At 72.4% G+C, this 227,859-nt stretch carries 189 protein-coding genes, 4 tRNA genes, 1 other RNA gene, 60 pseudogenes and 1 riboswitch (1 of these 255 cut by a window edge); of the genes and pseudogenes, 97 read left to right on the forward strand and 157 right to left on the reverse strand.

The genetic code is table 11. From position 1 onward, the window contains the following. The first annotated feature begins 174 nt into the window (after positions 1-174). The gene (locus WKH84_RS01520; RefSeq protein WP_341855396.1) at positions 175-444 is read left to right on the forward strand and encodes a hypothetical protein; all 270 of its coding nucleotides are present in this window, start codon (positions 175-177) and stop codon (positions 442-444) included. 6 nt (positions 445-450) lie between these two features. Here WKH84_RS01520 and WKH84_RS01525 read toward each other — a convergent pair. The 4 genes and pseudogenes from WKH84_RS01525 to WKH84_RS01540 all read right to left on the reverse strand — a co-directional run bounded on the left by WKH84_RS01525 (position 451) and on the right by WKH84_RS01540 (position 7,673). Next, a pseudogene (locus WKH84_RS01525) lies at positions 451-3,878 on the reverse strand (error-prone DNA polymerase). A 2-nt stretch (positions 3,879-3,880) separates the two neighbouring features. Further along, positions 3,881-4,333, reverse strand: a complete 453-nt coding sequence (locus tag WKH84_RS01530) for a hypothetical protein (protein ID WP_341855397.1) — start codon at positions 4,331-4,333, stop codon at positions 3,881-3,883. Beyond that, on the reverse strand, positions 4,324-4,908 hold the full coding sequence (locus tag WKH84_RS01535) for a winged helix-turn-helix domain-containing protein (RefSeq protein WP_341855398.1): 585 nt from the start codon (positions 4,906-4,908) through the stop codon (positions 4,324-4,326). The genes WKH84_RS01530 and WKH84_RS01535 overlap by 10 nt, the downstream gene beginning before the upstream one ends. A 164-nt stretch (positions 4,909-5,072) precedes the next feature. Beyond that, positions 5,073-7,673 (reverse strand): DNA polymerase Y family protein, encoded by a 2,601-nt coding sequence (locus WKH84_RS01540; protein ID WP_341855399.1) that lies wholly within the window; start codon positions 7,671-7,673, stop codon positions 5,073-5,075. Between the two features lie 514 nt (positions 7,674-8,187). Here WKH84_RS01540 and WKH84_RS01545 point away from each other — a divergent pair. After that, a complete protein-coding gene (locus WKH84_RS01545) occupies positions 8,188-8,694 on the forward strand; it encodes an alcohol dehydrogenase catalytic domain-containing protein (RefSeq protein WP_341855400.1) in 507 nt (168 codons plus the stop codon). Beyond that, on the forward strand, positions 8,664-9,185 hold the full coding sequence (locus WKH84_RS01550; RefSeq protein ID WP_341855401.1) for a zinc-binding dehydrogenase: 522 nt from the start codon (positions 8,664-8,666) through the stop codon (positions 9,183-9,185). Before WKH84_RS01545 ends, WKH84_RS01550 begins: the two co-directional genes overlap by 31 nt. A 603-nt stretch (positions 9,186-9,788) precedes the next feature. On the opposite strand, the gene WKH84_RS01555 is transcribed toward WKH84_RS01550, so the two are convergent. Then, positions 9,789-10,094 carry a hypothetical protein gene (locus WKH84_RS01555; protein WP_341855402.1) on the reverse strand — a complete coding sequence of 102 codons (306 nt, stop codon included), beginning with the start codon at positions 10,092-10,094 and terminating at the stop codon, positions 9,789-9,791. Positions 10,095-10,198: 104 nt separating this feature from the next. Here WKH84_RS01555 and WKH84_RS01560 point away from each other — a divergent pair, with 104 nt between their 5' ends. Beyond that, on the forward strand, positions 10,199-10,750 hold the full coding sequence (locus WKH84_RS01560) for an MFS transporter (protein WP_341855403.1): 552 nt from the start codon (positions 10,199-10,201) through the stop codon (positions 10,748-10,750). Here WKH84_RS01560 and WKH84_RS01565 read toward each other — a convergent pair. The 4 genes and pseudogenes from WKH84_RS01565 to WKH84_RS01580 all read right to left on the reverse strand — a co-directional run bounded on the left by WKH84_RS01565 (position 10,698) and on the right by WKH84_RS01580 (position 14,344). Beyond that, positions 10,698-11,723 (reverse strand): helix-turn-helix domain-containing protein, encoded by a 1,026-nt coding sequence (locus tag WKH84_RS01565; protein ID WP_341856734.1) that lies wholly within the window; start codon positions 11,721-11,723, stop codon positions 10,698-10,700. The two genes, WKH84_RS01560 and WKH84_RS01565, sit on opposite strands and share 53 nt — an antisense overlap. Positions 11,724-11,746: 23 nt before the next feature. Then, positions 11,747-12,649: an aldo/keto reductase gene (locus WKH84_RS01570; RefSeq protein WP_341855404.1), complete on the reverse strand. Its 903-nt coding sequence runs from the start codon at positions 12,647-12,649 to the stop codon at positions 11,747-11,749. A 67-nt stretch (positions 12,650-12,716) separates the two neighbouring features. Then, positions 12,717-13,480, reverse strand: a pseudogene (locus WKH84_RS01575) (RNA methyltransferase). A gap of 69 nt (positions 13,481-13,549) precedes the next feature. Next, a pseudogene (locus WKH84_RS01580) lies at positions 13,550-14,344 on the reverse strand (ABC transporter ATP-binding protein). On the opposite strand from WKH84_RS01580, the pseudogene WKH84_RS01585 reads away from it, so the two are divergent. The 3 genes and pseudogenes from WKH84_RS01585 to WKH84_RS01595 form a co-directional block, all read left to right on the forward strand. After that, positions 14,343-14,828 (forward strand): annotated as a pseudogene (locus WKH84_RS01585) (RNB domain-containing ribonuclease); the annotation flags it as partial. The pseudogenes WKH84_RS01580 and WKH84_RS01585 sit on opposite strands and share 2 nt — an antisense overlap. Before the next feature lie 85 nt (positions 14,829-14,913). Next, positions 14,914-15,993 carry an RNB domain-containing ribonuclease gene (locus WKH84_RS01590; protein WP_341855405.1) on the forward strand — a complete coding sequence of 360 codons (1,080 nt, stop codon included), beginning with the start codon at positions 14,914-14,916 and terminating at the stop codon, positions 15,991-15,993. Between the two features lie 52 nt (positions 15,994-16,045). Continuing rightward, positions 16,046-16,774 (forward strand): hypothetical protein, encoded by a 729-nt coding sequence (locus tag WKH84_RS01595; RefSeq protein ID WP_341855406.1) that lies wholly within the window; start codon positions 16,046-16,048, stop codon positions 16,772-16,774. Between the two features lie 55 nt (positions 16,775-16,829). Here the strand turns inward: WKH84_RS01595 and glgA are convergent. After that, a pseudogene (glgA, locus tag WKH84_RS01600) lies at positions 16,830-18,022 on the reverse strand (glycogen synthase). A gap of 126 nt (positions 18,023-18,148) precedes the next feature. Here glgA and glgC point away from each other — a divergent pair. Both glgC and serB read left to right on the forward strand, forming a co-directional pair. Continuing rightward, positions 18,149-19,388, forward strand: a pseudogene (gene glgC / locus WKH84_RS01605) (glucose-1-phosphate adenylyltransferase). A 20-nt stretch (positions 19,389-19,408) separates the two neighbouring features. After that, positions 19,409-20,065 carry a phosphoserine phosphatase SerB gene (serB, locus tag WKH84_RS01610; protein ID WP_341855407.1) on the forward strand — a complete coding sequence of 219 codons (657 nt, stop codon included), beginning with the start codon at positions 19,409-19,411 and terminating at the stop codon, positions 20,063-20,065. Between the two features lie 33 nt (positions 20,066-20,098). On the opposite strand, the gene WKH84_RS01615 is transcribed toward serB, so the two are convergent. Together WKH84_RS01615 and WKH84_RS01620 are read right to left on the reverse strand one after the other, a co-directional pair. Continuing rightward, complete coding sequence (locus WKH84_RS01615; RefSeq protein ID WP_341855408.1) at positions 20,099-20,617, reverse strand: histidine phosphatase family protein; 519 nt, start codon at positions 20,615-20,617, stop codon at positions 20,099-20,101. 85 nt (positions 20,618-20,702) lie between these two features. After that, positions 20,703-21,446 carry a beta-ketoacyl-ACP reductase gene (locus WKH84_RS01620; RefSeq protein WP_341856735.1) on the reverse strand — a complete coding sequence of 248 codons (744 nt, stop codon included), beginning with the start codon at positions 21,444-21,446 and terminating at the stop codon, positions 20,703-20,705. Positions 21,447-22,384: 938 nt separating this feature from the next. On the opposite strand from WKH84_RS01620, the gene WKH84_RS01625 reads away from it, so the two are divergent. The 7 genes and pseudogenes from WKH84_RS01625 (at position 22,385) to WKH84_RS01655 (ending at position 26,295) form a co-directional block, all read left to right on the forward strand. Next, positions 22,385-23,512 (forward strand): hypothetical protein, encoded by a 1,128-nt coding sequence (locus WKH84_RS01625; protein ID WP_341855409.1) that lies wholly within the window; start codon positions 22,385-22,387, stop codon positions 23,510-23,512. Beyond that, positions 23,509-23,850, forward strand: coding sequence for a hypothetical protein (locus WKH84_RS01630; protein WP_341855410.1), 342 nt, complete (start codon positions 23,509-23,511; stop codon positions 23,848-23,850). The genes WKH84_RS01625 and WKH84_RS01630 overlap by 4 nt, the downstream gene beginning before the upstream one ends. Beyond that, positions 23,847-24,038, forward strand: coding sequence for a hypothetical protein (locus WKH84_RS01635; protein ID WP_341855411.1), 192 nt, complete (start codon positions 23,847-23,849; stop codon positions 24,036-24,038). Before WKH84_RS01630 ends, WKH84_RS01635 begins: the two co-directional genes overlap by 4 nt. Continuing rightward, positions 24,035-24,406, forward strand: coding sequence for an SURF1 family cytochrome oxidase biogenesis protein (locus tag WKH84_RS01640; protein ID WP_341855412.1), 372 nt, complete (start codon positions 24,035-24,037; stop codon positions 24,404-24,406). The genes WKH84_RS01635 and WKH84_RS01640 overlap by 4 nt, the downstream gene beginning before the upstream one ends. Next, positions 24,406-25,527 carry an SURF1 family cytochrome oxidase biogenesis protein gene (locus WKH84_RS01645; RefSeq protein ID WP_341855413.1) on the forward strand — a complete coding sequence of 374 codons (1,122 nt, stop codon included), beginning with the start codon at positions 24,406-24,408 and terminating at the stop codon, positions 25,525-25,527. The genes WKH84_RS01640 and WKH84_RS01645 overlap by 1 nt, the downstream gene beginning before the upstream one ends. Continuing rightward, positions 25,463-25,801 (forward strand): glycerophosphodiester phosphodiesterase family protein, encoded by a 339-nt coding sequence (locus WKH84_RS01650; RefSeq protein WP_341855414.1) that lies wholly within the window; start codon positions 25,463-25,465, stop codon positions 25,799-25,801. Before WKH84_RS01645 ends, WKH84_RS01650 begins: the two co-directional genes overlap by 65 nt. Before the next feature lie 142 nt (positions 25,802-25,943). Then, positions 25,944-26,295 (forward strand): annotated as a pseudogene (locus WKH84_RS01655) (RNA polymerase-binding protein RbpA). Between the two features lie 84 nt (positions 26,296-26,379). Here the strand turns inward: WKH84_RS01655 and WKH84_RS01660 are convergent. The 13 genes and pseudogenes from WKH84_RS01660 to WKH84_RS01720 form a co-directional block, all read right to left on the reverse strand. Next, positions 26,380-26,532, reverse strand: coding sequence for a hypothetical protein (locus WKH84_RS01660; RefSeq protein WP_341855415.1), 153 nt, complete (start codon positions 26,530-26,532; stop codon positions 26,380-26,382). Next, positions 26,502-26,984: a hypothetical protein gene (locus tag WKH84_RS01665; protein ID WP_341855416.1), complete on the reverse strand. Its 483-nt coding sequence runs from the start codon at positions 26,982-26,984 to the stop codon at positions 26,502-26,504. The genes WKH84_RS01660 and WKH84_RS01665 overlap by 31 nt, the downstream gene beginning before the upstream one ends. Positions 26,985-27,018: 34 nt before the next feature. Continuing rightward, a pseudogene (locus tag WKH84_RS01670) lies at positions 27,019-27,777 on the reverse strand (polyprenol monophosphomannose synthase). Beyond that, on the reverse strand, positions 27,774-29,054 hold the full coding sequence (lnt, locus tag WKH84_RS01675) for an apolipoprotein N-acyltransferase (RefSeq protein ID WP_341856736.1): 1,281 nt from the start codon (positions 29,052-29,054) through the stop codon (positions 27,774-27,776). The pseudogene WKH84_RS01670 and the gene lnt overlap by 4 nt, the downstream one beginning before the upstream one ends. Next, positions 29,003-29,134 carry a hypothetical protein gene (locus tag WKH84_RS01680; protein ID WP_341857062.1) on the reverse strand — a complete coding sequence of 44 codons (132 nt, stop codon included), beginning with the start codon at positions 29,132-29,134 and terminating at the stop codon, positions 29,003-29,005. The genes lnt and WKH84_RS01680 overlap by 52 nt, the downstream gene beginning before the upstream one ends. Beyond that, positions 29,104-29,472 (reverse strand): hypothetical protein, encoded by a 369-nt coding sequence (locus tag WKH84_RS01685; RefSeq protein ID WP_341855417.1) that lies wholly within the window; start codon positions 29,470-29,472, stop codon positions 29,104-29,106. Before WKH84_RS01685 ends, WKH84_RS01680 begins: the two co-directional genes overlap by 31 nt. Before the next feature lie 803 nt (positions 29,473-30,275). Further along, positions 30,276-30,596, reverse strand: coding sequence for a hypothetical protein (locus tag WKH84_RS01690; protein WP_341856737.1), 321 nt, complete (start codon positions 30,594-30,596; stop codon positions 30,276-30,278). 4 nt (positions 30,597-30,600) lie between these two features. After that, a pseudogene (locus WKH84_RS01695) lies at positions 30,601-33,230 on the reverse strand (DEAD/DEAH box helicase); the annotation flags it as partial. A 61-nt stretch (positions 33,231-33,291) separates the two neighbouring features. Continuing rightward, positions 33,292-35,022, reverse strand: a pseudogene (tatC, locus tag WKH84_RS01700) (twin-arginine translocase subunit TatC); the annotation flags it as partial. 146 nt (positions 35,023-35,168) lie between these two features. Further along, the gene (locus WKH84_RS01705) at positions 35,169-35,441 is read right to left on the reverse strand and encodes a twin-arginine translocase TatA/TatE family subunit (protein WP_341856738.1); all 273 of its coding nucleotides are present in this window, start codon (positions 35,439-35,441) and stop codon (positions 35,169-35,171) included. A 54-nt stretch (positions 35,442-35,495) separates the two neighbouring features. Beyond that, positions 35,496-36,464 carry a WYL domain-containing protein gene (locus tag WKH84_RS01710; RefSeq protein ID WP_341855418.1) on the reverse strand — a complete coding sequence of 323 codons (969 nt, stop codon included), beginning with the start codon at positions 36,462-36,464 and terminating at the stop codon, positions 35,496-35,498. Next, a complete protein-coding gene (locus WKH84_RS01715; protein ID WP_341855419.1) occupies positions 36,377-36,658 on the reverse strand; it encodes a hypothetical protein in 282 nt (93 codons plus the stop codon). The genes WKH84_RS01710 and WKH84_RS01715 overlap by 88 nt, the downstream gene beginning before the upstream one ends. Then, the gene (locus WKH84_RS01720; RefSeq protein WP_341855420.1) at positions 36,655-37,653 is read right to left on the reverse strand and encodes a WYL domain-containing protein; all 999 of its coding nucleotides are present in this window, start codon (positions 37,651-37,653) and stop codon (positions 36,655-36,657) included. The genes WKH84_RS01715 and WKH84_RS01720 overlap by 4 nt, the downstream gene beginning before the upstream one ends. A 68-nt stretch (positions 37,654-37,721) precedes the next feature. On the opposite strand from WKH84_RS01720, the pseudogene WKH84_RS01725 reads away from it, so the two are divergent. Further along, a pseudogene (locus WKH84_RS01725) lies at positions 37,722-38,740 on the forward strand (DUF3866 family protein). Next, positions 38,716-39,066 (forward strand): annotated as a pseudogene (locus WKH84_RS01730) (hypothetical protein); the annotation flags it as partial. The pseudogenes WKH84_RS01725 and WKH84_RS01730, both read left to right, overlap by 25 nt. 77 nt (positions 39,067-39,143) lie before the next feature. Here WKH84_RS01730 and WKH84_RS01735 read toward each other — a convergent pair. From WKH84_RS01735 to fmt, 7 genes and pseudogenes are all read right to left on the reverse strand, one after another. Continuing rightward, entirely contained in the window at positions 39,144-39,626 is a 483-nt protein-coding gene (locus WKH84_RS01735; RefSeq protein ID WP_341855421.1) for a PH domain-containing protein, read from the reverse strand. A 7-nt stretch (positions 39,627-39,633) separates the two neighbouring features. Further along, positions 39,634-40,494: pseudogene (gene hisG / locus WKH84_RS01740) on the reverse strand (ATP phosphoribosyltransferase). Between the two features lie 75 nt (positions 40,495-40,569). Continuing rightward, the gene (locus tag WKH84_RS01745) at positions 40,570-40,833 is read right to left on the reverse strand and encodes a phosphoribosyl-ATP diphosphatase (protein ID WP_341855422.1); all 264 of its coding nucleotides are present in this window, start codon (positions 40,831-40,833) and stop codon (positions 40,570-40,572) included. 73 nt (positions 40,834-40,906) lie between these two features. Then, positions 40,907-41,614, reverse strand: a complete 708-nt coding sequence (pnuC, locus tag WKH84_RS01750; RefSeq protein ID WP_341855423.1) for a nicotinamide riboside transporter PnuC — start codon at positions 41,612-41,614, stop codon at positions 40,907-40,909. Positions 41,615-41,704: 90 nt separating this feature from the next. Beyond that, positions 41,705-41,823: riboswitch (FMN riboswitch) on the reverse strand. A 26-nt stretch (positions 41,824-41,849) separates the two neighbouring features. Next, positions 41,850-42,536 carry a ribulose-phosphate 3-epimerase gene (gene rpe, locus WKH84_RS01755; RefSeq protein WP_341856739.1) on the reverse strand — a complete coding sequence of 229 codons (687 nt, stop codon included), beginning with the start codon at positions 42,534-42,536 and terminating at the stop codon, positions 41,850-41,852. Between the two features lie 51 nt (positions 42,537-42,587). Further along, a pseudogene (locus tag WKH84_RS01760) lies at positions 42,588-44,256 on the reverse strand (transcription antitermination factor NusB); the annotation flags it as partial. Then, positions 44,253-45,218 (reverse strand): methionyl-tRNA formyltransferase, encoded by a 966-nt coding sequence (fmt, locus tag WKH84_RS01765; protein WP_341855424.1) that lies wholly within the window; start codon positions 45,216-45,218, stop codon positions 44,253-44,255. The gene fmt and the pseudogene WKH84_RS01760, both read right to left, overlap by 4 nt. An 84-nt stretch (positions 45,219-45,302) precedes the next feature. Here fmt and WKH84_RS01770 point away from each other — a divergent pair, with 84 nt between their 5' ends. Further along, positions 45,303-46,742: an MFS transporter gene (locus WKH84_RS01770; RefSeq protein ID WP_341855425.1), complete on the forward strand. Its 1,440-nt coding sequence runs from the start codon at positions 45,303-45,305 to the stop codon at positions 46,740-46,742. Here the strand turns inward: WKH84_RS01770 and WKH84_RS01775 are convergent. The 14 genes and pseudogenes from WKH84_RS01775 to WKH84_RS01840 form a co-directional block, all read right to left on the reverse strand. Further along, the gene (locus WKH84_RS01775) at positions 46,625-47,584 is read right to left on the reverse strand and encodes a DASS family sodium-coupled anion symporter (RefSeq protein WP_341855426.1); all 960 of its coding nucleotides are present in this window, start codon (positions 47,582-47,584) and stop codon (positions 46,625-46,627) included. The two genes, WKH84_RS01770 and WKH84_RS01775, sit on opposite strands and share 118 nt — an antisense overlap. A 172-nt stretch (positions 47,585-47,756) precedes the next feature. Further along, positions 47,757-48,089, reverse strand: a pseudogene (locus tag WKH84_RS01780) (SLC13 family permease); the annotation flags it as partial. Between the two features lie 11 nt (positions 48,090-48,100). Then, on the reverse strand, positions 48,101-49,036 hold the full coding sequence (locus WKH84_RS01785) for a hypothetical protein (protein ID WP_341855427.1): 936 nt from the start codon (positions 49,034-49,036) through the stop codon (positions 48,101-48,103). Continuing rightward, positions 48,964-50,655, reverse strand: coding sequence for a hypothetical protein (locus WKH84_RS01790; RefSeq protein ID WP_341855428.1), 1,692 nt, complete (start codon positions 50,653-50,655; stop codon positions 48,964-48,966). Before WKH84_RS01790 ends, WKH84_RS01785 begins: the two co-directional genes overlap by 73 nt. After that, entirely contained in the window at positions 50,625-51,008 is a 384-nt protein-coding gene (locus WKH84_RS01795) for an FKBP-type peptidyl-prolyl cis-trans isomerase (protein WP_010551590.1), read from the reverse strand. The genes WKH84_RS01790 and WKH84_RS01795 overlap by 31 nt, the downstream gene beginning before the upstream one ends. A 38-nt stretch (positions 51,009-51,046) precedes the next feature. Continuing rightward, positions 51,047-52,006 (reverse strand): FKBP-type peptidyl-prolyl cis-trans isomerase, encoded by a 960-nt coding sequence (locus tag WKH84_RS01800; protein WP_341855429.1) that lies wholly within the window; start codon positions 52,004-52,006, stop codon positions 51,047-51,049. Between the two features lie 123 nt (positions 52,007-52,129). After that, complete coding sequence (gene pafA / locus WKH84_RS01805) at positions 52,130-53,536, reverse strand: Pup--protein ligase (RefSeq protein WP_341855430.1); 1,407 nt, start codon at positions 53,534-53,536, stop codon at positions 52,130-52,132. 4 nt (positions 53,537-53,540) lie between these two features. Then, positions 53,541-55,193: a depupylase/deamidase Dop gene (dop, locus tag WKH84_RS01810; protein WP_341855431.1), complete on the reverse strand. Its 1,653-nt coding sequence runs from the start codon at positions 55,191-55,193 to the stop codon at positions 53,541-53,543. Continuing rightward, positions 55,106-55,435: a hypothetical protein gene (locus WKH84_RS01815; protein WP_341855432.1), complete on the reverse strand. Its 330-nt coding sequence runs from the start codon at positions 55,433-55,435 to the stop codon at positions 55,106-55,108. The genes dop and WKH84_RS01815 overlap by 88 nt, the downstream gene beginning before the upstream one ends. Next, positions 55,432-55,686, reverse strand: a complete 255-nt coding sequence (locus WKH84_RS01820; protein ID WP_341855433.1) for a hypothetical protein — start codon at positions 55,684-55,686, stop codon at positions 55,432-55,434. The genes WKH84_RS01815 and WKH84_RS01820 overlap by 4 nt, the downstream gene beginning before the upstream one ends. Then, positions 55,659-56,321 (reverse strand): AAA family ATPase, encoded by a 663-nt coding sequence (locus WKH84_RS01825; RefSeq protein WP_341856740.1) that lies wholly within the window; start codon positions 56,319-56,321, stop codon positions 55,659-55,661. Before WKH84_RS01825 ends, WKH84_RS01820 begins: the two co-directional genes overlap by 28 nt. Further along, complete coding sequence (locus WKH84_RS01830; RefSeq protein WP_341855434.1) at positions 56,318-57,013, reverse strand: hypothetical protein; 696 nt, start codon at positions 57,011-57,013, stop codon at positions 56,318-56,320. The genes WKH84_RS01825 and WKH84_RS01830 overlap by 4 nt, the downstream gene beginning before the upstream one ends. A gap of 183 nt (positions 57,014-57,196) precedes the next feature. Continuing rightward, positions 57,197-58,270: pseudogene (locus WKH84_RS01835) on the reverse strand (tRNA (adenine-N1)-methyltransferase). Continuing rightward, positions 58,267-59,340 carry a M50 family metallopeptidase gene (locus WKH84_RS01840; RefSeq protein ID WP_341856741.1) on the reverse strand — a complete coding sequence of 358 codons (1,074 nt, stop codon included), beginning with the start codon at positions 59,338-59,340 and terminating at the stop codon, positions 58,267-58,269. Before WKH84_RS01840 ends, WKH84_RS01835 begins: the two are co-directional and overlap by 4 nt. 211 nt (positions 59,341-59,551) lie before the next feature. On the opposite strand from WKH84_RS01840, the gene WKH84_RS01845 reads away from it, so the two are divergent. Then, positions 59,552-60,055 carry a PAC2 family protein gene (locus tag WKH84_RS01845; protein ID WP_341855435.1) on the forward strand — a complete coding sequence of 168 codons (504 nt, stop codon included), beginning with the start codon at positions 59,552-59,554 and terminating at the stop codon, positions 60,053-60,055. Then, positions 60,013-60,363 (forward strand): PAC2 family protein, encoded by a 351-nt coding sequence (locus WKH84_RS01850; RefSeq protein ID WP_341855436.1) that lies wholly within the window; start codon positions 60,013-60,015, stop codon positions 60,361-60,363. Before WKH84_RS01845 ends, WKH84_RS01850 begins: the two co-directional genes overlap by 43 nt. A 316-nt stretch (positions 60,364-60,679) precedes the next feature. Here the strand turns inward: WKH84_RS01850 and WKH84_RS01855 are convergent. The 3 genes and pseudogenes from WKH84_RS01855 to WKH84_RS01865 all read right to left on the reverse strand — a co-directional run. Beyond that, positions 60,680-60,934, reverse strand: a pseudogene (locus WKH84_RS01855) (cysteine--1-D-myo-inosityl 2-amino-2-deoxy-alpha-D-glucopyranoside ligase); the annotation flags it as partial. Then, the gene (locus tag WKH84_RS01860; RefSeq protein ID WP_341855437.1) at positions 60,847-61,440 is read right to left on the reverse strand and encodes a hypothetical protein; all 594 of its coding nucleotides are present in this window, start codon (positions 61,438-61,440) and stop codon (positions 60,847-60,849) included. The gene WKH84_RS01860 and the pseudogene WKH84_RS01855, both read right to left, overlap by 88 nt. Before the next feature lie 235 nt (positions 61,441-61,675). Further along, positions 61,676-62,549 (reverse strand): annotated as a pseudogene (locus tag WKH84_RS01865) (undecaprenyl-diphosphate phosphatase). 704 nt (positions 62,550-63,253) lie between these two features. Here WKH84_RS01865 and WKH84_RS01870 point away from each other — a divergent pair. Both WKH84_RS01870 and WKH84_RS01875 read left to right on the forward strand, forming a co-directional pair. Then, positions 63,254-63,532 carry a DUF5703 family protein gene (locus WKH84_RS01870; protein WP_341855438.1) on the forward strand — a complete coding sequence of 93 codons (279 nt, stop codon included), beginning with the start codon at positions 63,254-63,256 and terminating at the stop codon, positions 63,530-63,532. Positions 63,533-63,617: 85 nt separating this feature from the next. Next, positions 63,618-64,121 (forward strand): hypothetical protein, encoded by a 504-nt coding sequence (locus WKH84_RS01875; RefSeq protein ID WP_341855439.1) that lies wholly within the window; start codon positions 63,618-63,620, stop codon positions 64,119-64,121. A 78-nt stretch (positions 64,122-64,199) separates the two neighbouring features. Here the strand turns inward: WKH84_RS01875 and WKH84_RS01880 are convergent, their stop codons facing one another. The 15 genes and pseudogenes from WKH84_RS01880 to WKH84_RS01950 form a co-directional block, all read right to left on the reverse strand. Further along, a complete protein-coding gene (locus WKH84_RS01880) occupies positions 64,200-65,054 on the reverse strand; it encodes a TrmH family RNA methyltransferase (RefSeq protein WP_341855440.1) in 855 nt (284 codons plus the stop codon). After that, a complete protein-coding gene (locus tag WKH84_RS01885; RefSeq protein ID WP_341855441.1) occupies positions 65,051-65,518 on the reverse strand; it encodes a tRNA (cytidine(34)-2'-O)-methyltransferase in 468 nt (155 codons plus the stop codon). The genes WKH84_RS01880 and WKH84_RS01885 overlap by 4 nt, the downstream gene beginning before the upstream one ends. A 34-nt stretch (positions 65,519-65,552) precedes the next feature. Continuing rightward, positions 65,553-65,684 carry a hypothetical protein gene (locus tag WKH84_RS01890; protein WP_341855442.1) on the reverse strand — a complete coding sequence of 44 codons (132 nt, stop codon included), beginning with the start codon at positions 65,682-65,684 and terminating at the stop codon, positions 65,553-65,555. Between the two features lie 80 nt (positions 65,685-65,764). Then, positions 65,765-67,156 (reverse strand): annotated as a pseudogene (locus WKH84_RS01895) (GntP family permease). A gap of 222 nt (positions 67,157-67,378) precedes the next feature. Further along, positions 67,379-67,464: transfer RNA gene (locus WKH84_RS01900), tRNA-Leu, on the reverse strand. Positions 67,465-67,554: 90 nt separating this feature from the next. Then, positions 67,555-67,983 (reverse strand): hypothetical protein, encoded by a 429-nt coding sequence (locus WKH84_RS01905; RefSeq protein WP_341855443.1) that lies wholly within the window; start codon positions 67,981-67,983, stop codon positions 67,555-67,557. A 54-nt stretch (positions 67,984-68,037) separates the two neighbouring features. After that, complete coding sequence (locus WKH84_RS01910; RefSeq protein WP_341855444.1) at positions 68,038-68,538, reverse strand: hypothetical protein; 501 nt, start codon at positions 68,536-68,538, stop codon at positions 68,038-68,040. Between the two features lie 426 nt (positions 68,539-68,964). Continuing rightward, entirely contained in the window at positions 68,965-70,152 is a 1,188-nt protein-coding gene (gene mltG, locus WKH84_RS01915; RefSeq protein ID WP_341855445.1) for an endolytic transglycosylase MltG, read from the reverse strand. Next, positions 70,152-70,691, reverse strand: a complete 540-nt coding sequence (gene ruvX / locus WKH84_RS01920; protein ID WP_341855446.1) for a Holliday junction resolvase RuvX — start codon at positions 70,689-70,691, stop codon at positions 70,152-70,154. Before ruvX ends, mltG begins: the two co-directional genes overlap by 1 nt. Then, positions 70,688-73,396: pseudogene (alaS, locus tag WKH84_RS01925) on the reverse strand (alanine--tRNA ligase). Before alaS ends, ruvX begins: the two are co-directional and overlap by 4 nt. A 154-nt stretch (positions 73,397-73,550) precedes the next feature. Further along, positions 73,551-74,177 (reverse strand): 30S ribosomal protein S4, encoded by a 627-nt coding sequence (gene rpsD / locus WKH84_RS01930; protein ID WP_341855447.1) that lies wholly within the window; start codon positions 74,175-74,177, stop codon positions 73,551-73,553. A gap of 185 nt (positions 74,178-74,362) precedes the next feature. After that, positions 74,363-75,699: pseudogene (locus WKH84_RS01935) on the reverse strand (replication-associated recombination protein A); the annotation flags it as partial. A 69-nt stretch (positions 75,700-75,768) separates the two neighbouring features. After that, positions 75,769-76,875, reverse strand: a pseudogene (locus tag WKH84_RS01940) (quinone-dependent dihydroorotate dehydrogenase). Positions 76,876-76,967: 92 nt separating this feature from the next. After that, on the reverse strand, positions 76,968-77,429 hold the full coding sequence (locus tag WKH84_RS01945) for a hypothetical protein (protein ID WP_341855448.1): 462 nt from the start codon (positions 77,427-77,429) through the stop codon (positions 76,968-76,970). Beyond that, positions 77,426-77,656 (reverse strand): hypothetical protein, encoded by a 231-nt coding sequence (locus WKH84_RS01950; protein WP_341855449.1) that lies wholly within the window; start codon positions 77,654-77,656, stop codon positions 77,426-77,428. Before WKH84_RS01950 ends, WKH84_RS01945 begins: the two co-directional genes overlap by 4 nt. 217 nt (positions 77,657-77,873) lie before the next feature. Between WKH84_RS01950 and WKH84_RS01955 the strand changes: the two are divergent. From WKH84_RS01955 to sucB, 3 pseudogenes are all read left to right on the forward strand, one after another. Further along, positions 77,874-79,353 (forward strand): annotated as a pseudogene (locus WKH84_RS01955) (leucyl aminopeptidase). A 147-nt stretch (positions 79,354-79,500) separates the two neighbouring features. Next, positions 79,501-80,902, forward strand: a pseudogene (gene lpdA, locus WKH84_RS01960) (dihydrolipoyl dehydrogenase). 23 nt (positions 80,903-80,925) lie between these two features. Continuing rightward, positions 80,926-82,754: pseudogene (gene sucB / locus WKH84_RS01965) on the forward strand (2-oxoglutarate dehydrogenase, E2 component, dihydrolipoamide succinyltransferase). A gap of 96 nt (positions 82,755-82,850) precedes the next feature. Here sucB and WKH84_RS01970 read toward each other — a convergent pair. Further along, the gene (locus tag WKH84_RS01970) at positions 82,851-82,994 is read right to left on the reverse strand and encodes a hypothetical protein (protein ID WP_341855450.1); all 144 of its coding nucleotides are present in this window, start codon (positions 82,992-82,994) and stop codon (positions 82,851-82,853) included. A 321-nt stretch (positions 82,995-83,315) separates the two neighbouring features. After that, on the reverse strand, positions 83,316-84,110 hold the full coding sequence (locus tag WKH84_RS01975) for a hypothetical protein (RefSeq protein WP_341855451.1): 795 nt from the start codon (positions 84,108-84,110) through the stop codon (positions 83,316-83,318). Positions 84,111-84,449: 339 nt separating this feature from the next. Between WKH84_RS01975 and lipB the strand changes: the two genes are divergently transcribed. From lipB to WKH84_RS01990, 3 genes and pseudogenes are all read left to right on the forward strand, one after another. Beyond that, positions 84,450-85,145 (forward strand): lipoyl(octanoyl) transferase LipB, encoded by a 696-nt coding sequence (gene lipB, locus WKH84_RS01980; protein ID WP_341855452.1) that lies wholly within the window; start codon positions 84,450-84,452, stop codon positions 85,143-85,145. Positions 85,146-85,238: 93 nt separating this feature from the next. Next, positions 85,239-86,228 (forward strand): annotated as a pseudogene (gene lipA / locus WKH84_RS01985) (lipoyl synthase); the annotation flags it as partial. 32 nt (positions 86,229-86,260) lie between these two features. Then, positions 86,261-87,019, forward strand: coding sequence for a DUF4191 domain-containing protein (locus WKH84_RS01990; RefSeq protein WP_341855453.1), 759 nt, complete (start codon positions 86,261-86,263; stop codon positions 87,017-87,019). Positions 87,020-87,171: 152 nt separating this feature from the next. Here the strand turns inward: WKH84_RS01990 and WKH84_RS01995 are convergent, their stop codons facing one another. Further along, a complete protein-coding gene (locus WKH84_RS01995) occupies positions 87,172-87,708 on the reverse strand; it encodes a hypothetical protein (protein WP_341855454.1) in 537 nt (178 codons plus the stop codon). Between the two features lie 178 nt (positions 87,709-87,886). Here WKH84_RS01995 and glnA point away from each other — a divergent pair. Then, a pseudogene (glnA, locus tag WKH84_RS02000) lies at positions 87,887-89,318 on the forward strand (type I glutamate--ammonia ligase). Between the two features lie 399 nt (positions 89,319-89,717). Here the strand turns inward: glnA and WKH84_RS02005 are convergent. The 12 genes and pseudogenes from WKH84_RS02005 to WKH84_RS02060 all read right to left on the reverse strand — a co-directional run bounded on the left by WKH84_RS02005 (position 89,718) and on the right by WKH84_RS02060 (position 100,748). Then, positions 89,718-90,057 (reverse strand): annotated as a pseudogene (locus WKH84_RS02005) (YciI family protein). A 169-nt stretch (positions 90,058-90,226) separates the two neighbouring features. Then, the gene (locus tag WKH84_RS02010) at positions 90,227-91,669 is read right to left on the reverse strand and encodes a hypothetical protein (protein WP_341855455.1); all 1,443 of its coding nucleotides are present in this window, start codon (positions 91,667-91,669) and stop codon (positions 90,227-90,229) included. 127 nt (positions 91,670-91,796) lie between these two features. Beyond that, a pseudogene (locus tag WKH84_RS02015) lies at positions 91,797-92,727 on the reverse strand (ABC transporter ATP-binding protein). Then, positions 92,724-93,296 carry a TetR/AcrR family transcriptional regulator gene (locus tag WKH84_RS02020; protein WP_341855456.1) on the reverse strand — a complete coding sequence of 191 codons (573 nt, stop codon included), beginning with the start codon at positions 93,294-93,296 and terminating at the stop codon, positions 92,724-92,726. Before WKH84_RS02020 ends, WKH84_RS02015 begins: the two are co-directional and overlap by 4 nt. Before the next feature lie 205 nt (positions 93,297-93,501). Continuing rightward, complete coding sequence (locus WKH84_RS02025) at positions 93,502-93,858, reverse strand: hypothetical protein (protein ID WP_341855457.1); 357 nt, start codon at positions 93,856-93,858, stop codon at positions 93,502-93,504. A gap of 2 nt (positions 93,859-93,860) precedes the next feature. Beyond that, entirely contained in the window at positions 93,861-94,508 is a 648-nt protein-coding gene (locus WKH84_RS02030; RefSeq protein WP_341855458.1) for a PD-(D/E)XK nuclease family protein, read from the reverse strand. A 139-nt stretch (positions 94,509-94,647) separates the two neighbouring features. Continuing rightward, positions 94,648-95,841 (reverse strand): putative nucleotidyltransferase substrate binding domain-containing protein, encoded by a 1,194-nt coding sequence (locus WKH84_RS02035; RefSeq protein WP_341855459.1) that lies wholly within the window; start codon positions 95,839-95,841, stop codon positions 94,648-94,650. Positions 95,842-95,923: 82 nt separating this feature from the next. Then, a pseudogene (locus tag WKH84_RS02040) lies at positions 95,924-97,288 on the reverse strand (bifunctional [glutamine synthetase] adenylyltransferase/[glutamine synthetase]-adenylyl-L-tyrosine phosphorylase); the annotation flags it as partial. Between the two features lie 195 nt (positions 97,289-97,483). After that, positions 97,484-97,876 (reverse strand): hypothetical protein, encoded by a 393-nt coding sequence (locus tag WKH84_RS02045; RefSeq protein ID WP_341855460.1) that lies wholly within the window; start codon positions 97,874-97,876, stop codon positions 97,484-97,486. Continuing rightward, positions 97,869-99,207, reverse strand: a pseudogene (locus tag WKH84_RS02050) (glutamine synthetase family protein). Before WKH84_RS02050 ends, WKH84_RS02045 begins: the two are co-directional and overlap by 8 nt. A 168-nt stretch (positions 99,208-99,375) precedes the next feature. Continuing rightward, positions 99,376-100,047: a hypothetical protein gene (locus WKH84_RS02055; RefSeq protein ID WP_341855461.1), complete on the reverse strand. Its 672-nt coding sequence runs from the start codon at positions 100,045-100,047 to the stop codon at positions 99,376-99,378. Between the two features lie 131 nt (positions 100,048-100,178). After that, a complete protein-coding gene (locus WKH84_RS02060) occupies positions 100,179-100,748 on the reverse strand; it encodes a hypothetical protein (RefSeq protein ID WP_341855462.1) in 570 nt (189 codons plus the stop codon). A 116-nt stretch (positions 100,749-100,864) separates the two neighbouring features. Here WKH84_RS02060 and WKH84_RS02065 point away from each other — a divergent pair, with 116 nt between their 5' ends. The 4 genes from WKH84_RS02065 to WKH84_RS02080 all read left to right on the forward strand — a co-directional run bounded on the left by WKH84_RS02065 (position 100,865) and on the right by WKH84_RS02080 (position 103,880). Continuing rightward, on the forward strand, positions 100,865-101,140 hold the full coding sequence (locus tag WKH84_RS02065) for a 3-methyl-2-oxobutanoate hydroxymethyltransferase (protein WP_341855463.1): 276 nt from the start codon (positions 100,865-100,867) through the stop codon (positions 101,138-101,140). Next, positions 101,085-101,696, forward strand: a complete 612-nt coding sequence (locus tag WKH84_RS02070) for a 3-methyl-2-oxobutanoate hydroxymethyltransferase (RefSeq protein WP_341855464.1) — start codon at positions 101,085-101,087, stop codon at positions 101,694-101,696. Before WKH84_RS02065 ends, WKH84_RS02070 begins: the two co-directional genes overlap by 56 nt. Before the next feature lie 299 nt (positions 101,697-101,995). After that, a complete protein-coding gene (map, locus tag WKH84_RS02075; protein WP_341855465.1) occupies positions 101,996-102,883 on the forward strand; it encodes a type I methionyl aminopeptidase in 888 nt (295 codons plus the stop codon). A 289-nt stretch (positions 102,884-103,172) separates the two neighbouring features. Next, complete coding sequence (locus tag WKH84_RS02080; protein WP_341855466.1) at positions 103,173-103,880, forward strand: ROK family protein; 708 nt, start codon at positions 103,173-103,175, stop codon at positions 103,878-103,880. 121 nt (positions 103,881-104,001) lie between these two features. Here the strand turns inward: WKH84_RS02080 and rnpB are convergent. Continuing rightward, positions 104,002-104,362: RNase P RNA component class A (gene rnpB / locus WKH84_RS02085), an RNA gene on the reverse strand. A gap of 127 nt (positions 104,363-104,489) precedes the next feature. On the opposite strand from rnpB, the gene yaaA reads away from it, so the two are divergent. Next, entirely contained in the window at positions 104,490-105,290 is an 801-nt protein-coding gene (gene yaaA / locus WKH84_RS02090; protein WP_341855467.1) for a peroxide stress protein YaaA, read from the forward strand. Between the two features lie 126 nt (positions 105,291-105,416). On the opposite strand, the gene WKH84_RS02095 is transcribed toward yaaA, so the two are convergent. The 3 genes from WKH84_RS02095 to WKH84_RS02105 all read right to left on the reverse strand — a co-directional run bounded on the left by WKH84_RS02095 (position 105,417) and on the right by WKH84_RS02105 (position 108,030). Beyond that, positions 105,417-106,004, reverse strand: coding sequence for a Nif3-like dinuclear metal center hexameric protein (locus WKH84_RS02095; protein WP_341855468.1), 588 nt, complete (start codon positions 106,002-106,004; stop codon positions 105,417-105,419). Between the two features lie 292 nt (positions 106,005-106,296). Then, the gene (gene sufU, locus WKH84_RS02100) at positions 106,297-106,650 is read right to left on the reverse strand and encodes a Fe-S cluster assembly sulfur transfer protein SufU (RefSeq protein ID WP_341855469.1); all 354 of its coding nucleotides are present in this window, start codon (positions 106,648-106,650) and stop codon (positions 106,297-106,299) included. Positions 106,651-106,752: 102 nt separating this feature from the next. Then, complete coding sequence (locus WKH84_RS02105; RefSeq protein WP_341855470.1) at positions 106,753-108,030, reverse strand: SufS family cysteine desulfurase; 1,278 nt, start codon at positions 108,028-108,030, stop codon at positions 106,753-106,755. Positions 108,031-108,148: 118 nt separating this feature from the next. Between WKH84_RS02105 and WKH84_RS02110 the strand changes: the two genes are divergently transcribed. Next, the gene (locus tag WKH84_RS02110; RefSeq protein WP_341855471.1) at positions 108,149-108,391 is read left to right on the forward strand and encodes a hypothetical protein; all 243 of its coding nucleotides are present in this window, start codon (positions 108,149-108,151) and stop codon (positions 108,389-108,391) included. A 133-nt stretch (positions 108,392-108,524) separates the two neighbouring features. Here the strand turns inward: WKH84_RS02110 and WKH84_RS02115 are convergent. After that, positions 108,525-108,598: transfer RNA gene (locus WKH84_RS02115), tRNA-Val, on the reverse strand. A gap of 67 nt (positions 108,599-108,665) precedes the next feature. Further along, positions 108,666-109,085, reverse strand: a complete 420-nt coding sequence (locus WKH84_RS02120; protein ID WP_341855472.1) for a DUF3052 domain-containing protein — start codon at positions 109,083-109,085, stop codon at positions 108,666-108,668. 308 nt (positions 109,086-109,393) lie between these two features. Here WKH84_RS02120 and aceE point away from each other — a divergent pair. From aceE to WKH84_RS02145, 5 genes and pseudogenes are all read left to right on the forward strand, one after another. Then, positions 109,394-112,146: pseudogene (gene aceE / locus WKH84_RS02125) on the forward strand (pyruvate dehydrogenase (acetyl-transferring), homodimeric type). A gap of 112 nt (positions 112,147-112,258) precedes the next feature. Continuing rightward, positions 112,259-113,205 (forward strand): annotated as a pseudogene (locus tag WKH84_RS02130) (ACP S-malonyltransferase). 1 nt (position 113,206) lies between these two features. Beyond that, the gene (locus WKH84_RS02135; RefSeq protein WP_341855473.1) at positions 113,207-114,205 is read left to right on the forward strand and encodes a beta-ketoacyl-ACP synthase III; all 999 of its coding nucleotides are present in this window, start codon (positions 113,207-113,209) and stop codon (positions 114,203-114,205) included. A gap of 148 nt (positions 114,206-114,353) precedes the next feature. Further along, positions 114,354-114,602, forward strand: a complete 249-nt coding sequence (locus WKH84_RS02140) for an acyl carrier protein (RefSeq protein WP_010551652.1) — start codon at positions 114,354-114,356, stop codon at positions 114,600-114,602. A 73-nt stretch (positions 114,603-114,675) separates the two neighbouring features. After that, positions 114,676-115,917 (forward strand): beta-ketoacyl-[acyl-carrier-protein] synthase family protein, encoded by a 1,242-nt coding sequence (locus WKH84_RS02145; protein WP_341855474.1) that lies wholly within the window; start codon positions 114,676-114,678, stop codon positions 115,915-115,917. Positions 115,918-116,018: 101 nt separating this feature from the next. Here WKH84_RS02145 and WKH84_RS02150 read toward each other — a convergent pair. Beyond that, positions 116,019-116,511, reverse strand: a pseudogene (locus WKH84_RS02150) (DUF3145 domain-containing protein). 89 nt (positions 116,512-116,600) lie between these two features. Beyond that, entirely contained in the window at positions 116,601-117,092 is a 492-nt protein-coding gene (locus tag WKH84_RS02155) for a peptide deformylase (protein WP_341855475.1), read from the reverse strand. Between the two features lie 35 nt (positions 117,093-117,127). Here WKH84_RS02155 and WKH84_RS02160 point away from each other — a divergent pair, with 35 nt between their 5' ends. Then, entirely contained in the window at positions 117,128-117,274 is a 147-nt protein-coding gene (locus WKH84_RS02160) for a hypothetical protein (RefSeq protein WP_341855476.1), read from the forward strand. A gap of 357 nt (positions 117,275-117,631) precedes the next feature. On the opposite strand, the gene WKH84_RS02165 is transcribed toward WKH84_RS02160, so the two are convergent. Further along, positions 117,632-117,703, reverse strand: a tRNA-Asn gene (locus tag WKH84_RS02165). 309 nt (positions 117,704-118,012) lie between these two features. On the opposite strand from WKH84_RS02165, the gene WKH84_RS02170 reads away from it, so the two are divergent. Next, positions 118,013-118,086, forward strand: a tRNA-Ile gene (locus tag WKH84_RS02170). 1,876 nt (positions 118,087-119,962) lie between these two features. Here the strand turns inward: WKH84_RS02170 and WKH84_RS02175 are convergent. Further along, positions 119,963-121,212 (reverse strand): annotated as a pseudogene (locus WKH84_RS02175) (IS256 family transposase). Positions 121,213-121,550: 338 nt separating this feature from the next. After that, positions 121,551-122,676: pseudogene (locus WKH84_RS02180) on the reverse strand (IS3 family transposase). Between the two features lie 550 nt (positions 122,677-123,226). On the opposite strand from WKH84_RS02180, the gene WKH84_RS02185 reads away from it, so the two are divergent. Then, positions 123,227-124,060 carry an NlpC/P60 family protein gene (locus WKH84_RS02185; protein WP_341855477.1) on the forward strand — a complete coding sequence of 278 codons (834 nt, stop codon included), beginning with the start codon at positions 123,227-123,229 and terminating at the stop codon, positions 124,058-124,060. 78 nt (positions 124,061-124,138) lie between these two features. Here the strand turns inward: WKH84_RS02185 and WKH84_RS02190 are convergent, their stop codons facing one another. Further along, positions 124,139-124,393 carry a hypothetical protein gene (locus tag WKH84_RS02190; RefSeq protein ID WP_083305870.1) on the reverse strand — a complete coding sequence of 85 codons (255 nt, stop codon included), beginning with the start codon at positions 124,391-124,393 and terminating at the stop codon, positions 124,139-124,141. Positions 124,394-124,613: 220 nt separating this feature from the next. Between WKH84_RS02190 and WKH84_RS02195 the strand changes: the two genes are divergently transcribed. The 4 genes from WKH84_RS02195 (at position 124,614) to WKH84_RS02210 (ending at position 127,275) form a co-directional block, all read left to right on the forward strand. After that, entirely contained in the window at positions 124,614-125,201 is a 588-nt protein-coding gene (locus WKH84_RS02195) for a YdhK family protein (RefSeq protein ID WP_341855478.1), read from the forward strand. A 113-nt stretch (positions 125,202-125,314) separates the two neighbouring features. Then, the gene (locus WKH84_RS02200; RefSeq protein WP_341855479.1) at positions 125,315-125,851 is read left to right on the forward strand and encodes a CueP family metal-binding protein; all 537 of its coding nucleotides are present in this window, start codon (positions 125,315-125,317) and stop codon (positions 125,849-125,851) included. Positions 125,852-125,881: 30 nt separating this feature from the next. After that, the gene (locus tag WKH84_RS02205) at positions 125,882-126,508 is read left to right on the forward strand and encodes a TlpA disulfide reductase family protein (protein WP_341856742.1); all 627 of its coding nucleotides are present in this window, start codon (positions 125,882-125,884) and stop codon (positions 126,506-126,508) included. Further along, positions 126,508-127,275: a cytochrome c biogenesis protein CcdA gene (locus WKH84_RS02210; protein WP_341855480.1), complete on the forward strand. Its 768-nt coding sequence runs from the start codon at positions 126,508-126,510 to the stop codon at positions 127,273-127,275. The genes WKH84_RS02205 and WKH84_RS02210 overlap by 1 nt, the downstream gene beginning before the upstream one ends. A gap of 30 nt (positions 127,276-127,305) precedes the next feature. On the opposite strand, the gene WKH84_RS02215 is transcribed toward WKH84_RS02210, so the two are convergent. Next, positions 127,306-128,445 carry an ATP-binding protein gene (locus WKH84_RS02215; protein WP_341855481.1) on the reverse strand — a complete coding sequence of 380 codons (1,140 nt, stop codon included), beginning with the start codon at positions 128,443-128,445 and terminating at the stop codon, positions 127,306-127,308. 4 nt (positions 128,446-128,449) lie between these two features. After that, entirely contained in the window at positions 128,450-129,163 is a 714-nt protein-coding gene (locus tag WKH84_RS02220) for a response regulator transcription factor (protein WP_070500607.1), read from the reverse strand. A gap of 321 nt (positions 129,164-129,484) precedes the next feature. On the opposite strand from WKH84_RS02220, the gene WKH84_RS02225 reads away from it, so the two are divergent. The 23 genes and pseudogenes from WKH84_RS02225 to WKH84_RS02335 all read left to right on the forward strand — a co-directional run bounded on the left by WKH84_RS02225 (position 129,485) and on the right by WKH84_RS02335 (position 147,858). After that, positions 129,485-129,583 carry an SHOCT domain-containing protein gene (locus WKH84_RS02225; RefSeq protein ID WP_341856743.1) on the forward strand — a complete coding sequence of 33 codons (99 nt, stop codon included), beginning with the start codon at positions 129,485-129,487 and terminating at the stop codon, positions 129,581-129,583. A gap of 13 nt (positions 129,584-129,596) precedes the next feature. Further along, a complete protein-coding gene (locus WKH84_RS02230; protein WP_341855482.1) occupies positions 129,597-130,085 on the forward strand; it encodes a multicopper oxidase domain-containing protein in 489 nt (162 codons plus the stop codon). A 47-nt stretch (positions 130,086-130,132) separates the two neighbouring features. Then, positions 130,133-131,098 (forward strand): multicopper oxidase domain-containing protein, encoded by a 966-nt coding sequence (locus WKH84_RS02235; RefSeq protein WP_341855483.1) that lies wholly within the window; start codon positions 130,133-130,135, stop codon positions 131,096-131,098. A 210-nt stretch (positions 131,099-131,308) separates the two neighbouring features. Continuing rightward, positions 131,309-131,431 carry a hypothetical protein gene (locus tag WKH84_RS02240; protein ID WP_256374516.1) on the forward strand — a complete coding sequence of 41 codons (123 nt, stop codon included), beginning with the start codon at positions 131,309-131,311 and terminating at the stop codon, positions 131,429-131,431. A gap of 239 nt (positions 131,432-131,670) precedes the next feature. Beyond that, positions 131,671-132,015: an NADH-quinone oxidoreductase subunit A gene (locus WKH84_RS02245; protein WP_070500594.1), complete on the forward strand. Its 345-nt coding sequence runs from the start codon at positions 131,671-131,673 to the stop codon at positions 132,013-132,015. Continuing rightward, a complete protein-coding gene (locus WKH84_RS02250; RefSeq protein ID WP_341855484.1) occupies positions 132,006-132,701 on the forward strand; it encodes a hypothetical protein in 696 nt (231 codons plus the stop codon). The genes WKH84_RS02245 and WKH84_RS02250 overlap by 10 nt, the downstream gene beginning before the upstream one ends. Then, complete coding sequence (locus WKH84_RS02255) at positions 132,698-133,219, forward strand: hypothetical protein (protein WP_341855485.1); 522 nt, start codon at positions 132,698-132,700, stop codon at positions 133,217-133,219. The genes WKH84_RS02250 and WKH84_RS02255 overlap by 4 nt, the downstream gene beginning before the upstream one ends. Beyond that, positions 133,212-134,147 carry a complex I subunit 1 family protein gene (locus WKH84_RS02260; RefSeq protein WP_341855486.1) on the forward strand — a complete coding sequence of 312 codons (936 nt, stop codon included), beginning with the start codon at positions 133,212-133,214 and terminating at the stop codon, positions 134,145-134,147. The genes WKH84_RS02255 and WKH84_RS02260 overlap by 8 nt, the downstream gene beginning before the upstream one ends. Before the next feature lie 3 nt (positions 134,148-134,150). Next, positions 134,151-134,714 carry an NADH-quinone oxidoreductase subunit J gene (locus tag WKH84_RS02265; protein WP_341855487.1) on the forward strand — a complete coding sequence of 188 codons (564 nt, stop codon included), beginning with the start codon at positions 134,151-134,153 and terminating at the stop codon, positions 134,712-134,714. Continuing rightward, a complete protein-coding gene (locus tag WKH84_RS02270; RefSeq protein WP_341855488.1) occupies positions 134,711-135,016 on the forward strand; it encodes an NADH-quinone oxidoreductase subunit K in 306 nt (101 codons plus the stop codon). Before WKH84_RS02265 ends, WKH84_RS02270 begins: the two co-directional genes overlap by 4 nt. A gap of 105 nt (positions 135,017-135,121) precedes the next feature. Further along, positions 135,122-136,522, forward strand: coding sequence for a proton-conducting transporter membrane subunit (locus WKH84_RS02275; protein ID WP_341855489.1), 1,401 nt, complete (start codon positions 135,122-135,124; stop codon positions 136,520-136,522). Positions 136,523-136,628: 106 nt separating this feature from the next. Beyond that, a complete protein-coding gene (locus WKH84_RS02280) occupies positions 136,629-136,928 on the forward strand; it encodes a hypothetical protein (protein ID WP_341855490.1) in 300 nt (99 codons plus the stop codon). After that, positions 136,925-137,140, forward strand: a complete 216-nt coding sequence (locus WKH84_RS02285; RefSeq protein ID WP_341855491.1) for a hypothetical protein — start codon at positions 136,925-136,927, stop codon at positions 137,138-137,140. Before WKH84_RS02280 ends, WKH84_RS02285 begins: the two co-directional genes overlap by 4 nt. Beyond that, a complete protein-coding gene (locus tag WKH84_RS02290) occupies positions 137,137-137,370 on the forward strand; it encodes a hypothetical protein (RefSeq protein WP_341855492.1) in 234 nt (77 codons plus the stop codon). Before WKH84_RS02285 ends, WKH84_RS02290 begins: the two co-directional genes overlap by 4 nt. Further along, the gene (locus tag WKH84_RS02295) at positions 137,358-137,510 is read left to right on the forward strand and encodes a hypothetical protein (protein WP_341855493.1); all 153 of its coding nucleotides are present in this window, start codon (positions 137,358-137,360) and stop codon (positions 137,508-137,510) included. The genes WKH84_RS02290 and WKH84_RS02295 overlap by 13 nt, the downstream gene beginning before the upstream one ends. Further along, positions 137,452-138,786, forward strand: a complete 1,335-nt coding sequence (locus tag WKH84_RS02300; RefSeq protein ID WP_341855494.1) for an NADH-quinone oxidoreductase subunit M — start codon at positions 137,452-137,454, stop codon at positions 138,784-138,786. Before WKH84_RS02295 ends, WKH84_RS02300 begins: the two co-directional genes overlap by 59 nt. Continuing rightward, on the forward strand, positions 138,786-139,862 hold the full coding sequence (locus WKH84_RS02305; protein ID WP_341856744.1) for a proton-conducting transporter membrane subunit: 1,077 nt from the start codon (positions 138,786-138,788) through the stop codon (positions 139,860-139,862). The genes WKH84_RS02300 and WKH84_RS02305 overlap by 1 nt, the downstream gene beginning before the upstream one ends. A gap of 384 nt (positions 139,863-140,246) precedes the next feature. After that, positions 140,247-140,462 (forward strand): heavy metal-associated domain-containing protein, encoded by a 216-nt coding sequence (locus WKH84_RS02310; RefSeq protein ID WP_010534525.1) that lies wholly within the window; start codon positions 140,247-140,249, stop codon positions 140,460-140,462. 200 nt (positions 140,463-140,662) lie between these two features. Next, positions 140,663-141,409, forward strand: coding sequence for a hypothetical protein (locus WKH84_RS02315; RefSeq protein WP_341855495.1), 747 nt, complete (start codon positions 140,663-140,665; stop codon positions 141,407-141,409). Between the two features lie 48 nt (positions 141,410-141,457). Beyond that, positions 141,458-143,731: a heavy metal translocating P-type ATPase gene (locus WKH84_RS02320; protein WP_341855496.1), complete on the forward strand. Its 2,274-nt coding sequence runs from the start codon at positions 141,458-141,460 to the stop codon at positions 143,729-143,731. 476 nt (positions 143,732-144,207) lie between these two features. Further along, positions 144,208-145,296, forward strand: coding sequence for an FAD/NAD(P)-binding oxidoreductase (locus WKH84_RS02325; protein WP_341855497.1), 1,089 nt, complete (start codon positions 144,208-144,210; stop codon positions 145,294-145,296). A gap of 302 nt (positions 145,297-145,598) precedes the next feature. Further along, positions 145,599-147,502, forward strand: a pseudogene (locus WKH84_RS02330) (heavy metal translocating P-type ATPase). Positions 147,503-147,528: 26 nt separating this feature from the next. Then, positions 147,529-147,858 (forward strand): metal-sensitive transcriptional regulator, encoded by a 330-nt coding sequence (locus WKH84_RS02335; RefSeq protein WP_103384850.1) that lies wholly within the window; start codon positions 147,529-147,531, stop codon positions 147,856-147,858. A gap of 51 nt (positions 147,859-147,909) precedes the next feature. Here WKH84_RS02335 and WKH84_RS02340 read toward each other — a convergent pair. The 10 genes and pseudogenes from WKH84_RS02340 to dusB all read right to left on the reverse strand — a co-directional run. Next, positions 147,910-148,221 (reverse strand): annotated as a pseudogene (locus WKH84_RS02340) (integrase core domain-containing protein); the annotation flags it as partial. 240 nt (positions 148,222-148,461) lie between these two features. After that, positions 148,462-149,889 carry an NAD-dependent epimerase/dehydratase family protein gene (locus WKH84_RS02345; RefSeq protein ID WP_341855498.1) on the reverse strand — a complete coding sequence of 476 codons (1,428 nt, stop codon included), beginning with the start codon at positions 149,887-149,889 and terminating at the stop codon, positions 148,462-148,464. Positions 149,890-150,126: 237 nt separating this feature from the next. Continuing rightward, positions 150,127-150,798, reverse strand: a complete 672-nt coding sequence (locus WKH84_RS02350) for a MarR family winged helix-turn-helix transcriptional regulator (RefSeq protein WP_341855499.1) — start codon at positions 150,796-150,798, stop codon at positions 150,127-150,129. Positions 150,799-151,019: 221 nt separating this feature from the next. Next, a complete protein-coding gene (locus tag WKH84_RS02355) occupies positions 151,020-151,508 on the reverse strand; it encodes a hypothetical protein (protein WP_341855500.1) in 489 nt (162 codons plus the stop codon). Then, positions 151,454-151,861 carry a hypothetical protein gene (locus WKH84_RS02360; RefSeq protein ID WP_341855501.1) on the reverse strand — a complete coding sequence of 136 codons (408 nt, stop codon included), beginning with the start codon at positions 151,859-151,861 and terminating at the stop codon, positions 151,454-151,456. Before WKH84_RS02360 ends, WKH84_RS02355 begins: the two co-directional genes overlap by 55 nt. Before the next feature lie 130 nt (positions 151,862-151,991). Further along, positions 151,992-152,402: pseudogene (locus WKH84_RS02365) on the reverse strand (toprim domain-containing protein); the annotation flags it as partial. Positions 152,403-152,508: 106 nt separating this feature from the next. Then, a pseudogene (locus tag WKH84_RS02370) lies at positions 152,509-152,994 on the reverse strand (CHC2 zinc finger domain-containing protein); the annotation flags it as partial. A 4-nt stretch (positions 152,995-152,998) separates the two neighbouring features. Next, on the reverse strand, positions 152,999-153,130 hold the full coding sequence (locus tag WKH84_RS02375; protein WP_341856745.1) for a hypothetical protein: 132 nt from the start codon (positions 153,128-153,130) through the stop codon (positions 152,999-153,001). Between the two features lie 70 nt (positions 153,131-153,200). Continuing rightward, positions 153,201-154,331: pseudogene (locus WKH84_RS02380) on the reverse strand (deoxyguanosinetriphosphate triphosphohydrolase); the annotation flags it as partial. Between the two features lie 3 nt (positions 154,332-154,334). Further along, positions 154,335-155,444, reverse strand: a pseudogene (dusB, locus tag WKH84_RS02385) (tRNA dihydrouridine synthase DusB). A gap of 279 nt (positions 155,445-155,723) precedes the next feature. Between dusB and WKH84_RS02390 the strand changes: the two are divergent. Continuing rightward, positions 155,724-156,983, forward strand: coding sequence for an LLM class flavin-dependent oxidoreductase (locus WKH84_RS02390; protein WP_341855502.1), 1,260 nt, complete (start codon positions 155,724-155,726; stop codon positions 156,981-156,983). A 9-nt stretch (positions 156,984-156,992) separates the two neighbouring features. Next, the gene (locus tag WKH84_RS02395; protein WP_341855503.1) at positions 156,993-157,349 is read left to right on the forward strand and encodes a helix-turn-helix transcriptional regulator; all 357 of its coding nucleotides are present in this window, start codon (positions 156,993-156,995) and stop codon (positions 157,347-157,349) included. Here the strand turns inward: WKH84_RS02395 and WKH84_RS02400 are convergent. The 5 genes from WKH84_RS02400 to WKH84_RS02420 form a co-directional block, all read right to left on the reverse strand. Continuing rightward, positions 157,327-157,863 carry an ATP-dependent Clp protease proteolytic subunit gene (locus WKH84_RS02400; RefSeq protein WP_341855504.1) on the reverse strand — a complete coding sequence of 179 codons (537 nt, stop codon included), beginning with the start codon at positions 157,861-157,863 and terminating at the stop codon, positions 157,327-157,329. The genes WKH84_RS02395 and WKH84_RS02400 overlap by 23 nt on opposite strands. Positions 157,864-157,926: 63 nt before the next feature. Further along, positions 157,927-158,487, reverse strand: coding sequence for an ATP-dependent Clp protease proteolytic subunit (locus WKH84_RS02405; RefSeq protein WP_341856746.1), 561 nt, complete (start codon positions 158,485-158,487; stop codon positions 157,927-157,929). Positions 158,488-158,731: 244 nt separating this feature from the next. Further along, positions 158,732-159,031 carry a hypothetical protein gene (locus tag WKH84_RS02410; RefSeq protein ID WP_341855505.1) on the reverse strand — a complete coding sequence of 100 codons (300 nt, stop codon included), beginning with the start codon at positions 159,029-159,031 and terminating at the stop codon, positions 158,732-158,734. A 129-nt stretch (positions 159,032-159,160) separates the two neighbouring features. Continuing rightward, positions 159,161-159,511, reverse strand: a complete 351-nt coding sequence (locus WKH84_RS02415) for a hypothetical protein (RefSeq protein ID WP_341855506.1) — start codon at positions 159,509-159,511, stop codon at positions 159,161-159,163. Between the two features lie 489 nt (positions 159,512-160,000). After that, entirely contained in the window at positions 160,001-161,392 is a 1,392-nt protein-coding gene (locus WKH84_RS02420) for a glycine--tRNA ligase (RefSeq protein ID WP_341855507.1), read from the reverse strand. Between the two features lie 150 nt (positions 161,393-161,542). Here WKH84_RS02420 and WKH84_RS02425 point away from each other — a divergent pair. The 6 genes and pseudogenes from WKH84_RS02425 to WKH84_RS02450 all read left to right on the forward strand — a co-directional run. Further along, a pseudogene (locus WKH84_RS02425) lies at positions 161,543-162,530 on the forward strand (metal ABC transporter substrate-binding protein). Continuing rightward, positions 162,527-162,985 (forward strand): ATP-binding cassette domain-containing protein, encoded by a 459-nt coding sequence (locus WKH84_RS02430; RefSeq protein ID WP_341855508.1) that lies wholly within the window; start codon positions 162,527-162,529, stop codon positions 162,983-162,985. Before WKH84_RS02425 ends, WKH84_RS02430 begins: the two are co-directional and overlap by 4 nt. A gap of 39 nt (positions 162,986-163,024) precedes the next feature. Beyond that, the gene (locus tag WKH84_RS02435; protein WP_341855509.1) at positions 163,025-163,303 is read left to right on the forward strand and encodes a hypothetical protein; all 279 of its coding nucleotides are present in this window, start codon (positions 163,025-163,027) and stop codon (positions 163,301-163,303) included. Continuing rightward, positions 163,300-164,265, forward strand: coding sequence for a metal ABC transporter permease (locus WKH84_RS02440; protein WP_341855510.1), 966 nt, complete (start codon positions 163,300-163,302; stop codon positions 164,263-164,265). Before WKH84_RS02435 ends, WKH84_RS02440 begins: the two co-directional genes overlap by 4 nt. A 14-nt stretch (positions 164,266-164,279) precedes the next feature. Further along, the gene (locus WKH84_RS02445) at positions 164,280-164,726 is read left to right on the forward strand and encodes a transcriptional repressor (RefSeq protein WP_263310084.1); all 447 of its coding nucleotides are present in this window, start codon (positions 164,280-164,282) and stop codon (positions 164,724-164,726) included. Between the two features lie 167 nt (positions 164,727-164,893). Beyond that, positions 164,894-165,352: pseudogene (locus WKH84_RS02450) on the forward strand (hypothetical protein); the annotation flags it as partial. Here the strand turns inward: WKH84_RS02450 and WKH84_RS02455 are convergent. From WKH84_RS02455 to WKH84_RS02490, 8 genes and pseudogenes are all read right to left on the reverse strand, one after another. Next, positions 165,334-166,153 (reverse strand): annotated as a pseudogene (locus WKH84_RS02455) (isoprenyl transferase). The pseudogenes WKH84_RS02450 and WKH84_RS02455 sit on opposite strands and share 19 nt — an antisense overlap. A 59-nt stretch (positions 166,154-166,212) precedes the next feature. Next, positions 166,213-166,945 (reverse strand): annotated as a pseudogene (gene recO / locus WKH84_RS02460) (DNA repair protein RecO). A gap of 476 nt (positions 166,946-167,421) precedes the next feature. Next, entirely contained in the window at positions 167,422-168,828 is a 1,407-nt protein-coding gene (locus tag WKH84_RS02465; RefSeq protein WP_341855511.1) for a methyltransferase domain-containing protein, read from the reverse strand. Between the two features lie 44 nt (positions 168,829-168,872). Next, positions 168,873-169,598 carry a hypothetical protein gene (locus WKH84_RS02470; protein WP_341855512.1) on the reverse strand — a complete coding sequence of 242 codons (726 nt, stop codon included), beginning with the start codon at positions 169,596-169,598 and terminating at the stop codon, positions 168,873-168,875. Further along, a complete protein-coding gene (locus WKH84_RS02475) occupies positions 169,493-170,527 on the reverse strand; it encodes a M28 family peptidase (RefSeq protein WP_341855513.1) in 1,035 nt (344 codons plus the stop codon). The genes WKH84_RS02470 and WKH84_RS02475 overlap by 106 nt, the downstream gene beginning before the upstream one ends. Then, complete coding sequence (locus WKH84_RS02480) at positions 170,524-171,033, reverse strand: M28 family peptidase (RefSeq protein ID WP_341855514.1); 510 nt, start codon at positions 171,031-171,033, stop codon at positions 170,524-170,526. Before WKH84_RS02480 ends, WKH84_RS02475 begins: the two co-directional genes overlap by 4 nt. Before the next feature lie 173 nt (positions 171,034-171,206). Next, positions 171,207-171,968: a LysR substrate-binding domain-containing protein gene (locus tag WKH84_RS02485; protein ID WP_341855515.1), complete on the reverse strand. Its 762-nt coding sequence runs from the start codon at positions 171,966-171,968 to the stop codon at positions 171,207-171,209. Beyond that, positions 171,944-172,252 carry a LysR family transcriptional regulator gene (locus tag WKH84_RS02490; protein WP_341855516.1) on the reverse strand — a complete coding sequence of 103 codons (309 nt, stop codon included), beginning with the start codon at positions 172,250-172,252 and terminating at the stop codon, positions 171,944-171,946. The genes WKH84_RS02485 and WKH84_RS02490 overlap by 25 nt, the downstream gene beginning before the upstream one ends. Positions 172,253-172,343: 91 nt before the next feature. Between WKH84_RS02490 and WKH84_RS02495 the strand changes: the two genes are divergently transcribed. Continuing rightward, complete coding sequence (locus tag WKH84_RS02495) at positions 172,344-173,120, forward strand: hypothetical protein (protein ID WP_341855517.1); 777 nt, start codon at positions 172,344-172,346, stop codon at positions 173,118-173,120. Next, positions 173,114-173,323 (forward strand): hypothetical protein, encoded by a 210-nt coding sequence (locus tag WKH84_RS02500; RefSeq protein WP_341855518.1) that lies wholly within the window; start codon positions 173,114-173,116, stop codon positions 173,321-173,323. Before WKH84_RS02495 ends, WKH84_RS02500 begins: the two co-directional genes overlap by 7 nt. A 259-nt stretch (positions 173,324-173,582) precedes the next feature. On the opposite strand, the pseudogene leuA reads toward WKH84_RS02500, so the two are convergent. The 10 genes and pseudogenes from leuA to WKH84_RS02550 all read right to left on the reverse strand — a co-directional run bounded on the left by leuA (position 173,583) and on the right by WKH84_RS02550 (position 181,810). After that, positions 173,583-175,288: pseudogene (leuA, locus tag WKH84_RS02505) on the reverse strand (2-isopropylmalate synthase). Between the two features lie 373 nt (positions 175,289-175,661). Continuing rightward, positions 175,662-175,862 carry a hypothetical protein gene (locus WKH84_RS02510; protein ID WP_341855519.1) on the reverse strand — a complete coding sequence of 67 codons (201 nt, stop codon included), beginning with the start codon at positions 175,860-175,862 and terminating at the stop codon, positions 175,662-175,664. Positions 175,863-175,888: 26 nt separating this feature from the next. Further along, positions 175,889-176,332 carry a hypothetical protein gene (locus WKH84_RS02515; protein ID WP_341855520.1) on the reverse strand — a complete coding sequence of 148 codons (444 nt, stop codon included), beginning with the start codon at positions 176,330-176,332 and terminating at the stop codon, positions 175,889-175,891. Between the two features lie 432 nt (positions 176,333-176,764). Beyond that, positions 176,765-177,400, reverse strand: coding sequence for a DUF6318 family protein (locus WKH84_RS02520; protein ID WP_341855521.1), 636 nt, complete (start codon positions 177,398-177,400; stop codon positions 176,765-176,767). 97 nt (positions 177,401-177,497) lie between these two features. Beyond that, positions 177,498-178,486, reverse strand: a pseudogene (gene era / locus WKH84_RS02525) (GTPase Era). Continuing rightward, positions 178,476-179,381 (reverse strand): hemolysin family protein, encoded by a 906-nt coding sequence (locus WKH84_RS02530; RefSeq protein ID WP_341856747.1) that lies wholly within the window; start codon positions 179,379-179,381, stop codon positions 178,476-178,478. The pseudogene era and the gene WKH84_RS02530 overlap by 11 nt, the downstream one beginning before the upstream one ends. After that, positions 179,281-179,817: a hypothetical protein gene (locus WKH84_RS02535; protein ID WP_341855522.1), complete on the reverse strand. Its 537-nt coding sequence runs from the start codon at positions 179,815-179,817 to the stop codon at positions 179,281-179,283. Before WKH84_RS02535 ends, WKH84_RS02530 begins: the two co-directional genes overlap by 101 nt. A gap of 113 nt (positions 179,818-179,930) precedes the next feature. Beyond that, positions 179,931-180,392 carry an rRNA maturation RNase YbeY gene (gene ybeY / locus WKH84_RS02540; protein WP_341855523.1) on the reverse strand — a complete coding sequence of 154 codons (462 nt, stop codon included), beginning with the start codon at positions 180,390-180,392 and terminating at the stop codon, positions 179,931-179,933. Positions 180,393-180,394: 2 nt separating this feature from the next. After that, a pseudogene (locus WKH84_RS02545) lies at positions 180,395-181,439 on the reverse strand (PhoH family protein). Continuing rightward, positions 181,436-181,810: a histidine triad nucleotide-binding protein gene (locus tag WKH84_RS02550; RefSeq protein ID WP_308740929.1), complete on the reverse strand. Its 375-nt coding sequence runs from the start codon at positions 181,808-181,810 to the stop codon at positions 181,436-181,438. Before WKH84_RS02550 ends, WKH84_RS02545 begins: the two are co-directional and overlap by 4 nt. A 77-nt stretch (positions 181,811-181,887) precedes the next feature. On the opposite strand from WKH84_RS02550, the gene WKH84_RS02555 reads away from it, so the two are divergent. Next, positions 181,888-182,430, forward strand: coding sequence for an NAD(P)H-dependent oxidoreductase (locus WKH84_RS02555; RefSeq protein WP_341855524.1), 543 nt, complete (start codon positions 181,888-181,890; stop codon positions 182,428-182,430). 81 nt (positions 182,431-182,511) lie between these two features. Here WKH84_RS02555 and WKH84_RS02560 read toward each other — a convergent pair. From WKH84_RS02560 to hrcA, 3 genes and pseudogenes are all read right to left on the reverse strand, one after another. Then, positions 182,512-183,297 (reverse strand): annotated as a pseudogene (locus WKH84_RS02560) (16S rRNA (uracil(1498)-N(3))-methyltransferase). Positions 183,298-183,310: 13 nt separating this feature from the next. Further along, positions 183,311-184,426, reverse strand: a pseudogene (dnaJ, locus tag WKH84_RS02565) (molecular chaperone DnaJ). A gap of 71 nt (positions 184,427-184,497) precedes the next feature. Then, on the reverse strand, positions 184,498-185,502 hold the full coding sequence (gene hrcA, locus WKH84_RS02570) for a heat-inducible transcriptional repressor HrcA (RefSeq protein WP_341855525.1): 1,005 nt from the start codon (positions 185,500-185,502) through the stop codon (positions 184,498-184,500). A gap of 143 nt (positions 185,503-185,645) precedes the next feature. On the opposite strand from hrcA, the pseudogene WKH84_RS02575 reads away from it, so the two are divergent. Next, positions 185,646-186,545, forward strand: a pseudogene (locus WKH84_RS02575) (DUF3097 domain-containing protein). A 668-nt stretch (positions 186,546-187,213) separates the two neighbouring features. Beyond that, the gene (locus WKH84_RS02580; RefSeq protein WP_341855526.1) at positions 187,214-187,654 is read left to right on the forward strand and encodes a DUF4870 domain-containing protein; all 441 of its coding nucleotides are present in this window, start codon (positions 187,214-187,216) and stop codon (positions 187,652-187,654) included. Between the two features lie 296 nt (positions 187,655-187,950). Here WKH84_RS02580 and WKH84_RS02585 read toward each other — a convergent pair whose 3' ends face one another. The 9 genes and pseudogenes from WKH84_RS02585 to WKH84_RS02625 all read right to left on the reverse strand — a co-directional run bounded on the left by WKH84_RS02585 (position 187,951) and on the right by WKH84_RS02625 (position 194,974). Then, on the reverse strand, positions 187,951-188,253 hold the full coding sequence (locus tag WKH84_RS02585; protein WP_341855527.1) for a DUF1801 domain-containing protein: 303 nt from the start codon (positions 188,251-188,253) through the stop codon (positions 187,951-187,953). Positions 188,254-188,374: 121 nt separating this feature from the next. Beyond that, the gene (gene hemW, locus WKH84_RS02590; RefSeq protein WP_341855528.1) at positions 188,375-189,532 is read right to left on the reverse strand and encodes a radical SAM family heme chaperone HemW; all 1,158 of its coding nucleotides are present in this window, start codon (positions 189,530-189,532) and stop codon (positions 188,375-188,377) included. Positions 189,533-189,815: 283 nt separating this feature from the next. Then, positions 189,816-189,947: pseudogene (locus WKH84_RS02595) on the reverse strand (MOSC domain-containing protein); the annotation flags it as partial. Beyond that, positions 189,941-190,312 (reverse strand): hypothetical protein, encoded by a 372-nt coding sequence (locus WKH84_RS02600; RefSeq protein ID WP_341855529.1) that lies wholly within the window; start codon positions 190,310-190,312, stop codon positions 189,941-189,943. The pseudogene WKH84_RS02595 and the gene WKH84_RS02600, both read right to left, overlap by 7 nt. After that, positions 190,309-190,875, reverse strand: coding sequence for a hypothetical protein (locus WKH84_RS02605; RefSeq protein ID WP_341855530.1), 567 nt, complete (start codon positions 190,873-190,875; stop codon positions 190,309-190,311). Before WKH84_RS02605 ends, WKH84_RS02600 begins: the two co-directional genes overlap by 4 nt. Further along, entirely contained in the window at positions 190,761-192,197 is a 1,437-nt protein-coding gene (lepA, locus tag WKH84_RS02610; RefSeq protein WP_341855531.1) for a translation elongation factor 4, read from the reverse strand. The genes WKH84_RS02605 and lepA overlap by 115 nt, the downstream gene beginning before the upstream one ends. A gap of 232 nt (positions 192,198-192,429) precedes the next feature. Further along, positions 192,430-192,897: an alpha-E domain-containing protein gene (locus WKH84_RS02615; protein WP_341856748.1), complete on the reverse strand. Its 468-nt coding sequence runs from the start codon at positions 192,895-192,897 to the stop codon at positions 192,430-192,432. Continuing rightward, positions 192,834-193,349, reverse strand: a pseudogene (locus WKH84_RS02620) (alpha-E domain-containing protein); the annotation flags it as partial. The pseudogene WKH84_RS02620 and the gene WKH84_RS02615, both read right to left, overlap by 64 nt. Continuing rightward, positions 193,336-194,974: pseudogene (locus tag WKH84_RS02625) on the reverse strand (circularly permuted type 2 ATP-grasp protein). The pseudogenes WKH84_RS02625 and WKH84_RS02620, both read right to left, overlap by 14 nt. A gap of 258 nt (positions 194,975-195,232) precedes the next feature. On the opposite strand from WKH84_RS02625, the gene WKH84_RS02630 reads away from it, so the two are divergent. Both WKH84_RS02630 and rpsT read left to right on the forward strand, forming a co-directional pair. Further along, positions 195,233-195,673, forward strand: a complete 441-nt coding sequence (locus tag WKH84_RS02630; RefSeq protein WP_341855532.1) for a type II toxin-antitoxin system PemK/MazF family toxin — start codon at positions 195,233-195,235, stop codon at positions 195,671-195,673. A 361-nt stretch (positions 195,674-196,034) separates the two neighbouring features. Next, positions 196,035-196,301, forward strand: a complete 267-nt coding sequence (gene rpsT, locus WKH84_RS02635) for a 30S ribosomal protein S20 (protein WP_062950649.1) — start codon at positions 196,035-196,037, stop codon at positions 196,299-196,301. A 132-nt stretch (positions 196,302-196,433) separates the two neighbouring features. Here the strand turns inward: rpsT and holA are convergent, their stop codons facing one another. Both holA and WKH84_RS02645 read right to left on the reverse strand, forming a co-directional pair. Continuing rightward, positions 196,434-197,390, reverse strand: coding sequence for a DNA polymerase III subunit delta (gene holA, locus WKH84_RS02640; RefSeq protein ID WP_341855533.1), 957 nt, complete (start codon positions 197,388-197,390; stop codon positions 196,434-196,436). An 82-nt stretch (positions 197,391-197,472) separates the two neighbouring features. Beyond that, complete coding sequence (locus WKH84_RS02645) at positions 197,473-198,162, reverse strand: GNAT family N-acetyltransferase (protein ID WP_341855534.1); 690 nt, start codon at positions 198,160-198,162, stop codon at positions 197,473-197,475. A gap of 91 nt (positions 198,163-198,253) precedes the next feature. On the opposite strand from WKH84_RS02645, the gene WKH84_RS02650 reads away from it, so the two are divergent. Beyond that, on the forward strand, positions 198,254-198,775 hold the full coding sequence (locus WKH84_RS02650; RefSeq protein ID WP_341855535.1) for a helix-turn-helix domain-containing protein: 522 nt from the start codon (positions 198,254-198,256) through the stop codon (positions 198,773-198,775). Here the strand turns inward: WKH84_RS02650 and WKH84_RS02655 are convergent. The 11 genes from WKH84_RS02655 to WKH84_RS02705 form a co-directional block, all read right to left on the reverse strand. Beyond that, complete coding sequence (locus WKH84_RS02655) at positions 198,727-199,590, reverse strand: MBL fold metallo-hydrolase (protein ID WP_341856749.1); 864 nt, start codon at positions 199,588-199,590, stop codon at positions 198,727-198,729. The two genes, WKH84_RS02650 and WKH84_RS02655, sit on opposite strands and share 49 nt — an antisense overlap. Continuing rightward, complete coding sequence (locus WKH84_RS02660) at positions 199,494-201,287, reverse strand: ComEC/Rec2 family competence protein (RefSeq protein WP_341855536.1); 1,794 nt, start codon at positions 201,285-201,287, stop codon at positions 199,494-199,496. The genes WKH84_RS02655 and WKH84_RS02660 overlap by 97 nt, the downstream gene beginning before the upstream one ends. Before the next feature lie 35 nt (positions 201,288-201,322). Continuing rightward, on the reverse strand, positions 201,323-201,433 hold the full coding sequence (locus WKH84_RS02665; RefSeq protein ID WP_341855537.1) for a helix-hairpin-helix domain-containing protein: 111 nt from the start codon (positions 201,431-201,433) through the stop codon (positions 201,323-201,325). Positions 201,434-201,671: 238 nt separating this feature from the next. Further along, positions 201,672-202,208, reverse strand: a complete 537-nt coding sequence (locus WKH84_RS02670; protein ID WP_341855538.1) for a hypothetical protein — start codon at positions 202,206-202,208, stop codon at positions 201,672-201,674. A 184-nt stretch (positions 202,209-202,392) separates the two neighbouring features. Beyond that, positions 202,393-202,863 carry a vitamin K epoxide reductase family protein gene (locus tag WKH84_RS02675; RefSeq protein WP_341856750.1) on the reverse strand — a complete coding sequence of 157 codons (471 nt, stop codon included), beginning with the start codon at positions 202,861-202,863 and terminating at the stop codon, positions 202,393-202,395. Next, the gene (locus tag WKH84_RS02680) at positions 202,764-203,027 is read right to left on the reverse strand and encodes a hypothetical protein (RefSeq protein ID WP_341855539.1); all 264 of its coding nucleotides are present in this window, start codon (positions 203,025-203,027) and stop codon (positions 202,764-202,766) included. Before WKH84_RS02680 ends, WKH84_RS02675 begins: the two co-directional genes overlap by 100 nt. 37 nt (positions 203,028-203,064) lie before the next feature. Next, positions 203,065-204,057 (reverse strand): NAD-dependent epimerase/dehydratase family protein, encoded by a 993-nt coding sequence (locus WKH84_RS02685; protein ID WP_341855540.1) that lies wholly within the window; start codon positions 204,055-204,057, stop codon positions 203,065-203,067. After that, positions 204,054-205,610 (reverse strand): AMP-binding protein, encoded by a 1,557-nt coding sequence (locus tag WKH84_RS02690; protein WP_341855541.1) that lies wholly within the window; start codon positions 205,608-205,610, stop codon positions 204,054-204,056. The genes WKH84_RS02685 and WKH84_RS02690 overlap by 4 nt, the downstream gene beginning before the upstream one ends. After that, positions 205,532-206,722 (reverse strand): alpha/beta fold hydrolase, encoded by a 1,191-nt coding sequence (locus tag WKH84_RS02695; protein ID WP_341855542.1) that lies wholly within the window; start codon positions 206,720-206,722, stop codon positions 205,532-205,534. The genes WKH84_RS02690 and WKH84_RS02695 overlap by 79 nt, the downstream gene beginning before the upstream one ends. After that, the gene (locus WKH84_RS02700) at positions 206,719-207,750 is read right to left on the reverse strand and encodes a 3-oxoacyl-ACP synthase III (protein WP_341855543.1); all 1,032 of its coding nucleotides are present in this window, start codon (positions 207,748-207,750) and stop codon (positions 206,719-206,721) included. Before WKH84_RS02700 ends, WKH84_RS02695 begins: the two co-directional genes overlap by 4 nt. Before the next feature lie 115 nt (positions 207,751-207,865). Further along, positions 207,866-208,645, reverse strand: a complete 780-nt coding sequence (locus tag WKH84_RS02705) for a sugar phosphate isomerase/epimerase (protein ID WP_341855544.1) — start codon at positions 208,643-208,645, stop codon at positions 207,866-207,868. 216 nt (positions 208,646-208,861) lie between these two features. On the opposite strand from WKH84_RS02705, the gene WKH84_RS02710 reads away from it, so the two are divergent. Continuing rightward, entirely contained in the window at positions 208,862-209,638 is a 777-nt protein-coding gene (locus tag WKH84_RS02710) for a GNAT family N-acetyltransferase (protein ID WP_341855545.1), read from the forward strand. Positions 209,639-210,246: 608 nt separating this feature from the next. Then, a pseudogene (locus tag WKH84_RS02715) lies at positions 210,247-210,864 on the forward strand (thymidine kinase). Positions 210,865-210,914: 50 nt separating this feature from the next. Here the strand turns inward: WKH84_RS02715 and WKH84_RS02720 are convergent. After that, positions 210,915-211,319 (reverse strand): hypothetical protein, encoded by a 405-nt coding sequence (locus WKH84_RS02720; RefSeq protein ID WP_341855546.1) that lies wholly within the window; start codon positions 211,317-211,319, stop codon positions 210,915-210,917. Between the two features lie 282 nt (positions 211,320-211,601). On the opposite strand from WKH84_RS02720, the gene WKH84_RS02725 reads away from it, so the two are divergent. The 4 genes and pseudogenes from WKH84_RS02725 to WKH84_RS02740 all read left to right on the forward strand — a co-directional run bounded on the left by WKH84_RS02725 (position 211,602) and on the right by WKH84_RS02740 (position 215,050). Then, positions 211,602-212,273: a hypothetical protein gene (locus WKH84_RS02725; RefSeq protein ID WP_341855547.1), complete on the forward strand. Its 672-nt coding sequence runs from the start codon at positions 211,602-211,604 to the stop codon at positions 212,271-212,273. After that, positions 212,231-213,868, forward strand: a pseudogene (locus WKH84_RS02730) (bifunctional proline dehydrogenase/L-glutamate gamma-semialdehyde dehydrogenase); the annotation flags it as partial. The gene WKH84_RS02725 and the pseudogene WKH84_RS02730, both read left to right, overlap by 43 nt. A 136-nt stretch (positions 213,869-214,004) precedes the next feature. Beyond that, entirely contained in the window at positions 214,005-214,838 is an 834-nt protein-coding gene (locus tag WKH84_RS02735; protein ID WP_341856751.1) for an aldehyde dehydrogenase family protein, read from the forward strand. After that, on the forward strand, positions 214,829-215,050 hold the full coding sequence (locus WKH84_RS02740; protein ID WP_341855548.1) for a hypothetical protein: 222 nt from the start codon (positions 214,829-214,831) through the stop codon (positions 215,048-215,050). The genes WKH84_RS02735 and WKH84_RS02740 overlap by 10 nt, the downstream gene beginning before the upstream one ends. Before the next feature lie 1,727 nt (positions 215,051-216,777). On the opposite strand, the gene WKH84_RS02745 is transcribed toward WKH84_RS02740, so the two are convergent. Beyond that, entirely contained in the window at positions 216,778-218,130 is a 1,353-nt protein-coding gene (locus WKH84_RS02745) for a UTP--glucose-1-phosphate uridylyltransferase (protein WP_341855549.1), read from the reverse strand. Positions 218,131-218,267: 137 nt separating this feature from the next. Next, complete coding sequence (locus tag WKH84_RS02750; protein ID WP_341855550.1) at positions 218,268-219,800, reverse strand: ATP-binding cassette domain-containing protein; 1,533 nt, start codon at positions 219,798-219,800, stop codon at positions 218,268-218,270. A gap of 306 nt (positions 219,801-220,106) precedes the next feature. On the opposite strand from WKH84_RS02750, the gene WKH84_RS02755 reads away from it, so the two are divergent. From WKH84_RS02755 to WKH84_RS02765, 3 genes and pseudogenes are all read left to right on the forward strand, one after another. Then, positions 220,107-221,897, forward strand: coding sequence for an HAD-IA family hydrolase (locus WKH84_RS02755; RefSeq protein WP_341855551.1), 1,791 nt, complete (start codon positions 220,107-220,109; stop codon positions 221,895-221,897). 11 nt (positions 221,898-221,908) lie between these two features. Then, positions 221,909-223,715: pseudogene (gene metG / locus WKH84_RS02760) on the forward strand (methionine--tRNA ligase). Positions 223,716-223,920: 205 nt separating this feature from the next. After that, positions 223,921-225,344, forward strand: a pseudogene (locus WKH84_RS02765) (sugar porter family MFS transporter); the annotation flags it as partial. A 65-nt stretch (positions 225,345-225,409) separates the two neighbouring features. Here the strand turns inward: WKH84_RS02765 and WKH84_RS02770 are convergent. From WKH84_RS02770 to WKH84_RS02780, 3 genes and pseudogenes are all read right to left on the reverse strand, one after another. Beyond that, positions 225,410-225,757, reverse strand: a complete 348-nt coding sequence (locus tag WKH84_RS02770) for a transketolase C-terminal domain-containing protein (RefSeq protein ID WP_341856752.1) — start codon at positions 225,755-225,757, stop codon at positions 225,410-225,412. 94 nt (positions 225,758-225,851) lie between these two features. Then, positions 225,852-227,279, reverse strand: a pseudogene (locus WKH84_RS02775) (transketolase); the annotation flags it as partial. A gap of 96 nt (positions 227,280-227,375) precedes the next feature. After that, the gene (locus tag WKH84_RS02780) at positions 227,376-227,783 is read right to left on the reverse strand and encodes a hypothetical protein (protein ID WP_341857063.1); all 408 of its coding nucleotides are present in this window, start codon (positions 227,781-227,783) and stop codon (positions 227,376-227,378) included. Positions 227,784-227,812: 29 nt separating this feature from the next. Between WKH84_RS02780 and WKH84_RS02785 the strand changes: the two genes are divergently transcribed. After that, positions 227,813-227,859, forward strand: partial view of a hypothetical protein gene (locus WKH84_RS02785; RefSeq protein ID WP_341857064.1) — the 5' portion only. 103 nt of this gene lie beyond the right edge of the window; only the first 47 of its 150 coding nucleotides appear in the window; it begins with the start codon at positions 227,813-227,815; its stop codon lies off the right edge, out of view.

Here is a 227,859-nt window from a genome sequence, read left to right on the forward strand (position 1 = left end):
TCGCGGTGCTCGCCGTGCTCACCGCGATCGGGATCTCCCCGGTCTCGCCGGTGTCCGTGGGGGTGGTGGCCTTCGCCGGGGCCGTGATGTTCGCGGCCCTGCACCAGGCGCTGCTGACGGCGCTCGGCGACCGGATCGGCCGGATCGCCTCGATCCTGCTGATGGTGCTCGCAGGTGGTGACCCTGGTGGGGATCGTGCCGATGGAGACCGCGCCCGAGCCGCTGCAGTCGGTCGGCTCGCTGATGCCGCTGTCGATCGTCACCCAGGGCCTGGTCCACTCCGCGCTCGGCGGCACCCTGGTCAGCACCACCGGGACCCTGCTGGCGATCCTCGCCTGGGCGGCGGTCTCGCTCGTGGTGACCTTCGCGGCCTCGCGCGGGGCGCGGCTCGCCCGACGCTCCTCGCACGTGAGCATCGTCGGCGCGGCGCCCGCCGCGGCCTGACCCCGCCTACTGGAAGTCCCTGGACCGGCCCGCCGCGGCCAGGTCCAGGGGCTCCACCGCGTCGGCGACGAGGTTCACCGCGCCGGTGCGGTTCTCGACGATGCCGCGCGCGACGATCGCGCGCGCGGTGCGCAGCAGCGCCCGGTGCCGCACCCAGAACCCCTGCGAGCAGACGACGTTGAGGATCCCGGTCTCGTCCTCGAGGCTGAGGAAGGTGACGTTCCCGGCGGTCGCGGGGCGCTGACGGTGCGTGATCACCCCGGCGACCCGGATCCGGCTGGAGTCCTCCGCCTCCCGGGTGCCGGCGATCGAGAGCACCCCGTCGGCCGTCATCCGCTCCCGCACCAGCGCCATCGGATGGTCCGCGAGGGTGATCCCGGTGGCCCAGGCGTCGGCGGTGGCGAGCTCCGCATCGCTCATCCCCGGCGGCATCGGCGCCTCCGCGCCGACGGCGAGGTGCGGGAGCGTGTCCGGGGACTCCTGCGCGGCGGCGCCCGCGGCCCACAGCGCCTGCCGCCGCGAGCTCGCGAGTCGGTCCAGCGCCCCCGCCGTCGCGAGCGCCTCGAGCTGACGGGCGGTCAGCCGCACCCGCCGCGCGAGATCCGGGACGGAGGCGAAGGGGCCGCCGCGCTCCCGCTCGGCGACGATCTGCTCGGCGGTCTCGGTGGAGATGCCGCGCACCTGGTCCAGGCCCAGCCGGATCGCGGGGCCGCTCGCGGCCCGCTCCCCCTGCACCTGCTCCCCCGGGGTCTCGAGCCGGTACCCGACGTGCTCCTCGTCGGTCTCGAGGTCGGTGCGGGCGCGGGAGGCGAGCACATCCGGGCCGTGGGTGAGCACGCCGTGGCGCCTCGCGTCGGCGACCAGGGACTGCGGGGAGTAGAAGCCCATCGGCTGGGAGCGCAGCGGCGCGGCGGTGAACGCGGCCGGGTAGTGGCACTTGAGATGGGAGCTCGCGTAGACGAGATACGCGAAGGAGTAGGCGTGCGACTCGGGGAAGCCGTAGTTGGCGAAGGCGAGGAGCTTGCGGTGGATCGCCTCGGCGTCCTCCCCGGTGATGCCGTGGCGGGCCATCCCCGTGAACAGCGCATCGGACAGCTCGAGCATCTTCTGGGTGGAGCGCTTGGAGCCCATGGCGCGGCGCGGCTGGTCGGCCTGGGCGGGGGTGAAGTCGGCGACGTCGACCACCATCTGCATCAGCCGCTCCTGGAACAGCGGGATCCCGAGCGTGCGGCCCAGGGACTTCTTCAGCTTCGGATGCAGGTAGGTGACCTCCTCCTCGCCGGCGCGGCGGCGGATGTAGGGGTGGACGGACCCGCCCTGGATGGGGCCGGGCCGGATCAGCGCCACCTCGACCACCAGGTCGTAGAACACCCGCGGCTTCAGCCGCGGCAGGGTGGAGATCTGGGCGCGGGACTCGACCTGGAAGACGCCCACGCTGTCCCCGGCGCAGAGCATGTCGTAGACGGCCGGGTCCTCCTGCGGCAGGGTGCGCGGCTCGAAGTGCTGGCCGTGGTGCTCGGCGACGATCTTCAGCGCATGGTCGAGCGCCGTGAGCATCCCCAGGCCCAGCAGGTCGAACTTCACCAGGCCCGCGTCGGCGCAGTCGTCCTTGTCCCACTGCAGCACGGAGCGGTCCGCCATGGCCGCCCACTGCACCGGGCATACCTCGATCACGGGCCGGTCGGCGAGGACCATCCCGCCGGAGTGGATGCCGAGGTGGCGCGGTGCGTCCCGCAGCTGCTGGGCGAGGGCGACCACGTCGTCCGGCACGTCGGCGTCCTTCAGCGAGGAGAAGGAGCGCTCGATCCGCTTGGCGAAGGCGTCCTGCGCGCCGGGGTCGTAGCCGAGCGCCCTCGCCGCGTCGCGCACCGCGAGCTTCGCCCGGTAGGTGATGACGTTGGCGACCTGCGCGGCGTTCTCCCTCCCGTAGCGCTCGTAGACGTGCTGGATCACCTCCTCCCGGCGGTCCGAGGCGATGTCGATGTCGATGTCCGGCGGGCCGTCCCGCTCCGGGGCGAGGAACCGCTCGAACAGCGGCTCGTGGCCGACGGGTTCGACCGCCGTGATCCCCAGCGCGTAGCAGACCGCGCTGTTGGCGGCGGAGCCGCGGCCCTGGGCGAGGATCCCCTCCCCTGCGCAGAAGTCGACGAGCTCGTGGACGATCAGGAAGTAGCCGGGGAAGTGCAGGTCGGTGATGACCTTCAGCTCGTGGTCGATCTGCGCCCACGCCCCGGGGATCTTCTCGGGAAGGCCCGGTGCGGGCCGCGGCCCGTAGCGCTCGCGCCCCTCGATCTCCACCAGCTCCACCAGCCAGCTCGCCTCGTCGTGCCCGGCGGGGACGGGGAAGGGCGGCAGATCTGGGGCGAGCAGGCGCAGGTCCAGGGCGCAGTCCCGGCCCAGCTGTGCGGCCTGCGCGATCGCGGCGGGATAGCGGGGCAAGCAGGCTGCGCCATCTCCTCCCCACTGCGCAGGTGCGCGGGGCGGGAGGTGAGATGGGGGTCGGCGCTCTCCAGCGATCCCCCGGCGCGCAGGGCGGCGTGGGTGTCGGCCAGGCGCTTGTCCGAGGGGCGGGCGTAGTGCGCGTTCGTGCTCGCCACCAGCGGCAGCGAGACCGCGTCCAGCCCGTGCGACTCGCGCACCAGGCGGGCGCCCTGGGCGAGCGCGTCGTGGAGCTCGTCGGCCTCTCCCCCGCCGCCGACGATAAGCTCGACGGCGACGTTCCCGGGACCGAACAGCTCCACCAGGCGCGCGATCTGCTCCGCGGCGGCGTGGGCGGCGCCCTCGAGGTCGCCCTCGGCCAGGCGCGCGCTCGCGGCCCGGGTCACGGCGCCCTTGCGGCGCCCGGTGAGGATCAGCCAGTGCCCCTCCCGGGCGATCCGCGACAGCTCGGCGAGACGGTAGCGGGGTGCGGCCTTCTGCCCGCTGTCCAGATGGGCGCGGGCGATCGCGGCGGAGAGGCGGCGGTACCCGGTCTCGTCCCGCACCAGCACCAGCAGGTGCTCCCCCTCGGGGTCGGGCGTTCCGGTGCGGGGTGCGGAGATCACGGGGGTCTTGCTCGCGGTCTCGGCCCCGGGCTCGAGGCCGAGGGTCAGCTCGGCGCCGAACACGGTCGCGATCCCCGCCTCGGCCGCGGCCTTCGCCGCCTGCACCACCCCGGGCGACCCGTCGTGGTCCACCAGCGCGATCGCGCCGAGCCCGAGCCGGGCCGCCTGGATGGCCATGTCCTCGGGGCTCGAGGCGCCGTCGAGGAAGCTGAAGTGGGAGTGGGCGTGCGGCTCCGCGTAGTCAACGTGGCGGGCGGGACGGTACGGATCCTCCGCCTGCTTCCCGGTGTGCTCGACGACGATCGGCGGGGAGACCAGCTCGGCGGGACGGTCCGAGAGGACCGCCTCGAGGTCCTTCCACGCGGGCGGGCCCAGGAACCAGCGGGCCATGGTCAGACGCCCCGCGCCGCCGCGCCGTCGTGCGGCGCCCGAGCCGCCCTGCTCGCCACGTCGGCATCCGCGTCCCCGACGCTGGAGGCCTCGTAGCGCGGCTGGTTGCGTGCACGGCGCATCTGATCGAATCGTCGTGCCCCTGACTGCCCTGGAGGCGTGGTCAGCACTGCCCTCAGGAAGCGTCCCAGCGCCTCGTGCTGTCCCGTTCCGTTGGTCGTCCGGTACCCGTAGGCGGCCAGCGGCGCTTCTCCGACGTCATGTGCGGCGTCGTAGGCGAGGTTGTATCGACTCTCCGCCCAGCTGAGGTTGTCGAGGTCCGCGAGACGACGACGGGCCTTCTCCAGGAACAGCTCTGCACGCCGCAGGTCGACGGGCACCTGTTCCAGTCGGCGCGCGGCCACGAGAGCGCGCACTGACTGCTCCTGGTTCGGGTCGAGCGGGGTCAAGGCCATGGCGGCTCTCCGAGGACGGGGACGGTGGGACTGTTCCGCACCCGGGTGTGGAATCCCGAGTCGCGATCGAACTCGCTGCGGGTGGTGATGGTGGGATTGACCGGGCGGTGCACGATCTCCTCGACCCGTCCGCAGGCGTCGTACACCGCATCGGGGTCCGGGGTCCCGATGATCATGAGATCGATGTCGTTCGGAGCAGGACCGTCCACCCGTCGCATCCGTGCGGCGAAGGAGCCGTGGAGGAATGCGCTCTCGATCCCGTGGATCCGGGAGAGCTCGTCCTTCAGCAGCGGAACGGGCCCGGTGGTGATGAGGAGGATCTCCCGCAGGGGGGCGACGAGGGGGCTGTCCGGGTCGGCGCGGAGCAGACGTGTGCGTCCTGCCTGGCGCTCGGTCAGGATCCCCGCCTGCAGCAGACGGGCGGATTCCCGATGGACGGAGGGATACGCCAGCCCGGTCTGCTCGGCGAGCTGAGTGAGACTCCGCTCTTCGTCGTCGAGCATGAGGGCGGACAGCAGACGAGCCTGGCCGTCCGAGCGGAAGATAGGAGCGAGCAGCGGCGCTTCGGTTCTCATATAACGGAGGATATCCTCCATTATTTTGACACTCAAGAGGTCCTGGGTTCCAGTCCCGGCCCCCTCTGCCCGCGCTCCTGCCGCTCGTTCCTCGCAGTACGTCGCCTCAGCAGTGCTTTCCGACTGCGCTCCTACCGCTCGTTCCTCGCAGCACGTCGTCTCAGTCATAGAGCCCCTCCAGCGTCCACTCCCCCGCCCGGGACAGGGCGAGCACGGCGACCTCCTCGGCGCTCGCTCCGCGCACCACGAGCGCGCAGGCGTGCGGCCCGTCGGCCATCCCGCGCCCACCAGCGCTCGTCGAGCACGACGGGAGCGGCATGGGCGAGCACCTGGCGACCGGAGCCGGCGCGCGGCCCGGCCCGCTGCAGCGCCGGCGCGCCCGGGGCGAGGACGAGCAGGCGGGCCGGCGCGCCGCTCAGCAGGCCACGGGCGGTGACCACGACGGGACGGCCCGCGGCGTCCTCGAGCCGCACCGCGGGCGGGTCGCGGAACACGGTCGCGGGCACCGGGCGGGGCAGGGCGCCGGGCCAGGGACCCTCGCGCCGTGCAGGCTTCTCGCTGCGCCAGGGCACCAGGGCGACCTCCTCGGCCAGCGGCCTTCCCCCGACGAGGGCCGGGACCTGCACCGCCTCCTCCCCCGCCAGGCCCTGCGCGCGGGCGAGCGCACGGGAGGCCCGCTGCGCCGCCTCCCCGGCGCCGCCCCACAGCGCGGGCGCGTTCTCCCCCGCCGGGGCCAGGCGCAGAGGGTGCGGCCCGATCCGGGTGATCGCCCCGGTCGCAGGACCGCCGAGCCGCGCCCGGGTGATCCATCCGTCGCACTGCCAGCGGATGCGGTCCACGACGTCGGCGACGGTCAGCGCCCCGTCGTGCCGCCAGGTGCGCTCCATCTCCTCGCCGCCCTCGGTGCGGGCCACGATCCGCGACCTGGTGCACACCAGTCCTCGTTCGACCAGCATCGCGTGCAGCTGCTCGGCCAGCGGGCGCGCGATGAAGGCCGCCTGGTCGGTGCGCACCAGCGGGGTCTCCAGCGTCGTCTCGGCCAGCGGCGGCTGGGTGGGATGGTGCGCGGCGGGCGGCGCGGGCTCCTGCCCGCGGGCGAGCAGGTGCGGCGTCGCGACGTCCGGGCCGAAGCGGTCGGCGACCGCGGCCGAGGGCAGTGCGGCGAGATCGCCGAGGGTCGTGATCCCGAGCCGCTGCAGCAGGTCGACCGTCTCGGCGAGGTCGAGGCGTCGTTCGGGGCGGGCGGCCGAGGGCTGACCGCGATGGCCCCAGCCGGGGCCGACGGGGGCGCGCAGGGCCTGGATCGGGTGCGGGGCGAGGTAGTCGGCGGCGCGGCCCTCGTGCACGATCCGGCCCGGCCCGGAGGCGAGCAGTGCGGCGAAGGGACCGTCGGCGATCCCGACGGCGCAGTCCCAGCCGGTGAGGTCGGCGACCGCGTCGAGGATCCGCTCGGCGAGGCGCTCCTCCCCGCCCTGGTGGCGGGCCGGCCCTCGGGCGGACATCAGCGACACCCCGGGCGCAAAGACGTCCACCCCGGCCGCGATCGTGTCCACCGCGGCGGCGACCAGCTCGAACAGCGCGGTCTCCTGCTCGCGGTCGGCCTCCAGCACGAGCGCCTCGGGACAGGCGGCCCGGGCGGCGCGGCGCGTCATCCCCGGGCGCACCCCGGCCTCGAGGGCGGCGGCGCCGGCATGGGTGACGCGGTGCTGGTCGAGCAGGATCACCGGGACGGCGGCGAGATCGAGCGGGGCCGGCGCGGGGGCGTCCTCCTCCCCCGCGGCGGCCTCGAGGCGTCGCTGGTGGCGGTCCAGCGCGGCCAGTAGCGGCCAGTCCGGGACGGTCACGGCGACGGTGCGGGTCGCCCGGGCGGTGGCGGCGTCGACAGCAGCGGGGCCGGCCGCGGCGGGGGCGTGGAGGTCGGCGGGAGCGTGCACGCTCATCACCCGGCCCTCCGCACGCTCGGCAGGAGCCGCATCGCCGGACGCCGCTCCGGGGCCGCCGCCGGACGGGCCGCGCCCCGCCGACGCACCGGCGGGAACCGCTGCGAGCATCCCGTCCACCTGCGGCAGCGAGCACCTCGGCCGACCGGTGGCCGGCGATGCCGCGGCCCTCGGCGGTGATCTCGAGACGGCGCCGACGCAGTCGTCCCGAGCCCTGGCCGAGACCGGACCATCCCCGAGCGGTGGAGCGCGGCGTGAGGTCGGCGCGGCCGGGCGGGGCGGCGGCGAGGACGAGGGTGTCGGCGGTGCGGGCACGGCCCAGCAGGTCGCGCCAGAGCGCCGGGGCGAGGTCCAGGTCGGGGCCGAGCACGAGCACGCCCACCCCGTCGGCGAGGGCGGAGAGCACCTGGGGCCGCCGCTCGCCGTCCGCCGGGGCGAGGGCGAGGCGGCAGGGATCCAGGCCCGCATCCATCGCGGAGCGCGCCCCAGATCGGGCATCCCGGCGATCGCGCACCAGGAGTCCTCCCCCGCCGCGGCGACCGCGAGGGACAGCAGCAGCGAGGTGCTCGCGACGCCCTCGAGCGCCACGGAGCCGCCGGCGCGCAGACTCCCGCGCGGGAACAGCGTCCGGAGCGGCCCCGGGACCGGCAGACGGGCGCCGAGCCCGTCGTCCTCGGCCTCGGAGACGGGGCGCGCCGAGGGTCGCAGGGCGGTGCGGTCGATCCGTCCGCCCCAGCGGGCGGCGGAGCGCTCGGCCGCCCCGAGCGCGGCCCGGGCCCGGGACAGCCGCTCCTCGCGGTCCTCGATCTGCAGGGCGGTGCCCATCGCGCTCCTCCTTCCGGCCCTCGCCGTTCCTCCGCACGTGTTCGAACAGGAGTTCGAACTGTACGCCTCGGCGGGGTGGCGCTCAAGGCGCCCAGGTCGTGACTTCGAACGTGCATACGAAGGTTCGGGGAGGGGTGTGACAGACGAGGGGCGGGCGGAACGGGCGGGGTCGCGGGCTGGGTCTCGCGCGACACATTCCCTCCGCGTTCGGCCCCGCCGTCGCGCTCGGGACGCGCGGCGGCGCCCGGAGCGATGGGGGCGCCGAGGCGATGGGCGCGAGAGCGGACGGGGGTGTCCGACACGACGCGCGCGGACGTGATGTACATGATGTACGTGGAGGAACAAACACATACACCTGTCCCTCGGGGTGGCAGAGCAGGGTGGAGCGGGAGGCGATCTGTCCGTCGTCGGACCTCCCCTCCTCCCCCGCCGCTCCTCTGCGATCATGAGGCGGACCGCACATCGAGGGAGAGGACTGGGATGCGAGCGCTGGTGCTCGCACGAGAAGAACCGGATGTCGATCGAGGAGGTCGAGGCGCCCGGCGCTCCCGGCCCCGGTCAGGTGAGGATCGCGATGCACACCGTCGGCATCTGCGCCTCCGACGTGCACTACTGGACCGACGGGAAGATCGGCCCGTTCGTCGTCGAGGCGCCGATGATCCTCGGCCACGAGGGCGCCGGCACCGTCCTCGAGGTCGGCGAGGGCGTCACGGATCTCGCCGTCGGCGACCGCGTGGTCATGGAGCCGGGCGTCCCGGACCCCACCTCCCGCGCAGTCAAGGAGGGCAACTACAACGTCGACCCCGGCGTCGAGTTCTGGGCGACCCCGCCCGTGCACGGTCGCCTCGCCGACGAGGTGCTCCACCCCGCCGCCTACACGTATAGGTTGCCGGAGTCGATGAGCTTCGCCGAGGGCGCGCTGATCGAGCCCTTCGCGGTCGGCATGTTCGCCGCGACCAAGGCGGAGATCTCCCCGGAGACGTCGCCGCCGTGGTCGGCGCCGGCACGATCGGGATCATGACCGCGCTCGCCGCCCTCGCCGGCGGCGCGAGCCGCGTGTTCATCTCCGACGTCTTGCCGGAGAAGCTCGCGCCGCTGGACGGCATCGACGGCATCACCACGGTCGACGCGACCGCGCAGAGCCTGGGCGAGGTCGTCCGCGAGGCGACCGGCGGCTGGGGCCCGCAGGTCGTCTTCGAGGCCACCGGCGCCGCGCCCGCGTACAAGGACCTGTGGGCGCTTCCCGCACCGGGCGGCCGCATCGTGCTGGTGGGCATGCCGGTGGACCCGGTGCCCTTCGACATCGCCACCGCCCAGAGCCGCGGCATCTCGCTCGAGACGGTGTTCCGCTACGCGAACGTGCACCAGAAGGCGATCGACCTCGCCGCGAGCGATGCCGTGGACCTCTCCCACTTCGTCTCGGAGACCTTCGCCTTCGACGACTCGGTCCAGGCGTTCGAGCGGTTCCTCGAGGGTCGGCCGACGGACGTGAAGATCCAGATCGCGCTGTAAGGACGGGGCGGCGCTCAGGAGTTCACCAGGTCCGTCCTGCGCGCACCCCTGACGGCGCCACGTGCGCCGCCGCCCTAAGTCGGCCCGGAGATCGCCTCGGTCATCGCGTTCGCGCTCTCAGCGGACGCCGGCTACGTCGCGGGGACGACCATTCGCGCCGCCGGCGGGGTCTGAGTCCGGAGCCGGCACGATCGATCCCCGGACGCGGAGCGTGGTCGTCGGCGATGAGCCGGCCGCCGCCTGGGGCGGACGGCCGCCGCACACGATCAGCCTGCTCGCGCGTCGCAGCTGAGGGGTGCCCTGGCAGTTCCTCCCGGCGAGGACGGCGGCGGCATAGCGTGCCGGGAGCTCGACCTCCGAACGATGAAGGATCTCCATGCCCTCCGACGCCCCGCGGCGCCCCCTCGCCTCCCGCCTGCTCGTGCCGTCGGCGGCGCCGCTGTGGGGGCCGCACTCCTCGCTGCTGAGCCCCGCGCTCGCCCTGATCCTCGCGACGCTCTACGACGCCTCCACCGCCGACATCGGCTGGTCGCTCGCGATCTACAACGCCAGCGGCTTCGTCGCCTCGATCGTGCCGCCGGCCTGGACGGACCGGCGCCGCACCTACCTGCCGATGCTGATGGCCGCCGCGGTGCTGACGATCGCGCTGGCCGCCGCGCTCGCCGCGGTGAGCACCCTGCCGCTCGCGACGGTGGCGCTGGTGGTCCTCGGCGGCCCGGCGGGGCTCGGCACCACGATGCTGTTCGCCCATCTGCGGGACGTCGGCGCGGCCACCTCCACGATCGTCGACACCCGCGCGATCATCTCCGCGGCCTGGATGGGCGGGCCACCGCTCGCGACCGCGATCATCGGCTGGGCCGGGGCACGTGGGATCCTGCTGGCACTGGTCGTGATCGCGGTGGTGAACATCGTGATGACCGCGGTGATGATGCGGCGACACCGCTCCGCCGCCGCGGAGGCGCCCGAGCTGGCCCGCTCCCCGCACGCGCGCCGCCCGGCGCCGGACCGCGACCGTGGTGATCATCGGAGCGTTCGTGCTCTTCCAGGCCACGAATGCGACGGCGATGACGTTCATGGCGCTGTACGTCACCGAGACGGTGGGCCTCGGCGTCATGTGGGCGGGGATCGTGCTCGGCGTCGCCGCCGCGCTCGAGGTGCCAGCGCTGATGATCATCGGCCGCCTCGGCGACCGCATCTCGCACCTCACCCTCGTCGCGGTCGGCGCCGTGCTCTCGGCCGTCTACTACGCCGGGCTGGTGCTGGTCTCCGAGCCGGTGCTGCTGCTCGTGCCGCAGATCCCGAACGCGCTCGGCTTCGCCGCGATCTCCGGGATCGGGCTGACCCTCTTCCAGGACCTGATCCCGGGGGCGGGGATGTCCACGGGACTGTTCATGAACGCGAGGCGCGTCGGCGCGATCCTGTCCGGGCCGATCATCGCCGCCGGGGCGCCGCCGTCGCTGGGACAGCGCGGCATCTTCGCGATCTGCGCGGTGCTGACCGTGATCGGGCTCGTCATGATCCCGCTGGCGAAGCGCCTGGCGGCACCGCCCGCGGAGCCTGGGTGAGCCTGAGCCGCGGGAGCCGGTCGGGCTGGTTCAGGGGCGCGATCGCCGCCCGTCCGGCCGACCTTGGTCGGTCCTCGGCACTGCCGTCAGCCGGTCGCGGCGGTGCGCCCGTCGGCGGACGTGCGGGCCCCGTCGGCCGACTCCTGCGCGAGGTCGCCCAGCGCCGCGGCCGCTCCTCGCTCGGCGAGCCGGGCGCGGCGGTGTACCCGAACATGAACCAGTCGGGATGGGCGGGGAAGTCCATCGCCTCGTAGCCGAGCTCGAGGTCCCCCACCTCGGGGTGGCGGATGCGCTTGAGACCGGTGCGGTGGTGGCGCACGTCGTGCGCGGCCCAGCGCACCCGGAAGTCGTCGCTGCGGGTGGCGAGCTCGCCGATGAGGTCGCTGAGCCGCTTGTCGCGCGGGGACTGACCCGCGTAGGTGCGCGGCGTCGCGACGATGCCTGTGGCGTTGTCCTCCCAGTCCGGGAAGAAGGTGCGCGAGGCGGGGCTGAAGAAGACGAAGCGGGCCGTGTTCCCGCGCGCGGCGGGATCCTCGAGCACCGGGGCGTACAGCGCGCGACCGACGGGATTCGTCGCCACCACATCCATGCGCCGGTCCCGCACCCACACCGGCACGGAGACCGCGTCGACGAAGCGCCGCAGAGTGTCCGGGAAGGGCTGTTCGGCGGGACGGGGCCGCCGCCGGGCCGGCGGCCCCGCGGCCTCGGCGAGGTCGTGGAGGTGGTCGGTCTCCGCCTCGTCCAGCAGCAGGGTGCGGGCGAGCGCGTCCAGCACCTCCGTGGAGACGCCGCGCAGGTCGCCGCGCTCGATCCGGGCGTAGTACTCCACGCTGATCCCCGTGGCCGCGGCGACCTCCTCGCGGCGCGGCCCGGGCACGCGTCGACGCGTGCCGCCGAGGATCCCCGCCTGGGAGGGCGTGATCCGGTCCCGACGCGTGCGCAGGAAGTCGCTCACCTCTGCTCGATGGTCCATGGTCACACCGTATTCCTCCCCGTTCACGCCTCCGGGATCTCGCGACCGAAGGTCTCCAGCGTGATCGCGTCGGGGTCGGGGCCGCCTCGCTCGCCGGTCTCCAGCGCGTCGATCCGGGCGAGATCCTCGTCGGAGAGCGCGAATCCGAACACGTCGAGGTTCTCGGCGATCCGCTCGGGCCGCACGGACTTCGGGATCACGGAGCGGCCCTGCTGCAGGCCCCAGCGCAGCATGACCTGCGCCGGCGTGCGGCCGTGCGCGGCGGCGATCTCGCCGATCACCGGGTCGGTCAGGGTGGAGCGCTCCACGTCGCCGCGGTAGTGGGTGATGCCGCCGATCGGGGACCAGGCCTGGGTGAGGATTCCGTGGCGGGCGTCCGCCTCCTGCACGTCGCGCTGGGCGAAGTAGGGGTGGACCTCGACCTGGTTCACGGCGGGGACCACGCCGGTCTCCGCGAGCAGGCGCTCGAGCACGCCCGGCATGACGTTGCTGATGCCGATCGCACGCACGCGACCGTCGGCCAGCGGCGTCTCCAGCGCCTTGTACGCCCCGATCGTCTTCTCGAACTCGCTGGTCAGCGGCTGGTGCAGCAGGAGGAGGTCGATCTGGTCGACGCCCAGCTTCGCGGCGGACTTCTCGAAGCCGTGCAGCGCCTGGTCGTAGCCGTAGTCGGTGATCCACAGCTTCGTCTCAAGGAACACCTCGGAGCGGTCCACGCCCGAGACGCGCGACCCCTCGCCGACCTCCCGCTCGTTGCCGTAGGCCGCGGCGGTGTCGATGTGGCGGTAGCCGATGCGCAGGGCCTCGGCGACCGCGGCGGAGGTCTCCTCCGGCGGGGTCTGGAACACGCCGAGGCCGAGGGCCGGCATCGTCACGCCGTTGTTCAGGGTGAAGGAGGGATTCGGTGCGGTGAGATCGATCGTCATGCCGCCCACGCTAGGAGCGGGGGCGACGGGACGGGAGGAACTGGCAGTTCCCCCTTCGCGGCGGGGCTCAGGCCTGCGCGAGCATCGCCCGTCGCTGCCAGAACACGACGGCGCTGGCCGCGGCGACGTTGAGGGAGTCAACTCCCCCGGCCATCGGGATCACCACGTGCTCGTCGACCGCGCTGAGCGTCGCGGGCTTCAGGCCGTGGCCCTCCGCCCCGAGGACGAGGGCGACCTTCCGGTCCGGGCCGAGGTCCACCTCGTCCAGCGGCACCGCCCCGTCGGTGAGCGCCAGGGCGAGCACGTCGAAGCCGGCCTCGTGCGCCCCTCGACGCCCGCGGCGGGCCAGGCGGTCAGCCGAGTCCACGGCACCTGGAAGACGGTGCCCATCGAGACGCGGATCGAGCGGCGGTACAGCGGGTCAGCGCACTGCGGGGTCACGAGCACCGCGTCCACGCCCAGCGCCGCGGCGGAGCGGAACATCGCCCCGACGTTCGTGTGGTCGACGATGTCCTCGAGCACGGCGACGGTCCGCGCCCCCTCCAGCGGCTCACGGGCGCCGGGCGCTCGGGCCGCTGCATGGCCGCGAGCGCGCCGCGGTGCAGATGGAAGCCGGTGAGTCGCTCGAGCAAAGACCTCCTCCCCCACGAACACGGGCACCTCGGGGAAGCGCTCGTACAGCGGCGCGAACTTCGAAAGCCACTTCTCGCTCATCAGGAAGGAGCGCGGGGCCATGCCCGCGTCCATCGCCCGGGAGATGACCTCGAAGCTCTCGGCCATGAACAGGCCCCGCTCCACCTCGACGCGGGAGCGGAGCTTCACGTCCGTCATGCGCAGGTAGTCGTCGAGCGCCGGGTCCCCGAGTTCGGTGATCCGGCGCAGCGCGCCTCGCTCATGCGCTCAGTCCAGGGAGAGGGAGCGGGCGGTGAAGCGCTCGCCGCGGCCGCTCGACCACGAGCGGCGACCCGAAGGTCCTCGTCAGGTTCTGGGAGGTGAGGGTCTCGGCGATGGGGCCGGCGGCGACGAGACCGCCGTCGCGCAGCAGCGCGACATGGGTGTAGCCCGGCGGGATCTCCTCGACGTGGTGGGTGACCAGCACCGTCACCGGGGTCGCGGGGTCCTTCGCGAGCCGGCCCAGGGTGCGCACGAGCGCCTCCCGGCCGCCGAGGTCCAGGCCCGCGGCGGGCTCGTCCAGCGACAGCGGCTCCGGGTCGGTCATCAGGGCGCGGGCGGCGAGGACGCGCTTGCGCTCGCCGGTGGAGAGGGTGCCGAAGTGGCGGCCTGCGAGGTCGCCGACGCCGAAAGCGGCCAGCAGGGTGCGGGCGCGCTCGAGGTCGACCTCGTCGTAGCTCTCCCGCCACCGGCCGACGACGCCGTACCCGGCGGTGACCACGACGTTCTCGGCGGTCTCGTCGGCCGGGATCGTGTCGGCGAGCTCCTGGCTCGCCAGGCCCAGCAGGGGGCGCGGCTCGAAGATGTCCACGCGCCCCAGCCGCTCGCCGAGGATCTCGACGGTGCCGGAGGTGGGGTGCGACCGTGCCGAGAGCAGGCGCACCAGGGTGGACTTCCCGGCGCCGTTGGGGCCGAGCACCGCCCACCGCTCCCCCTCCCCGATCCGGAGGGACACCTCGTCGAGGATGGTCTTCCCGCGCGGGTGACGGTGACATCGGTCAGGGAGGTCGCTGCGACGGACATGGCCCCGAGCCTATCGGCTGGGCGCCCTGGTCCGTGGTCGGCCCACCGGGCGCGTCGGCCCCTGCCTAGACTGGCCCGGTCCGACCCCGACCTGCTGGAGGTCCCTGTGGCGCACCGTCCCGTCTCCCTGCTCGCACCGCGCGGCTCGGTCGCCGCCGACGACCTCCGCGAGGGCATCGACGCGCTCCTGGCGGACCACAACGGCGACGTGCCGCTCGAGTTCCCCGCCGACGTGCTCGCCGCCGCCGAGGAGGCCGCGGGGCGCGACGCCGCGGCAGGCGGTGCGGACCGACGCGATCTCACGGACGTGCCCTTCGTGACCCTGGATCCGGCAAGCTCCACGGACCTCGACCAGGCGATGCATCTGGAGCGCACCGCGGAGGGGTACCGGGTGCTGTACGCGATCGCGGACGTGCCCTTCTTCGTCGACCTCCACGGCGTGATCGACCACGAGGCCCGGCGGCGCGGGGAGACCCTCTACCTCCCGGACCGTCGCATCCCCCTGCATCCCGCGGTGCTCTCCGAGGGCGTCGCCTCCCTCTTCGCCGGAGCAGACCGCGCCCGCCTTCGTGTGGGAGCTGACTCTCGACGAGCGCGGCGAGGTCATCGGGATCGGGCTCGAGCGGGCGCTGGTCCGCTCGGTCGCGAAGCTCGCCTACGACCGGGTGCAGCAGGAGCTCGACGCCGGGCAAGGCCATCCGATGATGGTGCCGCTGCAGGAGATCGGCGACCTCCGCACCGCGCTCGAGGCCGAGCGCGGCGGGGCGAGCCTGAACGTGCCCGAGCAGGAGGTGGTGGCCGAGGAGGACCACGTGCGCCTGACCTGGCGGAGCATGAACCCGATCGAGGACGCGAACGCGCGGCTCTCGCTGATGACCGGCATGGCCGCGGCGAGCCTGATGCTCGAGCACGGCGCGGGCATCCTGCGCACCATGCCGTCCGCGGAGCGGCGCGCCGTGGACCGGTTCCGCCGCCAGAGCGAGGTACTCGGCGTGCCCTGGCGCGAGGGCGTGGAGTACGGGGAGTTCCTGCGCTCCCTGGACTGGCGCGAGCCGACCCATCTCGCGCCGCTGAACCTCGCCACCTCCCTGTTCCGGGGCGCCTCCTATGCGGCGTTCACCCGGCCCGAGGAGGTGCCCGAGGACCCGGTGCAGGCCGCGATCGCCGCGCCCTACGCCCACACCACCGCGCCGCTGCGCCGCCTGGTGGACCGCTTCGTGCCGCTGGTCTGCCTGGACCATGCACAGGGCCGCGACCCCTCGCAGGAGTCGCTCGCCGCCCTCGGCGAGATCCCCGAGGCGATGCAGTCCACCGGCGCGCGGGCCGGGAACCTCGAGCGGGCCGCCCGCGAGCTGGTGGAGACCGCCGCCCTCGTCGCCTGGCAGGGCGAGACCTTCGACGCGACGGTGATCGAGCGGCGCGAGGCGAGCGAGGGCAACGGCTCCGGCGCTCCGCTGCGCGTCGAGGTGCGCCTGACCGATCCGCCGGTGACCGCCTGGGTGCCGATGGACGCGGAGGTCGGGACCGTGGTGCGGGTGCGGCTGGAGACGGTGGACGTCCCCGCGCGGCGGGCGGTCTTCGTCGCGGCCGAGGGGTCGAGCGCGGCCGACGACGGGGCGCCCGGCGGCGCGGACGGAGCCGGCTCATGAGCGAGGCGGTCGCCGGGCGTGATCTCGTCGCCCTCCCCGGGCGGCGGTGCTGATGCTGTGGACCGCCGCCTACTTGCGCGGCGACCTCGGCCCCGACGACGCCGCCCGGATGACCCACGGCGTGGGCCGCTCCGGACCCTCCGGCGAGGGCACGGACCTGTTCGAGTGGATGACGGCGCCGCGCCGCCTGCCGCTCGCCCAGCGCGTCTGGTCTTCGCCCGCCCCCGGCCGGCTCGCGGGACTCGTCGGCCCGCCTCCGGTGGTGCCGCTCGCCCTCGAGGCGGAGCAGGCGATCATCGTCACCGGCGCCGGGATCGCCGATCACACCCTCGTCCCGGTGCTGACCCCGGTCGAGGTCGAGGGACGCGAGGTCACGGCGGTGACCTGGGTGAAGGTCGAGGCGCCGCTCGGCGCGCAGGTGCCGCCCGCGGCGACCTCGGGCGCCGCCCGCGAGGAGTCGCTGCGCGCGCCGCGCCGCACGGCCGAGGGGAGCGTCGACCTGGACCTGGTGCCCGAGGAGCCGGTCGAGGCCGCCCGCATCCCGGCCACCTGGATCTCCACCGCCCTGCCGCGCCACGTCGACGGGGCGGCCGCGCACCTGCTGGTCCTGGCCTCCCGCACCCTGTCGCTGACCCGCTCCGAGATCGAGGAGGGGCACGGCCACACGATCGACCTCTCGGAGGCGCTCGCACGGCGGGGCCTGCTCGACGAGCCGCACGAGGCGGCGCGCGCGGCGCTGGTCGAGGCGATCGAGCGGATCGTGCTGGACGAGCTGGGCTGAGCTCGCCCGTCCCGTCCCGTCCCGGCGCGTGCCGGGACGGCCGACGGTCAGTCGGTCAGCGTGACTGCTCGATGACCGTGCGGTAGACCTCCAGGGTGCGCTCCGCGATCGAGGTCCAGGAGAAGTGCTCGGCGGCTCGTCGGCGCGAGGCCTCCCCCATCTGCTTCGCCCGGGCCGGGTCCGAGACCATCCGCACCAGCGCGTCGCGGAGGTCGCCGATGAAGCGGTCCGGGTCCACCGGGGTGCCGGTGCCATCGGTGACCTGCTCGATCGGGACGAGATAGCCCGTCTCCCCGTCGTCCACGACCTCGGGGATGCCGCCGGTCGCGGAGGCGACCACGGGGATCCCGCACGCCATCGCCTCGAGGTTCACGATCCCGAGCGGTTCGTAGATGCTCGGGCACACGAAGGTGGTGGCGTGCGTCAGGATCTGGGTGAGCTCGTGGCGGGGCAAAGATCTCGGTGATCAGGTGCACGCCCGTGCGCGTCGTGGACAGCTCCTTGACCAGCGAGTCGACCTCCTGGGCGATCTCCGGGGTGTCCGGGGCGCCGGCGCACAGCACCACCTGGTAGTCCTCGGGCGCTCGCGCACCGCCCGCAGGAAGTAGGGCAGGCCCTTCTGGCGGGTGATCCGGCCGACGAACACGATCGTCGGCGCCTCGGGGTCGATGCCGCGGGTGGTCAGCGCCGAGGTGTCCTGGTTCGGGGCCCAGGAGTCGATGTCGATGCCGTTGTGGACCACGTGCACCTTGGCCGGGTCGACCGAGGGGTAGGCGCGCAGGATGTCCTCCCGCATCCCGGCGGAGACCGCGATGACCCCGGCGGCGCCCTCGTAGGCGGTGCGCTCGGCGAAGGAGGAGACGCGGTAGCCGCCGCCGAGCCGCTCGGCCTTCCACGGGCGCAGCGGCTCGAGGGAGTGGGCCGAGAGCACGTGCGGGATCCCGTGCAGCAGCGAGGCGACGTGCCCGGCGAAGTTCGCGTACCAGGTGTGGGAATGGACCAGGTCCGCGCCGCCGCAGTCCGCGGCGATCAACAGGTCGGTGCCGAGGGTGGACAGGGCGGCGTTGGCCCCCTCGAGCTCCCCGGGGGTGCTGTAGGAGCTGGTGCCCTCCTCCTCGCGCTCGGCGCCGAAGGCCCGCACCCGCACGTCGATGTGCGGGCGCGCGACCTTGGTGAGCTCGGCGACGTGCACCCCGGCGCCGCCGTAGACCTCCGGGGGTACTCCTTGGTGAGCAGGTCGACGCGCATGGGCTCCTTCTCCTTCGTGCCTCGGCGGGGGGCGCACGGCGCGGACCGGTTTGCCCGATCCGTCCGGTGCGTCCACGCTCTCGGGGATGTGCGTGACGAGTGCCACGATTGGACTATCCTCGCACCATGTCGTCCCAGAAGGTCCTCGCCATCGTCCTCGCCGGCGGCGAGGGGAAGCGGCTGATGCCGCTGACCCTCGATCGGGCAAAGCCCGCGGTGCCGTTCGGCGGCATCTACCGCCTCATCGACTTCGCCCTGTCGAACATCGTCAACTCCGGCTATCTCAAGATCGTCGTGCTCACCCAGTACAAGTCGCACTCGCTGGACAAGCACGTCGCCCAGACGTGGCGGATGAGCTCGTTGCTGGGCAACTACGTCGCGCCGGTCCCCGCGCAGCAGCGGACGGGCAAGCACTGGTTCCGCGGCGCGCCGACGCGATCGCCCAGTCGCTGAACCTGATCCACGACGAGAAGCCGGAGTACGTGGTCGTCGTCGGCGCCGACAACATCTACCGCATGGACTTCTCGCAGATGCTGGATGCGCACATCGAGTCCGGCCGCTCCTGCACGGTCGCCGCGATCCGCCAGCCGATCGAGCTGTCGGACCAGTTCGGCGTCATCGAGACCGATCCGTCGGACCCCACCGCCATCACGGCCTTCGTCGAGAAGCCGAAGGAGACCGAGGGCCTGGCCGACGACCCCTCCTCGGTCCTCGCCTCGATGGGCAACTACATCTTCACCGCCGACGCGCTGGTCGAGGCCGTCACCCGCGACGCCGAGGACGACTCCTCCAAGCACGACATGGGCGGCGACATCGTCCCCTCGTTCGTGGAGAACGGCGACGCGACGGTCTACGACTTCATCCACAACGACGTGCCGGGCTCCACCGATCGCGACCGCGACTACTGGCGCGACGTCGGCACCCTGGACGCCTTCTACGACGCGCACATGGATCTGATCTCGATCCACCCCGTGTTCAACCTCTACAACGACGAGTGGCCCACCTTCACCGGGCACCGCAACGCGCCGCCGGCGAAGTTCGTCCACGCCGGCCCCGGCCGCGTCGGCTCCGCAGTGGACTCCGTCATCTCGCCCGGTGTGGTCGTCTCCGGCGCCTCGGTCTCCAGCTCCGTGCTCTCCCCGGGGTGCGCGTGAACTCCTGGTCGACGGTCTCGGACTCCGTGCTGATGGATGGCGTCACGGTGGGGCGGCACTGCCAGATCCACCGCGCGATCATCGACAAGGACGTGATCGTCCCCCCGCGCACCCAGATCGGCCTGGACGCCGAGAAGGACCGGGCCCGCGGCTGGGTCGTCACCGAGTCCGGCATCACCGTGATCGGCAAGGGCACGGTCATCGAGCCGTGAGCGCCGCAGTTCCCGGGACCATGACGACCTCCCTCGCGACGGGGTCGCTCGTCTCCGACGTCGACTCGACCTTCCTCACGCAGGAGGTGATCGAGCTCGTCGCCGATCACGCCGGCGTGCGGGCCGAGGTCGAGGAGATCACCACCGCGGCGATGCGCGGCGAGCTCGACTTCGCCGCGTCGCTGCGGGCGCGGGTGGCGCCGCTGGAGGGGCTCGACGAAGCGGTTCTCGCCCAAGTGCGCTCCTCGCTGGTGCCGACGCCCGGCGCGCTCGATCTGGTGCGCCGCGCGAAGGCGGCCGGCTGGGCGACCGCGCTGGTCTCCGGCGGGTTCCACGAGGTGATCGATTCCCTCGCCGCCGAGGCGGGCATCGACCACGTGCGGGCGAACCGCTTCGAGATCGCGGAGGGCCGCCTCACCGGGAAGGTCTCCGGCCCGATCATCGACGGCGCCGCGAAGCGCGCGACCCTCGAGGAGCTTGCCGAGCGGCACGGCGTGCCGGTCGCGCGGATCGTGGCGATGGGCGACGGGGCGAACGACCGCGAGATGCTCGCCGCCGCCGGCACCGGCATCGCCTTCCGGGCGAAGCCCGCGCCGCGGGAGGTCGCCGACGTGGTGCTGGACGGGGCATCGCTGCTGGACGCCTGGCCGCACCTGGAGGCCGCGGCCTCCCGCTGAGCGGCTCCGCACAGCACAGCGCCCGCCCCACCGTCACGGTGGGGCGGGCGCTGTCGCGTCGGCCTCAGGGGCGGACGATGGTGTGCAGGGTGAGCGCGTCCTCGCCGAGGGCCTCCCAGTTCTCCAGGGAGCCGGAGAGCACCGACATGGAACCGGTCGGCATGCCGATGCGGGCCTGCGCGGTCGCCCCGGCGTCGGAGTCCTCGTCCGCCAGCGCGCGCTGAGCGAGGAGATGGTCGGCTCGTGCCCGATCACCAGCACCACCGCGTGCTCCGGGGCGACGCCCCGGACCAGCGAGAGCGGCTCCGAGGGGCCGCCGGAGTAGATCTCCTCGTGCGAGGTGACCTCGCCGTCGAAGTCCGGCATCTGCGAGCGGACGCCCTCCCAGGTCTGCGCGGTGCGGGTCGAGTCCGAGACGAGCACCCGGGAGACCTGCACGTTCTGCGCGGCGAGGTACTCCCCCACCAGTCGGGCCTGGGACTGTCCGCGCTCGGCCAGCGCACGCTCGTGGTCGGGCTGGCCGGAGCTGTTCTCCGCCTTGCCGTGGCGCATCAGGAGCGAGCAGACGACTGGCGGGGTCGGAGGAGGACATCGGGGTGGATTCACACCTTCAGGGTCGGTCGGTTCGGGACGGGGATCAGTGTCCCATGCCCAGGCCGCCGTCGACGGGGATGACGGCGCCGGAGATGTACGCCGCATCGTCGCTCGCGACGAACGCCACGACGCGGGCCACCTCCTCCGGGTCCGCGAAGCGCCCGGTGGGGATCGCCTTGCGGTAGCTGTCCTGGAGATCCTCGGAGAGTCGCTGGGTCATCTCGGTGTCGATGTAGCCGGGCGCGACCACGTTCGCGGTGATGCCGCGGGAGCCGAGCTCGCGGGTGAGCGCGCGGGCGATGCCGACGAGACCGGACTTCGAGGTCGCGTAGTTGACCTGCCCGGGCGAGCCGTACAGGCCCACCACGGAGCTGATCAGCACGATGCGGCCCTTCTTCTTGCGCACCATCGACTTGATCACGCGGCGCACCGTGCGGAAGGCGCCGGTGAGGTTGGTGTCGAGCACCGTCTCGAAGGACTCGTCGCTCATCCGCAGCAGGAGCTGGTCGTCGGTGATGCCGGCGTTCGCGACCAGCACCTCGATCGGTCCGTTCTCGGCCTCGACGGCCTTGATCGCGGCGGTGAGGCTGTCGCCGTCGGTGACGTCGGCGGCGACGGTGAGTGCGCCCTCGGGGCCGCCGGTGCCGGAGCGGCTGGTGACCGCGACCTTGTCGCCGCGGCGGAGGAACTCCTGCGCGATCGACCGGCCGATGCCCCGGTTGCCTCCCGTGACCAGGACGCGCGGGGTTCGGGGGTGCTGTCGGTCATGCGGACTCCTTCGTGTCAGGGGCGGCGGGAGCGGCGTGGAACCGGTGTGTCGGCACGCGGCGGGGACGCCGCCCGGTAGGGGTGTGTGCTCTACGATACGGGGCGAGAGAGCGTCGGGACCCGAGGGGGGACCCGGCCCCGCCCACAGCTCCGGAAGGTGCCCCACGATGGCCTATCGCTTCAATCCTCCGCCGAACTGGCCGATCGACGATCCGCAGTGGAGCCCGCCTCCCGGCTGGCGGCCGGATCCGTCGTGGGGCCCCGCGCCCGAGGGCTGGAACTTCTGGGTCAGCGCCGAGGACGCCCCGGCGGCCCCGCCGGCCGCGCCGGAGCAGGCTTCGGCCGAGCGGCCCGTTCCTGCGCAGGAGCCCGCGCCGGTCGAGGACGACGCGACGCGGCTGAGCGCGGGCGATGATGCGCGGACGCACGTGGCACAGCGACCGGAGCGACCCGTGACCACCGCGTCCGAGCCCGCGGCGGACGTCCAGGATCCCTCCGCTGGTCGGGATGTTCCCGCAGGCCAGGATGCCCCTGCCGCGCAGGGCTCCCCCGGCCAGTACGGCGCGATCAACCCCTACGGCGCCGCTCCCAGCGGTGCCGACGCCGCGCAGGGCACGCCGTCCGGCGAGCACGCCGACGACACCCGCGGGCGGCATGCGGCCGAGCCCGTCGACCAGGGGGTGCCCGCACCGGCGCCTGCTGGGGCCGATGCACCGCAGCAGTCCGCTTCCTCCGACGGCGTGGACGCGACGCACGTCGCGGGCGCCGACCCCCGCACCGCCGGGACCGACTCCGAGGCCGGCGGCGTCGCCTCCGGGACTTCCGGAGCCTCGGAGACCGCCGAATACGCGGGTCCCGATCTCGAGGCGGGCCTCGCCCAGCAGGCCCCGTACGAGACCGCGGAGCCGGCACCGGGCACGGGCCAGGACGCCTCCGCCCAGGGCACGGACCACAGCGGTGCGGGCTGGGGTGCGGCGCGCCGCAGGCGGTGCCGCAGGCGGTGCCGCCGTCGGCGGTGCGGCGGCCGGCGGCGCGTACGCCGCCCAGGGTTCCTCCGACGCCTCCCAGGGCTCCGCCGACGGCGGGGCGCCCTCCGCGCCCGACTACGGCCAGACCCACGGCCAGGGCGATGTCGCGTCCGGCTTCGGCCAGGGACAGGGCTACGGCCAGGCCTCTGCAGACCAGGGCTACGGGCAGGCGCAGGCCGGCTACGGCCAGGCCTCCCCTGCCCAGGGCTACGGCCAGGCCTCGGCCGACCAGGGCTATGGCCAGGCCTCGCCCGCCGAGTACGGCGCCCAGGGCTACGGGCAGGGCTCGCCTGCCCAGGGCTACGGCCCCGGCTCCCCCGCCCAGGGCTACGAACAGGGCTCGCCCTCGACCGACTCCGGGGCCGCGTGGACCGCCTCGACCGGCGCCGAGCCGCCGAAGAAGGGCTTCCTCCGGCGCTTCTGGTGGATCGGTCGCATCCTCCTGATCGTCATCGCGCTGGCCCTCGCGATCATCGGCGGAGTGTTCCTGCTGAACCGCGGGGGCGACGAGCCGACCGGGGGCGGAGACCCCACCACCTCCCAGGAGGAGACCACCGACGGCGGCGAGGAGACGACGCCCGAGGAGACCACCGACGACGAGGCGGAGGAGCCCGAGCCGACCCCGACCGACCTCGCCACCATCGACCCCTCCGCGAAGCCGGTCCAGATCGTGGGCACCGACGGCACCGGGACCATGGCCGTGCACATGGAGTACAAGCCTGCCGATCAGCTCGAGAGCGAGTACGGCGGCACCGTCGAGCCCGGCGAGCAGGGCGACTACCTCGTGGTCACCGCGAAGCTCACCGTCACCGAGGGCACGTTCGACGGGCTGAACCCCCACCAGTTCACCGTGATGACCCCCTACGGCGGCGGCGTCTCGCCGGCGACCCCGACCTTCGGGCTCAAGGGCTCCGGGGCGAGCTGGACGCCGGAGGAGGGCTTCAAGGCCGGTGACGAATACACGATGACGATTCTGTTCGACGTCAAGCGCGCCGGCGGCAACAAGCTGGACTTCGACAGCTACTCGGACAACTACTCCTGGGACGTCCCTGCGTGACCTCCGCACAGCGCTTCAACCCGCCGCCGAACTGGCCCGAACCCCCGCATGACGAGTGGGTCCCGCCGGCGGACTTCCGGCCCGGCCCCTCCTGGGGGCCGGTGCCGGCCGGGTGGAGGCTCTGGACGGACGACCGATCCGCCCCGCAGGCCGGGGCGCCGCCGCAGGACTCCGAGGATGTCCCCGCCAGCGGCGCCCGCCCCCGGGCGCGGGTCGAGCAGTACCCGGTCTCCGTCCTCAACCCCGGGATGTGGACCGAGAACCACCTCCAGGACGAGGACTACGGCTTCCCGCCGGCACAGCCCCGCAGGGACCGGCCGCGGCGCGCCTGGGGATGACCATCACGGTCACAGCCCTCGGCCTCTCGCTCACCGCCGCGACGGTGATCCTCTTCGTGCGGCTGGTGCAGTTCGGGATCGAGGACCTCACCGGCGTGCTCGGCGAGCAGGCGAGCCATCTGCACGGGGCCGGGCACGCGATGCCCGGTGATCACGGGACGGGCGCCGTGGCACCTGATCGCGGATGACCGACCGCTCCGCCCGTCGCCGCATCCTGCTCTCCCGCGACACCCTCCTCGGCCTCGTGGTAGTGCTGCTGCTCGCCGCCGTCTGCGTGTCCCTCGGGCTGTGGCAGTACGGCCGCTTCGAGGACAAGCGCGACCGCGCCGCGGTCATCGAGGAGAACTACGACGCCTCTGCCGTTCCCCTCGCCGAGGCGATGCCCGATCCTGCTCGCTCCGCTCCCGGACGCGCAGGTGTGGACGCCGGTCGAGATGCAGGGCAGCTACTGCACCGATCCCGGCCGCGTGCTCTACGTCCGCAACCGCCAGCTCGGCGGCGAGGTCGGCTTCTGGCGGCCTGGTCCCCTTCCGCGGCGAGGACGGCACCACGCTGATGATCGTGCGCGGCTGGGTGCCCGAGGACGCCGACGCCAGCTCCCCCGCCGATCCGGCGCCCGTCCCGGAGGGCACCCTCACGGTGACCGCCCGTCTGCGGACGGCGGAGCCGGTGCTGGACCGGGTCCCGCCGGAGGGCCAGGCCCACTCCGTCAACCCCACCCAGATCGCCTCCCAGCTCGGCCTGGACACGGAGGCCGTGGTGATCGGCGCCTTCGGCGAGCTCGCGCAGGAGGAGCCGGCCGCGGACCGGCCGCGACCGCTCCCGGCACCTGAGACGGGCCTCGGACCGCATCTGTCCTACGCCTTCCAGTGGTGGATCTTCGCGCTGTTCTTCCCCGGCGCCCTGATCTTCCGCCTGCGCCGCCAGTTCCAGGACATCGCTGCGGAGGAGGCCGAGGCCACCGCGGGGGCATCGCCGGGCAAGGGCGACGACGACGCTGCGGTCGCCATCGCCCCGGCGGACCCGCACGCCGCCCCGTCGCCCCGGACCGCCACGCGGACCGGCGCACGGGACACCGCAGACCATCGCCCCCGACGCGCCGTCCGCGCGCGTCGACGGGGCCAGGACGAGGAGGAAGAGGATGCCCTCATCGACCAGCAGCGCCCTGAGCGGCCCGGAGCGCCCGCCTCGCGCTTCCTGCCCGGCCCGCGGCCGCGCCGCATCGCCCACCGGGGGCTCGCGCTCGAGGCGCCGGAGAACACCCTCGAGGCGTTCCGCGCCGCCCTCGACGCCGGCGCGGACATGCTCGAGACCGACACCCGCGCGACCCGGGACGGACTGGCCCTCGCCGTGCACGACGAGGACCTCGCCCGCATCGCCGGCGACCCCCGCCGCATCGACGAGCTCTCGGCGTCGGACGCCGGCGCCGTGCGGTCGCCCGGCGACCGGCCGCTCGCGATGCTCGAGGACGTGCTGGACGCCTTCCCGGACGTGCCGCTGAACATCGACGTGAAGAGCCCCTCCGCGATCGGTCCCGCCGTCGCCGCGATCGCCCGGACCCGCAGCGCCGACCGGGTGTGCCTGGCGGGCTTCGACGGCGCCGTGGTGCGCCGTGCGGTCGCCACGCTCCGCGCCGCGACCGGGGTCACGGCCGTGCGCGCGCCTCCCGGGGCGTGATCGGCCGCTTCCTCGCCGCCCGTGCGCTCGAGGCCCCGCTCGCCGTCACCGACCGGTCGCTCGCCCCCTACGGTACGCGCAGGTGCCGGAGACGTTCAAGGGGATCCCGGTGGTGACCCGGGACACCGTCGCCGCCGCGCACCATGCCGGCCGCGAGGTGCACGTCTGGACCGTGGACGATCCTGTGACCATGCAGGATCTGCTGGTCAAGGGCGTGGATGGTATCATCAGCAATCGCGTCGACCTGCTCTCCGAGCTCCTCGACGACGCCTGACCCGCGAGGGCCGTGCGGCTCCCGGGAAGAGATCCGGCCCCGCAGGCGTTGACACCTGCGGGTGTCGCCGCGCACGACACCCCACAGACCTCCCGGACGGCACACCGTCCGGCCCCGTACCCCGGCAGGAAGCGAGAACCGCATGAACAGCCGCGACCTGCGAGGCACCCGACTGGGCTCCCTCTCCATGGAGACCGACGAGGGCGTCCTCGCCGCACCGCGCCAGGAGGCAATCTACGACTGCCCCAACGGCCACCACATCGTCCTCCCCTTCTCGGTCGAGGCCGACGTCCCGGCCGTGTGGGAGTGCCGGCGCGGCCAGACCGCGGTGCCGCGCGACCACGAGAAGCCCGAGGAGAAGCCGGGCAAGCCCGTGCGCACCCACTGGGACATCTTTGCTCGAGCGCCGCAGCGAGGAGGACCTCCAGGTCCTGCTCGACCAGCGCCTCGAGCCGCTGCGCGCCGGCAAGCTCCACCAGCGCCGCAACCTCTGAGCCCCCCAGCCCACGGGAAGAGCCCCCGCCCCGCCGATCACGGCGGGGCGGGGGCTCTTCCCGTGGGCGGTCTCGCAGCTCGGGTCACTCCGGGGAGGGCGGGTCCTGCACGATCATCGGCGGGACGGCGCCATCCCCCCGCCGTCCATCGGCCCCGCCGGAGGCACCGCCGGTGCGACGGTTCTCGACGATGATCTCGCCGTCGATCACGCCGCCGCCGGAGCGGCGGTAGAGCACGGTACGAGCCTGCTCCGAACCGCTGCCCAGCCCCATCGCGGAGACGGCGCGCTTCTGCACCGGGGTGAGCAGCAGCACGAGCGCGGCGAGGTCGGTGAGCAGTCCGGGGAAGAAGAACAGCGGCGCCGAGAGCATCGTGAAGGCGGGACGCGAGAGGTGGTCCTGCACGTCGCCGCGCCGCGCACTGCACGGAACAGGGAGCGCACGCGCACGAAGGACTGCTGTCCGGCGGCGACCAGCGGCGCCACGCCGACGAGCCAGCCCACCACGACGATCAGCACGGACCACCACAGGCTCGTGTTCACGCCGATCAGCACCAGGATCGCGAGCTCGAGGAGGCCCACGACGACGATCGCGAGCGGGATCGCGCTCGCGCGGCGCGAGCGGCGGCGGTCGGCGGGGTCGGTCGGGCGCCCGGAGGCCCCCGGGGTGCTGTGGGGCGAGCTCGTCACGGCGGTTCCCTTCCTGTGCGAGGAGACGGCCAGGTTAGCGCAGGGCCTTGCGAAGGCCCTGGGCGCGACGTGCGAGTCCCCAGAGGGTCACCTTCACGAGCGCCTCGCGCACGATGTCGGAGGACATCTTGCTGGCCCCCTCGGTGCGCTCGTCGAAGTCGATCGGCACCTCGGCGATCACAGCGCCGAGGTCCCGTGCACGGCGGGTCATGTCGACCTGGAAGCAGTAGCCCTGGGAGGCGATGTCCTTCACCATCAGGCGAGAGAGCGACCCGGCGCGGAAGACGCGGAACCCCGCGGTGGCGTCGGCGACCCCCAGACCCATCAGCACCGTCACGTACACGTTCGCGCCGCGGGAGAGGAGCCGCCGACGGGCGGGCCAGTCGTGGACGGCGCCGCCGGGCACCCAGCGGGACCCGATCGCGAGGTCGGCGCCGCGCCGCACGGCCTCCAGCAGGCCCGGCGACCTGCTCGGGCCGGTGCGAGGCGTCGGCGTCCATCTCCACGAGCCGCTCGTAGCCGTGCTCGAGACCCCAGGCGAAGCCCGCGAGATACGCCGGGCCGAGGCCCTGCTTCCCCGCCCGGTGCGCACGTGCACGGCCGCATCGCGTCGGGAGACCTCCTCGGCCCACTCCCCCGTGCCGTCCGGGGAGGAGTCGTCCACCACGAGCACGTGCGCCTCCGGCACCGCGCGGCGCGGCCGCTCGAGGGTGCCGGGCGGCGCCTCCCGCTCGTCATAGGTGGGGATCACCACGAGGGTCGGCGGCAGCGGGGCGGTGGACGGGCGGGTCATCGGTCTCCTCGGAGGATCGGACGGCGCGGGCGGGACGGCGGGGAGGCCCGGAGGATCAGCGACGGGCCGCAGGCCGGGCCAGGGCGCGACGACCGGGGGTCAGCGCCACGAGCGACCCGGCGACGCCGAGGGCGGAGATCCCGATCGCGATCCACGGCCCGGCCGCCACAGCCGGGGTGGTCCCGGTGCGCGGCGGCACGTCGGCGACCATCGTGCCCTGCTCCCAGTGGTCCACGAAATCGATCTGGCGACCCTCGGGGCTGTAGATCGCGGAATGGCCGACGGTCGAGACGTGCACGACAGTCGCGCCCGGAGAGCACCGCCATCACCCGGGCCTGCGCGAGTCGCTGGATCGCCTCGTCCGAGTCGCCGAACAGCGCATTGTTCGACTGCACGACGATCACCTCGGCGCCGTCGTCGACCACGTCCTGCACGAGGCCCTCGTAGGCGATCTCGAAGCAGATCAGCGGCCCGGCGGTGCCCTCGCCCTGGCCGAGCTCGGCGAGGTCCATGGTGCCGATCTCCTCGCCGGCGATCATGTCCCGGGAGACGAGGTCGACCTTGTCGGTGAGCCGGCTGAACACGTCGCGCATCGGGATGTACTCGCCGAAGGGGACGGGGTGGCGCTTGGAGTAGGCGTAGGGGGTCTCGCCCTCCGGGGTGATCAGCACGGACTGGTTCAGCCGCTCCGACTCCCCCACGGGCACCTGTGTGCCGACCAGGACGGGGGCGTCCGCGTCCCGGGCAAGGGAGGTCAGCAGGGAGGAGAGATAGGGGTCCTCGCGCGGGTCGTAGCCGGTGGAGTCCTCGGGCCAGACGACCAGGTCGAGGTCGGTGCCGTCGGCAGTGGCCTGGTCGACCGCGGTGCGGGAGGCGGTGAGGTGGTTGTCGAAGACGTCGTCCGGCATGGTGTAGTCGCCGGGGTCGATCTCCCCCATCGAGCCCTGCACGGCGGCGACCGTCATGGAGGGCCGATCCGCCGGGGCGCGGTTGAGGGGATGGGGCACGACGACGGTGGCGAGCACGGCGGCGACGGCGATCGCGAAGGGCCACACGCCGGAGAAGCCGGTCAGCCCGCGGTGGCGGCGCCCCAGGAGGGCGAGAGCGCCGAGCAGCAGCGGCTGGGCCAGCAGGGCGACCACGAGGGCGAGCCCGGCCATCCCGATCCACGGCGCGAGATGCACCAGTGGCGAGTCGGACAGCGCGAAGCCGCTCGCGCCCCAGGTCAGCCCGCCCCACGGAGCGGCGCCCCGCGCGGCGTCTCGACGCCCACCCAGAGCGCGGAGACCACCAGCGCGGAGGAGACGCAGAGGCCGCGGCGCACCATCACCGCACGGGCGGCGAGGCCGAACAGCACGATGTACAGCGCCTCGAAGACGCCCAGCGCCAGCCAGGGGCGCCGCCGGCATAGGTGCTGGCCCATTCGGTCAGCGGGATGAAGAAGGCGAGCCCCCACAGCAGGGAGACGAGGCCGGCGAGCCAGGCCGAGCGCACCAGCGACCCGCCGCACAGCGGCGCGATCCCCACCGGGAGCAAGATCCACAGGTCGTAGGGCGGGAAGGCGAGGAGCGCGCAGATCCCGCCGAGGAGCCCGGAGCCGATCGCGACCGCCCAGGGGGTCGCCTCGTACTCCTCGCGCGGACGGCGGCCTCGCGGGCGCGCGCGCGAGGCGGCGGTCCGTGCGGCGGTGCTCACTCGGCGTCCCCGCCGAGCTCGTCGTGGACGACGCGGCCGTCAACGACGGTGCGCAGGGCGCGCGGGTCGCCCTGGTCCAGGTCGGGCGAGCAGGGGGTGCGGGAGCGGGGGTCGGTGGACCAGGTGTCGACCCGCTCGGCGAGGGAGCGGACGGTGAGGTCCCAGGGCTCCCACAGGACGAACGTGGCCGGCGACCCGGTGCGGCGTGCCGGGATGGCGCCTGCCGGCGACCCGCTGGCCGCCGCGGCTCGCGGCGAGGAAGGCGGCGCGGTCGCTGAGGCGCCGCGCGGCGGGGGCGGTGCGGGCGGCGGCGCGGACCCAGGTCCACGGGTCGGCGGCCTCGTCCCGGCCCGCGGAGCCGAAGGCGAGCGGGGTGCCGTCGCTGACGAGGTCGAGGAAGGCGGCATCCTCGGTGACGGGGGCGATGACCTGCACGCCCTCGCGGGTCCCCGTCGGCCCGGGCAGGCGCAGGACGATCCCGTGCGCGGCCGCGGCGGCGTCGCCGGCCGGGTCGGGGTCGGTGCCGTCCGTGGTCGCGGCGGCGTCGACGAAGCCGGGGGTGACCAGGCGACCGGTGGCGTCCACGCGCTCGGCCTCCGGGTGGAGCACGAGGGCGCTGTCCTCGGGGCCGGTCCAGGCGATCAGCCCGTCGGCCACCAGCATCGCGGAGGCCTCCGGGTCGTCCGCGCTGTACAGGACGATGCCGGTGTAGAGGACGGGCGCCGTGGGCTGCGAGGGGGGCCGTGCAGGCTGGTTCTGGGCACTCACACGTCCCATCCTCCCCGCTCCTCCTGGGAGAACGCTCATCGGCCTATCTCCTGGGCGACCAGGCCGCGGCGCACGCCGTCGATCGCGGCGCGCGCGGTCCTGCCCAGGCGCTCGTCGGCGGTGAGCTGGTCGAGCAGGTCGATCACCTGGCGGCAGTGGCGCACGAAGTCGCCCGGCGGGAGGTCGTTGCCCTCGAGCGCGGCGGCCAGGTGCGCGCCGCGCGCCCAGCGGTGCACGATCGCCGCGATCGCGGGATCCGGCGGGAGGGTGGGGTCGATGCCGTGCCGCGCCTCGGCGGACTGCGGCTCGGCGGCGATCTTCGCTCGAGGCCTCGAGCGCCGCGCCGACGGCGGGATCGGGGATCAGCTCCGGCGCACGGTCGTCACGGCGGGTCTCGTGGACGGCGGCGGAGACCACGGCGGCGAGCCCCGGCGCGTCCAGACCGTCCCAGGCGCCGTGCTCGAGGCATTCGGCGATCAGCAGGTCCCGGTCGCTGAACAGGCGTCGCGGCCGCATCCCGCTCGTCGTGGGCACGAGCTCCTCCCCGTCCTCGCCCGAGCGCTCGAGATAGCCGAGCTCGAGCAGCAGGTCGGTGAGGCGGTCGAAGCGGCGGGCCAGCGAGCTGGTGCGTCCGCTGATGCGGCGCTGGACGCCCTCGAGCTCTCCGCGGGACTTCCGCCACCGGCCCACCCAGCGCAGGTGCGACTCGAGGTCGGGGCAGGCGGCGCAGGGGTGCTCGGCCAGGCGCGTGCGCGGCTCCTGCAGGCGGGGATCCTGGGCCGCGGTGGAGGGGGTGCGTCCGGCACGCCGGCGCACCTCGCGGCGGGCGTCGTCGTCCTGGCCCGCCAGGCGCCGCCGGAGCGAGGAGGCGGTGTCCTTGCGCACCTTGCCGCCGCCGAGCGCCTCCGGGCGCGGCAGGCGCAGGGTGTCGATGACCGCGGGCGGGGAGGGCACGTCCCCGGGGCGGAGGTCGCGGCGGCGTCCCTCGGTGTCCAGCAGGTCCACCTGGGGGCCGCCGAGGACGTCGCGGTCCACGTCGAGCACGACGGCGTAGCCGCGGCGCTTCCCGCCGGGCAGTGCGATGATCTCGCCGCGGCGCAGGTCGCCGAGGACGCCGCGGGTGCGGTCGCGGTCCGCGGCGGCCCGGGCCTGGGAGAGCTCCTTCTCCCGCGCGCTGATCGCCTCCTGGATCCCGGCGTACTCGAGCAGGTCGCCGCGCTCGCAGGTGACCGCCGCGCGGTAGTCCTCGACGGTGTCCTCGAGCTCGCGGGCGCGCCGGGCGAGGCCCACCACGGAGCGGTCCGCCTGGAACTGGGCGAAGCTGGTCTCGAGGGTCTCGCGGGCGCGGGAGAGGTCGAAGCGGTCCAGCAGGTTCACCGCCATGTTCGGGGTGGGGCGGAAGGCGGAGCGCAGCGGGTAGGTGCGGCGCGAGGCGAGGGAGGCGGCGGCCGCGGCGTCGAAGCGCGGCCCGCCGACGATCACGGCATGTCCCTCGGTGTCGATGCCGCGCCGTCCCGCACGACCGGTGAGCTGGGTGTACTCCCCCGGTGTGAGGTCGGCGTGCTCGACGCCGTTGAACTTCACGAGCTTCTCGAGCACGACGGAGCGGGCCGGCATGTTGATGCCGAGGGCGAGGGTCTCGGTGGCGAAGACGACCTTGAGCGACCCGCGGGCGAAGAGCTCCTCGACGACGGTCTTCAGCAGCGGCAAGATCCCGGCGTGGTGGGCGGCGTAGCCGTCCAGGACGGCGCGGCGGAAGGCGTGCAGGCCCAGCACCTCTTCGTCCTCGACGCCGATCTCGGCCAGGCGCTCGTCGAGGACGGCGCGGATCTCGCCGCGCTCGTGGTCGTCGGTCAGGCGCAGGCGAGCCCGGGCGCACTGCTGGACGGCGCCCTCGCAGCCGGCGCGGGAGAAGATGAACATGATCGCGGGCAGCAGCGCGGCATCATCGAGCACCTCGACCACCTCGGGGCGGCGCATCGGACGGCCACCGGCCCCGCCGCGAGAGCCGCCGTGCCGACCGCCCTCGTGCCGCGAGTCGTCACGTCCCGAGCCCGGACCGTGGTGCCGCGGGCCCTCGTGCTCGCCGCGCCGGTCCCCGCCCCGCTCGCCTCGCGGCGAGCCGTGGCGTCCGGCGCCGCGGGGGCGGTGGCGGCCGCGGTTGCCCTTCCGGCCGCGATAGCCGCGGCCGCGCTGTCCCCCGCTGCGCTCGTCCACCGGCAGGGAGAAGGAGGTGATCCGCTCGATCTCGGGGTTGACCTGACGATCGCTGCGGGCACCGGGGCCGTGGGAGACGACGGCCTCCCCGTCGGCGTCGACGAAGAGGTCCAGCGGCTCCTCGCCGACGATCACGTCGCCACAGCGGCACCGGCCGCGTCTCGGAGACGATGATCGAGGTCTCGCCCCGCACCTCCTGGAGCCAGGCCCCGAACTCCTCGGCGTTCGAGACCGTCGCCGAGAGGGCGACCAGCTGGACGGAGCGGTCCAGGTGGATGATGACTTCTTCCCACACGGGCCCGCGCAGGCGATCGGCGAGGTAGTGCACCTCGTCCATCACCACGAAGCCCAGCCCGTCCAGCAGGTCGGAGTCCGCGTACAGCATGTTGCGCAAAGACCTCGGTGGTCATCACGACCACCTCGGCGGTGGGGCGGATCGAGGTGTCGCCCGTCAGCAGGCCGACGCGCTCCGCGCCCAGCCAGTCCACCAGCTCGCCGAACTTCTGGTTGGACAGCGCCTTGATCGGCGCGGTGTAGAAGACCTTCCGGCCCTGTGCGAGCGCGAGATGCACCGCGAACTCGCCGACGACGGTCTTGCCGGCGCCGGTCGGGGCGGCCACCAGCACGGAGCGGCCGTCCTCGAGGGCGCGGCCGCCGGCGAGCTGGAAGTCGTCCAGCGCGAAGTCGTAGCGGGCGGTGAAGGCGGTGAGCTCGGAGTTCTCCCGCCGCTTCTCCTCGGCCCAGGCCGCGTAGCGCTCTGCGGGCGAGGTCACTGCGCTCCCCGTCGACCGCCCTCTCGCCGCGCGCCGCCGAGAGATCGGCGAGCAGGCGCACGGCGCCGGGCGCGACGCGCGCGGTGAGGGGTAGCAGGGAGCGGGCCTCCCCGTCGGCGTAGGCGCGCAGCGAGCGGCCGTGGCGCAGTCCTACGGTCACCTCCCGCACCGGGCGGACGCGCACGCCCTCGAGCTCGGTGTGGGTGCCCTTGAAGACGCGGGGGAAGAAGCGCAGCAGATCGCGCCTGCCCAGCCCCTCGATGCTCAACAGCTCGAGCTGTCCGTCGTCGATGCGGGCGTCCGGAACCATCTGCATCCCGCCACCGTAGACCCCGGAGCCGCACAGCGACAGCGGCGGCGCGTCGATCTCGAACCGCTCGCCGCCGTCGATCTCGAGCCAGTACGGCGCGGGGTGAAGGTGGGCGGCTCCCGCAAAGACGGCGGTGGTGTAGCGCACGGTGTGGGAGGCCCGGGAGCTGTTGGCGCGGGCGTTGACGATCGCGTCGAAGCCGAGGTTGACGTTGCCGAGCGCGAGGGACCGGTGCGGCGCCGCGTTCTCCCCGCGGAGGTCACCTCGATCGCGTCGATGGTCACGACCGGGCGGGACAGCGCGTGCAGCGAGCGCGCGGGTGGACTCCTCGGGGTCGTTGATGCTGAGGCCCAGGGCGCGGGCGAAGTCGTTGCCGCCGCCGGCGGGCACGATCCCGAGCCGTACGGGGGTGCCCGCGACGATCTCTGCGCCGAGCGAGACGGTGCCGTCCCCGCCCACCACGACGAGGGCCGTCAGCGAGTCGCGGACCTCCTCCGCCCGGGCCCTCGCGACGTGCGCGCTGGGACCGGAGAGGTCCACGACCGAGATGCCCGCGAGATGGAGCAGATGCCCCACCTGCCGTCCCACGCGATGGGCGGTGCCCTGGGCGGCGGTGGGGTTCGCGAGCAGGCCGACGCGGAGTCTGCTCACCGGCCGCCCTCGTCGGGCTCGTCGAGCCGGGTGGGGCCGTCGATCTTCTCGACCTCGTCGTCGATGCGGCTGGCCTCGTCGTCGTCGAGGTCCTCGTCGCCGCCGCGCTTCGCCTGGCGCCGGTCGTGGAGCGAGCGCGATGACGATCGCGCCGAAGAACAGGCTCGCGATCGCGGCGGACATCGCGATCAGGGTGATCGGCTCGGGCGTGGGCACCATGACCGCGGTGAAGGCGAAGCTCAGGAAGATGATCCAGCGCCAGGCCTTGAGCATCGCGCGGCCGCTGATCAGGCCCATGAAGTTCAGCAACACCATGACCACCGGCACCACGAACGCGACGCCGAAGGCGAGCATGGTCTTGATCAGCAGGGCGAGGTACTGGTCGTAGGGGATGATCTGCGAGACCGATCCCTCGGTGGGCGTGAAGCTCATCAGCACCGGGACCAGCTGGTTCACGGCCCAGTACCCGGCGACGCGGCCCAGGAAGAACAGCGGGATCGCGGAGCCGAAGAAGCCGATCGCGTACTTGCGCTCGTTCCTGTGCAGGCCCGGCATCACGAACAGCCACACCTGAAGGATGATCATCGGCGAGGAGAGGATCAGGCCGATGTAGGCCGCCATCTGGAGCTTGACGTTGAGCCCCTGGCCGACGCCCTGGAAGTTGATCAGCGACTGGAGGTCGGAGTCCTCGCCCGCGGCCTCGATGGGCGCCTTGACGGCATCGAACACCCACGGGAACAGGAACCATCCGACGATCGAGAAGACGAGCACCGTGACCGCGCTGATGAGCAGGCGGTTGCGGAGCTCGGTGAGGTGCTCGCCGAGGGACATGCGTCCCTCGGGGTCGCGTCCCCTCTTCGTCGCGGGCGCGCCCTGCGCCCGGTCGCGTCCCTGTGTATCACTCGCCACGGATCAGTTTCCTCCCAGCCCGGCAGGACGGGACGGGCACACGGCCCTGCCCCGTCCCGGCGCGGAGCTCAGTCGCGGCGGTAGGGCTCGTCGTCCTCGCGCGGGGCGCGGACGGTCTCGCGGTCGCGGTCCTCGCGGATCTCACGGTCGCGGGGGTCGTACTCGCGGTCGTCGCGAGCGCGGTCGGAGCGGGCGGGACGATCCGACTCGTCCTCGTCGTCCCCGCGCTTCTCGTCGCCGCGCATCTCCTCGACCTCGCTCTTGAAGATGCGCATGGACTTGCCCATGTTGCGCGCGAGTCCCGGAAGCTTGTTGGCCCCGAACAGCAGGATCACGAGCACGATCAGCAAGCACGATCGCCCAGGGGTTGCGGAAGAAGTTCATGGAAGTCCCTTTCAACAGCGCCATGACTCAGCGCAGGCGCGCCCATCATCCCACAGCGGACTGGGCGCCGGACGGGCCGCCACGGCGACGGCTCGGCCCACCGCACGGCGGGTCGTCCCAGGGTAGCGCCTAGCGAGGGCTGTGACGTGCGGCCCCGCGCGCGCCACAGTCACGATCGTGTCTCTGAGCACGGGCGGGGACAGCACCTCGGCGGCGCCGGCGGATTCCAGCACCGCGTCCACCAGCGGTGCCCGCACCGGGCCCTCGAGACGTGCGTAGGTCGCACCGCCACCGGCGCCGTCCGAGCCGTCCTCGCCGGGGCCGCCCCCGCCATCGCGCGACTCGGTGGCGGCGAAGGACTCGGCGATCCAGTGCCCGGCGGGCTCCAGGCGCGACCACACCTCCCCCTCGACACGGCCGGAGAGGTCCGCGTCGACCCCGGGAGCGGACCGGCTCATCGGGGTCCCGTCCGGCAGGATCTCCACGATCCGGTCCAGGCGGAAGCGGCGGCGGCCGCCGGCGAGCTCGCAGTCGGCCACGAGATAGGAGCGCGCCCCGTCGGACTCGATCCGCTCGGGACGGATCCTGCGCACGCTCGTGCCCGAGCGGTCCGTCGAGGAGTAGCGGATGGTCAGCGTCGCCTCGTCGGAGCCCTGCTCGGCGCGCGCCGCGGCGCCCACCGCGGCGAGCACCGTCTCGGCGCGGTCGGCGGTGCGGGCGGCTCGCTCGTCGGCCGAGAGGGCCTCGGCGATCTCCTCGCGGCGCGGGACGGGCGGGGCGGGGGCGCCCTCGGCCGGCGTCTCCCCGGACATGGCGGCCAGCGGCTTCGCCCGGGCGGAGTCGACGACCTGCTCCGCCTCGCCCGCGGCGGGCTCGAGGGCGGCGAGCCCGGCTAGGAGCGCCGTGATCTCGACGGCGCTGAGGCTGAGGGCGCGGCGCGCGGCTCCGCGTTGCGCACCCGCACGGTGCCGTGCTCCCACTCCGCCTCGATGAGGTCCTCCCAGCCGGCGCCCATGTCGCCGCAGACGAAGAGCACCTGCAGGTCGTCGACCAGCCGCTTCTCGCTGACGCCGAGCGCCTCGGCGAGCTCGGCGAGGTCCGCCTCGCCGCGGCTCATGACGAAGGACGCGGCGGAGATCAGGCGCGAGAGGTGGTCGCCGCTCTGCGGGCTCACCCGGATCCGGGGGCGGGGCGCGGCGCGGCGGCTTCGAGGGCATCGAGCGCGGCGACGCCCTCGTGGCGCGCGGCGACCGCCTCGAGCACCTCGGCGATCTCGGCGCGCCAGGCGGCGGGCTCGAGCAGCTCGACCCAGCGCACGTCGGCGAGGACCAGTCGGCGGGTCGCCGGGCGGGGCGACTCGGGAAGTCGCAGCCGCTCGGCCTCGAGCGGGGCGACGGCGCGGTCGCGCAGGGCGAGCGCCTTGTAGGGGGCGGCCCGCAGCGGCGCGGAGGCCCGGTCGTCGCTGTCGAGCATCCGATCGAGCACATCGGCGAGGTCGATGTCGTCGGGGCGGGGTGCCTTCGCGGCGGGGCCCTCGGCGGGGAAGGACTCGATCCTCGAGGCGCGGAACACGCGGGGCGCGTCGCGGTCGCGGTCGTGGCCGTAGACGTACCAGTGCCCGTCGTGGACGCCGACGACCCACGGCTCGACATGGCGGCGCGCGGGGGCGCCGTGCGTGCCGCGATAGGTGAAGCGCACCGAGCGCCCGGTCACCACGGCGTCCAGCAGCGGGGAGAGCACGGGCAGGGACTCGACGGCGCCGCGCGGTGTGCGCCGCAGCAGGTCGGGGTCCGCGTCGTGGCCGAGGCTGAGCGACTTCGCGCGCACGCGCCGGGCCGCTCCTCCGGCCGTCGCGTCGTCCCAGGCGCGGCTCGCGGCGAGCGAGACCGTGTACTCCTCGGTCGTGAGATCGAGCACCGCCGTGGAGGGCGAGGCGTCGATCCGGTAGTGCACGGTGTTCTCGTCCAGCACGTCCCGCTCGGCGACGAGCGGGAGCCCGAGCTCCAGGATCGCGGCCTTGTCGCGCTCGAACATCCGCTCCGCGGCCTGCTCGGACGTCGCCTCGGCGTAGTCGGGGATGACGGAGAAGAGCTTCGCGCGGTCCATCCGCCGTCGCGAGCCGATCGTCATGATGACGTTGAGCAGTCTCTCCACGTTCTTCGAAGCCACCCGCCCAGACTAGCCGGACCGGATCACAGGGATGCGGAGCTTCCGCCGCGCGCCTCTAGGCTGGGGCCATGCTGCGATGGGAACGGGGCACCGTGAGTGCCGTGACCAGCTCCTGGCCCGGAGTGGATCGACTCGAGATCGATCTGGACGACGGGGCGGGGACGCTGAGCGCGATCGCCTACGAGGAGCTCACCGGGCGCCCGCGCGCCGGCGAGCAGGTGTCGCTGAACACCAACGCCGTGCGGCGCGAGCTCGGCACCGGCGGCGACGCCATGATCGTGGCCCGCACCGAGGTGCTCCCCGAGGCCGCCGAGGTGCGAGGCCACATGGTCAAGGCCCGCTACACGCCGATGCAGACCATGGTCGACGCGCTCGACGACCCGGACAGCGAGCACTACGAGACGGTCCGGGAGGCCACCGGCATCGACGGGATGCCGGTGGTGGTCGCGGACCTGCACTCCTCCCTCCCTGCGATCGTCGCCGGGATCCGGGCGCGGCGCCGCTCGGTCCGGATCGTCTATGTGCACACCGATGCCGCGGCGCGCCCGCCGTCTACTCGAGGAGCGCGGCCCGGTCGCGCGAGGCCGGCCTGCTCACCGCCGTGATCAGCGCCGGGCAGTCGTTCGGTGGCGATCTCGAGGCGGTCACGGTCCACTCGGCGCCGCTGGGCGCCCGGCACGTGGTCGGCGCGGACGTCGCGATCGTGATCCAGGGCCCGGGCAATCTCGGCACCGGCACCGGCTGGGGCTTCTCCGGCGTCCAGACGGCGGAGTCGCTCCACGCGGTCTCCGTGCTCGGCGGCGTGCCGATCGCGACCCTGCGGGTCTCCGAGGCCGACGAGCGGGAGCGGCACCGGGGCCTGTCCCACCACTCCTCCACCGCCTACGGGCGAGCGCCGCTCGCCCCGGTGCACTTGCCGGTGCTCCCCCGCTCCGACTCCCGATACAACTCTTTTCATGAGTCCGTGCGGAAACAGGTCAAGAGCACGATCCTGAAGCCGGCGAAGAAGCGCGGCGTCCGCACCACCTCACCGAGGTCGACGCCAAGGGGTCGCGCGATGCGCTCGAGGAGATGCCCGTGCGGATGACCACCATGGGACGGACTCTCGCCGAGGACTACGCCTCCTTCCAGTACGCGGCCCTCGCCGGCGCCGCGCGGCCGAGCAGGTCCGGGCGCCGGCGGCGGCTCGGGCGGCACGAAGGGCGAGTCCAAGGGGCCGAAGGAGCCCAAGGGCGGCACCAAGCGCTAGACGCCTCGGCGCCGGCATGGGCCCGACGGAGTTGCCGGGGACAGGCGACCGACGGAGTTGATCGACGTGAGGTACCAGGAAAGTGGTACCCGACGTCGAACAACTTGCCGTCAGCGCCCTGCGCCGCGGTCGGCGGGGCCGTCCAGCGAGGTTCTTCGACGTGAGGTACCAGGAATGCGGTACCTGAGGTCGAACGACTGCCCGTCCGGCCGTCCGATCCATGTCGGCCGTGCGATCCGCGTCAGCCGCGCTGGGCGTCGCCCTCGCCGTGGGCCTCGCCGCGCTCCTCGACCAGGTGCAGCAGGCGGTGGGCGGCGGAGATCGCCCGCTCCCCGTCGTAGCGCTGGATGGCGTGCAGCGGATGGGTGCGCCCGTCCGCGAGGTCGAGATGAGCCCAGGGATCACCCATCGGGAAGCTGATCCCGAGCACCTCGGGCCACTCGAAGGTCCGGGTGCGCATGAGGTTGCGCACCTCGAGCCCGTCGGGACGGGCGACCACCCGCACCGAAGCCTCGAGATGGCAGAACAGCGCGATGAGCAGACCGATCATGAGCAAGCCGAGCCGTCCGCCGAGCTGGAAGCTCGTGATCATGACCGCGCCGCCGATCATCCCGGCCATCACGATGACGGCGGTGATGTAGGCGGCCCAGCGCACCGCCCGCGGACGGAACACCTCGACGGCGCGTGCGTCGTCGCGGCCCGGGGTCCCTGCGGCACTGCTCATCGGGATCTCAGATGCGGCAGGCCTGGATCGCCGTGACCAGGATGGCGCGGGCGCCGGCCTCGTAGAGCTCGTCCATCATGCGGTGCGCGGAGCGGCTGTCGACCATGGCGCGCACGGCTGACCACTCCCCGCCGTGCGGCGGCGAGACGGTCGGGGACTGCAGGCCGGGGGTGATCTCGACCGCCCGCTCCAGCAGTGCGGAGGGGATGTCGTAGTCGAGCATCACGTACTCGCGGGCGACGAGCACGCCGCGGATGCGCCGCTCGAGCACCTCGAGCGCGTCGTCGCGCCTCGTCGTCCAACTCCATGCCGGGGCGGGAGAAGAGCACGGCCTCGCTGGTCATGATCGCCTCGCCGAAGGGCTCCAGCCCTGCCTCGCGCAGCGTGGTGCCGGTCTCGACGACGTCCGCGATCACCTCGGCGACGCCGAGGCGGATCGAGGACTCGACCGCGCCGTCGAGGTGGACCACCTCGGCGCTGATCCCCCGCTCGGCGAGGTAGTCCTCCACGAGGTTCTCGTAGCTGGTGGCGATGCGGGAGCCCTGCGCGCTCCTCGACGGTGCTGTGCGTTCCGGCGGGCGCGGCGAAGCGGAAGGTGGAGCGGGCGAAGCCCAGCGAGAGGATCTCCTGGGCCGGGGTGCGGGAGTCCAGCAAAGATGTCCTGGCCGGTGATGCCGACGTCGACCGTGCCGGAGCCGACGTACACCGCGATGTCCCGGGGACGCAGATGGAACAGCTCCACCCCGTTGTCCTCGTCGACCACGACCAGCTCCTTGGAGTTGCCGCGGCGGCGGTAGCCGGCCTCCTGGAGCAGGTCGGCGGCGGGGTCGGACAGGGCGCCCTTGTTGGGCACGGCGATGCGGAGCACGGATCCTCCTCGGCCGATGCGGCGGCCTCGAGACGGGTGGGACGGGAAGTCGGGGGTGAGCGGCGCGGGGCCGGCTCAGAGATGTCGGTAGACGTCCTCGAGGGAGATGTCCTTGGCGATCATCATGACCTGGAGGTGGTAGAGCGCCTGGCTCATCTCCATGGCGGCGTCGTCGGTGGACTCGTGCTCGCAGGCCATCCACACCTCGGCGGCCTCCTCGACGATCTTCTTGCCGATCTGATGGACGCCGGCATCGAGCTCCGCGACGGTGCCCGATCCCTCGGGTCGGGTGCGGGCCTTCTGGGTCAGCTCGGCGAACAGTGCCTCGAAATCCTTCACGGGGCCAGGGTACGCGTCCCGGCAGGTGCTCCGCGGTGGAGACCGCCTGCCGGGCACGAGCCTCGCCCGTGGCTCAGCCGCGGCGGACCGTCGGGTCCAGGTGCGCGGTCTCGACCGTGACCCGGTCGGGCTCGGCGTCGCGGCGGTCGCGCACCCGCCACCAGACGAAGAAGCCGGTGAGGGTGAACGCGCCGTAGAAGAGATACATGAACGCGCTCGCGTAGTAGCCGGCGCTCCACAGCAGCGGCACGCCGACGAGGTCGACCGCGACCCAGATCAGCCAGAACTCGACCCAGCCCTTGGCCATGCCGAAGGTCGCCAGCAGGTCGCCCATGAAGATCCAGGCGTCGGCCCAGACCGGCTCGTAGGAGCCCAGCGCCCGGAACAGCGGGGTGAGCGCCGCGGTGCCGCCGACGAGCACGACGAGCAACAGGGCGCGGGTGCCCCAGGAGGCCCAGACGGGCTCGACGGCGGTGCCGTCCTCGTGCTTCGCCTGGCGCCAGCGCACCCAGCCGTAGACGCTGGTGGCGATGAACATGATCTGTCGGCCGGCCTGGCCGAGCAGGTCGACGGAGTTCGGGTTGCCGAAGACGTCGCCGAGGAAGACGGTCAGCAGCAGGGCGTTGCCCAGGATGCCGATGGGCCAGGCCCAGACCTTGCGGCGCATGCCGCCGAGCGCGCTGAGCAGTCCGAAGACGTTGCCGAGCACCTCGCGGAGCAGGAGGAACTGGCCTCCGCCGAATTCGATCTTGGCGTCGAAGAGCCACTGCAGGATGTCCATGTCGGTCCTTTCACCTCGGATGCAGTGGCTCCGGGGGAAAAGGGTTGCCTGCGGGGCTCGGGGAGGCGTGCGCCGTCCCGGGACCTGCGGGACGTGCGCCTCTCATCCAGGCTGTACTGTCGGTGCCGGAATTCCACCGGCTCCACCGCAGAATGCGGGTCGCGGACTGTCACCGCCGGCTCGGACTTTCACCGACCCCGGAGCACGTCACAGGATGTGACGGAGCAAGGATAGGTCAGTGCGCGGCGTGGGCGCCCGCCAGTTCGCGCAGGGCGGAGATCTCCTCGGCGGCGTCGCGGGCCTTGTAGATCGCGGAGCCCGCAACGAAGACGTTCGCGCCCGCCTCGGCGCGGCGCTCGATCGTCTCGCGGCTGACGCCGCCGTCGACCTGGATCGAGACCTCGAGGTTCGCCTCGGAGATCGCGCGGCGGGCCCGACGGATCTTCGGGAGCATCGTCTCGAGGAAGCTCTGCCCGCCGAATCCGGGCTCGACCGTCATGATCAGCAAGATGTCGAACTCGCCGATGATGTCGATCAGCGGCTCGACCGGGGTGGCGGGGCGCAGTGCGACGCCGACCTGGGCGTTCTTGCGGCGCAGGTCGCGGGCGAGCTTGACGGGGGCGCGGGCGGCCTCGAGGTGGAAGGTCACCGAGGAGGCGCCGGCCTCCGCGAAGACGGGGGCCTGGGTGTCGGCGTCCTCGATCATCAGGTGCGCGTCGATCGGGATGGGGTCGCGCTCGACGATCTGCTCGACCATGCTCGGCCCGAAGGTCAGGTTCGGCACGAAGTGGTTGTCCATGACGTCGACGTGGACGCTGTCGGCGCTGGAGATCTTGTCGAGCTCGGCGCCGATGGACATGAAGTCGGCGTTGAGGATGCTGGGGTGGATGAAGCTGGAGTCGGTGGAGTACGAGATGCTCATCAGCTCGGGGTTCCTTCCTCGGTGGGCACGGGGAGCCTGCGCAGCGAGGCAGATGAACATGGCGTCGGTGCCGTGGACGTGGGGCCACAGCTGGACGTCGGGGCCCTCGCCCAGCTCGACCTCGTCCCGCACGGCGGGCAAGCAGGCCGGCGCGGACGGCGGGGCGGGCGTCGAGGCGCTCGACGTCGTCGCGGCGCTTGAGGACGTCGGCGACGATCAGGCGGGTCTCGGCCAGGTGCGGCGAGCAGGTGACATAGGCGACGACGCCGCCGGGCGCGGTCGCATCCAGCGCGGAGGTCAGCAGGTCGCGCTGGATCGCGCCGAGCTGGCCGACGTCGGCGGGGGTGCGGCGCCAGCGGGCCTCGGGCCGGCGGCGCGCGCCCCGAGCCCGGAGCAGGGGACGTCGGCCAGGACGCGGGAGAACTCCCCGGGCCGCTCGGCGCCGATGGTGGTGCCGTCGGCGGTGAGGGTGGTGATCTCGCGACCGGCCTCGCGCAGGCTCGCCACCGCGCGGTCCACCAGCTCGGTGCGGTGCTCCTGCGGCTCGACGGCGAGGAGGTCGGCGTCGTGGTCGATGGTGAGCCCGCCGAGCAGGGCGGTCTTCCCGCCGGGGCCCGAGCAGAGGTCGAGCCAGTGGGCGTCGTCGGCGAGGACGAGGTCGTCGGCGCCGAGCGCGAGGGAGAGGGCCGCGAGCTGGGAGCCCTCGTCCTGGACGGCGACGCGGCCCTGCTTGACCAGGTCCATGCCGCCGGGGTCGCCGGAGGGCCAGGCGGCGGCGAAGACGGAGAGCCGGCCCCGGCTCGCGCCGTGGTCGATCAGCTCGTCGAGGTCGGTCAGGCCCGGGCGCATCACCAGCGAGACCGCGGGGGCCTGGTTCTGCGCCTCGAGCGACTGATCGATCTCGTCGCGGGAGCGGCCGTTCCCGGCGAGGGCGTCGGACAGGGCCCGCACCACCCAGCGGGGGTGGGAGTGGACGACGGCGAGATGCCCGGTGGGGTCCTTCTCGCGGTCCGGGGCGACCTCCGCGATCCAGGTGGCGAGGTCCTTCTCCCCCACCCGACGCAAGACGGCGTTGGCGAAGCTCGCACCTCCCGCGCCGACCTCGGCGCGGGCCAGGGCCACGGTCTCGGAGGTCGCGGCGTGCGGGGCGACGGTCATGTCCAGCGGCTGGTAGGCGCCGAGGCGGAGCACGTCCAGCGCCGCCGGCTCGACCTTCGCCAGCGGTCGGTCCACGCAGGCGGCGATGATCGCGTCGAGCCGGCCCTGGGCGCGCAGCGAGCCGTAGAACAGCTCGGTGGTGAAGGCGGCGTCGCGGCCGGAGACGCGGTGGTCGCGCGGCGAGGCGGGGCAGGACGAGGTTCGCGTAGGAGTCCTCCTCGCGCACCAGGCGCGACCCCTCGAGGGCGACCTGGCGGGAGGGGGTGGAGGCGCGGGAGCGCTCGGAGGGGCGGGAGGAGGACCAGCCGCGGCGCGGGCCGCCCTGGCCGCGCGAGCCGGAGCGCTCGCGGCCCTGCGTGTCGCGGGGTCGGTCACGACGGTCGTCCCGCCGACCACCCCGGTCATCGCGCCGGTCGCCGCGATCGTCCTGTCGGTTGCCGCGGTCGTCCCGTCGGTCGCCGCGCCGGTCGTCCCGGCCTCGGCGATCGTCGCGGCCTCCCCGGTCGTCCCGGCCCCGCCGGCTGTCGTCGTGGCGGCGCCCGCCGCGTCGGTCCTCGCTCATGCGCGTGCTCCGTCCTGCTGGTCGTCCTCGAAGCGGGCGTCGGGGCCGAGCCCCGCCCCGCGTGCCCAGTCCGCCGCGCGCATCGGGCGCTTCCCCGCCGGGGCGAGGGTCGCGATGGCGAGCGGGTCGGTGCCGGTGCCCACGAGCACCTGTCGCTTGGTGGCCGCGAGCGCGCCGGGGGCCGACGGGGCGCTCGCGCGCGAGGCCTCCTCGACGGCCTCGAGGCCGAGGATCTTGGTGCGGGCGCCGTCCAGGAGCGTCCACGCGCCGGGTCGCGGGCTCATGCCGCGGATGTGCGCGGAGACCTCGTCCGCCGGACGGGTCCAGTCGATCCGGGCCTCGGCGGTGGTGAGCTTCGCGGCGTGGGTCGCGGCCGCGTGGTCCTGCGGGGTGAGGGTCGCGGTGCCGTCCTCGAGCGCGTCGAGGGCCTCGAGCAGCAGCGCGGCGCCGTCGTCGGCCATCCTCTCGAGCGGCTCTCCGGAGGTCTCGAACTCGCCGATGGCGGTGGGGGCGGCGGCGATCACGTCGCCGGTGTCCAGGCCCTTCTCGAGGCGGAACACGCTCATCCCGGTCTCGCGGCGGCCGGCGAGCACAGCCCGCTGGGCGGGAGCGGCGCCCCGCGGCTCGGGCAGGAGGGAGAAGTGGAGGTTCACCCAGCCGTGGCGGGGGATCTCGAGCGTCCCAGGCGGCACGAGGTTGCCGTAGGCGACCACGGGCGCGGCGTCCGGGGCGAGATCGCGCGCCTGTTGCTGCACCTCTTCATCCCGCGGCGTGGTCGGGGTGAGCACCGGCACCCCGGCCTCGAGGGCGAGGGACTTCACCGGGGACGGGGTGAGCCTGCGCCCGCGGCCGGAGGGGGCGTCGGCGCGGGTGAGCACGCCGACCACCTCGTGGCGGGAGTCGAGCAGGGTGCGCAGGGAGGGGAGGGCGGCCTCGGGGGTGCCGGCGAAGAGGAGACGCATGATGGCCCGAGTCTACGGTCCCACCGGCGGCTCCTGTCGGGCCGTGCCTACAGTGGAGGCCATGAGGCGAGCGCGGTGCGAGGGATGAGCGGGATCGACCCGATCCCGGGCCATGCGCTCGGCTCCCCCGCCTATCGACGGATGCGGCTGGCGCTGGTCTGCGCGGGCATCGCCTGCTTCGCCCAGCTGTACTCCCCGCAGGGGATCTTGCAGCTGATCTCCGCCGATCTCGGCATCGGGCCGGAGCAGGCGGCGCTGACGGTCTCCGCCGCGACCGCCGGGCTGGCGCTGGCGGTGATGCCGTGGTCCTTCGTCGGCGATCGCCTCGGCCGGCGTCCCGCCATGATCCTCGCCGTGATCGCGGCGACGGTGCTGGCCCTGGCGGCGGCCTGGTCGCCGAGCTTCCCGCTGCTGCTCGTCGCGCGCCTGCTGGAGGGGATGGCGCTCGGCGGGGTGCCGGCCCTGGCCATGGCGTATCTCTCCGAGGAGGTCGATGCGCGCTCGCGCGCAGTCGCGGCGGGCTGGTTCGTGGCGGGGACGACGCTGGGCGGCCTGTCCGGCCGGGTGCTGGCCACTCCGGTCGCCGATGTGCTCGGCTGGCGGGCGGGGATGACCGCGGTGGTGATGCTGGCGGTGCTCGCGGCGGCGGGGTTCGTGGCCCTCGCCCCGCGGGAGCGGCGCTTCGTGCCGCGCGGCGGGCATCGGGCGGGGCCGTCCCGGGCGGACGGGCGGGCCAGCCGCTCGCCCCTGCCGCGTGACCCGGGCCTGCTGGCGCCGCTGGCCTGCGCTTTCCTGCTGATGGGCGGCTTCGTCGCGGTCTACAACTATCTCGCCTTCCACCTCAGCGGTCCGCCCTACCTGCCGCCCGCCTCGCTGATCGGGCTGATGTTCCTCGCCTACATGGGCGGCACCGCCTCGTCCCCGCTCGCGGGCCGGCTCGCGTCCCGGCACGGGCGCCTGCCCGTGATGCTGGGCGCGATGGCGATGATGTTGCTGGGCCTGCTCGCTGACGCTCGCCGCTCCCCTGCCGGTGCTGATCCTCGGCCTGGTGCTGATGACGGCGGGCTTCTTCGGCGCGCACTCGGTCGCGAGCGGCTGGGCGGGCACGCGCGTGCCCGGTGCACGGTCCCAGGCGACGGGGCTCTACAACCTCGCCTACTACGCGGGATCGAGCGTGCTCGGCTGGGCGCTCGGCTTCGTGCTCGCCGGGGCCGGCTGGGGCGGGGTCGTCGCCGCGGTGGGCGCGGCGGTGGTGCTCGCGGGCCTCGTCTCCGCGGCGGCGCTGCGCGACGAGGACCGTCCCGTCACGTCGGTCGGGAGCGCCTGAGCACCCGCACGCGGCGCCGTGGCCCCGCGGTCCGGGGTCGGGGCGCCGACGTCAGCGCCCCGGGCGCGCCCGCCCCGGCTCAGTACACGAGAGAGAACACCCACACGGCGAGGGTCATGGTCGTGGCGGAGATCAGCACGATGCCGATCAGGTTCAGCCATAGCCCGGCCGACGCCATCTGCGGGATCCGCACGTAGCCGGAGCCGTAGGCGATGGCGTTCGGCGGCGTCGCGACCGGCGCGATGAACGCGCTGGTCGCGGCCAGCGCCACCGGGATCGCCAGCGGCATCGGGTCCACGCCGATGCCGACGGCGACCGCGGTCGCGACCGGGAGGAAGGTCGCGGCGGTCGCGGTGTTCGAGGTGAGCTCGGTGAGGAAGAGGGTCCCCGCGGCGACGATCGCGACGATCAGCACCACGGGCAGGCCGCCGATCCCGGCGGTGACCTCGCCGATCCACTCGGTCAGGCCCGAGGAGCTGAACTGGGCGCTGAGCGCGAGACCGCCGCCGAACAGCAGCAGCACGCCCCAGGGCGCCTTCACCGCCGCGTCCCAGTCCAGCAGGCGCACCCCGCGGGCGGCGCCGGCGGGCGGCGCGAACAGCAGCAGCGCGACGATCATGGCGATGCCCGCATCGCCGATGGGCGGGTCGTCGGCCCCGGCGATCTGCCAGATCAGAGGGATGAACACCCAGCTCAGCGCCGCGAGCACGAACACGGACAGCACGCGCACCTCGCCGGAGGAGATCCTCCCGAGTCCGCGCCGCTCCTCGCGGATCAGCTCCGCACCGCCGGGGATCTCGGAGATCTCGGGCTTGAACATGACCTTGGTGAGCAGCAGCCAGGCGATCAGCAGGAACACCACCGCGATCGGGGCGCCGACGACCATCCAGCGGCCGAAGCCGATCGTCACCCCGAACTCCTGGCTCATGTGGGCGGCGAGCAGGGCGTTGGGCGGGGTGCCGATGATGGTGGCGAGGGAGCCGATCGAGGCGGCGTAGGCGATGCCCAGCATCAGGGCGGCGCCGAAGCTGGAGCGCACCGCGGAGCTGGCGGTACCGGCCGATCCCTCGGCCTCGAGGTCGGGGTCGACGCCCTCCCCGGCTCCTCGCCCTTGCGGGCGGCGTCCTCGAGCCGCGCCGGTTCACGAGCACCAGCACGGAGACGCCGATGGGCGGCATCATCACGGCGGTAGCGGTGTTCGAGACCCACATGGAGAGGAATCCGGTGGCGATCATGAAGCCGAGGATCAGCAGGGCGGGGCTGGTGCCGATGGCGCCGACGATCGCCAGCGCGATGCGCTTGTGGAGGTTCCAGCGCTGCATGGCCAGGGCGAGCATGAACCCGCCCATGAACAGGAAGATGATGTTGTTGCCGTAGGAGGCGCCGACGTCGTCGAAGCCCACCTCGGGGTTCAGCACCGGGAAGACCACCAGCGGGACCAGCGCGGTCGCGGGGATCGGCGACGCCTCGGTCATCCACCACACGGCCATCAGCACCGCGGTCGCGGCGGTCAGCGTCGCGGCATGGGGGACGTCCGCGGGCATGACGAGGTAGATCAGGAGCGCGGCGACCAGGCCGACGGCGAGGCCGAGGCGGCGCACCAGCGACGTCCGGTGGGTCTCGGCCGGGGCGCGCTCACCCTCGGAGACGTCCGAGCGTCCCTCCTGCGAGGGGCGGTCCCCGGGATCGGCGGCGGGGTCCGGGGCGTGGTGGTCGGGCGTCGGGGAGGCGTTCGAGGCCATGGTGGGGGTCCCTTCAGCGCATCGTCGCGGCGGCGGGCGGTGATCCAGAACACTAGCGGATCGTTCAGAACACGTCCGGCGGATCGAGGCGGACGCGCAGGGAGCCGCGGTCCTTGCGGGGCGCCGCGGGCCGCGACGCCGGAGCGCGCCGCGGCGGCGAGCTCGCGGGAGCGGCGCGGCTCGATCCGCGCGACTGCACGGGAGCGTCCGGCCTGGTCGGGGCCCTCGAGGTCCACGGGGCCGAGCACCTCGGTCCCGTCCGGCGGCTCGGTCGTCTCGAGGAAGCCGCGGCAGGCCTCCCGCTCCCCCACCACCTCGGCGACACGTCGGAACGGGGGCAGGTCCAGCTCGCGCCGGTCCTCCAGCACCCGGTCCAGGAACAGCGCGGAGCGGTGGGCGACGAGGTCGCGGATGGCGGGGAGGGTCGAGGTGCCGACGACGAGCACCTCGCCGCCCTCCTCCGCGGTGCGGACCAGGGAGATGGCGCCGCGCCAGCGGCGGACGGCCTCGACGTCGGCGTCGAAGGCGGCGCGGCCCAGCATCGCGTCGGCGTCGAGCAGCAGGCAGGCGCTGTACCGGCCGGGCGGGGCGGGCTCGGCGCCGGGGGTCGCCACGACGATCCCGTGCTCGGGCACGGCCTCGTCCTCGAGCGGGCCGTGGGCGCCGCCGGCGACCTTCAGCGGCGCGTCGGGGAAGGCGCGGTGGAGCTCCTCGGCGGTGCGGGTGGAGCCGATGACCATGGCGCGCACGTGGGTGCGGTCGCACTCGGGGCAGCGGTAGCCGTCCTCCCGTCGGCCGCAGACGGTGCAGTGCAGGGGCCCGTTCCGGCCGCGCTGCGACAGGGGCGCCGCGCACTCGGGGCGCGGGCGCGGGTGGCGCAGAAGGTGCAGGCGATCGCGGGGGCGTAGCCGGTGCGCGGCACCTGGACGAGCACGGGCCCGGCCTGGAGGCCCTTGCGCGACACGCGCATCGCCTCCTGCGGGAGGCGGGAGCGGCCGGAGGGGCCCTCGCGGTCGCGGAGGTACTGGTCCATGGCCACGATGCGGGGGCGGACCGCGGTGACGGGGGCGGGCACGGGATCGAGGCGGGCGAGATAGCCGGCATCGGTGAGGGCGCGCATGGTGACCGACTCGCTCGCGGCGAGGAAGAGGAGGGCGCGGCGCTCCTCGGCGGAGCGGCACTGGAGCACGGTACGGGTGTGAGGGTAGGGGGCGCGGGGCTCCTCGAGCAGATCGTCGGCCTCGTCCCAGCAGATCACGAGGGCGAGGTCCTGCACGGGGGCGAAGGCGGCGGAGCGGTCGCCGAGCACGACCCGGGTCGCGCCGCGCAGGATCCGGCGGAAGGTGCGATAGCGCTTCTCGGGTCCCTCGGTGCCGGCGAGGACCTCGTGGGCGATGCCCCGCTCCGTCAGGACGCGGGAGAGCCGGGCGACGTCGCGCTGGTCGGGGGCGATGACGAGGGCGCCGCGCTCGGGCCCGAGCGCGGCGATCGACTCGGCGGCGATCGCGGTCCACGGGTCCACGGGGTCCAGCACGAGGGAGGCGCGGGGCACGGGGCCTTCCGCGCTCCCGGCACGGGAGAGCAGGGCCGCCAGGCCCGGGTAGCGGTCCCCGTGGCGCGGTGCGGCGGGGGGATCGGGAGCCGCCGCGGCCCGGGCGTCGCCGTCCGACGCCGCCGGCTCCTCCGCCGACGCGGCCTCATCGGCCGGCGCGACCTCTTCGGTCGCCGCAGTCTCCTCGGAGGTCGCGGTGACCTCGTCCTCGGCAGGTGCTGGTGCGTCTGCGACCGCCTCCTTCTCCGCCGCGGCGCGGTCGGCCTTCTCGGCGCGGGCATGACGGGGCGGGAGAGCGAGGCGCGCGACGTCGCCGACGGTGCCGGCGGCGCGCTCGGCGACGTCCTCGCACACCCGCATCATCGCGGGAGGGACGACGACGTCGTCGGAGACCAGGCGGTGCAGCGGGGCGAGGGCCCGGTCGGTGGTGGGCTCGGCGCGGCGCTCGAGCACGATCCCCTCGGTGTCCTTGCCGGAGAAGCGCACCCGCACCCGCATGCCCGGACCGGCCGCGGCGGTGTCGGGTGTGACCGCGTACTCGAAGGGACGGTCCAGGTGGGGCGACACGCCGACGAGGCGCACGCTCGCGACCGGCGGCTCGCTCACGACCTCGAAACCGGCGGTGGTGCGCAGGCCGGAACCCCGGACCGCATCGGGGCGGTCCGGGGAGGTGGTGGCGTTCTCCGCGGCGGCGGGGACGGAAGCGGCGGGGGCCGCGAAGAGGGGTGCCTGGCCGTCGGCCGGTCCCTCCTCGCGCTCCCCCGCCGCTCCGTGGGCGGTGCTGGTCAGCGCTTGTGCACCGCCACCAGGTCGCACACGAAGATCAGGGTCTCGCCGGGGGCGATGACCGGCGGGGCGCCGCGATCGCCGTAGGCGAGGTGGGCGGGGATCTCGAGGCGGCGGCGGCCGCCGACCTTCATGCCCTGCACGCCCTGGTCCCAGCCGGTGATGACCTGGCCGACGCCGAGCTGGAACCGCAGCGGCTCGCCGCGGTCCCAGGAGGCGTCGAACTGCTCGCCGGTGGAGTGGGAGACGCCGACGTAGTGGACGTCGACGACGTCGCCGCGGCCGGCCTCCTCGCCCTCGCCGAGGATCTCGTCGGTGCTGACGAGCTCGGTGGGTGCGGGGCCCTCGGGGGCGTCGATCTCGGGCTTGGTGCGATCGCTCATGCGATGTTCCTCCTGTGGTGGATGAGAGGGGGCAGGGGTCAGTCTGCCGTATGGGCGGCGTCGAGGACGTCGACGACGAAGATCAGGGTCTCGCCCGTCAGAGGGCTGTCCTCGGTGGGCTCTCCCTCCCCGTAGGCCTCGGCGGGCGGGATCACGAGCATCACCTGGGAGCCGACCTTGAGGTCCAGCAGGTTCTCGTCCCAGCCCTGGATCACCTGGCCGCCGCCCTGGACGAAGGAGAAGGGCGCGCCGCGCTCCCAGGAGGAGTCGAAGGCGGAGCCGTCGGACCACTTCCAGCCGGAGTACTGCATGGTGAGGTAATCGCCGGCGCGGGTGGTGTCGCCGGTGCCCTGGATCAGCGACTCGCGGACAGTCTTCGCAGGCGGCTCGCCCTCCCCGGGGCCCGAGATGGACGGCGCGCCGCTGTCGTCGAGGGTCACCTCCGGGTAGGTGCCGGACGGGTCCCCCGGCTCGCCCTCGGCCCGCGGCTGGGAGACGACGCGGTCGACATCACCGACCTGGAGCAGCGAGTATGCCTGTCCGTCGTTGCCCTGCCGCCAGCCGGCCATCACGAAACGGGAGCCGACGGTCATCGTGGTGAAGACGTCGAAGGCGACCTGGCCGATGGAGTCTGTGGTGACCTGCACGCCGCCGGCCGGCCCACCCTGCCACCAGGACTGCAAGGTCTCCCCGGTGCTCGCATCGACGTACAGGTGGCGCCAGATCACGGTGTCGCCGTCGGCGATGGTCGCGCCGTCGCCGGGGACCACGACCTGTGCCTGAGCCGCGGAGATCTCGAGCGGGGCGGTGAACTCGACCGTCGGCTCGGTGCCGAGGTCCTCGCTGACGGTCACGCCCGACAGTGCGTCGCCCCCGCCGTCCGAGGCACCGCCTGCGTCGGAGGCGTCGGAGCCGCTCCCGTCGTCGGTGCAGGCGGCGAGGCCGATGGCGGCGGTCGCGGCGAGGGCGGTGGTCAGCGGCGTGCGGCGGCGGATCAATGGAGGACCTTTCGGATCGGCGCCCGTGAGCGGGCACCGCACCAGGGTACGGGGCGCTCGTTGGGCGGAGCCTGGGGCAGGGAGTGGCTGTCGTCTCAGGCGGCATGCGCGCGACGGCGGTGCTCAGGCGAGCGGCGGCTCGGCGGCGGGGGCACCCTGCTCCCGGATCTCCGCCAGCAGGGCGTCGACGGCGGGCGACTCGGTCGCGAAGGGGTCCATGACCTGCACCGGCATCGCGCCGCGGCGGGTGAGCCGCGGCGTGGTCCAGTCCACGACGTGGTCCACGCCGTGCTCCTGGGCGGCGGTGACCACCTGGCCGCGCAGGTGGGCGCGGGTGGTGGTCGGGGCGACGGTGCGGGCCCGCTCGATCCGCTCCTCGGGCAGGATCGCGGGGGCGAGGCCCCGTCGCTGCGGCGCGAAGAACACGCCGCGGGCGGGGTCGATGTCGTGATAGGCGAGATCGAGCCGTTCGATCGCCGGGTCCTCGAGGTCGATGCCGCGACGCTCCCTCACCTGGGTGAACAGCCGCTCCTTGATCGCCCAGTCGAGGTTCTGCGCCGCCCAGGACCGGTCCCCGGTGCGCACCGCGTCCAGGGCCTTCTGCCAGCTCTCGAGCACCTCGGTCTCCTCGCCCTCGGCGAGGTCGGCGACGTGGTCGAGCCAGCGCTCGCGCACCTCCAGCGCGGTGGTGGTGCCGCCGCCGGCGGTGGGCAGGGGTGCGGCGCCGGTGAGGTCGCGGGCCACGGCGCGGATCGCGGAGATGTCGTCGGCCAGGCCCAGCTCGGGCAGGGCCCTGCCCGATTCGATCGCGCGCGAGACCAGGTCGGTGGTCGCGAAGCGCAGGTGGGTGGAGACCTCGCTCATGGTCGAGTCGCCGACGATGACGTGGAGGCGCCGGTAGAGGTTCGCGTCCCCGTGCGGCTCGTCGCGGGTGTTGATGATGGGGCGGGTGCGGGTGGTGGCGGAGGAGACCGCCTCCCACATGTGGTCGCTGCGTCGGGAGAAGACGAACTGCGCTCCCGCCCCCTCGCCCGCCTCGCCGGGGACGGCGGGGGCGATTCCCCCGGCGCCGGTGACGATCTGGCGGGTGACCAGGAAGGGCAGCAGGTAGCGGGGCAGGCGGGTGAACTCGCCGCGCCGGTCCACGAGGTAGTTCTCGTGGGAGCCGAAGGCGTTGCCGGCCGAGTCGACGTTGTTCTTGAGCAGGTGGATGCGGGCGTCCTGGCCGTCCTCGGCCAGGCGCGCATCGGCCTGGGCGGTGAGCTCGGCGAAGATCCGCTCTCCCGCGCGGTCCTGGGCCACCAGGTCCCACCAGTCGTCGCACTCGGCGGTCGCGTACTCCGGGTGGGAGCCGACGTCGAGGTAGAGCCGGGCGGCGCCGCGGAGGAAGACGTTCGAGGAGCGGCCCATCGCGACGACCGGCCGGAACAGCTCCCTCGCCGCCTCCTCCGGCTCGAGGGCGCGGGCGCCGTCGGCGCGCACGCACACGAGCCCGAACTCGGTCTCCAGACCTCCCACTCGGCGCTTCATCGGGTCACTGGCCGCCCTTCTGCACGAAGGAGCGCACGAAGGTCTCGGCGTTGGACTCGAGGACGGAGTCGATCTCGTCGAGCAGGTCGTCGGTGCCCTGGACGGAGGCGAAGGTCTGGCCTCCGGTCAGCGTCTCGTCGTCGGGCGCGTTCTCGTCAGGGCCGCCGCCGGGGGCGTTCAGGGACTGCTGGGACATGGCGTCCTCCTTCAGGGGTGCGGGTGGGTCAGGATGCGGTGACGGCCCGGCGCGCCGCGTCGAGCACGTCGTCGAGGTCGGAGTCGGGGTCGATGCCGTGGCGGGCGCACCATTCGGCGCCGCCCAGGCGCGGGTCCGCCAGGCGCGCCGGTGGCCGCCCGTGGGGCCCGCGACGGTGATCGCGTCCCAGCCGGCGGAGGGGACGTGAGCGCCGTGGGCGGAGATCAGCCCGCCGCGCAGGTGGGCGCGGGTGCTGGCCGGGGCGGTGGTGATCGCGGCCTCGACCTCGTCGGCGCCCACGAGGGTGGCGACGGCGCCGGCGGCGCGGAGCCTGTCGAACAGGCCCTTGCCGGGGCGGAGGTCCGAGTACTGCAGGTCGACCATGCCCAGCCGCGGATCGGACCAGTCCAGGCCGTGCCGGGCGCGGTAGCGCTCGAGCAGGGAGAGCTTGGCAACCCATTCGACGCGGGAGGCGGCGCGCATCGGGTCCTCGGCGAGGAGGTCGAGGATCTCGCCCCAGGCGCGGAGCACCTGCGCGGTCTCCTCGTCGGCCGCATCGGCCGCGGTGGAGAGCGCCTCGAGGTGGGCGCGCTGGATCTCGAGGGCGGTGAGCTCGCGGCCGTCCGCGAGCGGGACCGTCGCCCGCAGGCTCGGGTCGTGGCTGATCGTGCGCACGGCGGCCACCGGGTCGGCAAGCGCCAGGTCCGGCAGGATCCGCCGCCCGGCGCGGTGCTCCGCCTCGAGCGCGGCGAGGACGAGGGAGGTGGTGCCGAGCTTGAGGAAGGTGGACTCCTCGAGCAGGTTGGCGTCCCCGATGATCACGTGGAGGCGGCGGAAGCGGCCCGGGTCCGAATGCGGCTCGTCGCGGGTGTTGACGATCGGGCGGTTCAGGGTGGTCTCGAGGCCGACCTCCGCCTCCATGAAGTCGGCGCGCGAGGAGAGCTGGAAGCCCGGCGTCTCGCCGCGGGTGCCGATTCCGACGCGGCCCGCGCCGACCAGCACCTGCCGGGTGGCGAAGAAGGGCAGCAGCGCCTCGACGATCCGCTCGAAGGGCACGTCCCGGTCCACGAGATAGTTCTCGTGGGTCCCGTAGGAGGCGCCCTTGCCGTCGGTGTTGTTCTTGTACAGGGCGACCTCGGGGATTCCCTCGGCGCCGGCGAGGGTGCCCATCGCCCGGCGGGCGATCTCCTCCCCTGCCCGGTCCACGACGACGGCCTCGCGGGCGCGCAGGACCTCCGGGGCGGAGTACTCGGGATGGGCGTGGTCGACGTACCAGCGGGCGCCGTTGCGCAAGACCGCGTTGCCGATCGAGCGCTGCGAGGCCCAGGCGAGGATCTCGGCGTCATCGCCCTCGGGCGCGACCTCCGGGCCCGTCACGGGCGCGTCGAGCTCGACGCTCGGCACGTGGGCGTCGCGCACCTCGTCGGTGAGCTGGGTGGGATGGGCGGCGGCGCGCCGCATCTCGAAGCCGCGCGCGTCCCGCAGGGGGTCTCGTCGCCGTAGTCCCAGCGCACGCGCCGGCCGCGCTCCCCCTCGGCGGGGTCGAGCAGGGCGTAGGCGCCGACGACGAGATGGGACAGCAGGATCGAGCCGCCGGCCCCGGCGCGGGCGCGGTCCTCGAGGTCGGCGTGCGCGACGCCGAACTCGGTCTCGATGCCCATCACCCGCTCGGTGGTGAGGGCGGGTCGGTGCCGCTCGGTCATGCGGAGACCTCTTCGGCGGCGGCGTCCTCGGGCCGGTCGCGGTCCTGCAGCGGGACCACGGCCTCGACCCGGCGGCGGGAGCGGCCGGGCAGTCCGGTGACCCGCGCCCAGTCCTCGGCATGGGCGGCCGAGGGCATGTCCTCGTTCTCCGCGAACTCGACGCGGATCGCCTCGGTCAGGTGCTCGGAGCCGACGCCGACCTCGCCCGTGGCGATCTGGTCCTTCACGGCGAGCTTCTTCGCCCGGTCCACGATGTTGCGCGCGTCGCCCCGGAGACGAAGTCGCGGAAGTGGAGGGTGTCGTGGCCGCCGTCGGCGTACTCGACCCGCACGTAGGCGGTGGCGGGGCCCTCGGCGTAGATCTCGCGCACGGCGAGGTCCAGCAGCGACTCGCGGTCCTCCCGCACGGGCACGTCCTCGCCGAGGTACAGGCCGAGGATCTCGCGGCCGGCGCGGGCGTTCGGGCGGCGCACCCGGATCTTCACGTCCAGGCGGCCTGGCCGCAGGATCGCCGGGTCGATCATGTCCTCGCGGTTCGAGGCGCCGATGACGATCACGTTGTCCAGGCCCTCGACGCCGTCGATCTCGGCGAGCGCCTGGGGCACGATCGTGGTCTCGACGTCGCTGGACGTGCCGGTGCCGCGGGTGCGGAACAGCGCCTCCATCTCGTCGAAGAAGATCACCACGGGGTGGTCGGCGGCGGCCTTCTCCCGCGCCCGCTCGAACACCAGGCGGATCGACCGCTCGGTCTCGCCGACGTACTTGTTCAGCGACTCGGGGCCCTTGACGTTGAGGAAGGCGGAGTTCGCCAGCGCGTCCTCCACGCTCACCCCGCGCACCTCGGCGGCGCGCGCGACGAGCTCGTGCGCGACGGCCTTCGCGATCATGGTCTTGCCGCGACCGGGCGGGCCGTAGAGCGAGACGCCCTGCGGGGGCCGCGGCCCGTAGGTGCGGTAGAGGTCCTGCTGCAGGAAGGGCGGCTCGACCGCGTCGCGGATCGCCTCGATCTGCTCGCCGAGCCCGCCGATCTCGCCGAATGACACCTCCGGCACCTGCTCGAGCACCAGATCGGTGATCTCGGCGCGGTCGATCCGCTCGAGCACGAGCTGGTCGCGCAGGTCCACGAGCACGTGGTCGCCGGGGTGGAGGGTCTCCTCGGCGAGGGCGCCCGCGCGGCGCGCAAGACGCGGGTGTCGTCGGGGGCGACCGCGACGAGGACGCGCGAGTCGGCGAGGGCCTCGACGACGGGCACGACATTGCCGGAGTCGCCCTGCGGCACCGCCTCGACCGCGGCGAGGGCCTCGTTCAGGCGCGACTCGGTGCCGGGGGTGAGGGCGTCGAGGTCGAGGCTCGCCGCGGTCGCGACGCGCAGTCGTCGGCCGTTGTGGAGCACGTCGATGGTGGTGCCCTCGCAGCGGCGCAGGAAGGTGGCGTAGGAGTTCGGCGGGTCCCCCACCCGCTCGAGGTCGTTCTTGAGCTCGACGATCTGGGCGCGGGCGGAGCGCGGCCCGCTGACCAGTCGCTCGTTGTGGGCGGCGAGCTTCTCGAGCTCGGCGGTCATCTCCGCGTAGGTCTTCATCGTCGTCTCCTCCCCGTGGGGCGGGTTCCTCGGTGGTCTGTGATGGTGCGGCTCAGCGGTCCCGGCCCTGGCGGATGTCGCGCAGGGCGCGCTTGAGCTTGCGGGGTGCGACGCCGCGCTCGGGTCTTCATCGTCGTCTCCTCCCCGTGGGGCGGGTTCCTCGGTGGTCTGTGATGGTGCGGCTCAGCGGTCCCGGCCCTGGCGGATGTCGCGCAGGGCGCGCTTGAGCTTGCGGGGTGCGACGCCGCGCTCGCCGACGTCCTGGGCGGTCCACTCGCCCGAGCCGCCGCCGAAGCCCTCGTTGTCGGGGTGGTTCAGCTCCTCCTCGTCGCGGGAGCCGGGCGCGGGCCGGGTCGCGCGGCGCGCCGCCTCGGTGCCGTGGGCGGTGCGGCGGGCGGTGAGCAGGAAGCCGGTGTGCGCGTTCATGCGGTGCTCGGGGCGCACGGCGAGGCCCTCGAGGTGCCAGGGACGCACGAAGGACTCCCAGGCGTGGGGCTCGGTGAACTCGCCGTGGTCGCGCGCGCCTCCGCGGTGCGGGAGAGCTGGGTGACGGTGGCGACGTAGGCGAGGAACACGCCGCCGGAGACGAGCACGTCCGCGGCGGCCTCCACGCACTCCCAGGGGGCGAGCATGTCCAGGACCACGCGGTCCACCGCGGCAGTGCCGAGGGTGGGGGCGACGTCCTGGAAGTCGCCGACAGTGAGGTCCCAGCGCGGGTGCGCGGCGCCTCCTCCTTGAGCCCGAAGAAGGTGCCGACGTTCTCGCGGGCGACCTCGGCGAAGTCCTCGCGACGCTCGATGGAGTGGACGGAGCCCTCGGGGCCGACGGCGCGCAGCAGCGCGGTGGTCAGCCCTCCCGAGCCGACGCCGGACTCGAGCACGCGCGCCCCCGGGAAGATGTCGCCCCACATGAGGATCTGCGCGGAGTCCTTGGGGTAGATGATCGCGGCGCCGCGCGGCATGGCGAGCATGTAGTCGGCGTACAGGGGCCGCGCGCCTGGTAGCGGATGCCGTGGCTGTTCTCGACGACGGTGCCGTCCTCGGCGCCGATCAGCTGGTCGTGGTGGAGCACGCCGCGGTGGGAGTGGAACTGCCCGCCCGGCTTCAGGGTGATGGTGTGCAGGCGGTTCTTGGAGTCCGCGAGCTGGACCTTGTCGCCGAGGGCGAAGGGTCCGGTGCGGTCGAGGCCGCGACGGGGCGCGCGGGGCGCGGGGCCCGACGCCGTGTCGTCGGCGGCGGGCGGCGGCTGAGAAGTCATGCTCTCCAGCATAGGGCCGGACCAGCGCGGTGACCGGGCCTGTTCACCGTCCGCGCAGGAGCGTGTTCACGTCGGCGCTGAGGATCACGCCCTGGGGCCGCCCGTCGGGGTCGACCACGAGGTAGACCGGCGCGGGGCGCGCGAGCATCGCGGAGACCAGCTCCTCGCCGCCGAGGCCCGTGCGCGGCGCGACCACGTCCCCGACGGGCTCGGCGACGGCGGAGGCGGGGACCTGCTCGCGGTGCCCCGGCGGGACCGCTGCGACCGCCTCCCCCTGGAGGCGCGGCGCCCGGCCGACGGTGCCGGGGCGCGGGGAGGCGGGATCCAGCAGCGAGCACCTGCTCCGCCCCCGGCCCGTCGGGCGGCGCGGCGAGCGGGGTGTGCGGGGCGAGCAGGCGCACCGGCCGGGCGAGCGCGACGGCGTCGAGCGCCCCCACCCGCTCCTGGACGCGCGCCTCCTCCAGGGCGCGGCTCGCCCCCTGCCAGAGCAGGCCCGCGATGAGCGGCGCCCAGAGGAGCGTCAGCAGGGAGAAGCCGCCCGCTCCGCCGAGGCGCACGATCCGCGACAGCGGCAAGAGCACCACGCCGACGGCGATGGCACGTCCGATCCAGGCGGTGATCCGGGTGCCGAGGACCGGACGGCGCAGGACCGCGCCGAGCAGGGACTCCAGCGCCCGCCCGCCGTCCATCGGCAGGCCGGGGAGCAGGTTGAACAGGGCCAGGACCACGTTCAGCCAGGTCGCGAAGGAGGCGGCGACCGAGAGCACCGTGCCCTGTGCCGCGATCGCGCCGAGGGCGCCGGTCGCCGCGGCGAGCAGGCCGTTGCTCGCGGGGCCGGCGAGGGAGACCAGCACGGACCCGATCGCGGGCATCCGCTCGGCCCGGTACTGCGTGTGCCCGCCCCACAGGGTCAGCGCGATGTGGTCGACCCTCGCCCCGAAGGCGCGCGCGACGAGCGCATGGGCGAGCTCGTGGACCAGCACGGAGAGGATGAGGAACAGGCCCAGGCCGAGGGCGACGAGCGCGCTCCGCCCGGCGGAGAGGCCCGGCCCCTGCAGCGAGGGGAACATCAGCACGGCCACCAGCAAGCACCGTGACGAGGGTGGCCGGGCTGACCTGGAGCGGCGGCGGCGCCCCGATCCTCAGCATCGTCCGTGGCATGGGGCCTCCTCGATCGCGGGGCGGCTCCCCGGGGCAGGGCGAGGATAGTCCCTGCTCCTGCGTCCCGGCTCAAGACGGCCCGGCCCCGGCACGAGGGCCCGACGAGCCTATGATGGAGCGATGAGTCGAATCGCCATCACGGCCTTCAGCGGGTGGAACGACGCCGGCGAGGCGGCCACCGGGGTGATCGAGCATCTCCTCGAGGTGTGGCCCTCGCGGCCCGTCGGCGCGGTCGACGCCGAGGAGTTCATCGACTTCCAGGTCAACCGGCCCGAGATCCGCACCACCGAGGAGGGGCCGCGGGTCGTGGACTGGCCCGACACCCGCCTCCACCTAATCACCCCGCCGCGGGGTCCGGAGATCGTCGCGGTGCTCGGACCGGAGCCGTCGCTGCGCTGGAAGAGGTTCTGCGACGAGGTGCTCGAGCAGCCTGCAGGCGCTCGACGTCTCCTCGGTGGTCTCCCTCGGCGCGCCGCTCGCCGACTCCCCGCACAGCCGCCCCCTGCCGGTCTCCTCGCAGGTCGAGCCGGTGCCCGCGCAGCCGGGTCGAGGACTCCGAGCTGTATTCGGGACCCATCGGGGTGCCGACGATCCTCGCCCGCCGCACCGCGAGCGCAGGGCTGAGGACGACGAGCATCTGGGTGCAGGTCCCCCACTACGTCTCCCAGAACTCCTCCCCGAAGGCGGTGCTGGGCCTCGTGCGCGAGGTGCAGGAGCTGATCAGCGCGCCGATCCCGCTCGGCGAGCTGGTGGAGGACGCCGAGGCGTGGGAGCGCGGGGTGGACGAGCTGGCCCGCACCGACGAGGACGTCGCCGAGTACGTGCGGCGCCTCGAGCAGGCGCAGGACGCGGCCGAGCCGCCCGAGGCGAGCGGCGACGCGATCGCGAAGGAGTTCGAGCAGTTCCTGCGGCGTCGCCGCGAGACGGACTGAGCCTCCCGGCCTGCGGGCTCAGCCGATCAGCGTGATCCCGAACAGGGCGTCGACCGCGGCGGCGACATCGCCCGGGGCGTCCCCGGGCGCTCGCGGCCCGCGGTCCCCGGGAGCTCGTCGCCCGCGGCCCAGGCGTCGAGCGCCGCGAGCGCGGCCGGGGTGTCGAGGTCGTCGCGCGCGCGGCGCGCGACGCCTCGACGACGTCGGACCGCAGGTCGCGGCGGCGGGCGGCGGCGCGATAGGCCTCCAGGCGCCGCTGCGCGCCCTCGAGCTCCGTGTCCGACCACTCCCAGTCGCTGCGGTAGTGGTGCGCCATGAGCACCAGACGGATCGCCATCGGGTCGACGCCGTCGCGGACGAGGCGGTGGACGAAGACGAGGTTGCCGAGCGACTTGCTCATCTTCTCGCCCTCGTACGCGACCATCCCGGCATGCGCGTAAGAGGTCGCGAAGGGGCGGCCGAGGCCGACCGCGTGGGCGGCGCTCAGGTCGTGATGGGGGAAGACGAGGTCGCGCCGCCGGCCTGGATGTCGAAGGGCAGGTCCAGGCCCTCCTCGGCGATGGAGACGCACTCCACGTGCCAGCCGGGGCGGCCCCGGCCGAGGGCGCCGCCGTCCCAGGCCGGCTCCCCCTCGCGCTCGGCGCGCCACAGCAGCGGGTCGAAACGGCCCCGCTTGCCCTCGCGGTCGGGGTCCCCGCCCCGGTCGGCGAAGACCTCGAGCATCTGCTCCTCGGTCCAGCCGGAGACGTCTCCGAGAGCGCCGTCGAGGGAGAGGTCGTGGTACCAGTCGTCGCCCTCGGCGTCGGGGGTCGGCACCTGGTAGGCGCGGCCCCGCTCGCGCAGGGTGTCGACGGTGGCGATGATCTCGTCCATCGCCTCGCTCACGGAGCGGTAGGTCTCCGGCGCGATGATGCGCGCCGCCGCCATGTCCTCGCTGAACAGCGCGACCTGGGACTCGGCCAGCGCGCGCCAGTCGACCCCGTCACGGTCGGCGCGCTCCAGCAGCGGGTCGTCGACGTCGGTGATGTTCTGGGCGGTGGTGACCCGGAGGCCGGAGTCGACGAGCGCACGACGCATGAGGTCGGTCGCGCGTGATATGTCGCCGCATGGCCCAGGTGGGTCGAGTCGTACGGCGTGATCCCGCAGACGTAGAGGCGGGCGTGTCCCGGCACGAGCGGCGTCACGGGGGCGATGCGCCCGGTGCGGGTGTCGAACAGCCGCAGCGGCGTCGTGGAGGCGGGCAGCGGGGTCAGCTCAGGGGTGGTCCAGGATTGCACCACTCGATCATACGATCGGCGCCGACGACGTGGGATCACGCGCCGCCCAGCGGGTCGATCACGCCGAACCAGAGCAGGCCCAGCAGGGCCACGCCCGCGACGATGCGGTAGATCACGAAGATCAGGTAGGAGCGGTTCTCGATCAGCCGCATGAACCACACGATCACCGCGTAGCCGACGCCGAAGGCGACGAGGGTGGCGATCGCGATCGCGGCCAGCGAGGGCTCCCCCGCGGCGGCCGCGGCGGCGCGCCCGTCGGCGGTGAAGAGCACCGGGACCTCCTTGACGGCCTTGTAGAGACCGGAGGCGAACACGGCGGGGACCGCGAGCAGGAAGGCGTAGCGGGCGGCGGCCTTGCGGGAGTAGCCCATGAGCGCCCCGCGGTGATCGTTCCGCCGGAGCGGGAGACGCCGGGGATCAGCGCGAGGGCCTGGGCGAGACCGAAGAGGATGCCGTCGCGCACCGTGAGCTGATCGAGCTCCTTGCGGTGCGGGGCGATCTTGTCGGCCAGCCCCAGCAAAGCAGGCCGAAGAGGATCAGCATCGAGGCGGTGATGTACAGGTTCCGCAGGCTGTGGTCGATCTGGTCCTCGAAGAGGAGCCCGAGCACGCCGATCGGGATCGAGCCGAGGATCACCAGCCAGCCCATCCGCACGTCGGGATCCGAGTGCGGGACCTTGCCGGCCAGGGCCCTGAACCACTTGCCGATGATCCGGGTGATGTCGTTCCAGAAGTAGATCAGCACCGCGGTCTCGGTGCCCAGCTGGATGATCGCGGTGAACGCGGCGCCCGGGTCCTGCCCGGGGTTCATGAGCTCCCCGACCACGCGCACGTGCGCGCTGGAGGAGATCGGGAGGAACTCGGTCAGAGCCTGGACCAGGCCCAGGATCACCGCCTCGATGAAGGACATGGACTCTCCTCGATGGACTCGCGCTCGGGGGTCGCCGCGGACGGCGTCACGGTTGCGGCAGCGCCGCGATCGACCCCGCACAGCGTACGCGGCGCCGGGCGGGTGCCCGGCGCCGCGCGGCGCTGATGAGGTGAAGACTGCATGGAGGTCCGGCGGACGAGGTGGGACCGACGGCCGGACAGGGTGCCCGGAGCGGCCGGCGCCTCAGACGAGCGCGACCTCAGCGGTCCTCGTCATCGTCCTCGTAGTCCTCGTCATCCTCATCGTCGTAGTCGTCGTCCTCGAAGTCGTCGAGATCGTCGAAGTCGTCGTCCTCATCGTCCTCGTCGTCATCGTCCCCGTCGAAGACGATCAGCGGCGTGGCGATGTCGTACGCGTCGAACAGGGCGTCGTCGTAGGTGTCGAAGGCCGTGGAGAGCCGCTCGGTGGCGGCGTCCAGGGCCGGGTCGTCGTCACCGCGGGAGGCGGCAGCGAGCCTCGTAGTGACGCTCGAGGGCGGCGATCAGCGCAGCGAGAGCGGAGCGAGGATCCGTGTTCATGGTTGGACCGTACATCGTCCGAGGGCACAATGGACAGGGGAGAACGGCGGGCCGTCCCCGTGATCCCGCACCGGGATGCGAAGGCGGCCCCCCGTACCGCAGCGACCGTGCCGCATCTCACGCCGCGACGGCCCCGTCGCAGGTCATCGCGCTCAGGAGGAACTGTTGATCCGACCCCGCACCCCGCTCACCGCCGAGGTCCAGCACGTGAGCGACCCCCGTGGCCGTCGCGACCTGCCCGTGGAGCGCGGGCGCCGGCTCGAGGACTACGAGTACCAGATCATCACGGTCCCCCGCGGCGGCTCGATCGGACAGGTCCGCGCCGAGCTCGCCGAGCAGGCGGAGTACGGGCGCTGGGAGCATGCGCGCACCCGCCTGTACATGGGCGGCGGGAAGAAGGTCTGGATGCGGCGGCGGATCATCCGGGTGCAGTCCACGCTGTAGAGCGGACTAAAAGCGGCGTCCGCCCGTCGTCCACATCCCTCGCGCCGGCCGGGCGCGGACCGTGCGGATCTGGTGGGATGGGCCCGTGCCCGTCTCCTCCCCGCTCCTGCTCGCCGTGCCGCTGGTGGTCTACCTGCCGCCGGCGGCGCTGCTCGCCTGGCACGACGGCACCTCGCACCGGCTCCCGAACCGCTGGGTCGCCGGGCTCACCGGCGGGGTCGGCCTCGCCCTCGCCGTGCTCGCGCCGCTGGTCCCCTCGCTGCGTCCCGCCCTGTCCTCGGCGGCGATCATCGCCATGGCCCTCGGGGCCGGGGCGATCCTCCTGGGGCTCCTCGCACCGTCGCTGCTGGGGATGGGGGATGCGAAGACGGTGCCGGTGGTGGTGCTGATGTCGGCGGCGCTCGGCGGGGAGGTGCTCCTGGCGGGGCCGCTGGCAGGGATGCTCCTGGCAGGGGTGCTGGGCGGCGTGGTCCTGTTCGCGACCCGGCGTTCGGGGGCGCGCTTCGCCGTCGGACCGGTGCCGCTGGCCGTCCCGTTCCTGGGGTCGCTGGGCGCTCCTATGGTCGCCGCGGCGCTCGGCACCGCCTGAGCGGCAACACCCGGACGGCGGCGCCTGGACGGCATCGCTCGGACGGCACCACCAGGGCGATCGCGGGCAGGCCCCGGCTCAGCGGCCGCGCCGGCGCCGCCGGGCGACCTCGTAGAGGGCGAGGGACCCGGCCACGGAGGCGTTCAGCGACGAGGCGCTTCCGCTCATCGGGATCTCCGCGATCGCGTCGCAGGCCTCCCTCCACCCGGCGCTCATCCCCACCGTCTCGTTGCCGACGACCAGCGGCGTCGGCCCGGTCAGGTCGACGTCCGCGACCTCGTGGCCGCCTGCCTCGTCCAGCCCCAGCACCGTCCACGGCTCGCCCGCGGCGCGTCGGCCCTCGACCCACTCGAGCACCTCGCGGTGCGAGGGGGCGCGCAGGACGGGCACGGCGAAGACCGAGCCGGTGCTCGCCCGGATCGCGGCGGGATCCCAGGGATCGGCGGCGTGGCCGGTGACCACGAGCCCCGCGCCGCCGAGCGCGTCGACGGAGCGGGCGAGGGAGCCGATGTTCCCCGGCCCCGTCGGCCGGTCGAAGACGACCACGGTCGAGCGCGGCCCGGCCTCGAGGCGGGAGAGGTCGTCCGCGGGCATCGCGGCGACGGCCAGCGGCTCGGGGGCCCCGTCCTCCTTCTCCCCCAGCTCCGCCATCAGCTCGGGGGCGAGGTGGACGACGGGCGCCGGCGAGGACTCGAGCGACTCGCGGGCCCAGCGGGAGGGGTTCTCCCTCGAATCGGTCAGCGCCGCGCGGATCTCGTGGCCGTGGTCGATCGCCTGCGTGATCGGGCGGACGCCCTGGACGAGCATCTCCCCGGCGCGGCCGCGCTTGGTGCGGTTGGTCAGCAGGGACTGCCACTGCTGGAACTGCGCGTTGCGGCGCTCGATGCGGCGCGCGGTGCGCCGCGCGGCGCGGCGGGTGTCGCGAGGGCTCATGCCCCGGCCCCGTCGTAGCCGAGCTGGCGCCAGGCCTCGTAGACGGCGATCGAGACCGAGTTGGCGAGGTTCAGGGAGCGGCGGGCCGGGAGCATCGGGATCCGCACCCGGGAGGTGATGCGCGGGTGGGCCATGACCTCCTCGGGCGACCCGGTCGGCTCGGTGCCGAAGAGCAAGACGTCCTCCCGCCGGTACTCGACCTGTCCGAAGGTGGTCTCGGTGTGCGCGGTGAAGGCGAAGACCCGTGCGTCGGGCACCGCGGCGAGAGCGGTCTCGAGGTCGGGGTGGATGCTCACCTCGGCGAGGTCGTGGTAGTCCAGTCCTGCTCGGCGCAGCTTCGCGTCCTCGAGGTCGAAGCCGAGCGGCTCGATGAGGTGGAGGCGGGCTCCGGTCACGGCCGCGAGACGGATCGCGTTGCCGGTGTTCCCGGCGATCGCCGGCTCGTGGAGGAAGACGTGGACCATGAGGAGGATTCTCCCACGCACCGTCCCCGTCCCCTCACCAGTGCGCGGCCTGCCGGATCAGGTTGATCGGGATCGAGGTGCCGAACATCCCCAGCGCGCGCCGCCAGGCGGGGGTGCGCACCGGGGCGGGCGCGGGGAGCGGGACGTCCGACGACGCCGCGGCCACGGCGGTCTCCTCGGCTTCGGGGCGATGTCGCCCCGCTCCAGACCGGCACCCGCTCCCCCGCGCCCGGGCCCACCTCCTGCTCAGAGGATCAGGAACAGGGCTCCGGCCATGACGAACCCGATCACGGACTCGAGGGTCTGTCGCACGGTCCAGGTGCGCGCGTCGTGGCCACGTCCATGTTCAGCGACCGGCCGACGAGCCAGAAGCCGGAGTCGTTCACGTGCGAGGCGAAGACGGAGCCCGCGGCGGTCGCGACGGTGATCGCGGCGATCTGTCCGGCCGAATAGCCGGCCGCCTCCACCGCCGGCGCCATCAGGCCGGCGGCAGTGACGAGGGCGACGGTCGCCGAGCCCTGCGCGACGCGCATCACCACGGCGATGACGTAGGCGGCGAGGATCAGCGGAAGGCCCAGGTCGCCGAGCACTCCGGAGAGCGCGTCGCCGATGCCCGAGGAGCGCAAGACGCCGCCGAACATGCCGCCCGCGCCGGTGATCAGCACGACGGAGCAGATCGGGCCGAGCGAGGAGTCGACGATCTTCTCGAGCGCGGAGCCGTTCTCGCCGCGGCGGGAGCCGAGCACGAGGAGCGCGACGAGAACCGAGATCAGCAGTGCGACGGCGGAGGAGCCGAGGGTGGTGAGCACGCCGTACCAGACGGCGCTCTCGTCCACCGCGCCGGCGGCGCGCAGGAAGTCGAGGCCGGTGTTGAGGAAGATCAGCGCCATCGGCGCAGCAAGCACCGCGATGACGGTGCCGACCTTCGGCGGGTTCGCGACCGGCTCGCCGTCGCCGCCTCCGAAGATCCCGCCCATGGTCTCGAGGGTGAAGGGGAACTTCCTGGCGGTCACGCGACCCCACAGCACGCCGGTGAGGTAGAAGGTGGGGATCACGCAGACCAGGCCGATCAGCAAGACGATGCCGAGGTTCGCGCCGTACAGCTCCGTCGCGGTGACGGGGCCGGGGTGCGGCGGGACGAAGACGTGCATCGCCGAGAAGGCGACGGCCGAGGGCATGGCGTAGAGCAGCGACGGGGCCGCCGAGCCGTGCGGCGACCGCGAAGACGATCGGGAGCATGACCACGAGCCCCGCGTCGAAGAACATGGGGAAGCCCATGAGCAGGGAGGCGACGCCGAGGGCGAGCGGTGCCCGCTTCTCGCCGAACATGCGGATCATCGTCTCGGCCAGCACGGTCGCGCCGCCGGAGTGCTCGATCAGCTTGCCGAGCATCGCGCCGAGGCCCACGAGCAGGGCGACGCTGGCGAGGGTGCCGCCGAAGCCGTCCAGCATCACGTCCACGATCGAGCCGGAGGGGATTCCGGTCGCGAACGCCGTCAGCAGGCTGACCAGGATCAGCGTGAGGAAGGCGTGGAGCTTGAACCGGATGACGAGGACGAGGATCAGCGCGACGGCGCCGGCCGCGATCGCGAGCAGCGGCGCGGCCCCGAGTGTCTGGGACCAGCCTTCGATCTCCATGGGGATCTCCTTGGGGAAGAGACGGAGGGACGCCGCACGGCGCGGGGTCCTGGGAACGCGGTCGGGCCGCGGGCCGGCGCCGACGCCGGGCGGCGCGCCGCCGACAGCTCATCCTGTCAGACAGGTCGCCTCCGCGTCCGAGTGCGGTCGTCTCCCGGGACGCAGGGATCCAGACATGCGGAAGGCCCCGGCTCATCGAGTGAGCCGGGGCCTTCCCTGCGGTGTCCGAGGGGGGACTTGAACCCCCACGCCCTAAAGCGGGCACTAGCACCTCAAGCTAGCGCGTCTACCAATTCCGCCACCCGGACAGGTGCGTCGTGCTGACTCGAGAACAGTAGCACGGTCCGAACCTCGCTCCGGACCAGAAAGCGCCTCTGCCAGGGTGAACGTGAAGACAATCACGCCGGGGCGCCCACCCGGCCCCGATCCATCACGGCGTGCAGGACGGCCAGGACGAGATCGATCCGCACCTCGAGGCTGGCCGGGGCCGGGACCGGCAGGCGGTCGGCGAGGTCCTGGAGGGCGGCGGCGGCGAGCACGACCATGGTCGGATCGGGGTCGACGAGGTGCGACGCCTCCCAGCTCCCCATCTCCTCGAGGAGCGCGGCGAGCTGGGCGGCGGCGTCCTGTCGGCCGCGCGTGAGCAGATCGGCGCGGGCGCGGGTGGCCAGGGCGGTGCAGCGGCGCGCCGCGGCCGTCGAGAGGTCTGCGGGGATCGACGTCGCGGTCACGGCATCCGGGGAGGAGATCACCTGCCGTGCGGCCTCCAGCCCCTCGGCACCCTGCGCCGTCGTGCCGCCGTTCAGGCCGTCCTTCGCCAGCTCCATGCCGCCGTCCCCTCCCGCTCGTCCCGGGGCCCGGACGGGTCCCTGCGACGCGCGTCACTTTACCCCGTCTTTACCTGCGGGGACAAGGGCGGTGCGGAGGGTGCTCAGCTCCCGGCGCTCCCCCGGCGCCGTGCGAGCTCGTCCCGGGCGGCGGCGAGCATCGTCGCGACCGGGGCGGCGGGGAGGTGCGCATGGAGCGCACCTGCATGTCGGCCTGGTGGGCGAGCATCTCGAGGCCGTCGGCGACCTCTCCCCCGGCCTGTCGCGCACGACGGCGGCGACGGGGGCGGGCCACGGGTCGTAGAGGACGTCGAGCAGCACCTGCGGCGGCGCGATCCCGGCCTCGCCGCGGGCCTCCCAGGCGGCGGCGACGGCTCGAGCGCCCTCCACCGCGAGGGCGCTGACGACCGCATCCGCCCGGAGCACCTCGTGGTGCGAGGACCAGGGGATCTCGACCGCCTCGGCGCCGGCCTCCTCGGCGAAGCGGTGCAGCGGCGCGAGCTTCTCGGCGCCGCGGGCGGTGAGCAGGACGGTGGTGGCGCCGAGGTCGAGCAAGCGCCGCGAGCGCGCTGAGCGCGGTCGCCCCCGAGCCCACCACGCCGCCGGTGGCCACGGACCGAGCGCCGTGGTCGCGCAGGGCCGCGGCGATCCCGTGCACGTCGTGGTTCTCGGCCCGCCAGGTGCCGCCGGGGCGGCGCAGCGAGGGTGTTGGCCACGCCGAGCCGCCGGGAGACCTCGTCGTGCTCGGCGGCGAGGGCGAAGGCCTCGGGCTTGCCGGGCATGGTGACCGAGAGGCCCTCGAGCTCGCGCCCGGGCCCGTCGGAGAGGAAGGCGGGCGCTCCCCGCCTCGACCTCGAAGCGCTCGTAGCGGGCGTCGTCCACGCCGAGCGCTCGGTATGCGGCGGCATGCGGCGACCGGGGAGAGCGAATGGGCGACGGGCGAGCCGATCACCGCGAAGCGGCGGATCGGTCCTTGCCAGTTCAGTCCTTCGAGGCCGCCCATTCCTGCCACTCCTTGACGTTCTTCTCGTGCTCGGCCCAGGTGGAGGCGAACTTGGTCTCGCCCGTGTCGGTGTTGACGGCCACGAAGTAGAGCCAGTCCCCCTCGGGCGGGTCCGCGGCGGCGTCGAGCGCTTCGGCGCCGGGCGCGGCGATCGGGCCGGGCGGCAGGCCGTCCTTGAGGTACGTGTTGTACGGGCTGTCGGTGGCCCGCTCCGCATCGGTGGTGCCGACGCTGGCCGACTTCCCCGTCACGTAGTGGACGGTCGAGTCGAACTGGAGCTTCATCGGCGAGCCCTTCGCCTCGCCTGTGCCCTCGAGGCGGTTGTGGATCGTGCGCACGACCTTCCCGTAGTCCTCGGGGTTGCGCACCTCCATCTCCGCGAGGGAGGCGTAGGTGAGGGTGGTGTGCCACTGGTCCTTCGGGATCTCCCGCTGCTCGAGTCGCTCCTTCATCCGACCCCACATCATCTCGATGACGTCCTCGGCCGTGTGGTCCTCGAGGATGTCGTAGCGGCCTGGCCAGAGGTAGCCCTCGAGGGTGCCGGCCTCGTTCTCGGGGATGCCGTAGGAGGTGTAGTCCTTTGCGGCGGCCTCGAACTCCTCCACCGGGATGCCGGTCTCCTCGGAGAGCAGCGCCCAGATCTGGGTGAGGCGCAGGCCCTCGGGGACGATCACGCGGTGCCCGGCGAGGTTCTCCGGGTCCATCAGCATGGTCAGCGCGTCGGCGGAGGTCATCTCCTTCTTCAGCCGGTACACGCCCGGCTCGATCTTCGAGGCGTCCTGGGTGGAGGAGAACAGCGTGACGAACGGCGCGGAGGTCTTGATGACGCCCTGGTCCACGAGGGTCGCAGCGATGTCCGTGCCGGTGTCGCCCTCGCCGACCTCGACGAGCGCCTCCCCGTCGCCGGGCCCCTCGAACTCGGGGGCCTCGTCCTCGACGCTGACGTTCGCGGTGACCCACCGGTACCCCTGGAAGCCGCCGACGGCGAGGGCGCCGACCACGGCGAGGACGAGCAAGACGGGCAGCAGCGAGCGGAAGAATCCGCCGCGTCGGCGCCGCGGCTCGCCGCGATGCCCGCCGCGGCGCGGGCGAGGGGCGGCCGCCTCGTCGTCCTCTGGGTTCTGCGCCTCGGCGAGCTCGTCGAAGGAGAGGTCCTCGTCCTTCATCAGCTGTCCTCCTCGGTCTGGTCCTGCGCGGTCGCGCTCGGCGGCTCCTCGACGAGCTCGCCGCCGCGCCGCCCGGTGGACCTCTCGAGGTCCAGGGCCTGCTGGAGGATCATCACGGCGGCGACCTGGTCCACGACCTGGCGGTGGCGGCGACCCTTGCGTCCGGAGCTGTGCGGCGCCTTGTGCGCGGAGACCGTGGTCAGCCGCTCGTCGATCAGGCGGACCTCGATCTGCCGTGCGCCCGCGACCAGCGGCGTCACGAGCTCCGCGGCGAACACGCGCGCCTTCGTCGCGGCCACGCCCTCGGACCCGTCCAGGGACCGCGGGAGCCCGACCATGATGACATGGGCGTCCAGCTCGACCCCCTCTTCCACGACTCGGCGCGCCGCCGTGTCGCGCTCGAGGGTCTCGACCGGTGTGGCGATGAGCCCGTCGAGATCGCTGCGGGCGAGCCCGACGCGGACGTCTCCGACGTCCACGCCGAGCCTCACCCCGCGCGGGAGGCCCGTCGGCGCCTCGGCGTCGACCGGGCCGCTCATGCGGTCCGGGTCTCCTCGATCGCGCCGCGCACCGCGGCGAGGGCCTCGGCGATGCGGGCCGGCTCGCCTCCGCCGCCCTGGGCGAGGTCGGGCTTTCCGCCGCCGCGGCCGCCCATGGCCTCCGCGCCGGTGCGCAGCAGGGTCCCGGCCGCGAGGCCGAGGTCGCGGGCGCCGGCGCTGGTGGCGACCACGAGGGCGGCGCGACCGCCCTCGTGCCCGGCCACGGCGACGACGACGGGCGCGTCCTCGCCGAGGCGGGCGCGCAGGTCGGTGGCGAGGGTGCGCAGGTCGCCGGCGGCGACCCCTCCCCGCGTCGTGCAACAGCACGCGCACGCCGGAGACGTCCTGGGCGCTGTCGACCAGGCGGCCCGCCTCGGCCTGCAGCCGCTGGCCGCGGAGCGTCGCGAGTCGCTTCTCCATGTCCCTCATCCGCTGGGTGAGAGAGCGGACGCGTTCGGGGCGACTCCTCGGCGGAGCCGACCTTCAGCATCTCGGAGAGCTGGGAGACCAGGGCATGGGACTTGGCCTGGTGGCGGTAGGCGGACAGGCCGACGAGCGCGTCGACGCGGCGCACGCCCGAGCCGATCGAGGCCTCGCCCATCAGCTGGACGGTGCCGATCGCGCCGGTGCTCGCGACGTGGGTGCCGCCGCAGAGCTCGCGGGACCAGTCCCCGCCGATGGAGACGACGCGCACGATGTCGCCGTACTTCTCGCCGAACAGCGCCTGGGCGCCCAGCGCCTTCGCCTCGTCGATCGGCATCTGCTGATCGGTGACGGAGAGCTCCTCCTGCAGGAGCGTGTTGACGCGTCCCTCGATCTGCTCGAGCACGGACTTCGGCACGGCCTGGCCGTAGCGGAAGTCGAAGCGCATCCGGCCGGGCGAGTTCTCGGAGCCGGCCTGGGTCGCACCGTGGCCGAGCTCCTCGCGCAGGGACTCGTGGACCATGTGGGTGGCGGTGTGGGCGCGGGCGATCGCCCCTCGTCGGTCGCGGTCGATCGACGCGATGGCGGAGACGCCGGGGGCGAGCTCGCCCTCGACGAGGCGCCCGCGGTGGACGATCAGGCCCTTCACCGGCTTCTGCACGTCGTCGACCTCGACCAGGCCGCCGCCGGTCAGGGCGATGCTGCCCTGGTCGGCGAGCTGGCCGCCGGACTCGGCGTAGAACGGGGTCGAGGCGAGCACGACCTCGACCTGCGCGGGCGCCTGGACGGAGTCGACGAGCGCGCCGTCGACGAGCACGGACTCGACGGTGGTGGCGACGGTGTCCTCGGTGTAGCCGAGGAACGGCACCTCGCCGCCGCGCTCGGAGAGCAGGCGGTTGTAGAGGCCGGTGTCGGTGTGGCCGGTCTTCTTCGCGGCCGCATCGGCGCGGGCGCGCTCGCGCCGCTCCTGCATCGCGGAGCGGAAGGCGTCCTCGTCGACCTGGAGCCCGACCTCGGCGGCCATCTCCATGGTCAGGTCGATCGGGAAGCCGTAGGTGTCGTGGAGCTTGAACGCCTCGTCGCCGGGCGCGACGCGCCCGCCGTCGGCCGCGGCGCTCTTCGCGACCTGGTCGAAGATCGCGGTGCCGGTCTCGAGGGTGCGTCGGAAGGTGTCCTCCTCCGCGTAGACGATCTCGGCGATCCGCGCGAAGTCCGCCTCGAGCTCCGGGTAGGACTCGGCCATGAGGTCCTTGGAGATCGGCGCGCAGGTGCGGCATCGACGGCTCGGCGTAGCCCAGCAGGCGCAGGGAGCGCACGGCGCGACGGATGAGGCGGCGAAGCACGTAGCCGCGGCCCTCGTTGCCGGGCCGCACGCCGTCGCCGACGAGCATCAGCGCGCCGCGCACGTGGTCGCCGATGATGCGCAGGTGGACGTCGTCCTCCTCGTCCGCACCGTAGCGGCGGCCGGAGAGCTCCTGCGCCTTCTCGATGACGGGGAAGATCTGGTCGATCTCGTACATGTTCTGCTTGCCCTGCAGCAGGTAGGCGAGACGCTCGACCCCGAGGCCGGTGTCGATCGCCTTCTGGTCGAGCTCGCCGAGCGGCTCGTAGTCCTTGCCCTTGCCCGGGCCGCGCAGGAACTGGTCGAAGACGAGGTTCCAGATCTCGAGATAGCGGTCCTCGGCGCGCTCGTCGCCGGGCCACTGGGGAAGACGGCCGGTGGGGGCGTCGGGGCCGTACTCCGGGCCGCGGTCGTAGTACCACTCGCCGGTGGAGCCGGCGGGGCCGGGCTGGCCGGTGTCCCAGCGGCTCTCCTCCCAGGGCAGCTGCACGATCCGCGCGGGGTCCAGGCCGATGACCTGCACGAGGTGGTCGTAGGACTCCTGGTCCTGCTCCCACAGGGTGATCCAGAGCCGCTCGGGCTCGAGGCCGAAGCCGCCGTCGTCGACGGAGGAGGTCAGCGACTCCCAGGAGAAGTCGATCGCACCGGTCTTGAAGTAGTCGCCGAACGAGAAGTTCCCGGCCATCTGGAAGAACGTGCCGTGGCGGGTGGTGCGCCCGACGTTCTCGATGTCGTTGGTGCGGATGCACTTCTGCACGCTCACCGCACGGTCGTAGGGCGCCTTCTCGGTGCCGACGATGTACGGGATGAACGGGACCATGCCGGCGATCGTGAAGAGGATCGAGGGGTCGTTCGAGACCAGCGAGGTGCTGGGAACGACCTCGTGCGCCTTCTTCTCGAAGTGGGCGAGGAACCGCCGGTGGATCTCGGAGGTGCGCATGGGTGCGGGATGTCCTTCCTGGAGCCGCGTCGGCGGCGCGGCGGGATGCTGTGGGGCGGACGGCCGTGGTGCGGCCGGCACTGCGGACACGAAGGCCCCGGTCAGGGTACCGGAGTACACCCGCCGGGGCCTGTCGCGCCGCGGAGAGGAGAGGTCAGCGCGCGTAGTACTCGACGACCATCTGGACGTCGACCGTGACGGGGACCTCGGCGCGCTTGGGGCGCGAGACGAGCTGGGCCTTCAGCTCGGGCGACTCGACGGAGAGGTAGGAGGGGACCGACGCGAGCACGTCGGAGTTCCCGCCCTCGGCGGCGATCTGGAAGGGCTCCATGGCCTGCGACTTCGGCTTGACCTGGATGGTCTGGCCGGGCGCGACGCGGAAGGAGGGGCGGTCCACCAGCTGGCCGTCGACCAGGATGTGACGGTGCACGACGGCCTGGCGGGCCTGGAGGATGGTGCGGGCGAAGCCGGCGCGCAGGACGAGCGCGTCCAGGCGCATCTCCAGCGGCTCGACCATCGACTCGCCGGTCAGGCCCGGGCGCTTCTTGGCGTCCAGGTATGCGCGGTGCATCTGCTTCTCGCGGAGGGCGTACTGCGCGCGCAGACGCCGCTTCTCCTTGAGGCGGACCGCGTAGTCGGACTCGGTGCGGCGACGGGCGCGGCCGTGCTCGCCCGGGGGGTACGGGCGCTTCTCGAAGTACTTGACCGACTTCGGGGTGAGCGGGAGCCCGAGGGCTCGGGACAGACGCGCCTGGCGGCGCGCACGGGTGACGTTGGTCACGAGGTATACCTCTTGTTCGCGTGTGGTGAATCCAGTCTTGCAGCCGCGGATTCAGCGGCCGACTCTACCGCACGCCCCCGTCCGGGTCCATGTCCGACGGGGCTGGTCACGCCAGGCTTCCTGTGGAGTGCCTCACGCGCCCGCGCCGGTCGGGGGCGGAGCCTGGTCCAGGATGCGCCGCGCGCCTCGACCCGGCGGCTCGTGACCTCTTCGTGCCCGTGACCCTTGGGGTGGTAGTAGCGGGTGCCGACGAGGTCGTCGGGCGCGTACTGCTGGGCGACCACGGCGTGCGGGGCGTCATGGGCGTACTGGTACTCGACCCCGTGTCCGAGCTTCTTCGCTCCCGAGTAGTGGGCATCGCGCAGATGGGCGGGGACGCCCTGGCCCTTCCCGGCGCGGACGTCCGCGATCGCGGCGTCCAGCGCCTTGTAGGAGGCGTTGGACTTCGGGGCGGTGGCGATGTGGACGACGGCCTGGGCGAGCGGGATGCGCCCCTCGGGCATGCCGAGCATCTGCACGGCCTGCATCGCCGAGACCGCGACCTGCGGCGCGGCGGGGTCGGCCATGCCCACCTCCTCGCTCGCGGCGATCACGACGCGTCGGGCGATGAAGCGGGGGTCCTCCCCGCCTCGATCATGCGGGCGAGGTAGTGGAGGGAGGCGTCGACGTCGCCGCCGCGCATGGACTTGATGAAGGCGCTGGTGACGTCGTAGTGCTGGTCGCCGCCGCGGTCGTAGCGCGGCGCGGCCCGGTTCACGGCCTGGGAGAGGGTGGCCGCGTCGATCTCCTTGGACTCCTTCATCAGGGCCGCGGCGGCGGCCGCCTCGAGGGAGGTGAGGATCTTGCGGGCGTCCCCGCCGCCGAGCCGCAGCGAGCGCCTCGCGGGCGTCGCCCGTGAGGGTGACGGCACCGCCGAGCCCTCGCTCGTCGGTGAGCGCGCGGTCCACGAGGGTGTCGAGGTCCTCCCGGGCGAGCGGCTCGAGGGTGAGCACGATCGAGCGCGACAGCAGGCTGGGGAGATCACCGAGAAGTAGGGGTTCTCGGTGGTCGCGGCGACGAGGGTGACCCAGCGGTTCTCGACGCTCGGCAGCAGCGCGTCCTGCTGCGACTTCGAGAAGCGGTGGACCTCGTCCACGAAGAGCACGGTCTCGCGGCCGACGGTGCGCGACCGGGAGCGGGCCTGGTCCACCACGTCGCGGATGTCCTTGACCCCGGCGAGCACGGCGGAGACCTCGACGAACTCGCGGTCGCCGGACTGCGCGACGACATAGGCGAGGGTGGTCTTGCCGGTGCCGGGCGGTCCCCACAGGATCACGGAGCTCGGCGCGGTGCGGGAGTCGTCGGTGGAGACCAGGCGGCGCAGCGGACTGCCGGGCTCCAGCGCCGCGTGCTGGCCGACGATCTCCTCGAGGGTGCGGGGGCGCATCCGCACCGCGAGCGGGGCGCGGTGGTCGACGTTGCGGTCCGACAGGGTGCGCGGCGCAGGCGCATCACCGCCCAGCGAGAAGAGGTCCTCGTCCATCCCTCCAGAGTAGGCCCGGCGCCCGTGCGGGGAGGGCCTCGCCCGCGTTGACTCCCGTGACGGCAGGGCTCAGCGGCGCAGGGCGCGCGCGATCCGCCCGGGCCAGGACGGGCCCTCGTAGATGAAGGCGGTGTAGCCCTGGACGAGGTCGGCGCCGGCGGCGAGCCGCTCGCGGACGTCCTCGGCGGTGGTCACGCCGCCGCGGCTGATCACCACGGCCTCCTCCCCCAGCTCGGCGCGGAGCAGTCGGAGGATCTCGAGGGAGCGGCGGGCCAGCGGCGGGCCGGAGAGGCCGCCTGCGCCGATCCGCGCGATCTCGGCGCGGTCGGCGCGCGCTCCGCGGGCCGGGAGATGGTGGTGTTGGTCGCGATGACGCCGGCGAGCCCCACCTCGGCGGCGAGGCGGGCCACCGCCGTGACGTCGGCGTCGTGGAGGTCGGGGGCGATCTTCACGAGCACCGGCACCTCGCGGCGCAGACGACGGGCGGCGCCGCGGCTCTCGTCGACGACGGCCTCGAGGATCGGGCGGAGCATCTCGACGCTCTGCAGATCGCGCGACCCCGGGGTGTTGGGGCTGGAGACGTTGATGGCGAGATAGGAGGCGTAGGGCGCGAGCAGACCGGCGGAGAAGCGATAGTCCTCGGCCGCGTCCTCGAGTGCCGTGATCTTCGACTTGCCGATGTTCACGCCGATCACCGCGCGCTGGCCGCGCTCGGTGCGTCGGGCCGCGGCGAGGCGGTGGGCGAGGGCCTGGGCGCCGTGGTTGTTGAAGCCCATACGGTTGATCAGCGAACGGTCCCCCACCAGGCGGAAGGAGCGCGGGCGCGGATTGCCGGGGCCGCGCCTTCGCGGTGACGGTGCCGACCTCGACGTGGCCGAACCCGAGGTCGAGGAACGCGAGCGGGAGCTCCCCGTCCTTGTCGAGACCGGCCGCGAGGCCGAGCGGGGAGGAGTGCTCCGCGCCGAGCACGCGACGACCGGTGCCCGCGGGCCGCATCGGGTCCGGGGTGCCCGTCGCGCGGCGCAGGAGCCGCGGCGCGCCGGGGACCGCGTGCGCGAGCGACAGCGCCCGCAGGGTCAGCAGGTGCGCCTGCTCGGGGTCGAGACGGGCGAGCACGTGACGGAACAGGACGTCGTAGGGCCCGCGACGGGCGGCGGTGTCGGTGGTCACGGGCATACGGTACGCGGTCCGGGCCCCGCTCCCCGGGGCCCAGGGCTCTTGCGGACGCGCCGCAGGGGTGCTCCGGCCGGGCCGCCCGGGCCCGATGGTCAGGCCTCGGGGCGCTTACGGGCCCCGAGGAGCATGTAGACCAGCGCGAGCACGGGCGGCGCGAGCGGCACGTAGCCGTAGCCCTGGCCGTACACGCTCCACACGGTCGCCTCGGGGAACAGCACGGGGTCGAGCACGGTCAGGGTGCCGACGGCGAGCACGCCGATCAGCTCGATCACGACGAGCACCCGGGCGACCCTCGAGCGCCGTCCGCCGCGCACCAGGGCGACGGTCACGGCGATGTAGGTCGCCGCCGCGAGCAGCGAGAGGGAGTAGGCCACCGGTGCGCGGTCGAAGTCCCGCAAAGACCTGCACCAAGCGCGCGCGGTCGCCGAGAGGGCGAAGATGCCGTAGACGGCGACGAGGACGATCTCGAAGCCGCGCCCGCCGCGGCTCCTGACCGGCGCGGGACCGCGTCCGTCGCGGTCCGCAGGGCGGTCGTCGGTGCGCGGTGCGGTCATGCGAAGCCTCCCGGCCAGATCTGGTGGATGCGCATCAGGAGCACGAGGGTCACCGCGCAGGTCACGGCGATCACCACGCTCCCCCAGCGCGTGCGCTCGAAGGCGCCGAGCCAGCCCCCGCCGACGACGAGCATCAGCCCTGTCAGCACGTACCCGTAGAGCGTCACCCGTTCGGGCGGCGGGCCTGCGGAGGTCGCATCGCGCACGCCGAGGGAGATGCCGAGCACGATCCAGCCGATCGCTGTCAGCGCCGCGGCGCCCAGCGAAGACGAGGTCGGCGCTGAGATCCTTCGCGGCGTAGTAGATCGCGAGCGCGGTGGTCAGACCGCCCAGCACGGCGACCACGATGCTCAGCAGGCTCATCGGTGCGGCTCCCTCATCGTGCGGTCGGTCCTCCTCCACGGCCGCGGACGGTCGGTCGGGGCCGGGACCTACGATAGGCCCATGCCGATTCTGGAACTGACCGCTGAACCCTTCGTCGACGTCGCCGCCGACGTCCTCGTGCTCCCCCTGGTCGCCGGCGCGGGCGATGCCCCCGCCTCCGTCCCGGGATCCCCCGAGATCTCCGAGGCCGTCGCGGGCCTCGCCCCCTCCGCCGCGCGGGGGGACCTGCACCGTCTGCCCTCCGCCGGCCTCGCCGCCGCAACCACCCTGCTCCTCGTCGGCGTGGGCGAGGAGGATCTCGCCGCCGTCTCCGCCGAGGACCTCCGCCTCGCCGTCGGCGCCGCGACCCGCTCGCTGACCGGCGTCGGCCGCGCCGCGCTCGCCCTGCCCACCGCGTCCGACGCGCGCCGCGCCGCCGCCCTCGAGGGCGCCGCGCTCGGCGCCTACGCCTTCACCGCGCACAAGACCGGCACCGGAGAGAAGGCCCCCAAGGGCGCCCTGGCCGAGATCGTCCTGCTCGCCGGCGAGGCCGGGACCGACGCCCTCGAGCCCGCGCTCGAGCGGGCCCGTGTGCTCTCCGGCTCCGTCGACCTCGTGCGCGACCTCGTGAACACCCCGCCGAACCTGCGCCCCCGGCGGAGTTTGCCCGCCGCGCGGAGGAGCTCGTCGCCGACCTCCCGATCACGGTGACCGTACTGGACGAGGCCGCCCTCGCCGAGGGCGGCTATGGCGGCATCGTCGGCGTCGGCCAGGGTTCGACGCGCCCGCCGCGCCTGGTCCGCCTCGAGTACGCACCTGCCGGGGCGAGCCGCTCCGTCTCGCTGGTGGGCAAGGGCATCACCTTCGACACCGGCGGGATCTCCCTGAAGCCGGCGCCCGGCATGGAGGACATGACCTCGGACATGGCCGGTGCCGCGACCGTGCTCGGCGCGACCGTCGCCGCGGCCCGTCTCGGGCTGGACGTGAAGGTCACCACCTTCCTCGCCCTCGCCGAGAACATGCCCGGCGGCGGCGCCCAGCGCCCGGGCGACGTGGTCACCATGCGCGACGGCACCACCGTCGAGGTGCTGAACACCGACGCCGAGGGCCGCATGGTCATGGCCGACGCGCTCGTCGACGCGGTCGCCGCGGAGCCGGACCTGGTGATGGACGTCGCGACCCTCACCGGCGCGGCCGTGGTCGCGCTCGGCAAGCGCACCGGCGGCGTGATGGGAACCGAGACCGGCCGGTCTGCCGTGGTGGCGGCCGCCGAGCGCGCCGGCGAGCCCTTCTGGCCGTCGCCCTTCCCGCAGGAGCGCGCGCCGACCTCACCGGTCGCGTCGCGGACCTGCGCAACATCGGCGAGCGTCCCGGCGGGGCGCTCTCGGCGGGCATCTTCCTCAGGGAGTTCGTGGGCTCGACCGAGTGGGCCCACCTGGACATCGCCGGCCCCGCCTTCGCCAGCGCACCGCTGGGCTACATGGGCAAGGGAGCCACCGGGATGAGCGTCCGCACCGTCCTGCAGGTCCTCGAGGACCACGCCGGGGCCGCGGGGGCGTGATGCTCGCCGCATCGACATCCTGACAGTTGCACGCAACAGGTCCGCCCGGCGCCGCCCGGTGCCCTAGCATGGGGCACGCAGGCGGCGCCGTCGGCCATCCGGGTCCGAATGCGCCGCGGAACACCCAAGACACCGAGGAGCACACAGGTGGCGGACACAACCACTGACCAGTTCGACGTCGTGATCCTGGGCGGTGGCGGCGGCGGCTATGCGGCCGCGGGCGCGGAGCCCAGCTCGGCCAGAAGATCGCCCTCGTGGAGAAGGACAAGCTCGGCGGCACCTGCCTGCACCGCGGCGCGTCCCGACGAAGGCCATGCTCCACGTCGGGGAGCTCGCCGACGCACCGTCCGAGGCCGCCGCGGCCGGCGTGGACCTCACCCTCAACGGCGTCGACGCCACGAAGGTCCTCGGCTTCAAGGACAAGGTCATCGGCCGCCTGTACAAGGGGCTCCAGGGCCTGGTGAAGGCCCGCAAGATCGACTACGTCGAGGGCTTCGGCAAGCTCACCGGGCCGAACACCGTCACGGTCGAGACCGAGTCCGGCACCCGCACCCTGAACGGCAAGAACGTCATCCTCGCCTCCGGCTCCTACTCGAAGACCCTCCCGGGCATCGACCTCGGCGGCCGCTTCCTCGACTCCGAGACGGCGCCGCAGCCGCCCGAGTCGCCGAAGAACCCGATCATCCTCGGCGGCGGCGTGATCGGCGTCGAGTTCGCCTCGATCTGGAAGTCGCTCGGCGCGGAGTCCGTGACGATCGTGGAGGGTCTGCCCCACCTCGTCGCCAACGAGGACGAGGCGATCTCCAAGGCCCTCGAGCGGGCCTACAAGAAGCGCGGCATCGCCTTCTCCCTCGGCGTCTTCACCGAGAAGGCCGAGCAGACCGAGACCGGTGTCAAGGTCACTCTCGCCGACGGCAAGGTCTTCGAGGGCGACTACCTCCTGGTGGCCGTGGGCCGCGGCCCGAACACCTCCGGCATGGGCTACGAGGAGCAGGGCATCGAGATGGATCGCGGCTTCGTGCTCGCGAACAAGGAGACCCTCGAGACCAACGTCCCCGGCGTCTACGCCGTCGGCGACATCGTCCCCGGCCTGCGGCTCGCCCACCGCGGCTTCGCCCAGGGCATCTTCGTCGCCGAGCGGATCGCGGGCCTGAGCCCCGCCCCGATCGTCGAGTCCGGCATCGAGCGCATCACGTACTGCGAGCCGGAGGTCGGTTCCGTCGGCGTCACCGAGAAGCAGGCCAAGGAGCGGCTCGGCGACGACAAGGTCGAGGCCTACGAGTACAACCTCGGCGGGAACGGCAAGTCCCAGATCCTCGGCACCACCGGCTTCATCAAGCTGGTCCGCGAGAAGGACGGCCCGATCATCGGCGTCCACATGATCGGCTCGCGCACCTCGGAGCTGATGGGCGAGGCGTCGCTCATCGTCAACTGGGAGGCCTACCCCGAGGATGTCGCCTCCCTCATCCACGGCCACCCCTCGCAGCACGAGGCCATGGGCGAGGCGGCCCTCGCCCTCGCCGGCAAGCCGGCGCACGCCCACGCCTGAGTCTTCCCAGAGGAGAGAACCCCATGTCTGAAACCGTGAAGATGCCGGCACTCGGCGAGTCCGTCACCGAGGGCACAGTCACCCGCTGGCTCAAGGCCGTCGGCGACACCGTCGAGGTCGACGAGCCGCTGCTCGAGGTCTCGACCGACAAGGTCGACACCGAGATCCCCTCCCCCGTCGCGGGGACCATCGAGGAGATCCTGGTCGAGGAGGACGAGGACGCCGAGGTCGGCGCCGATCTCGCCGTCATCGGCGACGGCTCGGGCTCCGCGGACGCCGGCTCCGGCGACTCCGGCGCCGAGGCCGAGGAGGCTCCCGCCGAGGAGGCTCCCGCAGAGGAGCAGGGCGAGGACCTCGCCTCCGACGAGACCGTCGCCCCGTCCACCGACGAGGAGACCCCCGCCGGGGAGTCCGAGAAGCCCGCGGACGCCTCCGGCGATGCCGGTTCCGGCGCCTCCGGCGGCGCGGCCGAGGGCGAGGAGGTGACGATGCCGGCGCTCGGCGAGTCCGTCACCGAGGGCACAGTCACCCGCTGGCTCAAGGCCGTCGGCGACACCGTCGAGGTCGACGAGCCGCGCTCGAGGTCTCGACCGACAAGGTCGACACCGAGATCCCCTCCCCCGTCGCGGGCACGGTGCTCGAGATCCGCGTCCAGGAGGACGAGGACGCCGAGGTCGGCTCCGTGCTGGCGATCGTCGGCTCCGGCGCCCCCGCGGCCCCGAAGGCGGAGGAGCCCGCCGCTCCCGCACCCGAGGAGAAGAAGGCCGAGGAGAAGCCCGCCGAGGAGCCGAAGCAGGAGGCTCCGAAGCAGGAGGCTCCGAAGCAGGAGGCTCCGAAGGCCGAGGCCCCGGAGCAGGAGGAGCCCGCGGCGCCCGCCGCTCCCGCCCCACAGGCCGCCGATGCGGTCTCCGGCGCGGAGTCCTCCGGCTACGTCACCCCGCTGGTGCGCAAGATGGCGGCCGAGGCCGGCGTGGACCTCTCGAGCGTCAAGGGCTCCGGCCTCGGCGGTCGGATCCGCAAGCAGGACGTGCGAGCAGGCGATCGACGCGCAGAAGGCCCAGGCGACACCCGCCGCCGCGGCCGCTCCTGCCGCCACGGCCGCCGCTCCCGCGGCGCCGAAGGTCGAGGTCTCCTCGAAGCGCGGCACCGAGGAGAAGATGCCCCGCATCCGCAAGGTCATCGGCCAGCGGATGATGGAGTCCCTGCACGGCATGGCGCGCTGACCACCGCGGTCGAGGTCGACGTGACCCGCATCGCGAAGCGCGCGCGAAGGCGAAGGACGAGTTCGCCGCCCGCGAGGGCGCCAAGCTCACCTTCCTGCCCTTCCTCATGATGGCAGCGATCGAGGGTCTGAAGACCTACCCGAAGACTGAACTCCACCATCGACGACGACAAGGTCGTCTACCACGGCTCGGAGAACATCGGCATGGCGGCGGACACCGAGCGCGGTCTCGTGGTCCCGGTCATCAAGAACGCGGGCGACCTGAACCTCGCCGGCCTCGCCCGCCAGATCGGCGACCTCGGCGGCCGGGCGAAGAGCAACAAGCTCGTCCCCGACGACCTCTCCGGCGCGACGTTCACGATCACGAACACCGGTTCGGGCGGTGCGCTCTGGGACACCCCGATCGTGCCCGCCCCGCAGGTCGGCATCCTCGGCACCGGCACCATCACGAAGCGTCCCGCCGTGGTGCAGAACGCCGAGGGCGACGACACCATCGCGATCCGCTCGATGATGTACCTGTTCCTCTCCTACGACCACCGCATGGTCGACGGCGGCGACGCCGCCCGCTTCCTCACCTACATGAAGAAGCGGCTCGAGGAGGGCGCGTTCGAGGGCGAGCTCGGTCTCTGACCCCGTCCCCGCGCGCGCCATCGGCTGAGCATCGGCAGGGCCCCGGCACCGTCACGGTGTCGGGGCCCTGCCTCGTCCCGGCCCTCCTCGGGCGTCTCACGCGGTGCGCGTCTCGAGGATCCTCCAGCGGGCCCCGTCCCAGATCAGCACGAGATCGATCTGCGAGGCACCGCTGTTCGGGGTCTCCTGCACGAGGCCGGAGCCCTCGCGCACCTGACCGGCCTCGGTCGAGACGAGCACGCGCGACGGCCCTTACGTCCTCGTCGGGCCCCTCGAGCGACTCGGCCTCGTGCACGACCGGTCCGCTGCCCTGCACCTCGTACCCCTCATAGGCCGCACGGATCCGCTCGTCCTCCTCCTGCGCGGGACCGCCCTCGGCGGCGACGGGCACGTCGGAGGCGCCGGTGAGATAGGCGTGGCGGGAGCCCGCGAGCTCCGCCGCCAGCGCCCACGGGTCCTCGATCGCGGGCACCTGCCCCTCCTGCGAGCCGCCGGCGCCCGCAGGAGCTCCGTCGGCGACGACCGCGGGGGCCTGTCGCGCCGGCTCCGAGCGGTCCATGGTCACGGTGATCGCCGCCGCCGCGCCGAGGCCGAGGGCGAGCACCACCGCCCCGCTGAGTAGGGCGGTGCGCCGGTGCCGCCGCTCCCCCAGCACCGCAGAGAGCGCGCCGCCGGTCCCGCGCCGACGCGATGACCCGGCATCCGCTCCGCCCTTGGCCCGCGCCTCCGTGCGCGCTCTGCGCGCCGGGGAGCGGGAAGCGGCGCCACAGATCCTGCGTCGGCCGCGTCGACCTCCTCCTCCGCCTCCTCCCGCGCCACCTCCTGCTGTAGCCCGTCCGGCCGCTCCGGCTCCCCCTGGTCTCCCGGCACCCGCGGCGGATCCGCGGGACCCGCTCCCGCGGGGGCACCGAGGAGACCGGGCAGGTCGAGCGAGGGCGCGCCCCCGCCAGCGAGGGCGTGGACCCGTCGTCGCAGCGTCCTCTCCTCGTCCTCGAGCACGGAGTCGATCCAGTGCAGATCCGCGCCGCGCACCGCGAGGGACTGCTCATGTCGCAGGCCGCTGAGGTCGAGCACCAGCACGCCGCCGTCGGCCCGGACCCCGAGCCCGCGGCCTCGCGGTGCCCCGAGCACCCAGCCTCGCTCGTGGAGCGCCGCGACGAGGGCCTCGAGGTCCTCCCGTGCCCGGGCCTGTGCTACCCGCTCCCCCGTCGCGGGTGCACCGCCGTCGGCGGCGCGTCGCCCGCGGCGCCGCGCGAGCGGCGGGGCGGTCTCGCGGATGTACCCGTCCTCCTCCATGCCGATCACGTCCGGCGCGGCGCTGATCCCGGCCACCTCGAGCGCGGCGAGCAGCTGCATCTCCGCGGTGACGGACTCCCGCCCTTCCGGGCCCCGCCACCGCACCCGCGGCGCGTCCTCCCGCCCCGGCGCTCCGAGGCTCTCCTCCTCGCGCCCGGTCCGGTCCGCGGCGGCACCGTCCAGGCCGGCGCCAGCGGGTCCCGCGCCATCCCTGCCCGGGCCATCCCGGCCCGGGCCGTCGCGTCCCGGACCGTCGACCGTCGGCCCCAGGACGAACCCGTGGCGCCCTCCGCTCCTGGCATGCTCCCCCTGATCCATGGCCACAGTGAACCCCACCACGACGCGCACCCCTGCTGGTCATCCACAACGTGCAGGTCGCGGCAGGAGTAGCCTGGAGAGATGCTCGATGTGATCCGTCTCGGCCTCAGCGAGCCGCTCCCCCACGAGGACCGGCACGCACAGTTCGACCTGCCCCCGGGGCCGGTGGACTACCGCGCCGCCTGGGACCTGCGGCGCCGGATCCACGCCGAGGTGGTCGCGGGCGAGCGGCCGGACACGCCGCTCCTGCTGGAGCACCAGCCCGTGTACACCGCGGGCAAGCTCACCCAGGACCACGAGCGCCCTCGCGACGGCGCCGAGGTGGTGGACATCGACCGGGGCGGGAAGATCACGTGGCACGGGCCGCAGCGGCTCGTCGGCTACCCGATCGTGAAGCTCCCGATCCCGATCGACGTGGTCGGCTTCGTGCGCGCCCTCGAGCAGGCGATCATCGGCGTCTGCGCCGGGCTCGGCCTCGAGACCGTCCCGATCGAGGGGCGCGGGGTGTGGGTGGCTCGTGAGGGCGAGCAGGAGCGCAAGGTGTGCGCGATCGGGATGCGCGTCTCGAAGCGCGCCACGATGCACGGCTTCGCCCTGAACTGCGCCAACGACCTCTCCTGGGCCCAGAACGTGATCCCCTGCGGGATCGACGACGCCGGCGTGACCAGTCTCAGCCGGGAGCTCGGCCGCAGGGTGCCGGTCGTCGAGTCGCTCGACCCGGTCGCCGAGGCGATGATCGACCTCGTGGCGCACCGCACCTCCGCACCGGTGCTGTGAGCGCCGCGCGCGCAGACGGGATCGATAGACTTCAGGGACGTCGAGACGAGGAGGCATCACGGTGACGATCGCTCGCCGAGGGCCGTCGCATCGCGCGTCGAGGCGCGCAACGCCGAGGTCCCCATCGAGCGCAAGCCCGAATGGATCAAGACCAGGGCCGTCATGGGCCCCGAGTACACGGCCATGAAGCGGCGCGTGCACGGCCAGGGCCTGCACACGGTCTGCGAGGAGGCCGGTCGCCCGAACATCTTCGAGTGCTGGGAGGATCGGGAGGCGACCTTCCTGATCGGCGGGGACACCTGCACCCGGCGCTGCGACTTCTGCAACATCGCCACCGGCAAGCCGATGGCGGTGGACCCGATGGAGCCGTTCAAGGTCGCGCAGTCGGTCAAGGAGATGGGCCTGCGCTACTCGACGGTCACGGGCGTGGCCCGCGACGATCTCGAGGACGGCGCGGCGGGGCTGTTCGCCCGCACCTGCCAGCAGATCCACGCGATGAACCCCGGCACCGGTGTCGAGTCGCTGATCGACGACATCAAGGGCCGCGGCGAGCACCTCCAGCAGGTGTTCGAGGCCAAGCCGGAGGTGTTCGCGCACAACCTGGAGACGGTGCCGCGGATCTTCAAGCAGATCCGTCCCGCCTTCCGCTACGACCGGTCGCTGGACGTCATCTCGATGGGCAAGGACGCCGGGATGATCACCAAGTCCAACCTCATCCTCGGGATGGGCGAGACGGACAAGGAGATCCTGGAGTCGATGCAGGCCCTGGTCGACGCCGGTCGCGACATCCTCACCATCACCCAGTACATGCGGCCCTCGAAGCCGCACCACCCGATCGACCGCTGGGTGAAGCCCCAGCAGTTCGTCGAGCTGTCCGAGGCCGCGAGGGAGATGGGCTTCCTCGCGGTGATGGCCGGTCCGATGGTCCGCTCCTCGTACCGCGCCGGGAAGCTCTGGGCGCAGGCGATGCGCGAGCTCGGCCGCGAGATCCCGGAGAACCTCCGCCACCTCGACTCCGATCAGCCCGCCCGTCAGGAAGCCGCGAGCGTCGTCGCCCGCACCCAGCAGGCCGCCGCGAGCTGACGCTCCGCCGGCCCCGAGAGGACACATCCCCCATGGCTCGCACGTCCGAGACCACGTCCGCCAAGGACGACACGAAGAAGCGCGGCAAGCGCAACGCCGACGGCACGAAGAAGCCCGGTCGCCTCAAGCAGATGTTCGAGGTCTTCAAGTACACGCAGGAGGTCGACCGGTCGACCCTGCCGCTGATGATCCTCGCGATCGTCGGCGCGATCGCCGTCGGCGTGTCGCTGACCGTGCTGATCTTCGACAGCCCCTGGTACGGCATCTTCATGGGCCTCGCCGTCGGCGTGCTGATCGCGATGATCATCCTGGCCCGCAAGGCGGAGCGAGCGGCCTTCGACCGTATCAAGGGCCAGACCGGCGCGGCCCTCGCCGCGATGCAGTCGATCCGCCGCGGCTGGAACGTCGAGGACGAGCCGGTGCAGATCGATCCCCGCGGCCAGAAGATGCTCTTCCGCGCCTCGGGCCGGGCGGGCATCGCGGTCGTGGCCGAGGACTCCACGGGCATCTCGATGAAGCCGCTGGAGAAGGAGCGGCGCGCGATCCGGCGCGTGCTCCAGCACGACAACGTGCCGGTCCATCAGATCGTCGTCGGCGACGGCGAGGGCGAGGTGCCGCCGCACAAGCTCCCCACCTACATGCGGCGCATGAAGAAGCGACTGACCAAGCAGGAGTCTGCACAGGTGACCAAGCGCCTGAACGCGGCGCACCGCTCGCTGCGCCAGCAGGTGCCCAAGGGCGTGGACCCGATGCGTGCCCGTCCGAACCGCAAGGCGATGCGCGGCCGCTGACCCGGCGCCCGTCCTCTCGGCGACGCCCCCTCCCGCTCCGGCGGGTGGGGGCGTCGTGCTGTGCGCGGAAGGGTCGCCCGTACGGCCGGGAGGCGGTCGTGACCTTCTCGTTACCTGCGTGACCTTTTCGTGACATTCGGCATCGACGCAGGTCAGCGGGATGAAGTGGGGAGGCGTCCTGCGGGTCGACAGGGCGCGTCCGGAGACGCAGGAGCGCTCGCTCCTGCGGCGCAGGCGAAGCGGAGGACCCCGTCAGAGGGTGACGACCGCGGTGCCTGCGACGACGTCGTGCAGGGGCTGGGTGTCGCGGTTCCAGACCACTGCCGGGAGCACCAGCAAGCATCAGCACGGTGCGCACCACCGCGCGCAGCGAGCATCGGGTCGCGGCCGCTGACGGGGACGACCCGCACCTGCAGCAGGAACTGGCCCGGGGTCACCCCGAAAAGCGTCAGGAACAGCACGTTCACCGCCGCGAAGAGGATCAGGTTCGCCAGCGGGTCCCCGCCGAACAGCAGGGCCGAGATGCCCACGCACAATCCCCAGTCGACGATCAGCGAGAGGGGTCGGCGCCAGAACGGCGCGACGGCGCCGCGGCCCGTGGCCGGCAGTCCGAGAGCGGAGCCCTTGACGTAGCCGGCCTCCCCGGGCGGGCCGTCCATCCAGGAGCCGAGGTCCTTGCGATCGATCACGGGCGGAGCCTACGCGGCCGTGCTGGGAATCGCCGGGCTCCCCGGGAGCGGTGCACCACTGCCCCTAAGCTTGGTCTCACCCGAGTCCCGGCCCGACGCGGCCCCTCGGCACTCGAGCGGTTCGGCCCCTCGGGGTGAGACAGCACTTAACGCGCCGCACGGCGCGGATGGAGGAGATGTGTTCAACAATCCCAGCGAGATCACGAAGTACATCGAGGAGGAGGGCGTCGAGTTCATCGACATCCGCTTCTGCGATCTCCCCGGCGTCATGCGAGCACTTCAACATTCCGGCGAGCACCTTCGACGAGGAGGCCATCGCGACCGGCCAGCTCTTCGACGGCTCCTCGATCCGCGGGTTCCAGGCCATCCACGAGTCGGACATGAAGCTCGTGCCGGACCTGGAGACCGCGTACCTGGATCCGTTCCGCGAGCGGAAGACCCTGATCGTCAACTTCTCGATCGTGGATCCGTTCACCGACGAGCCCTACTCCCGCGACCCGCGCACCGTCGCCTCGAAGGCCGAGGAGTACCTCAAGTCCACCGGCATCGCGGACACCGCGTTCTTCGCGGCCGAGGCCGAGTTCTACATCTTCGACGACGTCCGCTTCAAGACGTCGGTCAACTCCGGCTTCTACTCGATCGACTCCGACGAGGCCGTGTGGAACACCGACCGCGACGAGTCCGAGTTCGGCGGCAACCAGGGCTACAAGACCCGCCTCAAGGGCGGCTACTTCCCCGTCCCGCCGAACGACCAGATGGCGGATCTCCGCGACGAGATCGTCTCCGTGCTCGAGGACACCGGCCTGCAGGTCGAGCGTGCCCACCACGAGGTCGGCACCGCGGGCCAGCAGGAGATCAACTACCGCTTCAACACGCCGCTGCAGGCGGCCGACGACGTCATGAAGTTCAAGTACGTCGTCAAGAACACCGTGTGGGACGCCGGCAAGACCGCGACCTTCATGCCCAAGCCCCTGTTCGGCGACAACGGCTCGGGCATGCACACCCACCAGTCGCTGTGGAAGGACGGCGAGCCGCTGTTCTTCGACGAGCGCGGCTACGGCGGCCTCTCTGACATCGCCCGGTGGTACATCGGCGGCATCATCGCCCACTCCCCCTCGCTGACCGCGTTCACCAACCCCACGGTGAACTCCTTCAAGCGCCTGGTGCCGGGCTTCGAGGCGCCGGTGAACATGGTCTACTCGGCCCGCAACCGCTCCGCCGCCATTCGCATCCCCGTCACGGGCTCCTCCCCGAAGGCCAAGCGCGTCGAGTTCCGCGCCCCGGACCCCTCGGCGAACCCCTACCTGTCCTTCGCCGCGCGGCTCATGGCCGGCATCGACGGCATCCGAAACCGGATCGAGCCGCCCGAGCCGATCGACAAGGACCTCTACGAGCTCCCGCCGGAGGAGCACGCGCAGATCCAGCAGCTGCCCGAGACGCTGGGTGCGGCGCTGGACGCCCTTGAGGCGGACCACGACTACCTCACCGAGGGCGACGTGTTCCCCGAGGACCTCATCTCCACCTGGATCGAGCTCAAGCGCACCACGGAGATCGATCCGTTCCGCTTCCGCCCGCACCCGCACGAGTTCGAGCTGTACTACGACATCTGAGCCGACAGCGCTCGCGCAAGAGAGACCCCCGTCCCGCCGTCCGGCGGGGCGGGGGTCTCCGTGTCGACGACCCGGGGGGCTAAGCGGCCGGAGCGGTACTGGTACGAGACGACCGCACCGTTTCCGGGGGCTCCGCCCTCGCCGGACACGCCGGGCGGCGGCCGCAGAGGACAGGCGCATGACTTCCTCCGGGTGGGACGGCATCGTCCGGGCCGCCTCGGTCGGGGTAGCCCGTGCCGGGCATGCGGACCCGCGAGCGGCAGGGCGTGCGGGCGATGGCAGAATATGAGCCGCGTCACTTGCGCGTCAAAGGCTGGGCGGTCACGTGTCACCTGCCTGCGCTCCTGCTCATGGCGTGTTTCGGCGCGTCGCGCACGCTCGCCGTCGAGGCGGTGCGGCTCAGCTCTCCGGGTCGTCCCCGAACACCCGCACCTCCTGGGCGCGCGGCACGCGACGGCGATCCGGCGCGCCCATTCCAGCGCCTCCTCGCGGGTAGCGAGATCGAGCACGGCGAACCCGCCGTCGATGCGGCGGGTCTGCTCGTAGGTCGTCTCCAGCACGCGCCGCCGCCGGTGACCATCACCGGGGGCACGGACTCGTCGATCCCGCCGCCGAAGACCCACACCCCGGCGGCCTTCGCCTCGCGGACCACGGCATGGGAGTCCTCGGACGCGGCGGCGAGCTCCTCGTCGGACAGGTTCATCGCGCCGCTGGGGAAGGAGATCAGGTACTTCGCCATCGTCGGCTCCTCTCGTCGGCCTCCGCGCCGTCGCGGGGCTCGCCCCGAGTCTCCCCGCCCGGGGCCGGCGCCGCCACCCCGACGACCACCGGCCCTCAACCGGCGGTGAGGTCCCGGCGGCGCAGCAGAGCGAGTCCGAGCAGGGCCAGCACCGCGGCGGCGACGCCCATCACCACGAGCGGCATCGCCTCGAGATCCTCGGAGGGCACCAGGGCGATGTCTTCGCAGGGGCGAGAGGTCCATGGCCCAGTCGGGCAGGCCCAGCATCTGACCGAGGAAGGTCACCAGCGCGGTGTACACCACGAGCAGCCAGGCGAGAGGGGCGATGCGGGACCCGAGCCCGTAGAGGGCGAGGGCGATCGCCGCATACAGCGCGACGGCGGGGAGATAGGTGAGCGCGGCGAGGGTCATCTCGCCGATCCAGGCCGTGTCCTCGGTCGCGCTCCACACGCCGATCCCGACGCCGAGGCCGAGCGACACCTGCATCGCGGCGGTGCCCAGCGGCGACGACCAGGAACCACTGGCCGGCCAGGCGCGCCCGGGAGGTGCCGGCGACGAGCACGCCGGCGAGGCGTCCCGCGGTCTCCTCGGTGCGCATCCGGAGCATCCCGGAGACGGCGAGGGCGACCGGGCCGATCGCGAGCATCATCAGCACGAAGGCGGAGAACGAGCCGGTGAGGTCGTCGAGCCGGATCGGGGCCACGCCGGCCAGGTCCGGCAGGTTCTCCGCGAAGTCGGTGAGCGAGCTGGCGAGGGAGCCGAAGGCGAGCGCGAAGAGGAACAGTCCGATGCCCCAGGCCAGATGGGTCCCGCCGACCAGCCGGCGGGTGAGGCCGCCCGGGGCGAGCGGCGCCGCCGACGCGGCGGCGCGTCCGGCCGCCGCGGGGCGGAGCCCGGCCCCGAGGTCGCGGCGGTGCGAGAGCCGGCCGGCGATCACCAGCAAGACGGCGACGGCGGCGAGGGAGACGAGCAGGGGCCACCAGCGCAGGTCCACGAAGGCGCGCGTCTGTCGCGCCCAGGCGAGCGGCGAGAACCAGGACAGCCACGAGCCGTCGCGTTCGATCACGTCCCCGATGCCGCGCACCATGAACGCGAGCGCCAGGATCCCCAGCGCCGTGCCGGAGGCGGTGCCGGCGTGCTCGGTGAGCTGGGCGGTGACCGCGGTGACCGCGCCGAAGACCAGTCCTGTCAGGGCGGTCGCGAGCCCGAGCGCCAGCGAATCCGCCGTCTCTCCCCCGCCGATCAGCATCCCTGCGACCACCGCGGCGCCGAGGACGAGGTTCGCCAGCGCCATCACCAGCAGGGCGGAGACCGACGGGGCGAGGCGGCCGGTGGGCAGGGAGCGCAGCAGCTCGAGCCGTCCGGACTCCTCCTCGCCGCGGGTGAGGCGGGCGGTGAGCAGGATCGACATGATCGCGGCCGGGACGAGCAGGTAGAGCAGCGGCTCGTTGGCGACCATCGCCCAGAAGGTGTAATGGTCGGCGGCGAAGAACGGGCCGGTCATCATCACGGCCGAGGGGTTGTCCAGCGGCGCCGCCCGGGCGTCGAGCGCCGCCTGGTCGGGGTAGACGTCCTCCATCGCATAGATCGAGGCGGGTACCAGGACGAGCACGGCCAGGGTCCAGATCAGGATGCCGCGCCGGGCGAGCCGGAGGTGGAGACGGAGCAGGGCGCGCGGCCGGTGAGCGGGCCGGCCGCGCGGCGGCGCCCGCGATGGGTGGGGGCGGCGGTCGCGGCGGTCATGACGCGTCCGCGTCCTCGGACACGGGCTCGAGCTCGTCGCCGTAGTGGCGCAGGAAGAGGTCCTCGAGGGAGGGCGGGGTGATCGTGAGACCGGTGACGCCGAGGGCCGTGAGCACGGGCGCGACGTCGTGCGGCGCCCGGTCGTCCACGTCGAAGCGGAGGCGCCCGTTCTCGGCGACGAGGTCGTGGACCCCGTCGAGCCGGGTGAGCGGCGCAGGATCGGCGTCGGTCGTCGCGGCGACGGTGGAGCGGGTGAGGTGGCGCGACTCGGCGAGGGTGCCGGACTCCACGGCCTTCCCGGCGCGGATGATGGTGACGGTGTCGCAGAGCTTCTCGACCTCGGCGAGGATGTGGCTGGAGAGCGACACGGTGCGGCCGGCGGCGCGCAGGCGGGCGACCTCGTCGGTGAAGATCGCCTCCATCAGCGGATCGAGGCCGGAGGTCGGCTCGTCCATGATGTAGAGGTCCACGTCGCGGGAGAGCGCGGCGACGAGCGCGACCTTCTGGCGGTTGCCCTTGGAGTAGGTGCGGGCGCGCTTGGTGGGGTCGAGCTCGAAGCGCTCGATCAGCTCCTCGCGTCGGCGGCGGTGGCGCTCGCCGCTCTCGCCGCGGGTGAGCACGTCGATCGCCTCGCCGCCGGTCAGGCCCGGCCAGAGGTTCGTGTCGCCGGGGACGTAGGCGAGGCGGTGGTGGATCGCGACCGCGTCCCGCCACGGGTCCCTGCCCAGGACGCGAACCGTCCCGGAGCTCGCCCGCAGCAGGCCCAGCGAAGACGCGGATGGTGGTGGACTTGCCCGCGCCGTTGGGGCCGAGGAAGCCGGTCACCTCGCCGTGCGGCACGGTGAGGTCGAAGCCGTCCAGCGCCCTCGTGGCGCCGAAGGTCTTGGTGAGGTCGCGGACGTGGACCGCAGGTTCCATGCTGGTCATGTCGGGCTCCCGTCGGTCGGTGAGGTGGAGTCGGTGGTGTGCGCGCCCTCGTCGGTCGCGGTGTCCGCGTCGCTCTGTGCGGCGAGATAGGCGTCCAGCAGGCTCGCGTCGGTGAGCGGCGGGGTGGTGTAGAGCTCGAGCAGGGGCAGGGTCAGCGAGTCGGTGTACTCGCGCATCCACCGCGGGAGGTCCTCCAGGTCCATCGGCGCCCCCTGGCCGGGCATCTGCGGCACGAGGGAGCCGAGCGCCATGTGCGCGAGCACCCGCACGCGCGCCTCGGGGTCGCGGCTGGGGCTGAGCACCCCTGCCCGCTCCCCCTCCTCGTGGTAGTCCCTCGCATTGGCGATGAAGTCCTCGATCAGCCGCTGGGCGAGCGGGCCGCCGGCCTGGAGGCGGCGCGCGACGTAGCCCGTCTCGGGCGCGTACTGCTCCACGGCGGCGAGCTGGGCGAGCATCGTGCCCACGCCACCGGTCACCGCCGCCCTCTTCTCGCGCCGGGTGACCTCGAGGGCGCGCCGGTCGCAGGCCTCGAGGAGCTTCTCGCGCGAGCCGAAGTGGTGGATGATCAAGCCCGCGCTGACCCTGGCATCCTGTGCGACGGCGCGCAGCCGGGGCGCCCAGGCCGTCGACGGCGAAGCGTCGCATCGCGGCCTGGAGGATCCGCTCGTCGGCGGGGGCGGACTCTGCCATGCGGCTCTCCTCGGGCATCGGGCCCGCTCTGCGGGAGCGCGCAGGCCCTGTGCTGAACTGACGTTCAACACGCTATACGTGTGTTCAATGCGGGGCAAGGGATTCTTCGCCCGGAGATGCGAGCGCGCCGGCCCCGAAGGGACCGGCGCGCGGCGGCGGAGGGCGTGAAGTGCTCAGCCCAGGGCGTCGAGCCCGCCCTTGGTGCGCAGCAGCGAGAGCACGAGGCCCTTGGGGTCGGCGGCGGGCTCGAGCGCGCACTCGTCGGGCTCGAACGACCATGCCGCGCGCGGCCCGGAACACCTCGAACTCCTCCTCCCCCGTCCTCAGCGGCACAGCCTGGTAGCCGCCCGCCTCGGGGAGGTGGATGATGAACGCTCCGGTCAGCTCCGGCATCTCGCGGGTGGAGCCGTCGTCGTCGAGCAGCGGCTCGGCACGGCACACCGCTACCCCCTGCGGCGCGCGTAGTCGCCGCGGACCTTCTTCGAGGTCTTGATGTCGGCGCTGAGCAGGGTATTGCCGATTTTCACGATCGCATCGGTGGTGCCGGCGTAGCCGACGGAGTGGTTCACGACCGTCTGCTCGACCTCCACGAACTCGGGCTGGAAGTCGTCGAGGAAGCGGCCGTAGCCGTCCAGTCGCACCTCGGCGCGGGCGACGAGGCCGCGGAGGTCCTTCTCCGTGGCGAAGGCGCCGGAGCCGGTGCGCATCCGCTCGATGATCCCGCCGATGTGGTCGGCGTCGGGCCGTGAGCCGCTGGTGCCCCAGTCCTCGCAGGCGGAGTGGACCAGGGTGCCGAAGTCCGAGGCGGCGGCGGTGTGCTCCGGCGCGGCGGCGGCGATCTTCTTCTGGGTGCCCCAGCGGTCGCGGGTGACGCGGGAGATCTCCGAGGCGGCGCGGTCGGGGTTCCGCTCGAGCCAGGCGTACATGTCCAGCGCCCTCTTCGAGGCCATGGTCGCGTACCAGCCCTGCAGGAAGTCCTTGGCGCGCATCCCCGCCACGGTGGTGATCGAGGGGTACATCAGCGGGCCCTCGGGCTCGAGGCGGTACATGCGGCCGCGCGGGGTGTCAGCGCTCAGGGAGGGGGTGGTCATCGGTCCTCGGAGGGGTGCGGGGGTCGCGCGGGGCGACGCGGGCGGACAGCCTCCCACGGTACGCGCTCGGCCGCCCCGTGCCTGTCCGCGGCGGGGCCGACGCGCCGGGGGCGGGCGCGTCTCACGTCAGCGGGAGGGCTCAGCAGGTCTCGCCGAAGATGATCTGCTCGGCGAGGGTGCGGGAGCGGCGGGTGACCTTGAGATAGCGGTCCTCGAGCTCAGATGCGGTGGCGTCCTCGCCGTCGATCAGCAGGGCCAGCGCCCGCAGGTCGTTCCGATCGCTGGGGAGCACCTCCCCCTCGCGCCCCTTCCACAGGAACAGCCCGCGCCGCAGCCGCCAGGCGAGCGTCCAGGCGGCTCGCAGCTCCTCGGCCTCGCGCCCCTCGAGCGGCTCGGCCGCGACCGCGGCCTCGAGCTGGGCGAGGGTCGAGGTGGTGCGCAGGCCCTCGACCTCGTGGCCGTGCTCGAGGGCGAGCAGCTGCGTGCACCATTCGACGTCGGTCATCCCGCCGCGTCCGAGCTTGAGATGCCGGGCGGGGTCGGCGTTGCGGGGCAGACGCTCGGACTCCACCCGCGCCTTCATGCGCGTGATCGCCCGACGGTCCTGCTCCTCCAGACCGCCGTCCGGATAGCGGTGGCGGTCCATCTCCCCGGTCAGCCGCTCGCCGAGGGCTTCGGAGGAGACGACCACGCGGGCCCGCAGCGGCGCCTGCTTCTCCCAGGTCTCGGCATCCCGCCGGAGGTAGTCGATCCAGGACTCGGCGGTGCGGGTGAGCGGGCCGACCTTCCCCTCAGGGCGCAGATCGGCGCTGACCTTCATGTCGGAGCGGGCGACGGGGGCGTTGAGGATCTTCTGGATCTGGGTGGCGACGGCGTTCGTGATCTCGACGGTGTCGCGGCCGGCGCCCCGGTCCACGGCGATGAACTGCACGTCCGCGTCGGAGGAATAGCCCATCTCCCGGGCGCCGAAGGCGCCCTGCGCGATGATCGCCAGCTCCACGCCGAGCGCCCGCGCGGGATCCGAGCGTCGCTCGCGCGGCTCCCGCGCGGTGGTCTCGTCGACCTCGTCGACGCCGTCCAGCGGCTCGGCCTCCTCGCCGACGACCTTCCGCTCGCGAGCCACGACGTGATAGGCGACCAGCGGCCCGGCCTCGAGCACCGCCTCGGCGAGGTCAGTGAGGGCACAGGCGACCTCCGCGGCGGAGGCGACGTCCGTGAGATGGGCGAGCGCGATCCGCAGCGGCTCCCGGTCGCGGGTGCGGCGCGCGACGTCCCGCGCCTCCTCGACGGTGTCCACGCGGGTGATCACGGCGAGGAACTCCCGGCCCAGCACCTCGCGGGACAGGGGGCGCAGGCTGCTCGTCGCGGGCCAGCCAGCGCACCGCCTCCGGGATCCGCTCGAGCTCCTCGCCGACGTACCTGCTCGCGGCCAGCACTTTCGTCAGACGCTTCGCGGCGAGCCCGGAGTCGCGCAGCGGCCCCATGTACCAGTGGGCGGAGCCGATCTCGTCGGAGAGGCGGCGGAAGGCGAGCGACCCCAGGTCCGGGTCGATCCCGTCGGCGAACCATTCGAGCATCGCCGGGAGCGGCTGGCGCTGGATCCTGGCGCGTCGGGAGATCCCCTCGGTGAGGGAGGAGATGTGCGCGAGCGCCCGGCCGGGGTCGCGATAGCCGATCGCGGCCAGGCGCGCCTGGGCGTCCTCGGCGCTCAGCGCGATCTCCCCGTCGGACAGCTGCGAGGCGGTCAGCAGCAGCGGCCGGTAGAAGATCTCCTCGTGCGGCTGGCGGACGCGTCGCCTGGTGCGCTGGTAGCGCCCCGCGAACTCGTCGGTGCCGAGGCCCAGGTCGCGGGAGAGGCGGCGCAGGTCCGAGGCGGCGGTGGGCGGCACCTGGGTGCGACGCAGGCGGTGCGGCTGGAGGCGGTGCTCGACGCGGCGCAGGAAGCGGTAGGCCTCGTCCATCTCGGCGACGTGGGTGCGGGAGATGTAGCCGCCTTCGCCGAGCCGAGCGAGGGAGTCGAGGGTGGAGCGTCCCTGGAGCCGCTGCTCGTCGGCGCGGCCGTGCACCAGCCGCAGCGGCTGGACGGTGAACTCGACGTCTCGCAGTCCGCCGGGGCCGAGCTTGATGTTCCGGTCCACCTCGGCGCGCGGGATGTGGGCGACGACGCGGCGGCGCATCGCCCGGGTGTCCTCGACGAAGCCCTCGCGGGTGGAGGCCTTCCACACCCACGGCGCGACCATCTCCTCGTAGGCGGCGCCGAGCTCGCGGTCGCCGGCGGCGGCTCGGGCCTTCAGCGGCGCCTGGAACTCCCAGGACTTCGCCCATTCGGTGTAATAGCGGCGGTAGGAGTCCAGGGTGCGCACCAGCGGTCCGTCCTTGCCCTCGGGGCGCAGGTTCGCGTCCACCTGCCACAGCGATCCCTCGGCGGTGCGCTCGGAGCAGGCGCGGGCGAGCTCCCTCGCCAGCGCGGCCCCGATCGTGATCACGTCCTCCTCCTCGCACCCCTCCTGTGCGGGGGCGACGACGTGCATGACGTCGACGTCGGAGATGTAGTTGAGCTCCCGCGCACCGGTCTTGCCCATCGCGATCACGGACCAGCGCACCTGCTCGTGCCCCTCGACGGTGGCGCGGGCGATCGCGGAGGCCGCTTCGAGGGCGGCGTCGGCGAGGTCGCTGATCGCGGCGGAGACGCGGGGCTGGAGGGCGGCGGGGTCGGCGGCGACGGCGTCGGCCGCGGCGATCTGGGCCAGGCGCAGGTGGTAGCCGGCGCGCGGCCGCATCCCTCTGCTCGCGGCCGCCGGAGCCCGCCACGGGCACCTCGGCCGACGGATCGGCGCCGACGGCCTCGAGCGGCGCCTCGCGCACCGCGGCGGCGGGGACCGCGAGCTCGTCGTCCCCCTCACGCAGGAGCTCGAGCCTCTCGGGGTGGCGGGCGAGCACGTCGCCGAGCGCGACCGAGACGCCGAGCAGGCGGATCAGCCGGTGTCCCGGGGTGCCGACGGTGCCCACCCCGGCGAGGAACTCCTCGAGCAGGGCGCCCTGGCCGGCCTCCCGGGCGGACTCCGCCAGGCGCAAAGCAGGCCCAGCACCGCGTCGTCCCCGTCGGCCGTCGCGCCGAGGGCCTCCGCGGCGCCGTCGCCGAGGCCGCGCGCCGCCGGTTCGGAGAGGAAGCGGCTGACGCGATCGGTGCGGCTGAAGCCGAGGCGGGCGAGAGCGCCGGTGGTGGTCGCCGGCTCCTCGCTGGCACCGGGTCGCTCGGGCGGTGCGGACTTCGACGACGGCACGGTCTGTGACGTCGGTGCGTTCTCCTCCTGAGAGCCGTGCTTCTCGGGCGGTGGCGCGGCGTTCACGGCGTCCCCGTCAGACACGGCTGAAGGTCGAGCGGAGCTCGTGGTCGGTCACCTGTTCGCGATAGCGGTGCCACTCCTCGCGCTTGTCCCGGAGGAAGTACTCGAAGACCTGCTCGCCGAGCGTGTCCGCCATCAGCTCGGAGCCCTCGAAGACCTCCAGAGCGCGGAACAGGTCGGTGGGCGCGGCTCGATGCCCATCGCGCGGCGCTCCCGCTCGGTGAGCTCCCATACTGCGTCCTCAGCGCCCTCGGGCGACTCGTAGCCGCCCTCGACCCCGGCCATCCCGGCGGCGAGCAAGACGGCGAAGGCGAGATAGGGATTCGCCGAGGAGTCCAGCCCTCGGAACTCGACCCGGGAGGAGGTGGTCTTGGTGGGCTTGTGGAAGGGGACGCGCACCAGCGCGGAGCGATTGTTATGGCCCCAGCAGATGTAGCTCGGCGCCTCCTGCGCGCCCCAGAGACGCTTGTAGGAGTTCACCCACTGGTTCGTCACCGCCACGTACTCGGGGGCGTGGCGCGAGCAGTCCGGCGATGAACTGGCGACCGGTGCGGGAGAGGCCGTACTCGGCGCCCGGCTCGTGGAAGGCGTTCTTCCCGCCCTGGAAGAGGGAGAGGTGGGTGTGCATGCCGGAGCCGGGCTGGTCGATCATCGGCTTGGGCATGAAGGAGGCGACCTGCCCCAGCGACAGCGCGACCTCCTTGACCACGGTGCGGAGGGTGACGATGTTGTCGGCCGTGGTGAGCGCGTCGGCGTAGCGCAGGTCGATCTCGTTCTGGCCCGGACCGTTCTCGTGGTGGGAGAACTCGACCTGGATGTTCATCGCCTCCAGATGCTGGATGGCGGCGCGCCGGAAGTCCTGGCCCTGGCCGCGGTGGACGTGGTCGAAGTAGCCGGCGTGGTCCACCGGCCGCGCTGGGGAGCCCTCCTCGTAGGGGTCGCTCGAAGAGGTAGAACTCGATCTCGGGGTGGGTGAAGAACTCCAGCCCCTTCTCCTCCGCGCGGGCGAGGGCGTCCTTCAGCACGCGGCGCGGATCTGAGGCCGCGGGCTCGCCGTCGGGGGTGAGGACGTCGCACATCATGCGGCCGGTCGCGTTGGTCTCGCCGCGCCAGGCCAGCGGCTCGAAGGTCGCAGGGTCCGGGCGCAGGATCATGTCGGACTCGTAGCTGCGGGTGAGGCCCTCGATCGTGGAGCCATCGATGCCGATGCCCTCGGTGAAGGCGATCTCGAGGTCCGCCGGCGAGATCGCGATGGACTTCAGCGTCCCCACGATGTCACTGAACCACAGCCGGATGAACCGCACGTCCTTGTCGGAGACGGTGCGGATGACGTCGTCATGGAGATGTCCCATGGGGTAAGTCTGCCTCAGGAGCGGGGCTCGTCGTGCGTCCCGACACCGGGCGGGTCACCAGCGGTTCCCCAGGCGGAGGGGCGCAATGAGCGACGCCCCGGCTACGCGGGAGGAGTCGGGGCGTCCCGTCGTCCGCGGACCGTCGGAGCGTGCGCCGCTGCGGTCGGCTCAGAACGGGGCGTCGGCCTCGATGTACCACTGGCCGTCGTCGGCCTTCTTCATGTACATGTCGGCGGGCTCGTCCAGCATCGTGATGGAAGCGCGTCCGTCGCCGTTGTCCTCGGCGCCGATCATCGAACGCTCGATGGCATCGACGGCCGACGGGTCGAAGTCCCCGCCGAACTCCTCGTCGAAGCTGTCCACGCAGGTCTGCAGGCCGTCGCTCTCGGCGGGCTCGCCGGTGTCGTAGTCGATCACCAGGCGGCAGGCACCCTCGGGATCCTGGGCGCCGATCGCCTCGAAGAAGGCGTAGAACCGGTCCCCCGCCGTGGTGAGCTCCTCCTCGGAGATCGGGCCCGCGGCCTCGTCCCTGCCCTCGGAGGTGTCGCCGCCGGCGTCATCGCCCTCGGCATCCTCGGACTCGTCGGTCGAGGCCCCGTCACCCTCGGAGCTCTCGCCGTCCTCGGCGGATCCCTCCGACTCCGCGCCCTCGGGCTCGCCTCCCTCGGACTCCCCGCCGTCTTCCTCGTCGGCGGGTCGCTCGGCCGAGGGGTCGTCGCCGCCCTCGCCTCCCCCGGTGAGATCTCCGATCGCGCCGCAGGCGGACGCCCCTGCGATGAGCGCGATGGCTCCCAGCCCGGTGGCCGTTCCCCTGACGGTCCTGCGCATGATCGAGTTCATGATCGTGTCCTCCCTCGACGTCCGGGGACGATCCCCGGACACCAGAAGAGTGACACGGCAGGGGCGGCCCTGTCGCTGGGGAGTACTCCCCATGTCCCAGGAGCCGGCCCGCACGTCGCGGCGGGCGCTGATCAGAACGGTATCGAGAGGTACCACTGCCCGTCGTCGCCGCGTGTCATCGGGATCTCCACCGGTCGCTCGAGCAGGCTCAGCGAGATGGTGCCGTCGGCGGCGGGCTCGGCCTGGACCATCGAGGCGTCCAGCTGGTCGAACACCCCCGGCTCCAGCATCTCCTCGTAGTCCGCCATGGCGCCGCGCGCCCCGTCGGCGCACTGCTGCAGGCGCTCGCCCTCGGGCGCGGTGCCGGTGCCCGGGTCGAGCACGTAGCCGCAGGCGGCCTCCCAGTCCTGGTCGTCGATCACGCCGAGGAAGCCGAGGAACCGGTCGGTCGCCGCGGAGAGATCCGCGTCGGTGACCTCGGCGCCGTCGCTCGCCTCCGGGGCGGCGTCGGCCGAGGCGCTCGGCGTCGCGCTGGGGGTCTCCGGGGCGGGTCGCGCTCGTCGTCCCCGCCGGTGCAGGCGGCGGTGCCGAGCGCGAGAGCGAGGGCGAAGGCGCAGGCGGCGATCCGACGGACGGGGCCGCGCAGGGGATGCGGTTCCATGGTGACCTCTTCTCGGCGACGTCTGCGCACGACGCTCCAAGGGTGGCACACGCCGGGCACGCACCGCACCTGACCGGCGGGAACCGGGTGCCCCGGGGCAACGCGGACGGCGCTAGGCTGGAGCGCCGGATCCCCGTCCCCGTCCAGGAGCCCGCTGTGAGCACTGAGTCCCCCGCCGCCGTCCCTGCCGCTCCGGCGAAGATCCGACTGCGCCACCTCCAGCAGGCCAAGGAGCAGGGCCGCCCCTTCGCGATGCTGACCGCCTACGACCAGTTCTCCGCCCGCGTCTTCGAGGAGGCCGGGATCGAGACCCTGCTGATCGGCGACTCCGTGGGCACCACCGTGCTCGGCCACTCCTCGACCACCGCGACCACGCATGCGGACATGCTCGTGTTCACCGCGGCCGTCGCCCGCGCGTCACCCGCCCGCTGATCGTCGCCGACCTCGCCTTCGGCACCTACGAGACCGCGCCGCGGGATGCGGTGTCGCGCACGGCATCGAGCTGGTGCGCGCGGGCGCCGAGGCGGTCAAGCTCGAGGGCGGCGCCGAGGTCGTCCCCCAGATCGAGGCGCTCGTCGCCGCGGGCATCCCCGTGATCGGGCACCTCGGCTTCACGCCCCAGTCCGTCAACGCCCACTCCGGGCACCGGGTCCAGGGCCGCGACGAGCAGGCGGCGAAGAAGATGCTCGCCGACGCGCTCGCGATCCAGGAGGCCGGGGTCAGCGCGATGGTGCTCGAGCTCGTGCCGGCCCGCGTCGCCGCCGAGGTCACCGCCGCGCCGCGGGTGCCCACGATCGGAATCGGCGCCGGGGCCGGCTGCGACGGCCAGGTGCTCGTGTGGCAGGACATGGCGGGCCTGTCCGGCTTCCGGGGCAAGTTCGTCAAGGCCTTCGCGGACCTGCGCGGCGAGTCGCTCGGCGCCGCGACCGCCTATCGCGCCGAGGTCGAGGAGCGCAGCTACCCGGGGGCAGAGCACTCCTTCGACTGACGGGGCCGACGGGCCGGCCGCCCGCGCGGGTGCGGCCGGCCCTCACGCGGGTGCGGTCAGCCCTCGTGCACGAGGGCTCAGCCTTCCTCCCACTGCTTGTCGTCCTCCTCCCACTCCTGGTTGCGCGCGCGGCGGTGCTCAGCGCGCGCTCGGCCTCCTCGCGCGTGGCGTAGGGGCCCATCCGCTCGGTGGCCGGGGACTGCGCCCCCTCCTCGACCGTGCCGGTGCTCAGGTTGTAGTAGTACTGCGTGCCCTCGGTCACGTCGGTCTCCTTCGCTGTCGGTGAGAGACTGGTGGACATGACTGTAGAGCAGGATTGGATCCGTCCCGAGGGGCGCGCGCCGCTGGTGCCCGGAACCCTCAGCCCCCGTCGGCCCGTGCCCGCGCACATCGAGCGCCCCGAGTACGTGGGCAAGGACGAGGCGGTCTCGGACACGGGTCCGTTCGTGCAGAGCGCCGACGTGATCGCCCGCGTGCGCGAGGCCTCCCGCGTCGCGGCGCTCGCCCTCCAGGCCGCCGGCGAGGCCGCGCGACCGGGCGTCACCACCGACCACATCGACGCGGTGGTCCACGACGTCTCGCTAGAGAACGGTGCCTACCCCTCCACGCTCGGCTATCTCGGCTTCGAGAAGTCCTGCTGCACGAGCCTGAACGAGGTCATCTGCCACGGCATCCCCGACTCGACCGTGATGGAGTCCGGCGACATCCTCAACGTCGACGTCACCGCCTTCCTGCACGGCGTCCACGGCGACTGCAACGCGACCTTCCTCGTCGGCGACGTCGCCCCGCGCGCCCAGGAGCTGGTCGAGGTCGCCCACGACGCGATGTTGCGCGGGATCAAGGCGGCCCGGCCCGGCCGCGAGGTCAACGTGATCGGCCGCGTCATCGAGAAGTTCGTCTCCCGCCACGGCATGGAGTCGGTGCGCGACTACACCGGCCACGGCGTCGCCGAGGGCTTCCACAACGGGCTGGTCATCCCCCACTACGACTCCGCGCCGATGTTCGACGACGTCATCGAGGAGAACATGACCTTCACCATCGAGCCGATGGTGACGCTCGGCTCGCAGGCCTGGGACCAGTGGGACGACGGTTGGACGGTCGTCACCCGCGACGGCTCCTACTCGGCCCAGTTCGAGCACACCATGCTCATCACCGACGCGGGCCCCGAGCTCCTCACCGTCGTCTGAGACCGGTCCGTTCCCGGACCCCGCGGACCGCTCGCCGCGACCTCCGCGGGAGTCCGGCGGCCGTGCGGGGCCGTCCTCGGACGTCCCCGTCGCGTGCCTGCGCGACCCGGGTATCGTGGGCGCCCGAGAGAGGGTGCCGAGGGCGGCGCCCCGGCACCGGGCGGGGCCTTCCCGCATCGCACGACCAAGGAGAGACGATGAGCAAGAAGGCCTTCGGGATCGACATCGGCGGCGCGGCATCAAGGGAGCGCCCGTCCACCTCGGCAAAGGCGAGCTCTCCGCCGACCGGGTGCGGATCCCGACCCCGCGACCCTCGACCCCCGAGGCCGTGGCGGACACCGTCGCCGAGCTCCTCGGCTCCTTCGACATCCCCGAGGACATGCCCGTCGGCGTCACCTTCCCGGCCGTGATCCAGGAGGGCGTGGCGAAGACCGCCGCGAACGTGGACAAGTCCTGGATCGGCACCGACGTGGACGCCCTGTTCACCGAGCGCACCGGCCACGACGTGTTCGTGGTCAACGACGCCGACGCCGCCGGCATCGCCGAGATGGAGTTCGGCGCGGGCCGGAAGAGCTCCGGCGTGGTGCAGGTGTTCACCCTCGGCACCGGCGTGGGCGGCGCGACCTTCGTCGACGGCCGCCTGGTGCCCAACACCGAGCTCGGCCACGTGCTCCTGCACGGCGACGACGCCGAGAAGTACATGGCCTCCTCCGCCAAGGAGCGCGAGGACCTGGACTGGGAGACCTGGGCCGGTCGCCTCCAGGAGTACTTCTCCCACATCGAGTTCCTCTTCAGCCCCACCCGCATCATCGTCGGCGGCGGCGTCTCGAAGAAGCACCAGAAGTTCCTGCCGCTTGCTGGACCTCGAGGCCGAGATCGTGCCGGCCGAGCGCGCAACGAGGCCGGGATCATCGGCGCGGCGGTGCTCGCCCATCGCGAGGAGAAGGCCCTGCGGAAGGGCAAGAAGAAGGACGACAAGCACCACGCAGGCAGCTGAGCCCATCGGCCGAGGCCGTCCCGCGGTCGGAGCGCCCCGTCGGCCGGGGGATTCCGTCGCGGGCGCTCCCCTCGGGCGCCGCGCCCGTCGGGCGCGGCCCTCGCGGGGGCGCCCCGCGGGGCGGACCAGCCGGCCTGTAAGCCGGGTTCTGTGATCGGCGACCATCCCTCTCGGGTCGCCGTTGCCGACGACCTCCAGCGGTCTACCCGGGAACTCGGGCCGGCGCCCTCATGCGTTCCCTGTCTGACCTTGCTCCCGGTGGGGTTTACCGTGCCGGTCTCGTCACCGAGACCGCGGTGGTCTCTTACACCACCCTTTCACCCTTACCGCCGCGCCCGAGGGCGCGGCGGCGGTCTGCTCTCTGTGGCACTGTCCCGCGGATCACTCCGGGTGGGCGTTACCCACCACCGTGCCGGATGGAGCCCGGACTTTCCTCGGCCCTGCGGCGTACGCCGCGGGGACGCGGTCGCCCGGCCGACTGGTCCGCCCGGCAGTATACGCTCCCACCTGCGCCTCCCCCTCCGCAGCGGGCAGGCGCCCGCGCCGACGTGCCGAAGCTCTCGCGGCGCCCTCCCTCGCCCCTGCCCTGCCACCTCGGAGAATGGTCTGATGCTGATCCTCTCGCCGCCCTCGGAGACGAAGACCCGGCCCGCCGAGGAGGGGCATCGTCCGCTCGACCTCGACGAGCTCGCGCCGCCGGCGCCGCGGGAGGCGCGCGGGACGATGCCGCGGGCCGCGCACCGCACCGCCGCGGGGTCCGACGCCGCCTCCCGGCTGGGGGTCCCGGCCTCCTCCCCCGAGCTCGTCGGGCGCATGCCGCATCTCGAGCAGGAGCCCGCCGCCGCGCCGCTCGGCGTCTACTCGGGGGTGCTCTACGACCAGCTCGAGCCGGGCGCGGAGATCCCCGGCGACCGGCGCGTGCTGGTCCAGAGCGCCCTGCTGGGCCTGGTCGACGCCGGGTGGGACCGGATCCCCGCCTACCGTCTCTCCGCCTCCTCGCAGCTCTCGCGGCTGGGGAAGGCGGGGTCCTGGTGGGCGCCGCGGCTGACGCCGATCGCCGGACAGCTGCGCGAGGAGGAGGCCGCGGGGTCCTCGCCGCTGGTGGTCGACTGCCGTTCAGGCTCCTACCGCTCGATGATGGCGATGCGCGGCGGGGACGGGGTGCGGATGCTGGAGGTCGCGCCGGTGCAGGACAGCGGCGGGGTTCGCAAGGTCATCTCCCATGACGCGAAGCGCTACCGGGGCCTGGTGACCCGTGTCCTGCTGGCGGCGGAGACCGCGCCCGCCACGGCGGAGGAGCTGGTCGACGTCGTCGGCGAAGGCCTCGCCGGGGTCTCGGGGCGCGGCGGCTCCCGGCTCGGCGTCGAGCTGGACGGGGACAGGCTCGTCGTGGTCGACCGGGTCGACTGACGCCGCCTCGACGGGCGTGGTCCGCCCGGCCGCGTCCCCGGGTCCGGCCGAGCGCCGCGGCCCCGGCTCTCGGGCGGCCCCGTCGCGTTCGGCCGGCCCGACCGGGCTCGGCCTGCCCGACCGGGTTCAGCCGGCCCGGCCGCCCCACGGGTCGGTGACCTGCGCGGTGATCTGCACGTCGAGGCCCGGCGGCGCCTCCGTGAGCGGCTCGCGGGCGAGCGGGAGCCACAGCGCCTCGCTCGCGGCGTGCGGCACGTCGATCAGCGCCGGCACGGCGGCGGGGTCCGCCGCGGACTCGAGGTGCTCGAGCGCCGGGTGGTGGCGCAGGTCGGAGGTGATGTAGACGTCGGCACCGCTGCGCGTGGCGGCCGCCAGGAAGGAGTCGCCCGCCCCGGGGCAGACGGCGACGGTGCGCACGGGACGCTCCGCCTCGCCCGTGTGCAGGATCCCGCGCGCGGTCGCGGGGACCAGGGCCGCGATCTGCTCGGCGAGGCCGCCGACGGTGGTGGGCGTCGCCGGCTCGCCGACGGCGCCGAGCCCGAAGCGGGTGGAGCCGTGACCTGCCTCCTCCCCCTCGTCACCGGGCAGCAGCGGGCGAGGGTCCTGCAGGTCGAGCGCCCGCGACCAGGCGCCGACGGTGCCGCGGGTGGAGCGGTCCACGTTCGTGTGCCCGCACCACAGCGCCGTCCCGGCGCGCAGCAGGTCGGTGACCACCGCGCCCTTCCCGTCGTCTGCAGGCAGGAAGCTCGCCCCGCGCAGCAGCGAGCGGATGGTGGGTGATCAGCGGCTCGGCGCCGGAGGCGACCGCCTCGCGGGCGACCGCGAGCGTCGGGTCCACGGCCAGCAAAGACACGGGAGACCGGCGCCTCCCGCTCCCCGAGGACGAGGCCGGCGCGGTCCCAGTCCTCCGCCCAGGCGAGCGGATAGGCGGCCTCGAGCACGCCGACGACGTCGCCGACGGTCACGGTGGTCTCGGAGGTCGCCGGGGTCCGGGCGCTCATGGCGCTCATCCGCGCGGCGCCCGCGTCTCGAGGAGCGCCGCCTGGTAGGCCTTCCACGGCATGAGCACGCACTTGACCCGGGCGGGGAACTTCGCCGCGCCCATCAGCGCGACGCCGTCGCCGATCAGCTCCTCGTCGCCCTCGATCCGTCCGCGGGAGCCGATCGCCTGCTCGAAGTGGGTGCGCACCGGCTCCACCTCCTCGACGCCGTGGCCGATCAGGAGATCGGCCATGATCGAGGCGGAGGCGCGGCTCATCGCACAGCCGACCGCGTCGTAGGAGACGTCCTCGATCCGCTCGGCGCCGTCCTCGGACAGATGCAGGCGCGGCGTGATCTCGTCGCCGCAGGTGGGGTTCACGTGGTGGACCTCGGCCTCGAACGGCTCGCGCTGACCCGGCGTGGAGGGGCCGCTTGTCGTGCTCGATCACGAGCTCGGTGTAGAGCGCGGAGAGATGGGTGCTCATGAGAGGGCTCCGAAGAACTCGACGGTGCGGGCGACGCCATCGACGAGCGCGTCGACCTCGGCGTCGGTGGTGTGGACGGAGAAGGACGCGCGGGTGGTGCCGTGGAGCCCGAAGCGGCGGTGCAGGGGCCAGGCGCAGTGGTGGCCCACCCGCACCTCGATGCCGTAGGAGTCCAGCACCTGGCCGACGTCGTGCGGGTGGCGGCCGGCGACGTCGAAGGCGACTGCTCCGGTGCGTCGCGGGGAGGCGGCCGGGCCGATGATCCGCACCCCGTCGATCCCGGAGAGCCCGTCGATCGCGCGCAGGGTGAGAGCCTGCTCGTGCGCGGCGATCTGCTCCATGCCGAGCACATCGAGATAGTCGCAGGCGGCGGCGAGGCCGACGGCCTGGGAGATCGGCGGGGTGCCGGCCTCGAAGCGGGCGGGCGGCTCGGCGAAGGTGCTGGCCTCCATCGTCACCGTCTCGATCATCGATCCGCCGGTGAGGAAGGGCGGCATCGCCTCGAGCGACTCGTAGCGGCCCCAGAGCGCGCCGATGCCGGTGGGGCCGAGCATCTTGTGCCCGGACAGGGCCGCGAAGTCGACTCCCAGCGCGGCGAGGTCGAAGGGCATGTGCGGCGCGGACTGGGCGGCGTCCAGCACCGTCAGCGCGCCGACCGCGCGCGCCGCCTCGACGAGCCGGCCGACGGGGTTGACCGTGCCGAGAACGTTGGACTGGTGCGTGAACGCGAGGACCTTCGTGCGCTCGGTGAGCAGCGAGTCGAGGTCCGTGAGGTCGAGGGTGAAGTCCTCGGCCATGGGGATCCAGCGCAGGACGGCGCCGGTGCGGCGGGCCAGCTCCTGCCACGGGACCAGGTTCGCGTGGTGCTCCATCTCGGTCACGAGGATCTCGTCGCCCTCGCGCACGCGCAGGCGCTCGGGGGTGGAGGCGTCGCCGTCGCCGAGCGACCGGGCGACGAGGTTCAGCGCCTCGGTCGCGTTCTTCGTGAAGACGATCTCCTGCGCGGAGGGGGCGCCGAGGAAGTCGGCGAGCCGCTCGCGGGAGTCCTCGTAGGCGTCGGTCGCGGCCCCGGCCATGCGATGCGCGCCCCGCTTGACCGCGGCGTGGTCACGGATGAGATAGGCGACCTCCGCGTCGATGACCTGCTGGGGGCGCTGTGAGGTGGCGCCGCCGTCGAGGTAGATCATCGGGGTCTCGGGGTCGAGCATCCGGCGCAGGATCGGGAAGTCGGCCCTGATCGCGTCCACGTCGAAGGGTCTGGTCGCTGCGCTCACCTGCGTGGGCCTCCTGTGGTCGATGGCGGTCCGGCCAGTATAGGAACGCCCAGGATCCGGGGGCGGGGCCGTGAGACCCTGTGCACAATCCGTTCTGCCCGCGACCCCGGAGGTGCCCGTGGAGACCCTGATCCTCGCCGCGATCGCTGTGTCCATCGCGGTCTCGCTCATCGTCATCATCGGCCGCATGCTGGTGCGCCGGCGCGAGGAGCGCGAGCAGTGGGAGCGGGACGGCCGTCCCGAGCCGCGCGAACGCACCCCTGAGGAGAAGGAGCGCGACCGCCGCGGCGCCATCACCTGGGGTCGCCTCGTCGTGGCCGTGCCCGTGGTGCTGGTGCTGGCCTACTGGGTCAGCCGCTGACGCTGGCACCCTTCGCGCGACGGGGGTCAGCACGGCCGCAATGATCGCGGGAGTCGTGCTCAGACTGTGCTCAACTCCGCGACAAAACCCCCGGCCCAGCACTGTCCGTGCAGGTCGGGGGCTTCTCTTCGGGTGGGTCGTGAGGGGCTCGAACCCCCGACCTTCTGGGTGTAAACCAGACGCTCTGACCAGCTGAGCTAACGACCCGGAACGGGGCCTCCCCCGTCAGGACGAGGCCTCTCCCGTCAGGACGGGACCCCGTCGGTGATGGCGGTCACTTGGCGCGGCTGGCCAGGCGGGTGCCGGTCCAGTCGGCGGCCAGCGACAGCTGGCTCATCACACGCAGGCCCGCGATCTCGGCGCTCTCCTGCACCTCGCCCGGGGCGACATGCCCGGGCCGGCCGGCCTTCGGCGTGAGGAGCCACACAGGGGCGCCCGCCTCGATGTTGCGCGCCGCGTCCACGAGGGCGTCGGTGAGGTCGCCGTCGTCGTCGCGCCACCACAGCACCACGGCGTCGACGATCTCCTGGGTGTCCTCGTCCTCCATCTCCTCACCGATCAGGTCCTCGATCGCGTCGCGGAGGTCATGGTCCACGTCGTCGTCGTAGCCGATCTCCTGCACGATCTGACCCGTGGTGAGGTTCAGCGCCTCGGCGATGGCGCTGGGCGTGGGGGCGTCGGCCGACGGTGACAAGAAAGAACTCCTCAAGACGTGGTGTCAGTGCGAGCGCAGCATTCCGATCGGCCCGCACGGGCCCACCGCAGGTCTTTGCGCGCACCGATTCTATGCCACGGCGCACTCTCCTGCATTCCCGGCGCAGGACGTCGATCCCGGCGCAGGCGGCAATGTCCCCAGCGTCACAGATGAGGAGGGTCTGTGAAGGTCCTCGGCGCGTCGCACGACGGTAGTCTGGACGGAACCGAGGCCGACAGGAGCCGGGCCCACCGGCGTTCTTGAGCTCCCGCGGCCGGTCCATCGACTCCGGTAGAGAGAAGGACAGTGTGACTTCGCACGAGACCCCTCGTCCCATCGGCATCAACCTGCCGAGCCACGCGCAGGATCCGGACCCGGAGGAGACCCGGGAGTGGCTCGACTCGTTCGACGGACTCGTCGAGCGGCGCGGCGTCGACCGGGCCTCCGAGGTGATGCAGAGCCTGATCCAGCACGCGCGCGACGAGGACCTGCACCTTCCGGACTCGCTCACCACGGACTACGTGAACACGATCCCCGCGGATCAGCGGCCCGAGTACCCCGGCGACGTGGAGCTCGAGAAGGAGTCGCGCGCAACATCAACCGCTGGAACGCGGCGATGGTCGTCCATCGCGCCCAGCGCCCCGGCGTGTCCGTCGGCGGGCACCTCTCCTCCTACGCCTCCATCGCCACGATGTACGAGGTGGGCTTCAACCACTTCTTCCGCGGACGCGACCACCCCGGCGGCGGCGACCACGTCTTCTTCCAGGGACATGCCTCCCCCGGCATCTACGCCCGCGCCTTCGCGATGGGCCGCCTCGGCCAGGAAGACCTCGACGGCTTCCGCCAGGAGGTCTCCTCCGAGCACGGCATGCCCTCCTACCCGCACCCGCGGGCGATGCAGGACTTCTGGGAGTTCCCGACGGTCTCCATGGGCATCGGCCCGGTCAACGCGATCGAGCAGGCCTCCTTCGACCGCTACCTGCACCACCGCGGCCTCAAGGACACCTCCGAGCAAGACACCTGGGCGTTCCTCGGCGATGGCGAGATGGACGAGGTCGAGTCCCGCGGCGCGCTCCACATCGCCGCGAAGGAGCACCTGGACAACCTCACCTTCGTCATCAACTGCAACCTGCGGCGCCTGGACGGCCCGGTCCGCGGCAACGGCAAGATCATCCAGGAGCTCGAGAGCCAGTTCCGCGGCGCGGGCTGGAACGTCGTCAAGGTGATCTGGGGCTCGGGCTGGGACCCGCTGCTCCAGGAGTCCACCGACGGCGCGCTCATCGACCTGATGAACGCGACCCCGGACGGCGACTACCAGACCTACCGCGCGGAGAACGGCGCGTTCATCCGCGACAACTTCTTCGGCCGCGACCCGCGCACGAAGGCGCTCGTCGAGAACCTCTCCGACGACGACATCTGGTGGAAGCTCAACCGCGGCGGCCACGACGCCAAGAAGATCTACGCCGCCTTCCAGCAGGCGATGACGCTGAAGAACGGCAAGCCGACCGTCATCCTCGCCCACACCATCAAGGGCTACCGCCTGGGCTCGAACTTCGCCGGCCGCAACGCGACCCACCAGATGAAGAAGTTCACGCTCGAGGACCTCAAGGCCCTGCGCGACACCCTGCACATCCCGATCTCCGACGAGCGGCTCGAGTCCGGCGGCGTCTACGACGCGCCGTTCTACCTGCCGGACGACGACTCCCCGGTCATGCAGTACCTCAAGCGGCACCGCGAGGCGCTCGGCGGCCCGGTCCCCTCCCGCGCAGCACCGAGCACAAGGCTCTCGAGTCGCCGGGGGACAAGGCCTACGAGGTCGTCCGGCGCGGCTCCGGCAAGCAGGAGATCGCCTCGACGATGGCGCTCGTGCGCCTGCTCAAGGACCTCATGCGCGACAAGGAGACCGGCAAGCGCTGGGTCCCGATCGTGCCCGACGAGGCCCGCACCTTCGGCATGGACTCGCTGTTCCCGACGGCGAAGATCTACAACCCCGACGGGCAGAACTACCTCTCGGTGGACCGAGACCTGCCGCTGGCCTACAAGGAGTCCGCTCAGGGCCAGATCAAGCACATGGGCATCAACGAGATCTCCTCGACCGCGGCGTTCACCGCGGCGGGCACCTCGTACGCCACGCACGACTACCCGATGATCCCGTTCTACATCTTCTACTCGATGTTCGGGTTCCAGCGCACCGGTGATTTCTTCTGGGCCGCCGGGGACCAGATGGCCAAGGGCTTCGTGATCGGCGCGACCGCCGGCAAGACGACGCTCGCGGGCGAGGGCCTCCAGCACATGGACGGCCACTCCCCCGTGCTCGCCTCGACCAACCCCGGCACCGTGATCTACGACCCGACCTACGGCTACGAGCTCGGTCACATCATCCGCGACGGCCTGCGGCGCATGTACGGCGAGGACGACCGCCTGCAGGAGGTCTTCTACTACATCACCGTCTACAACGAGCCGATGGTGCACCCGGCCGAGCCGGAGGACCTGGACGTGGAGGGCCTGCTCAAGGGCATGTACCTCAACGAGGCCGCTCCCGAGGGCGACGGTCCGGTCGCGCAGCCTGCTCGCCTCCGGCGTGGGCGTCCCGTGGGCCAAGCACGCCCGCGAGCCGCTCGAGCAGGACTGGGGCGTGCGCGCCAACGTGTGGTCGGTGACCTCGTGGACCGAGTCGCGCAAGGAGGCCCAGGAGGCCGAGAAGCACAACCTCCTGAACCCCGAGTCCCCGCGGACCCCGTGGATCTCCCAGCGCCTCGAGGGCGTCGAGGGTCCGTTCGTGGCCACCTCCGACTACGACTTCATGGTCCCGGACATGATCCGCGAGTGGATCCCGGGCCGCTACGGCGTGCTCGGCGCCGACGGCTGGGGCTTCTCCGACACCCGCCCGGTCGCCCGCCGCCACCTGAAGATCGACGCGCACTCGATGGTCGTCAAGACCCTCCAGTCGCTCGCCAAGGACGGCAAGGTCGACCCCTCGGTCGTCCGCCAGGCCATCGACAAGTACGACCTGACGAACGTGAACGCCGGCGAGTCCGGCTCGTTCGGCGGCGAGTCCTGATCACCCCCGTCGGGCCGCTCCTCCGTGCGAGGGGCGGCCCGACGGCCGCTCTCCCCGTCGGCCCGCTCCGCCTCGCGAGCGGGCCTTCCCCTTCTCTCCCTGGAGGTTTCCCGTGCTCGCGATCGTCTGCCCCGGCCAGGGGGCCCAGAAGCCCGGCTTCCTGAGCCCCTGGCGTGAGTCGCCCGGCGTGGAGGAGTCCCTCGCGGGGCTCTCGGAGGTCGCAGGCATCGACCTGCTGCGCCACGGCACCGAGTCCGACGCCGACACGATCCGCGACACCGCGGTCGCCCAGCCGCCGCTGGTCGCCGCGGGCATCGTCGCCGCGTCGCAGCGCGCGCCGAGGAGGACCTCCCGGCGGCCGACGTGCTCGCCGGCCACAGCGTCGGCGAGCTGACCGCCGCGGCGCTCGGCGGGGTGCTCTCCTACGAGGACGCGATGCGCCTGGTCGCGGTGCGCTCGCGCGCCATGGCCACCGCCGCCGCGGCCGAGCCCACCTCGATGGCCGCCGTCGTCGGCGGCACCCGCGAGGACGTCCTCGCCGCGATCGAGCGCCACGGCCTGCACCCCGCGAACATCAACTCCGCCGCCCAGGTCGTCGCCGCCGGCGGCGCCGAGAGGATCGCCGCGCTCGGCGAGGACGGCCCGGCGAAGGCGCGCGTCATCCCGCTGCAGGTCGCCGGGGCCTTCCACACCCCGTACATGGCCGCCGCCCGCGAGGAGCTCGCCGCCTTCGCGCCGACGCTCTCCCCCGCCGACCCGACCCTCCCGCTGGTCTCCAACGCCGACGGCGAGGTCGTCACCTCCGGCGTGCAGTACCTCGACGCGATCGTCGCGCAGGTCGCCTCGCCCGTGGACTGGGAGGCCTGCATGGCGACCTTCCGCGACCGCGGCGTGACCGCAATGATCGAGGTCGCCCCCGCGGGCACCCTCACCGGGCTCGCGAAGCGCGAGCTGAAGGGGATCGCGCTGGCGAACCTCAACACGCCCGACGATCTCGAGGCCGCCCGCGCCCTGGTGCGCGAGCACGCCGGGCTCGCCCCCTCGGACCAGGAGGCCTGAGATGGCGATCACCCTCACCGCCCCGCGGACGGTCCCCGGCTCGCAGGTCCTCGCCTATGGCGCGGCCCGCGGCGACCTGGTCGTCCCCAACGACGACCTCGTCGGCCCGATCGACTCCTCCGACGAGTGGATCCGCCAGCGCACCGGCATCGTCACCCGCACCCGCGCGAGCACCGAGGTCGGCGTCAAGGACCTCTCCCTCACCGCGGCCCAGGAGGCGATCGAGCGCTCCGGCATCGACCTGGAGACCCTCGACGCGATCATCGTCTCGACGATCTCCTTCCCCTACCCGACCCCCTCGCTCGCGACGCCGCTGGCGGGCGAGCTGGGCCGGCCCGACGTCATCGCCTACGACATCTCCGCGGCCTGCGCCGGCTTCGCCTACGGCATCGGGCAGGCCGACTCCCTGATCCGCTCGGGCGCCCGGAACGTGCTGGTGATCGGTGCGGAGAAGCTCTCGGACTTCGTCTCCCCCACCGACCGCTCGATCTCGTTCCTTCTCGGGGACGGCGCCGGCGCCGCGGTCGTCGGCCCGTCCGACACCCCGCGCATCGGGCCGACGGTCTGGGGCAGCGACGGCGACCACTGGGACACGATCCGCATGACCGGCTCGTCGATCGACTTCCGCGACGGGAAGTCCGAATGGCCCACCCTCGAGCAGGACGGCCGCACGGTGTTCCGCTGGGCCGTCTGGCACACCGCGAAGAAGATCCGCGAGATGCTCGAGCTCTCCGGCATCGGCATCGAGGACGTGGACGTGTTCGTCCCCCACCAGGCGAACATGCGCATCATCGACGAGCTCGCCAAGCGGCTGAAGCCGCCGGAGGACGTGGTGATCGGCCGCGACATCGCCGAGACGGGCAACACCTCCGCCGCGTCGATCCCGCTGGCCACCCACCGCCTGCTCGAGGAGGGCGCTGCGAAGAGCGGCGACTTGCTCGTGCAGTTCGGCTTCGGCGCCGGGCTCGCCTACGCCGGCCAGGTGCTGGTCCTCCCCTGACCCCCGCCCGGGCCGCCGGGCACCGCCCGGACGACTGTCACCCGCATCACGACCGGGAAGTAACATCGTTCGGCCTGACCGGAACAGCGCGCAGCGTCCCAGGTAGTCTGTCCCCGCCACACAATCCGAACATCCCTAAGGAGCACCCATGGCACACACCGAGAACGAGATCCTCGAGGGCCTCGCCGAGATCGTCAACGAGGAGACCGGTGTCGCCACCGAGGACGTGAAGCTCGAGAAGTCCTTCACCGACGACCTCGACATCGACTCCATCTCGATGATGACCATCGTCGTGAACGCGGAGGAGAAGTTCGACGTGCGCATCCCCGACGAAGAGGTCAAGAACCTCGCCACCGTCGGCGACGCCGTCAAGTACATCGCGGGCGCCCAGAACTGAGCCCCGCCTGACGCCCGGGACGGGTTCGTCCCGGGCGTCGCCGTTCCCCGTCTGCCCCGACCCGGAGGTCCGCATGTCCGCTTCCCGTTCCCGAGTCGCCGTCACCGGCCTCGGCACCGTCAACCCGCTGGGCGCGGATGTCGCCTCGACGTGGGAGGCGGCGCTGGCCGGGACCTCCGCGGCCCGCACCCTCGAGAACGACTGGAAGGAGTCCTACGGGCTCTCCGTCGACTTCGCCTGCCGTCTGGTGCCCGGGGCGCTGGACTCCCTGAGCCGTCCCGAGTCGAAGAAGCTCGACCCCTCCGGCCAGTACGCGATGGTCGCCGCCCGCGAGGCCTGGGCCGATGCGGGCGCCCCCGACGTCGACCCGACCCGCCTCGGCGTGGTCGTCGGCACGGGCATCGGCGGCATCTGGACGACGCTGGACCAGTGGGACGTCGTGCGCGAGCGCGGCGCCCGCCGCGTCAACCCCTTCACCGTGCCGATGCTCATGGCGAACTCCTCCGCCGCGAACATCTCCATGGAGCTCGGCGCCCGCGCCGGCGCCCACACCCCCGTCTCCGCCTGCGCTTCCGGCTCGGAGGCCGTGGCGCTGGGCATGGCCATGATCCGCGACGGCCGGGCCGACGTGGTCGTCGTCGGCGGCACCGAGGCGTCCATCCACCCGATGACCATCGCGGCCTTCGCGAACATCCGGGCCCTGTCCACGCGCGTCGACGATCCCGAGCACGCCTCGCGTCCCTACGACGTGGACCGCGACGGCTTCGTGCTCGGCGAGGGCGCGGCGATCCTGGTGCTCGAGAGCGAGGAGCATGCGAAGGCCCGCGGCGCCCGCGTCTACGGCTACGCCGCCGGCCGCGGCATGGCCTCCGACGCCCACCACATCTCGGCCCCGAATCCCGAGGGGCAGGCCGCCGCGGTGCGCGAGGCCGTCGAGGACGCCGATCTCGCCGCGGCGGACATCAAGCACCTCAACGCCCACGGCACCTCGACGCCGCTGGGCGACATCGGCGAGCTGAAGGCCGTCTCGGACGCGCTGGGCGGCGAGACCGATCAGATCGTCGTCACCTCGACGAAGTCGATGACCGGCCACCTGCTCGGCGGCGCCGGCGCGCTCGAGACCGTGTTCTCGGTCCTCGCCGCGCACCACCGCACCGTCCCGCCGACGATCAACATCGAGAACCTCGACCCCGAGGCCCCGATGGCGATCGCGAACGGCGCCCCGGCGCAGCTCCCCGAGGGGGATCTCGCGGTGCTCAACAACGCCTTCGGCTTCGGCGGCCACGACATCGCGCTGGTGGTCACCACGGCCTGACCGGCACCGTCGCCGCGGCGCTCGCGAAGGGCGCCCGCTCCCCTCGGGGAACGGGCGCCCTTCGCGCATCGGAGCACCGTGCGGCCGCGGCCGCCGCGCGCTCAGCTCACGCAGTGCGGCCAGCGCATCGGCACGCCCTCGCCGGCGTGGCGGTAGATCTCCAGCTCCTCGTCCCACGGCTCGCCGAGCGCGATGCCGAGCTCGCGCGGGAGGGCGCGCGGGTCGGAGCCGGCGCGCTCCATGCGGCCGCGCACGTGGTCCTCCGTGAGGACGATGTTGCCGGCGTGGTCGGTCGCGGCGTGGTGGATGCCGAGCTCGGGGGTGCGGCTCCAGCGGGCGCCGTCGACGGCGGCGGTCGCCTCCTGGGTGACCTCGAAGCGCACCTCGTGCATGCCGCGCGCGCGCGCTGACCAGGCGTGCGCCGGTGTCCTCACGGCCGCGCCAGGTCATCTCGGCCCGCCGCAGGCCGCGGCCGACGGGCTGGTCCTCCCAGCGGATGCGTGCAGGCATGCCGAGGACCCCGCTGGCCGCCCATTCGATGTGGGGCGTGAGGGCGCGCGGGGCCGAGTGGATGTACAGAACGCCCTGGGTCATCTCGTTCCTTCCGGTGTCCGATGCGTCTTCCCCAACGAATCGGAACCCTGGACGGAGCTGATGGCGGCGCGTGCTGGTCCAAGACGAGCTTAGAGGGTCTCCCTGATCTGGCGCAACGCGCGCTTCTTCACGGAGCGCTCGAGGCCGTCGATGTAGAGCTCCCCGTCGAGGTGGCCGACCTCGTGCTGGATGAGGCGTGCGATGATCCCCTCGCCGGCCAGCTCGATCTCCTCGCCCTCGAGGTCCGTGCCCACGCAACGGGCGTAGGCGGAGCGGGTGCGCGGGAAGAAGAGCCCGGGCACGGAGAGGCGACCCTCGTCGTCGTGCTGCAGCTCCTCGGAGAGCTCCACGATGACGGGGTTGAGGATGTAGCCGAGCTCGCCGGTCTCCACGAGGTGCCAGGAGAAGGCGCGCTGGCCGATGCCGATCTGGTTCGCCGCCACGCCCGCGCGGGCGGGGTCGTCCACGGTGTCGAGCAGGTCCCGCACGAGGGTGCGGGTACCGTCGGTGACCGTGCGGATCGGGTCGCAGGGGGTGCGCAGGACGGGGTCGCCGACGACCCGGATGGGACGGACGGTCACGCCTGCTCCTCCCCCGGCTCCGCGCCGAGCACCCGGTGGGTGACCTCGACGCCGGGGACGACGCGCGCTCGACGGTGCGGCCCGCGGCGACCGCCCGGCCGAAGACCTTCACGACCGTGGCGATCTCCTGCGCGGTGAGCCCCTCGAGCGGGAGCCGCACCTCCTCGGCGATCGACAGGTAGCGGTTCTCGGCCTCGTCGGAGGTGCCGTGGGCCCACAGCCGCGCCTCGAAGTCCTCGCCGAGGCGACGGGCGAGGTTCACGTCGCTGCTCATCCCGGCGCGACCGATCAGGGCGAGCTTGAGCGGCTCGCCGGGGCTCGCCTCGCCCTCGCCGTGGCCGATCGGGATCTCGACCCCGCGCTGGGTGCGGCCGACGAGGGTGCGGTGGCCGGTGCGGTCCGCCCACACGCCGCCGGGGCCGAAGTCCTCCGGGAGCGGGAAGCGGTCATCGGGCAGGGAGGGCATCGGCATGCTCCTTCAGGGGACCGGAGGAAGAAATGACTCAGCCCCGGACGAGGCCGGGGCTGAGTCGCAGGGGCTCCCGCAGTTGGATTCGAACCAACAACCCTTCGATTAACAGTCGAATGCTCTGCCGTTGAGCTATGCGGGATCGACCTCGACGACTGTAGCAGGACCGGGGCGGGGTCGCATCCCGGAACCCCCTCACGACCGGCCACTATGACGAAGGTTACGCGCCCGCGCCGGGTCCCGTCGTGGATGCTGACGCGTCATCGCCCGGGCCGCCGCTCCCGGATCGAGGAGGTCGTCATTGCTCCGGAGCACCTCGAGGAGGCGGGTGGCGCCGCGGCGACCGGACAGCCCATCCGAGGCGGAGTGCCCGCGGGGCCCGCGGCGCGGCGTCTCACCAGGTCATGCGGCCGTGCGTGGTAGATTCGTCCGGGCCCTCTCGCGGGGCCACGGCCCAGTAGCTCAGCCGGTCAGAGCAGCGGACTCATAATCCGTCGGTCGCGAGTTCAAGCCTCGCCTGGGCCACCTGACCTGCAGATTCTCGACCTCGGCACCATTCGGTGCGCACCAGGTACGAGTTAAGTACGAGTTATGAACGCTCCCATGTCACTTCAGGACAGACGCGGCCACGTCGACGTCGACACTCTTGCTGTCCACGTACGAGGCCCACGAGGTTGCAGGGTCATGCCCCATGACCGACATGATGACGCGAGGATCGACCCCCGCGTCCATGAGCTGTCGCTCCACCGTTCTGCGCAGGGTATGGAATGTGACCCACGGGAACCCGGCACGGTCGAGCTTCCGGCGCACAGCCTTGCGGACTGCGGTCTGATCGGGCGACCCACCTCGCTGCGCGGGAAACACGAACGCGGCTCCCGGAGATGCACCCTGGAGCTGAGCGTCCAGCGCCCCTCGCTGACGAGCCCGCGAGCATCTCAGCCGCGGCGGGAGGTAGGGGGACGGTTCGCCTACTCGAGTCGCGCTTCAGCATCGGCCTCCACTCTCGAGTCTTCCCAGATCCGTACACCTGACCGCGGACCGTCAAGAATGAGCGTTCGTCTCCCAGGTGAACATCCACCCACCGCGACGAATTCGCCTCGTTAATACGTAGGCCCGTGTAGGTTCCGAGGATGATGAGGTCCGTCATGTCGAGTCTCTGCTGAGGGTGACGGATTCTCACCTTCTCCCGCAGTGTCGCTAGTCGTTGCTCGTTGGTGAGTGAGTTTTTGAGCGGACGAGATGCACCGTTCTTATACGTATGCGTCTCTGGAGAAATGGTAGTCGCGGGGACGCGAAGGTTCACTGCTGGGTCGACCGTGATGTAGCGAAGCGCAATCCCACGAGCGGTGGCTTTTCGCCAAAGAGCTCGCAAGTGGGTGAGCGACCCAGCGCCCGGTTCCGCGACGCGCTCCAGTTCGTCTGAGAGATCCGCGGGAGTCAGCTGGTCGATCGGAATCCCGTGCACACGCGACTCCTGTGGCTTTGCACGACGGATGTGGGAGCGCGCTCCAGTGGAGTCCGCGTCGTCCGCGGGAGACGGGCGCCCTGCCCAGAGGCGGGCAACCCCCAGGTACTTCGACACGGAGTTCGGGGACTTGACCTGCGGGTCACGTCCGCTTTCGATCCGCTCGACTGCCCATGCGATCAGATCACCGAGTGTCGGTACCGCATCGTCGGCATCGAAGGACCTTCGCTCGTGATCGACGACTCGCTCGAGGGCAGACTGGGCCAGCGATGGCGTCTGCGCCGACCGGGAGAGCCGCGTCATCGTCCCATCTTCAAGGCGTAGCCGACACCGCGCTCGCCACTGCCTGCCACGCTTTGCTCGCGACAGCGAAGGATCGGAGGGGTCCGTAGCTCGCCAGGGACCACCGTCAGTGCGTACGTGAAAAGCGACCGCCGTGGTTGAGCCCGGAGGAGTCTTCCTTCGGCTCATCGCGACATCAGCCGCCATTGCATAGCGGAGTCGTGGGGCGATTGAGGCAATGAAGTTACAGAAGTTCCCCCGCGAAATACGCGACGAAACTTTCTCTCACAGCCGTTGCCCCAGTAGCCTTGGGGTGCCATCCTGAAGACCCTCCTCAGAGATCTTTCCCCCGAGGGGCCTGGTAGGTATACCCCTCGGGTGTTCCACGCTCCCCCACATTAGCGCCAGAGCACGCACGGAGCATTGTCTATTCCGGCGAGCTTCTGCTCACCGTTGAGCTCGAGACCCCGATGCCTGGCGGGCGGGCCGATCGACTCAGCACAAGAACACCGTAGCGCGAGGTCGCACGCCGCCCGCACCGGGAATCGATCTGCTTGCGGGCTACAGGCGATCGACTGACTCGGTGCGGCAAGGGCGATCGAAGCCTCCTCGGTCAAGTCCCTGGAAGTGGTGTAGCGATCCTTCGCTGAGGGGTCAGGCGGTCAGGGTGGGCAGGGAGCTTGTGGTGACCTCCTCGGTGCTGGTGTCGGGGACGAGGCTGAGGCGGCGCGGGCCAGGACGTCCAGTCCGAGGTAGCGGCGTCCTTCGGCCCACTCGTCGGTCTGCTCGGCCAGGACCGCGCCGACGAGGCGGACGATCGCCTCGCGGGTGGGGAAGATGCCGACGGAATCGGTGCGGCGACGGATCTCCTTGTTCAGCCGTTCGGTGGGATTGTTCGACCAGATCTGCACCCACACATCCTTCGGGAACGCCGTGAACGCGAGAAGGTCTGCGCGGGCGGCATCGAGGTGCTCGGCCACGGCCGGGAGCTTCTCGCTCACGTAGTCCAGGAGCCGGTCGAACTGGGCGTTGACCGCTGCTGCGTCGGGCTGGTCATAGACGCTGTGCAGCATCGCCTTCACCGCCGGCCACATGCTCTTCGGCGTCACGGCCATGAGGTTCGCCGCGTAGTGGGTGCGGCACCGCTGCCAGGCCGCCCCGGGAAGATGCGCGGCGATCGCCTCCACCAGTCCCGCATGCGCATCGGAGGTCACCAGGCGCACCCCGGCGAGGCCGCGGGCGACGAGGTCCGCGAAGAAGCCGTTCCACGCGGCTCCGGTCTCGCTGGTCGCGACCCGCATGCCGAGCACTTCGCGGTGCCCGTCGCCGTTGACGCCGGTCGCGAGCAGGACGACGGCGTTGATCACGCGCCCACCCTCACGGACCTTCATCGTCAGCGCATCGGCGGAGACGAACGTGAACGGCCCGGCCTCGTCCAGGGGACGGTGGCGGAACTGCTCGACGTGCTCGTCCAACGACTCCGCCATCCTGCTGACCTGCGACTTCGAAAGGCTGTTGATGCCCAGGGTCTTCACGAGCTTGTCCATGCGACGCGTGGAGACACCGGCGAGATAGCAGTCCGCGACGACCGTGATCAGAGCTGACTCGGCGCGCTTGCGCCGCTCGAGCGACCACTCGGGGAAGTAGGTGCCAGTGCGGAGCTTGGGAACCGCGACGTCGATCGTGCCGACGCGGGTGTCGAGGTCGCGATGGCGGTAGCCGTTGCGCCGCGCAGAACGACCAGCGCTGGGCCGGCCGTACTCCGCGCCGGCAACAGCGTCCGCGTCCGCGGAGAGCAGGGTGTTGATCACGTCCTGAAGCAAGCCGCGCATCAGATCCGGGGACGCTTCGGCCAGGGCTTCACCGAGCAGGCCGGAAGGGTCGACAATGTGAGGAGCGGTCATCGTGATGACTCCGTTCGAGAGTGCTGTGAGAGGTTCACTCGAAGGATCACACGGTGGCCGCGTCCTTGTCCGGGACGATCACAGGGCCACCGCGCTACACCACTATCGGGGACTTAACTGCCTCCTCTCCCCGGGCCCGCGGAGCCGGGCGTGCGCTTGCCTCGCAGAGTCCGAGTAGGGCCCCACGACCTCGGGCACCTGAGCACCGCGTGCCCAGAGGTAGAGAGCGCGTGCGACGGGAAGCTGACCCCGCATCCAAAAAAACTAGAGCGACGGGACTGATGCGCGCTCGGGTGTCAGCTTGACCTGACCTACGGTGAGGTTTCCACTCTTGGTCGCTAGCTTCCGGTGGTGGTGAGTGCCCGCGGGGTGCGGGCGAAGTCGTAGTCGTGGGGTGTCGCGTACTCGAGGGAGGAGTGCCGACGACGACGGTTGAAGAACACCTCGATGTACTCGAAGATCGCGTTCGCGAGCTCGATGCGCGTCTTCCACTTCTTCCGGTTCAGCGGCTCGATCTGCATCGTCGACCAGAACGACTCCATCATCGCATAGTCGAGCCCATCGCCGACCGTCCCGAACGACGGCAACAGTCCCGCTGAACGGATCTTCTGAGTGAAGACCCAGGAGGTGAACTGGACTCCGTGATCCGCATGAACGACCCCTCCTGGCCCTGGCTGACGTGCAAGGATTGCCATGTCCAGAGCGTTCACGACCAAGGTGGAGTCCTGTGTGGAGTCGATAGCCCAGCCGATGATCTTGCGGTCGCAAGCATCCAGCGCGGCGGCGCAGTAGATCTTGCCCTCCCGGGTGGGATGCTCAGTGATGTCCGTGACCCACAGCTCGTTCAGCGCGAGACGGTGGAACTTGCGGTTGACCAGGTCGTCCGCTGTGGCGACCCCCTTGAGCCGCTTGATTCTGGCTGGGCCTGGAAGGCCACTGATTCCGGCGCGAGTCATGAGGACGGAGATGAGCCGGCTGGAGCACGGAATGTTCATTCCGATGGTGAGCTCGGCGTGGATGCGGCGGTAGCCGTAGGTGCCGCTGGAGGCGACGTGGATCTCCCGGATCAGGCCGGTCAGCCAGCGGCGGCGCGGCTCAATGGCACTGGTCGGGCGCTTTCGGTACCGGTAGTAGCCCTGACGGGAGACGCCCAGTAGGTGGCGGCAGGTGCTCGTGGGTGCCCCGGCGTCGACGAGTCGGTCGATCACCGGGTGCGCCCTTTTGGGGCGACTCCTCCCTCCTCGTCGAGCCACGTCGCGGCCCGGCGGAGGATCGCGATCTCCTGCTCGAGCCGCCGGGCCCGGCCGCGCGACGCGCGGAGCTCGGCAGATTCCTGACTGCTTCGACCCGGCCGGCGGCCGTGGTCAATATCGTCCTGTCGCGACCAGTTGTGGAGGGTGACCTCGTGGATACCGAGGTCCAGTGCGGTCTGCTTGACCTGCGGCCCCCGCGGACCAGAGCGATAGCACGGGCACGGAACTCGGGAGGGTACGGGCGGGGCGTGCGGAGAGCCTTCCATGAAGACCATCGACTAGCGACGTCAACTGGAAACCTAGCCGTAGGGCAGGTCAATGTGACGCCTACCCGCGCATCAGTCCCCAACTCCCTCCAGTGCGATGCGCCGGGCAAGCCCGCCTCGGCCCGGCATCTAGCAACTGCGCGTATGCAACTTCCAGCAGAACCAAGTCGTCGAGCCGCGGAGTGAAACCTAGACAAACCCTTGAGGCTCTTAAGGAAATCTAGAGGTCGCGTTCGAGCTTGTGAGTCACATGTTCGACGGCGCAAGCAAAGACGACACATACCGGCCGGGGGTTTTCCGGAGTGCGTGCAAAGACTCACTCAAATTGTCAAACACAACGGTCCATTCGTCCTTGGAGCCGCCGGATCGGCCAGTACGTTGATCTCGCGCCCACGACATGAGCCGGCGCTTCGACGCTCGCCCTGCCGTCACCGTGGCATTGACGAACTCATCGACTCTCCCTCGTACCGAGCGGGAAGATTACGGAGAAGAACCATGGCCCAGAACAACACCCACCGCGCCTTCGGGCGAGCTATCACGCCTGTCGGGACTACGGGACGAGCCCTGCGGAACACCGGTGGGGCGACTGTGCTCGGCACGGTCGTCATCGGTTCGGCCCTGCTCGCTGGACCCGCGCAGGCCGCTCCGGCCGTCTCACCCGCCGCACCCACCATCAGCGCGCAGACTGCCGCTCCGGCAACGCCGGCACCCGCCCACGCGGGGTCTGCGTTCGGGACCGAGAAGCCGCGCTGGGGTTCTCAGGGTGCGTCGGTGGAGCGACTCCAGACCGCGCTGAATGAACACGGCACCTCACTGGATGTCGACGGCAAGTTCGGCAAGCTCACCCATGGCGCAGTGAAGGACTTCCAGCGTTCGCATGACCTGCAGGTCGATGGCGTCGTCGGCCCTGAAACCAAGGGCGCTCTGAACGGTGGCGGCGCCACGGCCTCGGGCGGCGGCACGTCCGCGCCGGCCCCGGCATCCTCGTCGAGTAGCTCGGGTCAGGCGATCGTCGACGCCGCTCGTAGCCAGATCGGCGCCTCCTACTCATGGGGCACCTCCAAGCCGGGCGTCAGCTTCGATTGTTCGGGCCTGAGCTCGTTCGCGTATGCGCAGGCCGGCATCGACCTGCCCCGCACCTCCTCGCAGCAGGAGGCGGCCGGGACCACGATCTCGAAGTCCGAGGCCCAGCCCGGTGATCTCGTGGTGTGGCCCGGTCACCTCGGGATCTACGCCGGTGGAGACACCGTCATCGACGCGGGGCGCACCCCGGGTGCGGTCACCGAGCGAACGATCTGGGGCAATCCGACCTTCGTCACTTTCCGCTGATCGCACGCCACGACGCTGACGCAGGCGGAGCCGCGACCATCGGTCTGGGCTCCGCCTTCGCGCGCAACGACGGCGCTATCAGCCCATGGTGGCGGCCAGCAGCTCGGCGCAGGCCTTCTCACAGCGTCGACAGGCGTCGGCGCACTCCCGGTTCAGGCCGATGCACTGGGTCAGGTTCGCCACCATGTCCTCGGCCAGGCAGGCGTCGGCGCAAGCAATGCAGATCTGCAGGTACTTGAAGCAGGCCTCGATGCGTTCGGCGGGCTTCTGCTGGTCGAAGGTGCCGAGGTCCTTCGACTGGGCTTTAAACATCGAAGCGACGTGTTGGGTCAAGGTTCTGCTCCTTCTCGTCCCGCACGGGCCGGCGGGTGTCTGCCCTCCAGGCGACGTTAGCCAGTACACACCGAGAAGGTTAAGCGAGTGGACCGCACGTTTGGTGTCAGTGCGAGACTCCTGGTCAGTACGTTGCTCAAGACTTCAACACCTGGCCTTGAGGATATCTTGATCTGTGAGTCATAGACTCGTGGAAACTGTACTCTGACTAGGAGAAAATATGCGTTCTCGTCGATCTTTCGGTCGTCTTGCGACCGTCGTCATCACCGGTGCGATCGTCTTCGCCGGATGCACCGACAGCGGATCTAATGACAATCAGACTTCGGGCGGGCCGGAATCGTCGGAGGCGTCCGATGGAGGCGGCCACGGCGGCATGGAGCACCCAATGGACGGGGGCCCCGCACCCGAAGGGATGACCCCTGCCGAGGAACCTGAGTTCCCTGTCGGCACGAAGGTGAAGCTCACCGCGGACCACATGGAGGGCATGGAAGGCGCGACGGCGACGATCTCCGGCGCCTTCGACACAACGACCTACTCGGTCAGCTTCACGCCGACCGATGGCGGCGAGCCGGTCACCGATCACAAGTGGGTCGTCCACGAAGAGCTCGAGAACCCGGGCGAGCCGCCGCTGGCGGAGGGCACCGAGGTAGTCATCACCGCCGATCACATGGCGGGCATGGAGGGTGCTGAAGCCACCATCGACAGCGCCACCGAGGAGACCGTGTACATGGTCGACTACGAGGCCGACGGGATGATGATGACCAACCACAAGTGGGTCGTCGAGAGCGAGATCGAGCCCATCCAGTGATCACCCCACCGAGGCCCCGCGGTCCGCGCACCTCCTCCGGCGGTGAATCCCGTCGTCGCATCGTCCGGTCGCCCCGGCGATCCCTCCTGATCGGCGCCGGCCTGCTCCCTCTCGTGATCGCCGGTTGCGGAACCCGCGAATCGGAGTCTGCTTCCGTCACGGGTGATCAGGACCTGCTCCAGGACTATGGCTTCGCTGACGCCGACGGGCCCGAGATCATCGACCGGCTCGAGGCGCTCGCGGTGGCCGAGCGACCGCAAGACTTGATCGCCAGCGTCACCGCGACGTCTCTCCAGCTCGAAGACGATGCAGGGCGCGAAGCTGAGTTGCCCCTTCCTGAGGACCAGTTCTACTTGTCGGTGGCACCATTCGTGGAGACCACGCACGAGTGCGGCTTCCACAGCCTGACGACGTGTCGCGGGGAACTGCGCAATCGCGAAGTCGCCGTCAACGTGGTGGACAGCGGCTCCGGCAAGATCCTCGAGGAAGGCACTCGCACCACGCACGACAACGGGTTCCTCGGTCTCTGGTCGCCGCGCGGCATAGCCGGGGAGCTCACATGCACCCTCGACGAGCTCACGGGGTCCGCCCCCATCTCGACCCAGGCGGAGGATGATCTCACGTGTCTGACCAATCTCCAACTGGCCTAACCCGACGGAGTTCTCCCCCTCTTCTAGGCAATCGATGGCCAGCCCCGCGCGTGGAGCGGAGCACAGCCGGGCGCGACCCGTCGGTCCCTCCTCCGACTAGGGGGAGGTCTGCTCGGCGCAGTTCCCCTCCTTGCGGCGTGCGGCGGTTCCTCGGATGCAGCGAGCGATGCAAGTGCCGGATACGTCTCCGGAGACGGTGTCGTTGTCGAGATCCCTCCAGAAGGTCGCGCCGAGCCCCTGGCGTTCCAGGGAACGACCTACGACGGAGACGACTTCGACTCCACGTCGCTGCGTGGCGCCCCCTTGGTAGCCAACGTCTGGTACGCCTCGTGCCCGCCCTGCCGAGTCGAAGCCCCTGCGCTCAAGGCGGTACACGCCGAATACGGCGCCCAGGGGGTGGAGTTCGTGGGGGTGAACACACGGGACAAGGCCGGACCAGCGGCTGCATTCGAGGAGACGTTCGGCATCACGTACCCCTCGATCCCGGACTCCGATGGGGCAGTGCTCTATTCCATGGACGGCATGGTCTCACCCAACGCTGTCCCCACTACGTTGATCCTGGATGTTGAGGGACGAGTCGCCGCCCGGATCTCGGGCGCGGCTGACCAGAGCATTCTCGAGAGTCTCCTGGACACGGTTCTCGCGGAAGGTGCTTGATGGGGGAGCTGTTCGCCACCACTGTGCTGAGTGGGCCGCTGGCCATGGCACTCCTGTTGTCCATCGTGGCCGGTCTGGTCGCGTTCCTGTCCCCGTGCGTGCTCCCGGTAGTCCCCGGTTACCTCGGATACATCACTGGGCTCACCGGGCAGAGCACAGGATCGCGCGACGCCAGCGGTCCCGGGGAACGTCCGTGGCGCCTGGTCGCCGGGGCGGTGTTGTTCGTCGCCGGGTTCACTGCGGTGTTCCTGGTCATCGGAGGATTCATCGGCGCTCTAGGGTCACTGATGGTCCAGCACATGAGCGTGATCAATCGGGTCTCCGGTGTGCTGGTCATTCTCATGGGCCTGGTGTTCGTGGGCATCTTCCCGCGGCTCTCCGGCGAGAAGCGGATACGAAAACGTCCCGACGCCGGGCTCGCCGGCGCCCCGCTGCTCGGGGTCACGTTCGGCTTCTCCTGGACCCCATGCATCGGTCCGACGTTCGCCGCGGTCGCGGCCCTTAGCCTCGGCGAGGCGTCCGCCAGGCGCGGCGCGCTTCTCGCTCTCGGCTACGCTATCGGACTCGGGATCCCGTTCATCCTCTTCGCGATCGTGTTCCGGCGGGCTCTGGGGATCTCGCGAGCACTGGCGAGGCATCGACGCATGCTTCAGATCGTCGGAGGGTCCGTGCTCATCGCGATCGGCCTCCTGCTGGTCACGGGGGTGTGGGAATCGTGGATGGCCCTGCTGCAAGTGCGGATCGGCAACTTCACCACGATTGTCTGAGAACGTAACCGACCGGGAGCTATGACGACGTCAGCGGGCAGGTCGCGCTCGAGGAAGCCTGATGGTGAAGGTGGCACCCTGTCCGGGTCCGTCGCTGGCGGCGGTCATGGTCCCGCCATGCGCGTCGACCAGGGCTCGGCTGATGGTCAGGCCGATGCCTGACCCTGAATTCTCTCGGGTGCGAGAGCTGTCGACGCGGAAGAACCGTTCGAACAGGCGGGACCGGTCCTCCGCGGTGAAGCCCTCGCCGTCATCGGTCACCGCGACTTCCACTGTCTCGCCGTGGGCCCATGCCGAGACGGTGACGGTGCCTCCGGGAGAGGTGTGTCGAAGCGCATTGCTCAGCAGGTTGCCGAGCACCTGGGCGAGGCGGTCGGGATCCGCGTGGATCGTCGCCGAGTGGTGGAGGTCGATGTCTTGTCGCAATGCCACCCCGGCCGTCTCGAACCTCTCGTCCCATTCCTGCAGGACCGATGCCAGAAGGCCATCAACCGTGACAAGTCGCAGCTCCACCGGAAGCTGGCCTTCCTCGGCCCGGGACACCTCGCTGATGTCGTCGGCCAGGCGGGAAAGCCGAACGGTCTGCCCGGCAAGAATGGGCATTGCAATCTCGGGCTCGATGACACCGTCCGCCATCGCCTCGTGATGTGCCGAGAGGGTGGCGATCGGGGTGCGAAGCTCGTGGGCGAGGTCGGAGAGGAGTCGACGTCGAGTCTCCTCGACCGCGTCCAGACGTGCCGCCATGTCGTTGAGTGTGGCGGCCAGAGAATCCAGCTCCGCCCCGGCCCCGAGGGAAGGCACGCGGGTAGAGTAGTGGCCACGGGACAGCTCATCGACGGCCAAGGTGAGGCCGTGAAGCGACTGGCGGAGCCGTCGCGCCAGGTTCCAGGTGACGACACCTGCGGCTAGAAGTGAGACCACCAATCCCACCCCGAGGGCGAGAGCGAGAGCGTCACGGTACGCACGCTCGATGTGGACGAGCTCGGAGCTATCCACGGGGAGATCGGTCTGGAGTAGGTGGTAGTGGAAGACCGCGGGCCCGATGAGCACCGTCAGCACCGCGATGGTGAGCGCACCGGCAAGCAACACGATGAGCTGTCCGATCATCAGGCGCGATGCCAAGCTGGTGCCGGGACGAACCCGTCGGGTGACTGAACTGGCTTCCGTCATGAGCTCACCCCTTCCCCATGCGATAGCCGATACCGCGCACTGTGGTGACAAACCGTGCAGTCTCAGCCGTCTCCTCGAGCTTTCGTCGGAGGTTGGCGATGTGCACATCGACGAGATGATCGTCCCCGATCCAGGTGTCACCCCAGACGGCTTCCATCAGTTGGCGGCGACTGAACGCCTGGCCCGGGCTGTGCGCCAAGGTAACCAGCAGGCCGCGCTCGGTCGGAGTCAGCGGAAGTGCGCGGCCGGCGAGCCGTACTTCCTGCGCAGTCGTGTCGATCTCGAGCTCTCCGAACGTCCGCACAGTGCTCGAGGACGCGGCCCCGGGTTCGCCGCGAGGCCGGCGCAAGACAGCCTGGACCCGGGCGACGAGCTCACGCACGCTGAACGGCTTGGTGAGGTAGTCATCGGCTCCCACCGACAGGCCCACCAGGCGATCCACCTCCTCAGATCGTGCAGTCGTGATCAGCACGTAGCAGTCGGAGAACTCTCGGATCCTCCGCATCACCTCCATACCGTCGAGACCCGGAAGGCCGAGGTCGAGCACGATCACGTCCGGCGACAAGGTGCGGGCCATCTCCACCGCTTCCGGTCCGCTTCTCGCGCTCGCAGTCTCGTAACCGGCCTTCGCGAGATACGCCTGGACCACATTTGACAGCGCCGCTTCGTCCTCGACGACGAGAACCATCGCGGCCACTCGATCCACTTCACTCCTCATGAGCACCAGTGTGGTCTCCGATCCTGGACGCCGTGGGTCCGCCCCGGGGTTCAAAGCAGATCTGGATCAGATCTTGAGGAACTCTCGACGAGACCTTCGTCCGGCGCAGAGAACCTGGTGGGGACCGTATCGCGTTCGAACTTGACCCAGCGAGGAGACCTCAGATGATGCTGACAGATTCTTTGCCGTGGCTGATGTGGTTGATGCTCGCCGGTCTCCTCTTTCTCCTCTGGGCCTCCGCACTGCTGTTGACATGCGCGGTGTTCGCCTGGACGTCCCCGCCGCGCTCGAAACGAGAACGAGGCGATCGGAGAGCTCTCGCTGCGCCTTGCTCGAGGAGAGATCACGGCCGAAGAGTTCGAACAGCACCGACAGCTTGTCCTGGACGCCTTCCGGGACCGACCCCCAACCTCCGCATAGAAGGACTGCAACTGTGAAGAGAATTTCCCGCCGCACCGCTATCACCGGAGGCTTCGGCGCCGCGGCGCTGACTCTCGCCGCATGCGGGAACCGCACCGTCCCCGCCGAAGCCGGCACCTTCCCGCCGGCTCCTACCCTGACGCCGAAAGCCGGTCAGGGCCTCGTCACCCAGACCCTCACCGCGGCGCCGACAACGGTCGATCTCGGAGGGAGGACGGTCTCGACCTGGGCGTACGGCGAAAGCCTCCCCGGGCCGCTGATCCGAGCCACGGCCGGGGACCTGCCGCGCATCACGCTCGAGAACCGCCTGCCCGAGGCCTCCACGATCCACTGGCACGGCATCCGACTGCACAACGCCGCCGACGGAGTGCCCGGGATGACCCAGGACCCGGTCGAACCGGATACCTCTTTCACCTACGAGTTCGTCGTCCCCGATCCCGGCACCTACTTCTTCCACTCCCACGTCGGCCTGCGCTCGACCGCGGGCTCTACGCCCCGCTGATCATTGATGACCCCGACGAACCCGGTGGCTACGACGCCGAGTGGATCGTGACTCTCGATGACTGGATCGATGGCACCGGACAGACTCCCGACGACGTCCTGGCCGGACTGACCGGCGCCGGCGCCTCAGACCGCGGGGGCATGGATCATGGCGACATGCCGATGGGCGAAGGTAGTTCCGACGGCATGGATCATGGCGAGATGCCGATGGGCGATGAGCCCTGGGGCGACGCCGGTGATGTGGCCTACCCGCACTTCCTCATCAACGGCCGGATTCCCGAAGCACCGGAGATCTTCGAGGCGAAACCCGGCCAACGCGTGCGCCTTCGCCTGATCAACGCCTCCGCAGACACCATCTTCGCCCTCGCGCTCGGAGACCACGATCTCTCCATCACCCACTCGGACGGATTCCCCGTCGAGCCGGTCAACGCCAATGCGGTCTACCTCGGCATGGGCGAACGCTACGACGTCATCGTCACCGTGAAGGACGGCATGTTCCCACTCGTAGCGCGTCCCGTCGGGAAGCCCGACGGCGGCCAGGGACTGGCGGTGCTGAGGACCGGTGCCGGGGACGTGCCCGCCGCGGATATCCAGGTCCGAGAACTTGACGGGGAGATCCTCATCGGATCCACCTTGGAACCGGCCGAGGCCGCGCGACTCGAGGACCGCGCCGTCGACACCGAGCTCGAACTCGCGTTCCAGGGCTCGATGGAGCCCTACCAGTGGGCCATCAACGGAGCACCCTTTGGCCAGAACACTCCACTCAGCATCCGCGAGGGGCGGCGGGTGCGGATCATCGCGACCAACCAGACGATGATGAGTCACCCCCTCCACGTCCACGGCCACACCTTCGCCCTGCCGTCGGGACTGCGCAAGGACACGGTGATGATGGCGCCCATGGAATCGTTCGCCCTCGACTTCGATGCGGACAATCCGGGCCGGTGGGCGCCGCACTGCCACAACGCGTACCACCAGGAAGTCGGCATGATGACAGGGATCGACTACGCGTCCTGACGTCGTACGGCCACGCCCCCGAGGGCGCCACGGTGAGACCGGTCGCGTCACTGCGATCGATTCGACCGACCGTCACCTCATCGTCCGCGGCGTTCACGAACAGACGTGTGCCAGCGACCAACCTGCTCGCCGGAAGGCCCGCATGGAGCGTGCCTTCCAGTTGTCCCCCACCAGGGGAGATCCTCCGACGGTGTCGGGGAGCTCTCCGAGGTGACCGACCTCCAGGTGAGCGCCCAGACGGTTCGCCTCGTCGTCACCTCCGAGAACGAAATCGACGACACCACGGTCCTCAGCGCAGTCGAGGAGGCCGGTTGCTCGGCGGTGCGAGCCTGATGAACGCCGCAGGCCGGCTCGCTGTCTACTGTGCGGGACTGGCGGTGGCCTTCGTTAGTGCATCTGTCGCCGCCGGGGCTGTCATCCCCGCCCCAGCACCACGCTGATGATCGCGCCAGACTGCGACGGCCGCGTGTCAGATGATTCCGAGTGAGAGGGAAAGATCTCGCTATGGTGGGTTCCTCCCTATCATGGAGCCCAGAGCTCTATGTCTCGCCCTGCCGGAAGGTCGGATCGTGATGTATTTCGGGATTGTGGCCATGGCCTTGGTGGCGATGCTGGTCCTCGTGGCGCTGTTCGCGGCGCACCGTGCCTTGGCCGTTCACGCCGATCCGTTGACCTCGTTGCCTGCCCAATCTGGATGGGTGCCCCAGGAGCATGCCCTGTCGCGCTTCCACGTTCGTTGGTACCTTGCGTCCATCATCTTCCTGGCCTTCGACGTCGAAATGCTGTTCATGTACCCGTGGGCCGTGGTCGTGATTGAGAAGGGGCTCTCCGCAGTCGTCGAGATGTTCCTCTTTCTCGGCGCTCTGCTTGTCGCTGTGGCCTGGGCTTGGCGGGAAGGGGCGTTTCGATGGGCCTGAACGAACTCCTCGCCGGACTCGCCGTCCGTGCCGCCCACGTCCTCGTTATCGAGCCGCCGGGCCAGTGGTCGACACGTGTGGAGCTCGACCATCAGATCTTGCGCCGTGGATGGCGGCGGGCGTGGACCCCAGCCGATGCGGACGTCCTTGCGGTGTGCGGCGTGCCCGGCCCTGAACTGGCGGAACTGGTGGACCTCATCTGGAAGCAGATGCCCGGTCCGCGGGTACGCACCAGCATCAGCTCGCCCGACGCTGTGGCATCGGCTCTACGCGCCGCCGCAGACCTCCTTCTCGACACTCCCCGTCATAGAGCAGATGCGCAGGACCGACTGCAGGAACCTCAGCTTTCCGACGACCCCAACGGAATGGACCACGGGGACCTCGACCATGGTGAGCACGACGGGACGTCCCCCGAAGAACACCCCGGTATGAGGAACCCCGGCCATGACAAGATGGAACATGACCAGACGGACCACGAGAACCACGACGGCCATGGCGGCCACGGCGGAATGGACATGGCTCCGGCGGGTATCCCGTTGGCCCAGGCCGGGGAGGACCGTGACGGTCTGGAGATGGATGTCCTGCAACTGCCGTTGGGACCTGTCTTGCCGTTCTGGCCGGCAGGGCTGGTCCTTCGCTGCTCGTTGCAGGGCGATGTCGTGGTCGACGCCGAGGCGAGCCTGTGATCGATAACGGGGGCTACGGGACTCCGGAGCCGGCGAAGCGTCCCGGCCCCATGCCCGTGTCCGCGGCGGTGCGGTGCGACAATGCCCTGGCGTTGCTGGCACTTGCGGGGGCGGACGACGCGGCGACCCGTGCCCGCCATGCCCGGGACACTCTGTTGCAGGGCGAACAAGATGTCGCCCAGGACGCCGTTGAGCGGTTGTACCGCACAGTGCGGAAATCGCGGCTCCTGCGCTGGTCTCTGCGGAGCGTTCTGCCTCTCACCTCCGCTGATCTAGAGCGTCATGGCTTGCCGAGCCGTTGTCTCGGGGACGCCCACGACCGGTTGCTGTGGAGCCTCGACGTGATCCGGGCCGAGACACGCAACGAGGAGCCCGTGGAGCCGATCGACGGGGGCGTGGTGCCTTGGGCGATAGTGCCGCACCTGGTGACAGGGTTGGAAGTGGCCTCTGTGCGGCTGGCGGTGGCGAGCTTGGATCTTGTTCCGTTCCCAGCCGTCCAGGAGACGAGGCATGTCTGAGTCCCTGGTGACGACCGTTTCTGCCGGATGGGCCGTACTGGCGACCATCATTCTGGGTGGCCTCGCGTTCTTCGCTGTTGCTCTGGAGGCGGCATTGTCCGCTCGCGCCCACGGCGCCTCCGGTGGCTGGGTGGCGCCCGTGGCCCGCACCGCACGGTCGCTGCGGCGGCGGCGCCGGACCACCGTGGCCGCGGACACGCCGCTGTGGCGGATCGGTGGCGCAGGTCTGCTGGTCGGGGCGTTCGCAATGGTCGCGGTGATTCCGTTGGGGCGCTGGACGCTGGCGGACCTGGACGTGGGGGTGGTGTGGTTCAACGCCGTGGACGTCATGGTCTGGGCCCTGGTGTGGTTGGCCGGGTGGGGCGCAAATTCGACGCACAGCCTGGTGGGTGGCTACCGGTTCCTTGCCCATGGGCTGGCTTACGAGCTCCCCTTGATGTTTGCACTGGTGGCCCCGGCGATCGCGGCTGGCAGTCTTCGCGTCGGAGAGGTGGGCGCCGCGCAGGAGGGCCTGTGGTTCGTGGTGTGGATGCCGGTGGCGTTCCTGGTCTATCTGATCGGTGTCACCGGGTTCTCGGTGTGGGGCCCGTTCGCCCCGGCCCTTTCCGCGGACATTGCCGGTGGTGTGCTGAGCGAACTCTCCGGGGTGGACCGCCTCGTTTTCCTGGCCGGGCGCTATGCGTTGTTGGTCGCCGGGGCGGCCTTCGCGGTACCGCTGTTCCTGGGCGGGGGCGCCGGGCCCGTGGCGCCGGGCTGGGCGTGGGTGCTGGTGAAGACCGTGGCGGTGCTGACCGTGCTGGTGTGGTTGCGGCGGAAGTCGCCGATGCTCCGACCGGACCGGTTCATGGAGATCGGGTGGATGATCCTGCTTCCAGCGGCCGTGCTCCAGGACCTGGTCGTGTCTCTCATCGTCGTCGGGAAGGGCTGAACCGTGCTGGTCACAATCGTGTTCTGGGTACTCGCCGTGGTGGCCGTGGCCGCGGGCGTAGCCGTGTTCGTGGTGGACTCCATGGCCCGGGCCACCTACGCCCTAGCGCTGTCGTTCATCGCCGTGGGAGTGCAGATCCTCCTCTTACAGCAGAGCTATCTCGGGGTCATCACGATCTTGATGATGGTGATGGAGATGGCGGTGATGGCCGTCTACATGGTGATGTTCATGGGCATGAACCCGGCGCTGATGCCGATGGACATGACCCACGGGAAGAAGACGGCGATCGGCGCCTCGTCCGGCGTTTTCGGGATGCTGGTCGCCGGCGCCCTGCTCATCCCCTGGCCGGAGCGACGCGGCGCCCCGCCCGAGGACCTCACGCACGCGATCGGCTTGGAGATCATGGGCGAGAAGATGCTGGTCATGGTCGTGGTGGGCGCGGTCCTGGTGGCAACCATCGTGTCCGGGGTGGTGCTGGCCGCTCATCGCACCCGCTACGACCGATTCGGTGACGACCTACGCCGCCGCCCGGCCGACGATCCCCAGCCGGGGGGTGTGGGCCGATGACCCTGGAAGCCGTGCTGGTGGTGGCCGCCGCGCTGTTCGCGGTAGGCCTCTACGGAGCGCTGTCCCAGCAGGTGGTGGTGATGGTGATGATGGGCCTGGAGCTGATGATCAACGGGGTTCTGCTGGCCGCCGCCGGATTCTGGTGGTTCCTGGCCCCGGACCCCTCCGGGCAGGTGTCGCTGCTGGTGGTGCTGGCGGCGATGACCGTGGAGATGGCCATGGGCTTCGCCGTGGCAACGCGCTCGCTGCACCGCCGGCGCCAGACCGACATGACGGACATGGCCGAGGAGCTGTCCCGATGACCGGGGCCGAGGGCGCGTTGCTCGCCATGGTGCTCGCTCCCGGGGAGCATGGGCGCCGCGCTGGCCCTGACCCGCCGGTGGGAACGCGTTGCGACACCGATCGCGGTGGCCACCGCTGGACTCACCACAGCACTGGCGGCAGTCGTCGCCCTGGCCCGGCCGGCGCTGTCGGCCCCGTTCCTGGCCGGCGCCGACTTCGCACTGGAGGTGGATGCCCTTGCGGCGCTGACCGCACCGATGATCGCCGCGGTGGCCTTCCTGGTGCTGGTCTTCGCGGCCGGGAGCATCCGGGAGTCCCGGGCCCGCTTCCACGGGCTGATGCTGATCTTCTCCGCCGCGGCCTTGGTCACGGCCTCCGCCGCCAGCATCCCGGCGCCGCTGTTCGCCTGGGAGGTGATGGGCGCGACCTCCTACGCCCTGATCGGGTTCTGGTGGCGGGAACCGCGCCGGGTCTCGGCGGGGCTCACCGCCTTCCTCACCACCCGCACCGCCGACCTGGGCCTCTACGTCGCCGCCGGCGCCGCCCTGGCCGGCGGAGCAGGCATGGCGCTGTCCGACCTCCCGGCCGCGACGGACCCGTGGCGCCACGTCGTCGCGGCCGGGATCATGGTCGCTGCACTGGGGAAGGCCGCACAGTCGCCCTTCTCGTTCTGGCTCTCCGGGGCGATGCAGGGTCCCAGCCCGGTGAGCGCGCCGCTGCACTCAGCGGCGATGGTGGCCATGGGCGGCTTCCTGCTGCTGCGCGTGGAGCCGTTGTTGGCTGCGACCGGGTGGGCCGGGCCAGTGGCCGCCTGGCTCGGGATGCTCACCGCGGTGCTGATGGGCATCGTGGCGCTGGCCCAGCGGGAGCTCAAACAGCTCCTGGCGGCCTCCACGGTCGCCCAGCTGGGGTTCGTCGTTCTCGCCGCCGGTGTCGGCGCGGTCAGTGGCGGCGCGGCCCATCTGGTGGCGCACGCCTCCACCAAGGCCCTGCTCTTCCTGGTCGCCGGGGCGTGGCTGACAGCGTGGGGCACCGAAGATCTCGCGAGACTACGCGGAGTGGGGCGTCGGTGGCGGGTTGTCGGGGTCTGCGCGAGCGTGGGGGCGCTGGCCCTGGCGGGGATCGCCCCGCTGTCCCTGTGGGCGACCAAGGACGCCGTGCTGGTCGCTGCGCTCGAGGCCTCCCCGTGGCTCTACGCCGCCGGGTTGCTGGCGTCCGCCCTGTCGGCCGCCTATGCCGGCAAGGCCCTGTGGGCGATCTGGCGCCGCGGGGACGGCGCGGGAGTCCGTGCGGGCGGCACCGGCCAGGTGGGGGCCCTGGAGCAGGCGCCGCTGGTCGTGCTGGCCGCCGGCGCGGCCGGGCTCGTCGTGCTGGCTCTGCCCCCGCTCAGCCGGGCCCTCGCCCAGACACTGGGCGGGCACGGCGAGGTCTCGGCCGTCGAGCTGGCTCTCTCGGCCGTGATCGCGGCCGCCGTCTTCGCTGCTTTTGCTGCGGCTACGCGCCCCCGAGCCGAGATGGGCCCGTGAGTGGCTGGGGCTGGAGAGGATCGCGCATGCCGTCGTCGTCCGCCCGTCCCTGTCCCTGGCGCACGCCCTGGCTCGGTTCGATGACCACGTCCTGGACCGCACCGTGATGGCCGCCGCCGGGGCGGTGCCTGTGCTAGCGCGGATCGCCGCCCGTGCCGACGACCGGATTCTCGACGGCGGGGTCGACGCCACCGCGCACGCCGCCGACGTGACCGGTCAGCTGGCGGCGAGGGTCGATGACGACGGGGTGGACCGTGGGGTGGAGATCCTCGCCGGTAGGGTCCGCCGGCTCGGGCATCTGGCCCGGATCCCGCAGACCGGAGCCATCCACCAGTACTTCCTCCAGGCCGTCGCGGTCCTCACGATCGGCGTCGTGGCCTGGTTCGTCTATGCCGTGATGGGATGAGCATGCTGAGCCTGATCGTTTTCCTGCCCCTGGCCGGCGCCGTCGTCCTGGCGGCGATGCCGGCGATCGGCCCCGCGGTCGCCCGCTGGGCCTGGGTCGCCGTGAGCGCGGTCGAGCTGGTGCTCGTCGGAGTGCTGTGGGTCGGTTATGAGGACCCGGGGCAAAACGCACTGGCGTACGAGCAAAGCAGGTGCCGTGGATCCCGGGGGTGAACAGCAGCTATCACGTGGGCGTGGATGGTCTCTCGTTACCGCTGGTGGCCATGACGACGATCGTGTTCCTGGCCTGTGCCGTCTACGCCCTGCGCCAGCCCGACCGGCCCCGGATTCAGGCGGCCCTGTTCCTGTTCCTGCAGGGCGTGAGTCTGGGGGTGTTCGTGGCGCCGACCTCATCCTGTTCTTCGTGTTCTTCGACCTCTCGATCGTGGGCATGTACTTCGTGATCGCCGGATGGGGCCATGGCAACGCCGCCCGCTCGGCCCTGAAGTTCTTCCTCTACACGTTTCTGGGATCACTGGCCCTCTTTGCTGGGCTTTATCGGGCTCTACGTGGCCGCCGCACCGCACACCTTCGACATCCCTGAGCTTGTCGCGGCCACCCCGCTCGATGACAGCCCGCTGACCGGGGAGCTGGTGCTGGCGGCGATCGTGGTCGGTCTCGCGGTGAAGACCCCCACCGTTCCCTTCCATACCTGGTTGCCGCCAGCCCACACCGACGCCCCGGCGACCGGTTCGGCCGTGCTGGCTGCGGTGTTGCTGAAGATGGGGACCTACGGGTTCGTGCGCATCGCCATGCCGATGCTCCCGGAGGCGTGGCGGTCCTGGGCCTGGGCGATCGTGGCGATCGGTATCGTCTCGGTGCTGTACGGAGCGTTCGTGGCGCTGGCCCAGACGGACCTCAAGCGGATGGTCGCCTACACCTCCGTCAACCATATGGGCTACATCGTCCTGGCCCTGGGTGCGGCGGGTCTGGTCGCCGAGGGTGCCGAGCAGGCCCGCTCGGTGGCGGTCACCGGTGCGGTGGTGCAGATGGTCAGCCACGGGTTGATCACCGCCGCGCTGTTCCTGCTGGCGGGGGTGATGCAGGATCGGGCCGGCACCTATGACATGGGTTCCTACGGAGGCCTGGCCGGTCCCGCGCCGCGGTATGCGGCGCTGTTCGCGGTCGGGGCCTTCGCCTCCCTGGGCCTGCCCGGGTTCTCCGGCTTCATCGCCGAGTTCCAGATCTTCGCCGGCGGCATCGCGGTCGCCCCGGTCACCGCCATCGCCCTGCCGGGCATCCTGGTCACGGCCGCCCTGTTCCTGCGGGCGCCGCAGCAAGTGTTCACCGGCCCCACGGAGGGCCGATCGCCCGGGTTCGCGGATCTGCGCGTCCGGGAGCTGTGGTCGGTCGGTCCGCTGCTGGCCCTGTCCGTGCTCATCGGGGTCTTTGCCTCGAGTTCTGCTCGAGGTGATCGAGCCGGCCTCCGCGGCCCTGGTCTCCTTGGTCGGGAGGTAGCCGGTGGAGGCCTCGATGCAGATGCGGCCCGCCCTGCTGCCGCCGGAGATCCTCGTCTTCGTCGGCGGTCTGGTGGTGCCGCTGGGCGGCTCGTTCCTGCCCCGTCAGCGGCAGTGGATCGCCCGCGCCGTGGCCGCGGTCGCCCTGCTCGGTGCCACGGTCGCCGCGGCCGTGGCGATGGCCGGCCCCGAACAGAGCGCGTTCTCGGGCACCTTCGCTGTGGACGTCGCCACCGGAGCCGCCCGGATAATCGCGGCCCTGACGACCCTGTTGGTCCTCGGGGTGGCCTCCGGGGAACTCGCTGGCTCGCCGCGAGAGTCCGACACCTACGCGCTCGCTGCTCTTCGCCACCACCGGGGTGATGGTGCTGGCCGGAACCACCGACCTGCTCGTGCTCGTGGCCGGATTCCTGCTGGTCAGCATCCCCTTGTATGGGATTGTCGGCCTGACCGGCGGCCGGTCCGGGGCCGAAGCGGCGATGAAGACCTACCTCATGGGCGCGTTGTCCGGAATCCTGCTCATGCTCGGGGTCACCGTGCTCTACGCCGTGGCCGGGGGCACCGACTACGCCCTGCCGCGGGACGCGCCGCCCGGGGCCCCGGCCGCGACCGTGGGGGTCGGCGTGCTGGGCGTGCTCGCCGGGTTGCTGTTCAAGGCCGGCGGCGTGCCCCTGCACTTCTGGATACCCGACGCCGCACAGGGCACCGGCGGCACCGCCGCGACGTTCCTGACCACGGTCCCCAAGATCGGAGCGCTGGTAGCCGTATACCGATTCGTGGCCACGATCTCCGAAGGCGACGGCTCCTGGCTGGTCGTCGCAGGCGTGCTGGCCACGACCTCCATGGTCGTGGGCAACCTTGCCGCATACTGGCAGACCGATCCCCGCCGGTCGCTGGGCTGGTCGACCGTGGCCCAGGTCGGGTTCCTGCTCGTCCCGGTGGCCGCGGCGGGGCGCAGTGGGCTGGCACTGCCCTCATTCTTGTTCTACCTCGCCGCCTATGCCCTTGCCAATGTCGCCGCCTTCGCCGTCACCGCAGCGCCGCCCCACCACCGCGAGCTAAGTGACTACCGAGGTCTGGCCCGGTCCCGCCCCGGGCTGGCCCTGGCTCTGCTCGTGGCGCTGCTGGGCCTGGTGGGCACCCCACCGCTGGCCGTGTTCGTCGGCAAGCTCACCACCGCCACCGCCGCCTGGGACGGCGGGCACGGCTGGTTGGCGCTGGTCGTGATGCTCAACAGCGTGCTCAGCCTGTTCTACTACCTGCGCTGGTTCGCGCCCGCGTTCGCCCGTCCTACCGATAACGGCGCTAACTTCCCCGGCCCGGGCGGAACGGCCACCTGGCCGGCGACCACCGCCGGGGTGGTCGCCACCGCGAGCCTGGGGCTCGGCATCCTGGCCGGTTTCCTGTGGGCGGCTCTGGAAGGACCCCTGCTGTTCTAACGACGGCGTCGGCATGGACGTCGCCATCGCTTCCATCGGCGTGATCCTCGCGTCTGACCCGCAGCCGCCGGATGCGGTGGGCTCGTCTCTGACTACAGCGGCCGCGGCCGGCGTTCACCAGCGGGCTGAACACCGCCGGCATGGTCTCCGCCGTCATCGCCGCTCTCGCCGCACTCGTTGCCGCTACGCGGTTGCGCCATATCCGACCCACCGGTGAGTCCGCGTCCGAATCGAGGTCCTCCGAGGAATCCGTGCGGTGAGTGGAGCCGGCGAGCCGATGCCCGGCACTCGCAGCCACAGAGCTTGCGTGATACCGGGAGGGGGTATAGCCTCAATCCCGGAAAGATACCCCCTAGGGGTATACAAATTGAGAGGAGCACGACCATGACGACGACGAACGAGTACCAGGTGACCGGAATGACCTGTGGGCACTGCGAGATGTCCGTCCGCGAGGAGGTCGGTGAGCTCTCCGGGGTGACTGACATTCAGGTCAGCGCCCAGACGGGCCGCCTCGTCGTCACCTCCGAGGAGCCCCTCGATGACGCACAGGTCCTCACCGCGGTCGAGGATGCCGGCTACTCGGCGGTCAAGACCCGATGAATGCCGCGGGACGACTGATCGCCTACGGCGCCGCGGTCGCAGTGACCTTCGGCGGCGCATTCGTCGCAGCCGGCGCCGTCGTCCCGGACCGGGTCGTCGAGCGATGGTCAGCGCAAGCGACCGACACATCGCACGACGATCCCGACCACGGTGGAGGCGCGGATACGCGACCCGAGCCCGCACCGCAGAAGGGAGTATCGATGTCATCGCAGGGATACGTGCTGTCCAAGGTCTCCGCTCCGCAGTCCGCTGAGCAGGCCGGAGAGCTCGCCTACACGATCACCGGGCCCGACGGGAGCCCCGTCACGGAGTATCAGGAGGCTCATGAGAAGGAGATGCACCTGATCGTGGTCCGCACCGACGGCACCCAGTACCGCCATGTGCACCCGGAGCTGGACCCATCCACCGGCGACTGGTCCCTGCCCTGGCAGTGGGAGGAAGCCGGTACGTACAAGATCTACGCCGACTTCGCCCCCACCGGCGACGGCGAGGACACCCTGACGCTGTCGCGAACCGTTGACGTTGCCGGCGAACTCACGCCGGTCACCGACCGTCCCCTCTCCGCGAAGGACGAGGTCGACGGGTTCGAGGTGACTCTGGACGGAGAGCTGACTGCCGGGACATCCAGCGACCTCACGCTGAGCGTCACCCAGGACGGCGCTCCGGTGACCACCTTGGAGCCCTACCTCGGCGCCTTCGGCCATCTCGTCGCCCTGCGCGAGGGCGATATGGAGTACCTCCACGTCCACGCCGAGGGCGTGGACCCGGTCGCCGGGGAGACCTCCGGCCCGGAGATCTCCTTCATGGCGGAGGCCCCTACGGCCGGCCGCTACTACCTCTATCTGGACTTCCAGATCGATGGCGAGGTGCACACCGCGCAGTTCATCGTCGAGGCGGAGCAGGACACCGAGAACGAGAGCGCCGATGCGCACCCGGACGGTCACTGACCCCTCCGGGCCGGATCGACCGTCGCAACAGATCGGAAAGGACCTGGAGTGAACACCGAAGCACCGCTCATCGCGGAGGCCGGCATCGAACTGGAAATCGGCGGCATGACATGCGCATCCTGCGCGAACCGGATCGAGCGGAAGCTCAACAAACTCGACGGCATCACCGCGACCGTCAACTACGCCACCGAGAAAGCCAAGGTGACGGCCCCAGAGGGCTACGATCCGCAGCTGCTCGTCAGTGAGGTCGAGAAGACCGGCTACACCGCCGCGCTACCCAAGCCCACCACCGGCAAGGACTCAGCGAACACGCCCGGGGACGATCAGGAGGACTCCGACCCGGAGCTGACCTCGCTACGCCACCGGCTGATCGGAGCGGTCGCGCTGACCGTCCCGGTCATCGCCATGGCAATGATCCCCGCCATTCAGTTCCCCTACTGGCAGTGGCTCTCGCTCGCGCTCGCAGCCCCGGTCATCGTGTGGGGTGCGTGGCCGTTCCACAAAGCGGCCTGGACCAACCTCAAGCACGGCGCCGCCACCATGGACACGCTCATCTCCATGGGCACCTCCGCCGCCCTCCTGTGGTCCCTGTACGCGCTGTTCTTCGGCACGGCCGGCACCCCCGGCATGACCCACCCCTTCGAGCTGACGATCGCCCCCTCCGACGGGGCGGCGAACATCTACCTCGAAGTCGGCGCGGGCGTGACGATGTTCATCCTGGCCGGCCGCTACTTCGAGAAGCGCTCCAAGCGCCAGGCCGGCGCCGCCCTGCGCGCCCTGCTCGAGCTCGGCGCAAAAGAGGTCTCCGTCGCGCGCGGAGGCCAGGAGCAGAACATCGCCATCGACGACCTCGTCGTGGGTGATGAGTTCATCGTCCGGCCCGGCGAGAAGATCGCCACCGACGGCACCGTCACCTCCGGAACCTCCGCCGTCGACGCCTCCATGCTCACCGGGGAGTCGGTTCCCGTCGAGGTGAGTGAGGGGGACGCCGTCACCGGCGCCACCGTCAACGCCGGTGGACGGCTCGTAGTCCGTGCCACGCGCATCGGCTCCGATACGCGGCTCGCGCAGATGGCGAAACTCGTCGAGGACGCCCAGACCGGCAAAGCCGAGGTCCAACGCCTGGCCGACCGCATCTCCGGGATCTTCGTGCCGATCGTCATCCTGGTCGCCGCTCTCACCCTCGGGGGATGGCTCGGCGCCGGGTTCCCCGTCACCGCGGCCTTCACTGCCGCGGTCGCCGTACTGGTGATCGCCTGCCCCTGCGCACTGGGTCTGGCGACCCCGACCGCCCTGCTGGTGGGCACAGGCCGCGGCGCCCAGATGGGGGTGCTCATCAAGGGCCCCGAGGTGCTCGAGTCCACCCGCAGGGTCGACACCGTGGTGCTGGACAAGACCGGCACCGTCACCACCGGCAAGATGACCCTCACCGACGTCGTCACCGACGAGGGCACCGATCGGGCCGAGTCGCTGCGCCTGGCCGGCGCCGTCGAGGACTCCTCCGAGCACCCGATCGCCCAAGCGATCGCCAAGGGCGCCACCCAGGAGATCGGCGAACTCCCGACGTTGACGGAGTTCACCAACGTCGAGGGGAAGGGCGTGCGCGGCACCATCGATGAACGGGTCGTCGTCGTCGGCCGCGAGAGCCTCCTCGCCGAGACACAGATGTCACTGAGCCCCGCGGTGGCCGCTGCGAAGACGGATGCCGAGGAGCAGGGCAAGACCGTCGTCGCCATCGGCTGGGACGGGATCGCCCGCGGAATCCTGGTGGTCGCCGACACGGTCAAGCCCACCAGCGCCGAGGCCGTTGCCGCGATGAAGGAACTGAGGCTGACCCCGGTCCTGCTGACCGGCGACAACGAGGCCGTGGCCCGTCAGATCGCCGCCGAGGTCGGCATCGACGAGGTCATCGCCGAGGTGCCGCCGTCGGAGAAGGTGGATGTGGTCTCCCGCCTCCAGCGCGAGGGTCGCATCGTCGCGATGGTGGGCGACGGCGTCAACGATGCCCCTGCCCTGGCTCAGGCCGACCTGGGACTGGCGATGGGCACCGGTACCGACGTTGCGATCGAGGCCAGCGACATCACGCTGGTGCGCGGTGACCTCCGTAGCGCAGTCGACGCCATCCGCCTGTCCCGTAAGACCCTCGGCACGATCAAGACCAACCTGTTCTGGGCCTTCGTCTACAACACGGCCGCGATCCCGATCGCCGCACTCGGCATGCTCAACCCCATGCTGGCCGGCGCCGCGATGGCCTTCTCCAGCGTCTTCGTCGTGGGCAACAGCCTGCGCCTGCGCGGCTTCACCTCCAGCGCAAAGAACTGACCCTGCACAACACCCCAATGGAAGGAATTTCATGAACGACACCACCGACCAGTCCTCCAACTGCTGCGGCGGCCACGCCTCCCCCGCTCCCGTGGCGAAGGAGGGACGCCCGAGCCTCGTGGGCCCCACGGACGACATGGCCATCTGCCCGGTGATGGAGGGCCGGACGGTCGTCAAGAGCGTCGCCGAGGCCGCGGGCCTGTTCCGCGACTACGAAGGCACTCGCTACTGGCTGTCTTGCGCCGGTCGCGCGGCCCCCTCTTCGACGCCGACCCGCAGAAGTACGTCGCCGCCTGAACAACCACCGACGAGCGGGAGGGGTGGACCGCCTGGCAACGCACCCCTCCCCCGTCCAGATCGGAGCTCCACCTTGTCTGCCGCGACACGCGTTCTCGTCATCGGCGCCGGCGCCGCGGGATCCGCCGCTGTCTGGGAGCTTGCCCAGCAGGAGAATGTCTCCACGACGGCGATCATCGATGCAAAAAAACGCCCCGTACAACCGCACGCTGGTCAACAAGGCCGTCGCCACCGGACTCATCGACACCCACCAGGCACAGCTCCCTCCGCTGCCCGGCGGCGTGGTCCGTGACAGTGTCCGCGCGGTCGATCCTCTTGAGCAGACCGTCCACCTGCGCTCTGGAGCCCGTCTGGACTATGACGCCCTCATCGTGGCCACGGGAAGCGCGCCACGCCCCCTTCCTTCAGGCATCGCCAGCCCCGCGACCCTGGACAGCGGACAGATGACGCACCTTCACTCGCTGGACGATGCGCTTCGTATGCGCGCCGCCCTCGCGGTTACGACCTCCCCAAGGGGCCTTATCTACGGGGCGGGAATGATCGGAGCCGAAACCTCGGGGATACTGCGCGATGCCGGATGTCGAGTCACGCTCGCCGCCGAGGCACCAGTCCCCGGAGTCACTGCGTTCGGCGCCCCCGTCGCGGAGCGACTCGCCCGCGCCCATCGCCGCGCCGTCACCACCCGCTTCGGTCACACGCTGACGCACCTGGATCTCGAGAAGAACGAGGTGCGCGCGGAGTTCTCCGATGGCCACGTGGCCACGGTGGACCTGGTCATCACCGCTCTGGGCACGATTGCGGTCAGCCCCTCCCCCTGGAACGGTCCGATCACCGTGGATCACCGCCTGCGCAGTCGCACCCACGATCACATCTACGCCGCAGGAGGTGTCGCGGCCCACGAGTCCGACGGACCGACCTGGCGCATCGATCACTGGAGCGACGCCGAGGCCCAGGGCGTTCACGCCGCCCGCAGTCTTCTTGCCTCGACCGGCCTCGCGGGCTCCCCGGGCGTCTACCGCCCGCGCGCCCTCTACAGCGCACAGATCCACCAGCATCTCTACCTCGCCGCGGGACACACCGGCCACTCCGAGAACGTGCGGACCATTTCCACTGTTCCCCTGGTCCCCACTCATGAGCGAGCGGGACAGCTCATCGGCGTCAGCGGCCTGGACGCCGGCGCCGCGGTGATGAACCACCTGCCGCGCCTCCACACCTCTCTCGCATCAATGCCGAGAGCGGAATCCACACCCTCGACAGATACCCCCTAGGGGTATAGGGTGTCGGCATGAACGCTGGCAACCACACCCACCGCCACGACCACGAGGAACCCGGCACACAGCACGCCCACCATTCCCCAGCACCTCATGACAGCCCCACCGCCATCGCTGAGCAGGACGCTCCCGGCGCACACCACGACCATGGATCGCACCGAGGCCATGAGGGCCACTCCGGACACGAGAGCCACTCCGGGCACGGTGGTCACTCCGGTCACGGGGACCACGTCGCACAGTTCCGACAGCTGTTCTGGCTCAACCTGTTCATCGCGGTGCCCGTCGTCGTCTTCTCCCCGATGTTCGCGATGCTCCTCGGATACAGCGTTCCCGACTTCCCCGGCGCACTGTGGATCGCCCCGATCCTCGGCGGCGTCATGTATGTCTGGGGCGGCCGCCCGTTCCTTACAGGGTGTCGCCTCCGAGATCCGTTCCCGCCAGCCGGGGATGATGCTCCTCATCGGGCTCGCGATCACCGTCGCGTTCATCGCCTCCTGGGGTGCCACTCTCGGGCTCCTGGATCACCAGTTGGAGTTCTGGTGGGAGCTGGCTCTGCTGATCGTGATCATGCTCGCTCGGACACTGGGTCGAGATGCGCTCCCTCGCGCAGACGACCTCCGCGCTCGACTCCCTGGCCGCGCCGCTCCCCGATGAGGCGGAGCGCATCGAAGGCGATGATCTCGTGAGCGTCTCGCCGAGCGAGCGCGCGGCACGGTGACCTGGTCCTGGTGCGCCCAGGAGCGAGCGTTCCCGCGGACGGCACGATCCGTGAGGGTCGCGCCGATGTGGACGAGTCCATGGTCACCGGCGAATCCCGTCCGGTCACACGCTCCACCGGAGACTCAGTCGTGGCCGGTACCGTCGCCACCGACTCCAGCCTCCGCATCGAAGTCACCGCCACCGGCGACGACACCGCCCTGGCCGGCATCCAGCGCCTGGTGACCGAAGCGCAGAACTCCTCCTCCCGAGCTCAACGCATCGCCGATACGGCGGCCGCGTGGCTATTCTGGTTCGCGCTCGGCGCCGCCGTGATCACCGCGATCACCTGGTCACTCCTCGGCATGCCCGATGATGCCGTCGTCCGCACGGTGACCGTGCTGGTGATCGCCTGCCCCCACGCGCTCGGTCTCGCGATCCCGCTGGTCGTCTCGATCGCCACCGAGCGGGCCGCCCGCGGCGGCGTCCTGGTGAAGGATCGCCTGGCACTGGAAGCGATGCGCACGGTCGACGCCGTTCTGTTCGACAAGACCGGCACCCTCACCAAGGGCGAGCCCGCCCTCGCCGAGATCATTCCTCGCCATGCGCAGGAGTCCGAGGTGCTGGCCCTGGCCGCCGCCGCCGAGGCGGAGAGCGAGCATCCGCTCGCCCGCGCCATCGTCGCCAAGGCACAGGCCGACGGAATCCAGGTCCCTGCGGGCTCCGACATCAGCTCCACTCCCGCGCTTGGCGTGAGCGCCCGGGTGGACGGGCACGAGATTCGCGTCGGCGGCCCCCGCCTGCTCGAAGAGACCGGAACTGGCGAGATCGAGGAGGCCGAGACCTGGCGAAAGGAGGGCGCGATCATCCTGCATGTCCTGCGCGACGGGGAGGTGATCGGCGGCCTCAAGCTCACCGACGAGGTGCGTCCCGAGTCCCGCGAGGCGATCGATGCTCTGCACGGCCTGGGTGTCGAGGTCGTCATGATCACCGGTGACGCCGAGGCGGTCGCGAACAGCGTCGGTCGCGAGCTCGGCATCGACCGCGTCTTCGCCGGCGTGCGCCCCGAGGACAAGTCCTCCAAGGTGGCCCAGCTCCAGAAGGAGGGCAAGAAGGTCGCGATGGTCGGCGACGGCGTCAACGACGCCCCCGCTCTCGCCCAAGCAGATGTCGGCATCGCGATCGGTGCCGGCACCGATGTCGCGATCGCCTCCGCAGGCGTGGTGCTCGCCAGCTCCGATCCGCGCTCGGTACTCTCGGTCATCGAACTCTCCCGCGCCGCATACCGGAAGATGAAGCAGAACCTCTGGTGGGCCGCTGGCTACAACCTGCTGTCCGTGCCGCTGGCGCCGGAATCCTCGCCCCCATCGGGTTCGTACTGCCAATGTCCGTCGGAGCGATCCTGATGTCCCTGTCCACCGTCGTCGTCGCCCTGAACGCCCAGCTCCTGCGACGCCTCGACCTGCGTCCCGAGGCGACCGCCGCCGCCGTACGCAATCGCCGCTAATGCCCCTACATCGAACGGAATCGATCATGTCCACTGTCCCGGAAAGCACAGAAGACCGGGCCTGCCACAGCGGGCCTCACGGGTACATTCAAGACAAGCCTCGCTACCTCAACCGACTCAAGCGCATCGAAGGTCAAGCTCGTGGAATCTCCCGCATGGTCGACGAGGACGTCTACTGCATCGACATCCTCACTCAGATCTCGGCCCTGAACAGTGCACTCGAGAACGTTGCGCTGGGCCTGCTCGATGACCACCTCCGACACTGCGTCGTCGATGCGGCCCGCGAGGGCGGAGACGAAGCCGAGATCAAGCTCAAGGAGGCCTCCGACGCAGTTCGACGTCTCGTCAAGTCCTGAATCAACTGACCGCGAGCGACGACCCAGTCGATCATCTGGACAGCCGCGGAGCTAGCTGTATGAGGTCATGACGTTGTCGACACGTTCGTGGACTCGGGTGGCCGGGGGCTGATCAGCGCAGGCGGTATGCGGCCGATGATAGTTGTAATGGTGGACCCAGACGCTGATCGCGTCGCGGCGCTCGCCCTCGGAGTAGAAAGCGTGGGCGTAGAGGCATTCCTCGGCGAGGATCCGCTGGTAGCGCTCGACTTTCCCGTTGTGCCGGGGCTTGTAAGGCCGGGTCCGCTGATACCGCGCCGCATGCGCGTTCACGGCGCGCACGAACGTCTTCGCGCGGGACGCGTTGGAACCCACGAGAAGGCGCGCCGGTAACATCACCGCATGGGCATCCTCGTGGACATAGTGGTCGAGTTCGTCGTCGCCCTGTTCATGCCGTCCAGGAGACGTAAGCGGAGGCGGTCGACGGACGGGTGATCGGGTACTCAGACGGTACGCAGTAGCGCCGGAAGCGACCCTCGCCAGCAGATGTGAGCCAGCATTGCAAACGAGCACTGAACTGCATCTCTATAAACTGGGCTGGTCGCAACGATGACGGAATCGGAATCATAATCCGTCGGTCGCGGGTCCAAGCCCCGCCTGGGCTACGCCTCCCCCTTCGTCGGCATCCGCCGCAGCAGGTGGCGCGGCGCGTGCTCGAGCTCGGGGTGAGCAGGCTCGAAGCCGCTCCTGCGCGACCGGGCGTCCGAGACGTCCTGGTCGGTGCGGATCAGCTCGTCGGCCCCGGCGCGGCCGAGCACGAGCGCCGGTCCGGCGGCGGGGACGGGCGACAGAGCGGGCCGGTGCAAGACCCGCCCGAGGGTCCTGGCGAACTCCCCGGCGGTGACCGTTCCCGGCGCAACCGCGTTCAGCGGCCCGTCCGCCGTGCTCGAGAGGATCACGTGGGCGTAGGCCCGGACCATGTCGTCCAGCGAGATCCAGGAGACGGCCGCGTCCCGCGCGGTGAGCCGACCGCCCACGCCCGCGAGGAACAGCGGCGGCTGCGGCGGCAGCGATCCGCCGCCGTCGCTGAGCACCAGGCCCGTGCGGGCGGCGCCACCCGCAGTCCTGCCTCGCGCGCCGGGGTCGTCGCGTCCTCCCAGTCGCGCACCACCTCGGCGAGGAACCCCTCCCCGGGCCGGAGTCCTCGACCAGCTTCTCCCCCGGCCGGCGCGGCCCGTAGTACCCGATGGCGGAGGCCTGCACGAGGGCCGTCGGCCCGTCGGCCATACCGGCGAGGGTGCGGGCGAGGAGCGCGGTCCCCGCGAGGCGGGAGGCGCGGATCTCCGCCCGTGCCGAGGCGGTCCATCGCGTCGCGATCGAGCGGCCCCCGAGGTTGACCACGACGTCCACGCCCTCGAGGTCGGCGGGGTCGAGCCGCCCTCCCTGTGGGTCCCAGGAGATCTCACCCGGCGCCGTCGCGGCGCGCCGCACCAGCGGCCGGACGGTGTGGCCGCCGGTGCGGAGCGACGCCGCCAGCTGGGCGCCGATGAGCCCCGAGGACCCGGCGATCGCCACGGTGAGCGGGCGCCGGCCCGCCCGCGCCGCGTGGAAGGCGAGGTCCTCGCGCGGCTGGCGGGCACGGAAGTCGAGCACGCCCCTCACCAGCTCCCCGACACGGGGCTCCCATCGCTCGAGGTGCCGCGGCGGCTCGACCTCGAGGCGGTCGTGCACCGCGGCGCCGGAGCCGCTCTGCTCGACAGCGTGCTCGTGCCGCCAGGTGCGCCAGGGGCCGCGCACCTGCTGATCGGCGAAGTCGAAGGGCGCCGTCGCATCGGCGTGGCGCAGCGACCAGCGGGGGCGCGGCGGCCGCGGGAGCAACGATGGGCCGAGGCGCACGCCGACGAGACGGCCCTGCCCGGTGCCGCCCTCGGCGGCGTCCTCGGCCGTGGCGAGACCCGGCGGGGTGAGCCGGGTGAGTGCTCCGGGCCTCTCCAGCCAGGCGTTCACCTCGTCCCGGGGATGCTCGAGGTGGTAGCGGGTCTCGATCCTCACGGCGACTCCTCGATTCCGGCGCGGGCGGTGGGCCACCCGATCACATCGGCTCCCCTCACGCTACATCGCCGAGCTATGGACGCGTGGAGCAATGCCGCGGCACGGTGCACGCTCGGCGGGACGCCACGCCGGGCGCGCCCCTGGGACGCCGCGGCCGCACCGTGCCCCGGGTGCAGGAGGAGGCGCTGTGACACGCGCCCGACAGGGTTGTCCGAGGCCTCGCCGTCACCCGCGGGGTCATCGTCTGCGCGGGGCTGGGGCCGGAGATGATCGCTCGACCGAGGGGAGCGGCGCGTCGGAGGTGCTCTCGGCATCGAGCACCGCCGCGATGCGGCGGAGGAAGGCGGCGACCTCACCGCGTACCTCCTCGGGCACCTGCTCCGCCGCCTCCTGCATCCGCGCGTGCAGACCGTCCAGGCGCTCCCGGACCTGCGTGTGCCCGTGGTCAGTCGCGACGACGACGCTCGAGCGGCGATCATCCGGGTTCGGGACCCGCTGCAGATGCCCCGAAGCGGTGAGACGGTCCAGCGGCTTCGAGCTGGAGGCGCCGGAGATCCTGAGCGACCGCGCCAGGCCCAGAGGGGTCAGCGGCTCCTCGTGCCGCTCGTGCGCGATGACATGGCGCGGCGCGTCCAGGTCGGTCATGTTCATGTCCATCCCGGCGCTCGTCCGACGGCGCATGTCGCCGTGTGCGGCCTGGTAGGTGTGCGGCGCCGCGAGCAGGTCGATCGCGGAGTCGTGCTCGGGGTACCAGTAGCCGTCGGGATGCTCGCCCCTCGCCACTTCCCCGGGCTTCTGCGTCCACTCGCCCGACGCGTCGGCGTCGGGCGCATCATCCGCTGCGCCGTCCGCGACCGGATGCGCGGTCCCCTCGCGTCGCGACTCCTGCGCGCCGCCACCTTGGTCCATCCCTGGATCGTAGCGTCCTGTCGGCGTCGGGGGTCCGCGCGGTCCGGACGCCCTACCGAGAGCCCTCCCGCCTCGCCGCGGCGCGCAGGGCCGGCACGCGCTGGCGCTCCGCCGCCGATCTGCTGACCGCCGGCCCCGACGACGCGACGGACCGCGAGCGCCGCGAGGCGGCGCGCGAGCGCGGACCCCCGGCCCGGACTAGCCCGCCTCGAGCGGTGCCGTCAGTCCGACGGTGCCCGCAGCGACCGACGCTTGATCTGCACCTCGGTCAGACGCGCCATGATCTGCTGGTAGCGCTCGGCGTCGGAGGGATCGGTGCGCTGGAGACGCCGCTTGAGCACGGAGTACTCGCGCGTGATCGACAGCTCGCTCAGCCGGTCCAGGAGCGAGACGCCGAGCCGTTCCAGCGCCTCCTCGCTGCGGGCCGGCAGGTCGAGGTTCGCGATCTCCACGATGAGCGGCCGCACCGTCTCGCCGGCGATCTCGAGGACCTGCTCCAGATAGCGCGCGGCGGGCGGCTGCCCGCCCACGGCGTCCAGGAGGGTTCCCGCGGCCAGCATCACGTCCCACACCCCTGCAGGGCAGGGACGTGGAAGGAGTCGTCCGGCAGGGCGGCCACACGCTCCGCGTCCAGCAGGTGCGGGGCCTGCGAGCATCACGGCCAGCGACTGCGTCTCGACCTGGCCCACCGGGTCGCGGGGGCTGACCACGTCGGCCAGGCGCGGGATCGGCAGGACGCCGCCGTCGTCCTCGATCGCCGGGGCACCGGGCCGCTCCCCGCCCGCTCGGGCGGCACCTCGCGGGCGCGGTGCCCGCCGCCGCCCTCGGTGCGGGCGGCGTCGTGCACGGCGCGCGGCACGGTCCGCTCCTCCATGCCCAGCCATCCGGCGAGCCGGCGCGCGTACTCGGGCCGCATCGCACGGTCCCGGATCCTCGCCACGACCGGCGCGGCCATCCGCAGCGCGGTGACCTGGCCCTCGACGGTGTCGAGGTCGACCTGGGAGATGGCGGTGCGGATCGCGAACTCGAACAGCGGCCGGCGGGTCTCGATCAGCTCCCGCACCGCCTCGTCGCCGCGCTGGATCCTGAGGTCGCAGGGGTCCAGGCCGTTCGGCTCGACGGCGACGTAGGTCTGGGCGACGAAGCGCTGGTCCTCCTCGAAGGCGCGGCGCGGCCTTCTGCCCGGCGGCGTCGCCGTCGAAGGTGAAGACGACCTCTCCGGCCAGGCCCTTCCCGTCGGTGTTCAGCCGCGACCCGGCCGACGGGTTCGAGTCACCCATCACGCGGCGGACGATCTTCACGTGCTCGGCGCCGAAGGCCGTGCCGCAGGAGGCAACGGCGGTGGTGACACCGGCCAGGTGCGCGGCCATCACGTCGGTGTATCCCTCGACGACCACCACGCGGTGCTGGGAGGCGATCTCCTTCCGGGCGAGGTCGAGGCCGTAGAGCACGGAGGACTTGTGGTAGATCGCGGTCTCGGGGGTGTTGAGGTACTTGGGGCCCTGGTCGGACTCGAGCAGGCGCCGCGCCCCGAAGCCGATGGTCTTGCCGGTGATGTCGCGGATCGGCCACACGAGCCGCCCGCGGAAGCGGTCGTACACGCCGCGCTGGCCCTGGGAGACGAGCCCGCTGGCGGTGAGCTCCTCCTCGGTGAAGCCCCGTCCGCGCGAGCACCGAGGTCAGCGAGTCCCAGCCCTCGGGCGCGAAGCCGACGCCGAAGTGCTCGGCGGCGGCCTGGTCGAAGCCGCGCTCTTTGAGGAAGCGCCGCCCGATCTCGCCGATCGGGGCGGAGAGCCGCTCGCGGTAGAACTCCTCCGCGATCGAGTGGGCGTCCAGGAGGCGGCGCCGGGTCCCGAAGTCGGGACGGTCACCGCCCTTGCCGTCGCCCTCCTCGTAGTGCGACTGGACGCCGTAGCGACCGGCGAGCATCTCGACCGCTTCGACGAAGCTGAGGTGGTTGATCTTCTGGACGAACGAGATCACGTCCCCGCCCTCGCCGCGGCCGAAGCAGTGCCAGTGGCCGAGCTGGGGGCGGATGTTGAACGAGGGCGTCTTCTCGTCGTGGAAGGGGCACAGCCCCTTCATCGAGCCGATCCCGGCGGTGCGCGGCGTGACGTGCTCGGAGACGACCTCGTCCAGGCGGGAGCGCTCGCGCACGAGGTCCACGTCGGCGCGGCGGATCAGTCCCTGTGCCACCCGCTCAGAGCTCCGATCCGAGGCCGGGCAGGGGCATGTCCGCGGCGGTCACGTGCGTGAGGGCGCGGTCGTAGAGCACCTCGTGCAGGCGCCTCGCGGTGACGTCGGTGTAGGAGGCGATCTGGTCGACGATCACGCGCCGCCGGGCGTCGTCGTCCTCGGCCTCTTCGCCACAGCTCCGCGAAGAGGGGGCTGAGGTGCTGGGTGCCGGTGTGCCACAGCCGGGAGTAGAGGTCGCGGATGATCTCCTCCTGCGCCTCGTAGACGGGCCGCTGGGAGGCGGAGGACATCACGTACGCGGCGGCCAGGCCCTTCAGCACCGCGATCTCGACGTGGGTCTCCTCCGGCACGATCACGTCGCCGCTGTAGCGGGACAGGGGCGCGGGCCCGTGCTCGACGCGGGTGGCGGTGATCGCAGAGCGGGTGAAGCGGCCGATGAGCTGGCTGGCCATGTCCTTCAGCGCCGCGCCCGAGCGCATCGACCCGTCGAAAGCGGACATCCAGGAGGGCTCGGCCTCGAGGCGGGTCAGCGCCGCGTCCAGCGCGTCGAGGCTCTCGTGGGGCATGTACCAGTCCCGGACGACGTACAGCGCGGCGGAGCGCTCCATCGGGTCGCGCAGGCGGCCGAGGTCGAGGGTGCGTCCGGTGATCGCGTCCTCGATGTCGTGGACGGAATAGGCGATGTCGTCGGCGAGGTCCATGACCTGCGCCTCGAAGCACTTCCGGCCCTCCACGGCGCCTTCGCGCGCCCAGGAGTAGACGTCGTGGTCGTCGGCGTAGGTGCCGAACTTCGGGGAATCCGGGTCCGGGCCCTCGCCGCGCGACCAGGGGTACTTGATCGCGGCGTCGACGCAGGCGCGGGTGAGGTTCAGCCCGTGGGGGCGCTCGGGTCCGATCACCTTGGGCTCGAGGCGGGTGAGCAGGCGCAGGGTCTGGGCGTTGCCCTCGAAGCCGCCGAAGTCCTTCGCGAGGTCGTCGAGGACCTTCTCGCCGTTGTGGCCGAAGGGCGGGTGGCCGAGGTCGTGGGAGAGGCAGGCGGCGTCGACCACATCGGGGTCGCGCCGAGCTCGGCGCCGATGTCGCGCCCCACCTGCGCGACCTCGAGGGAGTGGGTGAGGCGGGTGCGGACGAAGTCGTTCGCGCCCGCGCCGAGCACCTGGGTCTTCGCACCGAGGCGGCGCGGCGCGGAGGAGTGCAAAGACCCGGGCCCGGTCCCGCTGGAAGGGCGTGCGGGCCTGGGACTTCGGCGGCTCGGGCACCCAGCGCTCGAGGTCGTGGGCGGTGTAGCCGACGGGCGGGACGGCCGCGGCGGGGCCGGGAGGGGCGGTGGTCGTCATGGCTCAGCCGCCCGAGATGTCGAGCTCGGCCTCGTGGAGGCGCGCCCGGTGCTCGTCGGACAGCTCGCGGGTGTCCATCCAGCCGGCGGGGACGGTGGCGTTGCGGGGGTGGCCGGTGCGGCCGCGCGGCCCCTCGACGTCGGCGCCCGGGTAGGGGGCGGCGAGGTCGAGCTCGGAGAGCTTCTCGTCGAGGTCCGCGAGGGACTCCATGGTCGCGAGGCGGCGACGCATGTCACCGCCGACGGGATAGCCCTTGAAGTACCAGGCCACGTGCTTGCGCAGGTCCTTCACGCCCCGGTCCTCGCTCTCGTAGAACTCGGTGAGCGGCTCGGCGTGGCGGCGCAGGATCCGCGCGACGTCGCCGAGGCCGGGGCGGACCCGTGAGGTGTCGCCGGAGAAGCCGGCGGCGAGGTCGGCGAAGAGCCAGGGCCGCCCCTGGCGCCGCGGCCGACGACGACGCCGTCGGCGCCCGTCTCGTCCATCATCCGCGGCGCGTCCTCCGCGGACCACACGTCGCCGTTGCCGAGCACGGGGATGTCGGTGACGGTCTGCTTGAGGTCCGCGATGGAGGTCCAGTCCGCGGTGCCGGAGTACTGCTCCTTCACGGTGCGGCCGTGGAGGGTGATCCCGGCCGCGCCGACCTCCTGGGCGATCAGACCCGCGTCGCGGTAGGTGAGGTGGTCGTCGTCCACGCCCTTGCGGGTCTTCAGCGTCACCGGCACGTCGCCGGCGGCCTCGACCGCGGCGCGCAGGATGCGGGTGAACAGCTCATCCTTCCAGGGCGGCACGCCGCCGCCGCCGCGACGGGTCACCTTGGGGACGGGGCGACCGAAGTTCAGGTCGATGTGGTCGGCGCCGTCGCGCTCGAGGATCATCTCCACCGAGCGGGCGACGACCGCGGGGTCCACGCCGTACAGCTGGACGGAACGAGGCCGCTCCCGATCGGCCATGCGCGGCGAGGCGCCAGGACTCGCGGTGGTCCTCGATCAGCGCGCGCGTGGTCACCATCTCGGTGGGGAACAGACCGCCGTCGTCCTGGCTGTGCAGGGCGCCGAACTCGCGGCACAGCACGCGGAAGGCCATGTTGGTGACCCCGGCCATGGGCGCGAGCATCACCGGGGTGTCCACGGTGAGCCTCCCGATCGTGAGGGGTCGCCGAATGCGCTCCCGTCCGGTGGCCGACGGGGCGTCGGCGGGGGCGGGAGCGGCGGTCACGGCGGTCGCGGTGTCGGTCAGAAGGGTCATCGTCCCTGGATTGTCCCATCCTGGGCGGACGTTCGGGAGGATCCATGAGGTGATGTGCATCGGGTCCGCCCGGGGAGGAACGGTCTGGGGCGGGAGCGCGGAGGGCCCTCGGTCCCCCGTCGGGCCCTCCCCGCGGGGGAGAATCAGGTGACGGCACCACTCCCCGGCGCCGGGCGACCGTGCCGCCGAGGATCTCGCTCGAAGGAGGCGTGCGATGAGCACATCCGCAAGACAGACCGAACCCCGGCCGGCACCGCGCCGGCGAACGGCACCGCACCGGCGCACGACATCGCACCCGCGACCGGCGCCGCGACGGGCCGCCCCGCGCCCCGCATCGGCTTCGTCGCCCAGGTGGACCATTCGGCCCTGGACGAGGGCCGTGCCCTGTTCCGCACCGCGGAGGAGCTCGGCTACGACGCGGGCTACGTGCGGGTGCGGCACCTGCAGGACGCGCCGCCCTCGCCGCCGCTGTTCCTCTCCGTCCTCGCCCAGCACACCGATCGCATCGAGCTGGGCACCGCGGTGATCCCGCCGCGCTTCGAGAACGCGGGCCGGCTCGCGGAGGACCTCGCCACCGCTTACCTGCTCACCGGCGGACGGTCGCGCGCGGGCCTCGCACCGGGCTACTCCGCGCACGATGCGATCTACGCCCGCGCCTTCGGGGCCCTGCACGGCGACCATCGCGACCACGTGGACCGGATCCTGCACGACCTGCTCTCCTTCCTGGACGGGGAGATCGTCGCGGGGGCGGACGCGCACATAGAGGAGGTCGAGCCCGGCACGCCGCGCGCCTGCGGCCCGCGCGCCCGGGTCGCGGCGCCGCCTCGCCTACGGCGCGGCGAGCCCGGAGCGGGCGGCGATGGCGGGCCGACTCGGCCTCGGCCTGCGGCTGGCGACCATGGCCCCCGACGACGGCTCGGGCCGCTCCTTCGCGCGGCTCCAGCTGGAGGCGCCGCGCGCCTATCGCGAGGCGTCGCTCCAGGCCGGGCACGGGGAGGGCCGGGTCATGGTCAGCCGGCAGATGCTTCCGGTGCTCGACGAGGCGGAGCTCGAGCGGTACACCACGCTGATCCCGCGCGAGCGCTCCGCGGAGGCGGGGGTGCTCGCCGAGCACCGCCGCACCGAGCTCGGCGGTCGCGAGGCGGTCTACGGTCCGGTCGTGCTCGACGAGCCGGTCGCCGTCGCGCAGGCGATGCTGGCGGACCCCGTGGTGCTGGAGGCCGACGAGATCGCGCTCGTGCCGCCCTCCGGCGCTCCCCTCGAGGACGCCACGCGGACCCTGGACGCCTTCGCCCGCCACGTCGCCGCCGCACCTCCTCCTCGCCCTGCCCTGAGCTCGAGACCTCCCCTGACAGGGACCTTCCGCCCACAGCAGAGCGCCTCCCACCCGGCGCGGCACGGCCGTAGTCTCGGCTCATGGAGACGCATCTCGAGCCGCTGTGGCGGGAGCTGATGGGAGCGGAGCCGCGTGCCGAGCGGCACCGTCAGCGCCGCACCCTCACCGAGGTCGCGAGCACGGCCGGCGTCTCCATGCGCCACCTCTCCGACGTGGAGCGGGGACGCAAGGACCCCTCCTCGGAGCCGCTGGCCGCGATCCTCGGCGCGCTCGGCCTCGACCTCCCGTTGCTCCCTGCGCGCATCGCGGACGGCGCGCTCGCCGCCGCCCCGTCGGACCGCCGGGGCGCGCCGGTCCTCCACCTGCGCTCCTCCCCCGCCGCCCCGCTCGCACCGCCCCGCGACGGCTCGGGCGTCACTCTGCTCGCGGCCGCCTGAGCGAGACCTCGTCGGCGAGGCCGTAGGCGACGGTCGCCTCCGCATCCAGCACCTGTTCCCGCTCGAGGTCCCGCCGCACCCGCTGCAGGTCCTGTCCGGAGTGCTCGGCCAGCAGGGCCTCGAGGCTTCCGCGCAGTCGCTGGACCTCCTCGGTCGCGAGGATCAGGTCCGGCACCGCGCCGCGTCCCTGCGCCTCGAGCGGGTGGAGGACGACGCGGGTGTGGGGCAAGACCCAGCGCAGCCCGGGCGTGCCCGCCGCGAGCAGCACCACCGGCGCCGCGACCACCTGGCCGATGCAGGTGACCGCCACCCGGTCGCGCACGAAGGCGAGCGTGTCGTAGATGGCGAGCACCGCCTGCACGTCCCCGCCGGAGGAGTTGAGGTAGAGGTGGATCGGTGCGTCGGCAGACTCGTTCTCCAGGTGCAGGATCTGGGCGATGACGGTGTTCGCGACGCCGTCGTCGATCGGGGTGCCGACGTAGACGATCCGATCGCTGAGCAGGCGGGAGAACACGTCGGCGCGCGCGCTCGGCGCCGGTGTGGGTGCGCTCGATGACGGAGGGGATGGTGTAGCTGCTCATCGTGCGCCCCCGATCCCCGCGGCGCGGCCGCGGGCTCCGGACGGACCGAGCGGGAGGATCTCGGCGAGGTCCGCGGCGACGTGGTCGGCGAAGCCGTAGTCCACGGCGCCCTCGGCGTCCCAGATGCGGTCGCGCTCGGAGTCACGGGCGATCCGCTCCTCGCTCTGCCCGGTCCGCTCCGCGGTGAGGCGGATCAGCAGGTCGCGGTTGCGGCGCAGGTCCTCGGCCTGCGGCTCGATGTCGGCGGCGGCGCCGCCGAACCCGGCCGAGCCCTGGTGCATGAGCACCTGGCCGTGCGGGAGCACGTACCTCTTGCCGGGTGTGCCCTGGGTGAGGAGGTACTGCCCGGCGCTGTAGGCCATGCCGAGCGCGACTGTGCGCACGTCGCAGGGGACCAGGTCCATCAGATCGCCGATCGCGAGCATCGCCGGGACCAGCCCGCCGGGCGAGTTGATCAGCAGGGTGATGTCGGCGGCGGGGTCCTCGGCCGCGAGCAGGAGCGACTGGGCGGCCAGCGACGATCCGTTGTCCTGCTCGAGCTCTCGGTCCAGCAGCAGCGACGCGCTGGTGCAGGAGCCGGGCGGCGGTGAGGGAGGCGAGGGGTCGCGGGGCGGCGGGGTCGGAGGTGTCGAGACGGGGCGGTGGGGCGGTGTGCGTGGTCATGGCCCCAGACTGCGCCGCCGCCGTTCCGCTCGGTGCGTTCTCCGCCGCGTGCTGATCAGCCCGCGACTGATCAGCGCAGGGCGGAGTCGTCGGGGCGCCCCGTGGAGGAGGGTGCGGGCGGAGCGGGGCGGCGGGTGCTCACCCGCCCACGAGCCGCCTGCGGAGCACGGAGTCGACGAGCACGCTCACGTGGTCGCTGATCTGCTCGGCGGTGCCGATGCCGGGGCGTAGTGCGCGCACCTCGGGGTCGGTGGTCTCCTCGGCCAGCGGCTCCGGGAGTGCGCGCAGTCCCACATGGGGGCGGTCGAAGAAGGGCTCGGTCGCGGGGTCCAGGGTGGGCAGGCCGACCTGTCCCTGCGGCGCGGCGACCTGCTCGACCAGCGCGGCGAGGGCGCCCTGCCGGGTGCGCCAGTCCTGTGCCCGCGGCACCGCGAGCACGGAGCGGCGCAGGGCATCGCCGTCCGGCGCCGCGGCCGCCGAGCGGGCGAGCCACTTCCCGTAGGGCGCCCAGCGCCGGTGCGGCAGATGCGCGAGGTGCGAAGAGGGTGCGCACGTGACGCGCGGCGATCACGGCGGAGCCGTCCTCGTCGCCGCGCGCCCGGCCCGGCCCACGTCCGCGAGCTCCTGGCCGATGCGGGTCCAGTCCGCGCCGATCGCGTACCTGCGCACGTCCTCCGGGTAGGTGCGCGCCGCTCCCGGATCGCGGTGATCGCCCCGGTGCCGTCGTGGAAGACGGGACCGGCGGTCACCTCGAGCGCCGCCTGCCCCGTGAGCCGCAGCCAGTCCACCAGGTCGAGCGGCGCGCGCCCCCGAGACGCCGCGCGGGGCGATCCCCACCCGCGAGGCGGCGAAGTCCGCGGCCGAGGCGACCTCCACGCGCTGGCGGACCACCGGCTCCCAGGTCGTCGCGAAGCGCACGGGGTGGCCGCCCCACTGGGTAGGCGGCTCCCGCTCGAGGAGCGCGTCGACCTCCTGCGCGGCCCCGCCCTCGACGAGCGGCGTGAGCCGCGCCCCCAGTCGTGGTCCCTCGACTGCGCGTCGTCGAACCCGAGCACGTCGGAGCCGGAGCCCAGCCGCGCCGCGGCGTACGGGAGACCGGACAGCCGGCGCTCCAGCGGCGGCGCCACCACCTCCCGGTGGTAGGCGGCGGACAGCTCGAGGCCGGAGGTGCCGCTCATGCGGAGCACTCTGCCATCCCCGCGGCGCGACGTGTCACGGACGGGCGCGTGGCGGCACGACATGGCGATACAGCCATCTCATGTCGCCACGCGCCCGTCGGCGACGCTCGGCGGCCTCGGACCCGCGCGGTCCCGGACATCCGCGGTCCTGGACACCCGTCACCTCGCCGAGACGAGGACGAGGCCGACGGGGAGATCCCCGTCGGCCCCGTCGGCCGTGCTGTGCGGCTCAGGCGCCGATCAGGCGCGCGGCGAGGTAGGACTCGACCTGGTCCAGCGCCACGCGCTCCTGGGTCATGGTGTCGCGCTCGCGGATGGTGACGGCCTGGTCCTCGGCGGTCTCGAAGTCGACCGTGAGGCAGAACGGGGTGCCGACCTCGTCCTGGCGGCGGTAGCGACGGCCGATCGCCTGGGTCACGTCCATCTCGACGTTCCAGTGCCTGCGCAGCGACTCGGCGAGCTTCTCGGCGCGCGGCACGAGGTCCTCGCTCTTGGACAGCGGCGCGACCGCGGCCTTGACCGGGGCGAGGCGCGGGTCCAGGCCCAGCACGGTGCGCTTGTCGACCCCGCCCTTGGCGTTGGGAGCCTCGTCCTCGCGATAGGCGTCGACGAGGAAGGCCATCATCGAGCGGGTCAGGCCGAAGCTCGGCTCGATGACGTAGGGCGTGTAGCGCTCGTTCGCGGCCTGGTCGAAGTACTGCATCTTCGTGCCGGAGGCCTCGGTGTGGCTGGTCAGGTCGAAGTCGGTGCGGTTGGCGACGCCCATCAGCTCGCCCCACTCGCTGCCCTGGAAGCCGAAGCGGTACTCGAAGTCGATGGTGCCGGCCGAGTAGTGGGCGCGCTCGTCCTCCGGCACGTCGAAGCGGCGGAGGTTCTCCTCCTTGATGCCGAGATCCACGAACCAGTTCCAGCACTCCTCGACCCAGGCCCTGAAGTGCTCGTCGGCCTCCGCGGGCGGGGTGAAGTACTCGATCTCCATCTGCTCGAACTCGCGGGTGCGGAAGATGAAGTTGCCGGGGGTGATCTCGTTGCGGAACGCCTTGCCGATCTGGCCGATGCCGAAGGGCGGCTTCTGCCGCGTGGCGGTGACGACGTTGAGGAAGTTGACGAAGATGCCCTGGGCGGTCTCGGGGCGCAGGAAGTGCAGGCCGGCCTCGGAGGAGACGGGGCCGAGGTAGGTCTTCACCAGGCCGGAGAACTGCCGCGGCTCGGTGAACTCGCCGCGCGTGCCGCAGTTGGGGCAGGGGACCTCGGCCAGCCCGCCCTCGGGGGCGCGGCCCTTCTTCGCCTCGAAGGCCTCGATCAGGTGGTCCTCGCGGAAGCGGTTGTGGCGGCTGCGGCACTCCACCAGCGGGTCGACGAAGGTCGCGACGTGACCGGAGGCCTCCCACACCCGCTTGGGGAGGATGATCGAAGAGTCCAGGCCCACCATGTCCCCGCGGGACTGGACGAAGGTGCGCCACCACTGGCGCTTGATGTTCTCCTTGAGCTCCACGCCCAGGGGGCCGTAGTCCCAGGCGGAGCGGGAGCCTCCGTAGATCTCACCGGCCTGGAACACGAAGCCGCGCTTCTTGGCGAGAGCGATGACGTTGTCCAGCGTGCTGGCGGGGGCCTTGGCCACGGGGAGACTCCTGGTGACGGTGCGGTCAGAACGCGCCCAGCATAGTCATCGGCCCAGGACGCCGCTCGCGTGTGAGCGTCCCCACGCGCACCGGCTCCGCAGGGCCTCCCCACTTGCACCCCGGCACTGCCATTGGTGAGAATGATTGTCATGTCGCATGCCTCTCCTCTTCGCCGCCGCACCCTCCTGTCCGCCCTCGGCCTCGGCGCCGGTGCGGCGCTCCTGGCCGCCTGCGGGGAGGGTGCGGCCACCGACGGGGACGGGCTGTCGGTCGTCACCTCGGCCTACGCGCTGAGCTTCCTGGTCACGCGGATCGGCGGCGAGCACGTCGCCCTCACGGATCTCACCACGCCGGGGGCCGACGCCCACGGCCTCGAGCTGTCCGTGAAGCAGACCATGCTCGTCGAGGAGGCCGACCTCGTGCCGCAGATCCCCGGCTTCCAGACCGCGCTCGACGACGCCATCGCCTCCCAGGGGGGCGACAAGGTGCTCGACGTCTCCTCCGTGATCACGCTCCTGCCGGCCGATGCCGGCGCTGTGGAGGAGGGGCACGCCGGGGAGAGCGAGGAGGAGCACGCCGAGCACGCCGAGGAGGGCGACTCCCACGAGGGCCACGACCACGGCCCGAACGACCCCCACTTCTGGCACGACCCGCTGCGGATGGCGGATCTGGGCGACGCGATCGCCGCGCGCCTGGGCGAGCTCTCCCCGAGCACGCCGAGGAGTTCACCTCCGCCGCGGCCACGGTGCGCGAGGAGCTCGAGCAGCTCGACGCCGAGCTGACCTCCGCCTTCGAGGTCGTGGCCGATGAGCGACGCACCTTCATCACCAGCCACGCCGCCTACACCTATCTCGCCGACCGCTACGACCTGCACCAGGTGGGGATCTCCGGGATCGACCCGGAGACCGAGCCGTCCCCGCGCGGCTACTCGCCCTCGAGACCGTGGTCCGCGATGAGGAGGTCACCACCATCTTCTTCGAGGCGACCGCCTCGCCGAAGGTCGCCCAGACCCTCGCCGACAATCTCGGCATCGACAGCGCCGAGCTGGACAACCTCGAGACCCAGCAGTCCCCGGGGGCGGACTACCCTGCCGTCATGAGAAGCAACTGCACCGCCCTCGCGGAGAGCTGGGCGTGAGCGCCGGGGACGGAGCCGGGGACGGGCCAGTCGTCGAGATCGTCGGCGCGAGCGTCTCCCGCGCCGGCCAGCGGGTCCTGCACGACATCGACCTGAGCATCGAGCGCGGCGAGCTCGTCGCGCCGCTCGGTGCGAACGGCTCGGGCAAGTCGACCCTGCTGCGCGCCGCGGTCGGGGTGTCGCCGCTCGAGAGCGGCACGGCGCACCTGCTGGGCCGCCCGGTCTCCCAGGGCCGCGCCCACGACGGCCTCGGCTACGTCCCCCAGGAGTCGGCCGAGACCGGCTCGATCCCGGCGACCGCGCGGGAGACCGTCGCCAGCGGCCTGCTCACCGCCCGCCGCTGGTGGCCCAGCGCCCGCGAACCCCGGGTCGATGCCGCGCTCGAGGCGGTCGGGATGGCGGACCTCGCCGGCCGGCCGATCACCCGCATGTCCGGCGGGCGCGCCGGCGCGTGATGATCGCCCGGGCCCTGGTGCGCGATCCCGAGCGCGCTCGTGCTCGACGAGCCCTTCTCCGGGGTGGACGTCCCCACCCAGCGGCTGATCGCCGACCTGTTCCGCGATCTCTCCGCCCGCGGCACCACCCTGCTCGTGGTCCTGCACGAGACCGGTCCGCTGACCGATGACATCAGCCGCGCCGTGGTCCTCGACCACGGCCGCATGGTCCACGACGGCCCCGTGAGCGAGCGCCCGCACCTCGACCCCGGGCACGGACACCCCGAGGACGCCGCCCCGCTCGACGAATGCCTGGGACAGGAGATCCACCCCGCATGATCTCGATGCTGGACATCCTCACCTCCGATCTGCTGCGCTACCCGCTGATCATCGCGGTGCTCATCGGGCTCACCGCCCCGGTGGTCGGCACCTATCTGGTGCAGAAGCGGCTCTCCCTGCTCGGCGACGGCCTCGGGCACGTCGCGCTGACGGGCGTGGCCGTCGGCTGGCTCGTCGGCGCCTGGCTCTCCGCCACCCCGGCGGACCTGCTCGCGATCCCGGGGGCGCTGGCCGCCTCCGTGATCGGCGCGGTGCTGATCGAATACGTGCGCGAGATCAGCCACACCAGCCGCGACGTGGCGCTGGCGATCCTGTTCTACGGCGGCATCGCCGGCGGTGTGGTCATCATCCAGCTCGCCGGCGGCACCTCGCAGAACCTGATGGGCTATCTCTTCGGCTCCCTCTCGACCGTGACCCGGCTGGACACCGTGATCGCGCTCGTGCTCGCCGTGGTCGTGCTCGCGATCGGGGTGGGGCTCTCCGGCCTGCTCGCGGCCGTCACCGCCGATGACGAGTTCGCCCGCGCCGCGGGGTCGCTGGTGCGGACCGTCAACGTCCTCATCGCGGTGATGGCGGCGCTGACGGTGACGCTGTCGATGCGGATCGTGGGCGCACTGATGGTCTCGGCGCTGATGATCGTGCCGGTGGCCGCCGCGCAAGATCTGGTGGTCGGCTTCGCCCGCACGATGCGCACCGCCATGGTCATCGCGGTGCTGTGCGCCGTCGGCGGCCTGGTGATCACGGTCTACGTCGACCTCCCGCCGGGCGGCGTGATCGTGCCGCTGACGATCGCGGTGTACGTGGCCGCGCTCGTCGTCCGCTCGCTGCTCGCGGCGCGCCGCGCCGGCCGGCGGGCGGCCCCGGGCCCGCGGCCGCGGACGCTTCCCCGTCGGCGGCGCATGGTCCCTCCCACCGGTGATGGTGGTCCCTCCCACCAGAGATGGAGGTCCCGCACCAGGTGAGGGACAATGAGGGCATGCAAAGGAACACCCGCCAGCGCGCCGCGATCCTCGAGACGCTCTCCCGGCAGGTGGACTTCCGCAGCGCCCAGCAGATCCACGAGCAGATGCGCGCCGACGGCGAGACCGTCGGCCTCGCCACCGTGTACCGCAACCTGCAGGCGCTCTCCCGCGCCGGGCGTCTGGACGTGCTCGTGGCGGGGGACGGGGAGTCCCTCTACCGACAGTGCGAGGACACCGGCCACCACCATCACCTGGTGTGCCGCGAGTGCGGCCGCACCGTGGAGTTCCTCGCCCCGAGACTCGAGGCGTCCATGACCGCGATCGCCCGCGAGCACGGCTTCACCGAGGTGGACCACACCCTCGAGGTCTTCGGGCTGTGCGAGGAGCACTCGAGCACCGCCGCACCCTCGGAGGACGAGGACGATCCCGAGGAGCCGGAGGACGAGGTGGCCGCGCGATGATGGACTGGGTCCAGTCGCGCCGCCGCTGCCGCCGGCGATCGCGTTCCTGTACGTGGTGATCTGGGCGCGCGCCGGCGGCACCTATCTCGTCGGCCGCGGGGCGCGGAAGGCCGCGAACCGCGGCCGGGTGAAGAAGCCGCTGGAGTCGACGTCCGTGCGGCCGCGCGACCGAGCTCGTCAACCGCTGGGGTGCCTGGGTCGTGGCGCTGAGCTTCCTGACCGTCGGCTTCCAGACCGCCGCGAACGCCGCCGCGGGCCTGACCGCCATGCCTGCCCGTCGCTACCTGCCCGCCCTCGCCGTCGGCGGCCTGGCCTGGGCGATCATCTACGCGACCGTCGGCCTGGTGGCCGTGGCGGGCTGGTTCGAGCTGTTCCTCATCTCCCCCGCCGGCGCCGTCGCCGTGCTCGCCCTGCTGGTGCCGCTGGTCGCTCTCGTCGCGCACCACCGCCGCCGCACGGGCGCCCGGGCCGCCCTCGTCGCGACCCTCGCCGAGAGCGAGGTCGCGACCGAGGCCCCGTCCGAGGTCGGCACCGACCGGCCGACCGCGACGGGGCCGGCCGCCGCTCCGGCTCGGCCCGCGCAGACCGCCGCGGCAGAGCGGGTCGCTCAGAGCCCTGCGGACTGAGCCTCCGGCGCATCAGGGGCGTCGACCGCTCCCCCGTAGCGCCGATCGCGCCGCGCGTACTCCGTGATCGCCCGCCACAGCACGCGGCGGTCCACGTCGGGCCACAGCTCGGGGACGAACACGAGCTCGGCGTAGGCGGCCTGCCAGAGCAGGAAGTTGGAGGTGCGCCGCTCGCCGCTGGTGCGCAGGAACAGGTCCACGTCGGGCATGTCGGGGTCGACGAGATGGCGCTGGATCGTCTTCTCGCTGATCCCGGAGCCCTTGAGCCGCCCTGCCCGGGCTTCCTCGGCGATCTCGCGCACCGCGTCGATGATCTCGGCGCGACCACCGTAGTTCACGCACATGTACAGCGTCATGCGGTTGTTGTCGCGGGTACGCTCCTCGGCCTCCTTGAGCTCCCGGATCACCGAGCCCCACAGCCGCCGCTCACGGCCGATCCACACGATCCGCACGCCCCAGGAGTCCAGGGTGTCGCGCTGGCGGCGCAAAGACGGAACGGGAGAAGCCCATCAGAAAGCGCACCTCCTCCGGGGACCGCTTCCAGTTCTCGGTGGAGAAGGCGTAGGCGCTCAGGTGCGTCACGCCGATCTGGAGGGCGCCGGCGACGACGTCCAGCGGCGCCGCCTCGCCGGCCTCGTGCCCTGCCGTGCGGGGCAGGCCCTGGCGGTTCGCCCAGCGGCCGTTGCCGTCCATCACCACCGCGACGTGGCGAGGGATCGTGGGGGCCGGCGGCTGCGGGGGCAGTGCGCCGCTGGGGTGGGCGAACGGCTCCTGGTACCCGTGACGGGATGCGCCGGGCATGCGGGGTCCTCCTGGATCGTGCGGGATCGTGCGGGCCGTGGACCCGCCCGGGATGGGGATCAGCGTTCGACGTAGTGCAGGGAGCGGACCGAGCGCTCGAGATGCCAGGTCACCGTATCCTCGATGAGGCGACCCGCCTCCTGTCGCACGGTCTCCTCCGCATCGGTCACATTCTCCCAGTCCCCGGCGAGCAGGAAGATCATGTGCTCGATCGTGGATTGACGCACCGCGATGGCGCCCGGCCGACGGCAGGCCGTGCAGACCAGGCCGCCCGCACGCACGTCGAAGGCGTGGTGGGGGCCGTCGGCCCCGCAGGAGGCGCAGACGCGCGCTCGGGCGCCCAGCCGGAGACGGCGAGGGTGCGCGCAGGAAGGAGTCGAGCACGAGCGGCGGGGCGATGCGGCCCTCGGCCATGGCGCGCGCCGCGCCGACGAGCATGAGGAAGCCGCGCTGGTTGGGATCGACCATCTCGTCGGTGAGCCGGTCGGTGGTCTCGAGCATGGCGCTGGCGGCGGCGAAGCGGGAGTAGTCCGCGGTGATGCCGACGGCGAAGGCTTCGATCGTGACGACCTGGGTGACGGTGTGGAGGTTCCGCCCGGTGTGCAGCTGCACGTCGACCAGCGTGAACGGCTCCAGCCGCGCGCCGAAGCGACTGCCGGTGCGGCGCACGCCCTTGGCGACGGCGCGGACCTTGCCGTGCCGCCGCGTGAGCGGCGTGATGATGCGGTCCGCCTCGCCCAGCGGGTGGGTGCGCAGGACGATCGCATCGTCACGGTAGAGCTTGCTGGCCATGGTGCTCCGAGACTACGCCGCGGGCACGACGCATCGGCGGAGGCGACGGCCGAGGCGGACGGGACCTCGCTCACGCCGGGCCGTGCGGCGCTCGCAACGCGCGGCGCCGCGCTCTCGCCGGGCCCTGCAACGCACTCGACGGGTCGCACCGCGCTCCCGCCGGACGGCGTCTCGCCGCACCCGTCCCCGTCGGACTCCCCCACCGCGTGGTCCGCCTGCACGCCCGGGCGGCCGCGGCACGGCATGATGGGTCTCGTGCCGCACCTGCCGCGAGGGCGCGGCACCGACCGCCGGACACCGACGACCAGGAGGACGCCCATGGGGATCTTCGGCATGCCGCGCCGCGACGACACCGCCAAGAGCACCGCCCGCGACGCGATGCGCGAGGCCCGCACCGAGAAGGCGGAGACGAGCCCGAACGGCGCCGTGCGGCCGCATGATCGACACCGTCCGCGACATCGGCCTGGACGGGAAGCTCACCTATTCCTCCGCCGCCGACGTCGCGAGGAAGGCGCAAGCGCGGCCGGGCCCGGAAGCGGCCGGAGAAGGCGGTGCGCCGGATCGTCCGCAGGCACCGCCGGGGCGTCACCGCCGGCGGCTTCCTCACCGGGCTCGGGGGCGTGGTGACCCTGCCGGTCCTGCTTTGCCCACCAACGTGATGGAGTTCTACATCCAGGCCACGCGCATGGTCGGCGCGATCGCCGTCGTGCGCGGCTACGACCTGGATGACGAGGAGGTTCGCGTGCGGGTGCTCGCGACGCCGCTCGGCGAGGAGTCCGGGGACGTGCTGAGGAACATCGGCCTGAGCCCCGTCGCCGGTGCCGCGCCCGCGGCGTGGCGGGGAGGCTCCCCGTGTCCCCGCACTCGGCCGTGGTCTCCGCGGTCGGCGGGCGACTCATCCGGCGCTTCGGCCTGCGCTCGGCGCGCCTGTTCGGCAAGGCGATCCCGGGCCTCGGCGGCGTGCTCGGCGCGCTCTCGGACCGCAAGCGGCTGAACCGGATCGCTGAGGCCGCGAGGAAGGGCTTCCCGCAGGTCGGCTGAGCCGAGTCGTGGCCGCGCGCCGGCGGGGTCGCGGACGCGACGGCCGGCCGCTCGGTGCGCCCGCTCGTCTGCCGCCGCTCAGCCCCGGCGGCCGACGGCGAAGACGCGGCGGAAGGGCGACACCACACCGTGCCCGTCGTCCGGATACGCGCGGCGCGGCCTGGCCTTGAACTCCTCCTCGAAGCGGGGCCGAAGATCCTCGGGCGCGCCTGCAGAGTGGGCCGCGCGCCGGTGCCGGCGACCCAGTCGAAGACGGGGTCGGGGCCGTGGAGGACATGGAGGTAGGTGGTCTCCCAGGCGTCGACCTCGAGGCCCGCCTGCTGCAGCGCCCGCACGTAGGTCGCGGCGTCGTGCGAGGCGGGCGAGGCGATGCCCTGCACGTGCGGCGCGAAGGGCTCCTCGGCGGCGAGCTCGCGACGGATCGTGTGGCTGGGCTCCTCGAAGTTGCCCGGCACCTGCATCGCCAGCCGGCCGCCCGGCGCGAGCATCCCCGCCAGGCGCGGCAGGAGCTCCAGGTGCCCGTCGACCCACTGCAGCGCGGCGTTGGTGACCAGCACGTCGACCTCGCCGGGCGGCTCCCAGGTGCGCAGGTCCGCGTGCACGGCGGTGAGGCCCGGGATCTCGGCGGCGCGGGCGATCATCTCGGGGCTCGAGTCGACGGCGAGCACCTCCGCCTCCGGCCAGCGCTCGGCGAGCAGTCGCGTCAGCGTGCCCGGTCCGGCGCCGAGGTCGACCACGCGCCGCGGCGACTCGGCGCCGAGGCGGGCGATGAGGTCGAGGAAGGGCCGGGCGCGCTCGTCGCCGTAGCGGAGGTACCGCTCGGGGCTCCAGGTGTGGGCCATCGGGATCCTTCCCTCGACACATATCTTGACGTCAAGATATCAGCTCAGAGGGTGACGGTCCGCGAGATCTCCATTCTCGGTCGCACCAGGGAGACACCGGCCCCCGGCGCCACCCAGCCATCGGCCAGTGCCGGCGAGTAGACGGCCTCGATCACCTGCATGCTCGCCCCGGCGGGCACCTCGGCCTCGATCACGACCTCGTGGCCGGCGGGGACCCCGACGATCCGGAGGGCACGCAGAGCCTGCGACCCCGAGGAGTCGTCGTCGGCCAGTGGTTCCCCGTCGACCGTGACCCCGGAGAACTCCCCCTCTGCGAGCTCCAGGCGGTACTCGGCTCCGGGCCGCGCCGAGGTCAGACGGATCCGTGTGCTGGTCGACCCCTCCCCCGCGGGCTCCACCTCGATCTGCGGCCCCTCGACCACCGAGGTGCCCTCGGTGCCGTCGAGGGACCGGCCCCATTCGGTCACGCCGTCGCTCTCCCAGCGCGTCTGCCCGGTCTCCGCGTCGACGGCGGCGAGCACCCGCTCCTGCACGGGCTCGCCCGCGGCGCGAGTGAGCGCGGTGCCGCCGATCGCGAGGCCGACGGCGAGGACCGCCGGCGCGACGGGGATCAGCGGCCGGTGCGGCCGCCGCGCGGTGCCCGAGGCCTCCCCCTGCGGCGCGATCAGCAGCGGCGCGGCGGCGGCGAGGGCCAGTGCGGTGGTCGCGGCGAGCGCTCCGGCCGAGGAGGCGATCCCGAACTCGCCGAGCGCATGGACCTGGGTGCCCACGAGCCATCCCGTCGGCAAGCAGGGCGGTCGCCCTCGCCACGAGCGAGGGGACCGGGGGAAGCGGCGTGCCGAGCAGGATGCCGATGCCCGCCGCAGCGGCCGGGAGCACCATGGAGCTCGCGAAGGCCGGCGAGAGCACGGCGACCACGGCGATGAGCAGCAGCGCGAGCATCCCCGTCCCGGCCAGCAGAGCGTCCCGACCTATGAGGAGGCGGCCGAGCGACCAGGCCGCCGCCATCACCGTGGCGCCGGCGAGCGGCTCCGCGCCGAGGAAGGGCGCCGCCACCACCGGCTCCTTCATCGTCTGCGAGAGGATGTCGGGGCTCGCGGCCGCGGTGGCGCTCCACAGTCCGTATCCGGCGGCGCCCGCGAGGGCGATCGCGAGCAGGGCGAGGAGCGCGCCGAAGGAGGTGCCGAGCAGGGTGAGCCGTCCGCGTCGGCACGACGGCCGCCGTCGCCGCGAGGGCGAGCGGAGCGGCGAGGCCGAGGCCCTGCACGAGCCAGGGCGGCGTGACGAGGATCCCCCACGGCATGGTCGTCTGCACCGGACGGTCCTCGCCCGTGCCCTCGAGCGCGGCGAGGTCCTGCGCGCCGAGCTCCCGCGTGAGAGAGAGCGTCAGCTCGCCGAAGTGCTGGAGCGAGCCGGGATCGAGGTGCTCGGCGTCGTCCTGCGGGCTGTGATACGCCCACGCCTCGCCGATCAGGGCGACGTCCAGTCCCCACCAGCCTCCCTCGTCGCGGTAGACCGTGAAGTCGGTGTCGTTGGGGATGACCCCGAACAGCGCATCGGTGAACGATTCGTACTCGGGACGGGGCATCGCCGGGAGCGTCTCGTGCATGGGACCGGCGGTGCGGGCCACGAGGGGCCTGCCGGAGATGCCGCGCGCCTCGTGGTTGAGCACCACGACCGGTGCGCGCGAGCTCCTCACCGGCGCCGTCGACGTACGCCTGCGCGCCGAGCAGTCCGTTCTCCTCCCCGTCGACCAGCAGGATCACGAGGTCGTTGCGCGCGCGCCTCGGGGCCGAGCGCCCGGACCGTCTCGAGGATCACCGCGAGTCCCACCCCCGCGTCCGCGGCGCCGGGCCCGTGGGGGACGGAGTCGATGTGCGTGGCCAGCACGAGGGTGCCCGTCGGATCGCTGCCGGGGCGGGTCGCGACGAGATTGCGCACGTACCCCGCCGAGCCGGTGCCCTCCGCCGCGCGTTGGCCGATCCCCTCCGTGGAGGTGACCTCGAATCCTGCCGCGGCGAGCCGCTCGGCGAGGTGGTCGTGGGCGGCGGTGTTGGCCTCGGACCCGATCGGCCGCGGCTCCTGGACGAGCGGGGCGGCCGCGGCCGCGGCACGCTCGGCGCTGAAGGACTCCTCCGGAGCGGTCGACGGGCGCGGCGCGGTGGTGCCGCGGGAGAGGAGCCCGCCGACGATCGCAAGCAGCAAGCACAAGGAGCAGGATCGGCCCCGCCCATCGGGGGTCGCTCCTGCGGCTGGGCAGGGTGGGATCGGGAGTGACGGCGTCGTGCACGGTGCTCGGCATGGGTCCTGTCTATGCGGTCAGGGGGCGGCGGCGGAAGGTTTTCGGGCGGTATCCACCGAAGGGAGGAGGGCCGGGTTCACCCCCGCGGACTGGCCCGACGATGCGGAGGAACCGTCGGCGACCGAGGCTCGTGCGCACTCGCGGCGGCCTTGCGAGCAAGACCCCGCCCGTCGGGGCGCATGCGCCGACCCGCCGTCAGGATTCGAGCCGGTCCGCTCCGGGGAGGTCGCCGAGCGCGTCGGCCGCCTCGAGCGGCGCGGCGCGGAAGGCGAGCAGCGAGGGGTGCTCTCGAGCGCCCGCACGCGCCGCGGTGTAGAGCCCGCGGTGGGGGTCGCCGGGCAGGCGCGCGACACCGGGTGCCGCCGAGGTGCTCGGCGGCGATGAGGCCGGGCACGAAGGCGGCGGCATGGCCGGAACGGACCAGGTGCACCTGCAGGAGAGGGTCGGGGGTGTCGAAGCGGACCCACGGCTCGATCCCCGCCGAGCGGAGGTAGGTGCGCTCCCATGCACCGGTGCGGGTGCCCTCCGGGTCGAGCGCCCAGGGCATCTCGGCGAGGTCCTCGAGACGCCGCGCCCCGGAGGCGGGACCGTGGTCGGGAAGCACCAACAGCAGCGGGTCCTGCAGGAGGTCCTCCCGATCGGTGCCGCGACGGACGACCTGCTGACCGCCGGGATAGTCCTCGCCGAGGATCACCTCGAAGCGATGCGCGAGCGACCCCTGATAAGCCTCCTCGACCTCGCGCTGGGCGATCTCGATCCGCAGGTCGGGGTGACGTCGCTCCAGCACGCTCACGGTCGCGGGGGCGAGCGCGATCAGCGGGGTCTGGAAGGAGGCCACGCGGAGCACTCCCCGGCCTCGCCCTGGGCGCTGACGAGCTCGGCCTCAGCCGTCTCCATCAGCCCCAGCATCTCCTCGGCCCGACGGGCCAGCCGTGCGCCCGCGTCCGTGAGGACGACGCGGCGTCCGGCCTGCTCGAACAGGGTGACCTTGGACTCCCTCTCCAGCTGGGACAGTCGCTGGGAGACGGCCGACGGGGACATCGAATGCTCCCGCGCGATCGCCGACATCGTCTCCAGCCTGCGCAGTTCCCGCAGGAGGAACAGCCGGTGCAGGTTCAGCATGCGCATCCTTCCCGATCGGCCATGTCTGCTTCACGGTACACGTCGAGAACATTCGCTGGACCCGGCTGGACCGCGGGGGCAGAGTGGGGTCGTGACCACCTCTCCCACCTCCTCGACCACGGCGACCGCAGGCGTCGGCGGCGGCGCCCACTCCGGCGGCGTGCCGATGACGCCGATCCTGTTCATCCTCGGCTCATGCATCTCGCTCCAGTTCGGGGCGGCGCTGGCCACGCGGCTGTTCCCGGCGATCGGCTCCTGGGGCACGACCGCGCCGCGCCTGGGCCTCGCCGCCGCCGTGCTGATCGTGATCGTGCGCCCGAAGGTGCACCGCTTCACGCGGCGGCGAGTGGCTGGGGGTGGCCGCCTTCGGCGTGGCGGTCGGCGGGATGAACGGAGCCTTCTACGCCTCGATCGACAGGATCCCGCTGGGCACGGCAGTGGCGATCGAGTTCCTCGGACCGCTCGTGCTCTCCGCGTTGCTGTCCACGCGCCGCACCGATCTGCTGTGGGTACGCTCGCGCTGGGAGGTGTGAGCCTGTTCGGGTTCGAGTCCCTCACCGGTGCGGCCTCCCTGGACGTGCTCGGCGTGATCTTCGCGCTGGTCGCGGCGGTGTTCTGGGCGCTCTACGTGCTCGCCAGCGCGCATGTGGGACGCATCGTGCCCGGGCAGGACGGCCTTGCCGTCGCCATGCTGATCGGCGCCCTCGCGGTGTCGCCGCTCGGCGGGCCCGGCGCCGTCGCCGGCATCGCTGAGCCGCGCCTGCTTGCTGATCGCGCTGGGCACTGCGCCGCTCGCCTCCGTGCGCCGTACACGCTCGAGCTCTCCGCGCGCGCCGCCTGCCCCGTCACGTCTTCGGCATCATGCTGAGCCTCGAGCCGGTGGTCGCGCTGTTCGCGGGCGTCCTCCTGCTGAGCCAGGAGATCACTCCGCTCCGCGTCGCGGCAGCGGTGCTGGTGGTCGTCGCGAGCGCCGGCGTCACCCTCACCGCCCGCTCCCGCCCCGCCGGGGAGCCGCGCCGATCGACGAGGCGCCGGGCTGGGAGCCGCCCACACCCACCCATGCGACGCTGACCGGCGAGATGCCGATCCTCACCGAGGACGACCTGCGCGAGGACGGCGACGCGACGACCCGCTGAGCGGCGGCGCTTCTGACCTCACTCGTTGATCGACGATCCGTACCACTCCCCGGAGTTGATCGACGGGAGGTACCACCGAAGTGGTACCTCCCGTCGATCTCGTCGGCCGCATCGGGGATCCATCGCGCCCGGTTGTGCCGGTCGCGTCCCCGATGCCGCGGCGCAGGGCGCATCCGCACCCTGCACCGTCTCGCTCAGGCCCGGGAGCGGGCGTTGCGGTTCAGCGCGGAGGTGATCGCCTCGAGGGAGGCGCGGGTGATCGAGCCGTCGATGCCGACGCCCCAGAAGATGCGGTCGTCGATCTCGCACTCGATGTAGGAGGCGGCGAGGGAGTCGTCGCCCTCGGTCAGGGCGTGCTCGGCGTAGTCGAGGATGCGCACGTCGATCTTCCGCTCGGCCAGCGCCTTGACGAAGCCGTCCAGCGGGCCGTTGCCGATGCCGGTGATCTCGTGCTCCTCGCCGTCGACGACGAGGGTGACGGTGATGCGGTCAGCGCCGTCGCCCGCGGACTCCTGGCGCACGTCGCGGAAGCTGTAGCGGCCCCAGCGACGCGAGTCGTCCTTCGCCGGCAGGTACTCGTCGGAGAACACGTCCCACAGCGCCTCGGGGCTGACCTCGCCGCCGCCGGAGTCGGTCCTCTGCTGGACGATGCCGGAGAACTCGATCTGCAGGCGGCGCGGGAGGTCCAGCCCGTGCTCGGTGCGCAGCAGGTAGGCCATGCCGCCCTTGCCGGACTGCGAGTTCACGCGGATCACGGCCTCGTAGGAGCGGCCGAGATCCTTGGGGTCCACGGGCAGGTAGGGCACGCGCCAGACCATGTCGTCGACGGCCTTGCCGGCCTTCTCGGCGTCGGCCTCCATGCGCTCGAGGCCCTTCTTGATGGCGTCCTGGTGGGAGCCCGAGAAGGCGGTGAACACGAGGTCGCCGCCGTAGGGCCGCGCTCGGGGACGGGCATCTGGTTGCAGTGCTCGACGGTGCGGCGCACCTCGTCGAGGTCGGAGAAGTCGATCTGCGGGTCGATGCCCTGGCTGAACAGGTTCAGGCCCAGCGTCACGAGGTCGACGTTGCCGGTGCGCTCGCCGTTGCCGAACAGGCGACCCTCGATGCGGTCGGCGCCGGCCAGGTAGCCGAGCTCGGCGGCGGCCACGCCGGTGCCGCGGTCGTTGTGGGGGTGCAGGGACAGCACGATCGAGTCGCGGCGATCGAGGTGGCGGTGCATCCACTCGATCGAGTCGGCATAGACGTTCGGGGTCGCCATCTCGACGGTCGCCGGCAGGTTGATGATCATCTTGTCCTGCGGCGTGGGCTTGATGACGTCGATGACGGAGTTGCACACACGCAGGGCGTACTCGAGCTCGGTGCCGGTGTAGGACTCCGGGGAGTACTGGTAGGTGACGGCCGTGTCCGGGATCGTCTCCTCGTACTTCTTGCACAGCAGCGCGCCCTGCACGGCGATGTCGAGCACGGCGTCCTCGTCGGCGCGGAAGACGACGTCGCGCCGCACGACCGAGGTGGAGTTGTAGAGGTGGACGACGGCGCGCCTCGCGCCGGAGATCGCTTGGTAGGTGCGCTCGATGAGGTGCTCACGGGACTGGGTGAGGACCTGGATCGACACGTCCTCCGGGATGCGGTCCTCCTCGATGAGGGTGCGCACGAAGTCGTAGTCCGTCTTGGAGGCCGACGGGAAGCCGACCTCGATCTCCTTGTAGCCCATCTTCACCAGGAGCTCGAACATGCGCCTTGCGCTCGGAGTTCATGGGATCGATGAGGGCCTGGTTGCCGTCGCGCAGGTCGACCGCGCACCAGCGGGGGCGCGGGTGATGCGGCGGGTGGGCCAGGTGCGGTCGGGGAGCTCGACCTGAATCTGCTCGTGGAAGGGCAGGTACTTGTGGGTCGGCATGCCCGAGGGTCGCTGGGGCGCGTCGCCCGTGGTGCCGACGACGGGGGTCGCGGGGTCGCCCTCGGCGGCGACGGTCGCGGTGTTTGCGGTGCTCGTGGAGTCAGTCATTTCAGGTCCTTCTCGCTGGGTTTGCCGGTCGCCGGACAGCACGTCAGCCGCGACAGGTTCCCGGCGGTTCAGGACCCGTCGCGGCGTCTAAGCAGGAGCAGCGATCCACGCACGATGGCCACGTTAGCACCGTCACCCCGGCCGCTCGGGGCGGCTCACGATGCGAACAGTCGCGAGGTCTTTGCGCCTCCGCCGACGACCGTCCCGATCTCCAGCCCCCCACACACGCGCGTTCAAGCCCGCGATTGCCATGCGGACCCTCACTTCAGATCTCGCGATGACGTGCGTCGGGATCCTGAGGACCTTCGGTCTCCGGAGAACGCTCGGGCACCCACGGATCCTCGTCCTCGTCCACCGGCACGTCGCCGTTCACCAGTCGGGACTCGAGGGACTTCGAGTAGAGCGCGATGGGTTCGGAGGCGACCTCGATCGTGCCGTCGATGTCCTGCCACTCACCGCCGTCCACGGAGAACTGGCCGGCGAAGGTCGTGGTCAGAGTGACGTCGTACCAGCCCTCCCCGAGTACTTCGCCGACACCTCTTCCGACGGGTACGGCTTGCCCGGCTTGCTCGTGGTGATCGTGTTCCCGTCACCAAGATCCCAGTGATACGAAGTCGGAATGGCCCGCACCGCCACCGGCGTGCCGAGCGACTCCGTCTGGAGCGTCTGCACCTCATGCTCCGCATGTAGCACATTCACCATTCCCGCCGGCGACCACCCCCGCTCCGGCCCAGCGCTGGCCACAGACGGCTTCACCGGCGACTTCGCAAAGTCGCTCTGCGTCATGATGATCACGACCGGCTCGGGTGCCTCTGCGTCCACCGCCGTTTCGATCCCCCCAATCCCGGGAGTTGGCCTCGACGGAACCTGACAAGAGTATCCGTTGGAAGTCTCCGCGCCCGACCTCGTATCCTGCGTGATCGACTCGAAGGTCAAAGCGCCCCCCTCACGAGCACTCGATGCCCGAGGTCTCGCCAGGATCTCGCCCCCATACGTCGTGTAGTCCGGCGGCGCGGTACACGCGTCCCGGGACGCCTGGCACACCACCCCATTGCAGTTCCAGCCACCATGGTCTGCCGCCCGCGCAAACGAGTGATGAAATCGGGCACCCGTCCAGAAGGGGGCGTAACAGTATTTCCGACATCCTGACTGGCTACCGGGGGCACAGCAGGATCCCCATCACTGGCTGACCCCTCGGGGTAAAGAACATCTTCGGCAATCTGCGTATCCTCCACAGTAGCGTTGTTCTCATCTGTCGAACCCGCAATTCCAGCATACGAGAACTGCATTAAAGCGGTCCAGATTGCCAAAACCAGACCAACAGTCAGTCCCCGAGAAACTGGTCTAAACAGCGCGCCCGAGAACATCTCACCCAGCCTCCGCCGTCACTCGCACCGATACAACCTTCCAGGCCCCGTCCACCCAATCCATAACAGCCGCCGTGGTGTACCTGGTCGCGGGCTCCAACTCAAGCTCGCCGGTCTCAAGGTTTGGCTCCTCGTGCTCACCAAGCACGAAAATATAGCCAACCTCGAAATCAAACTCTTCCGAATCGTAGTGAACGACTCCGACATCTTCAATCGAGGTGGCACTCCAATAGAGCCCCGCCTCCGAGTTATCAAGAATAATTCTTCGATTCTCCGCGCACGTTTTACAACTGCCAATCTCCCGACTCTCCATGTCTTCCACGTTCCCCGTCTGATATCCCCAGATCATGAGCGCCATGTAGTACCGGAACGCCTGCTCCGCCCCCTCGGGCGTGTTCTCATCCATCCCCGGATAGTCCGCAGGATCCGGCGCGGGCACCTCCGGCGCCGCGCTCGGCGAGGCCTCGTCGCCTCCCCCATCGCTCGCGGCGCCGTCATCGCCACCCCCATCGCTCGATCCGGAGATGTCGATGCTGGGCGGCGGCGTGGTCACCGGGCCGGCTCCGCCCTCACCGCATGCGGCGAGTCCGAGGAGGAGCGTGCAGGCCGCGGCGGCGCTGAGGAGGCGTCGGGGCATGGGTGGTGCCTTCCGAAGAGTGGGACGGATCACCCTTACGGTACTCAGCAGTCACCCAGGTCCGCCATCGAACCCCGGAAATGTGGACAACCTGCTGTCAGAATCCCAGGCGACCCAGTCGCTTCGGATCCCGCGCCATTCCTTCGCGACCTTGACCCTCAGGTCCAGGTGCACCTTCCGGCCCAGCAGGGCGTTGATCTCGCTGCGTGCCCGGGAGCCGACCTCCTTCAGGCGCGATCCGCCGCGGCCGATGATGATGCCCTTCTGGCTGTCGCGCTCCACGAACAGCGTCGCCCGCACAACGAGCCGTCCGGTGCCGGGCTCGACCGGGGTGAACGCATCCCCGTCGGGGTCGACCTCGACGACCTCCTCGACGACCACGGCGATCGAGTGCGGCGACTCGTCGCGCACGCCCTCCAGCGCCGCCTCGCGGATCAGCTCGGAGATGCGGTCATCGCGGGTCTCCTCGGTGAGCTGGTCGTCGGGATAGAGTCGCGGGCCCTCCGGCAGCTGCCGGGTGACGACGTCCATCAGCACGTCGATCTGCTCGCCCTTCACGGCGGAGATCGGCACGATCTCGTCGAAGTCCATGAGCTGGTCGACGTTCATCAGGTGCTCGGCCAGTACGTCGCGCCCCACCAGGTCGATCTTGGTGACGATCGCGACCACGCGGGGTCCGCGTCGGCCGGTGCGCATCTCGACGAGGTCCTCGGCGATGAACCGGTCGCCGGGGCCGATCTTCTGGTCGGCGGGCAGGCAGAAGCCCACCACGTCGACCTCACCGAGGGTCTCGCGCACCAGGTCGTTCAGCCGCTCCCCGAGGAGCGTGCGGGGGCGGTGCACTCCCGGGGTGTCCACGAGGATGATCTGGGAGTCCTCACGGGTGACGATGCCGCGGATCGCGCGCCGCGTGGTCTGCGGCTTGGTCGAGGTGATCGCGACCTTCTCCCCCACCAGCGCGTTGGTGAGGGTGGACTTGCCGACGTTGGGCCGGCCGACGAGTGCGACGAATCCTGCCCGGTGCACGCCGCCGCTCTCAGCTCCGGTGCCGTCGGCGGTGCCGGGCACCTCTTGCTCATCGCTCATGGGGATCCTCCTGGTCTCGGTGCTCGTCCTCGTCGTCGGCCGCCCTGCTCACCAGCACGGTGGAGAGCCGTTTGCGCCGTCCCGCGGTCCGCTCAGCCTCGAGGTCGAGGCCGTAGGCGGTGGCGGTGTCGCCGGGGATCGGCACCCGCCCGGTGATCTTGGCGAGCGACCCGCCGACGGAGTCGATGTCGTCGTCGTCGATGTCGAGGCCGAACAGCTCCCCCACCTCGGACAGGCTCGCACGGGCGGGCACCCGGTAGCGGCCTCCGCCGAGGTCCTCGATCTCGGGCTCGCGCCGATCGTGCTCGTCGGCGATCTCGCCGACGATCTCCTCGAGGACGTCCTCGATGGTGACGATGCCGGCCACTCCCCCGTACTCATCCACCAGCACCGTGATGTGCACATGGCTGGTCTGCATCTGGCGCAACACCTCGTCGGCCGGGACGAACTCGGGCGCGAACCGGGCCGGGCGCATCACCTCGCTCACGGGCCGGCGCGGGCGCGGGTCCCAGGGCGAGTGGATCGCGCGCATCACGTCCTTGACATAGAGCATGCCGCGCAGGTCGTCGACGTTCTCGCCGATCACGGGGATCCGGGAGAAGCCCGAGCGGACGAACAGCCGCATCGCCTTCTCGGCGCTGGAATCGGCGGTGATGGTGACCATGTCGGGACGGGGCACCATCAGCTCTCGCACCATCGTGCCGCGCAGGTCGAAGACGCCCTGGATCATGTCGCGCTCGCCGTCGCGGACGTGCTCGTCCTCCAGGGCGCGGTCCACGTTGCGGCGAGCCTTCTCAGCACGCTCCTCGGGATCCTCCTGGTCGCCGGCGCGGGCGGCGAGGGACGCGCCGAGGTTCGCGAGCGCGCTCGCGGGCACCCACAGCACCCACCGCATCACGGCGACGAGGCCGCGGGAGGAGACCAGCACCGATTCGGCGCGACGTCGGCCGATGGCGCGCGGGGAGATCGCGAGCATCAGCGGCGCCATCAGCCCGGCGATGAGCGGCGTGGCCAGCGAGCGGCGGCGCCCAGCCCTCGCCGGGTCGCAGCTCGGCATGGGCGGAGAAGCAGATCGCGGCGATCGCCGTGACCATGACGGTCTCGCCGAGCACCCGGCCCAGGGAGACGGAGGCGAGGGTGCGGCCGGAATCCGCGTGCTGGTGGAGGACCCGCTCACGGACGGCGGCGGGCTGGTCCGCGACCGCCTTCTCGAGCGTGCCGCGGCTGACGGCGAGCTGGGCGGCGTCGACCGCGGTGAGCACCGCCGAGACGACCCCGCCGACGAGCGCGAGCGGGACGAGCACGAGCAGGGCGAGGCTGAGCGCACTCACGCACGCCCTCCTCGGGCCGTCGGGCGCGGGGCAAGGGCCGCACCGCACGCGTCCGACGGGGCGATCGGAGCGGCGCGGTGCCCGGGAGGTTGATCAGGCTGGGACATCGCGGCTCAGGCGCTCGGCCGTGAGGCGAGGAAGGTGAGCAGGAGCTTGCGCTGGAGCTCGAACATCACCGTGCGCTCGTCCTCCTCCATGTGGTCGTACCCCAGCAGGTGGAGGATCGAGTGGACGGTCAGCAGCAACATCTCCTCGACGGCGCTGTGCCCGGACTCGGCGGCCTGCTTCGCGGCGACGCTCGGGCACAGCACCACATCACCCAGCAGTCCCTCCGGGGCGGGGTGCTCGGGGGTGCCGGGGGTGAGCTCGTCCATCGGGAAGCTCATCACGTCGGTGGGGCCGGGCAGGTCCAGCCACTGCACGTGCGACTTCTCCATCGCCTCCTCGTCCACGAAGATGATCGACATCTCGGTGGCGGGGTGGAGGTGCATCGCCTCGAAGACGAAGCGGCTCAGCTCCACGAACTCGCGCTCGTCGACGACCGCGGTGGTCTCGTTGCGGATCTCGATGGTCATGCTCAGTTCCCCTTGCTGCGGTGGCGGGAGTCGCGGGTGCCGCCGGGTCGGATCTCCCAGCGCCCGTACGCCTCGACGATGTCGCTGACCAGCCGGTGGCGCACCACGTCCCGGGAGGAGAGGCGGCAGAAGGAGATGTCGTCGATGCCGGAGAGGACGTTCTCGACCACGCGCAGGCCGCTCTGGTGCCCGCCGGGGAGGTCGACCTGGGTGACGTCGCCGGTGACGACCATGGTGGAATTGAAGCCGAGGCGGGTGAGGAACATCTTCATCTGCTCGGGCGTCGTGTTCTGCGCCTCGTCGAGGATGATGAAGGCGTCGTTGAGGGTGCGGCCGCGCATGTACGCCAGGGGCGCGACCTCGATGGTGCCGGCGCCCATCAGACGCGGGATCGACTCGGGGTCGAGCATGTCGTGCGGCGCATCGTAGAGCGGGCGCAGGTAGGGGTCGATCTTCTCGTTCAGCGAGCCGGGGAGGAAGCCGAGTCGCTCGCCGGCCTCGACCGCGGGACGGGTGAGGATGATGCGGTTGATCTGCTTGGAGAGCGGCTTCTGCACCGCCATCGCGACGGCGAGATAGGTCTTGCCGGTGCCGGCCGGGCCGATCCCGAAGGTGATCGTGGAGCTCTCGATCGCCTCGATGTAGCTCTTCTGCCCCATGGTCTTGGGGCGGATGGTGCGGCCGCGGGAGGAGAGGATCGTGCGGGAGAGGACCTCCTCGAGCTTGCGGCCGCTCGCCCGGTCGTCGCCGAAGAGGTTCGCGGCGCGGCCGCACGGCCTCGGCGGTGACGGGCTGGCCGGTGCCGGCCAGCTCGATGAGGGAGCGCATGATGTGCTCGCCGCGGCGCGGCGCGTCGTCGGTGCCGCGCAGGGTCACCTGGTGGCCGCGCACGTGCACGTCGGTGTCGGGGACGGCGTCCTCGAGGGCGGCCAGCGCCTGGTCGTTCTCCCCGAGCACCTGGAAGGGGCTGAGATGGTCGGGGATCGCCAGCTTCCGCTCGCGCACCTCGGGGGCGCGTCCGGGAGCCGGGTTGAGGGGGTCTGTCACAGTTCTCCTTCTGCGAGCTTCCCGCCCGCGAGGACGTGCGCGTGCACGTGGAAGACGGTCTGTCCGGCGCTCGCGCCGGTGTTGAAGACGAGGCGGAAGTCGCCGTCGGCCTGCTCGGCGGCGACCTTCGCGGCGACGGTGGCGGTGTGGGCGAGGAGCGCGGGGTCCTCGGCGAGCTCGGTCACGTCGCGGCGGTGCTCGCGCGGGACCACCAGGACGTGCACCGGCGCCTGCGGATGGAGGTCCTTGAAGGCGATGACCTTCTCGTCCTCGTGGACACGATCCGAGGGGATCTCCCCGGCGAGGATCCGGCAGAAGATGCAGTCGGGATCGTGACGCAGTGTGTCGTTGCGGTTGACGCTCGTACCCATGGTCGCGAGTCTACGGGAGCGACGAACACCATCCCTCCTTGGGGAAGCCCCCGGGAGTATGAGAAGTTTGAAGGACTATGACGAAGCTCGGAATCCTCCTCAGCAGTGCCCGCCCCAACCGCGTCGGCGAGAAGGTGGCCCAGTGGGTCAGCGCCTCGGCCGACGGCCGCTTCGAGATCGATCTCATCGATCTGCGCGAGATCGCTCTGCCCTCCTTCGACGAGCCCTCCTCGCCGAAGTCCGGCGCCGAGAAGACCACCGACCACGGCCGCTCCTGGGCCGAGCGGATCGCCGCGCTCGACGCGATCGTGATCCTCACCCCGCAGTACAACGGCTCCTACCCGGGCGCCCTGAAGAACGCGATCGACTTCCTCTTCCACGAGTGGGAGAACCTCCCCACGATCCTGATCGGCTACGGCTGGGGTGCGGCGAACGAGGTGTCGCCGCTGCTGGAGACCCTGATGGGCCGCGTGGGCGCCGACGTCGTCGGCTCCGTCGGCCTCGGCTTCCGCGAGGATCTCTCCGTCGAGGGTGAGCTGTTCGTCACCGAGGAGAAGGCCACAGCGCTCGAGACCGCGCTGTCCGCGCTCGAAGCGAAGGTGCTCTCCCCGGTCGGCTGACCACCGCTCCCTCACGTCGCAGGACCCCGCCGGCGCCGAGCGTCGGCGGGGTCCTGTCGTCGGCGGGGTCCGCCGGTGGGCTCAGCCCCAGCGGCCGACCAGCGCGCTGAGCACCGCGAGGGCCGCGGGGCCGGCGGTGGAGGAGCGCAGCACCTCGGGGCCCAGCGGCACCGTCCGGGCACCGGCCTCGCGCGCGCCTCCAGCTCGGAGTCGTCGATCCCGCCCTCGGGGCCGACGACCACGACGATCTCCTCCATCCCGGCCTCGCTCGCACCGCGCGGCTCCTCGGCGAGGCTCATCACGCCGACGGACTCCTGCTCGTGCAGGACGAGCACGAGCGTCCCGTCGGCCGCGCGGGCGCGCAGGTCCTCGACGAGCGCGCTCGTGGTCATCGGGGCGTCGACCGCGGGGATGCCGGGCCGACGGCACTGCTTGACGGCGGCGCGGGCGGTGCCCTCCCACTTCGCGCGGCCCTTGGCGAGCTTCTCCCCCGCCATACGGAGACGGAGCGCTTCGCGATCCACGGGACGATGCGGTCGATGCCGAGCTCGGTCGCGGACTCGACGGCCTGCTCGTCGCGGCCGCCGGTCGCGAGGGCCTGCACCAGCGCGAGTCGGGGCAGACGCCGCACGGCCGGGGACGGGTCCGCGAGCAGGCACAGGTCGAGCGCCTCCTTGCGGGAGGCGGTGACCTCGGCGAGGACCTGTCGGCCGGGGGCGTCGGTGAGGAGCAGCTGCTCCCCACCCCGATCCGGGCGACCTTGGCCGCGTGGCGGCCCTCGTCGCCGGCGAGCTCGAGCTGGTCTCCCTCACGGGCGGCGGCGAGGGCCTCGTCGAGGATCAGGAAGCCGGGCGGGGTGGTGGGCACTGGCTCTCCCGCCTCAGAGGTTCAGGCGCTCGCGGAGCTTCGCGAACGGGCCGCCGTGGTTCTTGGGACGGGTGGCCTCGTCGCCGCGGAGGGCGGCGAAGCGCTCGAGCGGCTCGCGCTCCTCGTCGGTGAGCGCGGTGGGCACGTCCACGTCGAGCACCACGCGGATGTCGCCGCGGCGCTCGCGGCGCAGCGGGGTGACGCCGAGGCCCTTGAGGACGATCTCCTCGCCGGGCTGGGCGCCGGGGCGGATGTCGAGCTCCTGCTCCCCGTCGAAGGTCTCCAGCGGGATCGTCGCGCCCAGCGCGGCGGTCGTCATCGGCACGGAGACCGTGGTGACGAGGTCGTCGCCGGAGCGGTCGAACATCTCGTGGTCCTTGACGGACAGCTCCACGAAGAGGTCGCCGGAGGGGCCGCCGGCCTCGCCGGTCTCGCCCTCGCCGCGCCTGGATGCGGGTGCCGTTCTCGACGCCGGAGGGGATGCGCACGGTGACGGTGCGCTCGGTTGCGGTGCGGCCGTGGCCGGAGCGGCCGGTGCAGGGGCTCTCGATCACGTCGCCGTGGCCCTCGCAGGTGGGGCAGGGCGCCATGGTGACCATCTGGCCCAGCAGCGACTGCTGGACGCGCTGGACGTGGCCGGAGCCGTTGCAGGCGGTGCAGCGGGTCGGGCTTGTGCCCGGCTCGGCGCAGGAGCCGGAGCGGCGCTCGCACAGCACGGCGGTGCGGAAGGTGACGTCCTGCTCGGTGCCGAAGACGACGTCGCGCGGCTCGATCTTCACCCGGCGCGCACGTCGCCGCCGCGGCGCCGCCGCGGGACGGGGCCCTGGTTGCGCCCGCGCATCCCGGAGGCTCCGGCGAACATGTCGAAGATGTCGTTGAAGTCGAATCCGGCGCCGCCGCCGGGGAAGCCGCCCATGCCCGGGCCGCCGCCCATGTCGTACTGGCGGCGCTTGTCCGCATGGGAGAGGGTCTCGTACGCCTGGGAGACCTTCTTGAACTTCTCCGCCGCCTCCGGGTCCGGGTTGACGTCCGGGTGGAGGGTGCGGGCGAGCTTGCGGTACGCCTTCTTGATCTCCTCGGTCGAGGCGTCGCGGGAGACGCCGAGCGGCTCGTAGTAGTCGTCGTTCACAGGCGTGGGTCCTTCACAGGGGGTCGGGGGTCGGTCACGGCCGGCGACGGGCGCGGGGCCCGCCGGCGCGGTCATTCGAGGAATCGGGAGACGTAGCGGGCGATCGCCTGGACGGTCGAGATCCCGGCGGCGTAGTCCATGCGGCTGGGGCCGAGGATCGCGAGGTGGGAGCCGGCGCCGTAGCCCGCACCGACGAGCGCGGCCTGGTGCGGCGCCCGGTCGTGGAGCTCGGAGCCGATCCGCACCTGCACGTCCCCCGGGGAGACGTGCATCTCGGTGAACAGGCGCAGCGGCACCACCAGTTGCTCCTCGAGGACGTCCAGCGGCGGCTCGACGTCGCGGGCGAAGTCCTCGGCGGAGCGGGCGATGTTCGCGGTGCCCGCCATCATGATGCGGTCCTCGGCGCGGGTCGCGGCCAGCGCGGTGAGCGCCTCGGCCACCTCCGCGGCGGCGGGCCGCTCGGGGACGGGCAGGGACTCGAGGTATTCCGTCAGCGGCCCTGCGAGGTCGGTGACCTCCCGGCCGGCGACGGCGCGGTTGAGCTGGTCGCGCGGCGCCGCGTAGTACTCGGCGGGGCGGCCGGCGATGACGGGGACGGTGCGCTGGTCCACCCGCCCCGACTCGGTGATCAGCACGACCAGCAGCAGCGAGTCCGCGACCTTCACGAGCTCGACGTGGCGGATGCGGGCCTGGCGCCGGGCCGGGTACTGCACCATCGCGACCTGCTGGGTGAGCTGGGCGAGGAGGCGCACGGTGCGGGCCAGGAGCTCCTCGACGTCCCCCGCGTCCTCGAGCAGGGCGCGGATCGCTCGCTTCTCGGCGGCGGAGAGGGGCTTGACCATCGCGACGTGGTCGACGAAGGCGCGATAGCCCTTGTCGGTGGGGACGCGGCCGGCGGAGGTGTGGGGCTGGTGGATCAGCCCCTCCTCCTCGAGGACGGACATGTCGTTGCGGACGGTCGCCGCGGAGACGCCGAGCTCGTGCCGCTCCAGCAGCGACTTCGAGCCGACGGGCTCGCGCGTGGAGACGTAGTCCTCGACGATGGCGCCGAGGATCTGGAGCTTGCGGTCGTCCATGTCGTGCACCTCCTGCCGCGCGGTCCGGCACCGGGGCGTCCCGGCGCCCGGGTCTCCCTGGACATTGGCACTCTCCCATGCCAAGTGCCAATCGTACGCGTCCGCGGCGTGCTTCGCAGGGAGGCGTTCGCCACGGGGATACAGTGTCCGCCGTGTCCACCCCGCCTGCTCGCTTCCCCGACCGGTACGGCGCCGATGTGCTCTCCTCCGGTCCACCCGCCCATCACCGCCGCCGCCCCGTCGGCCGCGAGGTCCCCGCGCGGCCGCGACCTCGTCGTCGAGGAGGCCTCGACCGGCTTCACCGGCGCGATCACGCGCGTGGAGAAGACGGCCGGAGAGCTGATCGTCGAGCTGGAGGACGGCCGCGGCCGACGCCGCACCTTCCCGCTCGGGCCGGGCTTCATGATCGACGGGCGTGACCCGTGGTCCTCACCCGCCCGCAGGCGGCGCAGAAGGCGCCCGTCCGCAAGCGCTCCGCCTCCGGCTCGGTGTACGTCCAGGGGGCGAAGGCGCGCACCGCACGTGCCTCGCGGATCTGGGTCGAGGGCACCCATGACGCGGAGCTGGTGCAGAAGGTGTGGGGCCACGACCTGCGGATCGAGGGCATCGTCGTCGAGCGGCTCGAGGGCGCCGACAACCTCGCCGAGCGCGTGCGCGAGTTCGGCCCCTCGCCCGGCCGCCGGCTCGGGATCCTGGTGGACCACCTGGTGAAGGGGTCGAAGGAGTCCCGCATCGCGGCCGAGGTGATGGCCCTGCCGGGCGCCCGCGGGAACGTCACCGTGCTCGGCCACCCGTACGTCGACGTGTGGCAGGCCGTGAAGCCCGCACGCGTGGGGCTGAAGGAGTGGCCGCACATCCCCAGGGGGACGGACATCAAGGTCGGCTCCCTCGCCGCGCTCGGCTGGCCCCACGAGGACAAGGCCGACATCGGCCTGGGCTGGAAGCGGATCCTCTCCACGGTCCGCTCCTACGCCGACGTCGAGCCGACGCTCTCGGGGCGCATCGAGGAGCTCATCGACTTCGTCACCGTCGACCAGCGCTGACCGGGCCGCGGCACGGGACGGGGAGGCGAGCAGTCGATGCGCCTCTCGGCGCGGCCGACGGCGGCCCTCGGGAGCCCACCAGGGGGATATCCCCCAGCGGATGCGGCGGACCGCCGCGCTGACCGCGGGGTCTCCGGCTCGTTAGGGTGAACCCGTCACCCGAGACGACGGCCCCCGCGCCGACCGAGACGAAGAAGGATCCCATGAGCCAGACTCCGCATCCGCACGACCCGTACGGCACCGAGCCCGGCACCCCCGCCTCCGACTCGCTGCCCGAGCGGCCTGCCGCGCGCCCGGCCTCGGACCACCTCGACATCGACGCCCCTGCCGCCCCCGCGCCGCAGGAGCAGGGCGCGCGACCTCGGACCCGGCAGAGCATCCCTACGATCCGTTCGCGCAGTCCGCTCCCGGCGCGCGACCGTCCCCCGCCGCGCAGCGAGGACCCCTACGGGCGCCGGGCTCCGCTCAGCAGGCGGATCCCTACGGGCAGTCCGCGAGCTCGGCCGCTCCGGCCGCGGCGCCGGCCTCCCCCTACGGGGCGCCCTCGCCGTCCCAGCCCTCCCCGCGACCGGACCACGCCCACCAGCCATACGGGCAGCAGCAGGCTCCGCACGCCCAGCAAGCACGCTCCCCACGCCGCCCACGGACAGACCTCAGCCGGAGGAACCATGAACCCCGACCAGGCCCCCGCCCACGTCAAGGGCGTCTTCGACGGCCCGCTCATCGGTCAGCCCACCACCGAGTCCGACACGAAGCTCTGGGCGATGTTCGCACATCTCTCGGCGATCGTCGGCTACGTGATCGGCGCCGGCTTCCTCGGCTGGCTCGGCCCGCTGATCATCTTCCTGGTCTACAAGGACCGCAACCGCTTCGTCCGCTACAACGCGGCGGAGGCGCTGAACGCGGCGATCGCGACCCTGATCGTGGAGATCGCGCTGGCCATCGTCTTCACGATCATCACGGTCATCACCTTCGGCTTCGGCTCGGTCCTCTTCGCCCTCATCGGCGTCCCGGCGCTGGTCCACGTCGTCTTCGCCATCATCGGCGCGGTGAAGGCCTACCAGGGCGAGTGGTGGAACTACCCCGTCAACATCCGCCTCGTGAAGTGATCCGCGTCCGCAGCAGCTGAGTCACGGCCGACGGCCGGGCGCAGGAGCCCCCGGGAATCGTTCCCGGGGGCTCCTGCATGTCGGGGCGCGGGCGTCCGATGCCGCGCGCCGGAACCGGATGCCGCGCGCCCGGGCCGGACGCCGTGGGCCAGGACTCGACACCATGCGCAGGGTCCTGCCGCACGGCGCCGCGGCCCGTCACATCCAGTTCACGCCATCCTGCTCGAACTCGGCGAGGCGGTGGCGCGCCAAGCGCCGCAGCAGGTCCTCCGGCATCGGCGCGTCGTAGGGGAGCTTCACGCGCCCTTGCCGGTCTCGAGCCCCTCGAGCTCCCCGGCGAAGGCCTCCTTCGCGCTCGGGGTGACGGTGAAGTTCGCGTGCGCCTTGTGGGCGCTGATGACGAGCAGGATCGTGCCGCGGGGGTGGACGAAGGCGGGGTCGCCCCATTTGATCGCCTCGGTCGCCTCGGGCGGCTCCTCGCGCACCAGGTTCCGCAGCTCGGCGAGCCGGGTGCGGGCCGGGTCCTCGAGGGCGGCGAGGTACTCGTCGATCGTCGTCGGGCGGGATCCCGTCGGTGGCGTCATGCGGACAGTGTGCACCTCGGTGATCCGTCGGACCGGTGGATCGACGACCAGAGAGCACGGTCGCCGGGGCGGCGAGCAGGAGGCGCCTCGGGCTCGACGGGCTCGGTCGTCGAGATCGTTCCGCGGCCGACGGGTCTCAGGGCACGAGGTCGCGGATCACCGCGTCAGCGAGCAGACGCCCCTCCCTGGTGAGGACCGCCCGGCCTGCGGCGAGGGCGTCGGGATCGAGGTGGCCCCGGTCGCGGTGCACCTCGAGCATCGAGCGGTTCTGCTCAGGCACGACGTCGACGGCGAGGCCGTCGGCGATCCGCGACTCGAGCATGATGCGCTCGACGAGCCGGTCCTCGGCGGCGACCTGCTCGCTGTCCGCGACGGGCAGTTCGCCGGAGGCGAGCATGCGCGCGTAGCGGCTGGGATGCTTCACGTTCCAGGAGCGCAGGCCGTCGCGGTGGCGGTGGGCGCCGGGTCCGATCCCCCACCAGTCCCCGCCCTTCCAGTAGGCGAGGTTGTGGCGGGAGCGGTGCTCGGGGGTGCGGGCGAAGTTGGAGACCTCGTACCAGGTCAGGCCCGCCTCGCGCGTGAGGTCGTCGACGAGCTCGTACTTGTCGGCCATGTCGTCGGGGTCGGGCGCCTCGATCTCGCCGCGTCGCAGCCGCCGGGCCATGGCGGTGTTGCCCTCGATGATCAGCGAGTAGGCGGAGAGGTGGTCGACCTCGCAGGCCAGGGCCGCGCGCACGGAGGCCTCGACGTCGGCGACGGTCTCCCCCGGCGTGCCGTAGATGAGGTCCAGGCTCACCTGCGGCCCGGCGTCCTTCGCCCACTGGACCACCTGCGGCACCCGCTCGGGGTCATGGGTGCGGTCCAGGGTCGCGAGCACCGAAGGGATCGCGGACTGCATGCCGATCGAGACGCGGGTGACCCCGCCGTCGGCCAGGCGCGAGAGCGAGGCGCGGGTGACCGAGTCGGGATTCGCCTCGGTGGTGACCTCGGCGCCGTCCGCGAGCGGGATCAGCGAGCGAAGATGGTCGAGCATCCGCACCAGGTCGTCGGCGGGCAGGAGGGTGGGGGTGCCGCCGCCGAAGAAGACGGTGGAGATCTCCTCGTACTCGTACCCTGCCGCGCGGTCCGCGGCGAGGGTCAGGTACATCTCGGCCATCGCGTTGTCCGCGTACTCGGCCTGGGAGCCGCCCCCGCCCAGCTCGGCGTTCGTGTAGGTGTTGAAGTCGCAGTACCCGCAGCGTACGGCGCAGAACGGGACGTGGATGTAGGCGGAGAGGTCCTTCACGGCCGTCACAGCCCGAGACCGAGACCGAGGCCCCGTCCGGTGGAGCGCGCCGCTCCGGGAAGTCCTCGCGCTCCCCCGCCCGGGCGAGCGTCTTCTGCGCCGCCCCGACGAGTGTCTCGTACAGCACGGTGCCGCTCGCCTCCGCCCAGTCGAGCAGGGCGCGGGCCTGCGCGGCGTCCAGCCCCCGGAAGGCGTCGGCGATGGTCACGCCGTGGTCCGGGCGCTCGAGCACCTCGATCGCGTCGCCGGCGCGCACCTCGCCCTCGACGAGCACGCGGAAGTAGGCGCCGGCGCGGCCCTGGTCGGTGAAGGCGCGTCCCCAGCGGCGGTCCCCCATCCAGGCGGCGAAGGTGCCGCAGGGGTTGCGGGGGCAGGTCGCCTCGAGCTCGGCGCCGCCGATCCGCCAGCGCTCGCCGATCACCGCATGGTCGGTGTCCTGGCCGACGGTGGCGAGGTTCTCGCCGAAGAACCCGTCGGGCGCTCGTGGCCGAGCGCGGCGGCGTAGGCCTCGCGCACCTCCCGGGAGTAGGCGTAGACGGCCTTGAAGATCCCGCCGTGGTGCTCACGGTCGCCCTGCACGTCGCCGAGCACGCCGTGGGTGAGCGGCGTGACGGGCCCGTCGGCCGGTCGCTTGTCGATCCCGCTCATGAGGGAGCGCTCGCGCACCGCGAAGAGCTGGGCGACCGTGCACACCGCGCCGAGCCGGCCGCCGCCGGGTTCGAAGGTGACCTCGAGCGGGTCGAGGCGGCGCGGGGCGGTCTCGGTCAGCGGGCCGGGCGCGGTGCTCACTTCTTCTTCTTCTTCTCATCCTTCGAGGGCTCCGCGGCGTCGGAGGAGAGCGCGGCGATGAAGGCCTCCTGCGGCACCTCGACGGAGCCGATGTTCTTCATGCGCTTCTTGCCCTCCTTCTGCTTCTCCAGCGGCTTGCGCTTGCGGGAGATGTCGCCGCCGTAGCACTTGGACAGCACGTCCTTGCGCATGGCGCGGATGTTCTCGCGGGCGATGATGCGCGAGCCGATCGCGGCCTGGATCGGGACCTCGAACTGCTGGCGCGGGATGAGCTTCTTGAGCTTGCCGGACATCTCCACGCCGTAGGAGTAGGCCTTGTCGCGGTGCACGATCGCGCTGAACGCGTCGACCGGCTCGCCCTGCAGGAGGATGTCGACCTTGACCAGGTCCGCAGTCTGCTCGCCGGAGACGTCGTAGTCCAGCGAGGCGTAGCCGCGGGTCTTGGACTTCAGCTGGTCGAAGAAGTCGAAGACGATCTCCGCCAGCGGCAGGGTGTAGCGCGCTCGACGCGGTCCTCGCTGAGGTAGTCCATGCCGCCGAGGGTGCCGCGCTTGGACTGGCACAGCTCCATGACCGCGCCGATGAACTCGCTGGGCACGAGGATCGTCGCCGAGGCGACGGGCTCGCTGATCTGGTTCACCTTCCCCTCGGGGAAGTCGGAGGGGTTCAGCACCTCGATCTCGGTGCCGTCCTCCATCACGACCTGGTAGACCACGGAGGGGGCGGTGGAGATGAGGTCCAGGTCGAACTCGCGCTCGAGCCGCTCGCGGATGATCTCCAGGTGCAAAGCAGGCCCAGGAAGCCGACGCGGAAGCCGAAGCCGAGCGCGGTGGAGGTCTCCGGCTCGTAGACGAGCGCGGCGTCGTTGAGCTTGAGCTTGTCCAGCGCGTCGCGCGGCGACGGGATAGTCGGAGCCGTCGATCGGGAACAGGCCCGAGTAGACCATGGGCTTCGGGTCCGAGTAGCCGGCCAGCGGCTCGGTCGCGCCGCGCACCGAGGTGGTGATCGTGTCGCCCACCTTGGACTGGCGCACGTCCTTCACTCCGGTGATGAGATAGCCGACCTCGCCCGGGCCGATGCCCTGGGTGGGGTGCGGCTCCGGGGAGCTCACGCCGATCTCGAGCGGCTCGTGGTGGGCGCCGGTGGACATCATGTCGATCCGGTCGCGGGCTTTGAGGAAGCCGTCGACGACGCGCACGTAGGTGACCACGCCGCGGTAGGTGTCGTAGACGGAGTCGAAGATCATCGCGCGGCAGGGGGCGTCGACCTGTCCCTCGGGGGCGGGCAGGGTGCGCACCACGTGGTCGAGCGACTCGGGCACGCCCACGCCGGTCTTCCCGGACACGCGCGAGACGTCCTCGGGGTCCACGCCGACGAGCTGGCCGATCTCGGCCGCGTACTTCTCGGGCTCGGCGCCGGGCAGGTCGATCTTGTTCAGCACCGGGATGATGGTCAGGTCGTGCTCCATCGCGAGGTACAGGTTCGCGAGCGTCTGCGCCTCGATGCCCTGCGCGGCGTCGACCAGCAGGATCGCACCCTCGCAGGCGGCGAGGGAGCGGGAGACCTCGTAGGTGAAGTCCACGTGCCCGGGGGTGTCGATCATGTTCAGGGCGTAGTTGACGCCCTCGACCTGCCAGGGCATGCGCACGGCCTGGGACTTCACGGTGATGCCGCGCTCGCGCTCGATGTCCATCCGGTCGAGGTACTGGGCGCGCATGGCGCGCTCCTCGACGATCCCGGTGATCTGCGGCATCCGGTCGGCCAGCGTCGACTTGCCGTGGTCGATGTGGGCGATGATGCAGAAGTTGCGGAGCCGCTCCTGGGGCGTCGACGCGGGAGCGATGTCCCGTGCCTCATCGGCAGCGATCCTCGGGGTCACCGGCATTCGTCCTCTCGTCGATGGTGTGCCGGGCGCGCATGCGCCGGGCATCGGTCCATGGTCTCACGTCTTGCGCGCGCGCCGCGGCGTCCCGGGAACGACCGACGGGCCGACGTCACAGCGGGGCCGACGGGACCGCCCGGCCGGGCCCCGTCCCGGAGGAGGGCAGCGGGCCGGGGCGTTCACCGCCCGTCGGCCTCCCCCGCGCCCATCAGGCGCCGCCCGGGCCGCGGCGGGCTCAGGCGGCGGGGTGGAAGTAGGTGGTGCCCAGCGATCTCGTGACGGCGCCGGTGACGCGCTGGAGTCGCTCCATCTCGTCCTCGAAGTCCTCGGTGATGTCCTCGAGCTGGCGGAAGCGCAGGCTCGCGAGCGCGCGGCCGACGATCCTGCGGCCCGGCTCGGCGGTGCCGAGGCGGTCGAAGCTGTTGCCGTGGAGCTTGGCGAGGGTCTCGAGCGCCTCGTCGATCTCGCTGAGGCAGTACGCGGCCGAGCGCGGGAAGATCGAGTCCAGCAAAGAGGAACTCGATCGCTCCGGAGACGCGCACGCGGCCGCGATAGGAGCGGATGTACGCCTCGTGCGCGGCCGCACGAGCGCAGCAGCGACACGGTCGCCGCGTCGGAGGTGTCGGAGAGGTCGTGGGCCTGGAGGTTGCGGGCGAGCATGTCGACCCGCTCCAGCGCCTGGCCTACGCGCAGGAACAGCCACGCCTCATCACGGGTCATCGACGCGTCCAGCAGGCCGTTGACCATGGCGCAGCGGTCCTTGGCGAACTGGAAGGCGCCGTGCATGCGGGAGGGCCGCACGCCGCGCGGCATTCCGAGGGTGGCGGTGTTCAGCGACTCCCACACCTCCGTGGACAGCGCCTCGCGCACGCCGCGGGCGTTCTCCCGCGCGGCCTGGAGGGCACCGGCGACGGAAGAGGGGTTCGCCCGGTCGGTGACCAGGCGCTCCAGCACCCGCTGCACCGTCAGGTCCTCGTCCGGCACGTCGGTGACGCCGAAGATCCCGTACACGCCCGCGCAGGAGTCGACGGGGTCGAGGGAGGCGTCCTCGGTGATCGACTGGAGCGACACGCCGAGGATGCGCGCGGTCTGGTCGGCCCGCTCCACGTAGCGGCCGATCCAGAACATCGCGTCGGCGATCCTACTGAGCATCATGGCGGTCCTCCTCGTCGTCGGCCTCGATGATCGGGATGGCGGAGGTGACCGGGTCGGGCTCGACCTCCCGCTCCTCGCCGTGCTCCTCGCGGGGGTCGTCGAACTGGTCGCGCGTGTCGTCGGTCGGGTCCTCGATCCCCTCCTCGTCCTGGTCGGCGAGACCCGAGGCGGCGGCGCCGGGGCGGCCGGCGGCGAGCACCCAGGTGTCCTTCGAGCCGCCGCCGCGGGAGGAGTTCACGATCATCTCGCCCTTCGGCAGGGCGACGCGGGTGAGCCCGCCGGGCGACACCCATACGTCGTCCCCTCTGTTCAGGGCGAAGGGGCGCAGGTCCACGTGGCGGGGCTCGGGCCCCTCGTCCACGAGGGTGGGGATGGTGGAGAGCTGGACGACGGGCTGGGCGATCCAGCCGCGCGGATCGGCGCGCGCGCCGCTTCCGCGGCGCGTCGAGCTCCTCGCGCGCGGCGGAGGGGCCGATGACGATGCCCTTGCCGCCGGAGCCGTCCACGGGCTTGACCACGAGCTCCTCGAGCCGGTCGAGCACCTCGACGAGGGAGTCGGGCTCCTCGAGCCGCCAGGTGTCGACGTTGGGGAGGATCGGCTCCTCGGAGAGGTAGTAGCGGATCAGGTCCGGGATGTAGGTGTAGGTCAGCTTGTCGTCGGCGATGCCGTTGCCGATGGCGTTGGCGACCACGACGTTGCCGGCGAGGACGGAGCGGACCAGGCCCGGCACGCCCAGCATCGAGTCGGGGCGGAACACCTCGGGGTCGAGGAAGTCGTCGTCGGTGCGCTTGTAGATCACGTCCACGCGGCGCAGTCCCGCGGTGGTGCGCATGTAGATGCGATCGCCCCGCTCGACGAGGTCCGAGGCCTCCACCAGGTCGACGCCCATCGTGCGGGCGACCAGCGAGTGCTCGAAGTAGGCGCTGTTGTAGCGGCCGGGTGTCAGCACCACCACGGTCGCCTCCTCGCCGGCGGTGTCCGGGGCGGCGGCCTGCGGCGCGGCCAGCGACCGGCCGGGGTACTCGCCGACTCGGCGCACGGGCCTGTCCGCGAACAGCTCGGGGAAGCCCTGGGCCATGGCGCGGCGGTTCGAGAGCACGTAGCTGACGCCGCTGGGCGTGCGGACGTTGTCCTCGAGCACCCGGAAGCCGCCGTCCCCGTCGCGGACCAGGTCGATGCCGGAGACGTGGATGCGCACCCCGTTCGCCGGCCGGTAGCCGCGCACCGCGTCGACCACGTAGGTCGAGGAGGTGACGAGCTCCTCGGGGATCACGCCGTCGGCGACGGCGCGCCGGTCGGTGTAGACGTCGTCGAGGAAGGCCTCCAGGGCGCGGACGCGCTGGGCGACGCCGGCGGAGACCTCGGTCCACTCCTCGGCGTCGATCACGCGCGGGATCGCGTCGATCGGGAAGGGACGCTCCTCCCCCGCGTAGTCGAAGGTGACGCCCTGGTCGAGATAGGCGCGGGCGAGGGACTCGGAGCGGGAGCGGAACTCCTCCGGTCCCAGCCCGGCCAGCGCATCGTGCGGCGCCCGATAGGTGGGGCGCACGGTGCCGTCGGCGGCGAACATCTCGTCACCGTCCGCTCCGGTGCGGGCGCCGCGGAACAGCGAGGTGTCTGACATGCCTACCATTCTCACACCGACCTCCATCCCCTCGTGGGCGCTCCGCCCAGGAAGCGAGAACCATGTCGCTGCTCTCCCGGCTCGGCTCCGTCGCCCGTTCCCTCGCCCGCAATCCCTCGGTGCGCCGCGGCGCACGGGACCTCGGGCGCGCCGCGATCCGTTCCGTGCAGGAGCGGCGCGGCGGGTCCGGGCAGGGCTCCGGGCGGCGACGACGGTGCTCGTCCCGAGTCCGACGGACGCGGCCGCGCGTCCGGCGGCGTGCTCGCCGACCGTCGTCACGGCGTCCCGCTCGAGCTGGTCCACGCCCCGCGGGACGACGACCGTCCCGATCCGGGCGAGGTCGTGTGGGCGTGGGTCCACTACGAGGAGGACCTCTCCCAGGGCAAGGACCGTCCGGTGCTCGTGATCGCCGAGGAGGACGCCTCCGCCGGCGGAGCCGACGGGACTGGGACCGTGCTGGTGGCCCTGATGCTCACCTCCCGCGACCGCACCGAGCCCGGCGCGACCCGCACCGATGAGCACGGGGCGACCTGGGTGGACATCGGCGCCGGGGACTGGGACCGGCAGGGCCGCCCCTCGGAGGTCCGGGCGGACCGTCTGTCGCGCCTGGCCCCGGGGTCGGTGCGACGCGAGGGTGGGCGGCTCGACCGCGAGCGCTACGACCGGGTCGCGGAGGCGGTGCGCGCCGTCGCGCTGTGAGCGGCCGCCTCGCCGCCGGAGGTCGCGCGGGCTCTGCCCTCCGGGTGCGCGGACTGCGCAGGCGCCGAGGAGCAGGTGGGGCGCGCATCGCGGAACGGGAGACACGGCGCACATGAGCACCGGTTCGGGGACTGCCCTCTGTTAGCATCGCTCCTTGTATGTGTGACATACCGTTCGGTGTGCGCAGGGGTGTCCTCCCGAAGTGTCTCAGGGGACGGGCGGTTCGTGCGACCCGGGCGAGTACCCGTGGCAGCGACTCCGGTACCGACGTCTCCAGGCGAATCCCCACCGCCGTCCCCGTCGGCTCCGTTCCTCGGCAGTCCGGGATGATCCACCTCAGCAACACTGGAGAAGAGTCTTCGTGGCAAACATCAAGTCCCAGATCAAGCGCAACAAGACGAACGAGAAGGCTCGTCTGCGCAACCGCGCCGTCAAGTCGGAGCTCAAGACCTACACCCGCAAGGTGAAGGCCGCTGTCTCGACCGGCGATGCCGACGTGGCGAACGAGGCGCTGAAGTCCGCTTCGCGCAAGCTCGACAAGGCCGTCTCCAAGGGTGTCATCCACAAGAACCAGGCCGCGAACCGCAAGTCCGGTCTCGCCAAGCTGGTCGCCGGCGTCGCCAAGTGATCGTCGGTCTCTGACGGACCCCGCCCCTCCGGGGCATGAGGAGCCCGGTGCGCAGCGATGCGCACCGGGCTCCTTCATGTCCGGGGCGGACGAGCGGTGTTCAGCGGGCGCGGCGCGCCCGGCAGATCTCCATCACCATGCGCCGCACCGACCACTGCGGGTCGCGGCCGGCGCCCTTGACCTCGTGGTCCGCGCGGGCCACTGCCTCGATCGCCCGGGCCAGGGAGCGGTCGTTCCAGCTCTTCGCCTCCCGGGAGAGGTTGCGCGAAGATCCAGTCGGGCATGCCGAGGTCGCGCGGGGTCGCGTTCGGTGCGGACACCTTCGCCAGCGAACGGACCTTCGAGGCGATCGCGGCGACGATCGGGACGGGGTCGGCGCCGGCGAGGCTGCGCCTGCTGGAGCGGCTGCAGCGCGTCCTGCTCCTTGCCCGCGATCGCGGCGTCGGCGACGGCGAAGGCGGTGGACTCCACGCGGCCGGAGGTCAGCGCGTGCACCTCGGCGACGGTCACCTGGCCGGGCCGCTCGCCCGGGTCGGGGGTGGTGTCCTCGATCAGCTGGCGGCTGATCGCGGCGAGCTCGGCGAGGTCGGTGCCGAAGGCGTCGACGAGGGCGACCAGAGCGTCGGGCTGGATGCGGCGGCGGGCACGGGCGAACTCCGCGGCGACGAAGGCCTGCTTGTCGGCGGCGCGCTTGACGGGGCTCGCGTCCACGCGGGGCACGCCCGCCTTCTTCAGGGCGTCCAGGAGCTTCTTGCCGCGATTGCCGCCGCGGTGGACGAGCACGAGGGTGACGCCCTGCTCGGGAGCCTTCACGTAGTCGAGCGGCTCGAGGACGAGGGAGTCCGGGGCGGACTGCGGCTCGGGAACCACCACGAGGCGCGGCTCGCCGAACAGGGAGGGGCTTGCGACCTGGGCCAGGGCGCCGGGGCCGAGGGCCTCGCCGGAGAGGTCGTGGACCTCCACGGAGGGATCGGCCTCCTTGGCCAGGGCGCGCAGGCGCCGCACGGCTCGGTCGGCGATCAGACCCTCCGTGCCGTGGACGAGCACGATCGGTGCGAGGGCGACGCTGTGCCACTCGACATCGCTCACGGGAGCTCCTCACTGCTCAGGGGGACTGCACGATCCTAGCGGTCTCCCCCGACAGCGGGATTCACTCTGTGGAGGGCGGGGCTCACGCCGCCGGCGGCACCTCGCGACGCACGAGCCAGGCCCACTTCCCGAGTTGCTTCACCCGCTCGAACCCGTGCTCCTCGAAGAGCTCGACGGAGGCCTGGAAGAGGAACCGGCCGTGGGCGGTGCGGCCGCTGACGATCTCCGGGATCGACTCGACCGTCCCTCCCCCGTCGGCTGCGATGTAGTCCAGGGCACCGGCGAGCCCGGCGCGTGCCACTCCCTCGCGGCGGTGCTTGGTGTCGGTGTAGAAGCAGGCGATGCGCCAGTCCGGCAGAGCGCCGGGCTCCTTCTCGTAGGCGCGGCGGTGCTGGGCCAGCAGCGGCGGCTCCGCGAGGCGTCCGTACTTCGCCCAGCCCTGTGCGACGCCGGCCTCGTCGTAGACCAGCGCGGCATGGGCGCGACCGGCACGGACGAGCTTCTCCTTCGCCGCCCGCTTGTCGAGGCCCGGGATCCTGTGGAAGGAGGTGCCGTCCTCGGTGGCGTGGTGGCCCATGCACCAGCGGCCGCCGAAGATCCCGCCGTTGCGCTCGACGAGCTCGGCGAAGTCCTCCCAGGTGCTCGCATCGAGAGGACGGACGGTCAGCCTCGTGCCCGAGCGCACCTCCTCCCCCGGTGCCGCGTCCCCCGCGGGACGTCCCCCGCCGGCCGACGCCGCTGTCGCCCCTGTCCGGTCCCTGGTGCTCACCATGTCCTCGCTGTCCGGCCCCGGCGGTGCCGGGGTACAGTCGATCCACTGATCCAGTTCCTTCGATCAGTGAGCGTAGAGGAGTGAGCGCGAGATGTCGACAAGTGCGCGGCCGGAGCGCTCGGCGCCGGACCGCTCCGTGCCGGACGGCTCCGTGCTGGACGGCGCCCCCAGCGCCCCTGCCCTGCCGGACTACTCCCTCGCCGAGGTGGAGGTCGTCACCGACCCGGCGGTGGTGAAGGCGATCTTCGATCCGTCGCGGGGGACGCTCCTCGAGTCGCTGCTGGAGCGGGCCGCGAGCGTGCAGGAGCTCGCCGCCGCCGTCGATCGTCCGAAGAGCACGATCGCCCACCATGTGAAGGTCCTCCACGACGCCGGGGTGTCGCGGATCGTCCGCACGCGCCGGGTGCGCGGACGCGAGGAGGCGTTCTACGGCCGCACCGCGCGTCTGTTCGCCGTCGGCGACGTCCGCCTGCCCCCGCGCCGCGACGAGCCGGGCCTCTTCGAGACCGCGGCGAAGGAGTCCGCTGCGGCGGTGGAGGAGGACGACCTGCGCGGCGTGACCCGCTATGCGTGGATCTCCCCGGACAGGCCGCGGAGTTCTGGGAGCGGGTGATGGAGCTGGTGGGCGAGTACAGCCGGTCGCCGCCGACCTCCGAGGGCACTCGTTCCTTCGCGCCGCTGACCGCCATGTATCCGACGGACCATCCCCGCCTGCCGCCTGCGGACCCATCGAGCGACGGCGCCTGATACCGCCGCGCCTATCGCGCGGGCCCGACGCTCCGCGGCGCGGCGTCCTCGCCCGTGGGGAGCACCACGGTGCCGTGGACGTCGGTGCGCAAGCACCTGGGCGCCGGTGCCGCGGACGAGGTCCAGCGGCTCGTCGGTGGGATGGCCGAAGGTGTTCTCCTGCCCTACCGGGACCAGTGCCAGGTCGGGGTCGAGCCGCTCGTAGAGCGGGGCGTGCTGGAAGCGGGAGCCATGGTGGGCGACCTTGACGATGTCCGCCGGGCCCGGCTCGGTCGCGGCGAGCCGCGCTGCTCGCGCGGCGGGTTCGAGGTCGCCGAGGGTGACCAGGCGCGTCCCGTCGGCCCAGCGCACCTCGAGCGCGATCGAGCAGTCGTTCGCGGCGTCCCCCTCCCCGGATCCCTGCTCGGCGGCGCTGGCCCGTTCGGCGGCGTCGGCCGAGTCCGGCCACAGCACCGTGAGGGCGAGGCCGTCCTGCTCCCAGCCGGTGCCGGTGGTCGCGACCTCGACGGGCGCTCCCGGGACGACGTCGGCCGCGGAGGCCGGCGCCGGGCACACCCACTGCGCCGCCGGGGTGCGCGCCCCGGTCAGCGCGTCCCTCCCGCCGGTGTGGTCGGCGTGCGGGTGGGTGAGGACCAGCAGGTCGATGTCCGGCACCTGGAGCAGGTCGAGGCAGGCGTCCAGCGCCGCGGGGTCGGGGCCGGTGTCCACCAGGACCGTCGGCCCGTCCCGGGCGGCGTCGGCGGGGCGCAAGAGCAGCGGCGCGTCGCCCTGGCCGACCGCGCACAGGGCGAGGCTCCAGCCGGGGTGCCGCGCACCGGCAAGATCCGCCCGATGCCGGGGGCGAGCGCGATGACGAGCACCACCGCGGTGGCCCAGCGGACGGCGGGACGGCGCCTCCCCGCGACGGCGAGGCCGGCGATCAGGAGCACGGCGATCGCGCCGAGCACGCCGCTGGTCCCGTCGGGCACGGCGATGCGGGAGCCGGGCAGGGCGTCGGCGGTGCGGGCGATCAAGAGCACCAGATGGGCCCCTCCTGCGGCGATCCCGTACAGCACCGCGGCCCCGCCGGGCCAGAGCACTCCGAGCACGAGCGCGACGAGGCCCAGCACGGTCGAGGGGCCGACGAGCGGGCCGACGAGCATGTTCACGGGCACGGCCCAGGCGGAGACCTCGGGAGTCAGCAGGATCAGCACAGGCGTGCAGGCGGCCTGGGCGACGAGCGGCACGGCGAGCACGAGCGCGCCCGTCCGGCCGATCCGTCCGCCGCTCATCTGCTCGAGCGCGCGGGCGAGCGGCGGTGCCGCGAGCAGGATCGCCGCGGTCGCGAGGGCGGAGAGCAGGAAGCCGATCGAGGCGGCGGTGACGGGGTCGAGCACGGACCACAGCGCGACGGTGAGGGCGAGCGCCGCGACCGGGGAGGCGCGCACGCCGGCGAACCGTGCGGCGAGCAGTGGTGCGGCCATGGTCGCGGCGCGCCGCACGCTCGGCTCGTCGCCGACCAGCCACACGTACCCCGCGACCACGGTCGCGGCGATCAGCAGGCGGGGACGGCGGCGCACCCCGGCCAGCAGCAGCGGCCCGAGCACGGCGGCGAGGACGAGGGCGATGTTCGCTCCGCTGACGGCCACCAGATGCGAGATCCCGGCGCGGCGCATGATCTCCTCGGTCTGCTCCCCCATGCCGCTGGTGTCCCCGGTGGTCATGCCGCGCACGAGCGCGGCCTCGTCGGGCGGGAGATGAGCGGTGGCGTCGCGGGCGATCTGCCGCAGGCGGTGCCGGGTCTCCTGGCCCGGCCCGACACCGCCCGACGCCTCCTGCGCGGGACCGACCTCCGTGGCGCGCAGAACCATCAGCGAGGCATCGCCCGAGACCCGCCCCCGCGCCTGGACGGGCTCCCCGTCGCGGATCCGGGCGAGTCCCTCCGCGACCTCGCCGTCGGCGCGCACGAGCACGGGCACGGCGGCGGTGAGTCGCTCCTGCGTCCGTCCGATCCGTGCCGGGCCCGGCTCGGTGCGGGCCATCATCTGCAGACCGGTGCGGGACCATTCCGGGCCGCCGCTCGGCGGTGCGGGGTCGCTTCCCGCGATCACGGTGAGCTCGACGACGAGCCCGTCGGCGGCGGCCTCGCCGAGCACGTCGGCGGTGTGGTCGTGGCGGTGCGGCGCCGGGACCAGGAGCGACCCGGCGAGGAGCACCAATGCGAGGTGGGCGAGGATGGTGCGCGCGCCGCGTGCGGGCCCGAGCAGGGCCAGGGCGGTCAGGGCGAGGGAGACCAACACGGCCCCGGCGGCGATCGCGGCGGCGCCGCCGGCGGTCACTCCGAGCACCGCGAGCGCCCAGACGCAGGTCGCGCCGGGCGAGCAGGCGCAGATCCGCACGGGTCATGTCCGCGCCTCGCTCCGGGGAGGCGCGCTCACACCGTCGCCCTGTCGCGCATCTTCTCGAGGGTGGCGGGGCCGATCCCAGAGACCTCCTCGAGCTGATCGACGCTCTCGAAGGGCCCGTTCTGCTCGCGGTGGTCCACGATGCGCCGCGCGATCGCGGGGCCGACGCCGGGCGCTCGTCGAGCTCGGCGACGCTCGCGGTGTTCAGGTCGATCAGGCCGCCGACCTCTCCCCCGTCGCCCGCCGTCCCGTCTCCGGCACCGGCGTCGCCCGCGGGCGGAGCGTCCGCGGCGGGCGCCGGGGCGGCGACGGCCGGCGGCTCCTCCCCAGGGACGGGCACGTGGATCTGCTCGCCGTCGACGACAGGGCGGGCGAGGTTCACGGAGGCGAGCTCCGCCTCACCGGTCGCGCCGCCGGCGGCGCGCGCGCGTCGTCGACCCGGGCGCCGGGCGGGAGGCGGACCACGCCGGGAGAGGCGACGGCGCCGGAGACGTGGACGACGAGCTCGGTCGGGGCGGAGGAGGCGGTGGCGGCGGGGTCCCCCGAGGACTCGGCTCGGTCCCCGGTCGTCCCGTCGCCTCCCTCGAGGTCACCGTCATCGTCGGCGCCCTCGGCCCCGTCCGATCCCTCGCCGTCGGCGCCGCCCTCCTGGCCGGCCGCCTCGCCCTCCGTGACCGTCACCCCGGCAGGCTCCTCCTGCGGGATCGCCGAGCCGGTGCCGGAGAGGTGGATGACCCCGGCGCCGATCAGCACCAGCACCGCGATGCCGATCAGCGCGGAGGCCGGCGGGGCGGGGAAGGGCAGTCGACGTCGCGGCCGCTCGGCGGTGTGGTCGCGTCGGCGGATCAGCGGTCGCCCGGTGCGGCGATGCCGCGCCGCGGTGCCGCGCTCCTCGGTCCCAAGTGGTGCTCCCATGCCCGCGAACCTAGGCGCGCGAGGCAGGCGCCGTCCGAGCCCAGCCGCCGCCCTGGGGACGGCGGGGCGCTGTGGAGGAACGATCAGGCCCCCGGCCCGGATCAGTCGAGGCCGAGCACGACCAGCCACTGCCGCCAGAACGCGGCGGCGATCACGACGATGACCATCAGGTACCACAGCACGGTCAGCGACCCCCAGCGGCGCAAAGCAGTCCTGCGAGCGGGGCGGGCGACTTCAGGTCGCCGTGCTCGATCGTGCGGGCCAGGGTCGCGAAGAACATCGGTGCGGTGACGGTCCAGATGACCATGCACCAGGGGCACAGCGCACGGATCACGAAGATCGCGGAGATCGCGAGGAAGTGGATGTAGCCAAAGGCGAAGGTCATCCCGCCGAGCCGTGCCCAGCGGAACCAGGTGGGCGGCTGCGTGCCGGAGACCATCAGCGCACCGGCCGCGGCCATGATCGCGAACCCGGCGAGCCCGATCGCCATGTTCGGGATGCCCAGCGCCGAGGACTGCCAGGTCATCATCACGTTGCCGCACGAGATGAAGGGGTTCACGTCGCAGCCGAGGCTGGCCCCGGGGTTCGCGAGCAGGAACTCCTTGCCGACCTGCAGCTCGAGGGAGGCGATCCAGCCGATGATCCCGCCCAGCAGCGCAGCACCAGGCCGGCCAGGCGGTCGCTCGCCCGCGGGCGGGAGGCCCGTTCGGCCGCGAGCTCGGCGTCGATCTCGGCGCGCGCCGCGGCGTCGTCGGCCGGGGCATGCTCCGGCGTGGAGGCCGCCCCGGTGGCGGATGGGTCGGTGTTCTTCTCGCTCATGGGCTCGGCTTCCGTGCGATGTGACGGGCTGGAGGATTCAGACGACGGGATGCTCGCGGAACCACTGCGCGAGGCGGGCGTTGCCCTCGTCCATGCTCACGCGCGGCGTCCACTGCAGCATCTCGCGCGTGCGGCGCTGGTCGAACCAGTGCGCGGTGGACATCTGCTCGGCGAGGAACTCGGTCATCGGCGGCTCGTCGTGACCGGGGCGCTTCTCCCACACCCGTTCGATGAGCCGTCCGGCGAGGCGGGCCACGCCGCCGGGGACGCGCAGGGTCGGGGCGGGCACCCCCGCGGCCTCGCACCAGCCGGCGAAGACGTCGCGGACGGTCCGCGGCTCGCCGTTGGAGATCACGAAGCTCTGCCCGTGCACGTCCGCGATCCGGTCGTGCGCGGCGACGATCGCGTCGGCGGCGTTGGTGACGTAGGTGGTGTCGATCAGGGCCATGCCCTCGTCCAGCGGCGGCAGGCGGCCGCTCGCGGCGCGGTCGACGATCCGCCCGACGAGCTGGGTGTCCCCCGGCCCCCACACGATGTGGGGACGGATCGAGGTCACGGAGATCCCGTCGTTCCCGTCGGCGTCCATCGCGAGCGGCTCGGCGGCCGCCTTGGTGCGGGCGTAGGGGCCGCGGGCCCGCTCCGGATCGGCGGGGGTCGCGTCAAGGCCCACGATCGCGCGTCCCAGGTGCGCGGCCGACGGGGTGGAGACGTTCACGAGAGTGCCGCCGCCGTTCGCGCGCGGCGCGTCGAGCACGTTCTCCGTGCCGCCGATGTTGATCGCCCGGTACTCGCTCTCGGGACCGGAGATCGACACCTTCGCGGCGAGGTGGACGACCGCGTCCGCGCCCTGCACGGCGCGGCGCACGTCGTCGGCCTCGGTGAGGGAGCCGCAGACGTCCTCGACGCCGTCGATCCCGGCGGGACGGCGCTGGAAGGCGCGGACCGTGGCGCCGCGGTCGCGCAGGGCGGTCGCGACGGCACCGCCGAGCATGCCCGAGGCGCCGGTGACCAGGACGGTCGGGGCGCTCACAGAGCCTCCGCCCGCTCGCCCCGCAGGGTCTGCTCGGACCAGCGCGACAGCGCCGCACGGTCGATCTTCGAGTTGTGGCGGATGTCGGTGGGCGGCGCTCGGGTCTCGAACACGGCCACGACCTCGACGCCGGCGCGCTCGCGCACGGCACGGCGCACGGCCTCGGAGAGGGAGGGGGCGGCAGGCTTCGGGCGCGCCGCCTTCCCGGGCCGGTGGCCGTCCTCGGTCTCGAGGATCACGACGACCTGCTGGGTGCCGCGGGGACCGACGACGGCGGCGCCGGCGCGGCGCACAGTCGGCACCGCCTCGGCGGCGTCCTCGACCTGGACGGGGGTGAACAGCCCGTCGGCCGTGGCCAGGACGTGCGCGGCACGCCCCTCGACCCACAGCCGTCCGGCCGTATCGAGGTGGCCGACGTCGCCGGTGGCGTGCCAGCCCTCGAAGCGCATGGAGGTGTGCGTGGTGCCCCAGAGCATGAGGTAGCGGTCGCGCACGTGCGGGGCGCGCACGAGGATCTCGCCGGTCACGCCGGCCTCCTCCGTGATCTCGCCGGTGGTGCGGCCCTCGTCGTCCATCACCGCGATCGCGATCTCGACCCGGGGCACGGGGGTGCCGACGCAGACGCCGGAGCCGGGGCCCGCCGCTTCGATGCCCTCGAGGTCGATCGCAGCGACGGCCAGGCACTCGGTCATGCCGTAGGGGGTCAGCGCCTTCGCCTCCGGCATGATCTCCGCCAGCCCCTGCAGCAGGTGCGCGGGGATCGGGGCGCCGGCGGAGAAGAAGCTCGCGGCGCCGGCCATCGCGGCGCGACCGGCCTCGTCGAGCTCTCCCGCGGTGTCCAGGATGTTCCGCGGCGCGGCGGGGGCGGTGAACACGGCGGGGCGGCCGAGCGCGCCGATCGCGGCGGCCAGCGCCGGAGCGGTGAGCTCGCCGGGACGGGTGATGTCCATGTCCGGCACCACGGTCGGCGCGCCGAGGGCAGGGCCCAGCAGTGCGAAGGTCGCGAAACCGGCGACCAGGCCTCGCTCGGGGGCGAGGTCGAGGGTGTCGCCGACGGCGGCGAACATGGCGCTGAGCTGGCGATGCGTCATGACCGCGCCCTTGGCGGGGCCGGTCGAGCCGGAGGTGAACAGCACCGCCGCGTCGGCGTCGGGATCCGGGTGGGCCACGTCCAGCGGGGCGCCGAGCTCGCGCTGGAGCGCGCCGGAGCGGGCGAGCTCCGCGATCGACGTCTCCACGCCGAGCGCGGCGCGGTCCACGGTGGGCAGCTGCTCGACGCTGATCCGTCGGCCGGGCCAGCCCATCGCGCGGGCGCCGACGAGCGCCTTCGGGATGCCGATCAGCCAGTCGATGTGGGAGCCGATCACGGCGCGGGTCAGGCCCTGGGTGCCGAGGCCCGCGTCGGCGACGACGGCCACCGCACCGATCCGGAAGCAGGCGTAGAGCACGCCGGTGAGGTCGGCGCCGGGGGTGATCAGCAGGCTGACCCGGTCGCCGGGGCGGACCCCGTGGCCGAGCAGGCCCGCGGCGATGTCCTCGACGCGGCGGTGCAAGCAGCGACCAGGAGATCTCCCGCGTGCCGCCGTCCTCCTCGGCGCCGAGCTCGACCACGGCCGGACGATGGGCGTGCACCGGATCCGCGGCCAGGCGCGCGATCGGCGCGCCGATCGGGGCGGCGGGCACCTGCTCGGCGGCGTAGGAGGAGACGGGGCGCCGGGCCGGGGCCTCGGTGCGGGGCGTGCCGGCGGTGTCGAAGCTCGCCTCGAGCCACTGGGCGACGAGGCCGGCGACGTCGGCGTCCTCCCACACCAGGTGGGAGGCGCCCTCGAAGCGGTGCACGTCCGCGTGCGGGACGCGCTGGATCAGGTCGCGCAGGAAGCGGTCCGAGAAGGTGATGTCGCGCGGGCCCCAGGCGAAGAGCGTGGGGACCTGGAGGTGGGTGAGCCCCTCGGCGACCCGGTCGAGGGTGGCGCGGGAGGGGTGGTCCGCGGCGGCGGGGATGTCGGCGACGAACTGGTCGATGCCGCGGCGGCGCGAGCGGGAGCGGTAGGGCGCGAGATAGGCGTCCTGGATCTCCTTGGGCAGCGACGGCTTCGACAGCGACAGGGTGGTGCGCAGGAAGGCGTCGGTCAGCGAGGTCGAGGCGGTGCGGAAGCCGGGGGTGGTCGCGAGCTGCGCAGCGCCTTCGGCGCGCCTCCTCGATCCGCTGGTGCACGCCGGTGTTGGTGAGGATCATGCCGACCACGTCGTGGCGGTTGTCCAGCGCCCAGCCGGTCGAGATCAGCCCGCCCCAGTCGTGGCCGACGGTGACGACCGGCCCGTGCAGGGACAGCGCATCGGTCAGCAGGGAGAGGTCGGTGATGCGGTCCTGGTAGCGGCGGGTCACGCCAGTGCGCTCGGAGTAGCCCATCTCGAGCTGGTCCACGGCGATGAGGCGCCAGGGGATGTCCTCGCGCACCAGGGAGCGGAACAGGAAGGACCAGGTGGGGTTGCCGTGGACGGCCAGCAGGGTGCCGCGCGGGGTGATGCCGCGCTCGGCGAGCCAGGGGCCGGAGTCCAGCAGGTGCCACTGGCGCGGCTCGCCGGTGTGGTCGCGGACCTGCTCGGTGCGGTGCGGCACCGGGTCCAGGCCCGGCACGTCGGGGATCCCGGGGGTGCTCTTCACCACTGGACCTCCATCATCGCCGTGTTCAGTCCGGAGCCGACGCCCATCAGCGGCACCCGCTGGCCGCGTTCGATGTCGTCCTGGATGTGCGCGAGGGTCATCGGCACCGCCTCCGCGGCGATGTTCCCCCAGTCCGGGAAGGTGACGGGGATGCGCTCCATCCCCACCCCGGTGATCTTCGAGAAGTTGCGGGTGTAGACCATCGAGACCTGGTGCGGGATGACGTAGTCGACGCCCTTGAAGTCGAGACCGGAATCGTTCGCAGCCTTCCAGGTGTCCACGATCAGGTTGATGCCGTTCTCGAGCAGGCCGTTGGAGTCGGTGCGCATGTCCTCCATGTTCGCCACGCACAGCTCGTGGTGCTCGGTGCCCGAGCGCGCCTGGGTGACCTTCAGCCGGTGCCCCTCGGGGTGCTCGTCGGCCGGGCCCAGCACGGCGGCCGCGGCGCCGGAGCCGAGGGTGAGCGAGGCGAACTGGTTGTTGAAATCGGCGCGGGTCGAGCCCTTGGTGTTCAGGCGCTCGATCGTGCCGCGCTGGACGTCCTCGACGTCCTCCGCGCCGACGATCAGCGCGTACTTCACCTGGCCGGAGTCGATCATGCCGGCGGCCATGGTCATCGCGTTGACGAAGCCGAGGCAGGCGTTGGTGATGTCGAAGTTCATGCAGGCCGCCGGCAGGCCGAGCGAGTGATGGATGCCCGTGGAGACCGCGGGCTCGAGGTGACGGCGGGAGACGGAGGCGTTGATGAGCGACCCCACCTGGTCGCGCATGATCCCGGCCTTGGCCATCGCGCGCTCGGCGGCGAGCACGACGCCCTGCTTCCAGCCGTTCTCGCGGTCGCGCCACCACTTGCGCTCGTAGACGCCCGCGACGCGCTGCAGCACGCCCTTGGGCAGGCGCGACCGCTTGCGGGCCGGGGCCAGCATCTCGTCGATCTCGTCCGAGGTCACCGTCACCTGCGGCAGAGTCCCCTCGACCGCCAGCAGGCTCGTGTTCGAGTGGACGATCCCTGTGTTGCCGTTCCCCATCTGCCTGCGCTACCTCGTCGTTCGATCAGTTCGTGTGCTTGTCGTCGATGCATGGCGGCCGCGCGGAGCCCGGCACATGCCTCCGCCATCCTCCCACCGGAGCCTGGGGAGTCCCTCAGGGGGTGGCGGATCCCACGTCCCCGTCCTCGAGGTGGTGGCCGAGGTGGTGGCGAGCGAAGGCGAGGGACTGACGCGGCGTGCGCTCGCGCGCGACCGGGTCGCGGCTGGTGGTGACCTCCAGCGGCACCGAGCCCTCCCAGCCGCGGTTGGCGAGGCGCCGCGGCACCTCCGCACAGGGCTGGTTGCCCTCGCCGGGCGGCAGGTGCTCGTCCTTGGTGGTGTTGCCGGACCCGTCGGCGAGGTGGAGGTGGGTGAGCCTGTCGTCGAGCCGCTCGATCATCTCCAGTGCGTCGTCCCCGGCGGTCGCGGCGTGGGAGAGGTCGACCGTGACATGGGCGTAGTCCTCGTCGGTCGGGTCGTGGTCGGGGAGGTAGTTCAGCACCTCGCGCACCCCGAGCCGCCAGGGGTACATGTTCTCGACCGCGATCGCGATGCCGTGCTCGTCCTCGAGGCGGGCGACGCCCTCGACGAAGCCGCGCGCGTACTTCCCCTGCCACCGGAACGGCGGATGGGCGACGATCGTCGGGACGTCCAGCGCCTTCGCGATCTCGATCGTGCGCTCGATCTTCACCCAGGCGTCGCGACCCCACAGCCCCTGCAGGAAGAACAGCGTCGGGGCGTGGAGGGAGAGGATCGGCAGGCCGTAGCGGCGGGAGTACTCAGCCAGCAGGTCCGGGTCCTGGCTGTCGCGCGGATAGGAGACCATCACCTCCATGCCGTCGTAGCCGATCTCGGCGGCGAGACGGAACGCCTCCTCCACCCCCGAGGGGAACACGGAGGAGGTGGACAGGCCAACGGGGATGCGGCGGCGCGGCGACTGCTCGCTGCGCGGATCCCCGGCGGAGAGACGACGGGACAGCGCCTCGCGCGCCCCGCGCGCGCGCTGTTGGGGCGGGTGAACGGCTTGCGGCCCCCGTTCGTGGACGGGTTCTCCGACTCGCTGTCTCGGCGTGGACTCACGGCACCTCCTGGGCTGTCTCGCGAGGCAAGTATGCACCGTCGCGCGCCCCTAGACTCGTCCGCATGCCGGTCCGAGAACTCACCCCGACGGACGCCCTCGCCTACAGGTCGCTCACCTCCAGCGCCTTCGGCGGGTCCGTCGATCCCGACGATCCCGCCGCCTCCGCTCCCCTCTCCCCGGGTCAGAGCGCGGTCGGCATCGACTCGGCGGCGCCGCCGGGAGGAGCCGAGGGGGTGCTCGCCGCGGCCGCGCGGATCCGGCACGACGAGATCTCCCTCGGCGGCGGCCGGGTGCGGCCGCGGCGGCGTCGCCGGGCTCGCGGTCCATCCCGCGCATCGCGGCGACGGGCTGTTCGCCGAGTCGCTCGCTGGGGTGCTCGCCCGCTGCGACGAGGAGTCGCTGCCGGTCTCGATGCTCTATCCCTCGAACCCCGAGATCTACCGCCGCCACGGCTATCAGGTGATCGCGCGCGTCGAGACGCTCGAGGTGCCGCTGGTGGACCTGCAGCGACTGCGGTCCGTGCCCGGCCGGCGCACCGTCCCGGTCACCGCTGCGAGCATGCCGCGCGTGCGCGCCCTGTACGAGGAGCTCACGGCCGGGGACAACGCCATCTTTGCGTCGACAGGGGCCCCTGTTCCCGGCCGGGCCCCCCGGTCAGGGCTGGGAGGCCGTCGCGCTCGTCGGCGCGGACGGCCTGGATCGCGGCTACGCCTCCTGGACCCGGCGCAGGGGCGAGGGTCCCGGTCTCGAGGTGCACGAGGTGCTGGGGCGGGACCGGGAGGACCTCCGCGCCCTGCTCGCGCGTGATCGGCTCCTGGTCGACGGTGACCGAGTCGGTGCGGTCGCGCGTGCGGACGGAGGATCCCGTGCTGGACGTGTCGCCCGGAGGCGGCGCCCGTCCCGCCGGCGGGACGGTGCCGCTGGTGATGATGCGCGTGGTCGACACCGCGGCCCTGCTCGAGGCACGGCCGGCACCGGCCGGGCTCTCCGGCGCGGCGCGGCTCGAGGTCACGGACGACACGGTCCCCGCAGGCACCTGCCGTGCCGCGGGGCTCTTCGACGTGCACGTGGCCGACGGGCGCGTCCGCGCCGTCCCGGTCCCGGGGAGCGGAACGACCTCGGCGCAGTCGTCGACCGGGCCGTCGGCCGCTCCCTCGGGCGAGGCGACCGCGGGAACGGTCCTGCTCGACGTCCACGCGGCCTCGCTGCTGCTCGTCGGCGGCCGCTCCTCGCCGATGCCCGTCGGCTGGGACTGCGCGCCGAGGCCGACGCGCCCGCCGAGGCGCCGCTCGACGCGCCGCTGGCCGGCCCCCGGCCGAGCGTGCTCGACGCGTTCTGAGCCCGCGCCCCCGCCCCTCCGCGCCCGTCCCTGCGCCCACTCCCCCGACCCACCGCGACCCCGGAGCACCCCACCCATGGCCAAGCCGCACTTCAAGTACGGAGCGATGAACTCCGGGAAGTCCGACACCCTGATCAAGACCGCCTACAACTACGACGAACGAGGGCTGGCGACCCTGACGGTCAAGCCCGCCCTGGACACCAAGGGCGAGGACTGGGTGGTGGCCCGCGGCGGGGCGAGCCGGCGCGTGGACGTGCTCGCCCATCCGGGCGAGGACCTGCGGGAGCGGGTCTCCCGGGCCGCCGACGAGCGGGGCCTGCGGCCGCTGCACTGCGTGCTCGTGGACGAGTCCCAGTTCCTCGAGCCGCGCAGATCGACCAGCTCTTCCGCATCGCGAAGCAGGACGCGATCTCGGTGATCTGCTACGGGTCGCGCACCGACTTCCGCACCACGACCTTCCCCGGGGCGCGCGGCTGTTCGAGCTCGCGGACAACGTGGAGAAGTCGCCGACGATGTGCCGCGGCGCGGCGCGCAGGCCGAGTTCAACTGCCGGCGCGTCGGCGAGCGGTTCGTGTTCGAGGGCGACCAGGTCGCGATCGACGACGGCGACCACGGCGTCGTCACCTACATGTCGCTGTGCGGGAACTGCTTCATGGACGAGCAGCGGCGCGCCGGCGTCACCGTGCTGGGGTGAGGCCGGCGCGCCGCGCGCGTCGGGGCGGGCCCGTCGGACCCGGGGCCTGCTCAGGAGCTGAGGGGCTTGTCCTCGCCCACTTCGGCGTCGCCGCCGGCGGCCGCGCCGCCGTCGGCAAGGTCCGTGTCGGCGGAGGCGTCCGCGACCTTCGCCGCGTCCTCGTCGAGGGTCGCATCGGAGCTGTTCGAGAGGCGCTCCTTCGCGGCGCCGGCCGCGCCGACCACCGCTCCCTGGGCGGCGGAGGCGACCTCGGGGGCCTTGTCCTTGACGGTCCCGGCGGTGTCCTGCGCGACGCGGGTCGCGGTGTCCTTGGCCTGCGTCGCGCGGCGCTGGACCTCGGGATCGTCGGCGACCTGGCGGGCAGTGCGCTCGAGGGACTCGTAGGGGCCGCGGCCCGCACGGGACCCGATCACGAAGCCGATGCCGAGACCGGCCAGGAAAATGAACTTCTTCATCGATGCCTCCAGTGGCGTCCGGGTGGTGTGTGGTGCGGTGTGCTCCCGCATCGTGTCACAGTCGCCGTGGTGCTCGGAGCGGATCCTGACCGGACGGTCCGCGCGGAGTCGTCCCGGAACCGTCCCGATCCGGTCACAGGATCTCCACGTCTGGGCGCCGCTCGGGGCCGCCGCGGGCCCGCCGAGGACCTACGATCGGGGTGACGGGCGATGGTGCCCGCGCCGTCGCCCGCGAGGGTCCGGCGAGATCCGTGATCGAGGAGAAGACCCGCGTTGTCCCCCGTGCCCCAGCCCTCCGACCGCGACGCCCTGCGCACGACCGCCTCCACCGCCGAGGACGTCGCCGCCCAGGTGCGCGCCTGGGTGCAGGAGGCCGCCGGACGCGAGGTCCCGGCCGCCGCCGGACTCCTCTCCGACCTGCTGCGCGATCCGAAGGGGCTCGACTTCACGCTCGCCTTCGTGGACCGGGTGATCCGGCCCGAGGACCCCCGCGCCGCGGCGGTCGAGCGCGTCGCCTCGCCCAGGACCCGCCGGCCTTCCTCCCCGCCCCGCGCGCCGCGTCGTCGGCCTCGGCGGTGCCGCCTCGCGACTGGCGCCCTCGGTCGTGGTGCCCACCGCCCGCGCCGCCATGCGCAGGATGGTCTCCCATCTGATCCTCGATGCCCGGCCCGGGCCGCTGACCGCCTCCCTCTCCCGGCTCACGGCCGACGGGACGACGCTGAACATCAACCTGCTCGGCGAGGCCGTGCTCGGCGCGCAGGAGGCGCGACGGCGCCTCGCGGGCGTGCACGAGATCGTCTCCCGCCCCGACGTCGACTACGTCTCGATCAAGGTGTCCTCGATCGTGGAGCACCTGCCGCTGTGGGGCGCGGCCGAGACCGTCGACCACGTGGTCGAGACGCTGCTCGCCGATCTATCTCGACGCCGCACGCGCCGACTTCCCCACCTTCCTGAACCTCGACATGGAGGAGTACCGGGATCTCGAGCTGACCCTGGAGGTCTTCGAGACGCTCCTGGACCGTCCCGAGCTCGCCCAGCCGCACGCCGGGATCGTGCCGCAGGCCTATCTCCCCGATGCGCCGCGGGCGATGGCGCGGGTGCGCCGCTTCGCCGAGCGGCGGGTCGCGGACGGCGGCGCACCGGTCAAGGTGCGGCTGGTCAAGGGGGCGAACCTCGCGATGGAGAAGGTCGACGCCTCGGTGCACGGCTGGCCGCAGGCCCCGGCGCCCTCGAAGCTGGAGACCGACGCCCAGTACAAGCGGATCTTGCTCGAGGCGATGGACCCGGGCCGGCTCGAGGCCGTGCACCTCGGCGTCGCCGGGCACAACCTCTTCGACGTCGCCTTCGCCCACCTGCTCATGGCCGAGCGCGGGATCCCCACCGGTCCCGGGCACGGCGTCGAGTTCGAGATGCTCGCGGGCATGGCCCCGGGGCGACAGGCCGTGGTGCGGGAGGCGACCGGGACGATGCGCCTGTACGTCCCGATCGTCCACCCGCGTCATTTCGACGTGGCCGTCTCCTACCTGGTGCGTCGTCTGGAGGAGAACGCCTCCTCGGAGAACTTCCTCTCCGCGGCCTTCGACCTCGACTCCTCCGAGGAGCTGTTCGCCCGCGAGCAGGACCGGTTCACCCGCGCCCTCGACCTCGCCCGGATCGAGGACGCCCCGGACACGCACCGGGTCCAGGACCGTGCGGCGGAGACCGGAGCGCGTCTCGAGCTGGGCGACCTCGCGGCGCCCGCGGTGCCCGGCGCCTTCCACGGCACCCCGGACACCGACCTGTCCACGGCCGGGAACCAGGAGTGGGCCGCCGGCATCACCCATCGCATCCGCGGCTCGGAGCTCGGCGTCGAGGAGGCCCGTGCCGCGCGTCTGACCACGACGGACGAGGTCGAGGCGACGGTGCAGGCGGCGCTCGCGGCGCGACCGGCCTGGGCCGCGATGCCGGTCGAGAAGCGCGCTCTGGTGCTCCGCCGAGTCGCCGGCACCCTGGCCGCGCACCGCGCCGAGCCGCTGGAGGTGATGGCCTCCGAGACGGGGAAGACCTTCGAGCAGGGCGATCCCGAGGTCAGCGAGGCGATCGACTTCGCGCTCTACTACGCCGAGCAGGCCGAGCGCCTCGCCGCGCGGGGCGACCTCGACCTCGCCACGCGCGCTCTGACCCTGGTCACCCCGCCGTGGAACTTCCCCGTCGCGATCCCGACCGGCGGGGCTCTCGCCGCGCTGGTGACCGGCGCCGCCGTGATCATGAAGCCGGCCCCGCAGGCGCGACGCCGCGGGGCGTCGCTGGGCCGTCTCTTCCACGAGGCCGGGGTGCCGGAGGGCGTGTTCACCCTCGTGGACGTGCCCGAGGACGAGGTGGGCCGCTCCCTCATCGCCCATCCCCGCCTCGACCAGCTGATCCTCACCGGCGCCTACGACACCGCCGCCCTGTTCGCGTCCTGGCGCCCCGATCTGCGGATCCTCGCCGAGACCAGCGGCAAGAACGCGATCATCGTGACCCCGCAGGCCGATCTCGACCTCGCCGCCCGGGACGTGGCGCTGTCGGCCTTCGGCCATGCCGGGCAGAAGTGCTCCGCGGCGAGCCTCGTGATCACCGTCGGCTCCGTCTCCCGCTCCCGCCGCTTCAACGCGGCTCGCCGATGCGGTGCTGTCCCTCGAGGTCGGCGAACCCGTCGACCCGACGGTGCGGATGGGGCCGATCATCGAGCCGCCCGGCGAGAAGCTCGCCGCGGGCCTCACAGAGCTCGGGGAGGGCGAGACCTGGCTCGCCGAGCCGCGACAGCTCGACGAGGAGGGACGGCTGTGGACGCCGGGCGTGCGGATCGGCGTGCACGAGGGCTCCGCCTTCCACCGCACCGAGTACTTCGGACCGGTCCTCGGCATCATGCACGCCGACACCCTCGAGGACGCCGTGCGGATGCAGAACGGCACCGACTACGGGCTCACCGCGGGGCCGCACTCCCTCGAGCCCTCCGAGATCGCCTGGTGGACCGAGCACGTCGAAGCGGGGAACCTCTACGTCAACCGGGGCATCACCGGCGCGATCGTGCAGCGACAGCCCTTCGGCGGCTGGAAGCGCTCCGCGATCGGGCAGACCGCGAAGGCGGGCGGCCCGCACTACCTGCCGCACCTGCAGGACCTCGCCGACTCCGCTTCCGTCCCCCCCGCACCGAGGACCCGCAGGCCTGGCTCGAGGCGGCGCGCGACTCCGACCGCGCGGAGATCGACGAGTTCTTCGCCGCGCGCGACGAGCAGGAGGTCCACGGCGAGATCAACCTCTGCGCCACCTGCCGGCGCCGGTCATGGTCCGCGCGGCCGACGGGACGACGCCTGCCGAGCTCGAGCGGGTCTCGCACGCCGCCCGCACCGCCGGCGCCGAGGTAGAGGTCTCGGTCGCCGACGAGGCGCGCGCTCCCGACCGCGCGGGCCGGGGACACGCCTGCCTCGGTCGTCCACGAGGACGCGGCGACCTTCGCCGCCCGTCTCGGCCGGCTCGCCCAGCGCCGCGTGCGCGTGATCGGAGAGGTCGACGACGCGCCGCGGGCCGCCAACGCCCAGCGCGTGGAGGTCGCCCTGTTCACCGGCCCCGTGCTCGCCTCGGGTCGCGTCGAGTCGCTGACCTTCCTGCAGGAGCAGGCGATCAGCGCGACGAACCACCGCTACGGCAACCCGCCGCCCCACCCCCTGGACCTCACCGGCGGCAAGGGCTGGGCCACTGGCCCCCGCTGACCGCCCGGGGGCGGGGCCGGCCTGACCCCGTCGGCCGGCCCGTCGCACCGACCTGGCCCATCGAGTGCCGCATCTGGACCGTCACCAATCCTCTGTGGCGGCCCAGATGCAGCGACTCGGCGAGTTCGTATCCGCCAGAGCACGTATGCCTGGGTACGCACGCCCGTCGGGGGACGTGAAAGCCGGCCGACCACGCACGCACGAAGGGCAGGCGCTGTGCGCACTGCTCGACCAGCTCATGCAACGCTCCGCGGAGTGAGGGCCTGACCACTGTGAGGCCGGTCCCGCTCCGGACTCCATCCGGCGCGCAGCGAGCTCTCGCCGTGCTCGCTCCACCGCCCGTCGGCACCCGTAGCGCAGGTCATCGGAGGTTGTGCGCGGCTCCACCCATCCCGCGTTCATGCGTCGGTCGCCACGCGTCACGTCGCGGCTCAGCCGCTTTCGCTCCAGATGCGTCGGCCCCTCGTGCTCGAGCACCACCTTCCACTGCGGCCAGTGGAGATCAGGCTCGCCGAGATCCACGAGCTCCCCGCCCTCGATCTCCTGCACGACGGCCGCGTTCGCGAGCGGCTCGGGAAGGCCCGCTGCGACCATGGCAAGTCTCAGCGCTGTCTCCGGTGGGGAGTCACTGCTCAGCCTGACCTGGGCCACCGCCTCGCGGAGTCGACGCGCCCCTCGCCCCCGATACGTGTCGACGGCCGCTCGCAGCTCCGAGAGCGTCGCGTACGGCTCGGCACGCCCCTCGAATTCCGGGCGCGGACGACGCACGAGATGGTCCCCGATCGCGATCTGGGCGTCGACGCTGATCTGAGCGCCGAGGTCGAGGAACGTCCGCACCCTCGACGTGAGTCGGACCGTGGGCGACTTCCCGCGCCGGTCCTCGAGGAGCACGACGGGACAGGTGAGACGACTCCACCGCAGCGGCCGCGGTCTCCCGCGGCCGTGCTCCGTGGCGAGCCATGTGAATCCGACCGTCGACGCTATTCCTCCCGGGTCGATGGGAAACCCTTCCATCGACCACCCGTGACTGCTTCGGTGCTTCCGTCACCTGCGCGGCGAACACCCCGGGCAGCGGGAAGCCCCAGAGCCTGGCGGCGGTGAGTCCGGCTGCGAAGGCACCAGGGTCTCTCCTGCACAGCGCGGCGATGATCTCGCGTTCGGTGACGGAACGGTCGTTCCTCGCCCAAAGGCCGGGAGCCAAGGTCCGGAGATCTTCGCGCCGTAGGCGGGCCCTGCTGACACCGGCCGCGAGCACCTCCTGAGTGGTGAGGACGGCGTGGTCGAGTGCCTCGGGCAGCGGACTCGGCGCGTGGGACATGCCGACAGGATCGTCCGACGGCAGGATCCACCGATCGCCCTTCCACAACGTCGAGGTCGCGCCGCCGCGCCACTTCTCCTCCCCAGAGCTCGGCCGGCGGAGGCGTCACCGCTGGGTGCTTCGAGCTCTCCACCCCCACCGACGCCGATGGCGAGCCAGGGCGCCGTTCTTCGGGGCAGTGGTCCCGGCGCGCCGCCGACCTGCTCCCTGCTCCCGACTCCCGGAAGGGCGGCGGCCGGCCCAGGACGCACCGAGTCTCGCATCTGGACCGTCACCACGTGGTCATAGCGGTCCAGATGCGACTCGGTGAGGAAGACCGGGCCGGAGGCCGAGCCAACCGCACAGTTCTCCGGTTCGGGGCCGGCCGACGGGTCGGGCCCGTGGCCGACGGCCCCGGCTCCGGCCGGGGTCAGCCGGCGGCGGGGGTGCCGACGCGGGCGCCCTCGGGCACCTCGCCGCCCTCTTCGCCGAGCACGGCCTCGCCCACGATCTCGACGTCGGCCCCGAAGGTCCAGTCGCCCTGCACGTCGAGGCTCGTGGCCTCCTTGAGCGAGGGCACACCCTGCGGGAAGCGGAGCTCGAAGTCCTGGATCAGCTTGTAGGAGCCGGACTCCAGGGACACCGACGGCACGCTCCGAACCTGCTGGACCAGGGCGCCCCGCTCGTCGAGAGCGTAGGCGTCGGAGCGGATCAGGAGCAGGTCGCTGGTGGCCTTCACGGGCAAGAACCGGTCGCGGCCGACGACGATCGCGGTCGCGCCGTCGAACACCTCGATCGCGGCGCCCATCGCGGACTCGATCTGGTAGACGGGCGTGGAGGACTTGTCGGAGGGGTCCACGGTCTTCTCGTTGCGGATCAGCGGCAGGCCCATGACGCCGTCGCGCTCCTTGAGGATCGCGTCGAGTCGCTCGAGATCCCACCACAGGTTGTTGGTGTGGAAGAACGGGTGACGGTGCTCGTCGGTGAAGTAGTCCATCTCCTCCGCCGGGGTCTGCGCGGTGTCGCGCAGGATGAGCCGCCCGTCGCACGTGCGCACCGCGAGGTGGCCGCCCTTGCGGTCCGCGGGGGTGCGGCGGCACAGCTCGGCGGCGTAGGGCGCGCCGGTGGAGGCGAACCAGGCGGCGAGCACCGGGCTCGGCACGGTGCCGAGGTTGTCGGAGTTCGAGACGGAGGCGTACTTGAAGCCGGCGTCGAGCAGCTGCTGGAGCAGGCCCGAGGTCTGCAGGGCGGTGTAGATGTCGCCGTGGCCGGGCGGGCACCACTCGAGGTCGGGGTCCGCCTCCCACTCGACGGGGGTGAGGTCGTCGGTGCGGAGCTTGGGCTCCTTGTTCTGCAGGAAGTCCAGCGGCAGGTCGCCGACGGGCAGGTCGGGGTACTTCGAGAGCACCTCGAGGGTGTCCTCGCGGGTGCGGAAGGAGTTCATGAAGATCAGCGGCAGGCGCGAGTTCGTGCCGCGGCGGGCGGCGAGTACCTGCTCGACGATGAGGTCCAGGAAGCTCTTCCCGTCCCGCACGGGGAGAAGCGACTTCGCCCGGTCCAGCCCCATGGAGGTGCCGAGGCCGCCGTTGAGGTTGATGATCGCGAGCTTGTCGAAGACCTTCTTCGCCTCGGCCACGTCGATCTTCACGTCGTCGAGGTGGGTGGGGTCCAGGTATGGCTCGATCGTGTCCTCGGGGATCGTGCCGGTCACCCCCTCCTCGAGTCGCCCGTAGTAGTGGGAGAAGACGTCGATCGCGGTCTGCGCGACCCCTGCGTCCTTCATCTTCTCGCCGCGGCCGCGGCGAGTCCTTCGTTGCTCATGGTCACAGCGTATCGACTCCCGCTCGCCCGGCCGCGCACCGCACCGCCTCGCCGAGATCGAGGCGCGGCCAGTGCGCCAGGCGGCGCGCGACGGCGCGGTCATGGCTGGCGACGACCACGGCCGACGGGGTGCGCTCGAGCGCCTCCAGCAGATCGTCCACACCGCTGATGCCGAGGTGGTTGGTGGGCTCGTCCAGGAGCAAGACGTCGGGCCGCTCGGAGAAGAGCCGCGACAGGGCCCGGCGGCGCCGCTCCCCCCGGGTCGCCGCGTCGCGGCTCCTGCCGCTCGTCCTCCTGGGCGAGGAGGGCCAGGCGGGCACGGCCGAGCACTCGCACCGCTCCTGCGTCCGGCGCGAGGTCGCCCGCGAGCACCCGCAGCAGCGACGTCTTCCCGGCGCCGTTGGGTCCGACGACCAGCGCCGGTCCCCGCCCTCGAGGCGCAGAGTCGTCTCGGGCGGCCGGGGCGGGACCGGCGGGTCCGGTGCCCGTTCCGCACCGGCGGAACCGGCACCGGCGTAGCCCCCACAGGCCGAGCCCGGAGCGTCCCGGCCCCGATCGGCCCGGTCCACCCGCACGCCATCGGCGCGCAGCAGCGGGGTCCCGGCGGGCGTGCCGGAGTCCGGCGGCGACAGCCGCGGCGGCGGGGGCGGCACGTCCAGGCGGTGCTCCTCGAGCCGGGCGAGCCGGTCGTTCAGGGCGCGGACGGTGCCGGGTGTGCGGGACTGCCGCTGGTGCTTGCCGGTGCCCTTGTCGGGTCGCCATCCGGTCGACAGGCGCGAGCGGGCCGCATCGGCTCCCGCCTGGAGGCGATCTTTGCTCCTCCTGCTGGGCGCGGTAGGCGTCCTCCCAGGCCGTGCGGGCGCGGCGCCGGGCCTGCTCCCAGTCGGCGAGCCCGCCGCCGACGAGCAGGGGGCGTCCGTCCTCGGTGGGGTCGAGGTCGAGCACGGAGGTGGCGACGTCCTCCAGCGCGCCCGGTCGTGGGAGACCAGGGCGACCGCGCCGGGGTGCTCGCGCAGTGCCCGCGTGAGGTGCGCGAGCCCCCTCGCGTCGAGGTGGTTGGTGGGCTCGTCGAGCAGCGAGGATCTCGTCGCGGGCGGCGATCACGCCGGCCAGCCGCACCCGGTACCGCTGTCCCACCGAGAGGGCGGTCAGCTCGCGCTCGCGCTCGGTGACGGCGCCGACCTCCTCGAGGGCGACCTCGAGCCGCCGCGGCGCGTCCCAGGCGTCCAGGGCGGTGACCCGGGCGAGAGCGTCGTCGTAGCGTCGCGCGGCCTCGGCGGTGCCGTCGGCGAGCGCGTCGGCGGCGGCGTCGTGCTCGCGCGCCGCGGCGAGGGGCCGGGCGAGCGGCGCATCGAGCAGGCCGCCGACGGTGCGGGGGCCGGCGGCGTCGGCGGTGGTGAGCTCCTGGCGCACCATGCCGAGGGCGCCGTGGCGCTCGACGGTGCCGGCGTCGGGCTCGAGCGTCCCGGCCAGCGCGTCCAGGAGGGTGGTCTTGCCGCGTCCGTTCTCGCCGACCACGGCGAGCACGGTTCCGGGGACGAGGGTGAGGTCGATGCCGGTGAGGAGGACGCGCCCGCCGCGCGAGAGCTGCAGCTCGCGGGCGCGGAGATGAGAGGTGGTCCGCTGGGACATGGTTCGGGTGCCTTCCGGTGGTGGGTGTCACCGGGCACGGCGGAGCGCCGCCCGGTGGAGGTCCGGACGGCGCGCGCGGGGTGGTGGAGGGGCGCCGCCGTCAGCGGCGGGCGCGGGGGCGCGCGATGGCGCAGGTGCCGAGGAAGCAGGTCGTCATGGGGCCACCGTAGGATCGACCCGGCGGCGCTGTCACCCGATTTCCGCCCGGTCGACGCCGGAGGCCTTCCCCCGGCACCCGAGCGGTGCTTGACTCGTGGTGGAGCGCACCGGGCACCGCCGTCCGACGCGCGATCCGTTGGAGGCGACATGACCGACCATCCGCACAGGATTCCTGCCGACGACGCTCCTGCCGACGGCGCCGGCGCTCCCGGTCCCGGCCTGCCCGAGGTGGTGGACCGGGAGACCTGGGAAGCCGCCCGCGCCGAGCCGCTGCTCGAGGAGAAGGCGCACACCCGCGCCGGCGACGCCCTCGCCGCGAAGCGCCGCCGCATGCCGATGCTCGAGGTCGACGGCGACGCGACGGTGGTGGGGGCCGACGGCCCCGTCCCCTTCCGCAGCCTCTTCGAGGGGCGCGACGAGTCGCTCGTCTACCAGCACATGTGGTGGGACGACGCCCCGCACCAGGGCCAGTGCGAGGGCCGCACGATGACTGCCTGGCATCTGCACGACGCGTGCTATCTGCGCGCCGCCGGCGTGTCCTTCGCGATCCTCACCACCGGCGCCTGGGAGGAGGTCGCGCCGTTCGTGGCGTTCATGGGCTACACCGAGCCGTGGTTCTCGGTGCGGGAGACGGCCCCGCCGATCGGCGGCGACATGGGCTACCTGCAGTGCTACGTGCGCGAGGGCGAGGGCGACCGCGTCTTCCCCACCTACGCGATCACGGGGCGCGGCACGGAGATCTCCGATCCGACCCTCGCACTGCTGGACCTGACCGCCTTCGGCCGGCGCGAGGCCTGGCAGGACATGCCCGCGGGGCGCGTCGCCGAGCGCGACGCCTGCTGGTTCTGGCGCACCGACGTCGACGGGAACCCCACCTGGGGGCCGACGGGCCGGCCGGCGGCGCAGTGGACGCGCCCCGGTGCGACCGCGCAGACCACACGCCCAGGCCTGCTTGAGGCCGAACACGACGAGCTCCACGAGGCGGGCCCGCCACGTCCCGCCCGTGGTCGCGAGGGCCGAGGTGCGGCGCCGCGCCCACCGGTCGATCCGTTCCTCGAGCGGCGTGAAGGGGACACGGTCAGGGGTCATCCGCCCAGTCTCGTCGCGCGATGCGCAGGTCCTCGCGAGACGTCGTGGGCGTTCCGGGGAGAGGGCGGGGAGCTCCTGAGGAGCCGAGCCGACGGCGGCGGCATCGTCATGGTCGGCCGCGACGCCGCACCCCGGGCCTACGATGAGCGGATGTCCTCCGACGGCACGACGCGCACCGACTCCCTGCTCGCCCTGGGAGAGCTCGTCGCCGAGCACGGAATCCGGGTCGTGGTCTCGGACCTGGACGGCGTGCTGCGGGTCTTCGACGCATCGCTGTGGGACGAGCTCGATGCGATGACGGGGACGACGGAAGGGACGAGCTTCCGAGCGATCCTCGGCCATCCCTACCTCGACGAGGTGGTCAGGGGGCGCGGCACCCATTCCCGCTGGCGAGAGCTCGCCGCGGAGCGGCTCGTGGCCGAGGGCAGCGCTCCCGCCGACGCCCGAGCCGCTGTGAGGCGCTGGGCGACCACCCCGGCCGAGGTCGACGAGCGCGTGCGCACGATGTTGCTCCACCTCCGATCCGCCGGCGCCCCGGTGTTCGTCCTCACCAACGGCACCGACCGCGTCCCCGAGGAGCTCGCCGCGCTCGGGCTCGAGGACGTCGTCGGCGAGGACGGCCGGTTCCTGCTGAACACCGCGGACCTCGGCGCCGCCAAGCCCGACCCGGAGGCCTTCGCCCGGGCGAGGGCGCGGATCGGCGAGGTGCTCGGCGAGGAGATCCCGCCGGAGCGGATCGCGTTCCTGGACGACTCGCCTCGTCACGTCGAGGCCGCGGCGAGGTGCGGATGGCACGCGGTGTCGCACCGCGCATCGGGGACGGAACGCGCCGCGCCCCGCCTCCCCTAGAATCGGATCCCATGAGCACAGTCCTGTCCGCGGTCGCCTGGCCGTACGCCAACGGTCCCCGCCACATCGGCCACGTCGCCGGCTTCGGCGTCCCCTCCGACGTCTTCTCGCGCTACATGCGGATGGCGGGCCACGACGTGCTGATGGTCTCCGGCACCGACGAGCACGGCACGCCGATCCTCGTCGAGGCCGACAAGGAGGGCATCTCCGCCCGCGAGCTCGCCGACCGCAACAACCGGCTCATCGTCGAGGACCTGGTCGCTCTCGGCCTCTCCTACGACCTGTTCACCCGGACCACGACCCGCAACCACTACCAGGTGGTGCAGGACATGTTCGTCGCCGTGCGGGACAACGGCTACATGATCGAGCAGACCACCTCGGGCGCGATCTCCCCGTCGACCGGCCGCACCCTCCCCGACCGCTACATCGAGGGCACCTGCCCGATCTGCGGCGCGGGCGGCGCGCGCGGCGACCAGTGCGACAACTGCGGCAACCAGCTGGACCCGACGGACCTCATCGACCCGGTCTCCCGCATCAACGGCGAGACCCCGGAGTTCATCGAGACCTCGCACTGGTTCCTCGACCTGCCGGCGCTCGCCGCGGAGCTCGGCCGCTGGCTCGACGAGCGGGAGGCGACCGGGCTGTGGCGCCCGAACGTGATCCGGTTCAGCCAGAACATCCTCGAGGACATCAAGCCCCGTGCGATGACCCGCGACATCGACTGGGGCATCCCGGTCCCGGGCTGGGAGGACCAGCCGAACAAGCGCCTGTACGTCTGGTTCGACGCGGTGATCGGCTATCTCTCCGCCTCGATCGAGTGGGCGCGCCGCTCCGGGGACCCCGAGGCATGGCGCCGCTGGTGGAACGATCCGGGCACCCTCGCCTACTACTTCATGGGCAAGGACAACATCGTCTTCCACTCGCAGATCTGGCCGGCGGAGATGATCGCCCAGAACGGCGAGGGCGACAAGGGCGGGCGACCCGGCCGCTTCGGCGAGCTGACCCTGCCCACCGAGGTCGTCTCCTCCGAGTTCCTCACGATGGAGGGCAAGAAGTTCTCCTCCTCCAAGGGGATCGTGATCTACGTGCGTGACGTGCTCGAGCGCTACCAGCCCGATGCGCTGCGCTACTTCATCTCCGCCGCGGGCCCCGAGAACCACGATGCGGACTTCACCTGGGTCGACTTCGTCTCCCGCACCAACAACGAGCTGGTCGCCGGCTGGGGCAACCTCGTCAACCGCACTGCCGCGATGATCGCGAAGAACGTCGGGGAGATCCCGGCCGCGGGCGAGCTCGAGGACGTCGACACCGCGGCTGCTCGACCAGATCCGCACGGGCTTCACGACCGTCGGGAAGCTCATCGAGAGCCACCGCCAGCGCGCCGCGATCGCAGAGATCATGCGCCTGGTCGGCGAGGCGAACGCCTACGTCTCCCGCACCGAGCCGTTCAAGATGAAGGCCGAGGAGCGGCGTCCGCGCCTGCTCACCGTGCCGCACGTGCTCGCCCAGGCGGTCACCGATCTCAACACGATGCTCGCCCCCTTCCTCCCCCACTCGGCCAACGCCGTGGAGAAGGCGCTCGGCGGGGACCGGGAGATCGCCCCGATACCCCGCATCGACGAGGTCGAGGACCTCGACGGCGGCCCGGGCTACCCGATCATCACCGGCGACTACACGGCCGTGCCCGCCTGGGAGCATCGCCCGGTGACCGTGGGGCAGACGGTCGTGAAGCCGACCCCGATCTTCGTCAAGCTCGACCCGGCCGTGGCCGAGCAGGAGCTCGAGAAGCTCGAGGCGGAGGCCGCCGACGACGCCTGATCCCTCCGGGCGCGGAGCGGGAACCCTGACCACGACCGCCCTGTAGTAACACTTTCGGAGGAAAGTGTGACTACAGGGCCTGCTGGCGGTCCTCGACGACTACGCGGAGCAGGTCCGCCGCGGCGGCTGAGGGGCAGTCCTCTCCGCCCCCGGAGGTGTACGGTGACCGGCACGTGGACGACGCGTCTGACGCCGAGCCGAGGAGATGGTCCCCATGAGCGCACCCGCGAAGACCCTCAACCCGAAGGTGGTCGGGATCAGCATCGCCGCGGCCGTCGGCGGCTTCCTCTTCGGCTTCGACACCTCGGTGATCAACGGCGCCGTCGGAGCCCTCTCCGCGGAGTTCTCGCTCGGGGCGGGCCTGACCGGCTTCGCCGTCTCCTCCGCGTCGCTCGGGCGCGCCGTGGGCGCCTGGTTCGCGGGCTCGCTCGCCAACCGCTTCGGCCGCATCCCGGTGATGGTCATCGCGGCGATCCTGTTCTTCGTCTCCGCGATCGGATCGGGACTCGCCGTCGGGGTGTGGGACCTGATCGCGTGGCGCGTCGTGGGCGGGCTCGGCGTCGGCGCCGCGAGCGTCATCGCCCCCGCCTACATCGCCGAGGTCGCGCCGGCGAGGTATCGCGGCCGCCTCGGCTCGCTGCAGCGGCTCGCGATCGTGCTGGGAATTTTCGTGGCACTGCTGTCGAATGCGGTGATCGCGAACACCGCGGGCGGCGCCGCGGAGTCCTACTGGTTCGGGGTCGCCGCCTGGCGCTGGATGTTCATGATCGAGGCCGTGCCCGCCACCGTCTACGGCGTGATGGCCCTGTTCCTGCCCGAGTCCCCGCGCTACCTCATCGGCAAGGGCGAACGGGACAAGGCCTCGAAGGTGCTCTACGACTTCACCGGCGAGCTCGACGTGAACCTCAAGATCGAGCAGATCCGCCGCTCCCTGGAGCGGGAGCAGAAGGAGAGCCTGCGGGACCTGCTCGGGGGCCGCTTCGGGCTCGCTGCCGATCGTGTGGCTCGGGATCGCGCTGTCGCTGTTCCAGCGGCTCGTGGGAATCAACGTGATCTTCTACTACTCCACCACCCTGTGGCAGTCGGTCGGCTTCGACGAGTCGCAGGCGCCGCTGACCTCCACCATCACCTCGGTGATGAACATCGTCGCCACGATCATCGCGATCCTGCTGGTGGACCGGGTGGGTCGCCGCGTCATGCTTGCTCGTCGGCTCGGCGGGCATGACCGTGTCGCTGGGGCTCATGGCGCTGGCGTTCTCCTTCGGGGAGACGGCGGCCGGCGCGGAGTCGGTCACGCTGCCCGACCCGTGGTCGACCGTGGCGCTGATCAGCGCCAACGCCTTCGTGATGTTCTTCGGCATCACCTGGGGCCCGCTGGTCTGGGTGCCGCTGGGCGAGATCTTCCCCAACCGCATCCGCGCCTCCGCCCTCGCGGTCGCGGCCGCGGCCCAGTGGGCCGCGAACTTGGCAGTCTCGGCGACCTTCCCGACCCTGTCGGAGATCGGCCTGAGCTTCGCCTACGGCCTGTACGCGACCTTCGCACTGCTGAGCCTGCTGTTCGTGGCGCGCTGGGTGCCCGAGACGAAGGGCCGCGAGCTGGAGGACATGGACCAGCCGCGCCTGGGACGGCGGGGGCGGCCGACGACGTCGCGGCCGACGGCTGAGCACAGTCCCGCCGCCCCCGCGCAGGAGGCTCAGCCCTCCAGCACCGCCCGCGCCGCGCGCGCGATGTGCGCGGCGTCGATGCCGGCCCAGTCCAGCGGCTCGGCGGTGGTGCCGGAGCCCGGCACCCCGTCGACCGCGAGGTGCTCGAGGTGCAGATCGGCGAGCGGCTCGGCGGCCAGCGCCGCGAGCACCGCCGCGCCCAGCCCGCCCTCGGGATGGTGGTCCTCGGCCACCACCACGCGCCCTCCGGTCTCGGCGACGGCCGCGCGGATGCCCTCGGCATCGATCGGCTTGACCGAGTACGCGTCGATCACGCGAGCCTGCACGCCCTCCTCGGCCAGCGCCTCGGCCGCGCCGAGCGCCTCGTGCGGCGTCACGCCGGCGCCGATGAGGGTGACCCCGTCGTGCGCGGCCGCGGCGCAGGGTCTTGGACCCGCCGACGGGGAACTCCTCCTCGGGGCCGTAGAGCACCGGGTACCCGCCGCGGGTCGTCCGCAGGTAGCTGACGCCGTGCAGGTCCGCCATCGCCGCGACCAGGGCGGCGGTCGAGGTCGCGTCGCTCGGGTACAGCACGGTCGAGCCCTGCGTGGCCGCCATCATGGCGAGGTCCTCCAGGCCCATCTGGGAGGGGCCGTCGGCGCCGATCTCCACCCCGGCGTGCGAGCCGACCAGTCGCAGGTCGGCCCGGGAGACGGGGGCCATGCGGATGAAGTCCGCGGCGCGGCTGAGGAAGGCCGCGAAGGACGAGGCGTAGGCGATGTACCCGCGGGCGGCCAGGCCGGTCGCGGCGGCGACCATCTGTCGCTCGGCGATGAACATCTCGAAGAACCTCTCGGGATGCGCCTGGACGAAGTCGGCGACGCCGGTGGAGTTCGAGACCTCTCCGTCGAGCGCGACCACCCGCGGGTCGGCGTCCGCGAGTGCGACCAGGGCGGGACCGTAGGCCTTGCGGGTGGCGAGCTCCTCCCCCACCTCGAAGGTCGGCGGCTCGACCGGCCCGCGCGACGGGGCGGGGCGCTCGATCTCGGGCGGTCGGGGGCCGCGCGCCTGCACCGAGCGGACGCCGCCGAGCGCGTCGATCGCCTCCTCGGCGCGGTCCTCGGGCATCGGCTTGCCGTGCCAGTCCTCCTCGTCCTCGACCCCGGGGATCCCCTTGCCCTTGACGGTGCGGGCGAGGATGACCAGCGGACGCTCGAGGTCATCGTCGGCACGGGCGAGGGCGGCGTCGATCGCCTCGAGGTCGTGTCCGTCGACGACGACCGCCTCCGCACCGAATGCCTCGACGCGGGCGGCGTAGGTGTCCATGTCCCATCCCAGCGCGGTCTCGCCGCGCTGGCCGAGCCGGTTCACGTCGACGAGGGTCACCAGGTTCGTGAGGCCGTAGTGGGAGGCGGTCGCGAGGGCCTCCCACATCGAGCCCTCGGCGAGCTCGCTGTCGCCGGCGAGCACCCAGACCCGGTACGGGGTCTGCTCGAGCTTCGCGCCCGCCAGAGCGATGCCGACGCCGTCGGGCAGTCCCTGCCCGAGCGAGCCGGTGGCGACGTCGACCCAGGGCAGGACAGGGGTGGGGTGCCCCTCGAGCCGCTCGCCGAAGCGTCGGTAGCCTTCCAGCGGCTCCTGCTCGGACACGACGCCGGCCGCCCGGAACACCGAGTACAGCAGGGGCGAGGCGTGTCCCTTCGAGAAGATCAGATGGTCGTTGCCGGGGGCGTCGGGGTCGTCCCAGTCGTAGCGCAGGTGGCGCGACATGAGGACGGCCAGCAGGTCGGCGGCGGACATGCTGGAGGTGGGATGTCCCGAGCCGGCGGCGGTCGAGGAGCGGATCGAGTCGACCCGCGGCTGGGCGGCGAGCTCGCGGACCTGCTCGAGGGAGAGTCCGTCGTGCATGGTGGAGGTCATCGGAGAGTCCTTCCGTGGCGGATCCTGCCTGACCTCCCCACCGTAGGAGCCTGCGCGCCGGGCGGCCAAGGGGCGGCCGACCGTTCGGTCCCGCGCTCAGAGCTCGTGCACGCGCAAGACGACGGCGTGCTCGGTGCCCGCGGCGGCACCGCCCTGGCGGAGGATCTCCGGGATGAACTCCTCCGGGACAGGATGGTCGGCGACGTGCGCGAGATAGGCCTCGTCCGCGCGCAGGGAGGCGACCGCGGCGTCGACCTCGCGCTGTCCGACGCACTTGGCGTGGGTGGGGTCGGGGTGCCCGGCCACCGCGAGCGTCCTCGTGCTCCAGGGCGCGAGGTGCTCCTGCTCGGCCAGCTCGCGGAACACCCACGGGTTCGCGGCGTCGCGGCAGGCGTCGACGGCGGCGAGCCCCGCGACCCGGTGATCGGCCTGGTTCAGCCCGCCGTACGCCTCGACCTCGAAGTTCGCGGTGAGCACGAGGTCGGGGCGCACCTGCCGGATCACGCGGGCGATGTCCCGGCGCGCGGCAGGCCGTGCTCGAGCATCCCGTCGGGGTGGTCGAGATGGCGCAGGTCCTCCA

Source organism: Brachybacterium sp. GPGPB12, from assembly GCF_038396325.1.
GTDB lineage: Bacteria > Actinomycetota > Actinomycetes > Actinomycetales > Dermabacteraceae > Brachybacterium > Brachybacterium conglomeratum.

What these genes read in the sequence shown, in the direction of transcription:
- WKH84_RS01530 (WP_341855397.1), bottom strand. Translation starts at nt 4,333, where the DNA reads ATGGCCTTGACCCCGCTCGACCCGAACCAGGAGCAGTCAGTGCGCGCT.
- WKH84_RS01535 (WP_341855398.1), bottom strand. Translation starts at nt 4,908, where the DNA reads ATGAGAACCGAAGCGCCGCTGCTCGCTCCTATCTTCCGCTCGGACGGC.
- WKH84_RS01540 (WP_341855399.1), bottom strand. Translation starts at nt 7,673, where the DNA reads ATGGGCACCGCCCTGCAGATCGAGGACCGCGAGGAGCGGCTGTCCCGG.
- WKH84_RS01545 (WP_341855400.1), top strand. Translation starts at nt 8,188, where the DNA reads ATGTCGATCGAGGAGGTCGAGGCGCCCGGCGCTCCCGGCCCCGGTCAG.
- WKH84_RS01555 (WP_341855402.1), bottom strand. Translation starts at nt 10,094, where the DNA reads ATGTTCACCACCGCGATCACGACCAGTGCCAGCAGGATCCCACGTGCC.
- WKH84_RS01565 (WP_341856734.1), bottom strand. Translation starts at nt 11,723, where the DNA reads ATGGACCATCGAGCAGAGGTGAGCGACTTCCTGCGCACGCGTCGGGAC.
- WKH84_RS01570 (WP_341855404.1), bottom strand. Translation starts at nt 12,649, where the DNA reads ATGACGATCGATCTCACCGCACCGAATCCCTCCTTCACCCTGAACAAC.
- WKH84_RS01595 (WP_341855406.1), top strand. Translation starts at nt 16,046, where the DNA reads ATGCTGTGGACCGCCGCCTACTTGCGCGGCGACCTCGGCCCCGACGAC.
- serB (WP_341855407.1), top strand. Translation starts at nt 19,409, where the DNA reads ATGACGACCTCCCTCGCGACGGGGTCGCTCGTCTCCGACGTCGACTCG.
- WKH84_RS01615 (WP_341855408.1), bottom strand. Translation starts at nt 20,617, where the DNA reads ATGCGCCACGGCAAGGCGGAGAACAGCTCCGGCCAGCCCGACCACGAG.
- WKH84_RS01635 (WP_341855411.1), top strand. Translation starts at nt 23,847, where the DNA reads ATGACCATCACGGTCACAGCCCTCGGCCTCTCGCTCACCGCCGCGACG.
- WKH84_RS01640 (WP_341855412.1), top strand. Translation starts at nt 24,035, where the DNA reads ATGACCGACCGCTCCGCCCGTCGCCGCATCCTGCTCTCCCGCGACACC.
- WKH84_RS01645 (WP_341855413.1), top strand. Translation starts at nt 24,406, where the DNA reads ATGATCGTGCGCGGCTGGGTGCCCGAGGACGCCGACGCCAGCTCCCCC.
- WKH84_RS01735 (WP_341855421.1), bottom strand. Translation starts at nt 39,626, where the DNA reads ATGAGCAGTGCCGCAGGGACCCCGGGCCGCGACGACGCACGCGCCGTC.
- pnuC (WP_341855423.1), bottom strand. Translation starts at nt 41,614, where the DNA reads ATGGACATCCTGCAGTGGCTCTTCGACGCCAAGATCGAATTCGGCGGA.
- rpe (WP_341856739.1), bottom strand. Translation starts at nt 42,536, where the DNA reads ATGAGCATCTCGTACTCCACCGACTCCAGCTTCATCCACCCCAGCATC.
- fmt (WP_341855424.1), bottom strand. Translation starts at nt 45,218, where the DNA reads ATGCGTCTCCTCTTCGCCGGCACCCCCGAGGCCGCCCTCCCCTCCCTG.
- WKH84_RS01770 (WP_341855425.1), top strand. Translation starts at nt 45,303, where the DNA reads ATGAGCGGGATCGACCCGATCCCGGGCCATGCGCTCGGCTCCCCCGCC.
- WKH84_RS01795 (WP_010551590.1), bottom strand. Translation starts at nt 51,008, where the DNA reads ATGAGCGATCGCACCAAGCCCGAGATCGACGCCCCCGAGGGCCCCGCA.
- pafA (WP_341855430.1), bottom strand. Translation starts at nt 53,536, where the DNA reads ATGAAGCGCCGAGTGGGAGGTCTGGAGACCGAGTTCGGGCTCGTGTGC.
- dop (WP_341855431.1), bottom strand. Translation starts at nt 55,193, where the DNA reads ATGCGGCGCGCCGCCGCCCATCCCACCCAGCTCACCGACGAGGTGCGC.
- WKH84_RS01815 (WP_341855432.1), bottom strand. Translation starts at nt 55,435, where the DNA reads ATGACCGAGCGGCACCGACCCGCCCTCACCACCGAGCGGGTGATGGGC.
- WKH84_RS01825 (WP_341856740.1), bottom strand. Translation starts at nt 56,321, where the DNA reads ATGATCGCGAAGGCCGTCGCGCACGAGCTCGTCGCGCGCGCCGCCGAG.
- WKH84_RS01830 (WP_341855434.1), bottom strand. Translation starts at nt 57,013, where the DNA reads ATGAAGACCTACGCGGAGATGACCGCCGAGCTCGAGAAGCTCGCCGCC.
- WKH84_RS01840 (WP_341856741.1), bottom strand. Translation starts at nt 59,340, where the DNA reads ATGTTCCCCTCGCTGCAGGGGCCGGGCCTCTCCGCCGGGCGGAGCGCG.
- WKH84_RS01845 (WP_341855435.1), top strand. Translation starts at nt 59,552, where the DNA reads ATGAGTCGAATCGCCATCACGGCCTTCAGCGGGTGGAACGACGCCGGC.
- WKH84_RS01860 (WP_341855437.1), bottom strand. Translation starts at nt 61,440, where the DNA reads ATGCGTCGTGCGCTCGTCGACTCCGGCCTCCGGGTCACCACCGCCCAG.
- WKH84_RS01880 (WP_341855440.1), bottom strand. Translation starts at nt 65,054, where the DNA reads ATGAGCCCTCGCGACACCCGCCGCGCCGCGCGGCGCACCGCGCGCCGC.
- WKH84_RS01885 (WP_341855441.1), bottom strand. Translation starts at nt 65,518, where the DNA reads ATGGTCCACGTCTTCCTCCACGAGCCGGCGATCGCCGGGAACACCGGC.
- WKH84_RS01905 (WP_341855443.1), bottom strand. Translation starts at nt 67,983, where the DNA reads ATGGAGCTGGCGAAGGACGGCCTGAACGGCGGCACGACGGCGCAGGGT.
- mltG (WP_341855445.1), bottom strand. Translation starts at nt 70,152, where the DNA reads ATGAAGGACGAGGACCTCTCCTTCGACGAGCTCGCCGAGGCGCAGAAC.
- ruvX (WP_341855446.1), bottom strand. Translation starts at nt 70,691, where the DNA reads ATGAGCGGCCCGGTCGACGCCGAGGCGCCGACGGGCCTCCCGCGCGGG.
- WKH84_RS01945 (WP_341855448.1), bottom strand. Translation starts at nt 77,429, where the DNA reads ATGACCGCACCGCGCACCGACGACCGCCCTGCGGACCGCGACGGACGC.
- WKH84_RS01975 (WP_341855451.1), bottom strand. Translation starts at nt 84,110, where the DNA reads ATGCAGCTGCTCGCCGCGCTCGAGGTGGCCGGGATCAGCGCCGCGCCG.
- lipB (WP_341855452.1), top strand. Translation starts at nt 84,450, where the DNA reads ATGCTCGATGTGATCCGTCTCGGCCTCAGCGAGCCGCTCCCCCACGAG.
- WKH84_RS01990 (WP_341855453.1), top strand. Translation starts at nt 86,261, where the DNA reads ATGGCTCGCACGTCCGAGACCACGTCCGCCAAGGACGACACGAAGAAG.
- WKH84_RS02030 (WP_341855458.1), bottom strand. Translation starts at nt 94,508, where the DNA reads ATGACCACCCCCTCCCTGAGCGCTGACACCCCGCGCGGCCGCATGTAC.
- WKH84_RS02055 (WP_341855461.1), bottom strand. Translation starts at nt 100,047, where the DNA reads ATGAACTCGATCATGCGCAGGACCGTCAGGGGAACGGCCACCGGGCTG.
- WKH84_RS02070 (WP_341855464.1), top strand. Translation starts at nt 101,085, where the DNA reads ATGCGGACATGCTCGTGTTCACCGCGGCCGTCGCCCGCGCGTCACCCG.
- map (WP_341855465.1), top strand. Translation starts at nt 101,996, where the DNA reads ATGACTGTAGAGCAGGATTGGATCCGTCCCGAGGGGCGCGCGCCGCTG.
- yaaA (WP_341855467.1), top strand. Translation starts at nt 104,490, where the DNA reads ATGCTGATCCTCTCGCCGCCCTCGGAGACGAAGACCCGGCCCGCCGAG.
- WKH84_RS02135 (WP_341855473.1), top strand. Translation starts at nt 113,207, where the DNA reads ATGGCGATCACCCTCACCGCCCCGCGGACGGTCCCCGGCTCGCAGGTC.
- WKH84_RS02140 (WP_010551652.1), top strand. Translation starts at nt 114,354, where the DNA reads ATGGCACACACCGAGAACGAGATCCTCGAGGGCCTCGCCGAGATCGTC.
- WKH84_RS02145 (WP_341855474.1), top strand. Translation starts at nt 114,676, where the DNA reads ATGTCCGCTTCCCGTTCCCGAGTCGCCGTCACCGGCCTCGGCACCGTC.
- WKH84_RS02185 (WP_341855477.1), top strand. Translation starts at nt 123,227, where the DNA reads ATGGCCCAGAACAACACCCACCGCGCCTTCGGGCGAGCTATCACGCCT.
- WKH84_RS02195 (WP_341855478.1), top strand. Translation starts at nt 124,614, where the DNA reads ATGCGTTCTCGTCGATCTTTCGGTCGTCTTGCGACCGTCGTCATCACC.
- WKH84_RS02210 (WP_341855480.1), top strand. Translation starts at nt 126,508, where the DNA reads ATGGGGGAGCTGTTCGCCACCACTGTGCTGAGTGGGCCGCTGGCCATG.
- WKH84_RS02215 (WP_341855481.1), bottom strand. Translation starts at nt 128,445, where the DNA reads ATGACGGAAGCCAGTTCAGTCACCCGACGGGTTCGTCCCGGCACCAGC.
- WKH84_RS02220 (WP_070500607.1), bottom strand. Translation starts at nt 129,163, where the DNA reads ATGAGGAGTGAAGTGGATCGAGTGGCCGCGATGGTTCTCGTCGTCGAG.
- WKH84_RS02245 (WP_070500594.1), top strand. Translation starts at nt 131,671, where the DNA reads ATGTATTTCGGGATTGTGGCCATGGCCTTGGTGGCGATGCTGGTCCTC.
- WKH84_RS02250 (WP_341855484.1), top strand. Translation starts at nt 132,006, where the DNA reads ATGGGCCTGAACGAACTCCTCGCCGGACTCGCCGTCCGTGCCGCCCAC.
- WKH84_RS02260 (WP_341855486.1), top strand. Translation starts at nt 133,212, where the DNA reads ATGTCTGAGTCCCTGGTGACGACCGTTTCTGCCGGATGGGCCGTACTG.
- WKH84_RS02270 (WP_341855488.1), top strand. Translation starts at nt 134,711, where the DNA reads ATGACCCTGGAAGCCGTGCTGGTGGTGGCCGCCGCGCTGTTCGCGGTA.
- WKH84_RS02280 (WP_341855490.1), top strand. Translation starts at nt 136,629, where the DNA reads ATGGCCGCCGCCGGGGCGGTGCCTGTGCTAGCGCGGATCGCCGCCCGT.
- WKH84_RS02285 (WP_341855491.1), top strand. Translation starts at nt 136,925, where the DNA reads ATGAGCATGCTGAGCCTGATCGTTTTCCTGCCCCTGGCCGGCGCCGTC.
- WKH84_RS02295 (WP_341855493.1), top strand. Translation starts at nt 137,358, where the DNA reads ATGTACTTCGTGATCGCCGGATGGGGCCATGGCAACGCCGCCCGCTCG.
- WKH84_RS02305 (WP_341856744.1), top strand. Translation starts at nt 138,786, where the DNA reads ATGGTGCTGGCCGGAACCACCGACCTGCTCGTGCTCGTGGCCGGATTC.
- WKH84_RS02310 (WP_010534525.1), top strand. Translation starts at nt 140,247, where the DNA reads ATGACGACGACGAACGAGTACCAGGTGACCGGAATGACCTGTGGGCAC.
- WKH84_RS02315 (WP_341855495.1), top strand. Translation starts at nt 140,663, where the DNA reads ATGTCATCGCAGGGATACGTGCTGTCCAAGGTCTCCGCTCCGCAGTCC.
- WKH84_RS02325 (WP_341855497.1), top strand. Translation starts at nt 144,208, where the DNA reads ATGCAAAAAAACGCCCCGTACAACCGCACGCTGGTCAACAAGGCCGTC.
- WKH84_RS02335 (WP_103384850.1), top strand. Translation starts at nt 147,529, where the DNA reads ATGTCCACTGTCCCGGAAAGCACAGAAGACCGGGCCTGCCACAGCGGG.
- WKH84_RS02350 (WP_341855499.1), bottom strand. Translation starts at nt 150,798, where the DNA reads ATGGACCAAGGTGGCGGCGCGCAGGAGTCGCGACGCGAGGGGACCGCG.
- WKH84_RS02395 (WP_341855503.1), top strand. Translation starts at nt 156,993, where the DNA reads ATGGAGACGCATCTCGAGCCGCTGTGGCGGGAGCTGATGGGAGCGGAG.
- WKH84_RS02440 (WP_341855510.1), top strand. Translation starts at nt 163,300, where the DNA reads ATGATCTCGATGCTGGACATCCTCACCTCCGATCTGCTGCGCTACCCG.
- WKH84_RS02445 (WP_263310084.1), top strand. Translation starts at nt 164,280, where the DNA reads ATGCAAAGGAACACCCGCCAGCGCGCCGCGATCCTCGAGACGCTCTCC.
- WKH84_RS02465 (WP_341855511.1), bottom strand. Translation starts at nt 168,828, where the DNA reads ATGGCCCACACCTGGAGCCCCGAGCGGTACCTCCGCTACGGCGACGAG.
- WKH84_RS02490 (WP_341855516.1), bottom strand. Translation starts at nt 172,252, where the DNA reads ATGCTGAACCTGCACCGGCTGTTCCTCCTGCGGGAACTGCGCAGGCTG.
- WKH84_RS02500 (WP_341855518.1), top strand. Translation starts at nt 173,114, where the DNA reads ATGCTGAGCCTCGAGCCGGTGGTCGCGCTGTTCGCGGGCGTCCTCCTG.
- WKH84_RS02520 (WP_341855521.1), bottom strand. Translation starts at nt 177,400, where the DNA reads ATGCCCCGACGCCTCCTCAGCGCCGCCGCGGCCTGCACGCTCCTCCTC.
- WKH84_RS02530 (WP_341856747.1), bottom strand. Translation starts at nt 179,381, where the DNA reads ATGCGGTGGGTGCTGTGGGTGCCCGCGAGCGCGCTCGCGAACCTCGGC.
- ybeY (WP_341855523.1), bottom strand. Translation starts at nt 180,392, where the DNA reads ATGACCATCGAGATCCGCAACGAGACCACCGCGGTCGTCGACGAGCGC.
- WKH84_RS02550 (WP_308740929.1), bottom strand. Translation starts at nt 181,810, where the DNA reads ATGGGTACGAGCGTCAACCGCAACGACACACTGCGTCACGATCCCGAC.
- WKH84_RS02555 (WP_341855524.1), top strand. Translation starts at nt 181,888, where the DNA reads ATGACGAAGCTCGGAATCCTCCTCAGCAGTGCCCGCCCCAACCGCGTC.
- hrcA (WP_341855525.1), bottom strand. Translation starts at nt 185,502, where the DNA reads ATGGACGACCGCAAGCTCCAGATCCTCGGCGCCATCGTCGAGGACTAC.
- WKH84_RS02580 (WP_341855526.1), top strand. Translation starts at nt 187,214, where the DNA reads ATGAACCCCGACCAGGCCCCCGCCCACGTCAAGGGCGTCTTCGACGGC.
- lepA (WP_341855531.1), bottom strand. Translation starts at nt 192,197, where the DNA reads ATGCCGGTGACCCCGAGGATCGCTGCCGATGAGGCACGGGACATCGCT.
- WKH84_RS02645 (WP_341855534.1), bottom strand. Translation starts at nt 198,162, where the DNA reads ATGGTGAGCACCAGGGACCGGACAGGGGCGACAGCGGCGTCGGCCGGC.
- WKH84_RS02650 (WP_341855535.1), top strand. Translation starts at nt 198,254, where the DNA reads ATGTCGACAAGTGCGCGGCCGGAGCGCTCGGCGCCGGACCGCTCCGTG.
- WKH84_RS02670 (WP_341855538.1), bottom strand. Translation starts at nt 202,208, where the DNA reads ATGGGAGCACCACTTGGGACCGAGGAGCGCGGCACCGCGGCGCGGCAT.
- WKH84_RS02680 (WP_341855539.1), bottom strand. Translation starts at nt 203,027, where the DNA reads ATGAGCGAGAAGAACACCGACCCATCCGCCACCGGGGCGGCCTCCACG.
- WKH84_RS02700 (WP_341855543.1), bottom strand. Translation starts at nt 207,750, where the DNA reads ATGGGGAACGGCAACACAGGGATCGTCCACTCGAACACGAGCCTGCTG.
- WKH84_RS02710 (WP_341855545.1), top strand. Translation starts at nt 208,862, where the DNA reads ATGCACCGTCGCGCGCCCCTAGACTCGTCCGCATGCCGGTCCGAGAAC.
- WKH84_RS02720 (WP_341855546.1), bottom strand. Translation starts at nt 211,319, where the DNA reads ATGAAGAAGTTCATTTTCCTGGCCGGTCTCGGCATCGGCTTCGTGATC.
- WKH84_RS02745 (WP_341855549.1), bottom strand. Translation starts at nt 218,130, where the DNA reads ATGAAGGACGCAGGGGTCGCGCAGACCGCGATCGACGTCTTCTCCCAC.
- WKH84_RS02750 (WP_341855550.1), bottom strand. Translation starts at nt 219,800, where the DNA reads ATGTCCCAGCGGACCACCTCTCATCTCCGCGCCCGCGAGCTGCAGCTC.
- WKH84_RS02755 (WP_341855551.1), top strand. Translation starts at nt 220,107, where the DNA reads ATGACCGACCATCCGCACAGGATTCCTGCCGACGACGCTCCTGCCGAC.